Origin of the sequence: Nocardioides sp. Leaf307, assembly GCF_001423135.1 — a bacterium.
Classification (GTDB): domain Bacteria; phylum Actinomycetota; class Actinomycetes; order Propionibacteriales; family Nocardioidaceae; genus Nocardioides; species Nocardioides kribbensis.
The window spans coordinates 1,323,302-1,550,952 of record NZ_LMNY01000001.1 but is presented as its reverse complement, the minus strand read 5'-3'; the positions used below and the strand labels follow the sequence as shown (position 1 = coordinate 1,550,952).

The 227,651-nt window shown below is 74.2% G+C and carries 204 protein-coding genes and 2 tRNA genes (2 of these 206 running past the window's edge); 72 read left to right on the top strand and 134 right to left on the bottom strand.

Translation table 11 applies throughout. The annotated features are described in order from the left end of the window. Both ASF50_RS07055 and ASF50_RS07050 read left to right on the top strand, forming a co-directional pair. Positions 1–765 carry the 3' portion of a DUF3097 domain-containing protein gene (locus ASF50_RS07055; RefSeq protein WP_056903885.1) on the top strand. The gene continues 81 nt to the left of window position 1, outside the view, so 765 of the gene's 846 nt are visible here — the last part of the coding sequence; its start codon lies off the left edge, out of view; it ends in the stop codon at positions 763–765. A 24-nt stretch (positions 766–789) separates the two neighbouring features. After that, a complete protein-coding gene (locus ASF50_RS07050) occupies positions 790–1,242 on the top strand; it encodes a DUF4870 domain-containing protein (RefSeq protein WP_082502844.1) in 453 nt (150 codons plus the stop codon). Here the strand turns inward: ASF50_RS07050 and hemW are convergent. The 4 genes from hemW to ASF50_RS07030 all read right to left on the bottom strand — a co-directional run bounded on the left by hemW (position 1,235) and on the right by ASF50_RS07030 (position 6,120). Then, positions 1,235–2,473, bottom strand: coding sequence for a radical SAM family heme chaperone HemW (gene hemW / locus ASF50_RS07045; protein ID WP_056903884.1), 1,239 nt, complete (start codon positions 2,471–2,473; stop codon positions 1,235–1,237). The genes ASF50_RS07050 and hemW overlap by 8 nt on opposite strands. Before the next feature lie 58 nt (positions 2,474–2,531). Then, the gene (locus ASF50_RS07040; RefSeq protein ID WP_056903883.1) at positions 2,532–3,446 is read right to left on the bottom strand and encodes an intradiol ring-cleavage dioxygenase; all 915 of its coding nucleotides are present in this window, start codon (positions 3,444–3,446) and stop codon (positions 2,532–2,534) included. A gap of 94 nt (positions 3,447–3,540) precedes the next feature. Continuing rightward, positions 3,541–5,361 (bottom strand): AMP-dependent synthetase/ligase, encoded by a 1,821-nt coding sequence (locus ASF50_RS07035; protein ID WP_056864197.1) that lies wholly within the window; start codon positions 5,359–5,361, stop codon positions 3,541–3,543. Between the two features lie 102 nt (positions 5,362–5,463). After that, positions 5,464–6,120, bottom strand: coding sequence for an MOSC domain-containing protein (locus ASF50_RS07030; protein WP_156718131.1), 657 nt, complete (start codon positions 6,118–6,120; stop codon positions 5,464–5,466). 128 nt (positions 6,121–6,248) lie between these two features. Here ASF50_RS07030 and ASF50_RS07025 point away from each other — a divergent pair, with 128 nt between their 5' ends. Beyond that, a complete protein-coding gene (locus ASF50_RS07025) occupies positions 6,249–7,790 on the top strand; it encodes a sugar transferase (protein WP_082502842.1) in 1,542 nt (513 codons plus the stop codon). Between the two features lie 30 nt (positions 7,791–7,820). Here ASF50_RS07025 and ASF50_RS07020 read toward each other — a convergent pair whose 3' ends face one another. The 6 genes from ASF50_RS07020 to ASF50_RS06995 form a co-directional block, all read right to left on the bottom strand. Further along, positions 7,821–8,927: a glycosyltransferase gene (locus ASF50_RS07020; protein ID WP_200919048.1), complete on the bottom strand. Its 1,107-nt coding sequence runs from the start codon at positions 8,925–8,927 to the stop codon at positions 7,821–7,823. 44 nt (positions 8,928–8,971) lie between these two features. Next, complete coding sequence (locus ASF50_RS07015) at positions 8,972–10,243, bottom strand: hypothetical protein (RefSeq protein WP_056903881.1); 1,272 nt, start codon at positions 10,241–10,243, stop codon at positions 8,972–8,974. Between the two features lie 128 nt (positions 10,244–10,371). Beyond that, on the bottom strand, positions 10,372–11,499 hold the full coding sequence (locus ASF50_RS07010; RefSeq protein ID WP_156718130.1) for a glycosyltransferase: 1,128 nt from the start codon (positions 11,497–11,499) through the stop codon (positions 10,372–10,374). Continuing rightward, positions 11,496–12,647 (bottom strand): glycosyltransferase family 4 protein, encoded by a 1,152-nt coding sequence (locus ASF50_RS07005; protein WP_056903879.1) that lies wholly within the window; start codon positions 12,645–12,647, stop codon positions 11,496–11,498. Before ASF50_RS07005 ends, ASF50_RS07010 begins: the two co-directional genes overlap by 4 nt. A 35-nt stretch (positions 12,648–12,682) precedes the next feature. Continuing rightward, the gene (locus ASF50_RS07000; protein ID WP_056903878.1) at positions 12,683–14,071 is read right to left on the bottom strand and encodes an O-antigen ligase family protein; all 1,389 of its coding nucleotides are present in this window, start codon (positions 14,069–14,071) and stop codon (positions 12,683–12,685) included. Then, entirely contained in the window at positions 14,068–15,399 is a 1,332-nt protein-coding gene (locus ASF50_RS06995; protein ID WP_082502838.1) for an oligosaccharide flippase family protein, read from the bottom strand. The genes ASF50_RS07000 and ASF50_RS06995 overlap by 4 nt, the downstream gene beginning before the upstream one ends. A 98-nt stretch (positions 15,400–15,497) precedes the next feature. Between ASF50_RS06995 and ASF50_RS06990 the strand changes: the two genes are divergently transcribed. Next, positions 15,498–16,247 carry a hypothetical protein gene (locus tag ASF50_RS06990; protein WP_056903876.1) on the top strand — a complete coding sequence of 250 codons (750 nt, stop codon included), beginning with the start codon at positions 15,498–15,500 and terminating at the stop codon, positions 16,245–16,247. A 77-nt stretch (positions 16,248–16,324) separates the two neighbouring features. Here the strand turns inward: ASF50_RS06990 and ASF50_RS06985 are convergent, their stop codons facing one another. From ASF50_RS06985 to ASF50_RS06970, 4 genes are read right to left on the bottom strand one after another with little or no spacing between them, the layout of a single operon-like run. Further along, positions 16,325–17,320 (bottom strand): hypothetical protein, encoded by a 996-nt coding sequence (locus ASF50_RS06985; RefSeq protein ID WP_056903875.1) that lies wholly within the window; start codon positions 17,318–17,320, stop codon positions 16,325–16,327. Between the two features lie 46 nt (positions 17,321–17,366). After that, positions 17,367–18,275 carry an aminoglycoside phosphotransferase family protein gene (locus ASF50_RS06980; RefSeq protein WP_056903874.1) on the bottom strand — a complete coding sequence of 303 codons (909 nt, stop codon included), beginning with the start codon at positions 18,273–18,275 and terminating at the stop codon, positions 17,367–17,369. Between the two features lie 11 nt (positions 18,276–18,286). Continuing rightward, positions 18,287–20,167 carry a translation elongation factor 4 gene (gene lepA / locus ASF50_RS06975; RefSeq protein WP_056903873.1) on the bottom strand — a complete coding sequence of 627 codons (1,881 nt, stop codon included), beginning with the start codon at positions 20,165–20,167 and terminating at the stop codon, positions 18,287–18,289. A 53-nt stretch (positions 20,168–20,220) separates the two neighbouring features. After that, a complete protein-coding gene (locus tag ASF50_RS06970) occupies positions 20,221–21,945 on the bottom strand; it encodes a thiamine pyrophosphate-dependent enzyme (RefSeq protein ID WP_056903872.1) in 1,725 nt (574 codons plus the stop codon). An 87-nt stretch (positions 21,946–22,032) separates the two neighbouring features. On the opposite strand from ASF50_RS06970, the gene ASF50_RS06965 reads away from it, so the two are divergent. The 3 genes from ASF50_RS06965 to rpsT all read left to right on the top strand — a co-directional run bounded on the left by ASF50_RS06965 (position 22,033) and on the right by rpsT (position 23,629). Beyond that, the gene (locus ASF50_RS06965; protein ID WP_056903871.1) at positions 22,033–22,986 is read left to right on the top strand and encodes a phosphotransferase; all 954 of its coding nucleotides are present in this window, start codon (positions 22,033–22,035) and stop codon (positions 22,984–22,986) included. A gap of 89 nt (positions 22,987–23,075) precedes the next feature. Next, positions 23,076–23,222 (top strand): hypothetical protein, encoded by a 147-nt coding sequence (locus tag ASF50_RS18885; RefSeq protein WP_156718129.1) that lies wholly within the window; start codon positions 23,076–23,078, stop codon positions 23,220–23,222. A 146-nt stretch (positions 23,223–23,368) separates the two neighbouring features. Beyond that, entirely contained in the window at positions 23,369–23,629 is a 261-nt protein-coding gene (rpsT, locus tag ASF50_RS06960; protein WP_056864184.1) for a 30S ribosomal protein S20, read from the top strand. Positions 23,630–23,718: 89 nt separating this feature from the next. On the opposite strand, the gene holA is transcribed toward rpsT, so the two are convergent. From holA to ASF50_RS06930, 6 genes are all read right to left on the bottom strand, one after another. After that, positions 23,719–24,747: a DNA polymerase III subunit delta gene (holA, locus tag ASF50_RS06955; RefSeq protein ID WP_056903870.1), complete on the bottom strand. Its 1,029-nt coding sequence runs from the start codon at positions 24,745–24,747 to the stop codon at positions 23,719–23,721. 71 nt (positions 24,748–24,818) lie between these two features. Next, on the bottom strand, positions 24,819–27,170 hold the full coding sequence (locus ASF50_RS06950) for a ComEC/Rec2 family competence protein (protein WP_235557576.1): 2,352 nt from the start codon (positions 27,168–27,170) through the stop codon (positions 24,819–24,821). A 1-nt stretch (position 27,171) separates the two neighbouring features. Beyond that, the gene (locus ASF50_RS19610; RefSeq protein WP_082502836.1) at positions 27,172–28,218 is read right to left on the bottom strand and encodes a ComEA family DNA-binding protein; all 1,047 of its coding nucleotides are present in this window, start codon (positions 28,216–28,218) and stop codon (positions 27,172–27,174) included. A gap of 130 nt (positions 28,219–28,348) precedes the next feature. Next, positions 28,349–29,221 (bottom strand): DegV family protein, encoded by an 873-nt coding sequence (locus ASF50_RS06940; protein ID WP_056903869.1) that lies wholly within the window; start codon positions 29,219–29,221, stop codon positions 28,349–28,351. Between the two features lie 4 nt (positions 29,222–29,225). Beyond that, on the bottom strand, positions 29,226–31,712 hold the full coding sequence (gene leuS / locus ASF50_RS06935) for a leucine--tRNA ligase (RefSeq protein ID WP_056903868.1): 2,487 nt from the start codon (positions 31,710–31,712) through the stop codon (positions 29,226–29,228). 181 nt (positions 31,713–31,893) lie between these two features. Beyond that, the gene (locus ASF50_RS06930; RefSeq protein WP_056903867.1) at positions 31,894–32,799 is read right to left on the bottom strand and encodes an alpha/beta hydrolase; all 906 of its coding nucleotides are present in this window, start codon (positions 32,797–32,799) and stop codon (positions 31,894–31,896) included. Positions 32,800–32,848: 49 nt separating this feature from the next. Between ASF50_RS06930 and ASF50_RS06925 the strand changes: the two genes are divergently transcribed. Further along, a complete protein-coding gene (locus ASF50_RS06925) occupies positions 32,849–33,640 on the top strand; it encodes an SDR family NAD(P)-dependent oxidoreductase (RefSeq protein WP_056864178.1) in 792 nt (263 codons plus the stop codon). A 49-nt stretch (positions 33,641–33,689) separates the two neighbouring features. Here ASF50_RS06925 and ASF50_RS06920 read toward each other — a convergent pair whose 3' ends face one another. Next, the gene (locus tag ASF50_RS06920) at positions 33,690–35,885 is read right to left on the bottom strand and encodes a PhoX family protein (protein WP_082502834.1); all 2,196 of its coding nucleotides are present in this window, start codon (positions 35,883–35,885) and stop codon (positions 33,690–33,692) included. Positions 35,886–35,959: 74 nt separating this feature from the next. After that, positions 35,960–36,991, bottom strand: a complete 1,032-nt coding sequence (locus tag ASF50_RS06915) for an AraC family transcriptional regulator (protein ID WP_056903866.1) — start codon at positions 36,989–36,991, stop codon at positions 35,960–35,962. 57 nt (positions 36,992–37,048) lie between these two features. Between ASF50_RS06915 and ASF50_RS06910 the strand changes: the two genes are divergently transcribed. Together ASF50_RS06910 and ASF50_RS06905 are read left to right on the top strand one after the other, a co-directional pair. Next, positions 37,049–38,545, top strand: a complete 1,497-nt coding sequence (locus ASF50_RS06910; protein WP_056903865.1) for a flavin-containing monooxygenase — start codon at positions 37,049–37,051, stop codon at positions 38,543–38,545. Further along, a complete protein-coding gene (locus tag ASF50_RS06905) occupies positions 38,542–39,189 on the top strand; it encodes an acetoacetate decarboxylase family protein (protein ID WP_056864175.1) in 648 nt (215 codons plus the stop codon). Before ASF50_RS06910 ends, ASF50_RS06905 begins: the two co-directional genes overlap by 4 nt. 16 nt (positions 39,190–39,205) lie before the next feature. Here the strand turns inward: ASF50_RS06905 and ASF50_RS06900 are convergent, their stop codons facing one another. The 13 genes from ASF50_RS06900 to ASF50_RS06845 all read right to left on the bottom strand — a co-directional run bounded on the left by ASF50_RS06900 (position 39,206) and on the right by ASF50_RS06845 (position 47,853). Beyond that, positions 39,206–39,733 carry a Dps family protein gene (locus ASF50_RS06900; RefSeq protein WP_056864174.1) on the bottom strand — a complete coding sequence of 176 codons (528 nt, stop codon included), beginning with the start codon at positions 39,731–39,733 and terminating at the stop codon, positions 39,206–39,208. Between the two features lie 74 nt (positions 39,734–39,807). Then, positions 39,808–40,665, bottom strand: a complete 858-nt coding sequence (locus tag ASF50_RS06895; RefSeq protein WP_056864173.1) for an FHA domain-containing protein — start codon at positions 40,663–40,665, stop codon at positions 39,808–39,810. Between the two features lie 3 nt (positions 40,666–40,668). After that, on the bottom strand, positions 40,669–40,944 hold the full coding sequence (locus tag ASF50_RS06890) for a hypothetical protein (RefSeq protein ID WP_056864172.1): 276 nt from the start codon (positions 40,942–40,944) through the stop codon (positions 40,669–40,671). Between the two features lie 162 nt (positions 40,945–41,106). Next, positions 41,107–41,179, bottom strand: a tRNA-Ala gene (locus ASF50_RS06885). A gap of 116 nt (positions 41,180–41,295) precedes the next feature. Continuing rightward, entirely contained in the window at positions 41,296–41,928 is a 633-nt protein-coding gene (locus ASF50_RS06880) for a histidine phosphatase family protein (RefSeq protein WP_082500238.1), read from the bottom strand. Next, positions 41,925–42,302 carry a ribosome silencing factor gene (gene rsfS / locus ASF50_RS06875; RefSeq protein WP_056864171.1) on the bottom strand — a complete coding sequence of 126 codons (378 nt, stop codon included), beginning with the start codon at positions 42,300–42,302 and terminating at the stop codon, positions 41,925–41,927. The genes ASF50_RS06880 and rsfS overlap by 4 nt, the downstream gene beginning before the upstream one ends. Further along, positions 42,299–42,979, bottom strand: coding sequence for a nicotinate-nucleotide adenylyltransferase (gene nadD, locus ASF50_RS06870; protein ID WP_056864170.1), 681 nt, complete (start codon positions 42,977–42,979; stop codon positions 42,299–42,301). Before nadD ends, rsfS begins: the two co-directional genes overlap by 4 nt. Positions 42,980–42,998: 19 nt before the next feature. Beyond that, a complete protein-coding gene (locus ASF50_RS18880) occupies positions 42,999–43,163 on the bottom strand; it encodes a hypothetical protein (RefSeq protein WP_156697867.1) in 165 nt (54 codons plus the stop codon). Between the two features lie 30 nt (positions 43,164–43,193). Then, positions 43,194–44,513, bottom strand: coding sequence for a glutamate-5-semialdehyde dehydrogenase (locus tag ASF50_RS06865; protein WP_082500237.1), 1,320 nt, complete (start codon positions 44,511–44,513; stop codon positions 43,194–43,196). 138 nt (positions 44,514–44,651) lie between these two features. Next, positions 44,652–45,605, bottom strand: a complete 954-nt coding sequence (locus ASF50_RS06860) for an electron transfer flavoprotein subunit alpha/FixB family protein (protein WP_056864168.1) — start codon at positions 45,603–45,605, stop codon at positions 44,652–44,654. Positions 45,606–45,624: 19 nt separating this feature from the next. Then, on the bottom strand, positions 45,625–46,422 hold the full coding sequence (locus ASF50_RS06855) for an electron transfer flavoprotein subunit beta/FixA family protein (RefSeq protein ID WP_056864167.1): 798 nt from the start codon (positions 46,420–46,422) through the stop codon (positions 45,625–45,627). A 150-nt stretch (positions 46,423–46,572) separates the two neighbouring features. Next, positions 46,573–46,995, bottom strand: a complete 423-nt coding sequence (locus ASF50_RS06850; protein ID WP_228942606.1) for a hypothetical protein — start codon at positions 46,993–46,995, stop codon at positions 46,573–46,575. A 78-nt stretch (positions 46,996–47,073) separates the two neighbouring features. Beyond that, a complete protein-coding gene (locus tag ASF50_RS06845; protein WP_056903864.1) occupies positions 47,074–47,853 on the bottom strand; it encodes an enoyl-CoA hydratase/isomerase family protein in 780 nt (259 codons plus the stop codon). A 136-nt stretch (positions 47,854–47,989) separates the two neighbouring features. Here ASF50_RS06845 and glgX point away from each other — a divergent pair, with 136 nt between their 5' ends. Further along, positions 47,990–50,185, top strand: a complete 2,196-nt coding sequence (glgX, locus tag ASF50_RS06840; RefSeq protein ID WP_056864165.1) for a glycogen debranching protein GlgX — start codon at positions 47,990–47,992, stop codon at positions 50,183–50,185. A gap of 28 nt (positions 50,186–50,213) precedes the next feature. On the opposite strand, the gene glgP is transcribed toward glgX, so the two are convergent. Then, positions 50,214–52,802: an alpha-glucan family phosphorylase gene (gene glgP / locus ASF50_RS06835; protein WP_056903863.1), complete on the bottom strand. Its 2,589-nt coding sequence runs from the start codon at positions 52,800–52,802 to the stop codon at positions 50,214–50,216. A gap of 138 nt (positions 52,803–52,940) precedes the next feature. Here glgP and ASF50_RS06830 point away from each other — a divergent pair, with 138 nt between their 5' ends. The 7 genes from ASF50_RS06830 to ASF50_RS06800 all read left to right on the top strand — a co-directional run bounded on the left by ASF50_RS06830 (position 52,941) and on the right by ASF50_RS06800 (position 66,216). After that, the gene (locus tag ASF50_RS06830) at positions 52,941–56,366 is read left to right on the top strand and encodes a M36 family metallopeptidase (RefSeq protein WP_056904268.1); all 3,426 of its coding nucleotides are present in this window, start codon (positions 52,941–52,943) and stop codon (positions 56,364–56,366) included. A gap of 112 nt (positions 56,367–56,478) precedes the next feature. After that, positions 56,479–58,479, top strand: a complete 2,001-nt coding sequence (locus ASF50_RS06825) for an alpha-1,4-glucan--maltose-1-phosphate maltosyltransferase (RefSeq protein ID WP_056903862.1) — start codon at positions 56,479–56,481, stop codon at positions 58,477–58,479. Continuing rightward, positions 58,476–60,329, top strand: a complete 1,854-nt coding sequence (gene treS, locus ASF50_RS06820) for a maltose alpha-D-glucosyltransferase (protein ID WP_082502832.1) — start codon at positions 58,476–58,478, stop codon at positions 60,327–60,329. Before ASF50_RS06825 ends, treS begins: the two co-directional genes overlap by 4 nt. Next, positions 60,326–61,816 carry a maltokinase N-terminal cap-like domain-containing protein gene (locus ASF50_RS06815; RefSeq protein ID WP_056903861.1) on the top strand — a complete coding sequence of 497 codons (1,491 nt, stop codon included), beginning with the start codon at positions 60,326–60,328 and terminating at the stop codon, positions 61,814–61,816. The genes treS and ASF50_RS06815 overlap by 4 nt, the downstream gene beginning before the upstream one ends. Continuing rightward, the gene (gene glgB / locus ASF50_RS06810) at positions 61,813–64,011 is read left to right on the top strand and encodes a 1,4-alpha-glucan branching protein GlgB (protein WP_056903860.1); all 2,199 of its coding nucleotides are present in this window, start codon (positions 61,813–61,815) and stop codon (positions 64,009–64,011) included. Before ASF50_RS06815 ends, glgB begins: the two co-directional genes overlap by 4 nt. A gap of 284 nt (positions 64,012–64,295) precedes the next feature. Then, positions 64,296–65,372, top strand: coding sequence for an acetamidase/formamidase family protein (locus tag ASF50_RS06805; protein ID WP_235557574.1), 1,077 nt, complete (start codon positions 64,296–64,298; stop codon positions 65,370–65,372). Between the two features lie 70 nt (positions 65,373–65,442). After that, a complete protein-coding gene (locus ASF50_RS06800) occupies positions 65,443–66,216 on the top strand; it encodes an NUDIX hydrolase (protein ID WP_056864159.1) in 774 nt (257 codons plus the stop codon). A gap of 12 nt (positions 66,217–66,228) precedes the next feature. Here the strand turns inward: ASF50_RS06800 and ASF50_RS06795 are convergent, their stop codons facing one another. The 6 genes from ASF50_RS06795 to ASF50_RS06775 form a co-directional block, all read right to left on the bottom strand. Next, on the bottom strand, positions 66,229–66,984 hold the full coding sequence (locus ASF50_RS06795) for an EI24 domain-containing protein (RefSeq protein ID WP_200920041.1): 756 nt from the start codon (positions 66,982–66,984) through the stop codon (positions 66,229–66,231). A 14-nt stretch (positions 66,985–66,998) separates the two neighbouring features. Then, positions 66,999–67,970, bottom strand: coding sequence for a co-chaperone YbbN (locus ASF50_RS06790; RefSeq protein WP_056903857.1), 972 nt, complete (start codon positions 67,968–67,970; stop codon positions 66,999–67,001). Positions 67,971–67,996: 26 nt separating this feature from the next. Then, entirely contained in the window at positions 67,997–68,518 is a 522-nt protein-coding gene (locus ASF50_RS06785) for a PH domain-containing protein (protein ID WP_056864156.1), read from the bottom strand. A 3-nt stretch (positions 68,519–68,521) separates the two neighbouring features. Then, positions 68,522–68,686, bottom strand: a complete 165-nt coding sequence (locus tag ASF50_RS18875; RefSeq protein WP_156697866.1) for a hypothetical protein — start codon at positions 68,684–68,686, stop codon at positions 68,522–68,524. Between the two features lie 101 nt (positions 68,687–68,787). Beyond that, entirely contained in the window at positions 68,788–69,777 is a 990-nt protein-coding gene (gene meaB, locus ASF50_RS06780; RefSeq protein WP_056904266.1) for a methylmalonyl Co-A mutase-associated GTPase MeaB, read from the bottom strand. After that, the gene (locus ASF50_RS06775) at positions 69,774–70,988 is read right to left on the bottom strand and encodes an acetyl-CoA C-acetyltransferase (protein ID WP_056864155.1); all 1,215 of its coding nucleotides are present in this window, start codon (positions 70,986–70,988) and stop codon (positions 69,774–69,776) included. The genes meaB and ASF50_RS06775 overlap by 4 nt, the downstream gene beginning before the upstream one ends. Positions 70,989–71,149: 161 nt before the next feature. On the opposite strand from ASF50_RS06775, the gene mce reads away from it, so the two are divergent. The 4 genes from mce (at position 71,150) to ASF50_RS06755 (ending at position 75,743) form a co-directional block, all read left to right on the top strand. Continuing rightward, positions 71,150–71,623, top strand: a complete 474-nt coding sequence (gene mce, locus ASF50_RS06770) for a methylmalonyl-CoA epimerase (RefSeq protein ID WP_056903856.1) — start codon at positions 71,150–71,152, stop codon at positions 71,621–71,623. A 189-nt stretch (positions 71,624–71,812) separates the two neighbouring features. After that, complete coding sequence (gene ccrA, locus ASF50_RS06765; protein ID WP_056903855.1) at positions 71,813–73,150, top strand: crotonyl-CoA carboxylase/reductase; 1,338 nt, start codon at positions 71,813–71,815, stop codon at positions 73,148–73,150. A gap of 137 nt (positions 73,151–73,287) precedes the next feature. Then, the gene (locus tag ASF50_RS06760; protein WP_056903854.1) at positions 73,288–74,538 is read left to right on the top strand and encodes a hypothetical protein; all 1,251 of its coding nucleotides are present in this window, start codon (positions 73,288–73,290) and stop codon (positions 74,536–74,538) included. Further along, a complete protein-coding gene (locus ASF50_RS06755) occupies positions 74,535–75,743 on the top strand; it encodes an AI-2E family transporter (RefSeq protein ID WP_235557573.1) in 1,209 nt (402 codons plus the stop codon). The genes ASF50_RS06760 and ASF50_RS06755 overlap by 4 nt, the downstream gene beginning before the upstream one ends. 28 nt (positions 75,744–75,771) lie before the next feature. Here the strand turns inward: ASF50_RS06755 and ASF50_RS06750 are convergent, their stop codons facing one another. The 3 genes from ASF50_RS06750 to ASF50_RS06740 form a co-directional block, all read right to left on the bottom strand. After that, a complete protein-coding gene (locus ASF50_RS06750) occupies positions 75,772–77,601 on the bottom strand; it encodes an HNH endonuclease signature motif containing protein (RefSeq protein ID WP_056903853.1) in 1,830 nt (609 codons plus the stop codon). A gap of 166 nt (positions 77,602–77,767) precedes the next feature. Then, positions 77,768–78,019, bottom strand: a complete 252-nt coding sequence (locus ASF50_RS06745; protein WP_056903852.1) for an ATP-binding protein — start codon at positions 78,017–78,019, stop codon at positions 77,768–77,770. A gap of 1 nt (position 78,020) precedes the next feature. After that, complete coding sequence (locus ASF50_RS06740; RefSeq protein ID WP_056864148.1) at positions 78,021–79,001, bottom strand: EamA family transporter; 981 nt, start codon at positions 78,999–79,001, stop codon at positions 78,021–78,023. 38 nt (positions 79,002–79,039) lie between these two features. Between ASF50_RS06740 and ASF50_RS06735 the strand changes: the two genes are divergently transcribed. Further along, positions 79,040–79,576 carry a CGNR zinc finger domain-containing protein gene (locus tag ASF50_RS06735; protein ID WP_056864147.1) on the top strand — a complete coding sequence of 179 codons (537 nt, stop codon included), beginning with the start codon at positions 79,040–79,042 and terminating at the stop codon, positions 79,574–79,576. A 61-nt stretch (positions 79,577–79,637) separates the two neighbouring features. On the opposite strand, the gene ASF50_RS06730 is transcribed toward ASF50_RS06735, so the two are convergent. Beyond that, entirely contained in the window at positions 79,638–80,510 is an 873-nt protein-coding gene (locus tag ASF50_RS06730) for an endo alpha-1,4 polygalactosaminidase (protein ID WP_082500233.1), read from the bottom strand. A 149-nt stretch (positions 80,511–80,659) separates the two neighbouring features. On the opposite strand from ASF50_RS06730, the gene ASF50_RS06725 reads away from it, so the two are divergent. Then, a complete protein-coding gene (locus tag ASF50_RS06725) occupies positions 80,660–81,025 on the top strand; it encodes a response regulator transcription factor (protein ID WP_162242273.1) in 366 nt (121 codons plus the stop codon). Then, a complete protein-coding gene (locus tag ASF50_RS06720) occupies positions 81,022–82,227 on the top strand; it encodes a sensor histidine kinase (RefSeq protein WP_056903851.1) in 1,206 nt (401 codons plus the stop codon). The genes ASF50_RS06725 and ASF50_RS06720 overlap by 4 nt, the downstream gene beginning before the upstream one ends. 5 nt (positions 82,228–82,232) lie before the next feature. Here ASF50_RS06720 and ASF50_RS06715 read toward each other — a convergent pair whose 3' ends face one another. From ASF50_RS06715 to ASF50_RS06705, 3 genes are all read right to left on the bottom strand, one after another. Next, positions 82,233–82,988: a hypothetical protein gene (locus ASF50_RS06715; RefSeq protein ID WP_056864144.1), complete on the bottom strand. Its 756-nt coding sequence runs from the start codon at positions 82,986–82,988 to the stop codon at positions 82,233–82,235. 82 nt (positions 82,989–83,070) lie between these two features. Continuing rightward, on the bottom strand, positions 83,071–84,891 hold the full coding sequence (locus tag ASF50_RS06710) for a 3-hydroxyacyl-CoA dehydrogenase family protein (RefSeq protein WP_235557572.1): 1,821 nt from the start codon (positions 84,889–84,891) through the stop codon (positions 83,071–83,073). 79 nt (positions 84,892–84,970) lie between these two features. Further along, the gene (locus tag ASF50_RS06705; protein WP_056903850.1) at positions 84,971–85,552 is read right to left on the bottom strand and encodes a GNAT family N-acetyltransferase; all 582 of its coding nucleotides are present in this window, start codon (positions 85,550–85,552) and stop codon (positions 84,971–84,973) included. Between the two features lie 25 nt (positions 85,553–85,577). Here ASF50_RS06705 and nucS point away from each other — a divergent pair, with 25 nt between their 5' ends. Both nucS and ASF50_RS06695 read left to right on the top strand, forming a co-directional pair. Next, a complete protein-coding gene (gene nucS / locus ASF50_RS06700; protein ID WP_056864142.1) occupies positions 85,578–86,267 on the top strand; it encodes an endonuclease NucS in 690 nt (229 codons plus the stop codon). Between the two features lie 2 nt (positions 86,268–86,269). Further along, on the top strand, positions 86,270–86,641 hold the full coding sequence (locus ASF50_RS06695; protein ID WP_235557571.1) for a DUF952 domain-containing protein: 372 nt from the start codon (positions 86,270–86,272) through the stop codon (positions 86,639–86,641). A 31-nt stretch (positions 86,642–86,672) separates the two neighbouring features. Here ASF50_RS06695 and ASF50_RS06690 read toward each other — a convergent pair whose 3' ends face one another. After that, positions 86,673–87,788 carry a PAS domain-containing sensor histidine kinase gene (locus ASF50_RS06690; protein ID WP_156718128.1) on the bottom strand — a complete coding sequence of 372 codons (1,116 nt, stop codon included), beginning with the start codon at positions 87,786–87,788 and terminating at the stop codon, positions 86,673–86,675. Positions 87,789–87,855: 67 nt separating this feature from the next. Next, a complete protein-coding gene (locus ASF50_RS06685; RefSeq protein WP_056903848.1) occupies positions 87,856–88,782 on the bottom strand; it encodes an FAD-dependent oxidoreductase in 927 nt (308 codons plus the stop codon). A gap of 115 nt (positions 88,783–88,897) precedes the next feature. Here ASF50_RS06685 and ASF50_RS06680 point away from each other — a divergent pair, with 115 nt between their 5' ends. Next, the gene (locus ASF50_RS06680) at positions 88,898–90,010 is read left to right on the top strand and encodes an alpha/beta hydrolase (RefSeq protein ID WP_056903847.1); all 1,113 of its coding nucleotides are present in this window, start codon (positions 88,898–88,900) and stop codon (positions 90,008–90,010) included. Between the two features lie 92 nt (positions 90,011–90,102). After that, positions 90,103–91,437: a metallophosphoesterase family protein gene (locus ASF50_RS06675; protein ID WP_056903846.1), complete on the top strand. Its 1,335-nt coding sequence runs from the start codon at positions 90,103–90,105 to the stop codon at positions 91,435–91,437. Between the two features lie 14 nt (positions 91,438–91,451). Here ASF50_RS06675 and ASF50_RS06670 read toward each other — a convergent pair whose 3' ends face one another. The 5 genes from ASF50_RS06670 to ASF50_RS06650 form a co-directional block, all read right to left on the bottom strand. Continuing rightward, positions 91,452–91,976, bottom strand: coding sequence for a ferritin (locus ASF50_RS06670; protein WP_056864136.1), 525 nt, complete (start codon positions 91,974–91,976; stop codon positions 91,452–91,454). Positions 91,977–92,034: 58 nt separating this feature from the next. Further along, positions 92,035–92,241, bottom strand: coding sequence for a hypothetical protein (locus ASF50_RS06665; protein WP_082503050.1), 207 nt, complete (start codon positions 92,239–92,241; stop codon positions 92,035–92,037). A gap of 53 nt (positions 92,242–92,294) precedes the next feature. Continuing rightward, positions 92,295–94,307 (bottom strand): protein meaA, encoded by a 2,013-nt coding sequence (locus ASF50_RS06660; RefSeq protein ID WP_056864134.1) that lies wholly within the window; start codon positions 94,305–94,307, stop codon positions 92,295–92,297. 78 nt (positions 94,308–94,385) lie between these two features. Further along, complete coding sequence (locus ASF50_RS06655; protein WP_056864133.1) at positions 94,386–94,685, bottom strand: STAS domain-containing protein; 300 nt, start codon at positions 94,683–94,685, stop codon at positions 94,386–94,388. A 124-nt stretch (positions 94,686–94,809) separates the two neighbouring features. Next, positions 94,810–95,406, bottom strand: a complete 597-nt coding sequence (locus ASF50_RS06650; protein ID WP_156718127.1) for a hypothetical protein — start codon at positions 95,404–95,406, stop codon at positions 94,810–94,812. 93 nt (positions 95,407–95,499) lie between these two features. Here ASF50_RS06650 and ASF50_RS06645 point away from each other — a divergent pair, with 93 nt between their 5' ends. Then, positions 95,500–96,075, top strand: a complete 576-nt coding sequence (locus tag ASF50_RS06645; protein WP_056864131.1) for a cob(I)yrinic acid a,c-diamide adenosyltransferase — start codon at positions 95,500–95,502, stop codon at positions 96,073–96,075. Continuing rightward, entirely contained in the window at positions 96,068–96,868 is an 801-nt protein-coding gene (locus tag ASF50_RS06640) for a hypothetical protein (RefSeq protein ID WP_056903843.1), read from the top strand. The genes ASF50_RS06645 and ASF50_RS06640 overlap by 8 nt, the downstream gene beginning before the upstream one ends. Here the strand turns inward: ASF50_RS06640 and ASF50_RS18870 are convergent. From ASF50_RS18870 to argS, 26 genes are all read right to left on the bottom strand, one after another. Then, a complete protein-coding gene (locus ASF50_RS18870) occupies positions 96,865–97,008 on the bottom strand; it encodes a hypothetical protein (protein WP_156718126.1) in 144 nt (47 codons plus the stop codon). The two genes, ASF50_RS06640 and ASF50_RS18870, sit on opposite strands and share 4 nt — an antisense overlap. 111 nt (positions 97,009–97,119) lie before the next feature. Then, the gene (locus ASF50_RS06635; RefSeq protein WP_056903842.1) at positions 97,120–98,298 is read right to left on the bottom strand and encodes an MFS transporter; all 1,179 of its coding nucleotides are present in this window, start codon (positions 98,296–98,298) and stop codon (positions 97,120–97,122) included. Continuing rightward, a complete protein-coding gene (locus tag ASF50_RS06630; protein WP_056903841.1) occupies positions 98,295–98,732 on the bottom strand; it encodes a DUF2550 domain-containing protein in 438 nt (145 codons plus the stop codon). The genes ASF50_RS06635 and ASF50_RS06630 overlap by 4 nt, the downstream gene beginning before the upstream one ends. A gap of 116 nt (positions 98,733–98,848) precedes the next feature. Further along, complete coding sequence (locus ASF50_RS06625) at positions 98,849–99,244, bottom strand: F0F1 ATP synthase subunit epsilon (RefSeq protein WP_056864127.1); 396 nt, start codon at positions 99,242–99,244, stop codon at positions 98,849–98,851. Next, positions 99,244–100,698 (bottom strand): F0F1 ATP synthase subunit beta, encoded by a 1,455-nt coding sequence (atpD, locus tag ASF50_RS06620; protein ID WP_056864126.1) that lies wholly within the window; start codon positions 100,696–100,698, stop codon positions 99,244–99,246. The genes ASF50_RS06625 and atpD overlap by 1 nt, the downstream gene beginning before the upstream one ends. Positions 100,699–100,717: 19 nt before the next feature. Then, on the bottom strand, positions 100,718–101,638 hold the full coding sequence (locus ASF50_RS06615) for a F0F1 ATP synthase subunit gamma (RefSeq protein ID WP_056864125.1): 921 nt from the start codon (positions 101,636–101,638) through the stop codon (positions 100,718–100,720). A gap of 3 nt (positions 101,639–101,641) precedes the next feature. After that, the gene (gene atpA, locus ASF50_RS06610; protein ID WP_056864124.1) at positions 101,642–103,285 is read right to left on the bottom strand and encodes a F0F1 ATP synthase subunit alpha; all 1,644 of its coding nucleotides are present in this window, start codon (positions 103,283–103,285) and stop codon (positions 101,642–101,644) included. Positions 103,286–103,393: 108 nt separating this feature from the next. After that, positions 103,394–104,209: a F0F1 ATP synthase subunit delta gene (locus ASF50_RS06605; RefSeq protein ID WP_056864123.1), complete on the bottom strand. Its 816-nt coding sequence runs from the start codon at positions 104,207–104,209 to the stop codon at positions 103,394–103,396. Next, positions 104,209–104,784, bottom strand: a complete 576-nt coding sequence (locus tag ASF50_RS06600) for a F0F1 ATP synthase subunit B (protein WP_056864122.1) — start codon at positions 104,782–104,784, stop codon at positions 104,209–104,211. The genes ASF50_RS06605 and ASF50_RS06600 overlap by 1 nt, the downstream gene beginning before the upstream one ends. Positions 104,785–104,821: 37 nt before the next feature. Continuing rightward, the gene (gene atpE, locus ASF50_RS06595; RefSeq protein WP_251534340.1) at positions 104,822–105,013 is read right to left on the bottom strand and encodes an ATP synthase F0 subunit C; all 192 of its coding nucleotides are present in this window, start codon (positions 105,011–105,013) and stop codon (positions 104,822–104,824) included. An 89-nt stretch (positions 105,014–105,102) separates the two neighbouring features. Next, a complete protein-coding gene (gene atpB / locus ASF50_RS06590; protein WP_082500231.1) occupies positions 105,103–105,921 on the bottom strand; it encodes a F0F1 ATP synthase subunit A in 819 nt (272 codons plus the stop codon). A gap of 31 nt (positions 105,922–105,952) precedes the next feature. Beyond that, a complete protein-coding gene (locus tag ASF50_RS18865; RefSeq protein ID WP_156697861.1) occupies positions 105,953–106,282 on the bottom strand; it encodes an AtpZ/AtpI family protein in 330 nt (109 codons plus the stop codon). Positions 106,283–106,312: 30 nt separating this feature from the next. Continuing rightward, positions 106,313–106,813 carry a hypothetical protein gene (locus tag ASF50_RS06580; RefSeq protein WP_056864119.1) on the bottom strand — a complete coding sequence of 167 codons (501 nt, stop codon included), beginning with the start codon at positions 106,811–106,813 and terminating at the stop codon, positions 106,313–106,315. A gap of 112 nt (positions 106,814–106,925) precedes the next feature. Next, positions 106,926–108,062 carry a glycosyltransferase family 4 protein gene (locus ASF50_RS06575; RefSeq protein WP_056864118.1) on the bottom strand — a complete coding sequence of 379 codons (1,137 nt, stop codon included), beginning with the start codon at positions 108,060–108,062 and terminating at the stop codon, positions 106,926–106,928. A gap of 8 nt (positions 108,063–108,070) precedes the next feature. Then, the gene (locus tag ASF50_RS06570) at positions 108,071–108,736 is read right to left on the bottom strand and encodes an L-threonylcarbamoyladenylate synthase (RefSeq protein ID WP_056864117.1); all 666 of its coding nucleotides are present in this window, start codon (positions 108,734–108,736) and stop codon (positions 108,071–108,073) included. A gap of 6 nt (positions 108,737–108,742) precedes the next feature. Continuing rightward, entirely contained in the window at positions 108,743–109,621 is an 879-nt protein-coding gene (gene prmC, locus ASF50_RS06565; RefSeq protein ID WP_200920040.1) for a peptide chain release factor N(5)-glutamine methyltransferase, read from the bottom strand. A 1-nt stretch (position 109,622) separates the two neighbouring features. After that, a complete protein-coding gene (gene prfA, locus ASF50_RS06560) occupies positions 109,623–110,696 on the bottom strand; it encodes a peptide chain release factor 1 (protein ID WP_056864115.1) in 1,074 nt (357 codons plus the stop codon). A gap of 114 nt (positions 110,697–110,810) precedes the next feature. Further along, on the bottom strand, positions 110,811–111,026 hold the full coding sequence (gene rpmE / locus ASF50_RS06555; RefSeq protein ID WP_056864114.1) for a 50S ribosomal protein L31: 216 nt from the start codon (positions 111,024–111,026) through the stop codon (positions 110,811–110,813). A gap of 84 nt (positions 111,027–111,110) precedes the next feature. Next, entirely contained in the window at positions 111,111–112,661 is a 1,551-nt protein-coding gene (locus ASF50_RS06550; RefSeq protein ID WP_056903840.1) for a sensor histidine kinase, read from the bottom strand. Next, the gene (locus ASF50_RS06545) at positions 112,658–113,029 is read right to left on the bottom strand and encodes a response regulator transcription factor (RefSeq protein WP_082500230.1); all 372 of its coding nucleotides are present in this window, start codon (positions 113,027–113,029) and stop codon (positions 112,658–112,660) included. Before ASF50_RS06545 ends, ASF50_RS06550 begins: the two co-directional genes overlap by 4 nt. 156 nt (positions 113,030–113,185) lie before the next feature. Then, positions 113,186–115,390, bottom strand: a complete 2,205-nt coding sequence (rho, locus tag ASF50_RS06540) for a transcription termination factor Rho (protein ID WP_082502830.1) — start codon at positions 115,388–115,390, stop codon at positions 113,186–113,188. A 257-nt stretch (positions 115,391–115,647) separates the two neighbouring features. Next, entirely contained in the window at positions 115,648–116,556 is a 909-nt protein-coding gene (thrB, locus tag ASF50_RS06535) for a homoserine kinase (RefSeq protein WP_056864111.1), read from the bottom strand. Between the two features lie 7 nt (positions 116,557–116,563). Then, on the bottom strand, positions 116,564–117,658 hold the full coding sequence (gene thrC / locus ASF50_RS06530; protein WP_056864110.1) for a threonine synthase: 1,095 nt from the start codon (positions 117,656–117,658) through the stop codon (positions 116,564–116,566). Beyond that, the gene (locus tag ASF50_RS06525) at positions 117,655–118,971 is read right to left on the bottom strand and encodes a homoserine dehydrogenase (protein ID WP_056864109.1); all 1,317 of its coding nucleotides are present in this window, start codon (positions 118,969–118,971) and stop codon (positions 117,655–117,657) included. Before ASF50_RS06525 ends, thrC begins: the two co-directional genes overlap by 4 nt. Continuing rightward, a complete protein-coding gene (lysA, locus tag ASF50_RS06520) occupies positions 118,968–120,368 on the bottom strand; it encodes a diaminopimelate decarboxylase (RefSeq protein WP_056903838.1) in 1,401 nt (466 codons plus the stop codon). Before lysA ends, ASF50_RS06525 begins: the two co-directional genes overlap by 4 nt. After that, entirely contained in the window at positions 120,365–122,020 is a 1,656-nt protein-coding gene (argS, locus tag ASF50_RS06515; protein WP_056864107.1) for an arginine--tRNA ligase, read from the bottom strand. The genes lysA and argS overlap by 4 nt, the downstream gene beginning before the upstream one ends. A gap of 125 nt (positions 122,021–122,145) precedes the next feature. Here argS and ASF50_RS06510 point away from each other — a divergent pair. From ASF50_RS06510 to ASF50_RS06495, 4 genes are all read left to right on the top strand, one after another. After that, a tRNA-Arg gene (locus ASF50_RS06510) sits at positions 122,146–122,218 on the top strand. Between the two features lie 212 nt (positions 122,219–122,430). Next, entirely contained in the window at positions 122,431–123,882 is a 1,452-nt protein-coding gene (locus ASF50_RS06505; protein WP_056903837.1) for a hypothetical protein, read from the top strand. Between the two features lie 166 nt (positions 123,883–124,048). Then, positions 124,049–124,399: an STAS domain-containing protein gene (locus ASF50_RS06500; RefSeq protein WP_056864105.1), complete on the top strand. Its 351-nt coding sequence runs from the start codon at positions 124,049–124,051 to the stop codon at positions 124,397–124,399. Between the two features lie 4 nt (positions 124,400–124,403). After that, positions 124,404–124,799 (top strand): ATP-binding protein, encoded by a 396-nt coding sequence (locus tag ASF50_RS06495; RefSeq protein ID WP_056864104.1) that lies wholly within the window; start codon positions 124,404–124,406, stop codon positions 124,797–124,799. Between the two features lie 15 nt (positions 124,800–124,814). Here the strand turns inward: ASF50_RS06495 and ASF50_RS06490 are convergent, their stop codons facing one another. Continuing rightward, positions 124,815–125,759 (bottom strand): LCP family protein, encoded by a 945-nt coding sequence (locus tag ASF50_RS06490; RefSeq protein WP_082502828.1) that lies wholly within the window; start codon positions 125,757–125,759, stop codon positions 124,815–124,817. Continuing rightward, positions 125,756–126,463 (bottom strand): hypothetical protein, encoded by a 708-nt coding sequence (locus tag ASF50_RS06485; protein WP_056903836.1) that lies wholly within the window; start codon positions 126,461–126,463, stop codon positions 125,756–125,758. Before ASF50_RS06485 ends, ASF50_RS06490 begins: the two co-directional genes overlap by 4 nt. Positions 126,464–126,654: 191 nt before the next feature. On the opposite strand from ASF50_RS06485, the gene ASF50_RS06480 reads away from it, so the two are divergent. Further along, entirely contained in the window at positions 126,655–130,443 is a 3,789-nt protein-coding gene (locus ASF50_RS06480; protein WP_056903835.1) for a multifunctional oxoglutarate decarboxylase/oxoglutarate dehydrogenase thiamine pyrophosphate-binding subunit/dihydrolipoyllysine-residue succinyltransferase subunit, read from the top strand. Between the two features lies 1 nt (position 130,444). Then, positions 130,445–130,621 carry a DUF6104 family protein gene (locus ASF50_RS19430; protein WP_165699040.1) on the top strand — a complete coding sequence of 59 codons (177 nt, stop codon included), beginning with the start codon at positions 130,445–130,447 and terminating at the stop codon, positions 130,619–130,621. Positions 130,622–130,688: 67 nt separating this feature from the next. Here ASF50_RS19430 and ASF50_RS06475 read toward each other — a convergent pair whose 3' ends face one another. The 3 genes from ASF50_RS06475 to ASF50_RS06465 are packed head-to-tail and all read right to left on the bottom strand — an operon-like array spanning position 130,689 to position 133,253. Next, positions 130,689–130,928, bottom strand: a complete 240-nt coding sequence (locus ASF50_RS06475) for a hypothetical protein (protein WP_235557570.1) — start codon at positions 130,926–130,928, stop codon at positions 130,689–130,691. Between the two features lie 25 nt (positions 130,929–130,953). Further along, a complete protein-coding gene (locus ASF50_RS06470) occupies positions 130,954–132,147 on the bottom strand; it encodes a fatty acid desaturase family protein (RefSeq protein WP_082502826.1) in 1,194 nt (397 codons plus the stop codon). Between the two features lie 14 nt (positions 132,148–132,161). Then, positions 132,162–133,253, bottom strand: coding sequence for a flavin reductase family protein (locus ASF50_RS06465; protein WP_056903833.1), 1,092 nt, complete (start codon positions 133,251–133,253; stop codon positions 132,162–132,164). Positions 133,254–133,471: 218 nt separating this feature from the next. Here ASF50_RS06465 and ASF50_RS06460 point away from each other — a divergent pair, with 218 nt between their 5' ends. After that, positions 133,472–134,104, top strand: coding sequence for a TetR family transcriptional regulator (locus ASF50_RS06460; protein ID WP_056864099.1), 633 nt, complete (start codon positions 133,472–133,474; stop codon positions 134,102–134,104). A gap of 46 nt (positions 134,105–134,150) precedes the next feature. Here ASF50_RS06460 and ASF50_RS06455 read toward each other — a convergent pair whose 3' ends face one another. The 4 genes from ASF50_RS06455 to ASF50_RS18860 form a co-directional block, all read right to left on the bottom strand. Then, on the bottom strand, positions 134,151–134,837 hold the full coding sequence (locus ASF50_RS06455) for an SDR family oxidoreductase (protein WP_056903832.1): 687 nt from the start codon (positions 134,835–134,837) through the stop codon (positions 134,151–134,153). After that, positions 134,837–135,805 carry a zinc-binding dehydrogenase gene (locus tag ASF50_RS06450; protein ID WP_056864097.1) on the bottom strand — a complete coding sequence of 323 codons (969 nt, stop codon included), beginning with the start codon at positions 135,803–135,805 and terminating at the stop codon, positions 134,837–134,839. The genes ASF50_RS06455 and ASF50_RS06450 overlap by 1 nt, the downstream gene beginning before the upstream one ends. Positions 135,806–135,851: 46 nt before the next feature. After that, entirely contained in the window at positions 135,852–137,087 is a 1,236-nt protein-coding gene (locus ASF50_RS06445) for an NADP-dependent malic enzyme (protein ID WP_056864096.1), read from the bottom strand. A 156-nt stretch (positions 137,088–137,243) separates the two neighbouring features. Next, positions 137,244–137,609: a S24/S26 family peptidase gene (locus ASF50_RS18860; RefSeq protein WP_268778353.1), complete on the bottom strand. Its 366-nt coding sequence runs from the start codon at positions 137,607–137,609 to the stop codon at positions 137,244–137,246. 130 nt (positions 137,610–137,739) lie between these two features. Here ASF50_RS18860 and sodN point away from each other — a divergent pair, with 130 nt between their 5' ends. The 3 genes from sodN to ASF50_RS06425 all read left to right on the top strand — a co-directional run bounded on the left by sodN (position 137,740) and on the right by ASF50_RS06425 (position 139,620). Beyond that, a complete protein-coding gene (gene sodN / locus ASF50_RS06435; protein WP_056864095.1) occupies positions 137,740–138,141 on the top strand; it encodes a superoxide dismutase, Ni in 402 nt (133 codons plus the stop codon). 221 nt (positions 138,142–138,362) lie between these two features. Next, entirely contained in the window at positions 138,363–138,782 is a 420-nt protein-coding gene (locus ASF50_RS06430) for an anti-sigma factor (RefSeq protein ID WP_056903831.1), read from the top strand. A 1-nt stretch (position 138,783) separates the two neighbouring features. Next, entirely contained in the window at positions 138,784–139,620 is an 837-nt protein-coding gene (locus ASF50_RS06425) for an RNA polymerase sigma factor SigF (protein WP_056903830.1), read from the top strand. 39 nt (positions 139,621–139,659) lie between these two features. Here the strand turns inward: ASF50_RS06425 and ASF50_RS06420 are convergent, their stop codons facing one another. Beyond that, the gene (locus ASF50_RS06420; RefSeq protein WP_056864092.1) at positions 139,660–140,043 is read right to left on the bottom strand and encodes a hypothetical protein; all 384 of its coding nucleotides are present in this window, start codon (positions 140,041–140,043) and stop codon (positions 139,660–139,662) included. Positions 140,044–140,254: 211 nt separating this feature from the next. Between ASF50_RS06420 and ASF50_RS06415 the strand changes: the two genes are divergently transcribed. Next, positions 140,255–140,506 carry a WhiB family transcriptional regulator gene (locus ASF50_RS06415; protein ID WP_027863177.1) on the top strand — a complete coding sequence of 84 codons (252 nt, stop codon included), beginning with the start codon at positions 140,255–140,257 and terminating at the stop codon, positions 140,504–140,506. Positions 140,507–140,541: 35 nt separating this feature from the next. On the opposite strand, the gene ASF50_RS06410 is transcribed toward ASF50_RS06415, so the two are convergent. Further along, positions 140,542–142,068, bottom strand: a complete 1,527-nt coding sequence (locus tag ASF50_RS06410) for a PAS domain-containing sensor histidine kinase (protein WP_056864091.1) — start codon at positions 142,066–142,068, stop codon at positions 140,542–140,544. A gap of 210 nt (positions 142,069–142,278) precedes the next feature. Here ASF50_RS06410 and ASF50_RS06405 point away from each other — a divergent pair, with 210 nt between their 5' ends. The 6 genes from ASF50_RS06405 (at position 142,279) to ASF50_RS06385 (ending at position 147,420) form a co-directional block, all read left to right on the top strand. Continuing rightward, entirely contained in the window at positions 142,279–143,121 is an 843-nt protein-coding gene (locus ASF50_RS06405; protein ID WP_056864090.1) for a DUF2785 domain-containing protein, read from the top strand. Between the two features lie 32 nt (positions 143,122–143,153). Then, complete coding sequence (locus tag ASF50_RS06400; protein WP_056903829.1) at positions 143,154–144,857, top strand: acetolactate synthase; 1,704 nt, start codon at positions 143,154–143,156, stop codon at positions 144,855–144,857. After that, on the top strand, positions 144,858–145,373 hold the full coding sequence (locus tag ASF50_RS06395) for a GNAT family N-acetyltransferase (RefSeq protein ID WP_082502822.1): 516 nt from the start codon (positions 144,858–144,860) through the stop codon (positions 145,371–145,373). It abuts the gene before it with no gap. Further along, the gene (locus ASF50_RS06390) at positions 145,373–145,759 is read left to right on the top strand and encodes a thioesterase family protein (protein ID WP_056903828.1); all 387 of its coding nucleotides are present in this window, start codon (positions 145,373–145,375) and stop codon (positions 145,757–145,759) included. The genes ASF50_RS06395 and ASF50_RS06390 overlap by 1 nt, the downstream gene beginning before the upstream one ends. Before the next feature lie 90 nt (positions 145,760–145,849). After that, positions 145,850–145,924: a 50S ribosomal protein bL37 gene (locus ASF50_RS20045; protein WP_369759046.1), complete on the top strand. Its 75-nt coding sequence runs from the start codon at positions 145,850–145,852 to the stop codon at positions 145,922–145,924. 77 nt (positions 145,925–146,001) lie between these two features. After that, the gene (locus tag ASF50_RS06385) at positions 146,002–147,420 is read left to right on the top strand and encodes an amidase family protein (protein WP_056903827.1); all 1,419 of its coding nucleotides are present in this window, start codon (positions 146,002–146,004) and stop codon (positions 147,418–147,420) included. A 37-nt stretch (positions 147,421–147,457) separates the two neighbouring features. Here ASF50_RS06385 and rsrA read toward each other — a convergent pair whose 3' ends face one another. From rsrA to ASF50_RS06365, 4 genes are all read right to left on the bottom strand, one after another. Next, on the bottom strand, positions 147,458–147,754 hold the full coding sequence (gene rsrA, locus ASF50_RS06380; RefSeq protein ID WP_056903826.1) for a mycothiol system anti-sigma-R factor: 297 nt from the start codon (positions 147,752–147,754) through the stop codon (positions 147,458–147,460). Continuing rightward, positions 147,751–148,392 (bottom strand): sigma-70 family RNA polymerase sigma factor, encoded by a 642-nt coding sequence (locus ASF50_RS06375; protein ID WP_056903825.1) that lies wholly within the window; start codon positions 148,390–148,392, stop codon positions 147,751–147,753. Before ASF50_RS06375 ends, rsrA begins: the two co-directional genes overlap by 4 nt. A 172-nt stretch (positions 148,393–148,564) precedes the next feature. Beyond that, on the bottom strand, positions 148,565–149,200 hold the full coding sequence (locus tag ASF50_RS06370; RefSeq protein ID WP_056903824.1) for an alpha/beta family hydrolase: 636 nt from the start codon (positions 149,198–149,200) through the stop codon (positions 148,565–148,567). Between the two features lie 7 nt (positions 149,201–149,207). Then, the gene (locus tag ASF50_RS06365) at positions 149,208–149,981 is read right to left on the bottom strand and encodes an SOS response-associated peptidase (protein WP_056903823.1); all 774 of its coding nucleotides are present in this window, start codon (positions 149,979–149,981) and stop codon (positions 149,208–149,210) included. An 85-nt stretch (positions 149,982–150,066) separates the two neighbouring features. Between ASF50_RS06365 and ASF50_RS06360 the strand changes: the two genes are divergently transcribed. The 5 genes from ASF50_RS06360 to ASF50_RS06340 all read left to right on the top strand — a co-directional run bounded on the left by ASF50_RS06360 (position 150,067) and on the right by ASF50_RS06340 (position 154,498). Continuing rightward, positions 150,067–150,609 (top strand): DoxX family membrane protein, encoded by a 543-nt coding sequence (locus ASF50_RS06360; protein WP_082500223.1) that lies wholly within the window; start codon positions 150,067–150,069, stop codon positions 150,607–150,609. A gap of 38 nt (positions 150,610–150,647) precedes the next feature. Beyond that, positions 150,648–151,961, top strand: coding sequence for a 3-phosphoshikimate 1-carboxyvinyltransferase (aroA, locus tag ASF50_RS06355; protein ID WP_082502820.1), 1,314 nt, complete (start codon positions 150,648–150,650; stop codon positions 151,959–151,961). A gap of 16 nt (positions 151,962–151,977) precedes the next feature. Next, complete coding sequence (gene rsgA, locus ASF50_RS06350) at positions 151,978–152,988, top strand: ribosome small subunit-dependent GTPase A (RefSeq protein ID WP_056903822.1); 1,011 nt, start codon at positions 151,978–151,980, stop codon at positions 152,986–152,988. 78 nt (positions 152,989–153,066) lie between these two features. Next, entirely contained in the window at positions 153,067–153,993 is a 927-nt protein-coding gene (hisN, locus tag ASF50_RS06345; RefSeq protein WP_056864081.1) for a histidinol-phosphatase, read from the top strand. Between the two features lie 73 nt (positions 153,994–154,066). Beyond that, positions 154,067–154,498, top strand: a complete 432-nt coding sequence (locus ASF50_RS06340) for a CBS domain-containing protein (protein WP_056903821.1) — start codon at positions 154,067–154,069, stop codon at positions 154,496–154,498. A gap of 32 nt (positions 154,499–154,530) precedes the next feature. Here ASF50_RS06340 and lepB read toward each other — a convergent pair whose 3' ends face one another. Further along, complete coding sequence (gene lepB / locus ASF50_RS06335; RefSeq protein ID WP_056903820.1) at positions 154,531–155,322, bottom strand: signal peptidase I; 792 nt, start codon at positions 155,320–155,322, stop codon at positions 154,531–154,533. 205 nt (positions 155,323–155,527) lie between these two features. Here lepB and ASF50_RS06330 point away from each other — a divergent pair, with 205 nt between their 5' ends. Together ASF50_RS06330 and ASF50_RS06325 are read left to right on the top strand one after the other, a co-directional pair. Further along, positions 155,528–155,896 carry an FKBP-type peptidyl-prolyl cis-trans isomerase gene (locus ASF50_RS06330; protein ID WP_056864078.1) on the top strand — a complete coding sequence of 123 codons (369 nt, stop codon included), beginning with the start codon at positions 155,528–155,530 and terminating at the stop codon, positions 155,894–155,896. A 22-nt stretch (positions 155,897–155,918) separates the two neighbouring features. Further along, entirely contained in the window at positions 155,919–157,082 is a 1,164-nt protein-coding gene (locus ASF50_RS06325; protein ID WP_200919044.1) for a lactate 2-monooxygenase, read from the top strand. A gap of 56 nt (positions 157,083–157,138) precedes the next feature. On the opposite strand, the gene ASF50_RS06320 is transcribed toward ASF50_RS06325, so the two are convergent. Further along, the gene (locus ASF50_RS06320; protein ID WP_056903819.1) at positions 157,139–157,387 is read right to left on the bottom strand and encodes an RNA-binding S4 domain-containing protein; all 249 of its coding nucleotides are present in this window, start codon (positions 157,385–157,387) and stop codon (positions 157,139–157,141) included. A gap of 49 nt (positions 157,388–157,436) precedes the next feature. Then, positions 157,437–158,747, bottom strand: a complete 1,311-nt coding sequence (locus tag ASF50_RS06315; protein ID WP_082503047.1) for a DUF445 domain-containing protein — start codon at positions 158,745–158,747, stop codon at positions 157,437–157,439. A 48-nt stretch (positions 158,748–158,795) separates the two neighbouring features. Here ASF50_RS06315 and ASF50_RS06310 point away from each other — a divergent pair, with 48 nt between their 5' ends. After that, entirely contained in the window at positions 158,796–159,245 is a 450-nt protein-coding gene (locus ASF50_RS06310) for an adenylyltransferase/cytidyltransferase family protein (RefSeq protein WP_056903818.1), read from the top strand. Between the two features lie 84 nt (positions 159,246–159,329). Further along, positions 159,330–160,916: an MXAN_6640 family putative metalloprotease gene (locus ASF50_RS06305; RefSeq protein WP_056903817.1), complete on the top strand. Its 1,587-nt coding sequence runs from the start codon at positions 159,330–159,332 to the stop codon at positions 160,914–160,916. Between the two features lie 71 nt (positions 160,917–160,987). Here ASF50_RS06305 and ASF50_RS06300 read toward each other — a convergent pair whose 3' ends face one another. From ASF50_RS06300 to zwf, 4 genes are all read right to left on the bottom strand, one after another. Beyond that, the gene (locus ASF50_RS06300; RefSeq protein ID WP_056903816.1) at positions 160,988–161,977 is read right to left on the bottom strand and encodes a hypothetical protein; all 990 of its coding nucleotides are present in this window, start codon (positions 161,975–161,977) and stop codon (positions 160,988–160,990) included. Positions 161,978–162,131: 154 nt separating this feature from the next. Further along, positions 162,132–162,716, bottom strand: coding sequence for a TMEM165/GDT1 family protein (locus ASF50_RS06295; RefSeq protein ID WP_056903815.1), 585 nt, complete (start codon positions 162,714–162,716; stop codon positions 162,132–162,134). A gap of 240 nt (positions 162,717–162,956) precedes the next feature. Further along, positions 162,957–164,801, bottom strand: coding sequence for a glycoside hydrolase family 15 protein (locus ASF50_RS06290; RefSeq protein ID WP_082502818.1), 1,845 nt, complete (start codon positions 164,799–164,801; stop codon positions 162,957–162,959). Beyond that, a complete protein-coding gene (gene zwf, locus ASF50_RS06285; RefSeq protein WP_235557568.1) occupies positions 164,794–166,221 on the bottom strand; it encodes a glucose-6-phosphate dehydrogenase in 1,428 nt (475 codons plus the stop codon). The genes ASF50_RS06290 and zwf overlap by 8 nt, the downstream gene beginning before the upstream one ends. 127 nt (positions 166,222–166,348) lie before the next feature. Between zwf and ASF50_RS06280 the strand changes: the two genes are divergently transcribed. Beyond that, positions 166,349–167,992: an ABC-F family ATP-binding cassette domain-containing protein gene (locus tag ASF50_RS06280; protein WP_056903813.1), complete on the top strand. Its 1,644-nt coding sequence runs from the start codon at positions 166,349–166,351 to the stop codon at positions 167,990–167,992. A 40-nt stretch (positions 167,993–168,032) separates the two neighbouring features. On the opposite strand, the gene ASF50_RS06275 is transcribed toward ASF50_RS06280, so the two are convergent. Beyond that, positions 168,033–168,686 carry a response regulator gene (locus ASF50_RS06275; protein ID WP_056903812.1) on the bottom strand — a complete coding sequence of 218 codons (654 nt, stop codon included), beginning with the start codon at positions 168,684–168,686 and terminating at the stop codon, positions 168,033–168,035. Positions 168,687–168,835: 149 nt separating this feature from the next. Here ASF50_RS06275 and ASF50_RS06270 point away from each other — a divergent pair, with 149 nt between their 5' ends. After that, the gene (locus ASF50_RS06270) at positions 168,836–170,587 is read left to right on the top strand and encodes a GAF domain-containing sensor histidine kinase (RefSeq protein ID WP_056903811.1); all 1,752 of its coding nucleotides are present in this window, start codon (positions 168,836–168,838) and stop codon (positions 170,585–170,587) included. An 18-nt stretch (positions 170,588–170,605) separates the two neighbouring features. Here the strand turns inward: ASF50_RS06270 and ASF50_RS06265 are convergent, their stop codons facing one another. Continuing rightward, on the bottom strand, positions 170,606–171,277 hold the full coding sequence (locus ASF50_RS06265; protein WP_162242272.1) for a response regulator transcription factor: 672 nt from the start codon (positions 171,275–171,277) through the stop codon (positions 170,606–170,608). Positions 171,278–171,630: 353 nt separating this feature from the next. On the opposite strand from ASF50_RS06265, the gene ASF50_RS06260 reads away from it, so the two are divergent. Together ASF50_RS06260 and ASF50_RS06255 are read left to right on the top strand one after the other, a co-directional pair. After that, positions 171,631–172,287, top strand: a complete 657-nt coding sequence (locus ASF50_RS06260; RefSeq protein WP_228942452.1) for a response regulator transcription factor — start codon at positions 171,631–171,633, stop codon at positions 172,285–172,287. A gap of 115 nt (positions 172,288–172,402) precedes the next feature. After that, a complete protein-coding gene (locus ASF50_RS06255; protein WP_056903810.1) occupies positions 172,403–173,263 on the top strand; it encodes a sugar transferase in 861 nt (286 codons plus the stop codon). Positions 173,264–174,474: 1,211 nt separating this feature from the next. Here the strand turns inward: ASF50_RS06255 and ASF50_RS06250 are convergent. The 3 genes from ASF50_RS06250 to ASF50_RS06240 are packed head-to-tail and all read right to left on the bottom strand — an operon-like array spanning position 174,475 to position 179,833. After that, the gene (locus ASF50_RS06250) at positions 174,475–177,972 is read right to left on the bottom strand and encodes an Ig-like domain-containing protein (RefSeq protein WP_056903809.1); all 3,498 of its coding nucleotides are present in this window, start codon (positions 177,970–177,972) and stop codon (positions 174,475–174,477) included. 39 nt (positions 177,973–178,011) lie between these two features. Further along, complete coding sequence (locus tag ASF50_RS06245; RefSeq protein ID WP_082502814.1) at positions 178,012–178,887, bottom strand: sulfotransferase family protein; 876 nt, start codon at positions 178,885–178,887, stop codon at positions 178,012–178,014. A gap of 10 nt (positions 178,888–178,897) precedes the next feature. Further along, positions 178,898–179,833, bottom strand: coding sequence for a sulfotransferase family protein (locus tag ASF50_RS06240; RefSeq protein WP_056903807.1), 936 nt, complete (start codon positions 179,831–179,833; stop codon positions 178,898–178,900). A 145-nt stretch (positions 179,834–179,978) separates the two neighbouring features. On the opposite strand from ASF50_RS06240, the gene ASF50_RS06235 reads away from it, so the two are divergent. From ASF50_RS06235 to ASF50_RS06225, 3 genes are all read left to right on the top strand, one after another. Continuing rightward, entirely contained in the window at positions 179,979–181,157 is a 1,179-nt protein-coding gene (locus tag ASF50_RS06235) for a hypothetical protein (protein WP_056903806.1), read from the top strand. After that, complete coding sequence (locus tag ASF50_RS06230) at positions 181,154–182,203, top strand: sulfotransferase (RefSeq protein WP_056903805.1); 1,050 nt, start codon at positions 181,154–181,156, stop codon at positions 182,201–182,203. Before ASF50_RS06235 ends, ASF50_RS06230 begins: the two co-directional genes overlap by 4 nt. A 77-nt stretch (positions 182,204–182,280) precedes the next feature. Then, the gene (locus ASF50_RS06225; RefSeq protein ID WP_056903804.1) at positions 182,281–183,795 is read left to right on the top strand and encodes a hypothetical protein; all 1,515 of its coding nucleotides are present in this window, start codon (positions 182,281–182,283) and stop codon (positions 183,793–183,795) included. On the opposite strand, the gene ASF50_RS06220 is transcribed toward ASF50_RS06225, so the two are convergent. The 9 genes from ASF50_RS06220 to ASF50_RS06180 form a co-directional block, all read right to left on the bottom strand. Further along, positions 183,785–185,092 (bottom strand): glycosyltransferase family 4 protein, encoded by a 1,308-nt coding sequence (locus ASF50_RS06220; protein WP_056903803.1) that lies wholly within the window; start codon positions 185,090–185,092, stop codon positions 183,785–183,787. The two genes, ASF50_RS06225 and ASF50_RS06220, sit on opposite strands and share 11 nt — an antisense overlap. Further along, complete coding sequence (locus ASF50_RS06215) at positions 185,089–186,348, bottom strand: glycosyltransferase (RefSeq protein WP_056903802.1); 1,260 nt, start codon at positions 186,346–186,348, stop codon at positions 185,089–185,091. The genes ASF50_RS06220 and ASF50_RS06215 overlap by 4 nt, the downstream gene beginning before the upstream one ends. A gap of 1 nt (position 186,349) precedes the next feature. Next, on the bottom strand, positions 186,350–187,786 hold the full coding sequence (locus ASF50_RS06210) for an O-antigen ligase family protein (protein WP_156718123.1): 1,437 nt from the start codon (positions 187,784–187,786) through the stop codon (positions 186,350–186,352). Continuing rightward, positions 187,783–189,315 carry a lipid II flippase MurJ gene (locus tag ASF50_RS06205; protein WP_162242366.1) on the bottom strand — a complete coding sequence of 511 codons (1,533 nt, stop codon included), beginning with the start codon at positions 189,313–189,315 and terminating at the stop codon, positions 187,783–187,785. The genes ASF50_RS06210 and ASF50_RS06205 overlap by 4 nt, the downstream gene beginning before the upstream one ends. A gap of 68 nt (positions 189,316–189,383) precedes the next feature. Next, positions 189,384–190,418, bottom strand: coding sequence for a hypothetical protein (locus tag ASF50_RS19240; RefSeq protein ID WP_056903799.1), 1,035 nt, complete (start codon positions 190,416–190,418; stop codon positions 189,384–189,386). Next, positions 190,408–192,264, bottom strand: a complete 1,857-nt coding sequence (locus ASF50_RS06195) for a 6-bladed beta-propeller (protein ID WP_056903798.1) — start codon at positions 192,262–192,264, stop codon at positions 190,408–190,410. The genes ASF50_RS19240 and ASF50_RS06195 overlap by 11 nt, the downstream gene beginning before the upstream one ends. 13 nt (positions 192,265–192,277) lie before the next feature. Next, a complete protein-coding gene (locus ASF50_RS06190) occupies positions 192,278–195,181 on the bottom strand; it encodes an Ig-like domain-containing protein (RefSeq protein ID WP_056903797.1) in 2,904 nt (967 codons plus the stop codon). After that, positions 195,178–197,754, bottom strand: a complete 2,577-nt coding sequence (locus ASF50_RS06185) for an Ig-like domain-containing protein (RefSeq protein WP_156718121.1) — start codon at positions 197,752–197,754, stop codon at positions 195,178–195,180. Before ASF50_RS06185 ends, ASF50_RS06190 begins: the two co-directional genes overlap by 4 nt. Before the next feature lie 56 nt (positions 197,755–197,810). After that, a complete protein-coding gene (locus tag ASF50_RS06180; RefSeq protein WP_162242365.1) occupies positions 197,811–202,502 on the bottom strand; it encodes an SMP-30/gluconolactonase/LRE family protein in 4,692 nt (1,563 codons plus the stop codon). Positions 202,503–202,659: 157 nt separating this feature from the next. Between ASF50_RS06180 and ASF50_RS06175 the strand changes: the two genes are divergently transcribed. Continuing rightward, on the top strand, positions 202,660–203,760 hold the full coding sequence (locus ASF50_RS06175; protein WP_082500213.1) for an LCP family protein: 1,101 nt from the start codon (positions 202,660–202,662) through the stop codon (positions 203,758–203,760). Between the two features lie 297 nt (positions 203,761–204,057). Next, positions 204,058–205,617: a hypothetical protein gene (locus ASF50_RS18855; RefSeq protein ID WP_056903794.1), complete on the top strand. Its 1,560-nt coding sequence runs from the start codon at positions 204,058–204,060 to the stop codon at positions 205,615–205,617. 10 nt (positions 205,618–205,627) lie between these two features. On the opposite strand, the gene ASF50_RS06160 is transcribed toward ASF50_RS18855, so the two are convergent. After that, positions 205,628–205,918: a hypothetical protein gene (locus tag ASF50_RS06160; RefSeq protein ID WP_056903793.1), complete on the bottom strand. Its 291-nt coding sequence runs from the start codon at positions 205,916–205,918 to the stop codon at positions 205,628–205,630. 328 nt (positions 205,919–206,246) lie between these two features. Between ASF50_RS06160 and ASF50_RS06155 the strand changes: the two genes are divergently transcribed. Further along, positions 206,247–206,765, top strand: coding sequence for a pyridoxamine 5'-phosphate oxidase family protein (locus ASF50_RS06155; RefSeq protein WP_056903792.1), 519 nt, complete (start codon positions 206,247–206,249; stop codon positions 206,763–206,765). A 43-nt stretch (positions 206,766–206,808) separates the two neighbouring features. Then, positions 206,809–207,939, top strand: a complete 1,131-nt coding sequence (locus ASF50_RS06150) for an SDR family oxidoreductase (RefSeq protein WP_056903791.1) — start codon at positions 206,809–206,811, stop codon at positions 207,937–207,939. 30 nt (positions 207,940–207,969) lie between these two features. Here ASF50_RS06150 and ASF50_RS06145 read toward each other — a convergent pair whose 3' ends face one another. The 6 genes from ASF50_RS06145 to ASF50_RS06120 form a co-directional block, all read right to left on the bottom strand. After that, positions 207,970–209,754, bottom strand: coding sequence for an L-lactate permease (locus ASF50_RS06145; protein WP_056864045.1), 1,785 nt, complete (start codon positions 209,752–209,754; stop codon positions 207,970–207,972). A 91-nt stretch (positions 209,755–209,845) separates the two neighbouring features. Beyond that, entirely contained in the window at positions 209,846–211,267 is a 1,422-nt protein-coding gene (gene glcF, locus ASF50_RS06140) for a glycolate oxidase subunit GlcF (protein WP_235557567.1), read from the bottom strand. Continuing rightward, positions 211,267–212,544, bottom strand: coding sequence for an FAD-binding oxidoreductase (locus ASF50_RS06135; protein WP_056903790.1), 1,278 nt, complete (start codon positions 212,542–212,544; stop codon positions 211,267–211,269). The genes glcF and ASF50_RS06135 overlap by 1 nt, the downstream gene beginning before the upstream one ends. Next, positions 212,544–214,043: an FAD-linked oxidase C-terminal domain-containing protein gene (locus tag ASF50_RS06130; RefSeq protein ID WP_056903789.1), complete on the bottom strand. Its 1,500-nt coding sequence runs from the start codon at positions 214,041–214,043 to the stop codon at positions 212,544–212,546. Before ASF50_RS06130 ends, ASF50_RS06135 begins: the two co-directional genes overlap by 1 nt. Before the next feature lie 113 nt (positions 214,044–214,156). Then, the gene (locus ASF50_RS06125) at positions 214,157–214,585 is read right to left on the bottom strand and encodes a GlcG/HbpS family heme-binding protein (RefSeq protein ID WP_056864042.1); all 429 of its coding nucleotides are present in this window, start codon (positions 214,583–214,585) and stop codon (positions 214,157–214,159) included. Beyond that, positions 214,582–216,816 (bottom strand): malate synthase G, encoded by a 2,235-nt coding sequence (locus tag ASF50_RS06120; RefSeq protein WP_056903788.1) that lies wholly within the window; start codon positions 216,814–216,816, stop codon positions 214,582–214,584. The genes ASF50_RS06125 and ASF50_RS06120 overlap by 4 nt, the downstream gene beginning before the upstream one ends. Positions 216,817–216,957: 141 nt before the next feature. On the opposite strand from ASF50_RS06120, the gene ASF50_RS06115 reads away from it, so the two are divergent. Further along, positions 216,958–217,743 carry an IclR family transcriptional regulator gene (locus tag ASF50_RS06115; RefSeq protein ID WP_228942538.1) on the top strand — a complete coding sequence of 262 codons (786 nt, stop codon included), beginning with the start codon at positions 216,958–216,960 and terminating at the stop codon, positions 217,741–217,743. Positions 217,744–217,769: 26 nt separating this feature from the next. Beyond that, positions 217,770–218,450 carry a haloacid dehalogenase type II gene (locus ASF50_RS06110; protein WP_056903787.1) on the top strand — a complete coding sequence of 227 codons (681 nt, stop codon included), beginning with the start codon at positions 217,770–217,772 and terminating at the stop codon, positions 218,448–218,450. Between the two features lie 4 nt (positions 218,451–218,454). Here ASF50_RS06110 and ASF50_RS06105 read toward each other — a convergent pair whose 3' ends face one another. From ASF50_RS06105 to ASF50_RS06090, 4 genes are all read right to left on the bottom strand, one after another. Beyond that, the gene (locus tag ASF50_RS06105; RefSeq protein ID WP_056903786.1) at positions 218,455–219,528 is read right to left on the bottom strand and encodes a hypothetical protein; all 1,074 of its coding nucleotides are present in this window, start codon (positions 219,526–219,528) and stop codon (positions 218,455–218,457) included. Then, positions 219,525–220,073 (bottom strand): RNA polymerase sigma factor, encoded by a 549-nt coding sequence (locus ASF50_RS06100; protein ID WP_056903785.1) that lies wholly within the window; start codon positions 220,071–220,073, stop codon positions 219,525–219,527. The genes ASF50_RS06105 and ASF50_RS06100 overlap by 4 nt, the downstream gene beginning before the upstream one ends. 81 nt (positions 220,074–220,154) lie before the next feature. Further along, the gene (locus tag ASF50_RS06095; protein WP_056903784.1) at positions 220,155–220,691 is read right to left on the bottom strand and encodes a hypothetical protein; all 537 of its coding nucleotides are present in this window, start codon (positions 220,689–220,691) and stop codon (positions 220,155–220,157) included. A gap of 107 nt (positions 220,692–220,798) precedes the next feature. After that, entirely contained in the window at positions 220,799–221,818 is a 1,020-nt protein-coding gene (locus ASF50_RS06090) for an LLM class flavin-dependent oxidoreductase (RefSeq protein ID WP_056903783.1), read from the bottom strand. Between the two features lie 114 nt (positions 221,819–221,932). Here ASF50_RS06090 and ASF50_RS06085 point away from each other — a divergent pair, with 114 nt between their 5' ends. Then, entirely contained in the window at positions 221,933–222,991 is a 1,059-nt protein-coding gene (locus ASF50_RS06085) for an amidohydrolase family protein (protein ID WP_200920039.1), read from the top strand. Continuing rightward, positions 222,988–223,551, top strand: coding sequence for a cysteine dioxygenase (locus tag ASF50_RS06080; protein WP_056903782.1), 564 nt, complete (start codon positions 222,988–222,990; stop codon positions 223,549–223,551). Before ASF50_RS06085 ends, ASF50_RS06080 begins: the two co-directional genes overlap by 4 nt. An 18-nt stretch (positions 223,552–223,569) precedes the next feature. Here the strand turns inward: ASF50_RS06080 and ctlX are convergent, their stop codons facing one another. The 5 genes from ctlX to ASF50_RS06055 form a co-directional block, all read right to left on the bottom strand. Continuing rightward, positions 223,570–224,598, bottom strand: coding sequence for a citrulline utilization hydrolase CtlX (ctlX, locus tag ASF50_RS06075; RefSeq protein WP_056903781.1), 1,029 nt, complete (start codon positions 224,596–224,598; stop codon positions 223,570–223,572). A 175-nt stretch (positions 224,599–224,773) separates the two neighbouring features. Continuing rightward, on the bottom strand, positions 224,774–225,685 hold the full coding sequence (locus ASF50_RS06070; RefSeq protein WP_056903780.1) for an NAD-dependent epimerase/dehydratase family protein: 912 nt from the start codon (positions 225,683–225,685) through the stop codon (positions 224,774–224,776). 64 nt (positions 225,686–225,749) lie between these two features. After that, complete coding sequence (locus ASF50_RS06065; protein WP_156718120.1) at positions 225,750–226,802, bottom strand: hypothetical protein; 1,053 nt, start codon at positions 226,800–226,802, stop codon at positions 225,750–225,752. 242 nt (positions 226,803–227,044) lie between these two features. Beyond that, positions 227,045–227,629, bottom strand: a complete 585-nt coding sequence (locus ASF50_RS06060; RefSeq protein WP_056903778.1) for a DapH/DapD/GlmU-related protein — start codon at positions 227,627–227,629, stop codon at positions 227,045–227,047. Between the two features lies 1 nt (position 227,630). Continuing rightward, a protein-coding gene (locus ASF50_RS06055) for a cyclophilin-like fold protein (RefSeq protein WP_200920038.1) crosses the window boundary here: on the bottom strand, positions 227,631–227,651 show its final stretch. 339 nt of this gene lie beyond the right edge of the window; only the last 21 of its 360 coding nucleotides appear in the window; the start codon falls outside the window, past its right edge — the gene reads right to left on this strand; its stop codon occupies positions 227,631–227,633.

Here is a 227,651-nt window from a genome sequence, read left to right as displayed (position 1 = left end):
GAGCTCGGAGCAGTGGTCGAGGAGGTCACCACCGACTGGGTCGGCGAGATCGTCGCGGTCGACCGGGACCTGCACACGCTGACGCTGGAGGACCGCCGCAGCAGGCGGCGCACCTTCCCCCTGGGCCCCGGCTTCCTGCTGGAGGGGCGCCCCGTCATCCTCGTGGCCCCGGCCCGCCAGGGTGCCCCCGTCGCCCCGACGCGCACCGCGTCGGGCTCGGTGGCCGTGCCGGGGGCGAAGGCCCGCGTCGCGCGGCAGAGCAGGATCTTCGTCGAGGGCCGCCACGACGCGGAGCTGGTGGAGAAGGTCTGGGGCGACGACCTGCGCATCGAGGGGGTCGTCGTGGAGTTCCTCGGCGGCGTCGACGACCTCGCCGACCACCTGGTCGACTTCAGGCCCGGGCCGCAGCGGCGCGTGGGCGTGCTGGTCGACCACCTGGTGCCGGGGTCGAAGGAGAGCCGCATCGCCCAGGGCATCGCGCGCTCGGCGGTGGGCAAGCACGTCCTGATCGTCGGCCACCCCTTCATCGACGTCTGGCAGGCCGTGAAGCCCGACCGCCTGGGGCTGGCGGCCTGGCCGACGATCCCGCGCTCGGTGGAGTGGAAGAAGGGCGTGTGCCAGCACCTCGGCTGGCCGCACCGCGACCAGGCCGACATCGCGCGCGCCTGGAAGCACATCCTGGGCAAGGTGGCCTCCTACGACGACCTGGAGCCGGCCCTGCTCGGTAGGGTCGAGGAGCTGATCGACTTCGTCACGGTCGACTGACCGCGACCGGCACCAGGAGGCCCCATGTCCCAGCCGCCCTTCGGCCAACCGCCCTACGGCCAGCAGCCCTACGGCCAGACCCCCTACGGCCAGACCCCCTACGGCCAGACCCCCTACGGCCAGACCCCGGGGCCCGACGGCCTGACCCCCGACGAGCGCACCTGGGGCGGCGCGGCGCACTGGTCGGCCCTCGTCGCGGCCTTCGTGGCCCTGTCGTTCCTCGGCCCGCTGCTCGTGCTGCTCCTCAAGGGCGGCACCTCACCCTACGTGCGGCAGCAGTCGGTCGAGAGCCTCAATTTCCAGCTCTCCATCCTCATCTACGGCGTCGTGTCGCTCGTGCTCGCCCTGGCGCTGGTGGGCTTCCTGCTGCTGCCGGTGGTGGGGCTGGTCTGGCTGGTGTTCACCGTCATCGGCTCGGTGCGCTCGGCGCGCGGCGAGCTCTACCGCTACCCGCTGACCATCCGCATGGTCAGCTGAGCAGGTCGCGCACCACGCCGTCGGCGACGAGACGCGCCGCGTCCTCGAGCACGACCCGGTCACCCTCGACCCGCACAAGGCCCCGCGAGCGCAGCCCCGGCACGGCGGCGGCGCCGGCGTCGTCGAGGACGTCGAGCGGGAGGCCCTCGCGCAGCCGCAGCTCCAGCAGCACCCGCTCGACGCGACGGTCCTCCGGTGCCAGCACCTCGCGCGCGTGCGCCGGGCTCAGCCCGGCGCCGATCCGCTCGGCGTAGGCGACGGGGTGCTTGACGTTCCACCACCGCACGCCCCCCACGTGGGAGTGGGCGCCGGGACCGACGCCCCACCAGTCGGCCCCGGTCCAGTAGAGCTCGTTGTGGCGGCAGCGGTGGGCTCCGCTGGCCGGCATGCCCCGGGCCCAGTTCGACACCTCGTACCACCCCAGCCCGGCCGCGACCAGCCGCTCGTCGACGAGGGCGTACTTGTCGGCCAGGTCGTCCTCGTCGGGCATGGGCAGCTCGCCGCGCCGCACCCGGCGGGCCAGCGCGGTGCCGTCCTCGACGATGAGCGAGTACGCCGAGACGTGGTCGGGCTCGCAGGCCAGGGCCGCGTCGACCGAGGTGGCCCAGTCCTCCAGGCTCTCCCCGGGCGTGCCGTAGATGAGGTCGAGGCTCACCTGCTCGAAGCCGGCCTCGCGGGCCCACGCGACCGCCGCCGGCACGCGGCGGGGGTCGTGGGTGCGGTCGAGCACCCGCAGCACGTGGCCCACCTGCGACTGCATGCCGAAGGAGACGCGGTTGAGGCCCAGCTCGCGCAGCCGTGCCAGGTCGGCGGCGTCGACGCTGTCGGGGTTGGACTCGGTGGTGATCTCGGCGTCGGGCGCGAGCCCGAACTCCTCGGCGACCGCCTCCACGACGGCCCCGAGGTCGTCGGGGTCGAGCAGGGTGGGGGTGCCGCCGCCGAAGAAGACCGTCGACACGGGCAGGTCGACCTCGCCGAGGACCCGTCGCGCCTGCCGGACCTCGGCCACCGCCGCGGCGGCGTACGTCGAGCGCGAGGCCCCCGGGGCGCCCCCGGCGGGGCCGAGCTCCTCGGCGGTGTAGGTGTTGAAGTCGCAGTAGCCGCAGCGCACGGCGCAGAAGGGCACGTGGACGTAGAGGCCGAACGGGCGCCGGCCCAGACCGGCCAGCGCGGCCTCGGGCAGGGACCCGTCGGCGGGGACGGGATCGCCGTCGGGCAGGGCGGAGGGCATCTGGCCATCCTCCCACCCGGGGCCCGGGCGGCTCGGCGGCGGCTCGGACCCGGACGGCTCAGACGGGGACGTTGAGGGTCAGGGTGTAGCCCTCGGCCACCGACCCGGTCGCCTTCGCCAGCTGCAGCGAGTAGCCGTCGGAGAAGACGTTGTCGCTGTCGAGGCTGGTCTGGGCCATGTTCGTGACGCTCTGCTCGTAGCCCTCGGCCTCGGCGTAGACGGCGTCGGCGACGTCCTGGGGGATGGCCAGCTGGCTGGTGCGCAGCTTGTTGGAGGCGCTCGTGGCGTCCGCGAGGCTGGGGTAGACCTCGAAGTGCACGTGGGGCCAGCGACCCGAGTAGGCGGCGGGGAAGATGGTGGTGAACTCCACCCAGCCCTTCTCGTCGGTCTCCTGGACCCCGCGCAGGTAGTTCTCCTCCGCGATGGACTCCGAGTACATCGAGTACTCCCCGTCGCGGTCGCAGTGCCACACGTAGACCGCCGCCCCCGACAGCACCTCGGCCTCGTCGCCGGTGAGGTCGTAGACCTTGAGGCGCAGCGTCGTGGGCACCCCCTCGGCCACGCCCGAGGCGGAGCCGAAGCTGCGGGTGATGTCGGAGCGCACGACCCCCGACTCCGTCAGCACGTTGACGCCGTTGGACCCGTCGCCGGGGTAGGGACCGGCGGTCTCCTCGGGGATCTCGCCCTCGGCGACCTCCACCTCGGACCCGGCGGGCGCCGCGCCGCCGGGCCCGCCCTCCGGCGGGGTGCCGCCCGCGGTGCTGCTCCCGGTGCTGCTCGTCGAGTCGGCGTCGGCGGAGCACGCCGCGAGCGCCGTGGCCGCGCCCACGCCACCCACCGCGGCGAGGAATCGGCGCCGCCCGAGACGGTTGCGCTCCACGATCCGGGGCAGGTCGTGGCTCAGGCCCAGGTCGTGGTCCTCGAGGTCGCCCTGGTGGTCATGGTGGTGGTCGTGGCGCTGGTGCGGGGTCATGGCTCTCCTCGGAAGACGGAACGGGTGCCGGCGGTCTCCCGCCGGCACCCATTCGAGTCGTCCTGCCTGTGCGCCCCCTGTGGGGAGCCTGCGCTCAGGAGTAGAAGGAGGCGATCCTCTCGGAGTTGTTGCTCTCCACCACGTTGCGCTTGACCTTCATCGAGGGGGTCAGCTCGCCGGACTCGATGGTCAGGTCGTGGTCGAGCAGGTCCCACTTCTTGATGGTCTCCCAGCGGTTGAGCCGCTCGTTGAGCTGGTCGACGTAGCCCCCGACCATGGCGCGCACCTTCTCCGAGCGCACGATGTCGGTGTAGGAGGCGCCCGACATCCCGTTCTCCTCGGCCCACGTCGCCATCGCGTCGGGGTCGAGGGTGATGAGGGCGACCACGAAGTTGCGCTCGTTGCCGAAGACGAGGAACTGGCTGGCGTAGGGGCACAGGGCCTTGAACTTGGCCTCGATCGCCGAGGGGGCGATGTACTTGCCGCCCGAGGTCTTGAAGAGGTCCTTGATCCGCCCGGTGATGGTCAGGAAGCCCTCGGCGTCGAGGCTGCCCTTGTCGCCCGTGCGCAGCCAGCCGTCCTCGGTGAACGCCTTGGCGGTCTCCTCGGGCAGGTTGTGGTAGCCGGCCATGATGTGGGGGCCGCGGATCTGGATCTCGTCGCCCTCCCCGATGCGGATCTCGCTGCCGGGCATGGCCTTGCCGACGCTGCCGATGCGGTAGTCGTCGGGGTGGTTGACCGCCGCGCCCGCCGAGTTCTCCGTCAGGCCGTAGCCCTCGAGGATGAGGATGCCGGCGGCGTGGAAGAAGTCGGCGATCTCGGAGTTGAGGGCGGCGGAGCCGGAGATGAAGAACTTCACGCGGCCGCCGAAGCGCTCCCGGACCTTGCTGTAGACCAGCTTGTCGAAGAGGCCGTGCTGCACCCGCAGCGCCAGCGGGACCGACTTTCCCTCGCGCTTGAGGCGGTCGACGGTCGTGCCGACCTCGAAGGCCTTGGTGAAGATCTTCTCCTTCGCGCCACCCTCCGCGGCCTGCATGGTGACGATGCGGGCGTGGGCCTTCTCGAAGATGCGGGGGGCCGCACCCATGAAGGTCGGCTTGACGACGCCGAGGTTGTCGACGATGCGGTCGACGCGACCGTCGATGGCGGTGGCGAACCCGCAGGCGAGCTGGGCCGAGAGCAGCACCTTGCCGAAGGAGTGGGCCATCGGCAGCCACAGGAACTGCAGGTCGGTCTCGTCGAGGATCCCCTGCTCCTTGATGAGCGCACCCTGGTAGACCCAGCCGCGGTGCAGCAGGCGCACGCCCTTGGGGCGCCCGGTCGTGCCCGAGGTGTAGATCAGCGTGGCCAGCTGGTCGGCCGGGATCGCCTCGGCGGTGCGCCGGATGACGTCGGGGTGCTCGGCGAGGTAGGCGTCGCCGCGCGCGGCGAGCTGGTCCATGCTGAGCACGCCCTCGCCGTCGGCGGCACCGTCGAAGGTCACGACCGTGCCGAGGGCCGGGAGCTCGCCGCGGTGCTCGGCGATCTTGGCCAGCTGCTCGTCGTCCTCGGCGAAGACCACGCGGCACTCGGCGTCGCTGAGGATGTACGCCGTGTCCTCGCTGTTGGTCGTGGGGTAGACCGTCGTGGTCGCACCGGCCGCGAGCATGATCGCGAGGTCGGCCAGGACCCACTCGTAGCGCGTGCTCGAGGCGATGCCGACGCGCTGCTCGGGCTCGATGCCCAGCGAGAGCAGGCCGGCGGCGAGCCGGGAGACCAGCTCGCCGGTCTGGCGCCAGGTCACCGACTCCCAGGCCTCGCCGACCGGGAAGCGGTAGGCCTCGCTGTCGGGCGAGGTGGCCACCCGGTCGAGGAACAGCAGGGCGACGTTGGGTGTGAGGTGATCGACGAAGCCGGGGTCGATGGTGGCGGGCATTGACGCTCTCCTGCGGTGGACGACGACAGTGCCCGTAACCTACGTCACGTCGTGACCCGTGAGTAACCGGATCCCCCCAGGCGGTCCGTGTCGGGCCAGGCTTTACCCGGGACGCGCGCCCCCGGCGACCCAGCGCTCAGCGGCGAGCCGCGCCTCCGGCACCAGGTCGGGCACCTCGAGCAGGCGGGGCAGCAGCGACCGGTCGAGGTGGACGGCCCGGAACATCAGCGCGACGGTCACACCGTGCCCGGGCCGGTGGCGCACCCGCACCTCGTCGCCGGCGGCCAGCGCCCCCTCCCCCAGCACCCTGAGGTACGCGCCGGGGCGGGCCCGCTCGGTGAAGCGCCGCAGCCAGGCCTCGGCGGGCAGTCCGCAGTGGTCCATCCAGCCGCTCAGGGTGCGGCACGGGGTGCGGGGCGAGCGCACCTCCAGCACGACCTCCCCCACCTCCCAGCGCTCGCCGATCTCGCAGTCGTCGACGTCGAGCCCGCTCACGGTGAGGTTCTCCCCCAGCTGTCCGTCGGGCAGGTCGTGGCCCAGCTCCGCGGCCCAGTCGTCCAGCGCCTCGCGGGCGTAGGCGTAGACGGCCTTGTCGGGCCCTCCGTGGTGGCGACGGTTCGACACCTCGTCGCCCACCAGGCCCGCCGCCGTCGCCCGCACCGGCCCCCGGACCGGGGACTTGTCGATGGAGGTGCGCCCCGTGGTCGCCCACGACGCCGCACGGGGACGACCCACGTTGACCGACCGCACCACCGCCACGTCGCCATCGTGCCAGCCCGCGGTCCGGCACCCGGCGCCACACCGTGTGACACGTCACGCACCCCGGTGGTTTGGACCGGGCCCACCGGGATAGGTTGAGTGGTGTCATACCGGGGGGTATCAGTTACATGCGTCTTCACATGGACGACGTCGTGCCAGGACTGGCCAGCGTCACACCATTGCTCATCGCCGCCGACCTGCTGGCCGTCACGGGTGCCAGCCTCGTCGTCGCCGACTCCGTCACGCTCGTCACCGTGCTGTGCGCCGCCGTCGGCGGCGCCGTGGTCAGCCGGGGTCTCAGCCTCCAGCGCTCCCGACTCGTGCTGTCGGTCCTGGAGGACCTGCCGGCCCTGAGCCTGACCGCGATCGCCTCCACGCTGCTGCTGCTGGCCACCAGCGGCCTCGACGTGGGCGACGGCGGAGCGGTGCTCGGCCCGGTCGCGGCCTTCGCGGCCACGACGCTCGGCCTGCTGGCGACCCTGCGCGGGGTGGCGTATACGCTCGTGCGGGCCGGGCGCCGGCGCGGTGTGCTCTCGCACCCCGTCGTCATCGTCGGCACCGACGGCGTGGCCCGGCGCCTCGCGGCGGCCCTGCTCGCCGACCGCAGCCTCGGGCTGCACCCCGTGGGGTTCGTCGACGACGACGTCGAGACCGCCCTCGACCTGCCCGTGCCCCTGCTCGGCGCGCTCGGCGACCTGCCCCACGCGATGCGGGCCCTCGACGTCAACGACGTCATCTTCGCCTTCGGCAACGCGCCCGACGAGCGGGCCCTGGCCCTGGTGCGCTACTGCCAGAGCCAGGACCACCAGGTCTTCGTGGTGCCGCGCTTCTACGAGATGATGGGCCTCGACCGCCCCAGCCGCATCGAGGTCGTGCGCGACGTCGCCGTCGTGCGGCTGCGCCGCTGGCGGGTGCGGCCCCACGCCCTGCTCGTCAAGCGGTGCTTCGACGCCACCCTGTCGGCGGCCGCCCTGGCCGCCCTCGCCCCCCTGATGCTCGGCATCGCGCTCGCGGTCCGGCTCGAGACCGGGCCGGGCGTCATCTTCCGCCAGGTGCGCGTGGGCCGCGGCGGTCGCACCTTCGAGCTGATGAAGTTCCGCTCGATGAAGCCCGCCGACCCCTCCGAGAGCGCCACGGCGTGGAACATCGACAACGACCACCGCATCGGCCCGGTCGGCCGGTTCCTGCGCCGCACCGGTCTCGACGAGCTGCCGCAGCTGGTCAACATCCTGCGCGGTGACATGAGCCTGGTCGGCCCGCGCCCCGAGCGGCCCTACTTCGTCGAGCAGTTCTCCCGCGAGACCCGGGGCTACGGCCACCGGCACCGGGTGCCGATGGGCCTGACCGGGTGGGCGCAGGTCAACGACCTGCGGGGCGACACCTCCATCGACGACCGGGTGCGGGCCGACAACTACTACATCGAGAACTGGTCGCTGTGGGGCGACGTCAAGATCGTGGTGCGCACCGCGCGCACCCTCGTGCGACCCCAGCCCGCTGCCACGCCGGCCTCGGCCGGCCCCACGACCGCCGACCGCGTGACGGGCGGCGACCGGGCCGCCGAGGTCACCGTCGACCCGGCCGTCGTACGTCGCATCGACGGCGCGCAGCGTCCGCCCGCCGGGCACCGGGGCTCCGAGGGGACGCCCGAGTCGGTGCGCCGCGGCGCCTGACCCGTCCCCCGGCGGGTCGTCCGGCTCCGCTCAGGCGCGGTTGCGTGACGCCATCAGGCCCAGCGACAGCCGGGCCACGCGCCGGGCGGCCTCGGCGGCGTCGCGCTCGGCGCTGACGTGGTCGTAGCCCGCCCACCCCTCGTCGTCGGCCCGCGCGGGGTCGAGGAGCCGCTCGGCCAGCGCCGCGGCGAGGGCGTCCGGGTCGCCGGGCGGCACGAGGGCCCCCACGCCGTCGACCACGCCCTCGGCGATCCCCGGGACGTCGGTGGCCACGACGCTGCGTCCGCTCGCCATCGCCTCGAGCGGCGCGAGGGCCATGCCCTCGTAGCGCGAGGGCACGGTCACGACGTCGGCCGCCGAGAGCCAGTCGGGCACGTCGACGCGGGCGCCGGCGAAGACGACCCCGCGGAGGCCGCTGGCACGCCGGCGCAGGTCGGCCTCGTCGGGCCCGGCGCCGACGAGCACCAGCTGGGCACCCGGCACGGCCTCGAGGACCGACGTCCAGGCGTCGAGCAGCCCGTCCTGGCCCTTCTGGTGGCTCAGCCGCCCCACGCACACGACCGTCGGGGCCTCGCGCAGGCCCAGGCGCGCCCGCGCCTCGACCCGGTCCTCGGGGCTGGTGGGGCCGAAGCGGCGCAGGTCGACCCCGTTGGGCACCACGGTCACCTCGGCGCGCACGCCCGCCGCCTCGCCCACGAGCCGCTCCCCCTCGCCGACGCACACGACCTGGTCGGTCCACCGCACGGCGAAGCGCTCCCACAGCAGCGCCAGCCGGCTCGACGTGCCGGACCCGGCCTGGAAGGACCAGGCGTGGGGCTGGAAGACGGTGGGCACGCGCCGTCGCACCGCGAGCCGACCGGCCAGGCCGGCCTTCGAGCTGTGCAGGTGCACCAGGTCGGGACCGAGCCTGGTGACCAGCGCGGACAGACGGGCGGTCTCCTCCAGGGTCCCGACGCCGGGCTCGCGGCCGGCGCGCCACCACGCCACCTCGGCGCCGGCCTCGCGGGCCGCGTAGCCCAGCCAGCCCTCCGAGGGGCAGGCCACGCTCACCCGCCAGCCCCGGGCCAGCTGCTCGCGCACGTAGCCCAGCAGCACCTCGGCCGTGCCCTCGCTCGTCGGCACGCTGACGTGCAGCACGTGCGGACGGCCCGGCGTGGCCCCGACGGGGGCGGTCGCGGCGCTCAGGGCGCCACCGCCTCGGCGCGGTGCCCGACGAGCACGGTGCCGGCCAGGCGCACGCCGGCGACGACGAACCGGTCGGCGTAGGCGGCCAGGGCCTCGGGACTGATGACGCCCTCCACGACCCCGAGCAGCAGCGAGCCGCCCGCGGACATGACGAGCGCGTCGTCGCGCTCCTCCAGCGAGGGGGCGATGACCACCACGACGTCGAAGGTGCGGGTCAGGGCCTCGGCCAGCGCCCCGAACCTCCGCTCGAGCAGGTCGCCCGGCTCGGCGCCCGCGTCGGAGGCGGGCGCGCGACCGGGAGGCAGCACGCTGAGTCCGTCGACGGGGCCGGGGCTGACCGCGTGCTCCCAGGGCGTGCCGCGCAGCACGTCGTGGAGACCGGGGGTGTCGGGCTCCTCGGGCAGGGGCTCGTCGGCGGGGGTCGCGAGCCGCCCGTCGAGGAGCAGCACCCGGCGCCCGGCCGAGGCCAGGGAGATGGCCAGGTTGGCGCCGAGCCAGGCGTTGACGTCGCCCGTCGTCACCCCCGTGACGACGACCAGGTGCGGCGGGTGCGCCCGGTGCGAGGCCTCCAGCGACAGGCGCAGGCGGCGGAAGACGTCGGCGGCCGGCGTGCCGGTGAACATGGCCTGCAGGGTCGGCGACCGGGGTGGGGCCACGTGGGCGAGCACGGGGGCCCGCAGCGCCGCCTCGACGCCGTGGGCGTCCTTGACCGTGTAGGTCCGGCGGTCGCGGGCCAGGGCCGAGACCACCGCGAGCACCAGGCTCAGCAGGACGCCGACGCCGATGGCGAGCGGGAGGTCGGGGCTGGAGTAGGTCGCCGGCTCGACCGCGGGGTCGACATCGGTGAACTCGAAGGCCCCGGTGGGGTCGCTCTGCTGCAGCGTGAAGGACGCGGCGTTGGCCAGGCCCGCCGCGTCGCGGGCCGACGGGTCGGCGACGGTGATCTCGATCAGCTGGGTGCCCTCGACCCAGCGCGCGTCGACCTCGTCGAGCAGCTGCCCCACCGACCGGTCGACCCCGGCGCGCGTGGCGGCCTGACGCAGCACCTCGGGCGTCGTGGCGGTCTCGGCCAAGGTCGCGCGCAGGTCGTCGAGCTCGGCCGGGGCGGGCGCTCCGGGCGCCGGGGCGGCCGACACCGTCGCGGTCGCGGTGTAGGTCTTGGTCGAGGACCACACCCCCACCGCGACGCCGATCGCCGTGACCACCACCACCACGGCCACCAGCAGACGCTGGCGCCACAGAGCGGCCCCCATGTCTCGCAGCTCCATGCCCACGCTCTCCGCGGTCGGTCCTGCCCGACCGTCCTCACCCGTGGCCAGGAGATCTTCCCGGCCCCGCACGCCCCCGAGCGGAGTGCTGCACGGTGGCACCCTGGTGCGGCCACCGCTTGAAATGTCTACCACCCGAGCGCACCACCCAAACCCGTCAGCAGCCTGCGGTAGAGGTCACGGTAGGCCGCGTGCATGGTCGCCGTGGCGAAACGCGCGTCGACGAGCCCGCGGGCCCGCGCCGTGCGCTCCGTGACCGCGCGGCCGCCGGCGAGCACCTCGTGCAGACCGGCCGCCAGCCGGGGCGCGGAGCCCGGCGCCACCCGCGTCACGGCATCGCCCAGGCTGGCCAGGCCGCCCACGTCGCTGGCGACCACGGGCACGCCGACCGCCATGGCCTCGAGCACGGCCATCGGCAGGCCCTCACGGTCGCTGGGGAGCACCAGGACGTCGGCCGCGGCCAGAAGTCGCGCCACGTCGGCGCGCTCGCCGAGCAGGCGCACGCTCGCGGTGAGCCCGGCGTCGGCGACCTGCTGCTCGAGGGCCCGGCGCTGCGGCCCCTCGCCGACCAGCAGCAGGGTACCGAGCGCCTCCCCGTGCCCGTCCCCGTGCTGGGCCCTGCGCTCGGCCCAGGCCTCGACCAGCAGGTCCTGGCGCTTGGGCCCGGCCAGCCGGGCCAGGCAGAGCACCACCGGTCCCCCGTCGGGGAGCCCCAGGTCGCGCCGCGCTGCGACCCGGTCGCCGGCGCGGGCCGCCGGAGCCACCCGCACGGCGTTCTCGATGACCGAGAGCCGCTGCGGGTCGAGCCCGGCCGTCACGAGGTCGTCGGCGACGGAGTCGGAGACGGCCACGACGTGGTCGGCGCAGCGGGTCAGCACCCCGACGGCGCGGGGGTAGCTCTGCGGCGGGAGGCCGTGCACGGTGCTCAGCACCGGAGGTCCACCCGCGGGATAGGTCGCCATCCGGGCGACGAGGGTGGCCCGGACGTTGTGGGCGTGGACCAGGTCGGGGCGCAGGCGCTGGGCGTGCGCCGCGAGGCGTACGACGGAGCGCGTGCGGTCGAGGGCCGTGTCGCGTCGCAGCGGCACGCGCAGCGTCTCGACACCGCCGATCCCGGCGACCTCCCGCTCCCGGAAGCCGCCGCTGCTGGCCAGGCTGACCTGGTGGCCCTCGGCGGCCAGGTGGGCGGCCATCTCCGCGACCAGCGTCTCCGCGCCGCCCGGTCCCATCTCGGCGATCGTGACCAGCACCCTCACGCCGTCACCCGGTCGTAGGTCCGCAGCAGTCCCGCGACGCAGTGCGACCGGGTCCACCCGGCCGCCACCCTCTCGCGCGCGGCCGTGCCGAGCCGCCGTCGCAGCCGCGGGTCGTCGCGCAGCCGGCGGAGCGCACCCCCCAGGGCGTCGGGGTCGTCGACCGGCACCAGGAGGCCCTCGACGCCGTCGCGCACGACCTCCGGCACCCCGCCGACCGCGGTCGCCACCACCGGCAGGCCGTGGGCCATGGCCTGGAGCATCGCGAGCGGCTGGTTCTCGGCGGCGGAGGTCGACACGTAGACGTCGGCCGCAGCCAGCGCGGGGGCGAGGTCAGGCAGCTGCCCGACCACCTCGACGCCGCCCGGGCCGCGCCAGCCGGTCGCCGCCACGCGGCGCAGCAGGAGGTCGCGCTCCGGCCCCTCCCCCGCGATCACCACCGGTCCCAGCCCCGACACCCGCTCGACCGCGTCGAGCAGAGCGCCGGGCCGCTTGGCCGGCACCAGCCGGCCGGCCCACACCAGGGCCGGCGCCCGGGCGGGTCCGGCGGGTCCGACGGGGCCGACGGGCGGTACCTCGACGCCGTTGGGCACGACGTCGAGCAGGTCGGGGTCCACGCCGACGCGGTGCACCAGGAAGTCCGCGACGGCCCGGCTGGGCGTGACCACCCGCGTGTGCGTCCACCGGGCCGACCACCGGGTCGCCCACCGCTCGCCGGCGACGTAGTAGAGGTCGTCGCGCCGCCGGCGCGGGCCGACGAGGGCGTTGCCCGCCACCTGGTCGCTCAGGCCGTCGGCGACCCCGTGCACGGTGTGGACCACGCCCGCCTGCAGGGCGGGGGCGGCGAGGCGGCCCACCCAGGCCGCCCGCCGGTCGTGGAGGTGGACGACGTCGGGGCGCAGGCCGCGCACGACGCGCGCCAGCGCCAGGGCCCCGGCGGCGTCCCGCGTGGAGGTCACCGCCACCGTGTGCCAGGCGGCCCCCGCCGCCCGCACCGTCTCCGTGCGCGGCGACGCCGGACCCACCACGTGCACGTCGATCCCCTGTCGGGCCATGGCGGCCGCCACCGCGGACACGTGGTCGGCCGGTCCGCCCCCCGGCTGGGTCAGCACGTGCACCACCCGGCCGCGCCACCGGTGCTCGGCGGGCACGTCCGACCTCGTCGGGCGGACCTCGTCGGGGGGCCTCATCGGGCGCGGCGCACGCGCGGTGGTCGCCGCGCGGGTGCGCGGTCGCCGACGGACACCGCGACGGCGAGGGCCGCCAGCAGCCACAGCGGGAGGTAGAACTGCTCGCTGAGGAAGGACGCGGCCACCCCGGTGCCCACCAGGGCGGTGCACACCCCCGCGGCCAGCGGCGAGCGGTCGCGCCGCCAGCGGGCCCAGGCGCCGGCGAAGGCGGTCCCGAGCACCGAGAGCAGGGCCAGCAGGCCGAGGAGACCGAGCTCGGCCGCCACCTCGAGATAGGTGTTGTGGGCGGTGTCGAGGTCGGCCACGGAGGCCCCGGCGTCGCCGGCGTAGTCCTGGTGCTCCTCGGCGAAGGACCCGGGGCCGTGACCGAGCAGCGGCGCGTCGAGGGTCATCCGCGCGGCCTGCTGCCACAGCTCGAGGCGCTGGGAGACGTTCTCCTGGGCCACCGCCTGCTTCTGCTCGAAGCTGACCCTCACCAGGTCGGCGTTGACCGACGCCGTGAAGGCGACCGCGGTGACCACGACCACGAGCAGGGCGCCGACGGCGCGCCACGGCAGCAGCCGCACCACGACGGCGACGCCCAGCGCGACCAGCAGCCCGAGCACGGCGCCGCGGGAGTAGGTGCCGGCCAGGGCGACCGCGCACAGGACCGTGGCGAGGTCCCACGCGCGGGGTCGGCGGCTCTCCGCGCGCACGGCCAGGCCGAGCGGCACCGCGGCGAGGAGGTAGAAGGCGAAGTCGTTGGGGTCGGCCACCGGCCCGCCGACCCGGCGGTCGCCGTCGGCGGAGGGGAAGACCACGAGGGCGCAGAGGGCCGCCAGGGCGCAGGACGCGACGTAGACCTCGGCGAGCACGGTGGGCGCCAGGCGCCCGCGCAGGCAGTCGGCGAGCACGACCAGCACGGCCAGGAAGCCGGCCCACCGACCCAGGGTGGCCACCGCGGCGCCGTCGGAGCCGGTGACCAGGGTCGACAGCAGCAGCACGACGACGAGCACGCCGGCCGACACCAGCACGGGGCTGCGCGGTGCGTGGTGGAAGGGCCGCGCGGCCCGGCGCACGGCCCAGGCGACCACCACCACCACGGCCAGCGTCTTGGTGGCGGCGGGCGAGACGAAGACCAGGTAGTCCTCGAAGACCGACGCCGCCACGACCACCAGGGCGGCGATCTCGATCTGGCCCAGCAGCAGCGTCAGCACGACGACGGCGAGCACGACCAGCCCGGTGAGGCCCGGGGCGAGACCCACCGACACGCCGCCCAGGAGGGCGAGCAGGACCGGTAGGACGGTGTGCAGCCACGCCGGCCGGGTCCGCCGCGACGGGTCGTGCCGACGGGGGCGCCCCACCGACAGCAGGGCGCTGGGCGCCTCCCGGAGCATGAGGGTCATCGGGTCCGGCCCTCCCCCAGGAGCGAGCCGACGCGCGCGAGGGCCGCCAGGAGCACGGCTGCCGCCACGACGACCTGCGCCGCGGCGACGGCCACGACCCCGGCGGGAGCGAGCAGGAGCAGCGTCGGCAGCAGGAGCAGCAGGTGGGCCAGCCGCGCGAGCACCGCCTCGCCGGGACGGCCCATGGCGTGCAGCACGGTCAGCGTCACGTGGAGCAGCCCCGCCGCGAGGGCGTAGGCCGCGAGCACCCGGAGCACCGGCACGGCCGGGGCCCACGCGGGTCCCAGCAGCACCAGGCGGTCGGCCAGCAGGGCCAGCAGCCCGCAGACGGGCAGGAGCAGCGCCAGCGAGAGCCGCGCGAGGTCCGACACCGTGGCCCGCAGCTCCGCGCCGTGCCGGCGGCACAGCACGGGGAAGGCGGCGCTGGAGAGGACCACGGCCACCAGGAGGTAGGGCACCGCCGCCACCCGGAAGGCCAACGAGTAGTGGCCCAGCGCCACGGCGCCGAGCAGGTGGGCGACCACGACGTAGTCGAGGTTGACCTGGACGAGCTCGAGCAGGTGGGCCCCCGACCACGGGAGCCCGAAGCGCAGGAGGCCGCGCACGTCGTCGGCGTGCCACCCCGGGCGCACGGGCGGGTGCACGCACCAGGCCAGCAGCAGCACCGCGACGCCCTGCACCACCTGGCCGGCCACCAGCGCTCCGACGCCCCAGCCCCGCCCGACCAGCCACACCGCCAGCGCGGCCCCCAGCAGGGAGGCCGCGACGTCGGGCAGCACCCGGCGGCCGAAGGCCAGGCGCCGGCGCATCAGCTCGAGGGTGACCATGGCCGCCGCGACCAGCGGGGCCGTCAGCACGAGGCCGCGCACCGGGCCGACGGCGGCGGGTCCCGCCCCCAGCGCGGACACCAGCGCCGGCGCCGAGACCCACACCGCGAGCGTCGCCGCGGCGCCCGAGGCCAGCGCGAGGGAGACCGCGGAGCGGGCGGCCCGGTCGACGTCGCCCTCCCAGCGCACCAGGGCGGCGGAGGCCCCGAGACCGCTGACGAGCGCCACGGCGCTCGACACCAGGGTGGCCAGGGCGACGACCCCGAGGTCGGCCGGCACCAGGGCCGCGGCCAGGGCCAGCAGCACGACGGTCTGCCCGGCCTTCAGGCTCACGGCGTGCGTGGCGAACCACAGCGCCCCCGTGCCCACAGGACGCTCGCGGGGCGGGAGGGCGCGACGCTCGCGGGGCGGGAGGGCGCGCGTCGGTGCGGCCACCACGGCACGCGCGACGTCGAACATCATCCCCCCGGACTGCGACCGGGACGTCCTCCCGATCGCCATGATCGTGCTCCGACGCTACCCCGGATGGTGTGTCGCTACACCCGCGAGGGCATCATGGGGGCCGGTCCACGCGTGTCGACGGTGATTCGGGGGAACACATGCGCACCCAGCCGGCCCGCCTCCTGGTGGCGCTCCTGCTGCCCGCTCTGCTGCTGGCCCTCGCCGGCTGCGCCGACCTGCGGGCCCAGGTGGCCGGCGCGGCCGACGTCCCCGCCTCGGGCGCGGCCGAGGCGCCCGACGTGCTGACCACCAGCGAGTGGGCCGTCACCGACGGCCTCCTCTCGGTGCTGGTGCGCAACGAGGAGGACCGCACGCTGCGCACCGCCGAGGTCACCCTCGAGGCCTTCGACCGCGACGACGTGTCCCTCGGCACCTGGAGCGCCAGCGCCATGGTCGGGCAGGACGCCTGCTGCACCGTCACCGACATGGCCCCCGGCGAGATCTACGGGCTCTACTTCCCCGTCGGCGTCGACGTCGGGGAGGTCGCCGCGGTCGACCTCGACTACCGCGACGTCGCCTGGCAGCCCGCCGCGACCGACCAGGACAGCTCCACCGCCTCGGCCACCGGCCTGGCCAGCGACCTCAACGCCAGCCGCACCGTCGTCAACGCCGACCTCACCGTGGGCAGCGCCGACATCCCGCAGGCCCTCGTGCAGGCCATCCTGCGCGGCGTCGACGGTCAGCTGGTGGCGGTCGTCACCGGGGTGTGGACCTGCCTGACGGCCTTCGAGGTGCGCCCGATCGAGATGCAGCTCTTCCAGGGCGTGCCCGAGGGCACCGTGGTCGACTCGATCACGGTGCGACCGCTCGACCCCTCGACCAGCCCCGTCGCACCGACCTGCGGCTAGCCACGCCCGGGAGCCCCGGGTGCCCCGGGCGCTGGAGGCGCCGAGGGCACCGCGTGCGCCGCGGCCGCCCGAGCGGATCAGTGGCCGCGGAAGAGCCAGCCGAGCGGGCGGGCACCCGTGAGGGCCTGGTCGAGATCGTCCTGCTCGCCGCCCGTGGTACGGGCGCCCGACGCCGTCCGCTGCGACGGGCCCGTCGCCGGCTCGGGCGCCACGGCCTCGTCCTCCCCCACGGGCACCGGGCCGGGGGCGGTCTCCGCGCCCGAGGTGGACCCGGGCTCCCCGTCACCGTCGTCGGCCAGGTCGTCGGCCAGGTCGTCGGCAGCGAGGTCGTCGGCAGCGAGGTCGTCGGCGGCGTGGTCGTCGGGACCCACGACCACGACCGGCAGCGCGGTGACCTCGGCCCCTGGGCCGGAGGCGCCGTCGGCGCCCTGGGGTGCGTCCGCCGTGTCGGTCGTGTCCGCCGTGTCGGTCGTGTCGGTCGTGTCGGTCGGGTCGGATCCGACGGCGGCGTCGAGCTCGGCGGCCGCGGTGGTCACCGCGAGCGCCACCGTGCTGGCGCTCGCCAGGGTGGTGGCGAGACCGCGCAGGTCGGAGTCGATCCCGGCGATGAGCCGCTCGGCCTGCTGGCGCACCTGGGCCATCTCGGCGAGGGCCTCGGCCCGGGCCTCGCGGCGGGCCTCGGCGCGCGCGGCCTCGGCCTCGTCGCGCACCCGGACGGCCTCCGCCTCGGCCTCCTCCTTCACCCGGGTGGCCGTCGCCTCCGCCTCCGCCACCGTGCTGCGGGCCCGCTCCGCCGCGGCGTCGCGCTCGCGCTCGGCGTCGGCGCGGGCCTCGGCCACCAGCGTGGTGGCCAGCTCCTGGGCCTCGCGCACGAGGTCGTCGGCCTCGGCCACGGCCGCGTCGCGCACGCGCGTGGCCTCGGCGAGCAGCCCGCTGGCCTCGCGCCGCGTCGCCAGCTCCGCGCGCAGCGCCGCGGCCCGCGCCCCGACGTCACCCGCCGGGCCCGCTCCCGCGTCGCCCGCGTCGCCCGCTGCGTCCTGCGACTGGTCCTGCGACTGGTCCTGATCGGTCACCGTCGTCCCCCTTTGCGCTGGTGTCCTGCCCCGAGGGTAACCCGGCTCAGCCCTGCACGGCCTTGGCGATCGTGATGCAGCGGGTCAGCCACTCGGCGTCGGGCGCTCCCGACTCCACCGACCACAGGGCGTGGTGCAGCATGCGCACGACGACCCAGTCGCGGGCACGGTCCTCGTCGAGGCCGGCGGTGTCGATGGTGGTGTGGAAGCGGCGGCGCACCGCGTCGCGCACGTCGCCGGAGGCCAGGACCTCCTCCCAGCGGTTCCACAGCAGCGGCGCCACCTCGTAGTGCGGGTCGCCGCTGACCGGCTTCGGGTCGATCGCCAGCCACTCCGGCCCGTCGGAGCGCGAGGTGGCCAGCACGTTGGCGTAGTGGAGGTCGGTGTGGATCGTCGTGCCGGCGGCCGCGTCGTCGCCCAGCAGGTCGCGGCCCAGCGCCACCGCCTGCTCCACCAGGCGGTGCGGCACCCCGGCGTCGCGCGGCAGCCCGGCCAGCCGCTCGCTCCAGGGCTCGACGTACGACGCGAGGGTGCGCAGCTGCGGCGGGGCCGGCGTGTGAAGCGCGGCGTAGAGCCCGCCGACGACCTCGCAGGCCTCGACGTCCCAGGCGTCGGTGAGGTCGCGGCCCTCCAGGCGCTCCAGCAGCAGCGCGCGGCGGTGGGGGTCGGCGCGCAGCAGCCGCACGCTCGCGCGCCCGCCCCAGCGCTGGAGCACCAGTGCCTCGTGCTCGGACTCCTCCTCGGGGAAGGCGAGCTTGAGCACCGCCGGCGCGCCGCGGTCGGTGCGCACCGGCAGCACCCACGAGCAGTGCCCGGCGCGGGGCTCGCCGTCGGCGGCGAGCTCCCACGCACCGGCCAGCTCCTCGACCAGCCGCGGCAGCCGCTCGACGAAGGCCGCCCAGTCGGGCCCACGCGCGGCGAAGGCCGTGACCTCGGCCGGCAGCCGTGGCCTCACCGGGCCCGCACCTACTTCTTGCCGGACTTCTCGCCGGCGACGGTCGGGCCGTTGGACAGCGCGGCGATGAACGCCTCCTGGGGGACCTCGACGCGGCCGACCATCTTCATCCGCTTCTTGCCCTCCTTCTGCTTCTCCAGCAGCTTGCGCTTGCGGGTGATGTCGCCGCCGTAGCACTTGGCCAGGACGTCCTTGCGGATGGCGCGGATGTTCTCCCGCGCGATCACCCGGGCGCCGATGGCGGCCTGGATCGGCACCTCGAACTGCTGGCGCGGGATGAGGTCCTTGAGCTTGCCGGCCAGCATGACGCCGTAGGAGTAGGCCGCCTCGCGGTGGACGATGGCGGAGAAGGCGTCGACCGGCTCCCCCTGGAGCAGGATGTCGACCTTCACCAGGTCGGCGGCCTGCTCGCCCGAGCGCTCGTAGTTGAGCGAGGCGTAGCCCTTGGTCTTGGACTTGAGGTGGTCGAAGAAGTCGAAGGCGATCTCGCCCATCGGCAGCGTGTAGCGCATCTCGACACGGTCCTCGGAGAGGTAGTCCATGCCCTTGAGCGTGCCGCGCTTGGTCTGGCACAGCTCCATGATCGTGCCGATGTAGTCCGAGGGGCTGAGGATCGTGGCGTTGACCACCGGCTCGCGGACCTCGGCGATCTTGCCCTCGGGGTACTCGCTGGGGTTGGTCACCGTCAGCTCGGTGCCGTCCTCCATGACGACCTCGTAGACCACGTTCGGGGCGGTGGAGATGAGGTCGAGGTTGAACTCGCGCTCGAGGCGGTCGCGGGTGATCTCCATGTGCAGCAGGCCCAGGAAGCCCAGGCGGAAGCCGAAGCCGAGCGCGCCGGAGGTCTCCGGCTCGTAGGTCAGGGCCGCGTCGTTGAGCTGGAGCTTCTCGAGCGCCTCGCGCAGGTCGCCGAACTGGTCGCCGTCGATGGGGTAGAGACCGGCGTAGACCATCGGGTTGGGGTGCTTGTAGCCGCCCAGGGCCTGGGTCGCGCCGTGGTGCTGGGTGGTGACGGTGTCACCGACGCGCGACTGGCGCACGTCCTTCACCCCGGTGATGAGGTAGCCCACCTCGCCGACGCCGATCTTGTCGGCCTTGACCTGCTCGGGGCTGATCACGCCGAGCTCGAGCAGCTCGTGGGTGGCGCCGGTCGACATCATCTTGATCCGGTCGCGGTGGCTGAGCTCGCCGTCGATGACGCGGACGTAGGTGACCACGCCGCGGTAGGTGTCGTAGACGGAGTCGAAGATGAGCGCCCGTGCGGGCTTGTCGGCCTCGCCCACGGGCGGCGGGGTCTGCTTGACGATCTCGTTGAGCAGGTCGGCCACGCCGACGCCGGTCTTGGCGCTGACCCGCAGCACGTCGGAGGGGTCGCAGCCGACCAGCCCGGCGAGCTCCGCGGCGTACTTCTCGGGGTTGGCGCTGGGCAGGTCGATCTTGTTGAGCACCGGGATGATGTGCAGGTCGGCGCCCATGGCGAGGTAGAGGTTGGCCAGCGTCTGCGCCTCGATGCCCTGGGCCGCGTCGACCAGCAGGACCGCGGCCTCGCAGGCCTCCAGGGAGCGCGAGACCTCGTAGGTGAAGTCGACGTGGCCCGGCGTGTCGATCATGTTGAGCACGTAGTCGCCGGCCTCGGCGCCCTGCTCGTTGGCCGCCGGCACCGTCCACGGCATGCGCACGGCCTGGCTCTTGATGGTGATGCCGCGCTCGCGCTCGATGTCCATGCGGTCGAGGTACTGCGCCCGGGCGGCGCGCTCGTCGACCACGCCGGTCAGCTGCAGCATCCGGTCGGCCAGCGTCGACTTGCCGTGGTCGATGTGCGCGATGATGCAGAAGTTGCGGATGATCGCGGGCGCGGTCTGGCCGGGCTGCGGCAGAGGGGTGGGTGCCATGGTGCGCCCATTGTCCCCAACGCCGCCACAGGCGCGAAACCCGTGCCGCGAGGTCACTCCGGAGCGGCGACGAACTCCTTGGTCTTGGCCAGCGCGAAGCCCCAGCCCTGCGCGACGGTGGGCGTCGGCGGCACGGCCACCTCGTCGGGGTTGGTGACCACGTCGAGGAGCACGGGCCCGGGGTGGGCCAGCGCCTCGCGCACGGCCTCGTCGACGTCGTGGGGGTCGGTGACCCGCACCCCGTGCAGGCCCACGGCCCGCGCCACCGCGGCGAAGTCGGGGTTGTGCAGCACCGTGCCGAACTCGGGCAGCCCCGCCTGCTCCATCTCCAGCTTGACCATGCCCAGGCGGCCGTTGTCGAAGACCACCAGCTTGACCGGCAGGTCGTGGGAGACGGCCGTGATGAGGTCGCCCATCAGCATCGACAGACCGCCGTCACCGCAGAAGGCCACCACCTGGCGGGCCCGGTCGAGGCCCTGGGCGCCCAGGGCCTGCGGCATGGCGTTGGCCATCGAGCCGAGGTTGTAGCTGCCGAGCAGCCGGCGCGTGCCCGACATGCGCACGAAGCGCGCGAGCCAGGTGGTGGCCATGCCGGTGTCGGTGGTGAAGACGGCGTCGCTCGCGGCGTGGCGGTCCACGGCCGCGGCCAGCAGCTCGGGGCGGATCAGCGCGTCGGGGTTGTCGACGCGGCGGCGCAGCAGGCCGCGCGGTCGTCGGTCGTGGTCGGGGTCGGTCAGGCGCTGCTGCCGCTCGCGCCAGGCGTCGTACGACGAGCGCGCCGACTCCAGGTGCGACCGGTCGGGCTTGGCCGACAGCCGGGCGAGCAGGCCATCGACGGCGAGACGGGCGTCGCCGACCACGGCGTGCTGCACCGGGATCCGCCGGCCGATCCGGGCGCCGTCGAGGTCGACCTGCACGACCGTCTTCCCCTCGGGCAGGAAACCGGTGTAGGGGAAGTCGGTGCCGAGGAGCACCAGCACGTCGCAGCCGGAGAAGGCCACCTCGGAGGCGTGGTTGCCCAGCAGGCCCGACTGGCCGACCTCGTAGGGGTTGTCCTCCTCCAGCCCCTCCTTGGCCTTGAGCGAGAGCACCATCGGCGCGCAGAGCCGCTCGGCCAGCCGCAGCACCTCCGCGCGGGCGTGCCGCGCACCGGCGCCCACCAGCAGGGTCACCGCGGAGGCCGACTCGAGGGCGGTGGCGGCCTCGGCGAGGGCGTCGGGGTCCGGCGTGGCGACCGCCGGGCGGGCCACCAGGCGCGGCACCGGCGTGCCGGAGGGCAGGTCGAGCTCGCCGACGTCGCCGGGCAGGGTGAGCACGGCCACGCCGCGGTGCTGGAGGGCGGCGTTGCCGGCCCGCTCGATCAGCCCGGGCAGCTGCTCGGTGCTGGTGACGGTCTCGCAGAAGACCGAGACGTCGGCGAAGAGGGTGTCGTTGTCGACCTCCTGGAAGAAGTCGCTGCCCATGTCGCCGCGCGGCACCTGCCCGCAGATGGCCAGCACGGGGGCGCCGGACTTCTTGGCGTCGTAGAGCCCGTTGAGCAGGTGGATCGCCCCCGGGCCCACCGTGCCCATGCAGACCCCGAGCCGCCCGGTGAGCTGGGCCTGGGCCCCGGCGGCGAAGGCCGCGACCTCCTCGTGGCGCACCCCCATCCACTCCAGGCGCTCCTCGCGCCGGATCGCTTCGGTGACGGGGTTGAGCGCGTCGCCGACCACGCCCCAGACCTGGGTGACGCCGTGGTCGGCGAGGGACTCCGCGAGCAGCTCTGCGACGGTGGTCATGGCCCCACCCTCCGCTCGCGGCACGACGCCCGGCTCCCCTCGCGGGGTGGGTCGCCGCCGACGGGCCCGGTGGCCGAGGATGGCCGCGTGCACCCCACGACGATCCCCCACGGCCGCACGGCGCGGCGCGTCGAGTGGTCCTTCCTGCCCCCGGCGCTGCGCGCCCAGGTCGAGCGGCGCCTCGGCTCCCCCGTGGTCGAGGCCCGCTCCCAGCGCGCCGGCTTCACCCCCGGCATGGCCTCGGTGCTGGTGTGCGCCGACGGCAGCCGCCACTTCGTCAAGGCGGCCTCGGTCAAGGCCCAGCGGCCCTTCGCCGAGGCCTACCGCGCGGAGGCCCGCACGCTGGCCGCCCTGCCTGCGGCCACCCCCGCGCCGCGGCTGCGGTGGGTCCACGACGACGACGACTGGGTGGTGCTGGCCATCGAGCACGTGGAGGCGCGCGCGCCCCGCCGGCCGTGGACCCCCGCCGACCTCGACGCCGCGCTGGCGGCCCTGGCCCGCGCCGCCCAGACGCTGACCGCGGCCCCGGACGGCCCGGCCGTCGTCGCGGGCGCCGCCGACTTCGCCACCGAGTTCGCCGGCTTCCCGACGTACTGGGACAGCCTGCGGCGCAGCCTGCCCGACCTGCGCCACCGCGAGGAGGCCGCGCTCCTGGCCGGGCGCTTCCGCGAGGTGACCGCCGGCAGCACCCTGGTGCACACCGACGTGCGCGACGACAACCTGCTGGTGCGCCCCGACGGCAGCGTCCTGGTCTGCGACTGGAACTGGCCGGCGCTGGGGGCGCCGTGGATCGACTCCCTGCTGCTGCTCATCGGCCCCCGCGGCGACGGACTCGACGTGGAGGCCGTGCTCGCCACCCACCCGACCTTCGCCGGCGTCGCCCCCGAGGCCGTCGACATCGTGCTCGCCCTGGTCACCGGCTACTTCCTCAAGTCCGCCGGCGACCCCGTGCCCGCGACCTCCCCCCACCTGCGCGAGGCGCAGTGGTGGCAGGGCGACGTGTGCTGGCACTGGCTCAGCGAGCGGCGCGGGTGGGAGTGAGCCCCGTGACCGGACCCGTGACCAGTCCCGCGGTGGGGCCGAGGTGAGCCCGAGGTGAGCCCGCCCTGGTCCGCGCCGGTGACGACGTCGTGACGGGGGTGCTGGCCGGCCTCGGCACCCACCTGGCGCTGCGGGCCCACACCGCCCGTGACGTCGGTCTGCCGGGGCTGGCGGACTTCCGGCGCCGGGAGTCGGCCCGCTTCCTCGGCGGCGCGGCGCGGCGCCTGGGGGTGTGACCCGAGGTGCGGGTGGTGCGATTTGGGGGCCCAGGAGCGCCGCTGTTAATCTTGCTCGTCGCGTGTCTGGCCGCAGCCTGCGCCGACCGCACCGCAGACCTGCAGCACCAGACCACCACACGTCGACTCGAAGCGAAGGCACATCCGTGGCGAACATCAAGTCCCAGATCAAGCGCAACAAGCAGAACGAGAAGGCGCACGAGCGCAACAAGGCGGTCAAGACCGGCCTGAAGACCGCCGTCCGCAAGTTCCGCTCCGCCGCCGACGCCGGCGACAAGGACACCGCCGTCACCGCCGGCCGCGACGCTGCGCGCATGCTCGACAAGGCCGCCTCCAAGGGCGTCATCCACAAGAACCAGGCGGCGAACCGCAAGTCGGCCATCGCCAAGAAGACCGCCTCTCTCTGAGTCGGTCCACCACGAAGGCGCCACCCCGGTCGGGGTGGCGCCTTCGTCGTTCTCCGGCCCAGCTGCGCGGCCCGACCGCGCGGTCCCGCTCAGCGCTGCGTGCGCAGGCCGGTGATCGTCAGCACCAGCCGCTCCAGCGTGTACGACGGGTCGCTGGCGGCGCCCTTGATGTCGGCGTCGGCGCGCGCGACCGCCCGGATCGCGCGGGCCAGACCGTCGTCGTCCCACCCGCGCAGCTGGTCCCGCAGGGTGCGCAGCTTCCACGGGGGCACGCCGACCTCGCGCGCGAGGTCGGCCTCGCCGCGACCTCGTGCCGAGCGCAGCCGGGCCAGGCCGCGCGCGCTGCCGGCGAAGGCGGAGGTCACCAGCACCGAGGCCACGCCGTTGTCGAGGGCCCAGCGCAGCTCCTCGAGCGCGGCACGGGTGTGGCCGGAGAAGGCGGCGTCGGCGACGGCGAAGGACTTGGCCTCGGCGCGGCCACCGAAGTACTGCTTGACCTTCTCGACGGTCAGGTTCTCGCCCAGGAAGTCGTTGGTGAGCTGGTGGGCCGCGGCGGCCAGCGAGCGGAGGTCCTGCCCGACGGCCTGCACCAGCACCGAGGCCGCCTCCTGGTCGATGCGCGCCCCGTGGGAGCGCACCTCGGCGGCCACGAACGAGGGGTACTCCGAGGCGCGCATCTCGGCCGACTTGACCTCGGTCACCGCGGGCAGCTTGCGCAGCTTGGCCAGCACGCCCGACCCCTTCGCGCCGCCACCGTGCACGAGCACGAGCGCGACGTCCTCGACCGGGTCGGCGGCGTAGGCCAACAGGCCGGCCACCGACTCCTCCGGGAGGTGCTCCAGCGCCCGCACCACGACGCAGCGCGTGCTGGAGAACAACGAGGCGGCCGACATCTCCCCCAGGGTGGCGAGGGTGAGGTCGGCGGCGGGCGAGTCGGCCAGCTCGGCCTCGGGGTCGTGGGCCCTGACCGCGGCGCGCACGGCGACGACGGTGCGCTCGCCGAGGAACTCCTCCTTGCCGGTGACCAGGGTGACCCGGCCCAGGACGTCGGCGGCGCTCGGCCCCCGACCCCCGGCGGGTCGGGCGGCGGAGCGGGTCGAGGACGATGCGGCGGCCATGGTGGGACGAGCCTGCCACAGCCCGGGGACACCGCGTGCGGGCGCATGGGCCGACCGCGTGCGCGCGGGGCTCAGCGGTCGCCGGCGCCGCCCGGCTCCGCGGTCGAGGCCGGGCCCAGCGGCTCGTGGGTGAGGGTGCCGAGAGCGCCGTCGGGGTCGACGACGACGGCCAGGTCGCCGCTGAGGTCGGTGCGCAGCACCCGCGCACCGGTGCGCTCCAGGTCGGAGACGACCTGCGGCGAGGGGTGGCCGTAGGTGTTGTCCTGCCCCACCGAGACCAGGACCAGGCGGGCCGCCAGCGACTCCAGGAAGGCCTCGTCCTGGTGGGCGCTGCCGTGGTGGGGCAGCTTGAGCACGTCGGCGCGCAGGCCCGGCAGGGCCGCGGCGAGCACCGCCTGGCCGGTGGGCTCGAGGTCGCCGGTGAGCAGCATCCTCACCCCGCGCACCTCGACGAGCAGCACGACGCTCGCGTCGTTGGCGGCGCTGGCCCCGGAGGGCACCGGCGGGGCCGGCACCGGTGGCCACAGCACCTGCAGCGTGGCCTCGCCCACCCGCGACGTCGCGCCGTGGGCCACGGTCGACACCGCGACGCCGTGCTCCGCGGCGACCTCGTGCACGTGCTGCACCCCGCCGGGCGGGTCCGGCACGGAGGTCACCTCGACGCGGTCGACGCGCCGGCCCTCGAGCACGCCGGCGAGACCGTCGACGTGGTCGGCGTGGTCGGCGTGGAAGTGCGTGAGCACGACCAGCGGCACCTGCTCGACCCCCAGGTCGGTCAGGCAGCGGTCGACCGCCGCGGCGTCGGGGCCGGCGTCGACCACCACCGCGGCCCCCGGGCCGGTGCGCAGCACCAGCGCGTCGCCCTGGCCCACGTCGCAGGCCACCAGCACCCAGCCCGGCGGGGGCCACCCGGGCGTCGGGAGCCGCACCAGCGCGACGAGGACCACCACGCCGACCGCGACCGGGCCCAGCGCCCGGCTGCGCAGCACGCGGGGCGCCAGCAGCGCCAGGGCGGCGCAGACGAGGACGAGCACCACCAGCGCCAGCGGGCCGGTGCCCCAGGCGACGGCCGCCGTGGGGAGGTCGGCGCCGCGACGGGCGACCAGCACGATCCAGGCCACGCACCACGCGGCCAGGGTGCCGATCACCGTGGCCAGCCCCGGCCAGACCAGCCCGACCAGCCCGGCCACGAGGCCGAGCACCGTCGCCGGGCCGACGACAGGGGCCACCAGCAGGTTGGCCACCACCGCGACCAGGCTGACCTGGCCGGAGACGGCGGCCACCAGCGGCGTGCAGGCCAGCTGGGCCGCGGCCGGCACCGCCACCGCCTCGGCCGCCCACCGGGGCAGCCAGCGCCGCAGCGCGTCGCGCCAGGGCGGGGCCAGCACCAGGATGCCGGCCGTCGCGAGCACCGACAGCGCGAACCCCACCGTGGTCGCGAGCCCGGGCGAGACGAGCAGCAGCGCGGTGACCGCCACGCCCAGGGCCCGGAACCCGCGCTGGCGGCCGTTGCGGCCCAGGCCCAGCAGCCCCACCGCCCCCATCGCGGCCGCGCGCACGACGCTGGGCTCGGTGCGCGCGAGCAGGACGAAGCCGACGATGCCGAGGGCGCCGACGACCACCAGCCAGCGCCCGCGCACCCCGACCCAGCGCGCCAGGAGGAGCACGAACCCCACGACGAGCGTGAGGTTGGTGCCGGACACCGCGGTCAGGTGGGTCAGCCCGGTGGTGCGGAAGTCCTCGGCGACCCCGGGGTCGAGGCCGGCGTCGTCGCCCACGACCAGCGCGGGCACGAGCACCCGCTGGGCCGCGGGACGGTGCTCGACCGCCGCCCGCAGCGAGGCCCGTACGCCGGCAGCGCCGCGCCACCACACGTCGGGGCCCTCGAGGGTGGCCACCGCGTCGGCGCCGACCAGCAGCGCCGCGACCTCGTCGCCGCCGCGGGAGTCGGAGGGCGCCAGCCGCCCGCTGGTGCTCACCCGCGCACCGAGCGGCACCGCGGCCCAGTCGGCGCCGCCGAGCACCACCACGGGCGCGGAGAGCCGCCACGCCCGACCACGCCCGACCACGCGGTCGACGTCGAGGCGCACGACCACCTGCTCCTCGAAGGCGCCCTGCACCGGGCGCGGGTCGCTGACCACCGTGCCCTCCAGGTCGACCACCGCACGCTCGGCGGCGAGGTCGGCCACCGGCCCGTCGCGCACGACCGCGGCCCGCAGCACCGCGACGACCCCGACGGCGACCAGCACGCTGAGCAGCGCCGCCACGAGCGCACGGGTGCCGGGGCGGCGACGGGCCAGCGCGGCTCCGCCGACGAGGGCCGCGGCGAGCACGAGCGCCGCCCAGCCGACCGTGAGGAGCGTGCCGGCGAGGGCACCGGCCCACGCCGCGAGCCCCACCAGGGCCATCCGGGGGTCGCGCACCTCAGAGGGTCACGTGGGGGGCGATCTGGGCCAGCGTGGCGTCGCCGATGCCGTCGACCTCGAGCAGCTCCTGCACCGAGGTGAAGCCGCCGTGCTCCTGGCGCCAGGCGAGGATGGCCTGCGCCGTCACCGGCCCGACCTCGGGCAGGGCCTCCAGCTCGGCCTGGGTGGCGGTGTTGAGGCTCACCGTGGCCACGGGCGCACCCGCCTCGGGCCCGGGGACCGCGCCGGGGGCCACCGCCGGCGCGGGTGCGGCCGCGGGCGCGACCCCCACGACCACCTGCTCCCCGTCGACGAGCACACGGGCCAGGTTGAGCCCCGCCAGGTCGACCCCGGGGCGGGCCCCGCCCGCGGCCTCGAGGGCGTCGACCACCCGCGAGCCCGCCTCGAGCACCGCGATGCCGGGTCGGCGCACCTTGCCGGTGACGTCCACGGTGACCGTGGCGGCCTCCCCCGACGCCTCCCCCCCGACCGCCCCGACCGCCCCGACCGCGCCGCTCGGGGCGGCGCCGAACGCCTCGGGCGCGGTCGGGACCAGCGGAGTGGGCGCCACCCCGGGCCCGGCCGCGGCGGCGGGCGCCGCCTCCGCGACCGGGTCGGACCGCACCACCCACCAGCACGTGAGCGCCAGCGCCGCCGCCACCATCAGCGCGAGGGCGGCCACGTGGCCCGGCTGCAGCGGGACCGCGGGCAGCCGCGCGGCCCAGGACCGCCCCACCCAGACCCCCGAGCGCCTCGCAGCGTGTCGTCCCGGCACCGGCACGACCACCGCACCGTCCACCGCAGCGTCCACATCAGCGGCCGCAGGAGGGGCCGCAGCACCGTCCGCAGGAGGGGCCGCCCCGGGCCACCGCCCCGGGCCGGGCTCCCGGCCCTGCGTCGGAGCCGGCACCAGCCGCAGCGGCGGCTGCTCCCCGGCGACCCGGGTGTGACCGTCCCACCACGGCTGCTCCCCGCCGGCGGCACGCGCGGCGTCGAGCTCGGCGGTCAGCAGGGCCAGCCGACGGGCGACGGCCTCCTGGTGCTCGGGGCGGGGTCGGGTGCGCATGCCGGCACGCTACGAAGCCACCGCGGCCCGCCGCGGCGACCGGAGGCCGACTGTGGACCGGCGTGCTCCCCCGGCGCCCTGTGCACGACAGGTGGGCGCCCCCGCGACCGGCCGCGGGCGCGTGCGGACCTCAGCGGGGCGCGACGCAGACCGCGATCATGCCGGGCCCGACGTGGGCCCCGAGCACGGCGCCGAGCTCGCCGCAGGAGATCTCCTCGCCGGCCAGCTCGACGTCGAGCCGTCCGGCGAGCCGCTCCACCAGCTGGGCGGCGCGCTCGGGGTTGGCCAGGTGGGCCACGGAGACCTCCACGGGTCCGCCGGCCGCCGTGGCCGCCTGCACCGCGAGCTCCTCGAGGCGACCCAGCGCGCGGCCGGAGGTGCGCACGCGCTCGAGCGGCGCCACCCGGCCCTCGGCGATCTGCAGCAGCGGCTTGACCGCGAGCGCGCCGCCGAAGAGTGCGGCGGCGGTGCCGATGCGCCCGCCGCGGCGCAGGTACTCCAGCGTGTCGACGTAGAACAGCGAGGTGGTGGCGCGGCCGCGCTCGCGGGCGGCCGCGGCGGCCGTCGCGGCGTCGGCCCCGCCGGCCACGGCACGGGCGGCGGCCAGGGCGGCGTAGCCGGTGCCGATGCCGACCTGCTCGGTGTCGACCACCTCCACCGGCACCGACGCCCGGCGCGCGGCCAGTTGGGCCGACTCCACCGTGCCGCTCATCTGACCCGACAGGTGCACCGACACGATCGCCTCCGCCCCGCCGCGCGCGGCCCGCTCGTAGGTCTCGAGCAGCAGCTCGGGCGAGGGGCGCGAGGTCGACACCGGCGTCCACTCCCGCAGCGCCGCCGCGACCAGGGCCGGGGTCGCCTCGCCCTCGGCCTCGCCCTCGTCGTAGGCGCTGGCGCCGATCACCACCTGCAGCGGCACCACGACGATCCCGAGCCCGGCCGCCAGCTCCCCGGGGAGGCTGGCGGTCGAGTCGGTGACGACGACGACGCGACCGGCGGGCACGCGCTCAGACCACGATGTTGACGAGCTTCGGGGCCCGCACCACGACCTTGCGCACCTCGCGCCCGTCGAGGGCACGCTGCACGTCGGCGTCGGCCAGGGCCAGCGCCTCCAGGGCCTCGCCGTCGATGCCGGGGTCGACCTCCAGGCGGGCCTTGACCTTGCCCTGCACCTGCACGACCGCGGTGACCGACTGCTCCACCAGCAGCGCGGGGTCGACCGCGGGCCAGGCGACCTGGGCGACGGTGGGCTCGTGGCCCAGCCGCTCCCACATCTCCTCCGCGACGTACGGCGTGACCAGCGACAGCAGCTGCGCGACCGTCTCGACGGCCTCGCGCACCGCCGGGTCGGCCGGGCCGCAGCCGGTGTCGACGGCCTTGCGCGTGGCGTTGACCAGCTCCATCACGCGGGCCACCATCACGTTGAAGCGGTGGCCCTCGACCAGCTCGGCGGCGTCGCGGATCGTGCGGTGGGTCTGCGAGCGCAGCGTCGCGTCGCCGCCCGCGGGGTCGGTGCCCGGCGCGGAGGTGACGTCGCCGCTGAGGCGCCAGGCCCGCTGGAGGAACTTCTGCGAGCCCGACGGGGACACGTCGGCCCAGTCGATGTTGTCCTCGGGCGGGCTGGCGAAGACCAGCGTCAGGCGCACCGCGTCGACGCCGAAGGCGTCGAGCTGCTCGCCGAGGTTGACGCCGTTGCCCAGCGACTTGCTCATCTTGCGGCCCTGGTTGACCACGACGCCCTGGCCCAGCAGCGCCTCGAAGGGCTCGACGAAGTCGAGCATGCCCATGTCGTGCAGGACCTTGGTGAAGAAGCGGGCGTAGAGCAGGTGCAGCACGGCGTGCTCCAGGCCGCCGACGTACTGGTCGACCGCCCCCCACTCGCGCAGCTTCTCGGGGTCGAAGGGCCCCTCGGTGTAGCCCGGCGAGGTGAAGCGCAGGAAGTACCAGGAGGAGTCGACGAAGGTGTCCATCGTGTCGCTGTCGCGCTTCGCCGCGCCGCCGCAGGTCGGGCAGGCGACGTCGACCCACTCGCTGGCCGCGGCCAGCGGGGAGACGCCCCGGGGCTTGAGGTCGGCGCCCTTGAGCTCGGGCAGCTCGACGGGCAGCTGGTCCTCCGGCACGGGCACCTCGCCGCAGGAGGGGCAGTGGATGATCGGGATCGGGCAGCCCCAGAAGCGCTGCCGGCTCAGCAGCCAGTCGCGCAGGCGGTAGTTGACCGTGCCGGTGCCGGTGCCGCGCTCCTCCAGCAGCTCGATGGCGCGGCCGATGCCGGCGGCCTTGTCGGTGAGGCCGTCGAGCTCGCCGGAGGAGACGTAGACCCCGTCGCCGCTGGTGGCGACGCCGCTCTCGGCGGGGTCGGGCTCGCCGGTGTCGACCACGCGGCGCACCGGCAGGTCGAAGGCGCGGGCGAAGTCGAGGTCGCGCTGGTCGTGGGCGGGCACGGCCATGATGGCGCCGGTGCCGTAGTCGGCCAGCACGTAGTCCGACGCCCACACCGGCACCCGCTCGCCGGTTAGCGGGTTGGTCGCGGTGACACCGAGGTCCACGCCGGTCTTGGTGCGGTCGGTGGCCAGCCGCTCGATGTCGGAGGCCTTGCGGATCTCCTCCAGGTAGGCCTCGTAGGCCGGGCGCTGGGCGTCACTGACCAGCTCGGCGGCCAGGTCGGCGTCGGCGGCGACCACCATGAAGGTCGCGCCGAAGAGGGTGTCGGGGCGGGTGGTGTAGACGGTGACCGGCTGCTCGCGGCCCTCCACGGCGAAGTCGACGTGGGCGCCCTCGGAGCGGCCGATCCAGTTGCGCTGGGCGGTGACCACGCGGTTCGGCCAGCGGTCGGCCACCTGGTCGAGGTCGGTCAGCAGCCGCTCGGCGTACTCGGTGGTCTTGAAGTACCACTGCGTCAGGTCGCGCTTGGTGACCACCGCGCCGCAGCGCTCGCAGGCGCCGTCGACGACCTGCTCGTTGGCCAGCACCGTCTGGTCGTTGGGGCACCAGTTGACCGGGCTCTTGCGGCGGTAGGCCAGGCCCCGCTCGCGGAACTTCAGGAACAGCCACTGCGTCCAGCGGTAGTACTCCGGGTCGGAGGTGTGCAGGCGGCGCGACCAGTCGAAGGCCAGGCCGTAGCGGCGCATCGAGGCGGCCTGGGTCTCGATGTTGGCGTAGGTGTAGGTCGCCGGGTGCTCGTCGTTGCGGATCGCGGCGTTCTCGGCCGGCAGGCCGAAGGAGTCCCAGCCCATCGGGTCGAGCACCTCGAAGCCGCGCATGCGCCAGTAGCGCGCGATGACGTCGTGCAGCGCGAACACCTCGGCGTGACCCATGTGCAGGTCTCCGCTGGGGTAGGGGAACATCGTGAGCGCGTAGCGCTTCTCGCGCGGGGAGTCGTCGTCGGCCCGGAAGGGGTCGAGCTCCTCCCAGACCCGCTGCCACTTCTCCTCGGTCGCCACGACGTCGTACGTCGCCGCCTCGGTCTCGGCGTGCGTGGTGCGGTCCTGCGTCATCGTGGTCTCCTGGTGCTGGCCCTGACGGCCGGGCCGGTGCTGGTGCTGAGGCTGGTCCTGGTGCTGGAGCTGGTGGTGTCGCCACATGAAAAAACCCCTCGCAGGGAGGGGTGGCCGCGCGATCGGTGGAGGATCAGCGCGGCTGGCCGAGAAGCAGGGCCGACGTGGTCATGGCCTCATCCTAGCGCCCCACGACGGAGCCGAGGAACTCCACCTGGGCCGCCACGGAGCGCTCGAAGGGCTCGCCGAGGTAGATGTCGAAGTGCCCCACGTCGAGGCGCTCCACGACCACCCGGCCCCGGGCCCGCTCGGCCACGCGCTCGACCGCCGCCGGGGGCGCGATGGTGTCGTCGGCGGCCACGAGCAGGAAGAGCGGCATCCGCAGCCGGCGGGCGCGCGCGACGGGCCGGTTGGTCGCGATCGGGAGGATCGCGCGGGCCGGCGTGTCGTTGCGGAAGCCGGGTCCGGCGATCGCGGCGTAGCCGTCGACCCCGTCGTGGGAGGTGATCGCGGCCAGCGACCCGGGCTCGCCCACGACCGCGATGCGGTGGTCGGGACGGCCCAGCGCGTGGCCGGCCGCGTCGCGCAGGGCGTGCCCGGTCAGGCGCAGCAGCTGGCGCGGGCCGGCGTAGCGCAGGATCTCGCGCACCGCCGCCAGCCCGTCCATGGCGGCGCCCTGGGAGACGACCGCCGCGATCCGGGGGTCGTCGGCGGCCACGGCGACGACGTGCCCTCCGGAGTAGGAGCTGCCCCACAGCACCACCCGCTCGGGGTCGAGGCCGGGCAGGCCGCGCACGTGCGCCACGACCGCGGCGTAGTCCTCGCGGTGGCGACGGTGGTCCACGAGCGTGCGCGGCTCCCCCGCCGAGGCACCGAAGCCGCGGTAGTCGAAGACCACCACGTCGGCGCCGGCCGCGGCGAAGCGCTCGGCGAAGGGCATCAGGCCCGAGTCGCGGGTGCAGCCGAAGCCGTGGGCCATGACGACGACCGGTCGCCCGGCCGGCCCGGCCCAGGCCTCGGTGGTGGCCGGGACGTGCCAGGCCGCGAGGGACGTGCCGTGGCTGGGGATCGTGAGGTCGTGGCGCACGTCTCGGACCCTAGGCCACCGACGGCCCCGGTGTGCCTACGATCACGCCATGACCGACCCCACCACGACCGACCGCCCGCGCACCGTCTCCGACATGTTCCGCCTCGACGGCAGGGTCGCCGTCGTGACCGGCGCCTCGAGCGGCCTCGGGGTCGCCTTCGCCGAGGCCCTGGCCCAGGCCGGCGCCGACGTCGTGCTCGGCGCCCGGCGGGTGGACCGCCTCGAGGAGACCGCCGCCCTGGTGCGCGCCGCGGGCCGCACGGCGCTGCCGGTGGCCACCGACGTGGCCGACCCCGCGTCGTGCGACCGGCTCGTGGCGCTGGCCATGGAGGAGTTCGGCCACGTCGACGTCCTGGTCAACAACGCCGGGATCGGCACCGCCGTGCCCGCCACCCGCGAGACGCCCGAGCAGTTCCGGGGCGTCATCGACGTCAACCTCAACGGCTGCTACTGGATGGCCCAGGCCTGCGGACGGGTGATGGGCCACGGCTCGTCGATCATCAACATCTCCTCGGTGCTCGGCCTCACCACCGCGGGTCTCCCCCAGGCCGCCTACGCCGCGTCCAAGGCCGGCCTCATCGGCCTCACGCGCGACCTCGCCCAGCAGTGGACCGGACGCAAGGGCATCCGGGTCAACGCCATCGCCCCGGGCTTCTTCGCCTCCGAGATGACCGAGCAGTACCCCGAGGGCTACCTCGAGTCGATGCAGCAGCGCATCCCGGCCGGACGCAAGGGCGACCCCGCCGAGCTGGCCGCCACGGTGGTCTGGCTGGCCTCGCCGGCCGGCGGCTACGTCACCGGCCAGACCCTCGCGGTCGACGGCGGCCTCACCATCACGTGAGCACCCCGCGCCCGCCCGGTGCCGCTCCGGACGGGCGCGAGGAGCGCCGTCAGGCCCGGCGGAAGGCGACGACCACCGACGGGCGCGGGAAGTCGTCGGTGTGGGGCCAGGTGCTCTGCGGGGCCTCGAAGGTGGCCGTGTCGGCCTCGCCGGGGTGCTGCACGGCGAAGAACAGCGACCGGTTGCGGTCGGTCACCAGCGGCCCGCAGGCCTCCGCGCCGCGCGGCACGGTGACGAACTGCTCGACCTTGCCACGGTCGGGTCCCGAGGTCGGCACGCGGAAGACGCCGTCGTTGGAGCCGAGCACGTTGCCGTCGGTGGAGATCCACAGCGAGCCGTCGTCGGAGAAGGTGACGTTGTCGGGGCAGCTGATCGGGCTGACCTGCGACTTGTCGAAGCCGGCGAAGTAGGTCTCCTGCGCCGCGGGGTCGCCGCAGACCAGCATGAGGTCCCAGGTGAAGGTCGTGCCCGCGTGGCCGCCCCTGCCCGGCGTCATCTCCAGCACGTAGCCGTTGCGGTTGCCCGAGGCCTGCGTCAGCGGGGCGCCCAGCGAGGCACGGACCATCGAGGAGCCGACCGGGTTGGGCTCGTCGGTGGGCAGCGCGGCGGTGCCGCGGTTGGAGTTGTTGGTCAGCGCGGCGTAGACCTTGCCGTTGACCAGGTTGGGCTCGACGTCCTCGGGGCGGTCCATCCGGGTCGGGGCGACCTTGTCGGCGGCCAAGCGGGTGAAGAGCAGCACGTCGGCCACCGACATGCCCTCGACGAAGGACTCGGTGTCGCTGCACAGCGGGATCCACTCGCCCGTGCCGTCGGAGACGCCGTCCTCGGCGCCGTCGCCGGTGAGGCGCGCGACGTAGAGGGTGCCGGCGCTGAGCAGGCGCAGGTTGCGGCGCTTGGCCCGCTCGGAGCCCGCGTCGTCGAAGGTGCCGGCGGAGACGAACTTGTAGAGGTAGTCACCGCGCTCGTCGTCGCCCATGTACGCCACAGCGCGACCGTTCTCGGCGATGACGACGTTGGCGCCCTCGTGCTTGAAGCGGCCCAGCATCGTGTGCTTGCGCGGGGCGCTGTCGGGGTCGAAGGGGTCGACCTCGACGATCCAGCCGAAGCGGTGCGGCTCGTGCGGCTCGGCGCTGAGGTCGAAGCGCGGGTCCACCGTGTTCCAGCCCTTGCCCTTGCCGCTGATGCCGTAGCGGGCGTACTGCTCGGTGTAGCGCTCGTCGAGGCCGTCGGGGGCGTCGAAGTACTGGTTGAAGTTCTCCTCCCCCGAGAGCACCGTGCCCCACGGCGTCGTGCCGCCGGCACAGTTGTTGAGGGTGCCGAGCACCTTCGTGCCGGTCGGGTCGGCGCTGGTGCGCAGCCGCTCGTCGCCGGCGGCGGGCCCGTCGACGACGAAGGTGGTGTCGATGTGGAGGCGGCGGTTGTAGCGCGCCCGCCGCAGGTCGCTGACCGGCAGCCAGTCGCCGTCGACCTTGGCGCGCTTGATCTGCACCACCGACATGCCGTGGCTGGCCATGGCGATGGCCTTGACCTGGTCGGCGGTGTAGACGCCGGTCGGGAACATGAGGTTCTCGTCGGTGTACTCGTGGTTGACGACCAGGAGCGCCTGGTCGAAGTCGCGGGCCAGGTAGCCGTACTGCGTGCCGCCCTTGCCGCCCTTGCCCTTGCCCTTGGCGGGCAGCGGGAGCACGCCGACGTAGTCACAGTTGTAGCCGAACTGGGTCTTGGCGGCCTCGGGGGTCTGGGCGTAGGCGTCGAAGCGCGGCGCGCCGGCCACGACCCGGTCGCCCCAGCTGATCACCACGGAGTGGTCGAAGCCGCGGGGCACGGTCACGGCGTCGCGCTTGTTGGGCCCGACCGGCGAGAACGCCGCGCGGGCCAGGTCGCCGCTCATCGGCTTGGCCGACGGCGCGGCGGGCGCGGCGGGGGCGGCCGCCGCCGCGCCGCCGAGGGCGCCGGCGGTGAGGCCGCCGAGCACGAGCGCGCCGGAGGTGGTCGCTGCGCCCTTGAGCACGGAGCGGCGGGCGACGGCCTTGACGATCTCGTCCTGCACGTGGCCGTGGCCGGTCTGGTTGGGCTCGGGGTGGTCGCAGGCCAGGCCGCAGCGGAAGAAGCACGTGGCGTAGCTGCGCGAGCCGTGGCGGGTGCCGGAGGGCACGGGCACGAGCGGCAGGCTGCGGCGCGCGGTCGGCGCGTCCGCGGCGGTGGGGCTGATCGGGCTGATCGGGGTGGTGGGGGTGGTCGTCATCGGGATGGGCTCTCCATGATCGATCGTCGTGGTGGCCCGCGGTGTCCGCGGGCAACGGCCGCACCCTAGGAAGGTCAGGTGGTGCGGGAGGGGGCCTGCAGGTGGGGTCGCGGTGACCGCTGGGTGAACGCAGGGTGCTCCCGGCGCGCGCTCGACGGGGGTCCGCCGGTCCAGCGGCGGTGCGCGTGGGTGAGGGCCGCGGTCTCGGCGTAGCCCAGCCGCCGCGCCACCTCGGCCACCGGCAGCCCGGCGCCCAGCAGCTCGGCGGCCAGCGGTGCCCGCACCTCCTCCAGCAGCTCGCGGTACGTCGTGCCCGCGGCTCCCAGCCGGCGCCGCAGCGTGCGCTCGCTGAGCCCGAGGGCCGAGGCGACCTCGGGCATCGGCGCTGCGGCCGCGAGGCGCTGGGCGATGAGCACCCGCACCTCCTGGGCCACGCCGGTGCGCTCGCGCCGGCGGGCGACGGCCTGCAGGCACAGCTGCTCGGCGAGCCGGTCGACCTGCGCGGCGGCGCGACCGGTGGGCCGCGGCAGCGGACGGGCGAGCTCGGCCGCGTCGACCTCGAGGCGGGCCCGGTCGGCGCCGAGGCTCAGCCGGGCGCCCACGCCCCCGGGCACCAGCGAGGCCAGGACGGTGTCGACGGCGGTGGCGTCGCGGGCGAGGAGGAACGCGCGCACGTCGGCCGGGAGCCCCGACCCGTCGAGGTCGACCACCAGCCGGCCGTCGACGAGGCCGGCGCGAGGGATCGCGAAGGCGTGGCTGAGGTCGATGTAGCGCAGCGCCACCTCGACCGCGTCACGCACGGTGCGGCTGGCGAGCAGGGCCAGCCCGAGCACCCCGAAGGTGCTCGCGTCGTAGGACGCCCCCACCTCGGCCCCCGACCCCGGGCGGCGCCGCTGGAGCGTGCGCACGACCCGCAGCTCCTGCGCGGCGGTCACCACGGCCCCCGGCGCCTCGAGGTCGCCGACCGCCAGGCCGGTGCCGGCCAGCGCGGCCTCGGGGGCCAGCCCGGCGCGGCAGGCATGCCGCACGAGCAGCGCGACCCCGAGGGCCGAGCGCGGGAAGTCCCAGTCGGCGGCCGCGGGGGCGGGCAGGTTGTCCGGAATCATCAAGCCGATCCTGCCCGACCGCTCCCCCGGCGGCAACCAGCGTCCTAGCGTCGGGGCATGGTCACCCCCACGCCCGCGCAGGGCCCCCGTGCCCCCCGTGTCCCCCGTGTCCTCGTGGTCGGAGCCGGCTTCGGAGGCCTCGGCGTCGTGCGCGCCCTGCGCGAGCGGGGCCTCACCGACGTCATGGTGCTCGAGCGGGCCGAGGCGGCCGGCGGCGTCTGGCGCGACAACACCTACCCCGGGGCCGCCTGCGACGTGCCCTCGCCGCTCTACTCCTGGTCCTGGGCGGTGAAGACCGACTGGCGGCACCGCTACGGCACCCAGCCGGAGATCCTCGCCTACCTGCGCGAGACCGCGGCCCGGGAGGGGCTGCTCGACCACGTGGAGACCGGACGCACCGTGACCTCGCTCCGCTGGTCGGAGGACACGCGGAGCTGGGCCGTGGCGACGGCCGAGGGCGCGACGTACGAGGCCGACGTGGTGGTGACCGCCACCGGTCAGCTCTCCGAGCCGGTCGTGCCCGACCTGCCGGGCGCCGACTCCTTCGCGGGCCCGTCCTTCCACTCCGCGCGGTGGCGCCACGACGTCGACCTCACCGGCAAGCGCGTGGCCGTGGTCGGCACCGGCGCCAGCGCGATCCAGTTCGTGCCGGGCATCGTGGACCGGGTCGGCGCGCTGACGGTCTTCCAGCGCTCCGCGCCCTACGTCGTGCCCAAGCCCGACCAGGAGTGGGGCGAGCGGCACCACCGCGTCTTCGACCGCGTGCCGGCGCTGATGGGCCTCGAGCGGCGCTCGTGGTTCTGGCTCACCGAGCGGCTCAACGCCGCCCTCGTCGGGGAGTCGCCGCTGACGCCGGCCATCAACCGCGGCCTGCGGGCGGTCTGGCGGCTGCACCTGCGCCGCCAGGTGCGCGACGCCGCACTGCGGGCCCGGCTCGTGCCGGACTACCCGATCGGGTGCAAGCGGCTGCTCTTCAGCAACGACTGGTACCCCGCGCTCGACCGCGACCACGTCGAGGTGGTCGATACCGCCGTGGCCGGCGTCGAGCCGACCGGCGTGCGCACCGCCGACGGCGTGCTCCACGAGGTCGACGTGGTGATCTGGGGCACCGGCTTCGCCGCGACCCGCTTCCTCGACGGCGTCGAGGTCGTGGGCCCGGGCGGCCGGACCCTCGCCGAGCAGTGGCGCGGTGGCGCGCGCGCCCACCTCGGCGTGGGCGTGGCGGGCTTCCCCAACCTGTTCTGCGTCTACGGGCCCAACACCAACCTGGGGGGCAGCTCGATCATCACCATGATGGAGGCGCAGGCCGGGTGGATCGCCCAGGTCACCCGCGGCATCGCCGACGGCCGCGCCCGCGGGGTCGCCCCGCGCGCGGAGGTCTACGACGCCTACGACGAGGAGATGCAGACCCGGCTGGCGCGCAGCGCCTGGGCCGGCTGCTCGAGCTGGTACGTCGAGGGCGGCCGGATCAGCACCAACTGGCCCGGACGGGTGCAGGAGTACCAGGAGCGCACCGCCCGCGTCGACTGGTCGCAGTTGGAGGACGTGTCGTGAGCGCGGCCGAGTCGGCCGGCGCCTACCCGCCCGAGCCGTGGGACCTCACCGGCACGGGCCGGCTCACCGCCTGGGCGGTGCCCGTCGGCGACCTGCCCGCACTGCCGGCGGGCGTGCGGCCGGTGGTGCTGCGCGGCCGCGCACTCGCGGCGACCGCCTTCGTGCGCTACGACGAGCGGGGCCTGATGGCCTACGACGAGCTGCTCGCCGCCGTGGTGGTGCGCCACGGCCGGGGGCTGGCGCTGTCGATCATCGACATCTGGGTCGACAGCGAGGTCTCGCGGGCCGGCGGCCGCGGCCTGTGGGGCATCCCCAAGGAGCTGGCCAGCTTCTCCTCCCCCGCGCCCGACCGGATCGGCGCACGCACCGACGACGGGCCGCTGGCCTCGGTCGAGACCGCGCCCCGGCGGCTGCCGGGCCTGCGACTGCCGCTGCCCCTGCGCTCCCACGTGGTGCAGACCCGCGACGGTGCCACCGTGGCCAGCCCGATCCGGGCCACCGGGCGGGTGCGCCCCGCCCGGGCCCGGTGGACCGTCGAGCCCGAGGGTGCGCTGGCCTGGCTGCGCGGCGCCTCGCCGGTCACCAGCGCGGTGGCCGAGGACTTCGCGATGCGCTTCGGCGCCGCTCCGGTCCCCCGGCGCTAGCCGCTCCCGAGCCCGCTCAGCCGTGCAGCGGGCGCGGCAGGCTGCGACCGGCGACGCGGTTCTCGGCGTCGATCATCCAGGCCAGCTGCTCGAGACGCTCGATGACGGTGTGGAGGATGTCGGCGGTGGTGGGGTCCTCCGCGTCGACCTCGTCGTGGATGCGGCGCGCGGTGCCGGTGGTGGCGTAGATCGCGCCGGTGATGAGGTCGACGGTGTCGGCGGTGTTGACCTCGCCCGCGGGGAACTGCGGCAGGCTCGTCTGGGCGGCGACCGTCGCCGAGCGCCCGTCGGGGGTGATGTAGATGGCGCGCATGCGCTCGGCGACGGTGTCGGAGAACTCGCGGGCGGCGTCGACGACCTCGTCGAGGGCCAGGTGCAGGTCGCGGAAGTTCAGGCCGACGACGTTCCAGTGGGCCTGCTTGCCCTGCACGTGCAGGTCGATGAGGTCGACGCTCATCTGCTGCAGGTGGGCCGCCAGCCGCTCGGAGGCGGTGAAGGGGGGGCGGGCGACGTGGGTGGTCTCGCTGTGCAGGACGTCGGTCATGGGTGGTTCCTCTCCTCGGTGGTGTCCCCACTCAAGCAGGTTCTCTGGAATGGTTCCAGAAAGGTGAGCCTGACCTAAACGGCCGGCCGGTCGTCGGGGGGCTGCGGTCGCTGGCGCCCCAGCTCCCCGCCGATGCGCCCGTAGTAGGGCCGTCCGTGGTCGGCGTGCTCCTCGCGGTAGTAGGCCAGGTGGTGCGGCCCGAGGTCGACACGGGCGCCGCTGCGCAGCACCGACCCGAGCACGCGCGCGCCGTGGACCCGCACGTCGCCCTCGACCGCGCGCACGACGTACTCGTCCTCCTCGTCGTGCTCGACCCGGGCGTGCAGCGGCGCCAGGCCGCGCAGCACGACGTCGCAGCCGGGGTCGGAGCCGATGGTGACGCCGTCGCCGAGCCAGAAGATCGGCTGGCGCTCGCCACCCCAGACGTCCTCGCGCACCAGGACCAGGCGTGCCGAGCCGCCGCGGGCCGGGTCGTGGGTGCCCGTGACCCGCCGGCGCGAGCGCCGGGCGAAGGTCGGGGCGATCGGCCACATCGTGGCCGGCGGCAGCAGGGAGGCGCTCGGCAGCACCCCGGGGGCCCGTCGGGCACGGGCGCGGGCCGAGGTCACCGCGCCCCGCAGCCCGCCCAGGCGGATGCGGGCCGAGCCGGTGGCCCGGCGCTGCCACCACGGGGCCCTGACGGCGCCGAGGCACACCAGGAGCTGCCCGTCGTGGACCACGCGGACGACGACGCCGCGCGAGGCGAGGGCCTCCGCGAAGGCGCGCACGGCCGGGGCGTCGGCGGAGCCCGCGAACACGGCAGGGTCGCTGACCTCCATCGTCAGCCGGCTGTCGTGGCCCCGCAGGTGCAGCACGACGTCGTCCTCGCCGCCGGGGTCACCGTCACCGCGCTGCAGCCTGACCTCGAGGTCGGCCGCGACCCGCACGGCCACGGCTCAGCGCTCCCCGGCGGCGGAGGGGACGGCGGAGTCGGTCGTGGTGATGGTCAGGGTGCCGTGGACCTTCCAGGTCGCGCGGGGGGCGTTGGAGCCGGTGTCGCGCGGCACCTCCACGGCCATGTCCTCGAAGCGGTAGTGGATGGCCGCCTGCCGGCCGGTGAGGAAGTCCCACATGCTGCGCCCGAGGTCGGTCCAGTCGACGACCTCGCCGCGCTCGCCGTCGAGCGACTGGCTGCTGACGGGTCGGGGTCCGTCGGGGTGGATGGTGGTCATGACGCCTCCTGAGGGATGAATCTCAACACGATGTCGAGGTATATCTCCACAGAGTGATCCACTTCACCCGGGTCGCCAAGGCGTCACCCCGCGCAGTCACCCACGAGGGGGAGAAATGACGAACGAGGCGGACCCCGGTGGGATCCGCCTCGTTCGTGTCAGTGGAGCTGAGGGGACTCGAACCCCTGACCCTCTGCATGCCATGCAGATGCGCTACCAGCTGCGCCACAGCCCCGCCGTCTCGAGCCGGGTTCCCCCGCCTCGGCGACGTCCGGAATACTAGCCACACGTCTTCCCGGATGTGAAATCCGGGTGTCGCCCGCGCGTCGCGCGGGCGCGGTGGTCGACGCGTCAGACGCCCTGACCTGCGGCGACACGGTTGTAGGCGTCGAGCGAGAGGCCACCGGCCGGGTGCTCCACGACCTCGACCCAGCCGCAGTTGCCCAGACCCCGCAGCGTGCGGAACTGCCCCGCGGGCCAGCCGAGCACCGCGCCGACAGCGACGCGTGCGGCCGCCCCGTGGGTCACGGCCACCCCGCACTCCCCCGGCGCCAGGGCGGCCAGCAGGTCCCCGAGCGCGGCGCGCATGCGCTCACCCACCTCGTGGGTCGGCTCGGCGCCCGGGGCGGCGTCGTAGTGACCGAGCCGGAACAGCGCGAACTCCTCCGCGTCGGCCGCGGCGTACTCGTCGTGGGTCAGTCCCTGGCGCTCGCCGAGGTGGAACTCGCGCAGCCGCTCGTCGTAGGACGGCTCGAGACCGGTCGCGGCGGCGACGTAGGACGCCGTCTGGCGCGCCCGGAGCAGGTCGGAGCTCCACAGCAGGCTCGGACGCAGCCGGGCGACCTCGGGAGCGGCCGCGCGGGCCTCCTGGTGGCCCACCTCGTCGAGCTCGACGTCGACGTGGCCCTGCACCCGGCGGGCTTGGTTCCACGCGGTGCGCCCGTGGCGCAGCAGCACCAGCCGCCGCGGGGCGGCGGGGCTCAACGCTGGGGGGAGGTGACGTCGGCCGGCAGCGCGATCGCGGGGCAGTCGCGCCAGAGCCGCTCGAGGGCGTAGAAGTCGCGCTCCTCCTCGTGCTGCACGTGCACGACGACCTCGCCGTAGTCGATGAGGACCCAGCGGCCGTCGCGCTCGCCCTCGCGGCGGATCGGCTTGGCGCCGATCTCGCGCAGGGCGTCCTCGACCGCGTCGACGATGGCCTTGACCTGCCGGTCGTTGGTGGCCGAGGCGATGACGAAGGCGTCGGTGATGGCCAGCTGCTCGCTGACGTCGAAGGCGACGATCTTCTGGGCGAGCTTGTCGGAGGCGGCGCGCGCGGCGGCGTGCACGAGCTCGAGGGCGTGGTCGGTGGCGGTCATGGGGCTCCGGACAGGTCGTGGGTGAGGTCGGGCTCGGGGTGGTCGGCGGTGCGACGCGGGGTCTGCTGGGGGTAGAGGTCGTGCTTGGCGACGTACTGCACGACCCCGTCGGGCACGAGGTACCAGACCGGCTCGCCCCGGCGCTTGCGGTCGCGGCAGTCGCTGGAGGAGATCGCCAGGGCGGGGATCTCCACCATCGTCACGCGGTCGGCCGGGATCGCGGCCAGCGTCTGGGCGTCCATCTCGTAGCCCGGCCGCGTGCACCCGACGAACTGCGCCAGGGAGAAGAGCTCCTCGGCGTCGCGCCAGGTGAAGATGTCGGCCAGCGCGTCGGCGCCGGTGATGAAGTAGAGGTCGGCGTCGGGGTGGCTGGCCCGCAGGTCGCGCAGCGTGTCGATCGTGTACGTCGGCCCGTCGCGGTCGATGTCGACGCGGCTGACGTTGAAGCGCGGGTTGGCCGCCGTGGCGATGACCGTCATCAGGTAGCGGTCCTCGGCCGGCGAGACGTCGCGGTCGGACTTCTGCCACGGGTCGCCGGTGGGCACGAAGAGGACCTCGTCGAGGTCGAACCAGGCCTGGACCTCCGAGGCCGCCACGAGGTGCCCGTGGTGGATCGGGTCGAACGTGCCGCCCATGACGCCGACGCGGCGCCGCCGCCCTCCGGGACGGGCGGTCATCGGGACAGCCTCATGCTGCTCAGCTGTGCTCGCGCCCGGCGCCGAAGGCGGCCAGCGCGAAGGCGAGACCCAGCAGGATGCCGAGGGTCAGCACGCCGATGCCCCAGGAGAGCAGGTGGTTGATCTCGTGCTCCTCCTCGGAGGCGACGAGGACGAGGTTCTGCACGAGCTGAGCGGCGGTCATGCCCCACAGCCTACCGGTCGGGCTCCGGGCTCAACGCACGTGGCCGTCACCGGTGACGACGTACTTGGTCGAGGTCATCTCCGGCAGCCCCATGGGCCCGCGTGCGTGGAGCTTCTGCGTGCTGATGCCGATCTCGGCGCCGAAGCCGAGCTCCCCGCCGTCGGTGAAGCGGGTGGAGGCGTTGACGAGCACGGCCGCGGAGTCGACGGCGGCCACGAAGCGGCGCGCCGCGCCCTGGTCCTCGGTGACGATGGCCTCGCTGTGGCCGCTGGACCACCGACGCACGTGGTCGACAGCCTCCTCCACCGAGCCGACCACGGCCGCGGAGATGTCGAGGGAGAGGTACTCCGCGGCGTGGTCCTCGTCGGTGGCGGGCACGACGCCGTCGAGGCGCGCCACCACCGGGTCGCCGTGCACGGTGACCCCGGCGTCCTGCAGGGCGCGCACGACCCGCGGCAGGAAGGTGTCGACCAGCGAGGCGTGCACCAGCAGCGACTCGGCGGCGTTGCAGACGCTGGGCCGGTGGGTCTTGGCGTTGAGCACGATCGCGAGGGCCTTGTCGAGGTCGGCCGCGGCGTCGACGTAGACGTGGCAGTTGCCGACGCCGGTCTCGATGACCGGCACAGTCGAGCCCTCCACCACGGCGGCGATGAGACCGGCCCCGCCGCGCGGGATCAGCACGTCGACGTGGCCGCGGGCCCGCATCAGGGCCGTGACCGACCCGCGGGTCTCCCCCGGCACCTGCTGGACGACGTCGGGGTCGATCTCGCCGCCTCCGGCGCGAGCGACCGCGTCGCGCAGCACCTCGACGAGCGCGGTGTTGCTGGCCCGGGCGCTCGAGCTGCCGCGCAGCAGCACGGCGTTCCCCGACTTCAGGCAGATGCCCGCGGCGTCGGCGGTGACGTTGGGGCGCGCCTCGTAGATCATGCCGACGACCCCGAACGGCACCCGGAGCTGGCGCAGCTCGAGCCCGTTGGCCAGCGTGCCGCCCCGCACGACCTCCCCCACCGGGTCGGGGAGCGCGGCCACGTCGCGCAGGCCCTGGGCCATGCCCGCGACCCGCTCCGGGGTGAGCCGCAGCCGGTCGACGATGCCCGGCGGCGTGCCGGCGGCCTCGGCGCGCGCCACGTCGGTGGCGTTGGCCGCCAGCACCTCCGCGGCGCGCGCGAGCAGGTCGTCGGCCATCGCGTGCAGCACGGCGTCCTTGCGGGCCCGGCCGGCCAGGGCGAGCGCGTGGCTCGCGGCGCGCGCCCGCCGCGCCACCTCGTGGACCTGCTCCACCGTCCGCTCGTCCGCCCCGCCGACTCCGCCGACTCCGCCGTCCCCGCCGACCTCGTGACCCGTGCTCATGGCGCGAGGCTAGTGCGCGGAGCGTGCCGGCGCCCGTCGCGACCGGTCGCTCTCGCGGGCCGGACGCACGCCAGGGGCGGCCCCCGGGTGGGGGCCGCCCCTGGCGGTGTCGTGCGGGCCCGCTGACGCGGGTCGGGCTCAGCCCTTGCGCTGGTTGATCTCCTCGGTCGCGGCGGGGAGCACCGCGTGCAGGTCGCCCACGACGCCGAAGTCGACGAGCTCGAAGATCGGCGCCTCCTCGTCCTTGTTGACCGCCACGATGGTCTTGGAGGTCTGCATCCCCGCGCGGTGCTGGATCGCACCGGAGATGCCGTTGGCGACGTAGAGCTGCGGCGAGACCGTCTTGCCGGTCTGGCCCACCTGGAAGCTGTGGGGCATCCAGCCGGAGTCGACCGCGGCGCGCGAGGCGCCGACGGCCGCGCCGAGGGCGTCGGCCAGGCCCTCGATGGGGGCGAAGTCGCCGCCGGTGCCACGACCGCCGGAGACCACGATCGCGGCCTCGGTCAGCTCGGGGCGACCGGTGGCCTGGCGCGGCTGGGCGGCCACGATCTGGGCCTTCTTGGCCGCGTCGGAGACGGTGGCGGCGAACTGCTCGACCTCACCGGCGCCCGCGGTCTCCTCGGGGGTGGCGGAGTTGGGCTTGACCGTGATGATCGGGGTGCCCTTGGTGACCTTCGCCTTGACGGTGTAGTTGCCGGCGAAGACGCTCTGCGTGGTCACGCCGCCGTCCTCGACGTCGACGGCGTCGGTGATCAGCCCGGAGCCGGTCTTGATGGCCAGGCGACCGGCCACCTCCTTGCCCTCGTAGCCCGAGACCAGCAGCACGGCGGCGGGCGAGGTCTTCTCGACCAGCTGCTGCAGCGCCTCGGCCTTGGGAGCCACCAGGTAGCCCTTGATCTCGGCGTCGTCGACGACGTAGATCTTGTCGGCACCGAAGGCCTTGAGCTTCTCGGCGGCCGCGGCGGAGGCGTCGGCGCCGCCGAAGAACACCGCGGAGGGCGAGCCGAGGCGCTTCGCCAGCGCGATCAGCTCGAAGGTCGGCTTGCGGATAGCGCCGTCGACGTGGTCGACGACGACCAGGACCTCAGTCATGGGTGTGTGCTCCTCGTCCTCAGATGAACTTCTTGGAGGCGAGGAAGCCCGTGAGCGCCGTGGCGCCCGAGCCCTCCTCGTCGGTCACGATCTCGCCGGCGGTGCGCGGCGGGCGGGCCGTGGTGTCCTCGACCTCGCTCCAGGCGACCGACAGGCCGACCTCGCCGGCGTCGACGCCGATGTCGGACAGCGACCAGGTCTCCATCGGCTTCTTCTTCGCCGCCATGATCCCCTTGAAGGAGGGGTAGCGGGCCTCGCCGGTCTGGTCGGTGACCGACAGCACGAGGGGGAAGGTGGCCCCGATGACCTCGGTGGCGGTGTCGGAGTCGCGCTTGACGCGGATCTGGTCGCCCTGGGTCTCGATGACCGAGGCGAAGGTCACCTGGGGCAGGTCGAGACGCTCGGCGAGCATCGCCGGGATCACGCTGCCCGAAGCGTCGGTCGAGGCCATGCCGCACATGACCAGGTCGACGGCCTGCTCCGAGCCGGCCTTCTCGATGGCCTTGGCCAGCACCAGCGAGGTGGCGATGTAGTCGGAGCCGGCGATGGCCTCGTCGGTGACGTGGATGCCCTTGTCGGCACCCATCTGCAGCGCCTTGCGCACGGCGTCGACGGCCTTGTCGGGGCCGACGCAGAGGGCGGTGACGGTGGTGTCGTCGCCGGCCTTCTCCTTGAGCTGGAGCGCCTGCTCGACGGCGTACTCGTCGAGCTCGCTGAGCAGCCCGTCGACGCCCACGCGGTCCACGGTGTTGTCCGACTCGAACTGCCGGTCGGCAGTGGCGTCGGGCACGTACTTCACACAGACAATGATGTTCATGGCAGATGGCCTGGACGGCCCCTCCTGTGCACTCGATGTGACCTCGAGGTTACCGCCGAGTCACTTCCGGCGGTACACGCCTCACTGGTTGGCTATCTCACATGCCTGACAGCGTCGCTGTCAGGGTCCTGCATCGCTCTGCTGCCCTGCTCAGGGGCGGATGACGCGCTCGAGGACGCGGCCCACCACGAGGTAGGCGACCGCCCCGAGGCCCCAGTTGACCAGGGCGTTCTTGGTGCCGGCGTTCTGTCCGTCGAACTTCATGATGCCGTCCTCGCGGGAGAAGACCCCCAGGTCGACGGCGTCGGCGGTCTCCTTCACGAAGGACACCAGCCCGTTGTCGGGGTTGGCGTCGACCGCGATGAGGAGCGCACCCACCGCCAGCGCGAGGGCGCAGAGCACGAAGACCGCCCACACCACCTGGGCCAGGCGCAGCCGGACGGCGGCGACCGCGGCGCCGCGGTCGCGTCGCGGTGCACGCGCCGGGCTCTCGGCCGCGGCCGTCCCCTCCTGCGCCGCGGTCTCGCCCCGCTTGCCCCGTCGGTTGCCCAGTCGGTCGGCCAGTCGTGCCACGGGTGACTCCTTCGTCGGTCGGATCCTCGGGGAAGGATGGCACACCGCCCCCGACGGGGCCCGAGGGTCTCAGCGGGCTCAGCGGCCCTCGAAGACCGCCTTGCCCGGGCCCTGCTCCACGAAGGAGGTCATGCCGATCTCGCGGTCGCGGGTGGCGAAGAGCGCCGCGAACTGCTGGCGCTCGATCTCCAGGCCGGTCTCGAGGTCGGTCTCCAGGCCGCGGTCCACGCACTCCTTGGCCGCGCGCACGGCGTACGCCGCGGCCGTGCTGAACTGGCGCGCCCAGGCCACGGCCTCCTCGTAGACCGACGCGGCGGGGTAGAGCCGGTCGACCAGGCCGATGGCCAGCGCCTCCTCGGCCGCCACGAAGCGGCCGGTGAAGATGATGTCCTTGGCGCGGCTCGGGCCGACCAGGCGGCTGAGCCGCTGGGTGCCGCCGGCGCCGGGGATGATGCCCAGCAGCACCTCGGGCTGGCCGAGCACGGCGTCGTCGGCGGCGAAGCGGACGTCGGCGGCCAGGGCCAGCTCGCAGCCCCCGCCGAGGGCGTAGCCGGTCACGGCGGCGACGACGGGCTTGGGGATGCGGGCCACCGCGGTGACCGCCGACTGCAGGGGGCCCGACCGCTTGACCATGTCGACGTGCGACATGTCGGCCATCTCCTTGACGTCGTTGCCGGCGGCGAAGACCCGCTCGCCGCCGTAGACGACGACGGCGCGCACGTCGTCGCGGTCGGTGGCCTCGGCGGCCGCGGCGCGGATCTCCTCCTGCACCTGCACGCTGATGGCGTTCATCTTCGGCCGGTCGAGCCGGATGGTGCCGACGCCGTCGGCGACCTCCAGCCGCACGAGCTCACCCATCGTCGTCCTCTTTCCCTGTCGTCGTCCTGCGGTCGGTGCTGCGGTCGGTGCTGCGGTCGGTGCTGCGGTCGGTGCTGGGCCCGGGTTTGGGCGGTAGTCCTCCGGCATGCTGCCACCATCGGCGATGATGCATGCCGTGACACCGACCAAGTGGACCCACCTCGGCCAGACCTCGCCGGTCTGGCCCGGCCGCAACTGGCCCCTCGGCGCGACCTGGAGCCAGGAGTCGACCAACTTCGCGGTCTACGCCCCGGCGGCGACCGAGGCGTGGGTCTGCATCTTCGAGGACGGCCCCGAGGGCCCCGACGGACCCGGGCCCGACGTGGAGACCCGCTACCCGCTCACCGAGCGGTCGCTGGGCATCTTCCACGGCGCCCTGCCCGCCCTGCCGCGCGGCACCCGCTACGGCTACCGCGTCGACGGCCCGTGGGACCCCGAGCGCGGCATGCGGTTCAACCCCGCCAAGCTCCTGCTCGACCCCTACGGCCTGGCGGTCTCGGGCGACTACACCCCCGACGCCGCGACCTTCGGCTACGTCCGCGGCGCACCGTCGGAGCAGGACCACGAGGACTCCGCGCCCCACGTGCCGCGCAGCGTCGTCGTCGACACCTCCTTCGACTGGGAGGGCGACACGCCCATGCGGCGCCGCTGGCGCGACACGGTGATCTACGAGGCCCACGTCAAGGGCATGACGCAGCTGCACCCCCGGGTCCCCGAGTGGCTGCGCGGCACCTACGCCGGCCTGGCCAACCCCGCGGTCATCGACTACCTCAAGGACCTCGGGGTCACGGCCGTCGAGCTGCTGCCCATCCACGAGTTCGTCTCCGAGCCCGGCCTGACCGAGCGCGGCGCGTCGAACTACTGGGGCTACAACTCCATCGGCTACTTCGCCCCCCACCACGCCTACGCCGCCACGGGTGACCGCGGCGAGCAGGTGGTGGAGTTCAAGAAGATGGTCAAGGCCTTCCACCAGGCCGGCCTGGAGGTCATCCTCGACGTCGTCTACAACCACACCGCCGAGGCGGGGCCGCTCGGACCCACGCTGTCCTTCCGCGGCCTCGACGACCGCGGCTTCTACAAGCGGGTCAAGCCCACCGTGGACGACAAGACCGGGGCGTCGACCTTCGTCGACACCTACTGGGACGTCACCGGCTGCGGCAACACGGTCAACACCGACGACCCGCAGGCGCTGCGGCTCATCCTCGACTCGCTGCGCTACTGGGTCACCGAGATGCACGTCGACGGCTTCCGCTTCGACCTGATGTCGGCACTGACCCGCACCGGCTACGACATCGACATGCGCTGCGCGCTGCTCACCGCCATCGGCCAGGACCCGGTCCTGCGCCACGTGAAGCTCATCGCCGAGGCGTGGGACGCCTCGATGGACGGCTACCTCGTGGGCCGGATGCCCCCGCCGTGGGTGGAGTGGAACGACCAGTACCGCGACACCATCCGCGACTTCTGGCGGGGGCAGTCCTCGGGCATCCACCGGGTCGCGACCCGGCTCGCCGGCTCCTCCGACCTCTACGCCGACGACGGCCGCTCGGCCTACAACTCGGTCAACTTCGTCACCGCCCACGACGGCTTCACGATGCGCGACGTCGTGTCCTACGACCACAAGCACAACGAGGCCAACGGCGAGGACAACCGCGACGGCACCGACAACAACCGCTCCTGGAACCACGGCGTCGAGGGCGACACCGACGACGCCGAGGTGCTCGAGCTGCGCCGGCGTCAGGCCGCCAACATGATGGCCACGCTCTGCCTGTCCAACGGCGTCCCGATGATCACCGCCGGCGACGAGCGCGGGCGCACCCAGCGCGGCAACAACAACGCCTACTGCCAGGACAACGAGCTGTCGTGGATCGACTGGTCCGACGACGACGCCTGGCTCGACGTCCTGCGCGTCACGAAGGCCGCGCTCCGGCTGCGTCGCGACCACGCCGCGCTGCGCCAGCGGCACTGGTTCGAGGGGCGGCCCACCATCCGCGGCGGTCCGAAGGACCTCGCGTGGATCCACCCGACGGGCCGGGAGATGACCGACGCCGACTGGCACGACCACGGTCTGAAGACGGTCGCCCTCTTCCTCTCGGGCGCGCCGCTGCGCTCCCCCGGCCCGCGCGGGCAGCAGCAGTTCGACAGCTCGTTCATGATCTGGCTCAACTCCAGCTCGCGACCGAGTCGCATCGAGCTGCCGGTCAACGACTGGGTGCGCGCCGGGGAGGTCGTGGTGAGCACCGACGTCGAGCTGCCGGTCGGCACCGCGGTCAAGGCCGGCGACGGGTTGGTGCTGGGCAGCCGCTCGGTGCTGGTGCTCCAGCAGACCGAGTAGCCGCCGCGGCCCCGGACGCACCCGGGGGTCAGGGCAGGGCCACCACGCCCAGCTCGGCGACCGAGGCCAGCCGCGGGTGCCGCGGCACGACCCGGGCGGTGTAGCCGAAGGGCCCGGAGTGGTCGAGCACGACCTCGCCGTCGAAGCGGTGGCGGCCCCCCTCGTAGGTCTCGCCGACGGCGAGGTCGACGGTGACGGTGTCGACCAGCTCGTCCTCGCCGGTGGCGCGGCCGTGCACCAGCTGCACGGTGACGTCGTCGGGCGCCAGGTCGCCGAGGGCCACGAAGGCCCGCACGCTCAGCACCGCGCCCACCTCGGGGGCGTCGCCGACCCCGCTGGACTCCACGTGCTCGACGCGCACGCCCGGCCACGCCGCGCGGACCCGTGCCTTCCAGGTCGCGAGCTCCCGGGCCCCCGACTCGTCGGCGCCCAGCGCCCGGGAGGTGGCCGCGGCCGGGGCGTAGAGGGTGCGCACGTAGTCGCGCACCATGCGCGTCGCGAGCACCTTCGGCCCCAGCGACTTCAGCGTGTGGCGCAGCATCTCGACCCACCGGGTCGGCACGCCGGCGGCGTCGACGTCGTAGAAGCGGGGCGCGACCTCGTTCTCCAGCAGCGTGTAGAGCGCGTCGGCCTCGAGGTCGTCGCGGCGCTCGGTGTCCTCCACGCCGTCGGCCGACGGGATGGCCCAGCCGTTCTCCCCGTCGTACCACTCGTCCCACCACCCGTCGAGGACGGAGAGGTTGAGCCCGCCGTTGAGCGCGGCCTTCATCCCCGAGGTGCCGCAGGCCTCGTAGGGCCGCAGGGGGTTGTTGAGCCACACGTCGCAGCCGGGGTAGAGCGGCTGGGCCATGGCGATGTCGTAGTCGGGCAGGAACACGATGCGGTGCCGCACCTCCGGGTCGTCGGCGAAGCGCACCAGCTCCTGGATCAGCCGCTTGCCGCCGTCGTCGGCGGGGTGCGACTTGCCCGCGATCACCAGCTGCACCGGGCGGTCGGGGTCGAGCAGGAGCCGCCTGAGGCGGGCCGGGTCGCGCAGCATCAGCGTGAGTCGCTTGTACGACGGCACCCTGCGGGCGAAGCCCACCGTCAGCACGTCGGGGTGCAGCGCCGAGTCCACCCAGCCGAGCTCGGCGCGCGAGGCGCCCCGGTGCTCCCAGGAGGCGGCCAGTCGCCGGCGCGCCTCGTGCACCAGCCGCTCGCGCAGCTGCCGCTTGACCGCCCACATCCGCTCCGCCGGCACGGTGTCGACCGCCGCCCAGAAGGCGTCGGTGTCGTCGCCGTCGGGGTCGGCGCCCTCGCCGGCCGCGAGCTCGAGGATCTCCCGGGCCACCCAGGTCGGGGCGTGCACGCCGTTGGTGATCGACCCGATCGGCACCTCCGCCTCGTCGAAGGCGGGCCACAGACCGTGGAACATGCCGCGGCTGACCTCGCCGTGCAGCAGCGAGACGCCGTTGGCGCGCTGGGCCAGGCGGAAGCCCATGACGGCCATGTTGAAGACGCCGGCGTCGCCGCCGGGGTAGTCCTCGGCGCCCAGGGCGAGCACGCGCTCCACCGGCACCCCGGGGGTCGGGCCGGCGTCGGAGAAGTACTGCTCGACCAGGGTGCGCGAGAAGCGGTCGATGCCGGCCGGCACCGGCGTGTGGGTGGTGAAGACCGTCGAGGCGCGGCCGATCTCGAGCGCGGTGTCGAAGTCCAGCCCCGGTCCGGCGGGGTCGGCGGTGAGCTCGCGGATGCGCTCCAGGCCCAGGAAGCCGGCGTGGCCCTCGTTGGTGTGGAAGACCTCGGGAGCGGGGTGGCCGGTGATGCGGGCGAAGGCGCGCAGGGCGCGCACGCCGCCGACGCCCAGCAGCATCTCCTGGCGCAGGCGGTGCTCGCTGGTGCCGCCGTAGAGGCGGTCGGTGACGTCGACGTAGTGCTCGGGGTTGCCCTCGACGTCGGTGTCGAGCATGAGGAGCGGCACCCGTCCGACGGAGGCCACCCAGATCCGGGCGAGCAGCTCGGGTCCGTCGGGCATGGCCAGGCTGATGAGCGCGCGCTCCCCCGAGGGCTCGCGCAGCAGGGAGATCGGCAGCTCGTCGGGATCGAGCACCGGGTAGGTCTCCTGCTGCCACCCCTCGCGCGACAGCGCCTGGGTGAAGTACCCGTGGCGGTAGAGCAGGCCGACGCCCACCACCGGCACACCGAGGTCGCTGGCGGCCTTGAGGTGGTCGCCGGCCAGGATGCCGAGGCCCCCGGAGTACTGCGGCAGCACCGAGGTGATGCCGAACTCCGGGGAGAAGTAGGCGACCGCGCGCGGACCCTCCAGCGAGCCGCTCGCGGTGGCCCGCTGGTACCACCGCTGCGAGCCGAGGTAGGCCGCGAGGTCGGCACGGGCCTCCTCCAGTCGGGCCAGGAAGGCCTCGTCGTGGGCCAGCGCGTCGAGGCGGGCCCGCGAGACCGCACCGAGCAGGCGGACCGGGTCGCGACCGCTCGACTCCCACAGGGCGGGGTCGACAGCGGCAAACACGTCCTGCGTCGGCGGGTGCCAGCACCAGCGCAGGTTGCCCGCGAGCTCGCCGAGCGCAGCGAGGGACTCGGGCAGCACGGGACGGACGGTGAACCGGCGGATGGCGCGCATCCCGGCAAGGTAGCGGCTGGACTTGATCGTTCCAAGAGGCACCGCGTAGGTGGGGCCGCCCGGCGGCGCCGTGTCACGTTCGTGTTTCGTGGCGCGCCCGCGCATAACGTCGGGCCCGCACCCGCCGTTGTGCTGGCCATGACACCTCCCGCCAGGCGCCGTCGCACCACGGCCGCCCTCGCCCTGCTGACCGCGGCCGTGCTGCCCGGTCTCACGCAACTGCCGGCCGTCGCCGGCACCTCCCCGGTCGCGGCCACGGCCGACCCCGCCCTCCACCCCGACGACGTGGTCACCCTCGGCGACCCGGTCGCCGGACTGGCCGACCTCGACGTGCGCGACGCGGTCGCGCCCCTGGCCTCCCAGCGCGCCGCCGTCGCCGCGCTCGGCGACGTGGACCTGCGGTGGAACGCCTCCGGCACGCCCTCCTCCATCCTGCCCGCCGACGGCGTGCTCGGCCCCGACGCCGGCACCCCCGTGCAGACCGCCCGCGCCTGGCTGGCCGACCACGCGGGCCTCTTCGGGCTGCGCGCCGCCGACCTGGCCGGCCTGGTGCTGGTCAACGACCAGGCGATGCCCGACACCGCGGCCCGCGCCGTGCTCCTGCGCCAGGACTTCGGCGGGCTGGCCCCCGCCCGGGGCGGCCTGGTCACCGTCGGCATCGCCGCCGACGGCACCGTCGCCTACGTCTCCTCCTCCCTCGCGCGCACCACCGCCGCGCCCCCGGCCGCCTCCCTCAGCCCGCTCCAGGGCTGGGTGGCCGCGACCCGCGACGTGCGACCGACCTTCGACACCGGTCTGGTCGGCGACATCGTCGACTCCGTCTCCGGTGGCTGGACGCGGCTGCGGGTGCCCGGCTTCGCCCAGGAGCAGCAGGTGCGCCTGCGTGCGCTCCCGATGCCCGACGGCACCGTGCGCGCGGTCCTCGAGGCCAACGTCGTCGACACCGAGGCGGGCGAGGCCTTCGCCTACACCTCGCTGGTCGACGCCGTCACCGGCGACGTCCTCGTGCGGCAGAACCAGGTCGAGAACGCGATGTACAACGACGTGTTCACCGGCTCCGTCACCGCCGCCGCGTGCGGGCCGACGCACACCTTCGAGCTCGGCGACGACCTCACCCGCTCCATCAACGCCGTCGGCGTGGCCGCGCCCACCGACGACCTCACCGTCAAGCTCTTCGGCCCCGACGGCGACCTGCTGCTCGCCCAGGACCTGCTGACCAGCCCCGAGGTGCTCACCTACACCGCCGACGAGATCCCCGCGGGCGTCTACTCGGTGCAGGTGTGCCCCTTCGACGCGGCCTCCGTCGTCGTCGGCCAGTACGCCCTCACCGTCTCCACCAGCGACCAGGCCGCGCCCGCGACCGGCGGCGGCCTCCCCGACCCGCGCTGGCGCTACTTCACGGCCAACCCCGCCATGACCAGCCTCGGCGAGGCCACGCCGACCAACTCCGTCATCGGCTGCTGGGTCCAGGGCGCCGGCTGCACCACGCCGACCGGCCCCTTCCGCAACCCCGCCTCGGTCGGGCCGTGGGACACCGTCGGCGGCACCGTGCCCACGCTGACCACGGTCGGCAACAACGCCAACACCCACGAGGCCTGGGCCAGCCCGCTGACACCGGGCGGCTTCTTCCAGGCCCCGGTCTCCCCCACCCGTGACTACACCACGGAGTTCACCGACGCCTGGAACAACTCCCGGTGCGACCCCGCCCAGCTGGTGCCGGGCGGCAACGACATCGACGCCTCGGTGGGCAACCTGTTCGTCTCGCACAACCGCATGCACGACTACTCCTACTACCTCGGCTTCACCGAGGAGAACTACAACCTCCAGCTCGACAACCACGGCCGCGGCGGCGTCGGCGGCGACCAGGAGATCGGCAACGCCCAGGCCGGCGCCATCACCGGCGCGACGTACCTCACCGGCCTCGGGCGCGACAACGCCAACCAGATCGCCCTGCAGGACGGCATCCCCGGCATCACCAACCAGTACCTCTTCCAGCCCATCGCCGGGGCCTTCTACGCCCCCTGCACCGACGGCGGGCTCGACATGGGCATCGTCGGCCACGAGTACACCCACGCCATCAGCAACCGGATGGTCGCCGGGCCCGACGAGGGCCTGACCTCCGAACAGGGCGGCGCGATGGGCGAGTCGTGGAGCGACCTGGTGGCCGCGGAGTACCAGTTCAGCCACGGCTACGACAACGGCGGCAACATCTGGGCCGTCGGCGTCTACGCCACCGGCAACACGTCGGTGGCCATCCGCGACTACTCCATCGACAAGAACCCGCTGAACTACTCCGACTACGGCTTCGACACCACCGGCGCCGAGGTCCACGCCGACGGCGAGATCTGGAACGGCACCCAGTGGTCGGTGCGCCAGGCGCTCGTGCGCAAGTGGAACGACCGCTTCCCCTACGCCGACCAGCGGCTCCAGCTGCGCTGCGCCCAGGGCGACCAGACCGTGTCGCCGCTGCCGGCCAACCTGTGCCCGGGCAACCGCCGCTGGGTCCAGCTGATGTTCGACTCCTTCCTGCTCCAGCAGGGCGCCACCTCGATGCTCGACGCCCGCGACGCCATGCTCGCCGCCGACCGGATGCGCTTCGAGGGCAAGAACCAGACGGTCATGTGGAAGGCCTTCGCCCAGCGCGGCATGGGCCGGGGCGCCTCGGTGCCCGACGCCGACTCCGAGGCCACCGTGCCCGGCTTCGCCTCGCCGCGGCAGAAGAACGGCACGGTGCGCTTCACCGGCGCCGCTCCTGACACCGAGGTCTACGTCGGCCACTACGAGGCCCGCGCCACCCCGGTGGCCGACCTGTCCCGGTCGACCCGGAGGCTGCGGGAGACGGCCGCCTTCGTCCCGGGCCGCTACGAAATGCTCGCGGTCTCGGAGAAGCAGGGCTTCCGCCGCTTCACGATGACGGTGCGTCCCGGTGCCCGGACCGTGCGGATCGGCGGGGCCACCAACCTCGCCGCGAAGGCGTCCGGGGCCTCGGTCCTCGCCGCCACCGAGGGCTCGCGCAACGCCGCCTTCCTCATCGACGGCACCGAGGCCACCAACTGGGGCGGCGTGACCACGGAGAACGTCGACGTCTCCCGCCCCTCGGTGTCGGTGGACCTCGCCGGGGGCAGGCACACCGTCCGCCGGGTCCAGGTCAGCGCCCTGCTGACCCCCGCCCCGGCCGACCCGGACGCGCTGCCGCTGGCCGTCGACGAGGACCCCGACTCCGGCTCCCGCTTCACCGCGCTGCGGAAGTTCGCGATCGAGGTGTGCACCTCGGGCTGCTCGGGCCCGCGGGCCACCTGGAAGCGGGTCTTCGTGTCGCGGGCCGACGCCTTCCCGGGCAGGCGCCCCCGCCCGGTCGCGCCCGACCAGACCATGCGCAGCTTCCGCATCGGGGCGGTCCAGGCCTCGGCCGTGCGCCTGGTGACCCTGGAGAACCAGTGCACCGGCTTCGCCGGCTACGCCGGTGAGTCCGACGCCGACCCGCTCAACGACACCGACTGCGCCACGGCCTCCGACCGCGGCACGATCGTGCACGCCGCGGAGCTGCAGGTCTTCACCCGCTGAGTCGCGCGGGCCCGGGCCCGCCGCCGTACGTCGACACCCCTGCGGTCACCCGCAGGGGTGTCGACGCGTCTCCTGCCTTGCAACGCCGCGGGCAGGCCGGTTGGGTGGACGCATGGTCGGACGCATCCCAGTCATGAACGTCATGCCCCTCGTCGACCTCGGTCGGCTCCCCGCGAAGGCCACCGTGGGCGAGCCGATGCCGGTGTCGGCCACGGTCTTCCGCGAGGGCCACGACAAGCTCGGCGCCGAGGTGGTGCTGGTCAGCCCCGACGGGGAGCGCCGCGCCCCCGTGCGCATGGCCAAGCACCCCACGACGCCCGACCACTACGAGGCGTGGGTGACCCCCGACGCCGGTGGCGCCTGGTCCTTCGAGGTGCACGCCTGGTCCGACCCGATCGCCACCTGGCAGCACGCCGCGGGCCTCAAGGTGCCCGCCGGCGTCGACGTCGACCTGATGTTCACCGAGGGCCGCCTGCTGCTCGAGCAGGTGCGCGAGCAGCTGGCCGCCGACGACCGTCGGGGCGCCGAGCTGGTGGCGGCCGGGCTCGCCGCCGCGGTGGACGAGCAGCGTCCCGTCGAGGCGCGCCTGGCCGCCCTCCAGGACCCCGCCCTCGAGGCGGTCCTGCTGGCCCACCCCGTGCGCGAGCTGGTCACCGTCGAGGGCCCCTTCCCGCTCTACGCCGACCGCCCCCGGGCGCTCTTCGGCAGCTGGTACGAGTTCTTCCCGCGCTCGGAGGGCGCGACCCGCGACGAGACCACGGGCGCGGTCACCAGCGGCACGTTCCGCACGGCGGCGAAGCGGCTCGACGCGGTCGCGGCCATGGGCTTCGACGTGCTCTACCTGCCCCCGATTCACCCCATCGGCGAGGTCAACCGCAAGGGACCCAACAACACCCTGACCCCCGGCCCCGACGACCCGGGCTCGCCGTGGGCGATCGGGTCCAAGGACGGCGGCCACGACGCGGTCCACCCCGACCTCGGCACGCTCGAGGACTTCGACGCCTTCGTGGCCCGCGCGCGCGAGCTCGACATCGAGGTCGCCCTCGACCTCGCGCTCCAGGCGGCGCCCGACCACCCGTGGGTGACCACCAACCCCGAGTTCTTCACCACCCGCGCCGACGGCACCATCGCCTACGCCGAGAACCCGCCGAAGAAGTACCAGGACATCTACCCGGTCAACTTCGACAACGACCCCCGCGGCATCTGCCGCGAGGTGCTGCGGGTGGTGCGGCACTGGATGGCCCACGGCGTGCGGATCTTCCGGGTCGACAACCCCCACACCAAGCCGGTGGCCTTCTGGGAGTGGCTGCTCAAGGAGGTGCGCCGCACCGATCCCGACGTGCTCTTCCTGGCCGAGGCCTTCACCCGCCCGGCGATGATGCGCGGGCTGGGCGCCGTCGGCTTCCACCAGTCCTACACCTACTTCACCTGGCGCACCGCCAAGTGGGAGATCGAGGACTACCTGCGCGAGCTGTCCTCGGAGACCGACCACATGATGCGGCCGAACTTCTTCGTCAACACCCCCGACATCCTCCACGGCTTCCTGCAGTACGGCGGCCCCGCCGCGTTCAAGATCCGCGCCGCGCTGGCGGCCACCAGCTCCCCCACGTGGGGGGTCTACGCCGGCTACGAGCTCTACGAGCACGTCGCGGTGCGCCCCGGCAGCGAGGAGTACCTCGACTCGGAGAAGTACCAGATCCGCATCCGCGACTGGGAGGGCGCCGAGGCCGAGGGCCGCACGCTCGCGCCGTACCTCACGCGGCTCAACGAGATCCGGCGCGCCCACCCCGCGCTCCAGCAGCTGCGCAACGTGGTGATCCACGCCAGCGACGACGAGAACGTGCTCGTCTACAGCAAGCAGCTGCCCCCGGGCAGTGCCGCGGAGGCCGGTCGCGACGACACGGTGCTCGTCGTGCTCAACCTCGACCCCCACGCCACCCGCGAGACCACCGTCCACCTCGACCTGCCCGCGATGGGCATGGAGTGGGGCGACTCCTTCCTCGTCACCGACGAGATCTCCGGCGAGGCCTGGACCTGGAGCCAGCACAACTACGTGCGCCTCGACCCCCACCACGAGCCCGCCCACGTCTTCTCCGTCAGGAGGACCGCATGAGCACCAGCCCCGACACCCGCCCTGAGACCCGCACCGAGACCCGCACCGACCCGGTCGAGGACCAGCACGACGGCCCCGGCCCGGCGCCCGACGGCCCGCCCCTGGGCGCCGACCCCGTCGAGGACGGCCACACCAGCTCCGGCGTCGACGCCGGGGAGGCGGCGTACTCCACGCCCGACTGGTTCAAGACCGCCGTCTTCTACGAGGTGCTGGTCCGCTCCTTCCGCGACTCCAACGGCGACGGCACCGGCGACTTCCGCGGCCTGGTCGAGAAGCTCGACTACCTCGAGTGGCTGGGCGTCGACTGCCTGTGGATCCCGCCGTTCTTCCCCAGCCCGCTGCGCGACGGCGGCTACGACGTCGCCGACTACACCGGCGTGCTGCCCCAGATCGGCTCGATCGAGGACTTCCGCTACTTCCTCGAGCAGGCCCACGAGCGCGGCATCCGCGTGATCATCGACTTCGTCATGAACCACACCAGCGACCAGCACCCGTGGTTCCAGGCCAGCCGCTCCGACCCCGACGGCCCCTACGGCGACTTCTACGTCTGGTCCGACACCGACGAGCTCTACTCCGACGCCCGCATCATCTTCGTCGACACCGAGCCCTCGAACTGGACCTGGGACCCCGTGCGCCAGCAGTACTTCTGGCACCGCTTCTTCTCCCACCAGCCCGACCTCAACTTCGACAACCCCAAGGTCCACGAGGCGATGATCGAGGCCATGTCGTTCTGGCTCGACATGGGCCTCGACGGCTTCCGGCTCGACGCCGTGCCCTACCTCTATGAGCGCCCCGGTACCGACGGCGAGAACCTCCTCGAAACCCACGACTTCCTGCGCACCGTCAGGTCCTACGTCGACGAGCACTACCCCGGTCGCGTGCTGCTGTGCGAGGCCAACCAGTGGCCCAACGACGTGGTGGAGTACTTCGGCGACTTCGAGTCCGGGGGCGACGAGTGCCACATGGCCTTCCACTTCCCGGTGATGCCGCGCATCTTCATGGCCGTGCGCCGCGAGTCGCGCTTCCCGATCTCGGAGATCCTCGAGCAGACCCCGGCGATCCCCCACAACTGCCAGTGGGGCATCTTCCTGCGCAACCACGACGAGCTGACCCTGGAGATGGTCACCGACGAGGACCGCGACTACATGTGGTCGGAGTACGCCAAGGACCCCCGCATGAAGGCCAACATCGGCATCCGCCGACGGCTGGCGCCGCTGCTGGAGAACGACACCAACCAGATCGAGCTCTTCAACGCGCTCCTGCTCTCGCTGCCCGGCAGCCCGGTGCTCTACTACGGCGACGAGATCGGCATGGGCGACAACATCTGGCTCGGCGACCGCGACGGCGTGCGCACCCCGATGCAGTGGACCTCCGACCGCAACGCCGGCTTCTCCTCGGCGAACCCCGGTCGCCTGGACCTGCCGGTGGTGCAGGACGCGATCTACGGCTACGAGTCGGTCAACGTCGAGGCGCAGCTGGAGAACTCCTCCTCGCTGCTGCACTGGACGCGCCGCATGATCCACGCGCGTCGCAACCACCCGGCCTTCGGTCTCGGCGACTTCCACGACCTCGGCGGCTCCAACTCCACGGTGCTCTCCTACGTGCGCACCCACGTCGCCGACGACGGCACCGAGGACACCATCCTCTGCGTCAACAACCTCTCCCGCTTCCCGCAGCCGGTCGAGCTCGACCTGCGCCGCTACGAGGGCTGCCGGCCCGTGGAGCTGCTGGGTGGGGTCTCCTTCCCCGAGATCGGCGAGCTGCCCTACCTGCTGACCCTGGCCGGCTACGGGTTCTACTGGTTCCGCCTGACACCGAGCGACAAGCCTCACGAGGGACAGCTGCTGTGAGCGACCCGACGACACCCCCGGCCACACCCCCGGCCACGCCCCCGACCCACCTCGACCCCCAGGTCTTCGTCGACTACCTGGGCCGCACCCGCTGGTTCGCCGGCAAGGGGCGCCCCTTCACGGTCAGCGCGATCCGCCGCATCGGGATCCTGCCCGGCCAGGTGGAGGGCCCGCCCACCGTGGCGGTGCACCTGGTCGAGCTGACCTACTCCGACGTCGCCGCCGACGCGCCCGACGCCGTGGAGCTCTACCAGGTGCCGCTGGCCTTCTACACCGACCCCGAGCCCCGCCTCGACCACGCCTTCATCGGCTGGTGGGAGGAGCCGGGCCTGGGCTGGGTGCACGCCTACGACGCGCTCCACGACCGTCGCGCCATGGCGGGCTGGCTGCGCTCCTTCCACCAGGCCGCCTCGCGCCCCGGCGGCAACATGACCGACGAGCGCAGCACCATGGCCTTCCACCGGCTGCCGGGCCACGAGCTCGACACCGACGTGCACTCCACGCTCTTCTCCGGTGAGCAGTCGAACTCCTCGGTGGCCTACGGCGAGGACTCGCTGATGAAGGTCTTCCGTAAGGTGACCGTGGGCGTCAACCCCGACATCCAGGTGCACGAGGTCCTCACCCGCTCCGACAGCGACAAGGTCGCCGCCCTCTACGGCTGGCTGGACTGGATGGACGAGACCGCCGACGGCGGCACGGGCGCGGTGGTGCAGCTGGCGATGCTGCAGCAGTTCCTCCGCACCGCCAGCGACGGCTGGGACCTCGCCCTCTCCAGCGTGCGCAACCTCTTCGCCGACCCCGAGCTGCACGCCCACGAGGTCGGCGGCGACTTCGCCGGCGAGGCCACCCGCCTCGGCGAGGCCCTGCGCGAGATCCACGCCCTGCTGGCCGAGCAGTTCCCGACCCGGGTGCTCGGCGCCGAGGAGACCGCCGGGATCGGCGCGGCCATGACCGCGCGGCTCGAGGCGGCCACCGCGGTGCAGCCGAGCCTCGCGGCCCACGCCGCGGGCCTGCGCGCCGCCTACGACCGCGTCGCCTCCCTCGGCGAGGTCGAGGTGCAGCGCGTGCACGGCGACCTGCACCTGGGCCAGACCCTGCGCACCGCGAAGGGCTGGAAGATCGTGGACTTCGAGGGCGAGCCCGCCAAGCCCCTGCACGAGCGGCTGCTGCCCGACTCCCCCTGGCGCGACGTCGCCGGGATGCTGCGCTCCTTCGACTACGCCCCGCGCGTGGTCGAGCGCCAGCTGCTGGAGGAGGACCCCTCGGGCGCCGAGCAGCGCAGCGTGCGCGCCGCCGAGTGGGCGCACCGCAGCCGCAACCACTTCCTCACCGCCTACAGCGGTGGTGACATGAGCGAGGCCGAGCACGTGCTGCTCGCCGCCTACCTCGCCGACAAGGCGGTCTACGAGACCGTCTACGAGACCCGCAACCGTCCGGCCTGGGTGGACATCCCACTCGCGGCCGTGGCTGAGATCGGAGCGGCATGACCCCGCAGTCCCCGCAGTCCTCCCCCGTGGCCGTCCCGACCGACGAGCTCGACCTGCTCGTCTCGGGGCAGCACGGCGACCCGCACGCGGTGCTCGGCGCCCACCCCGGCCCCGGCGGCGTGACCGTGCGCGCCCTGAAGCCGCTCGCCTCCGGCGTCACCGTGCGCGGCGCCTGGGGCGAGACCGCGCTGACCCACGAGCACGAGGGCGTCTGGGTCGGTGTGCTCCCCGTCGAGGAGGTGCCCGACTACCGGCTGCTCGTCGCCTACGACGGCGAGCCGCACGAGGTCGACGACCCCTACCGCTTCCTGCCCACCGTGCGCGAGATGGACCTCCACCTCATCAACGAGGGCCGGCACGAGCTGCTGTGGACCGTGCTCGGCGCCCACGTGCACCACTACGAGGGCGGGGTGTCCGGCACGTCGTTCGCGGTCTGGGCGCCCGCGGCGCGCGGCGTGCGGCTGATCTCGGAGGTCAACGGCTGGGACGGCCGCCAGCACCCGATGCGCCAGCTCGGCACGTCGGGGGTCTGGGAGCTCTTCGTCCCGGGCGTCGGCAGCGGCACGGCGTACAAGTTCGCGATCCTCACCGCCGAGGGCCGCTGGCTGGAGAAGGCCGACCCGATGGCCGCCTGGGCCGAGGTGCCCGCCGCGACCGCGTCCAAGGTCTACGAGTCGACCCACACCTGGGCCGACCAGGAGTGGATGGAGGCGCGGGCGGCCAAGCAGCCGGTGGCCGAGGCGATGAGCGTCTACGAGATGCACCTGGCGTCGTGGAAGAAGCACCACGACGGCTCGATGTGGGACTACGACGCACTGGCCGACGACCTGGTGGGCTACCTCGCCGACCTCGCCTTCACCCACGTCGAGCTGATGCCGGTGATGCAGCACCCCTTCGGCGGGTCGTGGGGCTACCACGTCACCTCCTACTTCGCCCCCGACTCCCGCTTCGGCGACCCCGACGGCTTCCGCCGCCTCGTCGACCGGCTGCACCGGGCCGGCATCGGCGTCATCCTCGACTGGGTGCCCGGCCACTTCGCCACCGACGAGTGGGCGCTGGCCCGCTTCGACGGCACCCCGCTCTACGAGGACCCCAACCCCCAGCGCGGCTGGCACAAGGAGTGGGGCTCCCACATCTTCAACTTCGGGCGTCCGGAGGTGCGCAACTTCCTCTACGCCAACGCGATCTACTGGCTCGAGGAGTTCCACGCCGACGGGCTGCGCGTCGACGGCGTCGCCTCGATGCTCTACCTCGACTACTCCCGCGAGGAGGGCGAGTGGACCCCCAACGTCCACGGCGGGCGGGAGAACCTCGAGGCCGTGCAGTTCCTGCAGGAGATGAACGCCACCGCCTACAAGCGGGTGCCCGGGATCGTGACCATCGCCGAGGAGTCGACCTCCTGGCCCGGCGTGACCCGCCCGACCTCGGCCGACGGCCTGGGCTTCGGCTTCAAGTGGAACATGGGCTGGATGCACGACTCGCTGGACTACGTCGCCCACGAGCCGGTGCACCGCGCCCACCACCACGGCGAGATGACCTTCTCCCTGGTCTACGCCTGGTCGGAGAACTACGTGCTCCCGATCAGCCACGACGAGGTCGTGCACGGCAAGGGGTCGCTGCTGCGCAAGATGCCCGGTGACCGCTGGCAGCAGCTGGCCAACCTGCGCGCCTACCTCGGCTTCATGTGGGCCCACCCCGGCAAGCAGCTGCTGTTCATGGGCGCTGAGATGGGCCAGGAGTCGGAGTGGGCCGAGTCGCGCGAGCTCGACTGGTGGCTGCTGGACCACCCCGAGCACCGCGGCGTGCACTCCCTGGTGCGCGACCTCAACCGCACCTACGTCGACACCCCGGCGCTGTGGGCGCTCGACCACGACCCGACCGGCTTCCGCTGGATCGACGCCAACGACGCCGGCCGCAACACGTTCTCCTTCGTGCGCCACGGCGGCGAGGGCGCGGCCGACCTGGTCTGCGTGACGAACTTCTCCGCGATCCCCCACCACGACTACCGGCTCGGCCTGCCCGCGGCCGGTGAGTGGGAGGAGGTGCTCAACACCGACTCCAGCGGCTACACCGGCTCCGGCGTCGGCAACCTCGGCTCGGTCGTCGCCGTGCCGGGCGAGCACGTCGGTCAGCCGGCCCACGCCGACGTCGTGGTGCCGCCGCTCGCGACCGTCTGGCTGCGCCGCCGGACCTGAGCCCGAGCCGAGGTGTTACCCGCCCGTGACGCCCCGACACGGGCGGGTAACACGCACCTGGTGGGTTGTGGGTCATGACCACCTCGGGAACCCCTGACCACCTGTCCTCCCTCGCCCGACGGGCCCTCCTGCGCGGCGCGGCCGCGGGCGCTGTCGGCGCCGGGGCCCTCGGCGCGACAAGCGCCCCGGCGGGTGCCTCACCCGGACGTCGGGCGCCGGCGGGAGGACCCCGCGGGCCGGTCCGCGTACTGCAGCCCGGCACCGGTCCCACGCGCGGTCGCTACGTGCGGGCCCGCGCCGAGGAGGTGCTGTGGGGCCGGCTGCCCAACCGGCTCAGCGAGCCCGTCGCGGTGGTCTCCTCCGGTGACGTGGTCACCCTCGACACGATCTCCCACGAGGGCCTGCTCGAGGACCAGGGCCAGGACCCCCGCGAGTACTTCGGCTCCTTCGGCCTGCCCGAGCGCCATGTGCTGCGCGACGCCGTCGAGGTGGCCGCCCGCACCCCGCACGACGGCCCCGGACCCCACGTCGTCACCGGGCCCGTCGCGGTGCGCGGCGCCGAGCCGGGCGACGTCCTGCGCGTCGACGTGCTCGACCTGCCCCTGCGGGTGCCCTACGGCGTGGTCTCCAACCGCCACGGCAAGGGCGCGCTGCCCGGTGAGTACCCCGAGCGGTTCGTGGGCGACCCGGCGCACGCGGCGTACGTCAACGAGGGCGGGAACATCAGCGTGTTCACCGAGGTCGTGAGGTCTCGCGGCGGGCTGCGCGGTCGCCTGCCCGGCGACGTGCCCGTGGGCTTCGACCTGCACCCGTTCCTGGGGATGATGGGCGTCGCCCGCGACACGACCGCCCTGGTCGACTCGGTGCCGCCGACCTACGCCGGCGGCAACATCGACATCAACGACCTCACCGTCGGCTCCACGCTCTACCTGCCCGTGCAGGTCGCCGGGGCGATGTTCTTCGCCGGCGACCCGCACATGGCCCAGGGGGACGGCGAGGTCGCCCTGACCGCGATGGAGGGCTCGCTGCGTCCCACCCTGCGCCTGAGCGTGGTCAAGCGCGGCAGCCGCGGCGCGCCCGCCCAGGCCTTCGAGCAGCCCTTCGCCGAGAACCCCGACTTCTGGATCCCCATCGGCCTCAGCGACCCCGACGGTCCCGAGGGCGGCGGCAACGCCACCAGCCTCGACCTGGCCATGAAGGACGCCGTGCGGCAGGCGCTGGCCTTCCTCGTCGAGGAGCGCGGCATGGCCGGTCCGGTGGCCTACGCCTACCTCTCGGCGGCCGCCGACTTCCAGTGCTCGCAGGTCGTGGACCGCACCACCGGCATCCACGCGCTCATCCGCAAGGCCGACTTCGCCTGACCGCGACCGACCGGCGGCGACACCCGCGGCTGGGCGGTCGCTCCTCCCGGGGCCTGACTAGGCTGGCCCGGTGAGCCAGGAACCGACCGTCCAGCCGAGCGTCGCGACCGTCGCCGAGGGCGTGGCCCGGATCAGCTGGGAGCCCGGGGAGAACGTCGACGTCGTGCGCCGCGAGGTCGCCGCCGCCCTGGTCGACCACCCGCGGGTGGAGGCCCTGGTGGACCCCGACGACGAGGGCGGCCAGCGTCTGGCCACCTGGTCGGGCATGCGCCGCGAGGGCGTGATGCGCGGGGTGACCGTCGACGGCGGGCCCGTCGACCGCGTCGTCTACGCCCGCCTGGCCACCGACACCCCGGTGCACGAGCCGGCGGGCTTCCGCGAGCTGCTCAACTCCTTCCTGCCGCGCAAGCGCGCCATCAGCCAGATGCTGGTGCGCGACGAGGAGGGGCGCGTGCTGCTGTGCCGCCTCACCTACAAGCAGGACTGGGACCTGCCCGGCGGGGTCGTCGAGGTCGGCGAGGCCCCCCGCGAGGCCGTCACCCGCGAGGTCGAGGAGGAGCTCGCGCTGCAGATCCCCGCCGGCGACCTGCTGCTGACCGACTGGCTTCCCCCGTGGAGCGGGTGGGACGACGCGCTCTGCTTGGTCTACGACGGCGGCGTCCACCCCGCCTCGATCACCGCCTCGATCGTCGAGCAGGCCCGCGAGATCCGCTCCGCGCAGTTCTGCACCCCCGCGGAGGTCCGCGAGCACTGCGCCGACTTCACCGCGCGCCGCGTCGAGGCCGCCCTGGCCCGCGTCGCCGACCCCACCGGTGCCCCGGCGTACACCGAGAGCGGCCGCTGAGCCGCAGGGTCCTCAGCCGCCCACCGGGCGGGCGGCTGCGGCGTCGAGGGCGTCACGGGCCAGGCAGGTGGAGGCGACCACCGCGGCCGGCATGACGACCACGGCCCCCAGGGGCACCAGGAAGCACAGCTGGGTGGCGGTGCCGAGGCCGAGCAGCGCGGCGCGGTGCTCGCGCAGCAGTGCCCGCCGCCCGTGCCGGTCGATGCCGCGGGCCTCCAGGGGCCGCGAGACCAGCTCGGCGGCCAGCAGCCGCCCGGAGACCACGACCCCGAGCACGGCGCCGACCACGGCGCCCACCACGGGCAGCAGGCCGATCAGCAGCACCAGCAGGCCGGTCACCAGGCCCAGCCCCACGAGCACGCCCGCATCGCGCGCGGAGCGCCAGAAGCCCAGCCCGTCTCCGGGAGCCTCGCCCCCGAGCATGGTCTCGGTCTCCCGCCAGATCCGCTCGTAGAAGGGGTCACCGACCGCCAGCGTGAGGCCGGTGAAGGTCAGCGAGGCGACCAGCAGGAAGCCCAGCACCACCAGCACCCCGAGCCCGACGCGCAGCGCGACCCGGGCGGCGTCGGCCCAGCCGTCGGCGAAGGGCGTGGCCCACCCCACGAGGTCGTCGACGGTGAGCAGCAGCCCCACCAGCGCGGCGACCACCACGACGAGCACGATCAGCGCCGGCACCATGCCGAGGGCCATCAGCCCGGGCCGGCGCCGCCACATGGCGAAGCCGCGGCCGAGGTAGGCCACGCCCTGCCCGAAGCCCAGCGGGGTCACCGGCTCCTCGCCCCTCAGAAGAGGGCGTTGGCGAGGCCCTGGCGCCCGCGCAGCACGCGCGGGTCGTCGTTGCCCACGGCCGCGAAGAGCCCGAGGAGGTGCTCGCGCGCGGCGGTGCGCTCGTCGCCCGTCGTACGCCGCACCAGCTCGACCAGCCGCGCGAAGGCCTCGTCGACCTGTCCCAGCACCAGGTCGAGGTCGGCGACGAGGGTCTGGGCGTCGACGTCGTCGGGGCGCGCGTCGGCGTCGGCGCGCACGGCGGCCTCGTCGACGCCCTGGGTGCGCTGGAGGACCGTGGCCATGGCCAGGCCGGCCGCGGCCTCGGCGTCGGCGGGGTTGGCCGAGACCAGCTTCTGGTACTCCGCGACCGCCCGGTCGACGTCGCCGGCGGCCAGCGCGTCCTGGGCGGGGGCGTAGCGGGGGTCGACGGCGGGCTCCTCCTCGCCCTCCGCGCCGGGCTCGGCCTGGGCACCGCGGGGCTGGTGGCGACCGGTCATGCCCTGGGCGGTGAGCTGCTGCACGACCTGGGTGAGCGCGGTGCGCAGCTCCTCGAGCGGCAGCACGTCCTGGAAGAGCGGCGCGGGGCGGCCGTCGAGCACGGCCACGACCAGCGGGATCGAGGGGATCTGCATGGCCTGGGCGATGCCGGGGGCGGCGTCGATGTCGACGAGGCCGGCGAGGAAGCGGCCCTCGAACTCCGCCGAGAGCGTCGCGAGGTCGTCGGCCAGCTGGCCGCTCTCGGGCATGCGGGTGCGGGAGTAGAAGACGAGCAGCACCGGCGCGGTCATCGACTGCTCGACGACGGCCTGGAAGCTCTCCTCGGTCACCTCCACGGCGTAGGACGAGCCGCCCGCGCCCCCCGCGGCCGGGCCCCCGGCACCGCCCGGGGCCCCGGGGGCGGCCGGCGCGGCGGGCGCCGCGGGCGCGGGCCGCTTGAGGGCCGAGAGGTCGATGGCACCGGGGCGGGAGAACGGCTGCTGCGTCATGGGGCCAATCCTAGGGAAGGCCGGTCTCAGTTGACGCGCGGGCCGCGCAGGCCGGAGCGCTGCACGACGCGCTGGATCGCGAGGTCGCGCTCGTCGGGGCGACCGACGTACCTCACGTCGCGCAGGCCCTGCTCCTGGGCCGCCGACTCGAAGACGAAGTGGCCGAAGCCGAGCAGCCGCCCGTGCAGCGGCTTGACCACGGTGATGTCGAGGATGCGGCTCAGCGGCATGGTGGCGAGGTTGCTCGAGAGCACCCCGTGGACGCGGAAGACGCGCATGTTGGTGATGACGAAGCGGTCGCGGTGCTCGCGCAGCACTCCCCACCCGGCCCGCAGCAGCAGCACGAAGGCCCCCACGAGCAGCACCCAGGCGGCACCCATCGGCACGAAGGCCGCCCCGACGAGCACCACGAGACCGAGCACCCCCTCGAGCACCGGGCGCACGTAGGCCGTCCAGTGGTGCAGCACCTCGTCGACGATGACCTCGCCCTCGTCGCGCAGGAGGTGCTTGTGGATCTGGGGGTCGCCCCAGCTGCGGAGCAGACCCACGGCTCAGCCCAGCTCGCCGACGAACCTGATGAGCGCGGAGAAGAAGTCGCCGGTCCACGCCGCGATCTGCCCCCCGGCGCCGCCGGCGGCGTCGGCCAGCCCGCGCGGGTCGGTGAACATCCAGAAGCCCAGGAACACCACGACCAGGGCGATGACCACCTTCTTCATCGTCGACCAACCTGTCTGTTCTCGAGCGGTGAGCGGCGGACGTCAGCGGCTCGGCGCCGCGCGTCCACAGGACGGCACATGCCTACCAGCAGCCACACCCGTCACGGGGCAGGCGCGCCGAGCAGCCGGTCGGCCGCGGCGTAGGGGTCGCTCTCCCCCGCGGCGACGGCCTCGGCGAGGGCGTCGAGCTCCGAGCGTCCGTCGACGTCGCCCCAGCTGCGGCGCAGCGCGGTGACGGCGATCGCGACGACCTCCTCGCGCGCCCGACGCGTACGTCGACGCCGCAGCTCGCCGGTCTCGTGCAGCCAGGCGTGGTGGCGGTCGAGCTCGGCGACGACCTCGTCGACGCCGTCGCCGCTGGACGCGACGGTGGCGACCACCGGGGGCCGCCAGGCGCCGGCGGGGCGGTCGGCCATCGACAGCATGCCCCGCAGGTCGCGGCGCACCTGGTCGGCGCCGTCGCGGTCGGCCTTGTTCACGACGTAGACGTCACCGATCTCGAGGATCCCGGCCTTGGCGGCCTGGATGCCGTCGCCCATGCCGGGGGCCAGCAGCACCAGCGTGGTGTCGGCGCGCGCCGCGACCTCGACCTCGCTCTGGCCGACGCCCACGGTCTCGACGAGCACCACGTCGCACCCGGCGGCGTCGAGCACCCGGATCGCCTGCGGAGTGCTCCAGGCCAGGCCGCCGAGGTGGCCGCGGGCGGCCATGGAGCGGATGTAGACGCCCGGGTCGGAGGCGTGGTCCGACATCCGGATCCGGTCTCCGAGCAGCGCACCGCCGGAGAACGGCGAGCTGGGGTCGACCGCGAGCACGCCGACCCGCTTGCCCGCGGCGCGCAGCCGCGTGACCAGCGCGTTGGTGGAGGTCGACTTGCCGACCCCGGGCGAGCCGGTCAGCCCCACGACCTGGGCGCGGCCGGTGTGCGGGGCCAGTGCCGCCATCACCTCGCGCAGCGCGGGCGACTCGTCCTCGACCATCGAGATCAGCCGGGCCACCGCCCGGGGCTGACCCTCGCGGGCGGCCGCGACCAGGTCGGGGACCGACGCCGCGCGGCGCCGGCCCCCGGGTCGCGGGGCGACGGGGCTCAGCTGCTCGGGACGCGCACGATCAGGGCGTCGCCCTGGCCGCCGCCGCCGCAGAGCGCGGCCGCGCCGGTGCCGCCGCCGCGCCGCTTGAGCTCGAGGGCGAGGTGCAGCACCACGCGTGCCCCCGACATGCCCACCGGGTGGCCGAGCGCGATCGCGCCGCCGTTGACGTTGACCTTCTCGTCGGGCAGGCCCAGGGCGCGCGCCGAGGAGATGCCGACCGCGGCGAAGGCCTCGTTGAACTCCACGAGGTCGAGGTCGGTGGGCTCGATGCCCTCCTTGCGACAGGCCAGGGCGGTGGCGTTGGCCGGCTGGAGCTGCAGGGTGGAGTCGGGGCCCGCGACCATGCCGTGAGCGCCGATCTCGCAGAGGTAGTCCAGCCCGAGCTCCTCGGCCTTGGCCTTGCTCATCACCACGACCGCGCAGGCGCCGTCGGAGATCTGCGAGGCCGAGCCCGCCGTGACGGTGCCCGTCTTGGAGAAGGCGGGACGCAGGCGCCCGAGGGACTCGGCGGTGGTCTCGCCGCGCACGCCCTCGTCGGCGGAGACGACCACGGGGTCGCCCTTGCGCTGCGGGATCGAGACGGGCACGACCTCCTCGTCGAAGACGCCGTTCTTCCAGGCCGCGGCGGCCTTCTGGTGCGACAGCGCGGAGAACTCGTCCTGCTCCTCGCGGGTCAGGTTCTCGTCGGCGGCGTTGCGCTCCTCGGTGAGCAGACCCATCGCCTGGGAGGTGAACTGGTCGAAGAGGGCGTCGTAGGCCATCGAGTCGACGAGCTTGACGTCGCCGAACTTGATGCCCTCGCGCGACTTGGGCAGGAAGTGGGGCGCGTTGGTCATCGACTCCATGCCGCCGGCCACCACCACGTCGGCCTCGCCGGCGCGGACCATCTGGTCGGCCATCGCGATGGCGTTGAGACCGGAGAGGCAGACCTTGTTGATGGTGATCGAGGGCAGGCTCATGGGCAGCCCCGCGGCCACACCGGCGGTGCGGGCGGGGTTCTGGCCCGCGCCGGCCTGGATGACCTGGCCCATGATGAGGTAGTCGACCTGGTCTCCGGAGACGCCGGCCTTCTCGAGGGCGCCCTTGATCGCGACCCCGCCGAGGTCGGCGGCGCTCAGGTCCTTCAGCCCTCCCAGGAGACGGCCGATCGGGGTGCGGGCTCCCGCGACGATGACGGTCGGCGAGCTCGACGGGGCGGCGTGGTCGGACATGGGTTCCTCCAGCGGGTCGGTGCTCGGACCGGCGGAGACGGGCCCGATGCGAGCAAGATACCGACGAGTCACATCGGGGGCGAGGGTGTCCGAGTCCCCACCTCGTGAGGCGCGCGTCACAAGCGGTCGCGGCGCGCGGCGCGGCGTACGACCATGACGCCATGAGCCAGACCCAGGACAGCGGCGCCAGCCCGCTCGGCATCCCCGACCACCTCTTCACCGCCATCGACCACGTCGGCATGGCCGTGCCCGACCTCGACGAGGCCATCGCGTTCTACCGCGACACCTTCGGCATGCGCCTGGCCCACGAGGAGACCAACGCCGAGCAGGGCGTGCGCGAGGCCATGATGGCCGTGGGCGACTCCGGGTCGTGCGTGCAGCTGCTCGCGCCGCTCGACGAGACCTCCACCATCGCCAAGTACCTCGACCGCTCCGGCCCGGGCTGCCAGCAGGTCGCCTACCGCGTCACCGACGTCGAGGCCGTCAGCGCGGTCCTGCGCGAGCGGGGCCTGCGGATGCTCTACGACGAGCCGCGCCGCGGCACCTCCGACTCCCGGATCAACTTCGTGCACCCCAAGGACGCCGGCGGCGTGCTCGTCGAGCTGGTGGAGCCGGCCGCGCGCCCGGCGCACTGACCGCACCGCGCTGCTCGGCGGGCGCCACCAACCGCCCGCCCACCTCGGCCCGCCACCCTGAGCGGGCCTGAGACCTCCAACACATCGGTCGCCTGACCGGTTACCGGACAGTAATGTTCGCCAGACGTCGACCCGCCCCCGGGTCCGACGCCGTCACCCGCACCTCCCCGACCCCGCACAGGAGCCGACGTGCAGAACATCCTCGACGCCGTCCTCGCCGGCGACACCGCCAGTGAAGACTTCGCCCACCTGCCCCTGCCCGAGTCCTACCGCGCCGTGACGGTGCACAAGGACGAGCAGGACATGTTCGAGGGCGTCGCGAGCCGCGACAAGGACCCGCGCAAGTCCCTGCACGTCGACGACGTGCCCTTCCCCGAGCTCGGCCCCGGCGAGGCGCTGGTGGCCGTGATGGCCTCGGCGATCAACTACAACACTGTGTGGACCTCGATCTTCGAGCCGGTCTCGACCTTCGGCTTCCTCGAGCGCTACGGCAAGATCTCGCCGCTGACCAAGCGCCACGACCTCCCCTACCACATCGTGGGCTCCGACCTGGCCGGCGTCGTGCTCGCCACCGGTCCCGGCGTGAACTCCTGGAAGCCCGGCGCCGAGGTGGTCGCGCACTGCCTGTCGGTGGAGCTGGAGAGCCCCGACGGCCACAACGACACGATGCTCGACCCCGAGCAGCGGATCTGGGGCTTCGAGACCAACTTCGGCGGCCTGGCCGAGGTCGCGCTGGTGAAGTCCAACCAGCTCATGCCCAAGCCGGCCCACCTGACCTGGGAGGAGGCCGCCTCCCCCGGCCTGGTCAACTCCACCGCCTACCGCCAGCTGGTCTCGCGCAACGGCGCGGGCATGAAGCAGGGCGACAACGTCCTCATCTGGGGCGCCTCGGGCGGCCTGGGCGGCTTCGCGACGCAGTACGCCCTCAACGGCGGCGCCACGCCGATCTGCGTGGTCTCCAACGAGGAGAAGGCCGACATCTGCCGCGCCATGGGCGCCGAGCACATCATCAACCGCTCCGAGGAGAACTGGAAGTTCTGGAAGGACGAGCACACCCAGGACCAGAAGGAGTGGCGTCGCCTCGGGGCGAAGATCCGTGAGCTCACCGGCGGCGAGGACGTCGACATCGTCTTCGAGCACCCCGGCCGCGAGACCTTCGGCGCCAGCGTCTACGCCGCGCGCAAGGGCGGCACGATCGTCACCTGCGCCTCCACCAGCGGCTACATGCACCAGTACGACAACCGCTACCTGTGGATGAACCTCAAGAGCATCGTCGGCTCGCACTTCGCCAACTACCGCGAGTCGTGGGAGGCCAACCGCCTCATCGCCAAGGGCATGATCCACCCGACGCTGTCGCGGACCTACGGCCTCGAGGAGGTCGGCCAGGCCGCTCTCGACGTGCACAAGAACGCCCACCAGGGCAAGGTCGGCGTGCTCGCGCTGGCCCCCGAGGAGGGCCTGGGCGTGCGCGACACCGAGATGCGGGCACGGCACATCGAGGCGATCAACCGCTTCCGCGGCGTCTGAGGAGGCCCGTCGACCCGGCCCACCCCGACACGCGCTGAGTAAACGCTGAGCCACGCCGCGTCGGGGTGGGTTCGGGGCCTCGCATGCGGGAGGATGGAGAGGCACCAGCCCCCACCACCCGGAAGAGGTTTCCACCCATGAGCGACCAGGGCCTGTCCATCTTCGACGACGACTCGGAGCGCCGTTCCCAGGACGCCGACAAGACCCAGGTGATCCCGGTGGCCACGGATGCTCCCGGGTCGGCCCCTGGTCGCGCGACCGGCCAGGCGCCGCGCCAGGCCCCCCCGGCCGGGCAGCGCCCGGGCGCCGCCCCGGCGGCCCCTCAGACGCAGCAGGCCCCGCCCGCACCGCCCGCCCGCCCGCAGGCGGCTCCGGCCCGCGCCGGCGCCAGCATCACCTTCCCCGTCGTGCGCCGTGGGGGCTACGACACCGCGGCCGTCGACACCAAGGTCAAGCAGCTGGCCGCGGAGAAGGCCGGACTCGCCGGCAGCCTCGGCGAGTCCGAGCGGCGCGTCGTCGAGCTCGAGGCCCGCCTGGCCAGCCTGGAGCAGCAGGTCAATGAGAACGAGACCCCCTCCTACGCCGGTCTCGGGGGCCGCGCCAGCGCCATGCTCCGCCTCGCCGAGGAGGAGGCCGACGAGATCCGCGGCACCGCGATGCGCGAGGCCGACGAGATCCGCGCCCAGGCGACCCGCGACGCCAAGCAGATCCGCACCGAGGGCCAGCGCGAGGCCGAGGACATGCGCATGGTGCAGCTCAAGGAGCTCGACGAGCACCGCGCCCGCACCCTCGCCGACGCCGAGCAGGAGCGCGAGCTGGCCCGCAGCGAGGCCGCCGACCTGATGGCCTCGGCCAAGCGGGAGTCCGACCAGCTGCGCCTGGCCGCCAAGCAGGAGACGACCGAGATGCGCACGGGCGCCCAGCGCGAGGTGGAGCAGGCTCGTGCCGCCGCCGACCGCGAGGTCACCGAGGCACGCCGCACCCTCGCGGTGGAGAAGGAGCGGCTCGCCCGCGAGGCCACCGACCACCACAGCAGCGCGATGGCCGAGACCCGCAAGCTGGTCGAGGAGGCCGAGCAGCGCGCCGCCGCGGCCGAGGCCCGGGCGCAGGAGGCCGCCACCCAGGCCGCCACCCAGCGCCAGCAGGCGAAGTCGGAGGCCGACGCCGTGGTCACCCGCGCGCGCCGCGAGGCGGAGCAGGTCGTGGCCTCGGCCCAGACCCAGGCCGACTCCATCACCTCCTCGGCCACCGCCGAGGTCGAGCGCGAGCTGGCCATGCTGCGCACCGAGGTCGCCCGGCTGGCCAAGCGCCGCGACGGCATCACCGCCCAGCTGGCGAGCCTGCGCGACGTCGTCGCCGGCTTCGGTCAGGACGACGAGGACGAGTGAACGACCAGCCCGACCCGCCGGCGCCCGGCGCGGACCCGACGACGGCCGGGCCGGTCGTCGACCCGGCCGCCGCGGCGCCGGCCCCCGAGGTGCTGCCGGTCACCGGCGTGCCGCAGAAGGGCAAGCGGCAGGGGCTCGTCGGCGGGCCCGAGCACCTCGGCACCCCCGGGGCGCCGCTGGACCGCACGGCGCCGTACCTGATCGGGTTCCTGGGCGGGTTGGGCTTCGTCACGGCCTACTGGCTCGGCACGACGCTGCTGGCCATCGGCTCCACGCTGCTGCTGGTGGTGGTCGCGCTGTTCATCGCCGCCGGCCTCAACCCGGCGGTGGAGTTCTTCGAGCACCGCGGGCTGCGCCGCTCGTGGGCGGTGCTGGTGGTGACCCTGGTCTTCCTCGGCGCCATCGCCCTCTTCGTGGTGGCGATCGTGCCGGTCATCACCGACCAGGTCGCCTCGCTGACCGCCAACGCCCCGGTGTGGTTCGACCAGCTGCTGCAGAACCCCAAGATCCAGAAGCTCGACGAGGAGTACCAGATCGTCGAGAAGGCCCAGGACTACGTCGCCGGCGGTGACTTCGTCACGGGCCTGTTCGGCGGTGTGCTCGGCTTCGGGATCGCCCTGCTGGGCGCCCTCTTCAACCTCTTCATCGTGCTGGTGCTGACGCTCTACTTCCTCTCCGCGCTGGAGACCACCAAGGGCGCGCTCTACAAGCTGGCCCCCGCCTCGCGTCGCGACCGGGTCACCCGCCTCGGGGACCGGATCGTGGCCAGCATCGGGGGCTACGTGTCGGGCGCCTTCCTCGTCGCCCTCTGCGCGGGCCTCACGTCGTTGGTCTTCCTCTTCGCCGTCGGCCTCGGCGAGTACGCCGTGGCGCTGGCCTTCGTCGTGGCCCTGCTCGACGTCATCCCCATGATCGGCGCGACCATCGGCGCCACGATCGTCACCGCCATCGCCTTCGCCACCGATGTGCGCACCGGCCTGATCTGCGTGGTCTTCTACGTCGTCTACCAGCAGCTCGAGAACTACGTGATCTACCCCCGGGTCATGGCCTCCTCCGTCGACGTCCCGGGTGCCGTCACCGTGATCGCCGCCCTGGTGGGCGCCGCCCTGCTCGGCGTGGTGGGCGCGCTCCTGGCCATCCCCACCGCGGCCGCGGTGCTGATGCTGACCCGCGAGGTCTTCGTACGACGCCAGGACGCCCGCTAGACCCACCTGTCCCCGGGCCGCACCCCGCTCAGCCGGCGCGGACCAGCGTGGTCCAGCCGTGGGGGTTGGTCCAGGCGTAGGTGCCGTCGGGATGCCGGTGGAAAGTCCACGGAGGACTCCCGTCGGAGCCGGTGGTCTTGAGCCGGTGGTGGTGTCGGCACAGCGGCGCGAGGTTCGACGGGTGGGTCTGGCCGGGCTTCCCGCCATGGTCGGGGTCTCGGTAGGGCTGGATGTGGTCGAGGTCGCAGCGTCGTGACGGCACGCTGCAGCCGGGGAACACGCAGCGTGGGTCGCGCAGGGTGACGTGTTCGCGCATCCACGGTGGTGGGTCGTGCCGGTCCACGGCGCCGGCGGTGGTGGGGTCGAGGTCGATGACGGGTCTCACGTAGACCTTGGTGCCGTGGAGCCAGCGGCGCAGGGTGGTGGTGGAGACGACCCCGAGACCTTCGACGACCGCGGTGCCCGGTGGTGGGCCGGTGCGGTCGATCTGGGACAGGTGGCTGGTCTCGTGGTGGCGATGGACCGCTGTGGGGCGCAGGTCGGGGCCGGTGGTGCGGTACGGGTCGCCCGCAGGGTGCTCGTCGGCGGGCTGCTCGTTCGCGGGCTGTTCGTCGGTGGCCGGGGCTTGGCTTCGAGACGCTCGCTGCGCTCGCTCCTCAGCCACCGGGGCCGTGGCCTGTCCGGCGGTGGTCTCGGGGTCGTTGCCCGCGGCGGGGCTTCGAGACGCTCGCTGCGCTCGCTCCTCAGCCACCGGGGCCGTGGCCTGTCCGGCGGTGGTCTCGGGGTCGTTGCCCGCGGCGGGGCTTCGAGACGCTCGCTGCGCCCGCTCCTCAGCCACCGGGGTCATGGTCTGTCCCGCGGGGACGGTCTCGTGTTCGGTGGGGGTGGGGAGGTCCCGGGGGTCGGGTGGGGGTTCCTCGGCCGGGGCCTCGGCGGGGGGCGGGGGCTCCTCCGGCGCTGGTTCTTCTCCGTTCATGCGGGTTGTGTCGAGGGCGGCGAGGGTCTCGGCGCGCTCGAGGTCCTCGGGGCGCAGGTGGACGTAGACCACCCGCTCCTTCGCAGTCGTGGGCTCCACCGAGTCCAGTGCCGTCAGTCCTTGGGCGCGGTCGGTGATGACCCCGATCGCACGGGCCTTGCGGACCTCCAACGACTCGACCACGGCTCCGGTCGAGGTCTGGTGGCGGCCGAGCTCGGCGGCGGTGGCGCAGATCAGGTCGTGGAACCGGGTGAGGTCCTGGGTGTCACCGAGCACCTCAAGCCACGAGGTGCCCGACGCGGAGCCGCGGTCGACGTCGTGGGTCACCCGCACGTTCCACCCACCGCGTGCCTTCTCCTCCAGCGCGGCCTGGGCGTGGGGGTCGTGCCTGGCGGCGGCCTCGGCGACGAACAGCTCGATGCGCCGCGCGCCCAGGCTCTGTGCGCGGGAGCCGAGGGCGGCGACCTTGCGGTCGACGTACGCAGCCCCGGTGTCGTTCAACACCTGGGTCTGGGAGGCGATCCGCCGCGCGCGCCAGCCGGGGAGGGTGAGGTCCTCCACCATCGCCCAGATGCGCGGGAGACGGTGGACCAGCTCCATGACCTCGGCGAGGTTGCAGCCGGCGTTGACCGGGGAGATGTCCAGGGCCAGGGCGAGGGGTTCGGCGGCGAACTCGTCGAGGCCGTGGCGGATCATCCCGGGCACCGACCAGGCGTAGGCCTGGTCGGGGTTCAGTGCTCCCCAGCGGGCCATGACGCGCAGGGTGCGACGCTCGGCGGCGCGTACGGAGCGGGCGGTGTCGTCGGCGTACTCCAGGACGTCGTCGGCGTCGAGGGACTCGATGTCGACCACGGTGCCGGTGGTGTCGAGGTCGAGGAGCATGCACCCAGTCTATTCGAACACGTATTCGATGACTAGGTCTGCCGGTGGATCTGTGGAGAGGGTTGCGCTGTCGCGTGAGGGTGGTTTCGAGACGGTCGCTGGCGCTCCCTCCTCGACCACCGCGGTCCTGGCGGCCGGCCCTCGACCACCGCGGGCGAGCGGCGGGTCAGACCCTCCCGGCGGGCAGGACGGCGTCAGGCCGCTCGAACCACACGGTCGCACCTCCTCCGGGAGTGCCCCAGAGACCGGTCGCGTCGCCGTGCGCTTCCACGACGCGCCGGTCGGTGGCCAGACCCACCCCGGTGCCGGCCACCGCGGTGTGCACGCGCTCGAGCGGCTTGAAGACGCGGTCGCGGTCGGCCTCGGCGACGCCCAGGCAGTGGTCGACCACCACGAGCCGCACCGAGCCGGGGGTCACCTCAGGCCGGCGTCGGCTCGACCCGGACGACGCCCCGCTCGCCGAGCTTCACCGCCACCACGCCGGCCAGGATGAGCAGGCCGCCGGCCAGCTGCACCGGGCGCGGCAGCTCGTCGAGGAGCAGCCACGCGAAGCCGACGCCGGCGAGCACCTCGAGGAGGGCGACGAAGGAGGCCAGCCGCGAGCCCAGGCGACGCCCGGCCGCGATGCCCGTGGTGTAGGCCAGGGCCGCCGTCACCAGGCCGAGCAGCACCAGCGGCACCCACCAGTCGACGGTGGTGGCGCCGTAGGTGACCGGACGCGTGGACCCGGCCATGGGCAGCACGCCGACCAGGCCGAGCAGGCCCAGGACCGCCGCCCCGACGACCAGGCCGCCGGCGGCCAGCGTCAGCGGAGGCAGCCCGTTGCCTTCGTCGGCGGAGATCACGAAGTACGACGCGGCCCCCACCATCGCCCCCAGCGACCACAGCACGCCCACCACGCTGAGGTCGGCGCCGGAGAGCAGGTCGAGCACCAGCACGAGACCGGCGGCGGCCAGCGCCGCGCCCAGCAGGGTGACGGGTCCGGGTCGCTGGCCGTGGCGCAGCCAGAGCCACACCACCACGGCCGCGGGCGCGGTGTACTCGATGAGCAGCGCCGGCCCGACCTGCATGTGCTGCACCGCGGAGAAGTAGCAGAACTGCGCACCGGCCACGGCGAGCACGCCGTAGGTCACCACGAGGGCGGCGTTGCGGCGCAGCAGCGACCACCGCCCGCGCAGCGAGGCCAGCCCGAAGGGCAGCACGACGAGGGCGGCCAGCCCCACCCTGACCAGCACGCTCGAGCCCGGCGTCCACCCGGCGTCGAGCAACCCACGGGCCAGGGCGCCCGACGCACCGAAGGCGGTCGCCGAGACGACGGCGAGCACGAGCCCCGACACCAGGCGGGAGCCATCGGCGGGACCGCCGGCCGACCGGGTGGCGTCATGAGTCATCGTCGTCATGATCCATGACGCTACGGGCCGTCGGGTAACCTGTCAACGTGGTTTTCGCCCATGACACCGAGATGTCGCTCCAGTCCGCCGTGGTGCTCGCCAACTCCGCCGAGCCCCCCGACACGCTGGAGAGCGTCGCCGACCTCGACCGGTTCCTCGCCGACTTCGAGTACTCCGGGCGCCACGACCGCACGCGCGCCGAGCTCGACGCCGTGCGCGCGCTGCGGCCGGTGCTGCGCGAGCTGCTGACCGCCGAGCGCGACCACGCCGTCGAGCTGGTCAACGCGATGCTGAGCGAGGCCCGGGCGCTGCCCCAGCTGGTGCGCCACGAGCCCTACGACTGGCACGTGCACGCCGTGCTGCCCGACGCGCCGCTCGTCACCCGGATCACCGTCGAGACCGCGATGGCCATGATCGACGTGATCCGCACCGACGAGATGTCACGGCTGGGCGTCTGCGCCGACGAGGACTGCGACGGTGTCGTGCTCGACCTCTCCCGCAACCGCTCGCGCCGCTTCTGCTCGACCACCTGCGGCAACCGCAACGCCGTCGCGGCCTACCGCGCCCGCCAGAGCGACGGCTGAGCCACCGGCTGGGCGACCGGCTGGGCGACCGGCTGGGCAGGGGGACTCGGCGGGAGGCCGGTCAGCACCACCGCGGGTCGTAGGCCGGCCGCAGCGGGCGGTCGCGGCGCACCACCGGCAGCGCGTCCCCGAAGCCGGCGCAGGTCGCCTCGAAGTCCCGGTCGCGGTACTCCACGACCACGACCTGGTCGCCGAAGACCTCGGTGTAGGCGTCGCACTCGTCGTAGCGTCCGCACTCCTCGGCCACCGCGAGGTCGAAGCCGATGCGGGTGCCGTCGTAGCCGGCGAGGTTCTTCTGGGCCACGGCCAGGCCGGACTCGTGGCCGCGCTCGACGAACAGCGACGCGAGCGCGAGGTTCTGTGCCCGCCTCAGCAGACCGTCGCTGCGCAGGAAGGAGTCGAGGTTGTCGAGCTCGACGGCCTCGAAGCCGTCGCGGGCGCAGCCGTCGATCCAGCGCCCCACGATGCGGGCCACGCGCTCGCGCTTGGAGGCGGTGCGCAGGTCGAGCAGCCACTCCCCCCAGGCCGAGTCCACGACCGGTCGGCCCCGGTCGTCCTTGAGCACCAGCGACCAGCGCTCGCGCCAGAAGCGCCGCGCGTCGGGCTGGGTCTGGAAGCCGTTGACGTAGCAGACGTCGTAGACCCCTGCCGGCTCCTCGGTGCGGTCGCGCACGACGATCCCCACGTGGTCGGGCACCTCGTCGACCCCGCCGAGCTGGTAGTCGACGTCGGTCGCCGCCGGGAGCGCCGGAGGCGCCGACGGCTCCTCGACGGCGCGCTCCCCCGCCGTCGGTGCGCCGGTGCTCGCACCCGAGGCGCCGCCCGGGGCGGCAGCGAGCAGAGGCCCGACGGTGAGACCGAGGAGCAGCACGAGGAGCAGCACGAGGAGCGGGGACGTCGTGCGCGGGCTCCGGGCGGTGGGTCGGTGCGACATGGGCGGCAACCTAGCAGCGGGCGGCGCTGCCTCCCGCCGTCCGTCGGCGTGCCTCAGGTCCCCGCCCCGACGGCCGATGGGGAGGACGAGGCGGGCGCGAGGCCCGCCCGTCCGAGGGGGGACGGACCCGAACGATGCGCATTCTGGTGGTGGACGACGATCCGGACCTGTCGACGCTGATGGAGATCTTCCTCGGCCGCGCCGGGCACGACGTGGAGCTGGCGCCCGACGGTCGCTGCGGCCTGCGGCGGCTGCTCGCGGGCGGCTTCGACGCGGTGGTGCTGGACTGGATGATGCCGACCCTCGACGGCCTGGGGCTGACACGGGCGGTGCGCAGCGACCCGGCGCTGCGGGGCCTGCCGCTGCTCATGGTCACCGCGCGCCGCGACCACGCCGCGGCCTACGCCGCCGGCGTCGACGAGGTGCTCGACAAGCCCTTCAGCGGGGCCGGCCTGGTGTCGGCGGTCGAGACGCTGGGGCGGCGTACGCCGGCCCGGGCGGGCTCGGCCTCGTGAGGAGCCCGGTCGTCGGCCCCGAGGTCCTGGCCCCGGCGGCGACCTCCGGCGGCGACGCCGCGGCCGACCACGCCGCCCGCGCCGCCCACACCGCGGTGCGCGCCCTCGCCCGGGCCGAGGAGCGGTGGCGGATGACGATGGACAGCTCCCCGCTCGGCATGGCCCTGCTCTCGGTGGAGGGCCGCTTCCTGCGCGTCAACCGCGCCCTGTGCGCCCTGCTCGGTCGCGACGCGGAGTCGCTGCGCGCGCTGGCCTCGAGCGACGTGGTCCACCCCGACGACGCAGCGGTGGCGGCCGTCGAGTCGGCGCGCTGCCTCACCGGCGAGCAGGAGTCCTCCCGACTGCTGCAGCGCTGGCGACACGCCGCGGGTCACCACGTCTGGGTGGAGGTCACCGCCGCGGTCGTGCGCGAGGACGACGGCACCCCCATCCACGTCGTCGCCCACGTCGAGGACGTGAGCGCCCAGATGCAGGACCGGGCCCGCCTCGAGCACCTGCTCGGCGAGCTGGCCACCCGCACCACCGAGCTCGAGCGCTCCAACCAGGACCTGGAGCAGGTGGCCGCGGTGGCCTCGCACGACCTGCGCGGGCCGCTGACCGTGCTCACCGGCTGGCTGGAGATCCTCGACCACGAGTACGCCGGATCCCTCGGCCCCCGCGGGCGGGAGCTGCTGCGACGCGCCGACCAGGCGTCGGGACGCATGATGGACCTGCTCGACGCCCTGCTGCGCCACGCCCGCGTCGGCGGCCACGTGGTCGAGCGGCAGCACGTGGCGCTCGACGACGTGCTCGACCAGGTCGTCGTCGACCTGGGCGACACGGCCGCGCGCGGCCTCGTGCGGCGCGACCTTGCGGCCCCGACGGTGCGGGCCGATCCCGCGCTGCTGCGCCAGCTGCTGCAGAACCTGCTCGGCAACGCGGTGAAGTTCCGCTCCCCCGACCGCGCACCGCGGGTGGTCGTGACCTCGGCGGTGACCCCGCAGGGCCACGAGCTGGCGGTGGTCGACAACGGCCGGGGCATCGCGGCCTCCCAGCGGGCGCGCGTGCTCGACATGTTCGGCCGCGACGACAGCGATCCCGACCACGGTCACGGCATCGGGCTGGCCACCTGCGCGCGGATCGCGTCGCTGCACGGCGGACGTCTCCTCGTCGAGGACACCCCGGGCGGGGGCACCACCGTGCGGATGACCCTGCCGTCCTGACCGGGCTAGAAGTCGAAGCCGTCGAACATGTCGCCGAGGCCCTCGCCGACGCCGCCGACGGCCTCGCCCAGGCCCTCGCCGATCTCACCGATGGCGTCGAAGCCTCCGAAGGCACCGAACATCAGCCCCATGAACATGAAGTCCATGGTGGTGAACGACCCGAAGTAGCCGCGGGCGTAGGGCTGGTAGGCCGGGCCGCCCTGCCAGTAGGGCACCCGCTGCGAGCCGACCATCACCTTGCGGATGTCGGGGTCGGCACCGGCGCGCACCCGCTCGGCGTCGAGGGCGCAGGCCGGCACGTCGCGCTGGGCTCCCCCGGTCGGCGTCCAGGGCACGTCGGTCACCGAGAGCCCGTGGCGGGGGTCGAAGAAGCAGGGCGGGCGGCGCGTGGGCAGCGCCTCACCGGCCACGCGGGCCTGGACGCAGGCGATCGCGTAGCGACCGTCCTCGAGGATCTCGGTGACGTGGCGCACGTCGTCGGGCCGCTCCATCGCGTCGGCGGCGGCCTTGGCCGACTCGTAGGCGTCGAGCGCGCGCTGGTAGTCGGCGTTGGCGCCGGCGTCGAGCGGCTGGCCGGCCAGCTCGAGGTCGAGCTCCTGGAGCTCGACCCCGAGCGCGGTCACGTCCTCGGCCGCCAGCTTGCGCACCGGCGCCAGCTCGGCCTCCTTGGCCGCGAGCACCTTGCGCTGGTGGCCCCGGCCGGCCAGCGCGGCGACGGCGATGGCACCGAGGACCAGGGCGAGGACGAGGAGGTACTCCATGTCCCCACTGTACGGAGCCCCCGAGGGACCGCCAGCCCCTCGCCCGCTGCCCTGCGGCTGTGCCTGTGCCTGTGCCTGTGCCTCAGCGGGCGGAGTAGTCGCGGAACCCCCGCTTGGTCTTGCGGCCGAGGTAGCCGGCGGTGACCAGGTGCTCGAGCAGCGGGGCCGGGGCGAAGCCGGGCTCGCGGAACTCGAGGTAGAGCTCGCGCTGGATGGCCAGCGACACGTCGTTGCCCACGACGTCGAGCAGCTCGAAGGGACCCATCGGGAGGGCGCAGCCCTGCTTCATGGCCACGTCGATGTCGTCGGCGGTGGCGTAGTGGGCCTCGAGCATCTTGACCGCGTCGTTGAGGTAGGGGAAGAGCAGGGCGTTGACGATGAAGCCGGCCCGGTCACCGCACGAGACCGCGACCTTGCCCACGGCCGCGCACAGCGCCCGCGTGGTCTCGGTGACCTCGTCGGAGGTGGCCACCGTGGAGACGACCTCGACCAGCTTCATCACCGTGGCGGGGTTGAAGAAGTGCATGCCGACGACGTCCTGCGGCCGGCTGGTCACCGTGGCCATGGCGATGATGGGCAGGCTCGAGGTGGTGGTGGCCAGGATCGCCCCCGGCTTGCAGATCTCGTCGAGGTTCTCGAAGAGGGTGGTCTTGACGGCGAGGTCCTCGGCGATGGCCTCGACCACCAGGTCCACGCTGGCCAGGTCCTCCAGGCTCGTGGTGCCGCTGATGCGGGCCAGCACCTCGGCCTTGGCCTCCTCGGTGGCCCGCCCGCGCTGGATCTGCTTGTCGAAGCTGCGGGTGACGGTGGCGCTGACGCCGTCGACCTTGTCGGCCGAGCGGCCCACGACGAGCACGTCGTAGCCGGCCTTGGCGAAGACCTCCACGATGCCGCTGGCCATGGTGCCGGTGCCGACGACGCCGACCTGGCGGATGTCGTGGCGCAGCTGCGGCAGCTCGTCGGCCGACGGGGTCGCGGCGTCGGCGACCACGACCGGGCTGTCGGGGGCCTCGTAGGTGTAGAAGCCGCGCCCGGTCTTGCGGCCCAGCAGACCGGCGGTGACCATCTGCTTGAGGATCGGGGTGGGCGCGTGGAGGCGGTCGCGGCCCTGGCGGTACATCGTCTCGAGGATCTCGTAGGCGGTGTCGAGGCCGATCAGGTCGAGCAGCGCCAGCGGGCCCATCGGGTAGCCGCAGCCGAAGCGCATCGCGGCGTCGATGTCCTCGCGCGAGGCGTAGCGGCCCTCGAACATGGAGGCGGCGTGGTTGAGGTAGCCGAAGAGCAGCGTGTTGGCGATGAAGCCGGCCTTGTCGCCACAGACCACGGGGCTCTTGCCCAGGCGGCCGAGCAGCGCCTGCACGTCGTCGAGCACGGCGGGCTCGGTGACGACCGTGCGCACCACCTCGACCAGCTTCTGCACCGGTGCGGGGTTGAAGAAGTGCACGCCCACCACGCGGCCCGGGCGCGAGGTGGCGCTGGAGAGCTCGGTGACCGAGAGCGAGGAGGTGTTGGTGGCCAGCACCGTGTCGGGACCGACGATCGCGTCGAGCTCGCGGAAGATCGCCTGCTTGGTCGCCATCGACTCCACCGCGGCCTCGACGACCAGGTCGACGTCGGCCAGGTCCTTCAGCGACGTGGTCAGGGTGACCCGGCCGAGCAGCTCGGCCTGCTCCTCCTCGGTGAGCTTGCCGCGGCGCACCGCACGCCCCGTGGAGTGCTCGAGGTACTGCCGACCGCGCGCCACGCTCTCCTCGCTCAGCTCGACGCCGACGACCGCGAAGCCGTGCCGGGCGAAGACCTCGGCGATGCCGGCGCCCATCGTCCCGAGCCCCACCACGCCGATGGCGGTGAAGTCGCGGCCGGCGTCGGCGGAGGTGTCGGGAGTGGTCTCGAGGCTCGTCATGGGCGGCATCATGGCACGCGTCACCGACCCGGGCCGTGAACTAGTTCACCCACCGGTAACTTGAACGATCCAGACCCGCTCAGGCCCCGCGACGTCCCAGCCGGCGAGACATCGCGACCCTCGGACCCGCGGCGACGGCGCCCCCGCGCTCGAGACCCGCGGCCCGCTCGGCGGCCAGTGCGCGCGCCACGTACGCCGGCGGCCGCGCCTGCTCGGCGTACCCCAGGCGGGCGTAGAGGGGTCCGTTCCACGGCACGTCGCGGTAGGTGGTCAGGGTCATCAGCCCGGCGCCCGACCAGCGCGCCTCCTCCTCGGCCGCGCGCACCAGCGCCGTGCCGATCCCGCGACGACCGTGCGAGGGCAGCACCGAGAGCTGCTCGAGGTGGACCGCCCCCGGCTCCTCGTGGCCGTGGTCCACGACGTGGGCGAAACCCACCACCTCCTGGTCCGTGCCGTGCACGGCCACGAGCACGGAGCCGGGCAGGGCCGCGCGGTCGAGCCCGGAGGGCGCCGGGGCGAGCAGCGCGGCCGGCAGGTCCTCCCCCAGGTGCGCGCGGAAGAGGGCTCCCCCGCTGTCCTCGACGGCGGCCAGCCGCCGCAGCTCGGAGGGGCGGGCGTGGCGCACGCGCCAGGCCGGGGGGAGCGGCGGGTGGTCGGACACGGGCGCCACTGTAGATTCCTGGCCCGTGAGACTCGTCGTTGCGCGCTGCCAGGTCGACTACGCCGGACGGCTGACGGCGCACCTGCCGATGGCCACGCGGGTGCTGATGATCAAGGCCGACGGGTCGGTGCTGGTGCACTCCGACGGCGGGTCCTACAAGCCGCTGAACTGGATGTCACCGCCCTGCACGCTGCGCGAGGCCACCACCGAGGAGGGCCAGGTGGAGTGGACGGTGCGCAGCCGCGCGAGCGCCAAGGGGCCCGAGGACACCCTGCGGATCCTCATCGAGGAGGTCCTCCACGACTCCTCCCACGACCTCGGGGTCGACCCCGGCCTGCAGAAGGACGGGGTGGAGAAGCACCTGCAGGTGCTGCTGGCCGAGCAGCCGGCGACCCTCTCGCCCGGGCTCACGCTGGTGCGCCGCGAGTTCCCGACCGCGATCGGCCCGGTCGACCTGATGTGCCGCGACACCGAGGGCCGCAGCGTCGCCGTCGAGATCAAGCGGCGCGGGGAGATCGACGGTGTCGAGCAGCTCACCCGCTACCTCGAGCTGCTCAACCGCGACCCGCTGCTCGCGCCCGTGCGCGGCATCTTCGCCGCCCAGGAGATCAAGCCCCAGGCCCGGGTGCTGGCCACCGACCGCGGGATCGCCTGCGCCCTCGTCGACTACGACGCCCTGCGCGGCGTCGACGACCCCACCCACCGGCTGTTCTGAGCGTGACGACCTCCGCTGCCGGTGCGTCCCGGCTGTTCCACGTGGCGCTCGCGACCGACTGGGAGGCGGCCCGGGAGTCGGGCACCTACACGACCTCCACCCGCGGCGTGAGCCTGGAGCAGGAGGGCTTCATCCACGCCAGCCGCGCCGACCAGTGGCGCGGGGTCCACGCGCGCTTCTACGCCGACTGCCCCGACGCCCTGGTGCTCCTCGAGATCGACCCCGCGCTGCTGGGCTGCGACGTGGTCGACGAGCCGGTGGAGCCCGGTCGGGCCGACGCCGAGACCTTCCCCCACGTCTACGGCCCCGTGCCCGCGGCCGCCGTCGTGCGGGTGCTGCCCCTCGACGAGGCGCTGCGCGAGGGTCCGGGCTGACCCCCGGGCTGACCCTGGGCGCCCACGCCGCTCAGTCCACCGGCTCCACGCGCGCCGGGAGCAGCACCGAGACCGTCGTGCCGACCCCGGGCTCGCTGTCGACCTCGATCCGGCCCCCGTGGGCCCGCACGATGCTGTCCACGATGGACAGACCGAGGCCCGCTCCCGGCACCTGGTCGCGCACCGCCCGCGGCGAGCGGTAGAGCCGGTCGAAGATCTGCGGCACCTCGACGGCCTCCATGCCCGTGCCGGTGTCGCTCACGCTCAGGGCCAGGTCGCCCTCGCGCGGCGCGCAGTCGACGAGCACCCGCCCGCCGGGAGCGGTGAACTTCACGGCGTTCGACAGCAGGTTGTCGAGCACCTGCCCGAGCCGCTGCTCGTCGCCGGTCACGAGCAGGGCACGCGCCCCCTCGGGGGCCACGCCCGCCGCGAGCGTCGAGGAGAGCTCCAGACCCCGGCCCCGGGCACCGACCCGCGCCCCGTCGACGGCGGCGCGCACCACCTCGACGAGGTCGACCGGCTCGGCGTCCATGTGCTCGCGGTCGTCGAGGAAGGCCAGGTCGAGCAGGTCGTTGACCAGCCGCAGCTCGCGGTTGGCGTTGCGCTCCACGATGGCCAGCATCCGGCGCGCCGCCGGGCCGACCTGGCTCTCGCCGAGGTCGAGCAGGAGCTCGGTGTAGCCGATGATCGACGTCAGCGGGGTGCGCAGCTCGTGGGAGACCGTGGCCAGGAGCTCCTCGCGCACCCGGTCGGACTCCTGCTGCAGCGCGAGGCGCGCGGTCACGTCGCGCACCGTGGCGCAGGTCAGCGGCTCCCCGTCGTGGGAGACCGCCGCCAGCGAGATCTCGGCCGGGAACTCGGTGCCGTCGGCGCGCACCGCCGCGAGCTGCAGCAGCCCCATGGCCCGGGCGCCGCCACCGCCGGTGAAGGCCCCGCGTCGCGCAGGGTGGGCCTCGCGCAGCCGCGGCGGCACGAGGACCTCGACGGGCTCCCCCAGCAGGCCGTCAGGGTCGTGCCCGAAGACCGCCGAGCACTGGGCGTTGGCGCGCACGATCCGACCGTCGGCGTCGATGACCACGATGGCGTCGGGCGACGCCTCGAAGACCCCGCGCATGAGAGCGCTCTCGTCGGGTGGTCGATCCTCCACGCAGCGACCATAGGCCGCGGGGGAAGCGTGACGCGTCCCGCCTGATCCGTGGGTCGTGCCGATTCGGTCACACCAGGGCGGCGACCTCGTCGGCGCACCCCCAGGAGAGCGTGACGCCGGCGCCTCCGTGGCCGTAGCAGTGGACCACGTCGCCCACCCGCTCCAGGCGCACGTGCGGTCGGGCCGGCCGCAGCCCCACGGCGTGCCCGAGCACCGGAGCCGCCGAGATCCCCGGCACCAGGGCCTCCGCCCGCTCCAGCAGGCGGGCCGCCGTCGCGGGCGACGGGGTGCGGTCCCACACGCCCTCCTCCGCGGTGCCGCCCACCACCACGTCGTCGGACCGGGGCACGACGTACGTCGGTCCGGTGCCGTCGAGCCACCACCGGTCGACCCCGGTCCGGGCGACCCGCACGACCTGGCCCCGCACCGGGGTCACCGCGAGGTCGCCGGCCAGCAGCCGGGCGCCGAGCCCTGCGCAGTCGACCACCAGCGCTGTGTGCGGGCCGCTCGCCGGCAGGGAGCCCAGCGCCAGCCGCGTCAGCGAGCCGCCCGCGGCCAGCACCTCGCGCCGCAGCCACCTGAGGTAGCGCGGCATCTCGACCACCGGTGCCGCGAACCGGTAGCCGTCGACGAAGCCCGCCGGCAGGTCCGTCGCCGTGGGTCGCGACAGGTCGGGCACCGCGCCGGCCCACCACGGATCGGGCGTCGCCGCACGGAGGACCTCGGTGCCCACGACGACACGCACCCCGGTCCGCTCCCCGTCGGGGTCGGCCGCGGCGAGGGCGACCAGCTCCTCGCGGGTGGTCGCCGCCCACCCGCTCACCCGCTCCTGCGGTCCGGCGCGGTAGGGGTACCAGAGCGCCGCCGCCACCGCCGAGGTCGTCTCGAGCGGCAGGTCGCGCGCGACCACGTCGACGCGGTGCCCGGCCCGGAGCAGGCGCAGGGCACAGGTGAGCCCGACGACCCCCGCCCCGACCACGACCACGCGCTGCACGCCCCCAGTGTGGACCACCGCGACCCCGTGCGGTGCCGGTCGAGGCGGGCGGACGTCGGCGACGTCACATACCGCCAGTACGCCACGACCGCCCTTGTTGAATTATGTTCAACACATGTCGCTCCCCCGCACGTCGCGCCCGCTGGGCCGCCGCCCGCTGCCGGCGATCGCCCTCGTCCTCGCCGTCGTCGCGGCGGTGCTGCTGCCGGTCGCGGCCGGCACCGCCGCGGTCGGTGACGGCTCCGGCGTCGCGCGCACCGGGGCCGACCGCGTCGTGTCCCACCCGGTGCGCTTCGACCTGCGCAACCTCAACGAGACCTCGGTGCCCTGCGTCGCCGACGGCGAGGCCTACCCCGTGCGCGCACGCCTCGTCGGACCCCGGCGCGACGTGCTCGGCCAGACCGGCAGCACGCGGGTCAACGTGCTGGTGCACGACGCCGGCACCGGGTCGTGGTTCTGGCGCATGCCCGGGCGACCCGCCCTCGACTACGCCGCGGCACTGGCCCGGCGCGGCGAGACCTCGCTGGTGCTCGACCGCCTCGGCTACGACGCCAGCCCGCTGCCCGACGGCGACGCCACCTGCCTCGGCGCCCAGGCGACCATGCTCCACCAGGTCGTGCAGCACCTGCGCAGCGGGCGCTTCGTCTTCACCTCGGGCCCGGTGGGGAGCACTCCCCTGCACGCCGCGAAGGTCGTCGTGCACGGACACGGCACCGGCGCCGCGATCGCACAGCTCGAGGCCGCGGAGTTCACCGACGTCGACGGCCTGGTGCTGATGTCGTGGTCCGACACGGGCGCGACCCGTCGCGCCCTCGACGAGGCGGTGCGCCAGTCGTCGGCCTGCCTGGCGAGCGCCGGCGGCTACACGGCCTACGGCGCGAGCGCCCGCGACTTCCGCGACCTGCTGTTCTCCTCCGCGCCCGCCGCGGTCCAGCGCGACGCCGCCGAGCGGCGCAACGCCGTGCCGTGCGGCGACGTCGCCAGCCTGGCCTCGGCGCTGGGCGCCTCCCTGGCCACGACCGACCGGATCGCAGAGCCCGTGCTCCTCCTCCACGGCAGCGAGGACCGGCGCTTCGACGCCGACTCCGCCGCGGCCCAGGCCGACCGGTTCTCCTCCAGCCCCGCGGTGGCGGTGCGCACCGTCCGCGGCGCCGGCAGCGCCCTGCCCCTCGAGGCCCAGTCGGCGCAGGTGCAGCGCGCGGTCCTGCGCTGGCTCGCACGCCGCTGACCTCGCGGCGCGGGCCGGTCGCGCCGTTCCACCCCGCCACGCGGTCCCGGCGGCCTACGGTGAGGGCCCGCTCCCGGCCCCGAGGTGGATCCGTGCCGCTCCGCTCCCTCCGCACCGGCGCCGCCGCCGGGCTCGTCGCCCTGGCCACGGCCGCCGGCCTCACCAGCCCCGCCACGGGCCCGGCCCTCGCCGCGACCCCGACGGCCACGACGGCCACGACGGCCGACGGCGTGGAGCGCCGTCCGGGCGACGGCGGGTTCGGCGACACCGCCGTGCCCCTGCCCGACCGGGGCGACGACCCGGTGCTCACCGTCGTGTCGAGCCCCGACTTCATGAACGCCGACGTGGGCGACGTGTCGGGGCTGCCCCGCTGGGACGGCGTGCACAACTCGATCAACGACCGCTACGTCACGGCCACCGGCGTCGTGCTCGAGCAGCTGCGGGCCGAGGAGCCCGACGCTGTCCTGGTCGCCGGCGACCTGGTCGAGGGGCACTGGGGCGTCGACGTCGACCGCACGGGCATCTTCGGACCCGTGGACACCCCGGCGCGGGCGCGGGCGGCCGTCGGACGCGCCGGCGCGTTCTACTTCGGCGCCTGGGCCCGCCTTTTCGCCCGGCACGGCCTGCCGCTGCCCCACGTGGCCGTGGGCGACCACGAGATCGGCGACGACCCCTGGCCCGGCGGCTCCTTCGACCTCGCCGCGGTGCCGACCTACAAGCGGACCTTCGCCGAGGCCCTCGTCGGCGCCCGCTACGCGCGCTCGCACCGCCCCGTGGGCACGCCGTACGCCGCGACGTCGTACTGGACCGCGCTGTCACCCGAGGTCATGCTCGTCTCGGTCGACGTCTTCGACCCACGACCCGCGGCACGCGCCGGACGCGACGGCATGCGCCTCGACCTGACCGGCGCGCACCTGCGCTGGTTCCGGCGGACCCTGGCGGAGGGACGCGAGCGCTTCCGGTGGGTGGTCGTGCAGGGTCACGTGCCGGCGCTCGGCCCGGTGCGCACGTCCGGCTCCTCCGGGCTCCGGCTCGACGACGGCCCGCGGTCGAGGATGTGGCGGGCCATGACGAGCGCCGACGTCGACCTCTACCTGGCCGGCGAGGTGCACGACGTCACGGCCATCGCCCGCCGGGGTCAGCCGGTGCAGGTCACCCACGGCGGCCTGTTCGCCTTCGGCGGCACCACCTACCTGCGCCTCGACGTCTTCGAGGACCGTCTGGAGCTGAGCACCTACGGCTTCGACACCCGGGTCGACCGCGACAGCGGGACGTTGTGGCAGACCAGCGAGAAGCGCGCCGTGCCCCGCGACCTGCGCTACGAGCCCGGGCGCCGCCTGCGCGGCTCGGCCGTGCTCACGCCCACGGGCCGACTCGTGACGCGCAGCGGCGACCTGGCGCCGGCCACGGAGCTCGACGGCCGCTGACAGGGCGGGTCGGCTCAGGCGCCGGCGGCCCGGGGGGCCGTGGGGTCGGCGCCCTCGGCGCTCTGCTCACGCGCGACGTAGTCCTCGATGTCGTCGATGTCGTCGGCGTTGCGACGCACCACGGCGAGCAGGTCCGACATCGTCGCGACCTCCTCGACCTGCTCCTTGATGAACCACTGCATGAACTGCTCGGAGGCGAAGTCGAACTCCTCGCGCGCGGTGCGCAGCAGCGCGTTGATCTGCTCGGTCACGCGACGCTCCTGCTCCAGGGCGAGCGCGACCGGCGCCACGACGTCGTCGAAGGTCGGCACGGGCGCGTCCACACCGGGGATCGTCACCGGCGAGTCGGTGTCGAGGAGGTACTGCACCATCATCATGGCGTGCTCGCGCTCCTCGAGCGCCTGGCCGTAGAAGAACGCCGCCATCTGCGGCATCGTCTCGGCGTCGTAGTAGACCGCGCAGGCGAGGTACTGGTTGTGCGCGGCGAGCTCGTTGCCGATCTGGGCGTTGAGCTGCTCGACGAAACGGGCGGCGGGCACGGTGCCTCCTGGCGGGCGCGGGACGGACGGACGACGTGGCCGCGGGGCGTGAGGAGGGTCAGGCCGCCTTCGCGAGCTTCTTCTTGCTGACCTTCTTGCCGTCGACCCTGACCAGCTCGCGACGCTTGACCGTATACCCCTCGGGCAGGGTGCCCTCCTTGAGCATCCGCAGCGGGCAGCGCCCGCACTTGGACTTGGAGACGCAGCACTTGGTCTTGGGCAGCTTGGCGACCTTCGCGTCCTTGCCCTTCGCCTTCTTGCTCACGACCACCACGCTAGCACGAGGTGAGGGTAGCCTCACCTCATCTCGCCGGACGGTCAGCCGAGCCCGTGGGCCTCGCGGATCACGTCGACGATGCCGCCCATGATCTCGGTGAGACCGAAGTCCTTCGGCGTGTAGACCGCGGCCACGCCCAGCTCGCGCAGGCGGCGGCCGTCGGAGTCGGGGATGATCCCGCCGACGATGACGGGCACGTCGTCGACACCGGCCTCGCGCAGCCCGTCGAGCACGGCCGGCACCAGCTCCATGTGCGAGCCGGAGAGGATCGAGAGGCCCACGCAGTGGACGTCCTCGGCCACGGCCGCCGACACGATCTGCTCGGGGGTCAGCCGGATGCCCTGGTAGACGACCTCGAAGCCTGCGTCCCGGGCGCGCACGGCGACCTGCTCCGCGCCGTTGGAGTGGCCGTCGAGCCCCGGCTTGCCGACGAGCAGACGCAGCCGCCCGCCCAGCTCCTCGCCCGTGGCACGCACCCGGTCACGCACGGTCGAGAGCTCCGTGCCGGCCTCGGCCGCACCGACCGCGCCGCTCACGCCGGTGGGGGCCCGGAACTCGCCGAAGACCTCGCGCAGCGTGCCGGCCCACTCCCCCGTGGTCGCCCCGGCGCGGGCGGCGGCCAGGGTGGCGGGCATGAGGTTCTCGTCGGTCTTGGCGGTGGCGGCCAGGGCGGCCAGCGCCTCGGCCACCGCCGTCTCGTCGCGCTCGGCCTTCCAGGCCTCGACCGAGGCCCGCGCCGACTGCTCGGCCTGGGGGTCGGCGGCCATGATGGCGCCGTCGAGGTCGGCGGTGAGGGGCGAGGGCTCGGTGGTCTCGTAGACGTTGACGCCGACGATCTTCTCCTCGCCGTTCTCGATGCGCCCGCGGCGGGCCGCGTGGGCCGAGACCAGCTCCTGCTTCATGTAGCCCGACTCGACCGCGGCGATCGCCCCGCCCATGGCCTGCACGCGGTCGATCTCGGCACGGGCGCTGGCGACGAGCTCGGCCACCTTGGCCTCGATGACGTGGGAGCCGTCGAAGATGTCGTCGTACTCCAGCAGGTCGGACTCGAAGGCCAGCACCTGCTGCAGCCGCAGCGACCACTGCTGGTCCCACGGGCGCGGGAGGCCGAGGGCCTCGTTCCAGGCCGGGAGCTGCAGGGCGCGGGCGCGGGCGTTCTTCGACAGCGTCACCCCGAGCATCTCCAGCACGATGCGCTGCACGTTGTTCTCGGGCTGGGCCTCGGTCAGGCCGAGGGAGTTGACCTGCACGCCGTAGCGGAAGCGGCGCATCTTGGGGTCCTCGACGCCGTAGCGCTCCCGGGTGATCTCGTCCCAGAGCTCGACGAAGGCCCGCATCTTGCAGGTCTCCTCGATGAAGCGCACCCCGGCGTTGACGAAGAAGGAGATCCGGCCGACGACCTTGCCGAAGTCGGCCTCCGAGACCTGGCCCGACTCCTTGACCTGGTCGAGCACCGCGATCGCGGTGCACAGCGCGTAGGCCAGCTCCTGGGTCGGCGTCGCCCCGGCCTCCTGGAGGTGGTAGCTGCAGATGTTGATCGGGTTCCACTTGGGGATCTGGTGGACCGTGTAGGCGATCATGTCGCTGATCAGGCGCAGCGAGTGCTCGGGCGGGAACACGTAGGTGCCCCGCGAGAGGTACTCCTTGATGATGTCGTTCTGCGTCGTGCCGGCCAGCTGCGCCGCGACGTCCTCGGGGGTGACCTCGCCACCGGGCGCCGCACCGGCCTGCTCCTCGGCCACGACCTGGTACATCGCCAGCAGCCACATCGCGGTGGCGTTGATGGTCATCGAGGTGTTCATCGAGGTCAGCGGGATGTCCTGGAAGAGCTTGCGCATCTCGCCGAGGTGCGGCACCGGCACGCCGACCTTGCCGACCTCGCCGCGGGCCATGACCGAGTCGGGGTCGTAGCCGGTCTGGGTCGGCAGGTCGAAGGCGACCGAGAGCCCGGTCTGCCCCTTGGCCAGGTTGGTGCGGTAGAGCGCGTTGGAGGCCGTGGCGGTCGAGTGCCCGGCGTAGGTGCGCATCACCCAGGGCTTGTCCTTCTCGGTCATGGACTGAGAGTAGGGCGAGATCTACCGCTTGGTAACCGGCGTCCGGTGTGGCACATGTGACACCCGCCACCGGCCGGCTCAGGCCGTGACGCGGTCGAGGTCGACGACGCGGATGAGGTGGGAGAGGTGCAGCAGCCGTCGTACGGCGGGCCCCGCGCCGCGCAGCACGAGGTGGTGGCCCTCGATCGAGGCCTGCCGGGTGGCGAAGGCGAGCACCTTGAGCGCCGTCACGTCGACGGTGTCGACGTCGGTGAGGTCGACGACCACCTGGCCGTGGGCGTCGAGGTGGTCGTAGAGCGCGGTGCGCACCCGGAAGGTGCTGCGCACGTCGAAGTCGCCGTGCAGCGCCAGCGTGGGTCCGTCGGTGGTGATGTCCATCGTCGCCCTGCCTCCCGAGCCACGGCGCCGCCGTCGGCACCGCTGTCACCTACCTTGACGCCCCCGGCACGCGTCCGGTTGCACCGACCGGGCGACTTTCTGCGACGTGTCGGTAGGTGAAGCCTCAACCGGAGGCGACCGCGGACCCCGACGCGCGGTCCTGGACCACCGCGAGGGCACCGGTGGCGAGGCCGATCAGGGCCATGCCCGCGACGCCCTCCGGGGCGAAGATGTGGCCGATGTGCACGAGGTAGGCCCCCGGCAGGAGCACGAGGCCCACCAGCGCCGGCACCCGCAGCCGCGCCAGCTGGTCGGCCGCGAGCACCGCCACGCACGCGAGCAGGGCCCACGACCCGATCTCGCCCAGCGGCGTGCCGATGCGGAACATCAGGCTCACCGCGGGCGGGCGGGGCACGCCGGGCCCGAGCTCGTGGGTCACCCAGCCGGCCCCGATGCCGCTGATCACGTCGAGCGCGGAGTAGAAGGTGGCGTAGACGTAGGCCGTCAGCCGCACCACCCACGACACGGGGTCGCGCCGGCCCCGCACGAGGGCGGCGAGCGCGGCGCCGACGAGGGGGAAGACCAGCAGGCCGGGCACGTGCAGCGCGAACCAGCGCCACGAGGTGTCGTAGCTCAGTCCGTGGGGGTGGAAGAGCCCGGCCACCGCCAGCACGAGCCCGGGCAGGGCGAGCAGCAGGGGCCAGGTCACGCGACGACTCATGCCTGCGAACCTAGCCGGGCCCAGGTCGGACCGGCGCGGCCGAGGAGACGCCGGGCGGGCCGACGGGGCCGACGGGGCCGATAGGCTCGGGCCATGGTCAACCTCACCCGGATCTACACCCGCACCGGCGACGCCGGCGAGACCCGCCTGGGGGACATGAGCCTCACCTCCAAGAACGACCCCCGGCTCCACGCCTACGCCGACGTCGACGAGGCCAACGCCACCATCGGCGTCGCCGTGGCCCGCGGCGGTCTCGAGGACGACGTGGTCGCCCTGCTGACCCGGATCCAGAACGACCTCTTCGACGTCGGGGCCGACTTCTGCACCCCGGTCGTGGCCGACCCCGAGTTCCCGCCGCTGCGCATCGAGCAGGACTACGTCGACCGTCTCGAGCAGTGGTGCGACGCCTACAACGCCGACCTGCCCGCCCTGCGGTCCTTCATCCTCAACGGGGGCACCGAGGGAGCAGCCCAGCTCCACGTCGCCCGCACCGTCGTCCGTCGCGCCGAGCGCTCCGCCTGGGCCGCCTGGTCCGAGCACGCCGAGACCATGAACAAGGTCGCCATCACCTACCTCAACCGGCTCTCCGACCTGCTGTTCATCCTGGCCCGCCACGCCAACCGCCACCAGGGCGACGTGCTCTGGGTGCCCGGGGGCGAGCGTGGCTGAGCTGTCGCCCGACCGCTTCTGGTCCCTGGTCGACCTGCTCGGCGGTCGCGTCGACGCCGCGGGCGTGGCCCGCCTCGAGGAGGCGCTGCTCGCCGCCGACGTCGAGGAGACGCTGGGCTTCGCCGACGAGCTCGACGCGCTGGTCAGCGAGCTGGTGGTGAGGTGCACCGTCGTGCTCGACCCCGACGCGCAGCGCGTCGAGGTGCCCGACGAGGTCGCCGAGCCGGCCGAGCTCGTCGCCACCGCGGTGGTCGCGGCGGGCCGCGAGACCCACGACCGGGTGCTCGGCGCGGGGCAGCCCCTGTCCTCGCGCGAGTGGGCGTGGCGCGAGGCCGCCCTCCTGCTCGAGGCGGGCATGGGCGACGAGCGCCTCGACGACCTCGAGGGCCCCGACGTGCTGCTGCAGTGGCGCACCACGCAGGTGCCCGACCGCGTCGACACCGACTGGGACGCCGACGCGCTCGGCGGGCTCGACCTCGGCGTCGACCCGACGCTCGGCGTGGTGCTGGCGCGCGACCCCGACCTCGAGGAGGCCCTGCTCCGGCTGCAGGCCGACCCGGAGTACCAGCGCCGCCGGGCCCTGATCGACGGCATCGACCTCCACCTGGTGGTCTCCGAGGTGGCCGAGCCCGAGCTCACCGCCTGGCCCACGCCCGAGGCGGTCGAGCACGCCGTGCTGGAGGTGCCCGTCGGCACCTTCGACCTCGACGGCTCACCGCGCACCGACACCTACCTCGACCTCGTGGTCACCCTCGTCGTCTCGGTGCAGGAGCAGCTGGGCGACCCGGCCTAGCCGCGCGTCACGCCGGCGCCGGGCTCCCCCGTGCACCGGCACTCCTCGCGCTGGAGCCACCAGCCGTTGCGCACCACCGCGGTGTGGGTGCAGGTCATGCCGTGCCAGTCGTGGCGGCAGCTGTCGCAGACGAGACTCATGGTGACTCCCGGGGTTGGGTCGAGGTGGGGAGGCCGGGCCGAGATCCTGCCCTCCACCCTGCCCAACCGGACAGGTGGCCCCTGGTCACGCGGCGGTGGCAGCGACCTCGCTCACACCGGCCGGTCGCGGGTCGCGAGGACGGCCGCCGCCGCGGGCACCATCAGCACCGCGACGACGAGCAGGGAGTGCAGCGTCCCGACCACGTCGGCCAGCTGGCCGAGCAGCGGCGGTCCGGCGAGGAACGCGCCGTAGCCGATCGTCGAGACCACGCTCACCCGCGCCGCCGCCCGGGCGGGGTCGTCGGCGGCCGCGCTCATCCCGACGGGGAACCCGAGGGAGGCGCCCAGCCCCCAGACCACGATGCCGAGGGCGACCAGCGGCAGCGGCTCGGCCAGCACCGTCAGCACGGTGCCCGCACCCGCGGCCGCCGCGCTCGCCCACAGCACCGGGCTGCGTCCGAAGCGGTCGAGCAGCGACGTGCCCAGCAGCCGCCCCGCGGTCATGGCGGTGACGAACGCCGCGAAGCCGGCGACACCCACCCACCGCGGCACGTCGTGGCCGTCGATGAGGGCCAGGGCGAGCCAGTCGTTGGCGGTGCCCTCGACCATGGCGAAGGCCAGGACCATGACCCCCAGCGCCAGGGTCCGGGGCTCCGACCACGCGGTGCGCGGCCGCCGCTCGCTGCGCGCCGACGGGGCCGCGGGGGGCAGGAACGAGGACGCTCCGCGCACCGCCAGCACGACGGCCACGACCACGACCGCCCCGAGGTGCACGGGCATCGCGACGCCGAGGCCGCTCATCGGGATGCCGAGCACGGCGCCGCCGATGGTGCCGAGGCTGAAGCCGGCGTGGAAGCGCGGCATGACCGTGCGCGCCAGACGACGCTCGACCTCGGCGGCCTCGACGTTCATCGAGACGTCCCAGACGCCGATGCCGACACCGTGCACGAAGAGGCCCACCGCGGCGACGGGCACCGACTCGAGCCAGAACGCACCGCACGCGGCGAGCAGCAGCCCCGTGCCGTCGACCAGGGCCCCGCCGCGCAGCACGGCGCCGGGGCTCCAGCGCTCGATGAGCCGCCCGGTGCTGGGCAGGGCGAGCACGGACCCCGCCGCGATCGCCAGCAGGAGCAGGCCGAGGTCGCCGTTGCCGAGGTCGAGGCGCGAGCGCAGGTCGGGGATGCGGGAGACGAGCGAGGCGAAGAGGAAGCCGTTGAGGGCGAAGCTGAGACCGACGGCGTTGCGGGCACGACGCACGGTGGGGTCGGCCGGGATCGTCGTGGTCGTCACGGCATCTGCGCGCCCGGGGGCTTCGCCTCGAGCCAGGACTGGAAGCCGGTCAGCGAGGCCGGGGCGAGGGCGAGCTCGACCTGCCCCGCCGGGGAGTCGCAGCACACGACGACGTGGTCGGGGTAGAGCGAGACCTGCTCGGTGCCGTCGGGCTCGCGTCGACCGACCAGCTCGAGGTCCTCGCGCTGCCACACGCGCTTGGGACGCGGCGAGAGGGAGAAGATGCGGAACCACTCGAGGGTCTCCCCCGAGTAGCGACCGATGCCGAGCAGCCAGCCGCGACCCGGGCGCTCGGTGCGCACCCGGTGGCTCAGCTCGAAGGTCCCACCGTCGCGGGAGATCAGCCGGCGGCGCACCACCAGGGCGACGGCGTAGAGCAGCGCGAGGAGGAGCAGCAGCCCGAGTGCGTCGAGAAGCCACTGCCACAGCGGCATCCGCCCACCCCCACCCTGCGCTTGAAAGAGCAACGACCCGAGGCCCTCACCCTACTGGGGTGGGTGCCTCGGGTCGTGGCGGGGTCGTGCTGTGACGTGCAGGGAGGTGCTGGACCTCAGCGGGCCTTCTCGACCGCACGGATGCGGGCCTCGGCCCGCCGGATCCGCTGCTCGGCCTCGTCGCTGGTCGGCAGGCCACGAGCCTCGTCCAGCTCGGTCCGGGCGTTGTCGACGTCGATCTCCTCCGAGAGCACGGCGTGCTCGGAGAGGACGGAGACCCGGTCACCGGCCACCGACAGGAAGCCCCCGTCGACCGCGGCGACCACGACGCCCTCGGGCGCCGAGATCTCCACGACGGCGTCGGTGAGCAGCGAGAGCAGCGGCGCGTGACCGCGCAGCACACCCACGTCGCCCTCGACCGTGCGGGCGATGACCATCGAGGCCTCGCCGGACCACACGGTCCGGTCGGCCGCGACGAGCTCGACCTGCAGGCCGGTATCGGACGACGCCATCAGAGGCTCTTCTGGATCTCGGCCCACTTCGCCTCGACGTCGTCCAGACCGCCGCACATGAAGAAGGCCTGCTCGGCCACGTGGTCGTACTCGCCGTCGGCGATCTTGTTGAACGCCTCGATGGTGTCCTTGACGGGCACCGTCGAGCCCTCGATGCCGGTGAACTGCTTGGCGACGTAGGTGTTCTGCGACAGGAAGCGCTGGATGCGACGGGCGCGGGACACGATGATCTTGTCCTCCTCCGACAGCTCGTCGACACCGAGGATCGCGATGATGTCCTGGAGCTCCTTGTTGCGCTGCAGGATCGCCTTGATCCGGATGGCGCAGTCGTAGTGCTCCTGCCCGATGTACTGGGCGTCGAGGATCCGCGAGGTCGAGGTCAGCGGGTCCACCGCGGGGTAGATGCCCAGCGACGCGATCTCGCGCGAGAGCTCCGTGGTGGCGTCGAGGTGCGCGAACGTCGTGGCCGGCGCCGGGTCGGTGTAGTCGTCGGCGGGCACGTAGATCGCCTGCAGCGAGGTGATCGAGTGACCGCGCGTCGAGGTGATCCGCTCTTGGAGCTGACCCATCTCGTCGGCCAGGTTGGGCTGGTAGCCCACGGCCGAGGGCATGCGGCCCAGCAGGGTCGACACCTCCGAGCCGGCCTGGGTGAAGCGGAAGATGTTGTCGATGAAGAGCAGCACGTCCTGGTTCTGCACGTCGCGGAAGTACTCCGCCATCGTCAGGGCCGAGAGGGCCACGCGCAGGCGGGTGCCCGGCGGCTCGTCCATCTGGCCGAAGACCAGGGCGGTCTGCCCCAGCACGCCGGCCTCCTCCATCTCCGCGATGAGGTCGTTGCCCTCGCGGGTGCGCTCGCCGACACCGGCGAACACCGACACACCGCCGTGGTCCTTGGCGACGCGGGCGATCATCTCCTGGATGAGCACGGTCTTGCCCACGCCGGCGCCGCCGAACAGGCCGATCTTGCCGCCGTTGACGTAGGGCGTCAGCAGGTCGATGACCTTGATGCCGGTCTCGAACATCGTGGTCTTCGACTCGAGCTGGTCGAAGGCGGGGGCCTTGCGGTGGATGCCCCAGCGCTCGGTGACCTCGTACTCCTCGCCCTCGGTGAGGTTGAGGACGTCACCGGTCGCGTTGAACACGTGACCCTTGGTGATGTCGCCGACGGGCACGGTGATGGGCTCGCCGCTGTCGGTGACCGTGGCGCCGCGCACCAGGCCGTCGGTCGACTGCATCGAGATGGCGCGGACCATGCCGTCGCCGATGTGCAGTGCGACCTCGAGGATCAGCGTCTTGGTCTCGCCACCCAGGGTCAGGTCGACCGTGAGCTTGTTGTAGATGTCGGGCATCGCGTCGACGGGGAACTCCACGTCGACGACGGGGCCGGTCACCCGAGCGATGCGACCGGTGCTCCCCGACGCCGTGGTCTGGGTCTCTTCAACGATTGCAGTCATGTCTCTCACTCAGCTCTGTTCACTCGTGGGAAGCGTTGGCGTCGGCCAGGGCGTTGACGCCACCGACGATCTCGCTGATTTCCTGTGTGATGCCAGCCTGGCGGGCCTGGTTGGCGATCCGGGTGTACTTCTTGATCAGCTCGTCGGCGTTGTCCGTGGCGGACTTCATCGCCTTCTGGCGGGCGGCGAGCTCGGAGGCCGCCGCCTGCAGCAGGCAGAAGAAGATCCGGCTCTGGACGTACTGCGGGAGCAGCCCGTCCAGCACGGCCTCGGGCGAGGGCTCGAACTCGTAGAGCGGCAGCAGGTCGGCGTCGGACGGGGTGTCGTCGTCAGCGGCCTCCACCACCTCGAGCGGGAGCAGCCGCGTCGCGGTCGGCTCCTGGGTCAGCATCGACACGAAGCGCGTGTAGACCACGTGCACCTCGTCGACGTCGCCCTCCTCGCCCTGCTCCTTGAGGAAGGACTCGATGAGCGCCTCCCCCACCTCGGCCGCGACGTCGTAGGACGGCTGGTCCGAGAAGCCCGTCCACGACCGCACCACCGGGCGCTGGCGGAACTTGTAGAACGCCTCGCCCTTGCGACCGCAGAGGTAGAAGTCGATCTCCTTGCCCTCCTCGCGCAGCCGCTCGGAGAGGCGCTCGGCCTCCTTGAGCACGCTGGCGGAGTAGGCCCCGGCCAGGCCCCGGTCGCTGGTGACGATCAGGACCGCGGCGCGCTGGGGGTTCTCCTCCTCGCGGGTCAGCGGGTGGTCGACGTTGGAGAACGTCGCCACCGCCGAGACCGCGCGGGTGAGCTCGCGGGCGTACGGCGCGGCCGCCTGCGCCCGCTGCTGCGCCTTGATGATGCGGGACGCAGCGATGAGCTCCATGGCACGCGTGATCTTCTTCATCGACTCCGTCGACTTGATCCGCGCGCGGTACTCACGCAGCGACAGGGCCATCGGTCAGCCCCGCTTCTGCTTGACGATCTGCTCCTGGCCGAGCTCGTCGTCCTCGAGGGCCTCGGCGGGGGCCTCGTGGCCCACCTTGATCGAGGAGCCGTCGGAGGTCTCGAACTGGTCGAGGAACGACTCGTAGGCACCGATCAGCGACTGCTCGGTGTCGTCCTCGAACTTCAGCGTCTCGCGGATGGTGGCGAGGATGCCGTCGTGCGAGCGACGCAGGTAGTCGAGGAACTCGTTCTCGAAGCGCAGGACGTCGTCGGTGGGGACCTTGTCCAGACGGCCGCTGGTGCCGAGCCACAGCGAGGCGGTCATCTCCTCGACGGGGTACGGCGAGTAGGCCGGCTGCTTGAGCAGCGCCATGAGGCGCTGGCCGCGGTCGAGCTGCTGGCGCGAGGCCGCGTCGAGGTCGGAGGCGAACATCGCGAAGGCCTCCATTGCGCGGAACTGCGCGAGGTCGACCTTGAGCGAGCCGGTGACGCCCTTCATGGCCTTGGTCATCGCCGAGCCGCCGACGCGCGACACCGAGACACCGACGTCGATGGCCGGGCGCTGGTTGGCCGCGAACAGGTCCGACTGCAGGAAGATCTGGCCGTCGGTGATCGAGATGACGTTGGTCGGGATGAACGCCGACACGTCGTTGGCCTTGGTCTCGATGATCGGCAGACCGGTCATCGAGCCCTTGCCCATCTCGTCCGACAGCTTCGCGCAGCGCTCCAGCAGGCGGGAGTGCAGGTAGAAGACGTCACCGGGGTAGGCCTCGCGGCCCGGCGGGCGACGCAGCAGCAGCGACACGGCGCGGTAGGCCTCGGCCTGCTTGGTCAGGTCGTCGAAGACGATGAGGACGTGCTTGCCCTCGTACATCCAGTGCTGGCCGATGGCCGAGCCGGTGTAGGGGGCGAGGTACTTGAAGCCCGCCGAGTCCGACGCGGGGGCCGCGACGATGGTGGTGTACTCCAGCGCGCCGGCCTCCTCGAGGGCGCCGCGCACCGAGGCGATGGTCGAGCCCTTCTGGCCGATCGCGACGTAGATGCAGCGCACCTGCTTGTCGGGGTCGCCGGTCTCCCAGTACTGCTTCTGGTTGATGATCGTGTCGATCGCGACCGTGGTCTTGCCGGTCGCGCGGTCGCCGATGATCAGCTGGCGCTGGCCACGGCCGATCGGCGTCATGGCGTCGATCGCCTTGATGCCGGTCGCCAGGGGCTCGTGCACCGACTTGCGCTGCACCACCGAGGGCGCCTGCAGCTCGAGCGCGCGACGACCGCTGGTCTCCAGCTCGCCCAGACCGTCGATCGGGGTGCCGAGCGGGTCCACGACGCGGCCGAGGTAGCCGTCGCCGACGGGCACCGAGAGCACCTCGCCGGTCCGGCGGACCGTCTGGCCCTCCTCGATCTTGTCGAAGTCACCGAGGACGACGACACCGATCTCGCGGGTGTCGAGGTTCAGGGCCAGGCCGAGCGTGCCGTCCTCGAACTCGAGGAGCTCGTTGGCCATCGCGGAGGGCAGGCCGCTGACGCGGGCGATGCCGTCACCCGCCTGGGCCACGGTGCCGACCTCTTCCTTGCTGGCGGCGTCGGGCTGGTAGTCGGCGACGTACTTCTGCAGCGCGTCGCGGATCTCCTCCGGACGGATGGAGAGCTCCGTCATCTTGGTGCCTTCTCTCTAGTCTCTTGCTTCAGGCGGTCTGGGGCGACTGGTCGCGGGTGGAGCGGTGGTGCGGGGTGCCGGTCTCCCCCAAGGGTGACCGGCGGGTGGTCATCCGGCGATGCGGCGGCGGGCGTCGTCGAGGCGAGCGGAGACGGTGCCGTCGATGACGTCGTCGCCGATCTCGACCTTCACACCGCCGATGACCGAGGGGTCCACCACCAGGTTGAGGTGGACCGGACGGCCGTACTGGCGGGAGAGGACCTCGGTGAGGCGCTCGCGGTCGGCAGCGGAGAGCTCCCGGGCCACGCGCACCGTCGCCACGCCCTGGCCGTGGACCTCGGCGGCGACCTTCTGGTACTCGGCGAGGGCGACCCCGACGGTCCGGTAGGTGCCGGCGAGCGACTGCTTGGCCAGCGCGGCGGTGGCGCCGAGCGCCTTGCCGCGCAGCAGGTCGTCGACCAGCGCACGCTTGTCGTCGACCGAGCGGGCGGGGTCGGACAGCGCGTCGCGCAGCGACGGGTTGTCCTTGACGGCCTGCGCCAGGGCGAAGAGCTCGTCGGCCAGGCGACCCGCGTCGTTGCCGGCGGAGGTCACCACGGCGACGACGCCGAGGTGCTCGAGCGCGTCGGGCAGGTCGCCCGAGGCGGTCCAGCGGCGCGAGGCCGCCGAGCGGAGCAGACCCAGGGTCTCCTCCCCGGCGCGGGATCCGAAGACCTCGCCGACGATGCCCGTGCGGGCCTCGGCCGGGATCGAGCCGTCGGTGACGAAGCGCCGCAGGGCGCCCTCGCCGCGCAGGGTCGCCGCGACCGAGAAGAGCTCGTCACCGACGGTGGCGGCACGCTCGGACGAGCCGGACACGGAGGTGCCCAGCTCGTCGGTGAGCGTGGCGACCGCGTCGACCGAGGCTCCACGGAAGTGCGACATCAGTTGACCCCGCTCCCGCCGGCCGGGGCGGAGCCCGACTCGAGGTCGGCCAGGAAGCGCTCGACGACACGGCTCTGGCGAGCGTCGTCCTCGAGACTCTCGCCGACGATGCGACCGGCCAGGCCGGTCGCCAGGGCGCCGACCTCGGCCCGCAGCGAGGTGACCGCCTGCTGGCGCTCCGCCTCGATCTGGGCCTTGCCGTTGTCGACGATGCGGGTCGCCTCGGTCTGGGCCTGCTCGCGCATCTCCGAGATGATCGAGGCCCCCTGCTCGCGGGCCTCCTCGCGGATGCGCGCGGCTTCGTGCCGGGCCTCGCTGAGCTGCTGCTCGAGCTCGGCCAGCTTGGCGTCGGCCTCGGCCTGCTTGGTCTCGGCAGCGGCCAGCCCACCCTCGATCGCCTGGGTGCGGTCGGCGTAGGTCTTCTCGAACGACGGCACCACGAACTTCTTGACGAGCAAGAAGAGGATGCCGAAGACGATCAGCGACAGGACGATCTCGACGGCGTGCGGAACGAGCGGGTTGAGCTCGCCGTCCTCCGACGCCCTCACCACGAGGGGTGCGAACGGTGCTTGCATGGGCTAGTCCTTCCGGTCCTGCGTGAGCCCGACTCGGTCAGAGAACGAACGCGAGGGCGATGCCGATGATCGCGAGCGCCTCGGCGAGCGCGAAGCCCAGGATGGCGATCGACTGCAGGCGGCCCTGGGCCTCCGGCTGACGGGCCACACCGGAGATGTAGGCGGCGAAGATGAGACCGATGCCGACGCCGGGGCCGATGGCGGCCAGGCCGTAGCCGATCATGTTCATGGAGCCAGTGAGTTCCACGACTTTCCTTTCGGTTTGTACTACTTCGGGGTTCTGGGCGGGTCGTGCGGGTGGAGCAGTGGGGCCGACGGTCAGTGCTCGTCGGCGAGAGCGCCCTGGATGTACATCGCGTTCAGCAGGACGAAGACGTAGGCCTGGAGGAACTGCACCAGCAGCTCCAGGAAGGCGACGGCGATGAAGAGCACCCAGGCGAGGACGCCGACCGGCGCGTAGGCCAGCGACATCTCCGCGATGATGTACTCGCCGCCGAGGGCGAAGAGGATCAGCAGCAGGTGGCCCGCGAACATGTTCGCGAAGAGACGCAGCGCCAGCGTGACCGGGCGGACCAGGATGTTGGAGAGGAACTCCAGCGGCACCAGCAGCAGCAGGATCGGCCCGGAGATGCCGGCCGGCACCGACTGGAGCTTGAAGTAGCCCACGAAGCCGTGCTTCTTGATGCCCACCGCGTTGTAGATGATCCAGCTCAGCGCGGCCAGCCCGTAGACCATGCCCGCGCGGGAGAAGGTCGGGAACTGGATGAAGGGGATCGTCGCGAAGAGGTTGTTGAGCAGGATGAAGAAGAACAGCGCGAACAGGTACGGCACGAACCGCATGAAGTCGTGGCTGCCGATGATGTCGCGCGCCATCGAGTTGCGGACGAACCCGTAGGCCTCCTCGCCCACGAACTGCAGCTTGCCCGGCACCATGGCCCGCTTGCGCGAGGCCAGGTAGAAGAAGCCGAACACGAGCACCGCTGCCAGCACGAGCTGGAGCATGGGCTTGGTGACGGCCAGCAGCTGGGTCTGGCCGAGGAACTCGTAGGACCCGAAGTCGCCGCCGATTCCGGGCAGGTCGAAGTCCGCGGGACCCGGCGGGGTGAAACCCTCGCTGGCGGGGATGAGGCTGCTCAACGTGTCTCCTGTGTCTGCGTCAACGGGTGCGTCACTGCTGCGCCTGCTGGTCGTGCGGCTGCTGCTCGTGGTGCGGGGCGTGGTCCCGGGTGTCGGGCTGGGCGCCGGGCTTGACGTAGGGCTGCGGTCGGAACCGCGCCCAGGTCTGGTAGAGGCCCAGGGTGATGCCGGTCAGGATGCCGACGACGACGAGGAACTGGGTCCCCCACCACCGGTCGAGCCCCCATCCGATCCCGCCGTAGACGAGCACCCCCGAGACCAGGTAGCCGAAGGCCAGCCACGGGTCGCCCTGCACGTCTCCCGTGGGGGACGTGGTGGGGTCGGGGTCGCTCTGCCCGGAAGGAGAGTCTTCAGGAGCCATCGCGCGTCGGACAATAGCAGCCGCCATGGGTCAGCGATCACCCGCCCGGGCCGCACCGGACGCGGGCGTCCGGTGGTCGTCGGTGCCGGGCGGCGCCTCTGCGGTGAGGGCGTAGGCGGGGATCCGCAGCCGGGTGGTGAGGGCGATCTGGAGGACCACCCACGACAGGGTCCCGACGACGGCACCCGCTGCGACCCAGCCGGCGGCCAGGGTCTCCCCCAACGCGCCGCTGCGGTCGAGGGCGAGGAAGCCGACACCGGTCAGGACGACCTGCAGCAGGTACGTCGTGAGCGCCACCACGAGGGCGAGACCGGGCGCGACGGTGGCCACCGCGTCGACGGCCAACGAGCCGAGCGCGAAGACCACGACGACGAGCCCGGCACCCACGGCGGCGCCGTAGGCCGCCGGGGCCCCGGAGACGACGGCACCCAGGCCGGCCAGGACCAGCCCGGCTCCCACCGAGACCGCCGCGCCTCCGAGGAGCACGGGGGCCACGCTGGTGCGCGGGTCCTGCTGCGACTCGGTCGTCATCGTCGGCGGCCGTTCTCTGGGGGCGGGAGCGGGGGTCGAGAGGCGTTCTGCACGATCGTGACCGCGCTCGTGAAAACTATCACAAGGCCTCCCCGCGGACCCAAACCGCAGGTCAGACGGGGTCCGTGACGCCGGCCGGACGGTGCACACGGGGCAGGAGGAAGGTCAGACCCGCGGTGGCGGCGGTGGCGACGAGGAGCACGACCAGCACCCAGGCGCCGGTGTAGAGGCTGGCCAGCACGGTGCCGAAGGCGACCAGCGCGGCCCAGAGCCACATGATGAAGACCGCGCGCCGCTGCGAGTGCCCGATCTCCAGCAGCCGGTGGTGCAGGTGCTGCTTGTCGGGGGCGAAGGGAGAGCGGCCGGCCCGGGTGCGGCGCACCACCGCCAGCACCAGGTCGAGCAGCGGGATGACGAGGATGGAGATCGGCAGCAGCAGCGGCAGCAGGGTCGGCAACAGGCTGGCCTGACCGCCCGAGGCGCCCTGGGAGATGTCGGCGCCGGCGAACTGGCCGGTGAGGGTGACCGCGGAGGCCGACAGGACCAGCCCGATGAGCATCGACCCGCTGTCGCCCATGAAGAGGCGGGCAGGGTTGAAGTTGTGGGGCAGGAAGCCGGCGCACGCGCCCGCCAGGGCCACGGCCAGCAGGGCCGCCGTCGTGGCGCGAGGCGCGTTGTTGGCCACCGTGAGCTGGTAGCAGAAGGCGAAGAAGGCCAGCGCCCCGATGCCCACCACGCCGGCGGCCAGCCCGTCGAGGCCGTCGACGAAGTTGACCGCGTTGACGGTCGCCACCACCACGAAGCCGGTGAGCAGCGCCCCCTGGGCGGGGTCGAGGGAGAACACGGTGCCGTCGGTGGTCGGGAAGAAGTAGAACTGCACGCCGAAGGCGATGAGGAAGCCGGCGGCGAGCACCTGGCCGCCGAGCTTGGTGAGCGCGTCGAGCTCGAAGAGGTCGTCGAGGACGCCGACGGCGCAGATCAGTGCGCCGGCGATGAGCACGATGCCGGCGTCGCGGAAGACGAAGGCGCCGCTCGCGGAGAGGAACGGCAGCTCGCGCGCCACCAGGTAGGCCGCGACGAGGCCCCCGAGCATGGCCAGCCCCCCGAGGTAGGGGATCGGCTCGTCGTGGACGTCGCGGTCGCGCACCCGGGCGACGGCGCCCGTGCGCAGGGCGATCTCGCGGGCGATGACGGTGAGCAGGTAGGTGACCGCAGCGGCGACCAGGAAGACCAGGACGTACTCGCGCACGGCTCTCGTCAGTCCCCGTGGGTCAGGGTCGCACCGAGCGGCTCGAGCACCTCGTTGAGCTGCTCAAGCGACAGGGCGCCGAGCCGGAGCACCCGACCCTGGGCGCCGGTGACGTCGACGATCGTGGAGCTCTCCCCCACCGGGGACTCCCCCGCGTCGACGATGACGGCGACGTCCTCACCGAGCATCTCCTCGGCCTGGTCGGCGTCGGTGGCCGCGGGCATCCCCGTCTTGTTGGCCGAGCTGACGGCCAGCGGGCCGGTGCGCTCGAGCACCTCCCGCGTCAGCTCGTGGTCGGGCATGCGCAGCGCGACGGTGGCCCGGGTGTCACCGAGGTCCCACTGCAGGGAGCCCTGCTGGTGGCACACCAGGGTGAGCGGTCCGGGCCAGAAGGCCTCGACCAGGGCGCGGGCGTAGCCGGGGATCTTGGTGGCCAGCGCGTCGATCGTCGTCGCCGAGCTGACCAGCACCGGCGGGGGCATCTCACGACCCCGCCCCTTGGCGGCCAGCAGCTCGCGGACCGCGGCCGGGTCGAAGGCGTCGGCGGCGATGCCGTAGACGGTGTCGGTGGGCAGCACGACCAGCAGGCCGCGCTGGACGGCGAGGGTCGCGGCCTCGACGGCCTCCTCGCGCTCCTCGTCGGTGGTGGTGGCGTAGCGCAGCTTGTCAGTCATCGCCGCTCATCGTGCCAGTCTCGCGGTCGTGAAGCGCGCACGCCCTGCCAGGTCGGTGTGGTCGCGCACGTCGGCCCACCGCCCGGCGGCCACGAAGACGGCCGGCGCGGACTCCCCCTGCACGTCGGCGTGCTCGGCGCCCACGACGCCACCGGGGCGCAGCAGCCGGGCCGCCCGCACCGCGAGCACGCGCATCGCGTCGAGCCCGTCGTCGCCGGAGAAGAGCGCCAGGTGGGGGTCGTGGTCGCGGGCCTCGGGGGCCACCGACTCCCACGCCTCCAGCGGCACGTAGGGCGGGTTGCAGCTGATCACGTCGACGGTGCCCCGCAGGTCCTCGAAGGCCGTGGCCATGTCGCCGCGGCGCAGCTCCACCCCGGTGCCCGACAGGTTGCGCTCGGCCCAGGCGTGGGCGCCCTCGTCGAGCTCCACGGCGTGCACCCGCGCGCCGGGCACCTCGTCGGCCAGCGCGCGGGCGATGGCGCCGGAGCCCGTGCAGAGGTCGACCACCACGGGCTCACGGCCCTGCGCCAGCACCGCGCGGGCGGCGTCGACCGCCCACCCGGCCAGCAGCTCGGTCTCCGGGCGGGGCACGAAGACCCCGGGGCCGACGGCCAGCTCGACGTGGCGGAACGCCGCCGAGCCGGTGAGGTGCTGCAGCGGCTCGCGCGAGGCGCGGCGCGCCACCAGGGCGTCGTACGCCGCGAGGGCCGGGCCACCGACCCGGTCGACGAGCACCAGCCGGCCGCGCGTGGTGCCCAGCACGTGCGCCAGCAGAGCGTCGGCGTCGTGCTCGGGCGAGGCGACCCCCGCCTCGCGCAGGCGCGTGCTGGCCGCGGCGAGCACCTCGCGGCGCGCCCGGTCGGGCCCGGGGCCGGCGCTGGTCACCTCAGTCCTCGAGCGCGGCGAGCCGCGCGGCCAGGTCGGCCTCGACGCTGGAGGCGATGACGGGCTCGAGGGCGCCGTCGAGCACCTGGTCGAGGTTGTAGGACTTGTAGCCGGTGCGGTGGTCGGAGATGCGGTTCTCGGGGTAGTTGTAGGTGCGGATCCGCTCGGAGCGGTCGACGGTGCGGACCTGGCTGCGACGGGCGTCGCTGGCCTCGGCGTCGGCGGCCTCCTGGGCCACGGCCAGCAGCCGGGCCCGCAGGATGCGCAGTGCCTGCTCCTTGTTCTGCAGCTGCGACTTCTCGTTCTGGCAGCTGGCCACGATGCCGCTCGGCACGTGGGTGATGCGCACCGCGGAGTCGGTGGTGTTGACGCTCTGGCCGCCCGGGCCGCTGCTGCGGAAGACGTCGATGCGCAGGTCGTTGTCGTCGAGCTGCACGTCGACCTGCTCGGCCTCGGGGAGCACGAGCACCCCGGCGGCGCTGGTGTGGACCCGCCCCTGCGACTCGGTCACCGGCACCCGCTGGACGCGGTGCACCCCGCCCTCGAACTTCAGCAGGGCGTAGGGCGCCTCCCCCGGCTCCGGGGTGCCCTTGGCCTTCACCGCGACGGTGACCGACTTGTAGCCGCCCAGGTCGGACTCGGTGGCGTCGAGGACCTCCAGGGCCCAGCCACGGGTCTCGGCGTAGCGGGTGTACATCCGCAGCAGGTCGCCGGCGAACAGCGCCGACTCCTCGCCGCCCTCGCCGGACTTCACCTCCAGCAGGGCGTCCTTGTCGTCGGCGGCGTCGCGGGGCACCAGCAGCCGGCGCAGCCGCTCCTCGGCCACGACGCGGCGGGCCAGGAGCTCCTCGGCCTCCGCCGCGAAGGCGGGGTCCTCGGCGCCGAGCTCGCGGGCCGCCTCGGCGTCCTCGCCCAGACCGGTCCACTCTCGCCAGGCGGCGATGACCGAGGACAGGGCGGCGTAGCGCTGGTTGAGGCGCTTGGCCAGCCGGGCGTCGGCGTGGGTCTCGGGCGCGGCGAGCCGGCGCTCGAGCTCGGCGTGCTCGCCGAGCATGCCCTCGACTGCCTCGAACACGGAGCCTCCCGGGTGCTGTGAGCGGTGCTGGTGCGGCGTGGGTCGGAGAACCTGGTGGTACGACACGAGCGCCGGCCCCCGTCACGGTGGACGGGGACCGGCGCTCGAGGAGGACTACTTCTTGGCAGCCTTGGCGTAGCGGGCCTCGAAGCGGGCGACGCGGCCGCCGGTGTCGAGGATCTTCTGCTTGCCGGTGTAGAAGGGGTGGCACTGCGAGCACACGTCGGCGCGGATCTCGCCGGACTCCTTGGTGCTGCGGGTCGTGAACTGGGCGCCGCAGGTGCAGGTGACCTGGGTGTCCACGTAGGTCGGGTGGATGTCGCTCTTCATGCTGTCCTCATCTCCTGTTCCCGTCTCCGGGAGGGCGCCGGGTCGTCGGCGCGGGATGCGCGGACGTGAACCGGTGCCAGGTGGTCATTGTGCCAACGTCGGGCCCGGCGTCCCAATTCCCTGCCGCGCCGAGCGCTCGGGCAGGCGCACCACCACCGTGGTGCCGCGCCCCTCCTCCGAGGTGATCCGCACGTCGCCGCCGTGCTTGTCGACGATGGTCTGCACGATGCGCAGCCCGAGGCCGGTGCCGGCGATCTCGTTGTCGACGGCGTTGGAGGCGCGGAAGAAGCGGCCTCCCAGCTGGTCGACCTCGTCGGCGGGGATGCCGATGCCGCTGTCGCTCACCGTCACCCGCACCATGGCCTCGTGCGCGCCGGCCGCCACCGTCACCACCGAGCCCGGCCGGCTGAACTTCACGGCGTTGCCGATCACGTTGAGGAAGGCCCGCGCCAGCATCGCGCGGTCCATCAGCACCCACAGCGGGTCCTCGGGCTCCTCGACCTCCACCCTCAGGTCGCGACCGGCCGCCGTGATGGCCACGTCGGTGAGCACGTCGCGCAGCAGCAGGCGCACGTCGCCCTGCTCGAGGCTCGTGCTGCGGGCCTCGGCCCGCGACAGCGTGAGCAGGTCGTCGATCAGCAGCCGCAGGCGGGCGACGTTGCGCGTGGTCGCCTCCAGCATGCGCTGGTGACGGGGGCCCATCGCGTCCTCGAACTCCTCGGCCACCATCTCCAGGTAGCCGCTGATCGTCGTCAGCGGCGTGCGCAGCTCGTGGGAGACGTTGGAGACGAAGTCGTCGCGCGCCGTGTCGAGCTCGCGCAGCTCGTCGTGGATGTGGGCCTCCACGGCCCGCGCCCGGGCCTGGGCGTCGGCGAGCTCGTTGAGCGCCGCCGCGACGGCGCGGACCTCGCGGGTGCCGCCGTCGCCGGCCCGCACCTCGAGGCGACCCGCGGCCATGTCCTGCACGACCGTCTCGAGGTCCTGCAGCGGCCGGGAGAGGTCGCGGCGCAGGTCACGGCGCGCGCGCGTCACCACCAGTCCGGCCAGGGCGGTGAGGAGCAGGGTCGCCGCGATGGTCGCGCCCACCAGCCACCAGGCCCGGGTGCGGGCCTGCGCGGTGAGGTCGTCGAAGGCCCGCGCGGTGACGGCGTGCTCCGCGCGGTAGCGGGAGAAGAGGTCCTGGCCCAGGGCGAAGCGCGCGGGGTCGAAGGTCTCGGGTCCGCCGGGGGCGGCGGCACGCGGGTCGGCGTACTGGTCCCGCCAGCGCTGCCCGGCCTCGAGCTCCGAGGCCAGGAGCGGCTGGAGGTCGGGCTCGGAGGCCGCGAAGTCGGCGACGTCCCGCTCGTGGCCGGGCAGGCGTGCGGCGGCCTCGCGGTAGTCCGCCAGCGCCGCCGCGTCGCCGCTGCGCGCCCACGCACCGACCGCGGACTCCAGGTCGGTGAGGTCCTGGAGCACCTCCTGGTGGGACTCCGCCGCGGGAGTCACCTCCGAGGTCACGCGCGAGACCGCCTGGGCGGCCAGCAGCATCCCGCCCACCGCGACGACGGCCAGGGCCACCACGACGACCAGCAGCCGGCGCACCACCAGGCCGACGAGGTCCTCGACGCTCGCGGCGTGCGCCCCGCTCCGCCTCATCGGGTGCGGGTGAGCAGGGCCTCCACACGCGACGCCAGCTCGCGCGGGCTGAACGGCTTGGTGATGTAGTCGTCGGCACCGGAGTCGAAGCCCGACTCGACGTCGGACTCCTGCGCCCGAGCGGTCAGCAGGATGACGGGCAGGTCGGCCAGCGACGGGTCGGCCCGGATGGACTTGATCGCGTCGAGGCCCGAGACCCCCGGCATCATGACGTCGAGCACGGCCAGGTCGGGGCGCGAGGCCTGGCAGGCGGCCACCGCGGCCGCGCCGTCACCGACGGCGGTGATCTCGTGACCGAGCATGCTCAGCTTGAACTCGACGAGCTCTCGGATGTCGACGTCGTCGTCGGCCACCAGGATGCGGGCCACGTGGTCAGCCTTTCGGGAGTTGCACGGCAGGACGGGTCGAGGGGAGCCGCCAGCGTAGCCGTCCTCGGCCCGGCGCGCGCCGGAACGTCCCTCCCCCGGGCGCACGGGGGCCGCCGGTCCGGACCGGTGACGGCCCGGACCAGCGGCCGCGGGCGCTCAGGCCCGGCCGCGACCGGTGGGAGCCGCAGCGGCGGTGCGCTGGACCTGCATGAGCAGCTCGATGTTGGTCGAGGTGCCCCGCAGCCGCTCCAGCAGCAGCTCCTGGGCGGCCTGCGGCTCGAGGGCGGCCAGCTCGTGACGCAGGGCCCACACGATGTCGACCTCCTCGGCGCCCATGAGCAGCTCCTCGCGCCGCGTGCCCGACCGCGCCGCGTCGACCGCCGGGAGCAGCCGCTTGTCGGCCAGGTCGGTGCGCAGCCGGATCTCGGCGTTGGCCGTGCCGGCCAGCTCCTCGAAGATCAGCTCGTCGATCGGGGAGCCGCTCTCCACGACCGCCGTGGCGAGGATCGTGAGGGACCCGCCGTCCTCGACGTTGCGGGCGGCGCCGAAGAACCGTGTCGTGGGGTGCAACGCGGCGGCGTCGACGCCACCGGGCAGCACCCGCCCGCTCGAGGGCAGCGAGAGGTTGTAGGCGCGGCCCAGCCTGGTCAGTCCGTCGAGCAGGACCACGACGTCGTGGCCGAGCTCGACGAGCCGCTTGGCCCGCTCGATCGCGAGCTCGGCGACCATCGTGTGGTCGCTCGGCGGGCGGTCGAAGGTCGAGGCGATGACCTCGCCCTTCACCGACCGCTCGAAGTCGGTGACCTCCTCGGGACGCTCGTCGACGAGCACGACCATCAGGTGGCACTCGGGGTTGTTGGTGCTCACCGAGCGCGCCACCGACTGCAGCACCGTCGTGCGGCCGGCGCGGCCCGGGGCCGCGAGCAGCGCCCGCTGCCCCTTGCCCAGCGGGGCGGTGAGGTCGAGGGCACGGCCCACGACGTCGGCACGGCCGGTCTCGAGCCGGAGCCGCTCCTCGGGGTGCACCGGCGTCAGCGCCGCGAACTCCACGCGGTGGCGGGCCGTGTCGGGCTCGGCGCCGTTGACGGAGTCGATGCGCACCATCGGGTTGAACTTCTCCTTGCGCTCGCCCTCGCGGGGCTGGCGCACCTGCCCGACGAGCGCGTCACCGCGTCGCAGCCCGAACTTGCGGACCATCGACAGCGACACGTAGACGTCGTCGGTGCCCGGCAGGTAACCGCTCGTGCGGACGAAGGCGTAGTTGTCGAGCACGTCGAGGATGCCGGCCGCCGGCACGAGCACGTCGTCGTCGAGCACCTGGGTGTCGGGCTCGTTGCGCCCGCCGCCCGCCGCGCGCGGACCCCGCTCGCGGTCACGTCCCCGGCGGCGGCGGTTGCGCCCCGTGCCGCCCTCGTCGTCCTGCTGCTCGGCGCCCTGGCCGTCGCGGTTCTGGCCGTCGCGGTTCTGGCCGCCCTGGTCCTTGCCGCCCTGGTCCTTGCCGCCCTGGTCCTTGCCGCCCTGGTCGTTGCCACCCTGGCCACCCTGGCCACCCTGGCCACCCTGGTCGTTGCCGCCCTGGCCGCGCTGGTCCTTGCCCTGCTGCCGGTCCTGCTGCCGGTCCTGCTGCCGGTCCTGCTGCCGGTCCTGCTGCCGGTCCTTGCTGCCCTGGTCGTTGCCGCGCTGGTCCTTGCCCTGCTGGCGGTCGTTGCCGCCCTGGCCCCGGTGGTCCTTGCCCTGCTGGTCCTGCTGTCCCTTGCCGGACTGCTTGCCCTGCTGGTCCTGGTCCTGCTGGCCACGGCCCGCCTGCTTGTCCTGACCGCGCTGCTGAGGGTCCTGCTGCCGGTCCTCCTGGCGGTCCTGCTGTCGGTCCTGCTCCCGCGCGGCCGGGGCGTCCGGGGCCGGCTGGTCGGCCGCCCCGGTCGCGGCGCGCTCGGCACGCCGCTCGCGCACCCGGGCCGAGCGGCTCTCCTGGCGCACCTGGGTCGTGCCGCCCGGGCCGGCCTCGGCGGCCGCGACCGGCGCCGGGTCGGCGGCCGCGCCGTCGGTCGACCCGCCGGCGGTCGGTGCGCCGTCCGACGGGGCGGCCGTCTCGCCGGCGCCCGCCGTACGCCGCGAGCGCGTGGCGCGCGGCGGGGTCTGGGCGAGAGCGTCCGCCGCCGGGCCGGCCGCACCGGCCGACTGGGCCGAGCGGATCGCGTCGACGAGCTGCGCCTTGCGCATCCCGCCCGCGCCAGCGACGCCCATGCCGGCCGCCAGCGCCTTGAGGTCGGCGAGCAGCATGGAGTTGAGCCCACCTCCGCGCTTGCGGGGGGCGTCGCCACCTGCGGGCGCGGGCGAGGTGGGGTCCGGGGTGTCCGTCACGTGAAGGTCCTTGCCACGTATCGATGCGGGGTCCTCGGCCGGGCGCGGAGAGGCCGGCGACCGAGGGTCTGGCTCCCCCGTGGGGCGTCCGACGGCCGGGATCCGGTCGTGCGGACGATCCGCCGGTGAGGACGGGGATCGGGGGAGGTTCCGCGCCCGAGAGGCCGAGCAGGCTGGGGGCGATGCCCCCGGTGCCGGCCGAGAGAGCTGCGGCGTGCGGTCAATGTAGCACCGCGTCGGCCCCGCGGGGCCGGGGATCAGGAGACGCGGACCCCGTCACGGTCCACCGCGACGTAGGACGCCTCCCACCCGCGCGGCGCGCGGTCGAGCACGGCACGCACCGCGGCCGGGCGACCCGCCTCCGCGAAGGCGAGCACGGTCGGCCCGGCGCCGGAGACCACCGCGGGCACGCCGTCGGCGCGCAGGGCGTCGACGAGCGCCACCGAGTCGGGCATGGCGGGCCGGCGGTAGTCCTGGTGCAGGTAGTCGCGCGTGGCCCGCAGCAGCTGCTCGGGCTGGCTGGCCAGCGCGGCGACCAGGAGCGCCGTGCGCCCTGCGTCGGCGGCGGCGTCGGCGTGGGGCACCTCGGCGGGCAGCAGGCCCCGGGCGACCTCGGTCGACAGCGGGGTCGGCGGCACGAGCACCACCGCGCCGACCCGCGGGTCGACCGGCGAGGTGACGGCGTAGAACCCCTCGTCGTCGTGACCGGAGATCACGAAGCCGCCGTAGAAAGCCGGGGCGACGTTGTCGGGGTGGCCCTCGATCTCGGCGGCGAGACGGAAGAGCGCGTCGTCGTCGAGCAGCAGGGAGCCGCCGGCCACCAGCGCGCGGGCCAGGCTGACGCCCGCCACGATGGCGGCCGAGGAGGAGCCGAGACCGCGGGCGTGGGGCACGACGTTGCGGCAGGTCAGGCGAAGCCCCGGCGGCTCGGCGCCCATGAGGCCGAGCGCGGCCCGCATCGAGCGCACCACCAGGTGGGTCTCGTCGCGCGGCACGTCGGCCGCGCCCATGCCCTCGACGACCACCTCCAGACCCGAGGCCACGACCTCGGCGCTGAGCTCGTCGCGCAGGTCGAGCGCGAGGCCGAGGGAGTCGAAGCCGGGGCCGAGGTTGGCCGAGGTGGCCGGCACCGAGACGTGCACGGGCCCGTCGACGAAGCGGGTCACGCCGCCCTCAGGCCAGGCCGGCGGCCTGCGCCGCCGAGGAGACGTCGGCGTCGACCACGGTGTCGACCAGCGGACCCACACCCTCGAGGGCCGTCGCGGTGTCCTTGAGCCCGTGGCCGGTCACGGTGACCACCACCGTCGCACCCGCGTAGGACTCCCCCGCCTCGAGCTCCTGCAGCAGACCGGCCACGCCGGCCGCCGAGGCCGGCTCGACGAAGACGCCGTCGTGGGTGGCCAGCAGCCGCTGGGCGGCCAGGATCTGCTCGTCGCTCACCGCGGCGAATCGACCGCCCGACTCCTCGGCCGCGGCGACCGCGAGGTGCCAGGACGCGGGGTTGCCGATGCGGATCGCGGTCGCCTTCGTCTCGGGGGCCGGGAACGGCGACCCGGTCACCAGGGGGCTCGCGCCCTCGGCCTGGAAGCCGCGCATGACCGGGCGGCGGGTGGCGACGCCCTGCTCGGCGTACTGGCGGTAGCCGAGCCAGTAGGCGGAGATGTTGCCGGCGTTGCCGACCGGCAGCAGGTGGTAGTCGGGGGCGTCGCCGAGGAAGTCGACGATCTCGAAGGCCGCGGTCTTCTGGCCCTCGAGGCGCACCGGGTTGACGGAGTTGACCAGGGCGACGGGGTAGTCCTTCGCCAGCCCCTGGGCGATGGCCAGGCAGTCGTCGAAGTTGCCGCGCACCATGATGACCTGGGCGCCGTGGAGGATGGCCTGGGCCATCTTGCCGGCGGCGATCTTGCCCTCGGGCACGAGCACGAGCGGCTTGAGGCCGGCCTTGGCGGCGTAGGCGGCCATCGAGGCCGAGGTGTTGCCGGTCGAGGCGCAGACCACGGCCTCGGCGCCCTGGTGCTTGGCCACCGAGATCGCGGCGGTCATGCCACGGTCCTTGAAGGACCCCGTGGGGTTGTCGCCCTCGACCTTGAGGTGGACCTCGGCGCCGGTGAGGCCGGAGAGCCAGCCGGAGTGGACCAGGGGCGTGCCGCCCTCGCGCAGGGTCACCGCCGGGGTGCCCTCGGGGAGGTCGAGCAGGTCGCGGTACTCCTCGATCACCCCGCGCCACTGGTGGGTGCGGACCGGGGTCCTGGGGGCCGTGGTCGTCATTCCGCAACTCCTTCGACACGCATGACGGAGGTGACGTCACGCACGATGTCCATGGTCCTGAGGTGCGCCACGGTGGCGCTGAGCTGGGCGTCGGTGGCCTCGTGGGACACCACGACCAGCTGGGCGTCGTCGCCGCGACCCTCCTGGCGCACGGTCTGGATCGACACGTCGTGCTCGGCGAAGGCCAGCGCGACCGTGGCGAGCACGCCGGCGCGGTCGTCGACGTCGATCGCCACGTGGTAGCGGGTGCGGCTCTCGCCCATCGACAGCACGGCGCGCGCGGCGTAGGCCGACTCCCCGGCGCCGCGGGTGCCGGCGAGGCGGTTGCGGGCGACGGTCACGAGGTCGCCGAGCACCGCCGACGCCGTCGGCGACCCGCCGGCGCCAGGGCCGTAGAACATCAGCTGGCCCGCGGCCTCGGACTCCACGAAGACCGCGTTGTAGGCCTCGCGCACCGAGGCCAGCGGGTGGGAGCGCGGGATCATGGCCGGGTGCACGCGCACGGCCACGGCGTCCTCGCCGCCGTCGGCACCCGGGCGCAGCTCGCAGATCGCCAGCAGCTTGACCACGCTGTCCATGTCGCGCGCCGAGGCGACGTCGGCCGCGGTCACCTCGGAGATGCCCTCGCGGTGCACGTCGGAGGCGGTGACACGGGAGTGGAAGGCCAGGGAGGCCAGGATCGCGGCCTTGGCCGCGGCGTCGAAGCCCTCGACGTCGGCGGTGGGGTCGGCCTCGGCGTAGCCGAGGTCCTGGGCCTCCTGGAGGGCGTCGCCGAAGCCGGCGCCCGAGGTGTCCATCTTGTCGAGGATGAAGTTGGTCGTGCCGTTGACGATGCCGAGCACCCGGGTGACCGTGTCACCGGCCAGCGACTCCCGCAGCGGGCGCAGGATCGGGATCGCCCCGGCCACCGCGGCCTCGTAGTAGATGTCGCGGCCGGCCTTCTCGGCGGCCTCGAAGAGGGTCGGTCCGTCCTCGGCCAGCAGGGCCTTGTTGGCGGTGACCACGCTCGCGCCGTGCTCCAGGGCGCTGAGGATCAGGCCCCGGGCCGGCTCGATGCCGCCGATGACCTCGACCACGAGGTCGACGTCGTCACGGGCCACCAGCGCCGCGGCGTCGGTGGTCAGGAGCCCCTCGGGCACCTCGACCTCGCGCGCCGCGTCGAGGCGCCGTACGGCGACCCCCACCAGCTCCACCGGGGCGCCCACGCGCGCCGCGAGGTCGCCCGCCTGCTCCTGGAGCAGCCGCACCACCTGCGACCCGACCGAGCCGCAGCCCAGCACCGCCACACCGAGCGACTTGTCGCTCTCCTTCACTCGAGACCACCCACGTCGGTTGCCAACAGATCGTCCTCAGTCTCGCGTCGTACCACGACGCGCGCGACCCCGTCCCGCACCGCGATCACGGGCGGGCGGAGCGCGTGGTTGTAGTTGGAGGCCATCGACCGGCAGTAGGCGCCGGTGCCGGGCACGGCCAGCAGGTCTCCGGGGGCGACGTCGCCGGGCAGGAACTCGTCCTTGACCACGATGTCGCCGGCCTCGCAGTGCTTGCCGACGACACGGGCGAGCACGGGCGGGGCGTCGGAGACGCGCGAGGCGAGCGTGCAGGAGTAGTCGGCGTCGTAGAGCGCCGTGCGGATGTTGTCGCTCATGCCGCCGTCGACCGAGACGTAGGTGCGCACCGCTCCCCCGTCGAGCCGCACCGCCTTGACCGTGCCGACCTCGTAGACGGTGCACATCGCGGGGCCCGCGATGGCCCGGCCGGGCTCGATCGACAGGTGGGGCTCGGCGATCCCCAGCGCGCGGCACTCGTGGGCCACGATCGCCGACATCTCCGCGGCCAGGCGTGCGGGCTCGGCCGGGTCGTCCTGCGTGGTGTAGGCGATGCCGAAGCCCCCGCCGAGGTCCATCTGCGGCATCGTCGCGCCGAGCTCGGTCGCGACCCGGGCGTGCAGGGCCAGCACTCGCTTGGCCGCGACCTCGAAGCCGGCGGAGTCGAAGATCTGCGAGCCGATGTGGGAGTGCAGGCCGAGGAGCTCGAGCCCGGGGGCGTCGAGCACGCGGCGCACCGCCTCCAGCGCGTCACCGGAGGTGATGGAGAAGCCGAACTTCTGGTCCTCGTGGGCCGTGGCGATGTACTCGTGGGTGTGGGCCTCCACGCCCGCCGTCACCCGGACCATCACGCGCGCCGGCAGTCCCTCGCGGGCCACGACCGCCGCCAGCCGCTCGATCTCGTCGAAGGAGTCGACGACGACCCGGCCGATGCCCAGGCGCACGGCGCGCTCCAGCTCGCCGACGGTCTTGTTGTTGCCGTGCAGCTCGACGCGCGCCATCGGGAAGCCGGCGCGCTCGGCGACGCTCAGCTCGCCGCCCGAGCAGACGTCGAGGCCGAGGCCCTCCTCGGCGATCCAGCGCGCGGCGGCGATGCTGAGGAAGGCCTTGCCGGCGTAGAAGACGTCGTAGTCGGCGAAGGCGTCGCGGAAGGCCCGGGCCCGGCCACGGAAGTCGGCCTCGTCCAGCACGTACGCCGGGGACCCGTGCTCGGCCACGAGGTCGCTCATCGCGACGCCACCGACCTCCAGCACGCCGTCGCTCTTGCGCGCGGTGGTCGACCAGAGGTGGGTGACCAGGTCGTTGGGGTCGCTGGGCTCGCGCAGCCACGAGGGACCGCGGGGCCCCTCGGCGTGGGCCCAGCCGGCCTCGTGCGCCCTCACATCCGCTCCGGGGCGCTCACGCCGAGCAGGCCGAGGCCGTTGGCGAAGACCACCCGGGTGGCCGCCACCAGGGCCAGCCGGGCGCGGTGCAGGTCGTTGGGCTCCTCGTCGCCGAGCGGCAGCACCCGGCAGCTGTCGTAGAAGCGGTGGTAGACCCCCGCCGTGTCCTCCAGGTAGCGCGCGACCCGGTGGGGCTCGCGCAGCTCGGCCGCGCTGGCCACCACGCGCGGGAGCTCGGCGAGCGCGCGCAGCAGCTCGCCCTCCCGCTCGTGGGTGAGCAGGTGCATCGCGTCGCCGGGCTCGAGGCCGAGGGCCGCGGCGTTGCGCAGGATCCCCGAGACGCGCGCGTGGACGTACTGCACGTAGTAGACGGGGTTGTCGTTGCCCGACTTGGCCCACAGGTCGAGGTCGAGGTCGATGTTGGAGTCGGAGCTGTAGCGGGCCAGGGCATAGCGCGCGGCGTCCTTGCCGATGGCGCCGACCAGGTCCTCCAGCGTGATGACCGTGCCGGCCCGCTTCGACATGCGCACGGGCTCGCCCTCCTTGAGGAGGTTGACCATCTGGCCGATGAGGATCTCCAGGTTCTCCCCCGGCCGGTCGCCGAAGGCGGCGCACATCGCCATCATCCGACCGACGTAGCCGTGGTGGTCGGCGCCCAGCATGATCAGGCAGCGGTCGAAGCCGCGCTCCCGCTTGTCGAGGTAGTAGGCGAGGTCACCGGAGATGTAGGCGCCCTGACCGTCGGACTTGATGATCACCCGGTCCTTGTCGTCGCCGAACTGCTCGGTGCGCAGCCAGACGGCGCCGTCGGCCTCGTAGGTGTTGCCCATCTCGGTGAGCCGCGCGATGGCCCGCTCCACGGCCCCGCTGCGGTGCAGGTCGTCCTCGTGGAAGTAGACGTCGAAGTCGACGCCGAAGTCGTGGAGGCTGGCCTTGATCTCGGCGAACATCATGTCGACACCGACGGCGCGGAACACCTCCTGCGCCTTCTCGTCGTCGAGGTCGCGCACCTCGGGCCGCTGCTCCGCCACGGCCGCCGCGATGTCGTGGATGTACTGGCCGCCATAGCCGTCCTCGGGCGCGGGCCGTCCCTGCGCGCTCGCCAGCAACGAGCGGCTGAACCGGTCGATCTGCGCTCCGTGGTCGTTGAAGTAGTACTCCCGGGTGACCTCGGCACCGGTCATCGTGAAGATCCGACCCAGGGCGTCACCGACAGCAGCCCAGCGCACCCCGCCGATGTGGATGGGGCCGGTGGGGTTCGCGGAGACGAACTCGAGGTTGATCCTCTCGCCGGCGAAGGCCTGGCTCGCGCCGTAGCGGTCGCCGGCCGCGAGCACGTCGAGGGCGACGCGGCCCTGAGCACCGGCCTCCACGGTGATGTTGAGGAAGCCCGGCCCGGCGATCTCGACCTCGCCGACGCCGTCGACCGCACCGAGGCGCGCGGCGACCAGCTCGGCCAGGGCCCGCGGGTTGGTGCCGGCCCTCTTGGCCAGCTGGAGCGCGACGTTGGTGGCGTAGTCACCGTGCCCCTTCTGCCGGGGTCGCTCCACCGTGACGCTGGTCGGGACGCCCTCGGGGAGGGTCAGCGAGCCCTCGTCGACGAGGGCCGACAGGACGTCGACGATGGTGGCGGAGAGCTGCTCGGGAGTCACCGGTCAAGGGTAACGAGGTCGGGCGGTCGACCCGACCACGGTCTCGCGGGCCCGTGGCGGCCCGGCTTCGACGCCGGGCCGGCCTGGTTGTAGGGTTCGGAACCGCGCCGCTGGTCGGCGTGAGCGCCTCCGTAGCTCAGGGGATAGAGCACTGGTTTCCGGTACCAGGTGCCGCAGGTTCGAATCCTGCCGGGGGCACACCTTCTCCTTTCTCGCGTCGCGTCCGGTTCTCAGGGGCGCGGCACCGTCGTGGTCTGGACCGCCGGACGTGTGACCTAACTTCCACGTCAGCCCGGCGTTCACTCAGCAACGAGGGGTCTCGGGGTCCCTCGGCCCGGGAGGCGCACCCGGCCGCACGGCCTCACGCGCCCCTCCCGGCCGGCCCCCACTCGCTGACGAAAGCAGGAACAGTGAAGACGACCCTTCGACGGGCGGTCGCGGTCTCCGCGGTCTGCGCCGCCGGCCTCGCCGGCACCCTGACCACCCCCACGACGGCCACGGCCGAGGACGCCCCCTCCGCCCGGGCCGAGCGCCGGCTGACCGACTTCGGCATGAAGGCCAACGTCTACGGCACCAAGGTGCTGCTGGGCGGCGTGGAGCTGAAGAGCCTCAAGGACGCGCGCGCCAACCAGCCCTGCACCCGCACCGCCGGACTCTCCGACGTCGTGGGCTCGCTGCTCAGCACCGACACGCTCCCCGTCCCCGACGACCTGGTCCACCTCTCCCCCAGCACCAGCAGCTACGAGACCTACGAGACCGCGGGTCGCACGGGAGTGCGCGGCATCAACACCATCGCCGACATCGCCATCGGCGGCGAGGTCGTCGACGATCTCGCCATCCCGACCCTCAGGATCGAGGGGCTGCGCTCGGTCGCCGACTCCTTCTACGACCGCTCCGCCGTCGACGCCCGCGGCGCCCGCGGCGCCTACGGCACCGACCACTCCTTCGGCTTCGAGGGCATCTCGTTGGACTACGACGACACGGTGGTCGAGGGCACCCCGCTCGCCGACCTGCTCGACATCGTCAACGACGCCACGGCCCCCGTCTCCCAGGTCGTCGACCAGCTCGTCGAGCTGCTGTCGTCGGTCGCGGGCAACACAGTCGAGATCCCCGGCCTCGGCTCGATCGGGCTCGGTCGCTCCGGCGGCACGGTCGGGAAGACCTTCGCCACCTCGGAGACCTACGCGCTGAAGATCGACGTCGACCCCAGCGAGGCGGCCAACGACTCGGTGACGACGCTCCAGCTGGGCCGCGCCAAGACCCGCATCTCCAGCCCCGTGCGCTCGGGCGTCTTCCGCTCCACCGTCATGGGCCTCGACCTCTTCGCCGGCAACGACCTGCTGCACATGGGGGGCATCGGCACCCAGACCATCCCCTGCGAGGGCACCGGCGGCGACGTCCGCACCAAGACCGTCGAGCAGGCCCAGGTGCTGCTCGGGGGCCTGGTCACCCTGACCGGGCTGGAGTACAAGTACTCCGGCGAGCAGCTGCCCCGCGGACGCGCGCGCTCCATGGTGGCCAGCAACCTCGGCCGGCTCGAGATCCCCTCGGCCGGCCTGGTCATCACCGGCATCGGCTCGCGCATCGACCTGCTGAGCAAGGGCGCCGGCACGAAGGTCGCCCGCACGGTCGAGGTCAAGGTCGCCGACATCCTGCTCGACGGCGAGTCGATCAAGCCCGACGACCTCTCCCTCGGCGACCAGGTGCTCTTCGGCGACAACGGCGTCATCACCTTCGGCCGCATCCCCGCCGGCGGCAGCAACTTCTACGGCACCGAGGTCAGCGCCATCTCCGTGCGGATCCCCGGCGTCATCGACCTGATCGACGTCGGCTGGGCCGGCTCACGCATCTATCCGCGCTGACCCTCCCCGGCCTCCCAGCAGCACCCCGACAGCACACCGGCAGCACCCCAGCAGCACCCCGACGCCGGGGCGGCACCGCCGCCCCGGCGTCGCCGTGTCCGGCACCGTCCCCGCACACCCGCCCGGGGGAGCCCCGCGCCGGCTCCGGTGCGGGTATCGTTCGACCATGCAGGAGCGCCCCTTCACCAGCACCCTCGACTCCGGTGTCCTCACCGTGAGCGGGAGCATCGACGAGTACGCCGTCATGACGCTGCGCAACCAGATCGCCGCACACTCCGCCGACTACACCGGCCGGGTCGTGATCGAGCTCAGCGACGTCGACTACCTCCCCAGCGTCGCGATCGGCGTGCTGGCTAAGGCCATGTCGCAGGCCCGACGCGCCGGCGGGTCAGTCGAGCTGGTCGCCCGGCGCGACACCCTGGCCCAGAGGATGCTCACCGTCGTCGCCCTCCCCTACCGGGAGTCGCCCGACGACGAGGAGCCCGACCCGTCAGGCGCCCCGGGTGCCGTCGCCTGAGCCAGTGCGGCCACCGGTCAGGGCGCAGCTCGCCCTGCCCTTCACCGTCGACTCCGTCACCGAGGCCCGGCACCGGCTCGGTGACCAGCTCGAGGCCGCCGGGGTCAACCGTGTGACCGTGCAGACCGCGTGCGTCATCGTGAGCGAGCTGGTCGCCAACGGCGTCCGGCACGGACGCGGCGGGGCCAGGCCGGCCCTCGAGGTCGCGTGGGAGACCCGCGGCGAGGACCTCGTCATCTCGGTGGCCGACGGCGGGGGTGCCTCACTGCCCGTCGTGCGACCGCCCGACCTCGACTCCGACTCCGGGCGCGGGCTGATGATGGTCGCCGGTCTGAGCCGACGGTGGTCCTACGACACCTCGCGCGGCACCACGGTGCGCGCCGAGATCGAGCTGGGCTGAGCGCGGCCCACCGGCTCAGCAGCCGCGGGGCAGGGTCGCGTCCTGACGGGCGGCGTCACCGAGCCGGCGGGCGACCGGTACGTCGGGCAGCACGACGCTGGCCGCTCCGACCTGACCCAGGGCGCCCGGCACGACGCACGTCGTGATCCTGCTCCGGTCGACCTGCGCCACCGCCTGCGCCAGGCGGAACAGCTCGACCGGAGAGGCGTCGGTGGCGGTGTGACGGAGCACCGTCGCGACACCGCGCTCGAGGAAGCCCGGCCGGTCGGCGCGCTCCGCGATCGCGGCGTGGATGCCGCGGAGCACCCGCTGCTGGTTGGCGGAGCGGTCGAAGTCGCCGCCCGCGAGACCCTTGCGGATCCGGGCGAAGGCCATCGCGCCGTAGCCGTCGAGGCGGATGCGGCCCGCCTCGAAGCCGAGGGGCTTGAGGTCGGGGTCGGAGAAGGCGCGCGGGTTGCCCACCTCGATACCGCCGATGTCGTCGACCATGTCCTCGAAGAAGGGGAAGCGGGTGACCATCACGTAGTCGGGCTCGATCCCGACGAGGTCGCCCACCGTGCGGGCGAGCAGCTGCGGGCCGCCGTAGGTCAGCGCGGCGTTGACCCGGTCGGAGCCGAAGCCGGGGATCGGCACGTAGGAGTCGCGCGGCACGCCGATCGACGCGGCGGCGCCGGTGCGGGTGTCGAGACCCACGAGCTGGAGAGCGTCGCCGCGCACCCGGGTCATGTCCTCACCGGGCCGCGCGTCGGAGCCCACGGCGAGGATCCACACGACATCGGGGGTGAGGTCGACCGCCTGGGCGCGCCGCACCTCCACGAGCACCGCCTGCGGGCTGCTCACCGCCGAGCCGGGCACCGTGAGTGCGGCCAGCACCAGCACCGCGGCCAGCACCACCCGGCGCCAGCCGCGTCGCGCGGCCCCGCCGGCCGACCTCCCGACCTGCTCCTGCGAGCCCGTCATCGTGCGCCCTCCCCCTCACGCGCCGGCTCGCGCGCCGGCTCACGTGCCAGGCGCCCCTGGGTCAGGTCGTAGGCGAAGACCCGCCAGGCGTCACCGTCCCAGGTCAGGGAGAGCCGCCCCTGCACGCGACGCGCGACCTGCTCGTCGGCGCCGCTCAGCGGCACGTAGTCGAGCAGGACCCGTGCGGTCGCGCCGCGCACGCGCCCGCCGTGGGCCAGCAGGTCCACCACGACCCGCTGCCGCGCGGCACGGACCGCGTCGACCCCCTCGCCCAGCGAGGCCGCGCTGGTGCGGGCCCGCTCTGCCCGCGCGGCCTCGCGCGCCCCCGCGGTGAAGCCGGGGAAGGCGTCACGGACGTCGGAGCGGGGCCAGGGACCGTCGAGGAAGGCCGCGGCGTACCAGTCGGCCACGACCTGGCCGACCCGCTGCACGACACCCTCGCGGCGGGCCGCCGGCAGTCGTCCGACGACCTCCCCGGTCCGCACGACCACGGGCGCCGACGCGGGGCCGGTGGCTCGCGGGGCCGACGACGCACCGGCGGCCGACGACGCACCGCCGTCGGGGGCCTCGTCGGTGCAGGCCCCCGTCGTCAGCAGCAGGGCGAGGGCGAGCGCCCCGGCGGCCCGACGTGCGGACCGCGCTCGGCGCGCGCGCCCGGGCGGCCTCGGCGACACGCCGGGGGCCGTGGGCGGGAGGGGCATCATCGGGTCGTCGTCCTCTCGTGGGCGCCGTGGTGGCGGGGCGCGCGTCGTCCAGTGACCCCGGGCCGGGTGTGGTGCGGCTAACACCCTGCCCGAAAGGTGACCTCAACCTCGGCATTTGCCGGGTCGGGGGACTAGCCTGGACCACGGAAAACCACCCACCCCGCGCGCTCCCGGAAGAGGCGAAGCAAGTCGTGCCGCAGTCCCCTGGCAACAAGTCTCCACACCCCACCACCACCACGGAGCCGCCTGCGGACTTCGGCGCCAACGAGTGGCTGGTCGAGGAGATGTACGACCAGTACCAGGCCGACCCGTCGAGCGTCGACGCGACGTGGGTGACGTTCTTCAAGAACGGCGGCGCCGAGGCCGTGCTCGGCAACGGCAACGGCTCGAGCAACGGAGCAGCAGCCGCGAAGGCGCCCGCCGAGAAGCCCGCCGCGAAGGCTCCCGAGAAGGCCGCCGCGCCCGCCCCGGCGAAGGCCCCGGCCGCCGCGCCGGCCCAGCCCGCTGCGAAGGGCTCCGACTCCCCCGCCCCGGTCGCCAAGCCGCGGCCGGCCGGCAAGGCCGCCGAGCCCGCGAAGGGCACCAGCAGCCCGGTGCCGAAGGAGTCGCGCCCGGCGGAGCCGTCGCCGGCCAAGGACGAGCCCACCTACACCGTCCTGCGCGGCGCCCCCGCGCGCACGGCGCAGAACATGGACGTGTCGCTGACCGTCCCCACCGCCACCTCCGTGCGCTCCGTGCCGGTCAAGCTGCTGTGGGACAACCGCACCGTCATCAACAACCACCTCGCCCGCGCCCGCGGCGGCAAGGTGTCGTTCACCCACCTGATCGGCTACGCCCTGGTGCAGGCGGTGAAGTCGATGCCGGAGATGAACGTCGGCTTCGACACCGTCGACGGCAAGCCCAACCTGATCACCCCCGCCCACATCAACCTGGGCCTGGCCATCGACGTGCCCAAGCCCGACGGCAGCCGTCAGCTGCTCGTGCCGGCCATCAAGGCCGCCGAGACCATGGACTTCGCCGGCTTCTGGACCGCCTACGAGGACATCGTCGCCAAGGCGCGCGACGCCAAGCTCACCGTCGCCGACTTCCAGGGCACGTCCATCTCGCTGACCAACCCCGGCGGCATCGGCACCAGCCACTCCGTGCCGCGCCTGATGAAGGGCCAGGGCGCCATCATCGGCGTCGGGGCCATGGAGCTCCCCCCGGAGTGGCAGGGCGCCTCCGACGAGGCCATCAGCCGCAACGGGATCAGCAAGGTCATGACGCTGACCTCGACCTACGACCACCGCGTCATCCAGGGCGCGCAGTCGGGCGAGTTCCTCAAGCGCGTGCACGCCCTCCTGCTGGGCGGCAACGACTTCTACGACGAGATCTTCCGGTCGCTGCGCATCCCCTACGAGCCGATCCGCTGGAGCAAGGACATCTCCACGTCGCACGACGACGAGATCTCCAAGCAGGCGCGCATCCTCGAGCTGATCCACGCCTACCGGGTGCGCGGCCACATGATGGCCGACACCGACCCGCTGGAGTACCGCCAGCGCAGCCACCCCGACCTCGAGGTCGAGTCGCACGGGCTGACCCTGTGGGACCTCGACCGCGAGTTCGCGACCGGCTCCTTCGGTGGCTCGGGCCGTCGCTTCATGAAGCTGCGCCAGATCCTGGGGATCCTGCGTGACTCCTACTGCCGCACCACCGGCATCGAGTACATGCACATCATGGACCCCGAGCAGCGCCGCTGGATCCAGGAGCGCGTCGAGGTGCCCCACACCAAGCCGCCGCGCGAGGAGCAGCTGCGCATCCTGCTCAAGCTCAACCAGGCCGAGGCCTTCGAGACCTTCCTGCAGACCAAGTTCGTCGGGCAGAAGCGCTTCAGCCTCGAGGGCGGCGAGACCACGGTGCCCGTGCTCGACGAGATCTGCGAGGCCGCGGCCGAGTCGGGCCTCGACGAGGTCGCCATCGGCATGGCCCACCGCGGCCGGCTCAACGTGCTGGCCAACATCGTGGGCAAGAACTACTCCCAGATCTTCCGCGAGTTCGAGGGCAACATCGACCCGCGCACGGTCCAGGGCTCCGGCGACGTGAAGTACCACCTCGGCGCCGAGGGCGAGTTCGAGTCCGGCACCGGGGAGAAGATCAAGGTCTCCGTCGCCGCCAACCCCTCCCACCTCGAGGCGGTCGACCCGGTGCTCGAGGGCATCGCGCGCGCCAAGCAGGACGTGCTCGACCAGGGCGCGGCCTACCCCGTGCTGCCCCTGCTGGTGCACGGCGACGCGGCGTTCGCGGGTCAGGGCGTGGTGGCGGAGACGCTCAACCTGTCCCAGCTGCGCGGCTACCGCACCGGCGGCACGATCCACCTGGTCGTCAACAACCAGGTCGGCTTCACCACCTCGCCGGGCTCCTCGCGCTCCTCGCTCTACTGCACCGACGTGGCCCGGATGGTCCAGGCGCCGATCTTCCACGTCAACGGCGACGACCCCGAGGCGTGCATCCGCGTCGCCCGACTGGCCTTCGAGTACCGCCAGGCCTTCAACAAGGACGTCGTCATCGACCTGGTGTGCTACCGCCGCCGCGGCCACAACGAGGGCGACGACCCGTCCTACACCCAGCCGCTGATGTACGACCTGATCGAGCAGAAGCGCTCGGTGCGCAAGCTCTACACCGAGTCGCTCATCGGTCGTGGCGACATCACGATCGAGGAGGCCGAGCAGGTCCTGCGCGACTACCAGCAGCAGCTGGAGCGCGTGTTCACCGAGGTGCGCGAGGCCACCGGCCAGCCCTCGGAGTGGACCACCGTGCCGGACTACCCGGACAAGCCCGCCGGCGAGACCCAGACCGCGGTCACCCTCGAGGTGCTCAAGCGGATCTCCGACGCCTACGTCACCCCGCCCGACGGCTTCACGGTCCACCCGAAGGTCATGCCCCAGCTCCAGCGCCGGGCCAAGGCCATCACCGAGGGCCCCATCGACTGGGGCACCGGCGAGATCCTCGCCTTCGGCTCGCTCCTCATGGAGGGCCGTCCGGTCCGCCTGGCCGGCCAGGACTCGCGCCGCGGCACGTTCGTGTCGCGCTTCGGCACGATCATCGACCGGGTCAACGCCAACGAGTGGACGCCCCTGGCCAACCTCACCGAGGACCAGGCCCGCTTCTACCTCTACGACTCGCTGCTCAGCGAGTACGCCGCGCTCGGCTTCGAGTACGGCTACTCCGTGGCCCGCCCCGAGGCGCTGGTGCTGTGGGAGGCGCAGTTCGGCGACTTCGTCAACGGGGCGCAGACCGTCATCGACGAGTTCATCAGCTCGGGCAAGACCAAGTGGCGCCAGGAGTCGGGCGTCGTGCTCCTGCTCCCCCACGGCTACGAGGGACAGGGACCCGACCACTCCTCGGCGCGCATCGAGCGCTTCCTCACCATGGCCGCCGACGAGGCCTTCGTCGTCGCCCAGCCCTCGACGCCCGCGTCGTACTTCCACCTGCTGCGGCAGCACTCGCTGGGCTCGACCCACCGCCCGCTCATCGTCTTCACGCCGAAGTCGATGCTCAAGCGCAAGGAGGCCGCCTCGCGGCCCGAGGAGTTCACCGAGGGGTCCTTCCGGCCCTTCATCCCCGACGCCGAGGCCGACGCCGAGAAGGTCGACACGCTGCTGCTGTGCTCGGGCCGTGTCACGTGGGACCTCATGGTCGACCGGGCCAAGCGCGAGGGCGCCGAGCGCTTCGCGATCGCCCGCGTGGAGCAGCTCTACCCGCGCCCCGAGGAGGAGATCCGGGCCGAGATCGCCCGGTTCCCCCGCCTCAAGCAGGTCCGGTGGGTGCAGGACGAGCCGCTCAACAACGGCCCGTGGCCCCACTACGCCCTCAACGTGTGGCCGGGCGTCGACGCCCAGGTGGAGGCCGTCACGCGGGCGGAGTCGTCCTCGCCGTCGGTCGGCACCGTCAAGCGCCACATGGCCGAGCAGAAGGACCTGCTCGACCGCGCGTTCGCCTGACATGTACTTCACCGACCGCGGGATCGAGGAGCTCGAGCGACGCCGGGGGGACGAGGAGGTCACCCTGGCGTGGCTGGCCGAGCGGCTCCAGGAGTTCACCGACACCCACCCGGAGTTCGAGACCGCCGTCGAGCGGTTCTCCACCTGGCTGGCCCGTCTCGACGACCCCGACGACTGAGCGGCACGACGAAGGGGCCCGATCCGGTGACGGATCGGGCCCCTTCGTCGTGAGGACGGGTGCCGGACTACCGCTCGTCGACCTCGGGGAGGGGCTCGACGTGCTCCGCCGAGGCACGGCGAGCGGCGTCGCGCAGCTCGAAGACCTCGGTGGCGAGCCCGCCCAGGGCACCGGCGACGTCCTTGACGGCGCCGGTGAGGATGGTCGCCACCTCACCGACGGTCGTCGCGGTCGCCTCCACGGCGCCCTGGAGGGCGTCCTTGCGGATCTCGCTCTTGCTCAGCTGGTCCTTCATGGGCCCGGTCATGCTCCCTAGTCTGACCCGAGGAGCCTCAGGCGGCCAGGCGGCGGCGCAGGAAGCCGGGCACCAGGGCCTTGAGGTCGGACGGGGAGTCGGGCAGGGCGTAGCGGCAGATCTTCTTGGCCACGCTGCCCAGCTGGCGCCCGAGCGGCCCGGTGTTGTAGTCGATCCCGTAGCGCTCGCAGATCTCGCGCACGTCCTCGGCGATCTCGGGGTAGCGGCGGGCGGGGATGTCGGGGAAGAGGTGGTGCTCGATCTGGTGCGACAGGTTGCCGGTCATCACGTGGAAGAGCCTGCCGCCGGTGATGTTGGCCGAGCCCAGCAGCTGGCGGTAGTACCAGTGACCACGCGACTCGTCCTCGCACTCCTCCTCGGAGAAGGTCGCCACCCCGGCCGGGAAGTGCCCGCAGAAGATGATGTTGAAGGCCCACACGTTGCGCACCAGGTTGGCCACGGCGTTGCCGGCCAGCGTCATCGGGAAGAGGGGGCCGGTGAGGGCCGGGAAGAGCAGGTAGTCCTTCAGCGCCTGGTTGCGGACCTTGCGCATCAGGCCGGGGTAGATCTTCTTGTTCTCCTCCAGCGTGCGCTTGCCGGCCACGAGGTTCTCGACCTCGAGGTCGTGCATGGCCACGCCCCACTCGAAGAAGACCATGAGCAGCGCCGCGTAGACCGGGTTGCCCAGGTAGTAGGGGTGCCACTTCTGGTCGTCGTCCATGCGCAGGATGCCGTAGCCGATGTCACGGTCCTTGCCCAGGATGTTGGTGTAGGTGTGGTGGATGTAGTTGTGCGAGTACTTCCACTGGTCGCTGGGGCACACGTTGTCCCACTCGTACATGCGCGAGCTCAGGCCGGGCTCGTTCATCCAGTCGTACTGCCCGTGCATGACGTTGTGGCCGATCTCCATGTTGTCGAGGATCTTCGACACGCTGAGCGCGGCCACGGCCAGCGGCCACGCCGGCGGCACGTAGAACAGCGCGCGCCCGGCGACCTCGAAGCCCCGCTGCACCTTCACGACGCGGTGGATGTAGTCACGGTCCTCGTCGCCCAGCGAGGCCAGCACGCGCTGGCGGATGGCGTCCATCTCGTCGCCGAAGTCCTTGAGCTGGGCCGCGGTGAGGCGGTGGAACGCGGCGTCGCCGGGCACGACGGGGCGCTCGGCGCGGGCGGCGCTCGCTCCGCTCGTGGTCGCGGTGGTCACGGTGGTCTCGTTCAGGGTGGCGGTCATGGTGCGGTCCTTCCTCAGAGGTCGACGACGCAGTCGCCGACGGGGGCGGAGACACAGATCTGGATGTCCTCGTCGGGCAGCGAGGACTCGGCACCGGTGACGACGTTGCGCACGGTGCCCTCGGTCTTGCGGGAGGTGCAGGAGAAGCAGATGCCCATGCGGCAGCCGAACTCGGGCCGCAGGCCGAGCGCCTCGGCCTGCTCCAGCAGCGAGGCACCGGTGTTGGCGGCCTGCTGGCCCGACCGGGCGAAGGAGACCTCGCCCTCGGCCGTGCCCGAGGCGGTCATGGGGGGCTTGAAGTACTCCACGCGCAGCCGGGGGCTCCCGGCGTACGCCGCCTGGACCAGCTCGATCATGCCGGCCGGGCCGCAGGCCCACGTGTCGGTGTCCTGGAAGGCCGGCACCAGCTCACGCAGGGCGGCCTCGGAGAAGCGGCCGCCGTCGGTCTCGTGCACCAGGTGCACGTCCACGTGGTTGTCTCCCGCAGCGATCTCGGCGAGCTCCGCGGCGAAGATCTGGTCCTCGGCGCTGCGGGCGTAGTGCAGGAAGGTCACCTTGCGGTGGGCGCGGCCGTCGTAGCCGTCGCGCAGCAGGGTGCGGACCATCGACATGGCCGGGGTGATGCCCGACCCGCCGGTGATGAAGAGCAGGTGGTTGTTGGTCGGCGTCGCCGGGCTCTCGTGCATGACGAAGTCGCCCTCGGCCTGGCCCAGGTGGACCGTGAGGCCCGGGCGGGCCTGCTCGACCAGGAACCTCGAGACCACGCCCTCCGCGTGCGAGCGCACCGTGAGCGAGATCCGCTCCCCCGGCGCCGACGCGGGCGAGGACACCGAGAAGCAGCGGGTCGTGCGCCGACCTCCGGGCAGGTCGACGCCCACCTGGACGTACTGGCCCGCACGGTGTCCGCGCCACGTGCTCGTCGGCTGGAGCACGATCGTGGCGACCGGGTGCTCGCCGTCGGTCTCGCGACGGACCTCGACGACGCGGGCGCGCACCTCGTGGGCCGCCCACATCGGGTTGACCTGCTCCAGGAAGCGGTCGACGCCGTGGGGCGAGGTGAGGGCGGCGACGGCGCGGGACCGGAGGATGGAGCCCGTGATGCTCATCGGAGTTGCTCCCGTCAGATTGGGTGAACGAATGTTCACTCAAAGTCTCCGGGGTCGGCGCCGCGAGGTCAACCGGAACGGCGGGTGACGCCGCCCACCCCGTCCTGGCGGTCGTGCGCCACTCGCGTGACGGTGCACACATGTGCTCCCGGACGGGCCCCAGGGGTCCGGGGCGCGCGAGGTCGGAGCACGCTGCGAGGGTGGCCTAGGATCGAGGGATGACCGAGACCCGCGGCGAGCGCAAGGAGCGCACGCGACGCGCCATCCTCGACGCCGCACTGGCGCTGCTCGAGGAGAGCAGCCTGGTCGCGCTCTCGCTGCGCCAGGTGTCGAAGCAGGTCGGCATCGTGCCGACCGGCTTCTACCGCCACTTCGACTCCATCGAGGACCTCGGCATGGCCCTCGTGGACGAGTCCTTCGAGTCGCTGCGCGCCATGCTGCGCGACGTGCGGCAGGGACGCGAGGGCGGGGCACCGGGCTGGATGGACATCGTCGACGACTCCATCGGGATCCTCGACGAGCACGTGCACCGCCAGCGCTCCCACTTCGCCTTCATCGCCCGAGAGCGGACCGCAGGGCCGCCGCTGGTGCGCGAGGCGATCCGCCACGAGATCGAGCTGTGCGAGCGCGAGCTGGCCACCGACCTCGCCCGGCTGCCCGGCACCGACCGCTGGTCGACCGAGGACCTGCGCGTGCTGTCGGGTCTCATCGTCACGGCCATGGTCGCCTTCGCCGAGAACACCCTCCACGCCGTGGGTCGCCCGGGCGCCGAGAAGCTCGTCGTCGAGAACGCCCGCACGCAGCTGCGGATGGTGCTGGTGGGCGCGCTCAACTGGACGTCCCGGCCCTGAGGGGTCCCGCGACCGCAGCGGCCGGCCCGGGGCTCGGGGCCGGGGCTCAGGCTCGGGGCTTGAGCACCAGCTCGGTCAGCGTGGCGTCCTGCGGGAGGTCGAGCACGCCCACCACGGCCTCGGCCACCGTGACGGGGTCGATCCAGCGCGAGGCGTCGTAGTCCTTGCCCTCCTGGGCGTGCACCTTCTCCTGCATCGCGGTGGCGGTGCGTCCCGGGAACAGCGAGGTGACCCGCACACCGTGCTGCGCCTCCTCGGCGCGCAGCGCGTCGGCGAGGGCCTTCAGGCCGTGCTTGGAGGCGGCGTAGGCCGACCACTGCGGGTGGGCGAACAGCCCGGCACCGGAGTTGACCAGCACGATCGTGCCGCGCGCCTCGCGCAGCGCCGGCAGCGCGAGGCGGGTCAGGACCGCCGGGGCCACCAGGTTGACCGCCAGCTGCTCGGTCCACGCCGAGGCCGTCAGGTCGGCGACGGCACCGAGCTCCACCACGCCGGCCGCGTGCACGACGGAGTCGAGCCGGGCGGGCAGGCGGCCCTGCAGCCGCTCGAGGGCGGCGGCGTCGGCGAGGTCGGCCACCAGCACCGACGCGCCCGGGTGCTCGACACCGAGCTCCTCGGCCCTCGCCTCGGAGCGTGCCACGAGCACCAGGTCGTCGCCACGCGCGCGCAGGCGCCGGGCCAGCTCGGCGCCGATGCCCGCCCCGGCGCCCGTGAGCAGGTGGGTGCGAGCCATCAGCGGGTGAAGACGATCTTGCCGAAGACGTCGCCGCCGGCCATCGCGGCGAAGCCGTCGGCGGCCTGCTCCATGGGCAGCACCCGGTCGATCAGCGGGCGCGTGCCGGTGGCGTCGAGCAGCGAGACCAGGGACGCGAGCTCGTCGCGGGTGCCCATCGTCGAGCCGACCACGCTGAGCTGGAGGAAGAAGATCCGCGTGAGCTCGGCGTCGTCGAGGTCGGCCCCCGACGTCGTGCCCGAGACCACGATGCGCCCGCCCGGCTTGAGGGCCCGCACCGAGTGGGCCCAGGTGGCCTTGCCGACGGTCTCCATCACGGCGTCGACCTTGACCGGGAGGCGCGCCCCGGACTCGAAGACCTCGTGGGCGCCGATCTCCAGCGCACGGGCCCGCTTGCCCTCGTCGCGGCTGGTGGCCAGCACCTTGAGGCCCGCAGCCCGGGCGAGGGTGATGACCGCGGTGGCGACGCCGCCGCCCGCGCCCTGCACCAGCACGGTGTCACCGGCCACGAGGCCGCCGCGGGTGAAGAGCATGCGGTAGGCGGTGAGCCACGCGGTGGGCAGGCAGGCGGCCTCCTCGAAGGACATCGAGGCGGGCTTGGCCACGACGTTGGCACGGGGCACGACGACCTTGTCGGCGAAGGTGCCCTGGTGCCGCTCGGAGAGCAGCGAGCGGCGCGGGTCGAGGGTCTCGTCGCCGCGCCACGCGGGGTCGCTGACGACGGCGTGCACCACGACCTCGTTGCCGTCCTCGTCGAGTCCGGCCGCGTCGCAGCCCAGGATCATCGGCAGGGCCTCCTCACGCAGGCCCACCCCGCGCAGGGACCAGACGTCGTGGTGGTTGAGCGAGGCGGCCTTGACCGTCACCGTCGTCCACCCGTCGGGGGCCTCGGGGTCGGGCCGCTCCCCCACCGTCAGGGCGGAGAGCGGGTCGTCGGAGGAGAAGCGGTCGGCGTAGACGGCGAACATGGGGACAACCTAACGGGGAGTGGCTGGACGGGCGGGGCACGCCGTCTCAGCGGCGAGCGACGCCGTCCTGCCGGGCGGCGGCCGCGACCGCGGCGGAGACGGCCGGGCCGACGCGCGGGTCGAACGGCGAGGGGATGACGTACTCCTCGGTCAGCGCCTCGCCCACCAGGTCGGCGAGCGCGCGGGCCGCGGCCAGCTTCATGCCCTCGGTGATGGCCGTGGCGTGGGCGTCGAAGGCGCCGCGGAAGATGCCGGGGAAGGCCAGCACGTTGTTGATCTGGTTGGGGAAGTCGGAGCGTCCGGTGGCCACGACGCGCGCGTGGCGCCGGGCCACCTCGGGGTGCACCTCGGGCGTGGGGTTGGCCAGACCGAAGACGATGGCGTCGGGCGCCATCGTGGCGACGTGCTCCTCGGGCACCGTGCCGCCGGAGACGCCGATGTAGACGTCGGCGCCGTCGAGCACGTCGGCCAGCGAGCCGGTGCGGCCCGTGACGTCTGCGGTGAGCTCGGCCAGCGAGCGCTTGACCGCGGTGAGGTCGCCGCGCGAGGAGTGGATGACGCCCTTGCGGTCGGTCACGGCGAGGTCGGTGATGCCGGCCTCGAGCAGGATCTTGGCCACCGCCACACCCGCCGCCCCCGCGCCGGAGATGACCACCCGGGTGCTGCCCGGGTCGCGGCCGGTGAGCGTGAGGGCGTTGGTCAGGGCGGCGAGCGCCACCACGGCGGTGCCGTGCTGGTCGTCGTGGAAGACCGGGATGTCGAGCATCTCCTTGAGCCGGTCCTCGATCTCGAAGCAGCGGGGCGCCGAGATGTCCTCGAGGTTGACCCCGCCGAAGCTCGGCGCCAGCCGGGCCACGGTCTCGATGATCTCCTCGGTGTCGGTGGTGTCGAGGCAGATCGGCACCGCGTCGACGCCGCCGAACTGCTTGAACAGCACCGCCTTGCCCTCCATCACCGGCATGGCGGCGGCCGGCCCGATGTCGCCCAGGCCGAGCACGGCGGTGCCGTCGGTGACGACCGCGACCGTGTTGGGCACCCAGGTGTAGTGCTGCGTGAGCGACGGGTCGGCCGCGATCGCCTCGCAGACCAGGGCCACGCCGGGGGTGTAGGCCAGCGACAGCTCCTCCGCGCCGGCCAGGGCCACGGAGGACTGGATGGACATCTTGCCGCCGAGGTGCAGGTCGAAGACGGGGTCTCCGGCCCGCGGGTGCGACGGCGAGGCCGACGGGCCGTGGCCCGCAGGGCCGGCGGTGGTGGCAGGAGACGTGGGAGAAGCAGTCATCACAGGACTTTCCAGGACGAGTCGGATGGGCCGGATCGTGCCCGGGACCACTGCTCGACGCGAGGGGTTGCCGCGGAGCCGTGACGCCCGGAGGGCTGTCCCGCCAGTCTGGCACAGCGCACGGATACAGGACGCCGGCGTCCGCAATGCTCTACGTCACAGCGCCCGCGAGGCAGCCGTGCCCGGCCCTGCGCCCGCCCTGAGCAGGCAGGGACGCGGCCAGACGCGGCACAGCGCCACGGCCAGCACCTGGTCCTCGGCGACGGGCCCGCGGTGCCGGGAGTCGACGCCCACCGACGGGTCGTCGCTGAGCAGCCACCAGCCGGGCGAGCCGCCGGCCGTCGTACGCCGCTCCACGGCGCGCTTGACCGCCAGCGTGCCGTCGGGCAGCCGGGCGACCACCACCCGCCCCGGCACGACCCGCGCGCCGTGCAGCACCAGCAGCCGGTCGCCCCCGCGCAGCGTGGGCGCCATCGACGCCCCGCGCACCAGGGCCCACCCGGGGCGGCCCGGGCCGTGCAACCCGCCGCGGGCACGAGCCAGCCACCCGATGGGGTGGCTCGAGGGGGAGACACCTCGTGCGGGACGCGACACGCGGAGTAGTGTCGCAGCCGAGCTCAGCAGACCCCTGAAGGACCACGAGAGGAACCGCATGTTCGCGCGACTGTTCGCACCCACCGTCGAGGTCTCCGCCCACTGCGACCTGCCCTGCGGCGTCTACGACCCCGCGCAGGCCCGCATCGAGGCCGAGTCGATCAAGGGCATCATCGCCAAGGTCGCCGACAACGACGACCCCGACTTCCGCACCCGCGCCATCCTGATCAAGGAGCAGCGCGCCGAGCTGGTCAAGCACCACCTGTGGGTGCTGTGGACCGACTACTTCAAGCCCCCGCACTTCGAGAAGTACCCGCAGCTGCACGTGCTGGTCAACGAGGCCACCAAGCTCGCCGGTGCCTCCGGCGCCAAGGGCGCCCTCGACGCCGACGTGGCCGACCAGCTGCTGGCCAAGATCGACGAGATCGCCGAGATCTTCTGGGAGACCAAGAAGGCCTGAGCGACGCAGCCGGCGCGCCGCCGCCGCGGCGGGCGCCGCCGACCGTTTGTCGAGGCCGGTCCCGGGGTAGACCCCCGGGACCGGCCTCGCTGGCGTTCCAGGCGGCACACATGGGGCGCAGCCGAGCACCAGCCGAGCACCGGACGGCCTCCCACCCGGGGAGCCACCGCGTCACCTAGAGTTCGACCACTTCCTCCGCACCTGCCACGAAGGACGGCCCCATGTCCCAGCACGGTCCGACGATCGACCCGATCCGCGACCGCTCCGACGTCGAGCTGCGGCTGCCCGCGGACGGCGCCTACGTGTCGGTGCTCCGCACGACGACGGCGTCGCTGGCCGCGCGCCTCGACTTCACCATCGACGACATCGAGGACCTGCGCATCGCGGTGGGCGAGGCGTGCGCGCTGGTGCTGCCCGAGGCCGACGCCGGGGCCGACCTGGTCGGACGCTTCTACCTGCGCCCCGCCGAGCTGACGGTGTCGGTGTCCGTGGGCGCCGCCGACGCCGGCGAGCCCGACCGTGACAGCTTCGCCTGGCAGGTGCTCGACACGCTGGCCTCCGAGGTCGGGGTGCGGATCGCCGAGGGCGAGCTCGCCGTCGCGCTCACGCTGCGCTCCACGCACCTGGGAGCCGGCCTCTGAGATGGACCACCCCCTCCCGGACGACGACCCCGCCCCCAGCGCGGCGAGCGAGGCGACCGACGCCCGGCGCGCGGGCGTCGAGCTCACCCGCCGGCGCAGCGCCGAGCTGTTCCTGGCCTTCCACGACCAGCAGGGCAGCGAGGCCGGTCGCGAGAGCGCGCGCGACGCCCTGGTGCACCTGCACCTGCCGCTCGTCGAGCACTGCGCACGGCGCTTCCGCAACCGCGGCGAGCCGTTCGAGGACCTGGTGCAGGTGGGCACGATCGGGCTCATCAAGTCCATCGACCGCTTCGACTCCGACCGGGGCGTGGAGTTCTCGACCTACGCCACGCCGACGATCATCGGCGAGATCAAGCGCTACTTCCGCGACAAGGGCTGGGCGATCCGGGTGCCGCGGCGGCTCCAGGAGCTGCGCATGCAGATCGGCTCCGCGACCGCCGAGCTGACCCAGACCCTCGGCCGCTCCCCCACGGCCCGCGAGCTCGCCGAGTGCATCGGGTGCACGGTGGAGGAGATCGTGGAGGGCATCGAGTCCAGCAACGCCTACTCCACCCTCTCCCTCGACGCCAGCGACGACTCCGACGACGGGGCCGCCACGATGCTCGACGCCATCGGCATCGAGGACGCGGGCCTCGAGCACGTCGAGATCCGCGAGTCGATCAAGCCGCTGCTCGACCAGCTCGACGCGCGCGAGAAGAAGATCCTGCTGCTGCGCTTCTTCCGCAACATGACCCAGTCGCAGATCGCCGAGGAGATCGGCGTCTCGCAGATGCACGTCTCCCGGCTGCTCAACCGCACCCTGGAGCACCTGCGGCGCTCGCTGCAGGAGCAGGACTGAGCCCTCTCCGCGCCCCCACAGCGCCTCCCCCGGGGCCGCTCAGTCCTCGCGCATCGGGTCGTCGGCGAGGGCCTCGAGGCTCGCGGGGTGCAGCATGCCGGCCAGCACGACGGCGGCCACGACGACCAGGCCCAGCGCGATCAGCTGGGTGCCCCGGAAGCTCCAGGCCAGCCCGAGGGCGATCAGCTGGGTCAGCAGGATCGGACCCCGGGTCCAGGCCTGCCCCCGCGTCACCGCCCAGGCGCAGGCGATGACGGCCACGCCGAAGAGCGCGAAGAACGCCGCCACGGTCCATCCCATCGTGGTGCGCCCCTCGGAGAGGTCGGCGAGCTGGGCGCCGGCGAGGAGCAGCAGGACCAGCCCCTCGACCGCGGCGAGGGAGGCCGCGACGACCAGCGGCGGCGGGTTCTCGGATCGGGTCACGACGCCGAGGTTAGTGTGCCCCCTCCACACGGGACGCCTGTGACGCAGGAGACCAGCGATTTGGCTTGTTTAACGGTCCAAAAGTTGTCAGTGTGTGCGGAGCGCTCGTGGCCGAGTCCACTTCGTGGTGCCATCGCACCGGGCGCCGCCGCAGGCTTGCGTTGCCCCTGGCCTGCACATTTCGCTTGAGGAAAAGAGGGATCGCCCAGCCATGGACTGGCGTCACCGTTCAGCATGTCTCGACGAGGATCCGGAGCTGTTCTTCCCGATCGGCAACACCGGCCCTGCCATCCTGCAGATCGAGGAGGCCAAGCAGGTCTGCCGGCGCTGCGACGTGCGCGAGCAGTGCCTCGCCTGGGCCCTCGAGGCCGGCCAGGACCACGGCGTGTGGGGCGGTCTGAGCGAGGACGAGCGTCGTGCGCTGAAGCGCCGCAACGCCCGGGCCCGCGTCCGCACCGCCTGACCCACCGCCTGACCACGGCACCGCCGCAGGGCCGGTCAGGTCAGCGGGTCGAGGGGGACGTCGACCACGGCACGGGTGCCGTGGTGCGAGGGCACCGGCCCCATCTCGAGCCGACCACCGAGCTCCGACTCCACGAGCGTGCGCACGATGGAGAGACCCAGGTTGGTCGATCCCTCGAGGTCGAAGCCGTCGGGCAGGCCGCGGCCGTCGTCGTCCACGACCAGGTGCAGCCGGCCCGCGGCACGGTGCACCCCCACGCTGACCTCGCCCAGCAGCCCGCCGGCGAGGATCTCCTCGGTCGAGCGGAGCCCGGCGGGGTGCTCGTCGGGCACCTCGTAGCCGTGCTCCACCGCGTTCTGCAACAGCTCGGTCAGCACCATGGCCAGCGCGGTCGCCGACTCCGAGGTCAGCTCGCCGAAGCTGCCCGTGCGCCGCACCCTCACCCTGCTGCCGACCGCGCTCACGTCGGTCACCATGGCGCAGAGCCGGTCGGCGATCTCGTCGAAGAGCACCGTCTCCTCCACGGCCTGGCTGAGCGTCTCGTGGACGATCGCGATGGTCCCGACCCGCCGCACGGCCTCCTCCAGAGCGGCCTTGGCGTCCTGGGAGCCGATCCGGCGGGCCTGGAGGCGCAGCAGGGCGGCGACGGTCTGCAGGTTGTTCTTCACGCGGTGGTGGATCTCGCGGATGGTGGCGTCCTTGGTCACCAGCTCACGGTCGCGGCGGCGCAGGTCGCTGACGTCGCGCACCAGCACGAGGGCACCGATCCGGGTGCCCTGGGGCCGCAGCGGGATGGCGCGTGCGATCAGCGTGACCTCGTCGGTGCCGAACTCGGTGTCGCGGTGCGTGCGGCCGCCCATCACCGCGCTGAGGGTCTCCTCGTCGGGGCGGCGCCGCGACGGCACCAGCTCGCGCACCAGGTCGGGCAGCGCGAGCCCGGCCAGGTCGCCGGAGAGACCGAGACGGCGGAAGACCGACAGCGCGTTGGGGCTGGCGTAGACGACGTGGCCCTGGGCGTCGACGCGCAGGAAGCCGTCGCCCACGCGCGGTGAGTCGGCGTGATCGCTGCGCTGGCCCTGCGCGGGGAACCAGCCGCCCGCGATCATCTGGGTCAGGTCGGCCGCGGTCTGCAGGTAGGACAGCTCCAGGCGGCTGGGGGTGCGCACGCCGAGCAGGTTGGTGTTGCGCGTGACCACCGCGATCACGCGGCCCTCGCGGCGCACCGGGATGCTCTCCACGCGCACCGGCACGTCGTCGCGCCACTCCGGGTCGCCCTCGCGCACCAGGCGCTGCTCGGCGTACGCCGCGTCGAGGAGGGGGCGTCGCCCGCGGGGCACGAAGGTGCCCACGACGTCGTCGACGTAGGACGTCGGGCCGGTGGTGGGCCGCATCTGCCCCACCGCCCAGAACCCGCTGCCCTCGCGGTCGGGCAGCCACAGCACGAGGTCGGCGAAGGACAGGTCGGCGATGATCTGCCAGTCGGCCTGGAGCAGCTGGAGCCACGCGACGTCGTCGGGTCCCAGGTCGGTGTGGCTTCGGACCAGCTCGCTCATCGACGGCACCCGCCGAGCCTACGGCGAGCGGCAGGGGTGGGCGCACCGTCGGCCCCGACGTCCGACGGGCGGGCACGCGGTCGCGCCGTGAGCCCGTGCACACCTGGCCCGCACCGGGAACCCACCGGGCCCGCCCCTCCCCGCGGGCCCGCCGGACCGACCGGTCGGGCCCTCCCCCGACCGTGCGCGGACCCCGGGGAGTTTGGCAGGATGACGGCCATGTCGGGCGCGTATTGGAGACAGGTGCACGCCGACGGCCTCGCGGTGCCGTCGGACCGCCCCCTCGACGACCTGACCGCGGAGCTCACCCGCATGCTCGGCGACACCGACCCCGAGACCCGCGACGGCACGGCCTACCCGACGCTGGCGACCTGGGTCGAGCGGGGCGTCTACGACGACCTCCTGGCCGGTCTCGGCGACGGCATGGCCGCCGGGCTGACCACCGGGCTGGGCGAGGTCGGCACCGACTCGGTCTTCCGCCGCAGCTTCTCGGTGCTGGTGCTCGCCGAGTGCATCGCCCGCGACAACGAGCGACCACTGGTCTCCGGCGGCAAGGTGCTCGACTGGGGCGACCGGATCGCGACCTGGCTGCTGCGCGAGCGCGACCTGCGCGGATTCGTGCCGGGCAAGGGATGGGCCCACGCGGTGGCCCACGGCGCCGACGCCCTCGGAGCGCTCGCCGCCTCCCCCCACATCGGCAAGGCCGAGCTGACCGTCGTGCTCGACGTCGTGGCCGACCGGGTGCTCATGCCCGTCGACGCGCTCTTCGCGCACGGCGAGGAGGACCGCCTGGCCCACACCACCCTGTGCGTGCTGCGCCGCGACGTCGTGCCGCTGAGCATCCTCGAGCCCTGGATCAACCGCCTCGCGTCGGCCGCCGGGGAGCGCGCCGTGCACGGCGAGCAGGACCCCTTCCTGCGCGGCGGCAACGCCGAGGCCTTCCTCCGCGCCCTCTACCTCCAGCTCGCGCTGGGCCCGCGCCCGCCGGCGGTCCGCTCCGACCTGCTGCTGGTGGTCGTCGAGGCGCTGCGGGCCAGCAACCCGCACTTCCTGCGCGACTGACGGCCCGGGTGACCCGTGGGTAACCTGCGGGCATGACGCAGACCACACCCGACCCGCAGCAGCCCGCGAGCCCCGACGCGCACCCGGAGGGCCACCTCGAGGGCCACGCCGGCCAGCTCGCCGTGGCGGTGGCCCGAGCCCACGGCGTCGAGACGATGTTCACGCTCTCGGGCGCGCACGTCTTCCCCATGTACGACGGGGCCGTGAAGGCCGACCCGCCGATGCGCCTGCTCGACGTGCGCCACGAGCAGACCGCGGCCTTCGCGGCCGAGGCCACGGGCAAGCTCACCCGGGTGCCCGGCCTGGCGGTGCTGACGGCCGGGCCCGGCGTCACCAACGGCGTGAGCGCCATCGCCCAGGCGCAGTTCGCCGGCTCCCCCATGGTGGTCGTCGGTGGCCGGGCCCCGCAGAACCGGTGGGGCAGCGGCAGCCTCCAGGAGCTGGACCAGCCGCCGATCGTCGCGTCGGTCTCGAAGCTGGCGCGCACCTTGCCCACCGCGGGCGACGTGCTCGGCGGCATGCACGAGGCCTTCAGCGCGGCGGGGTCCAGCCACCGCGGCCCGGTCTTCGTCGACGTGCCGATGGACGAGTTCTTCGCCTCCGCGTCGGGCTCCCTGCCCACGGTCGGTGCGGGCCGGGGCGAGGCTCCCGACACCGACGCGATCGACCGGATCGCGGCCCTGCTGGCCGCCAGCGAGCGCCCCGTGCTCGTGCTCGGCACCGACGTGTGGGCCGACCGTGCCGAGGTGGCGGCCCTGCGGCTGGTCGAGGAGGCGGGCCTGCCCGCCATCACCAACGGCATGGGCCGCGGGCTCGTGCCCGGGGGGCACCCGCTGCTGGTGACCAAGGCCCGCGGCGCCGCGCTCGGCGGCGCCGACCTCGTGGTCGTCGTGGGCACCCCGCTGGACTTCCGTCTCGGCTACGGCGTCTTCGGCGGCAAGGACGGCGCCAGCCCGGCCCGGGTCGTGCACGTCGCCGACTCCGCCGGGCAGGTCTCCACCCACGCCGACCTCGCCGCGTCGGTCTCGGGCGACCTGACCTCGGTGCTCGACGGGCTGCTCGCGGCGCTCGAGCGCCACGACCGCCCCGACCGCAGCGCCTGGGTGGGCGGGCTGCAGGACACCGTGCGCGGCGCCACGGAGCGCGACCGGGCCCTCCTCGGCGCCGAGGCCGACCCCATCCACCCCGCCCGCGTCTACGGCGAGCTCGTGCCGCGTCTGGCCGACGACGCCGTCGTGATCGGCGACGGCGGCGACTTCGTGAGCTTCGCCGGCAAGTTCGTCGAGCCGCAGCGCCCCGGTGGGTGGCTCGACCCCGGGCCCTACGGCTGCCTGGGCGCCGGGCTGGGCGCCGCGATCGCGGCACGGATCGCCCGGCCCTCGGCCCAGGTCGTGCTGCTGCTCGGCGACGGCGCGGCCGGCTTCTCGCTGATGGACGTCGACACGCTGGTGCGCCACGGGCTGCCGGTCGTGATGGTCATGGGCAACAACTCCGCGTGGGGGCTGGAGAAGGGCCCGATGCAGATGCTCTACGGCTACGACGTGGCCGCCGACCTCGCCCCGCAGACCAGGTACGACGAGGTCGTGCGCGCCCTCGGCGGCGCCGGTGAGCGGGTCACCGACCCGCGTCAGATCGGGCCGGCGCTCGACCGGGCCTTCGCCTCCGGCGTGCCCTACCTGGTCAACGTGATCACCGACGTCGACGCGGCCTACCCGCGCGCGACCTTCGGCATCTGAGTGGCCGGCCACGCGGCGGGGCCCGGGCCGCACTGGGCGCTGCGGCGGGCCCGCGACGAGGACCTGCCGGCCGTCGGCGAGGTGACGCTCGCGGCGTACGCCCCCTTCACGCGGGGGCCGGACGACCCCTACGTCGCGCGGCTGGGCGACGCCGGCCCGCGGCACCGTGAGGCCGAGCTCTGGGTGGCCGTCGGGCCGGCCGGGCGCGTGCTGGGGTCGGTCACCGTGTGCCCGCCCGGCTCACCGTGGCGCGAGGTGGCCCGCGACGGCGAGGGGGAGTTCCGGATGCTGGCCGTGGACCCGGCCGCCCGCGGCAGCGGGGTCGGGCGGGCGCTGGTGCGTCACGCCGTCGACCGGGCCCGCGAGCTCGGCGCAGGGGCCGTGGTCATCTCCAGCCTCACCGCGATGACGACCGCGCACCGGCTCTACGAGACCCTGGGCTTCGTGCGCGACCCCGGGCGCGATTGGCGCCCGCTGCCCGAGGTCGACCTCATCGCCTACCGACTGGAGCCCTGATGACCACCCTGCACGCCGAGCTCGACTTCACCGTCGGTGAGGACGACACCGCCGCCTCGCTGGGGTCGGGCTCGCTGCCCGTGCTCGCCACGCCCCGCCTGCTGGCGTGGTGCGAGGCCGCCACGTGCGCGGCTCTCGAGCCGGTGCTCGCGCCCGGGTCGACCAGCGTCGGGACCCGGGTGTCGCTGGAGCACCTGGCCGCCTCGGCGGTGGGTCGCCGGGTGCGGGTCAGCGCGACCTCGGCCTACGCCGACGGGCGACTGCACCGCCTCGCCGTCTCGGCGCGTCACCTGGGTCCCGACGGCGTGCCCGTCGGTAAGGTCCTCGCCTCGGGCGAGGTGACGCGGGTCGTGGTCGACCCGGAGCGCTTCCTGTCCAGGCTGTGACCCGGACCCGATTTCCCCGGCGCCGCACGATTTGAGAGACTGCCTCCTGGCCCTTCGACGGGTCGCCACCGATTCGACGAGGAGAACACCATGGGCAAGACCGGCCGCAAGCGCCGCGCTCGCAAGAAGAAGGGCGCGAACCACGGCAAGCGCCCCAACGCCTGAGCGCAGGCACCGTGCACTGGACCCCCGAGCCTCCGGCCGGGGGTTCGTTGCTTCTCGGGGTCCGGCAGGATCGCGGCATGGACCACTCCTCCCAGGCCGGCGTCGAGCGCCTGCTCGCGCAGGCCGCCGAGGTCGACCACCTCGTCCGCGCCGTCTGCACCCCCCACCCCGAGGCCCTCGCGCAGGCGGCCCGCCTCGACGCCGAGGCCGCCGAGGGCCGCTCGCGCGGGCCCCTGCACGGGCAGGCGGTGCTGGTGAAGGACAACGTCGACACCCACGACCTGCCCACCACGGCCGGCTCGCTGGCGCTCGCCGACGCGCCACCGCCGCGCCGCGACGCCGACCTGGTCGAGCGGCTGCGCGCGGCCGGCATGGTCGTGCTCGGCAAGACCAACCTCTCGGAGTGGGCCAACTTCCGCGACGAGTCGTCCACCTCCGGCTGGAGCGCGTACGGCGGCCTGACGCGCAACCCCCACGCCCTCAACCGGTCGGCCGGCGGGTCGAGCTCCGGCAGCGGAGCGGCCGTGGCGGCCGGCCTGGCCGACTTCGCCGTCGGCACCGAGACCGACGGGTCGATCACCTGCCCGGCGGCCTTCAACGGCTGCGTCGGCCTCAAGCCCACCGTCGGTGCGGTGCCCACGCGCGGGGTGGTGCCGATCGCCGCCTCCCAGGACTCCCCCGGCCCCCTGACCCGCACGGTGGCCCAGGCCGCGGCCCTGCTCGACGTGCTCAGCGCGACCACGCGCGACCCGCACGCCGCCCACGCGGTGCCGGGCCGGCTCGCCGGCAAGCGGATCGGCGTGCCGCGCGCGACCTACTGGGGCTACTCCCCCCACGCCGACGCCGCCGCGGAGCGCGCGGTGGCGCTGCTGGCCGCGGAGGGCGCGGAGATCGTCGACGGCACCGACCTGAGCGGGCTCGACGCCCGCAGCGAGCAGGTGGGCGCCGACGAGCTGCTCGTGCTGCTCGCGGAGTTCCGGCAAGGCGTCGAGGCCTACCTCGCCACCCGCGAGGGCGACGTGCCCCGCAGCCTGGCCGAGCTCGTGGCGTTCAACACCGCCCACGCCGGCACGGAGCTGGCGCACTTCGGCCAGTCGCTGCTCGAGCGGGCGCTCGAGGCGCCGCAGGTCGGTGGCGCGGAGCACCGCGCCGCCCGCGGGCGCAACCTGCTGGCGACCCGCACCGAGGGCATCGACCACGTGCTGGGCGAGCACCGCCTCGATGCGCTGGTGACGCCGTCCTACGCCCCGGCCGGCCCGATCGACCTGGTCAACCCCGAGGTCTTCCCCGGCTCGTGCAGCGGGCCGACGGCGATCGCGGGCTACCCGCTGCTCACCGTGCCGACCGAGCTGGCGGCCGGCCTGCCCGTCGCGGTGTCCTTCTGGGGCACCGCCGGCAGCGAGCGGACGCTGCTGGAGGTGGGCGCGGGCTACGAGGCCGCGCGCGACCGCGCGAGCGGTCCGCTGCCGGAGCCGGCGTACGCGCCCTGGGTGTGAGCCGGTCGACGGCCCTCGGGCCGGTGGGGCAGGTGGCTCAGGACCCGCTGAGTCGCAGCTGGACCTCGCGCACGCGCAGCATCACGCGCTGACGCAGCTCGTCGGGCGCCGACTCCGAGCAGGAGCGGGCCACGATCTGCTTCACGGTGCGCTGGAGGTCGTACTTCTCCAGGCACGGGTTGCACGTGTCGAGGTGCACCTGCACGGCGGCGCAGTCGGCGGCGTCGAGCTCGTTGTCGATGAAGTAGACGATCTGCTCGAGGTAGTCGGCGCAGTCGCTGGCCGACACCTCCTCGGGGCCGGCGTGGTCGTGCCCGGCGTGCTCCTGCGTCATGCCTTCTCCCCCTCGAGGCGAGCCGCTGCGGTGAGGTCGCGCGAGCGGGCGTAGTCGGTGAGCATGTCGCGCAGCTGGCGACGGCCGCGGTGCAGTCGCGACATCACGGTGCCGATCGGCGTCTCCATGATCTCGGCGATCTCCTTGTAGGCGAAGCCCTCCACGTCGGCGAGGTAGACCGCGAGGCGGAACTCCTCGGGCAGGCGCTGCAGGGCGTCCTTGACCTGCGAGTCGGGCAGGTGCTCCAGCGCCTCGGTCTCGGCCGACTTCAGCCCGGTGGAGCTGTGCGACTCCGCACGGGCCAGCTGCCAGTCCTCGACGTCCTCCGACATCGACTGCTGCGGCTGGCGCTGCTTCTTGCGGTAGGTGTTGATGAAGGTGTTGGTGAGGATGCGGTAGAGCCAGGCCTTGAGGTTGGTGCCGGGCTTGAACTGGTGGAAGGAGGAGTAGGCCTTGGCGAAGGTCTCCTGCACCAGGTCCTCGGCGTCGGCGGGGTTGCGCGTCATGCGCATCGCGGCCGAGTAGAGCTGGTCGAGGAAGGGCAGGGCGTCGCGCTCGAAGCGCGCGGAACGCTCGGTCTCGGTCTCGGTGGCGAGGTCGACCGGCGCATCGGCCGGGCTCTCGAAGGTGTCGGTCATCGCGTCCCAGACTAGGCCCTCGGCGGTAGGCCGCGGGTCGCGGGACGGCCGCGTGGCGGGAGGTTCCAGAAGTGCGATCACGTCGGGTGGAACGCCCCGCCCCTGCCGCCCATTCCCCCTGCCGACGCTCGGTTCCACCCGCGGGGCCGCCTCGCGGCGGCCGCGGGGAGGCTCAGCCCCGCACGACCCTGCCCAGCCAGGCCACGACCTCGTCGACGACCAGCTCACCCGCCTCCTCCTGGTCCAGCGCCGCGCGGGCCGGCACCTTCAGTCCGTGGTCACCACCGGGCACCACGACGGTCTCGACGTCGGGGGGCAGCTCCTCGGGGCGGCCCATCGGGTCGCGCTCGCCCTGCACGACCAGCAACGGCAGCCGGGCCCCGCGCAGCTCCGGCAGGCGCGAGCGCTCGGGGCGACCGGGCGGGTGCAGCGGGAACGACAGCGCCAGCACCCCCACCGCGCCCAGGCCCCGGGCGCAGCGTGCCGCCGAGCGCGCCCCGGCCGAGCGGCCGCCAACGAGCAGGGGCACGCGTCCGCGCAGGGCGTCGGCCCCCGCGACCAGCCCCTCGTCGAGCGTCGGGGGCGGCGTGGCGATCCGGCGGCCCGCGACCTTCCAGGGCTGCTCGAGCCGCACGACGGTGAAGCCTCGTCGCGGCAGCCGGTCGGCCAGCAGCTCGAGGTCCCAGGTGTCGATGCCCGCGCCCGCGCCGTGGCTGAGCAGCAGGCTCGCGCGGGGCTTGCGGGCGCGGTCGGTGACCAGCCTGGCCTCGCCGTGCGGGGTCGCGATCCGCCGCTCGGTCCTCGTCACCGACGCGTCACCGGCCGTCCTGCTCGCGCAGGTCGTCGGGCACGTCCTCGAGGGGCAGCGGTCGCACCAGCTCGGGGCCGTTGTTGCGCACGTCGGACACCAGCGTCGAGACGGCGACCGCCTCGAGCTCGCCCGGGGCGGCCGGCACGAGCAGGTCGCGCGGGTCACCCGCACCGCCACCGGAGGGGTCGAGCCAGGCGTCGCGCCGCTCCCGCGGCACCATCAGGGGCATCCGGTCGTGGATGTGGCCCAGGGCGTCCTCGGCCGCGGTGGTCAGCACGGTGCAGGTCCAGCGGAAGCGCTCGGGGTCGTCGTCGGCCCGGTCGGGGTCGCGCCAGATCTCGTAGAGACCCGCCATGGCGAGCACCGAGCCGTCACGGGGGCGGATGAAGAAGGGCTGCTTGCGCGCCTTCCCCGCGGGCGACGTCGCACGGGTGGCGTACCACTCGTAGTAGCCGTCGGCGGGCAGCAGGCAGCGACGCGCGGCGAAGGCGCGGCGGTAGGCGGGCTTCTCGGCCACGGTCTCCATGCGTGCGTTGATCATGCGGTTGCCGATGGCGGGGTCCTTGGCCCACGACGGCACCAGCCCCCAGCGCAGCGCGCGCAGCTGGCGCACCTGCGGGCGGTCCTCCTTCGCCGGGCGCTCGAGCACGGCGTAGACCTCCTTGGTGGGCGCGACGTTCCAGTCGGGGTCGAGGGGCGCGGCCAGCAGGGCGTCGGCGACCTCGAACTCGTCGACCAGGTCCTCGGGGCGTCGACTCGACGCGTACCTGCCGCACATGGGGCTCACTGTAGGCACTCCCCCGGCTCCGGCCGCCACCCTCGGGGTGAGGACGTGGGCGGCGACGGTGCGGTAGGAAGGGCCCATGAGCCTGAGCCGACTGATCGCCCGTCCCCTCCTCGCCGCCGGTGTCGTCTACGGCGCCCAGACCGCGCTGCGCAACTCCTCCGCCCTGGCCCCCAAGGCGGCCCGCGTGACCGACCGGGTCGTGCCCGCCGTGCGCAAGGCCGTGCCCGGCGCTCCCATCCCCACCGACACCGCGACCCTGGTCAAGCTCAACGCCGGCGTGCAGATCGGCGCCGCGCTCGCCCTCGCCACCGGTCGCGCCCCCCGCCTGGGCGCCGGCGTCCTCGCGGCCTCCCTGGTGCCGACCACCATCGCCGGTCACGCCTTCTGGACCGAGACCGACCCGGCCGCCAAGCAGACCCACACGCTGCAGTTCTTCAAGAACCTCTCGCTCATCGGCGGCCTGATCATCGCCGCCGGCGACACCGACGGCCAGCCCGGCGTGGCCTACCGCGCGCGCCGCGTGGCCAAGGACACCCGCCGCGAGGCCAAGCACCAGGCCAAGCTGATCGCGACCGCGGCGCGCCAGGAGGCCCGCGTGGCCAAGGCGAAGGTCTCCTGACCGAGGCCGCGACACCGGGTCTCGGTAGTCTCACGCGGGTGAGGACCACCCCCGACGAGGCCGACGACCGCACCGCACCCGACCGCCCCACCGACCTGTGGCCCGCTCCGCGCGCGACCGGCCCGGTGGAGGCGGTCGTGTCGCTCCCCGGCAGCAAGTCGATCACCAACCGCGCCCTGCTGCTCGCCGCGATCGCCGACGGCCCGTCGGTCGTGCGCCGCGCCCTGCGCTCGCGCGACACGACGCTCATGGCGGCGGCGCTGACCGGCCTCGGCGCCGCGGTCGACACCACCGGCGAGGACTGGACCGTGACGCCCGGCGACCTGCGCGGCCCGGCCCACGTCGACTGCGGCCTGGCCGGCACGGTCATGCGCTTCGTGCCCCCGGTGGCGGCTCTCGCCGACGGCACGGTCACGTTCGACGGCGACCCCCACATGCGCACCCGCCCGGTCGGCGGGGTGCTCGACTCGCTGCGCACCCTCGGCGCCGACATCGACGACGGCGGGCGCGGGGCGCTGCCCTTCGCCGTGCACGGCACCGGCGCCGTGAGCGGCGGCACGGTGCTCCTCGACGCCTCCTCGTCCTCGCAGTTCGTCAGCGCCCTGCTGCTCGCCGGGGCGCGCTACGAGCGCGGTGTCGACGTGCGCCACGACGGGGAGCCGGTGCCGTCGCTGCCCCACATCGAGATGACCGTCGCGATGGTGCGCGAGCACGGCGTGGAGGTCGACGACAGCGAGCCCGACCGCTGGCGCGTCGCGCCCGGACCGGTGGCCCCGGTCGACCGGACGGTCGAGCCCGACCTGTCCAACGCCGCGCCCTTCCTGGCCCTGGCCGCCGTCACCGGCGGCACGGTGACGGTGCGTGACTGGCCCCGCCGCACCACCCAGGCCGGCGACGCGCTGCGCGAGATCCTGGCCCTGATGGGCTGCGAGGTCGAGCTGGGCGGTGCGGGCCTGCGCGTGACCGGTCCCACGGCGCTGCTGGGCATCGACCACGACCTGCACGACGTCGGCGAGCTCGCCCCGGCGGTCGCCGCCCTCTGCGCGCTGGCCACGACCCCCTCCCACCTGCGCGGGATCGCCCACATCCGCCACCACGAGACCGACCGGATCGCGGCCCTGGCGACCGAGCTGACGGCGCTGGGCGCCGACGTGAGCGAGCACGCCGACGGGCTGTCGCTCCGCCCGGCGCCGCTGCACGGCGGCACCTTCCACACCTACGCCGACCACCGCATGGCCCACGCCGCGGTGATCGTGGGTGCGGCCGTGCCCGGTGTGCTGGTGGAGGACGTCGCCACCACCGGCAAGACCTTCCCCGACTTCGCCGGCTTCTGGTCGGACCTCTTCCGGTGACCCGGGGGGCCGCGGCGTGAGCGGGCGCTACTCCGAGCACGACCACGAGCACTACGAGCGCCCACGGCGCCGCACCCGCCCCCGCACCAAGGAGCGGCCCTCCTACGACGACGCCGTCGACGGACGGGTCGTCACCGTCGACCGGGGTCGCTTCACCCTCCTCGTCGACGAGCACCGGGTGATGGCCATGAAGGCCCGCCCGCTCGGGCGCAAGGGGGTGGTCGTCGGGGACCGCGTGCGGGTCGTGGGCGACACCTCGGGCGACGACGGCAGCCTGGCCCGCATCGTGGAGGTGACCGAGCGGCTCACCACCCTGCGCCGCACCGCCGACGACGACGACCCGGTGGAGCGGGTGATCGTCAGCAACGCCGAGCAGCTCGTGGTCGTGGTGGCCCTGGCCGACCCCGAGCCGCGCACCGGCCTGGTCGACCGCGCCCTCGTCGCGGCCTACGACGCCGGCATGGCGCCCCTGCTGTGCCTGACCAAGGCCGACCTGGCCGACCCCGAGGCCTTCCTGTCCACCTACCGCGCCCTCGGCGTGCCGTGGGTCGTCACGCAGCGGGGTGGCGACGTCGGCGTGCTGCGCGAGCGTCTCGCCGGGCGCACCAGCGTGCTGGTCGGCCACAGCGGCGTGGGCAAGTCGACCCTGGTCAACGCGCTCGTGCCCGACGCCGGGCGCGCGGTCAGCCACGTCAACGCCGTCACCGGCCGCGGGCGGCACACCTCGACCTCGGCGTACATGCTCGCGCTCCCGCCGTCGGACCCCGGCGACCCCGACGACCGCGGCTGGATCATCGACACCCCCGGCATCCGCTCCTTCGGCCTGGCCCACGTCGAGCCCGAGCACCTCATCGAGGCCTTCCCCGACCTCGACGAGATGACCGAGGACTGTCCCCGGGGCTGCACCCACGGCACCGAGGAGCCGGAGTGCGGGCTCGACGAGGCGGTGGCCGCCGGGCAGGCCGACGTCGAGCGCGTGGAGTCGTTCCGCCGGCTGCTGGCGGCCCGCAGCCACCACGACTGGTGAGCGCCTCGCACCCCTCGCCAGGGCCCGGTGGCGTGGTCGCGGCACCCCCGCGCGACGCCGGACCGTAGCCTGTCCCCCGTGGCCACCTCCTCTGACACCGCGCACCGCGACTACACCGACGACCTGCGCCTGGCCCACGTGCTCGCCGACGACGCCGACTCGCTGACCACCGACCGCTTCAAGGCGCTCGACCTGCACGTGATGAGCAAGCCCGACCTCACCCCGGTCACCGACGCCGACCAGGCCGTCGAGGAGAGCATCAGGCGCACCCTGTCGAAGGTGCGCTCCCGCGACGCCATCACCGGCGAGGAGCAGGGCTCCACCGGTCACAGCCAGCGCCGGTGGGTCATCGACCCCATCGACGGCACCAAGAACTTCGTGCGCGGCGTGCCGGTGTGGGCCACCCTGATCTCGCTGGTCGTCGACGACGAGGTGGTGCTCGGGGTGGTCTCGGCGCCGATGCTGCAGCGACGCTGGTGGGCCTCCAGCGGCAACGGCGCGTGGACCGGTCGGAGCCTGCTCAAGGCCACCCGCTGCCAGGTCTCCGACGTGCGCCGGCTCGAGGACGCCTCGCTGTCCTACTCCTCGCTCTCGGGCTGGGAGGAGCGCGGTCGCCTCGACGACATGCTCGCGCTGACCCGCCGCTGCTGGCGCACCCGGGCCTACGGCGACTTCTGGTCCTACATGCTGCTCGCCGAGGGCGCCGTGGACCTGGCCGCCGAGCCCGAGCTCGAGGTCTACGACATGGCCGCCCTCGACGTGATCGTGCGCGAGGCCGGCGGCCGCTTCACCGCCCTCGACGGCACCGACGGCCCCTTCGGGGGCAACGCCCTGGCCTCCAACGGACACCTCCACGAGCCAGCGCTGTCGTTCCTGGCCTCGCTGCGCGACGACCCCGAGGGCACCGAGGACCCCGACTGGCCCCGCTCGGGGCCGGGGTCGGTCTCCGACCTGCGGGTGCGCCGCGCCCGCGTGGCCGACGACGGCCCGGTCTACGACCAGTAGGCCCGACCGTCGGCCCTGGCCAGGTGACCTGCGTCACTCGTAGAGTCGGCTCACGCCGACCCGAGGAGAGCGCATGCACGTCGCCGAGATCCTGGCCGCCAAGGCCCCCGCCCCCGTGGTCACCGTCGCACCCGACGCAGGGGTGCGCACCCTGCTCGCCCTGCTCGCCGAGCACAACATCGGAGCCGTCGTGGTCAGCTCCGACGGCACCGCGCTCGAGGGCATCGTCAGCGAGCGCGACGTCGTGCGCCACCTCCACTCCGACGGCACGGTCGTGGACAACACCGTCGGCGCGATCATGACCGCCGTGGTGGAGACCTGCACCCCCGAGGACGACCTCGACGCGCTCATGGCGACCATGACCGAGCGCCGGATCCGGCACGTCCCCGTCGTCGAGGAGGGCCGCCTCGTGGGCGTCGTCAGCATCGGCGACGCCGTGAAGCACAAGATCGGTCAGCTGGAGTTCGAGCGCGACCAGCTCGACAGCTACGTCCACCAGGCCTGACCCGGACCTGCTCCGGCCCGGTGACGCCGGGCTCAGTCCTGGAGGGCCCGGTCGAGGTCGTCGAAGGCCTCGGGGCGGTGCAGCACCGAGAACCGGTCGGCGGGCCAGACCCGTGCGAGCACCTTCCCGACGACCAGGTCGGTGGGGACGTACTCGTCGCCCTCCTCGCAGCCGGTGTCGGGGTTGCGGCAGATGTGGAAGCTGGAGTCGGCGGAGTCGTCACGGTGGTCGCCCATCACGAAGACGCTGCCCTCCGGGACCGGCCCCACCTCCCAGTCGGAGCGGCACTGGTTGACCATGGGCCCGTCGCAGTCGGCGCGGTTGCGCGTGAAGTCGGAGGAGTCGAGCGGCACGCCGTTGATCGTGAGGCGGCCGTCGTCGTCGCAGCACACGATGACGTCGCCGGCCACGCCGATGACGCGCTTCACCAGGTGGCCGCCGGTGGGGTAGAGACCGATGCGGCTCATGACGGAGGTCAGGGTGTTGCCGGGGCCGACGTCCTCCTGCGGGCCGAGCCAGTCGCCCGGGTCCTCGAAGACGACCACGTCGCCGCGCTCGGGGTCCCCGCCACCCCAGTAGGACACCTTCTGCACGAGGATGCGGTCGTTGAGCACGAGTCCGGGCTCCATGGAGCCCGAGGGGATGTAGAAGGCCTGCACGAAGAAGGTCTTGACGACCAGCGCCAGGGCGAGGGCCATGACGAGCAGGAGGATGGACTCCTGCCACACGGGCAGGCGCCGGGGACGGCGGGCCGGCCCGGAGGCGTCGGCGCCGTCGGGGGCGTCGGCGCCGTCGCTCGCGCCGTGCTCGTCGTGCTGGGCCACGGCCCACCCCTCTCGGTCCCGCCTCGCGGGGTCCTTCCGGTGCCGCGCGGCTGCTGCCTGCGCGCCGCGACCCTACCCCGGTGTCCCTACGGTCCCCCGCACCTGTGGCGCGGTCGGTGCACGCGGTCGGGACACGCGGTGGCTAGGCTCCCACGGTCGGTCCGACCGGGCCGGCCACCAGGTCACCGAGAGGACACCGAGCACCATGGACAAGCCCGAGATCGACTTCCCCGACTTCGAGCCGCCGAAGGACCTCGAGATCACCGACCTCACGGTGGGCGACGGCGAGGAGGCCGCCGCCGGCCAGACCGTCTCCGTGCACTACGTCGGCGTGGCCCACTCCACCGGCGAGGAGTTCGACGCCTCCTACAACCGCGGTGAGCCGCTGCGCTTCCGCCTCGGCATCGGCCAGGTCATCTCCGGCTGGGACACCGGCGTGCAGGGCATGAAGGTGGGCGGTCGGCGCAAGCTCGTCATCCCGCCGCACCTCGGGTACGGCGACCGGGGCGCCGGCGGGGTCATCAAGCCGGGCGAGACGCTGATCTTCGTCGTCGACCTGCTCGCGGTCTCCTGACGACCCCGCGCCACCGGCGACCGTGACGCACTTCGGCGACCACCAGACCGCGATCTACGCCCAGGGCATGTTCCTGGGCCAGACCCCCGCGATCACCACCGACCTCGCGGGGCTGGAGGCGCGGGCCGCCGAGGTGCTGGAGCCGGCCGCGCTGGGCTACGTCGTGCCCAGCGCGGGCGGCGGCTCCACCGCCCGCGCCAACGTGGCCGCCTTCGAGCGGTGGCGGATCGTGCCGCGCATGCTGCGCGACCACGCCCGGCGCGACCTCGCCACCACCGTGCTGGGCACGTCGATGGCCGCACCGGTGCTGCTCGGCCCGGTGGGGGTGCAGACCCTCGCCCACCCCGACGGCGAGCTGGCGAGCGCGCGGGCGGCGACCGCCCTGGGGCTCACCTACGTGCACTCCACGCAGGCCAGCCACTCCCTGGAGGAGGCCGCCGGGGCCTCCGGCGACGGGAGCCGGTGGTACCAGCTCTACTGGCCCTCCGACCCCGAGCTGTGCGAGAGCTTCCTCGACCGGGCGCACCGCGGCGGGTACACCCACCTGGTCGTCACCGTCGACACCACCCTGCTGGGGTGGCGGCCCGCCGACCTCGACCGCGGCTACCTCCCGTTCCTGGCCGGCGAGGGCATCGCCAACTACACCAGCGACCCGGTCTTCACCCGCCGCCTCGAGCGGCCGGCGTCCGAGGACCCCGGCGCCGCGGGCCTGGCCTTCGCCTCGGTCTTCCCCCACCCCGGTCTGTCGTGGGACCGGCTGGCCTGGCTGCGCGAGCGGTGGGCCGGCCCGATCGTGCTCAAGGGCGTCCAGCACGTCGACGACGCGCGGCTGGCCCGCGACCACGGCATGGACGGCATCGTGGTGTCCAACCACGGCGGGCGCCAGGTCGACGGGGCGGTGGCCTCCCTCGACGTGCTGCCCGCCATCGCCGAGGCCGTGGGGTCGGACCTGTGCGTGCTCTTCGACTCCGGGGTGCGCTCGGGGCCCGACGTGCTCAAGGCCCTCGCGCTGGGCGCGGAGGCCGTGCTGCTGGGGCGGCCCTACCTCTACGGCCTCGCTCTCGGCGGGCAGGCCGGGGTGGAGCACGTGCTGCGCTCCCTGCTGGCCGAGCTCGACCTCACCCTGGCCGGAGCGGGGTGGTCGTCACTGGCCGACCTCGGACCGCACTGCGTCGTGCGGGCCTGACCCGGGGCGCGGCGGAGGCCGCGTTCCTCCCGTCCCACCAGGGTCCTCCCCGGGTCCTACCAGGGCAGGCCGTCGTCGAAGGCGCCCTCGTCGGCGACGCGCGCGGCCCGGCCGCGCAGCTCCACCACGTCACCGGCCACGAGCTGGCGCCCGCGACGCGTGTCGACCTCGCCGTTGACGAGCACGTCGCCGGCCGCGACGACCTCCTTGGCCTCGGCCCCGCTGTCGATCAGGTCGGCCAGCTTGAGGAACTGTCCGAGCCGGATCACCTGGTCACGGATGGGGACGTCGACGGGCTCGGGCACGACGTCAGTCAACCACCCGCCGCCGCCCGGACCGCCCGGGCCCCGCTGGTCAGCCGATCAGCACGCTCACGGCGTGGATCAGCACGCCGACGAGCCCGCCGACGACCGTGCCGTTGATCCGGATGAACTGCAGGTCGCGCCCCACGTGCAGCTCGATGCGGTCGGCGGCCTCCTTGCCGTCCCAGCGCGCGATGGTGCTGGAGATGATGGTGGTCACCTCGTCGCCGTAGCGGTCGACGGCGAACACGACGGCATCGGCGATCGTCGAGTCGAGCGAGGCGCGCAGGTCGGGCTCCTCGCCCAGGCGCCGGGCGAAGCGGGCCACCTCGGCCAGCAGTCGCTCCCGCACCGCCCCCTGGGGGTCCTGGAGCGACGCGGTGAGCACGCGACGCAGGGCGTCCCACAGCGACACGGCCGTCGCGACGACCTGCGGCTGGTCGAGCAGGCGGTCCTTGAGCCGCTCGGTGCGCTCCTGGGTCTCGGGGTCGTCGAGGAGGTCGTGGGCCAGCTGGACCAGCATCGAGTCGAGGGCCCGACGGGCCCGGTGCTCGGAGTCGTCGCGGATGTCCGCGACCCAGCGCACCAGCTCGAGGTGGATGCGCCCGGTGATCTTCTCGTTGATGCTCGGGGGGGCCCACCAGGGCGCTCGCTCCTCCAGCACCTGCGAGACGGTCTCGGGGTTCTCCAGCAGCCAGCCGTGGAGCTCGTCGAGGACCAGGTCGACGACGCCGTGGTGGAGGTCGTCGCGCATGACCTCCTCCAGCAGCTTGCCCAGCAACGGCGAGATCGGCTCCTCGTGGAAGCGGGGCACGAGCGCGTCCTGGACCACGGCGCGCACGTGCTCGTCCTTGACCTTCGCCAGACCGGTCGCCACGACCTCGGAGACCTCGTCGACCACGGACCGGGCGTGGTCGGGGTCGGAGAGCCACCGCCCCACGCGCGCCGAGACCTCGGCGGCGCCGATCCGCTCGCGCACGATGGACTCCTGCAGGAAGTTCTCCCCCACGAACTCCTCGAGGCCCTTGCCGAGCTCGTCCTTGCGTCGCGGCACGAGGGCCGTGTGCGGGATCGGCAGGCCGAGGGGGTGACGGAAGAGCGCGGTCACCGCGAACCAGTCGGCGATGGCGCCGACCATCGAGGCCTCGGCGCCGGCGTTGACGAAGCCCCAGAAGCCGTCCTGGCCCAGCGTGAGGACGTAGACCACGGCCGCGAAGGCCAGCAGGGAGCCGGCCACCACCCGCATCCGGCGCAGGCCCTGGCGGCGCAGGGCGTCGGCGCCGGGGTCGACGGCGGGCAGGGGCAGGCCGGAGGGGCCGGAGCCGGTGGCCTCGGACGTGGCGGTGCTCGTCGGTGTCGTCATCTCGTGCACGATTCTCACCTACCCCCGCCGGGTGCGAGACTGCCGCCCATGCCCGCGCACCACGAGACCGCCACCAGCACCGTGGCCCCGCACGACGAGCGCCCGCGCACGGTGATCACCTTCGGCACCTTCGACGTCTTCCACGTCGGCCACCTGCGGGTCATCGAGCGGGCGGCGGGTCTCGGGGACCGGCTCGTGGTCGGCGTCTCCGCCGACGCGCTGAACCTGCGCAAGAAGGGTCGCGAGCCGGTCTTCAGCGAGGGCGAGCGGCTGGCCATCGTGGCCGCCCTCAAGCCGGTCGACGAGGTCTTCCTCGAGGAGAGCCTCGAGCTCAAGCGCGACTACATCGTGCGCTACGGCGCCGACGTGCTCGTGATGGGCGACGACTGGGCCGGACGCTTCGACGAGTTCCGCGACGTCTGCAAGGTCGTCTACCTCCCCCGCACCCCGGCGATCTCCACGACCGCGCTGATCGAGAAGATCTCCGGCACCTCCTGAGGCGACCAGCGCGTCGGGTTTGCCCAGCGCTCGTCACGGGGCAGGCTGACCGGGCCCGTTCCCCGACCTGATGAGGACTCCCCCATGCGCCGTACCCTCGCCGCCGCCGTGGTGGCGCTGAGCACGGCCCTCACCGCCGCGCCCGCCGTCTCGGCCACCACCCCCACCGTGACGGCGCCCCGCGCCGCCACGGCGGGCGTGGCCTCCGCCGACCGCGACGCGACCGCTGTGAAGGCCCGAGCCGCGCTCGCCACCGCCAGCGACCTGGTCACCGGCGACGCCGCCCCCTCCGACGGCGTCCGACGCGTCGACGCGACCCTCGCGCTGACCGACCTCTTCGCCCGCCTCGACCACCTCCGGGGCCCTGAGCGCACCGCCGCCGAGGCCCTGCTCGCCCGCCCCACCGACGGCGCGGGCGACGTCTACGGAGACGGCTACACCGTGCGGTCGAAGAAGAAGTGCGCCGGCAACTTCTGCCTGCACTGGGTGCCGACCACCGCCGACGCCCCGCCCGGCATGACATGGGTCAACCGCAACCTGGCCCTGCTCAACAAGGTGTGGCGCTTCGAGGTCGGCAAGCTCGGCTACCGCAAGCCCGTCAGCGACGGCTTCGTGAAGGGCCGCAACAACGGCGGCAACGGCAAGTTCGACGTCTACCTCGCCGACGTCGGCAGCCAGGGCCTCTACGGCTACTGCGCCCCGGAGTACGTCCGCAAGAGCAAGCCGCGCCTGGCCACCGGCTTCTGCGTGCTCGACAACGACTTCTCGCGCGACCAGTTCTCCGCGCCCCCGCGCGACAGCCTGCGGGTCACGGCCGCCCACGAGTTCTTCCACGCCATCCAGTTCGGCTACGACTACCTCGACGACCGCTGGTTCAAGGAGTCGACCGCGACGTGGATCGAGGAGCGCTTCGCCGACGACGTCAACGACAACCGCAGCTACCTCGTCGCCAGCCAGGTGCAGCGCCCCGGCTACTCGATGGACGTCTCGGGCGTCTCCAACTTCCAGCAGTACGGCAACTGGACCTGGTGGGAGTACCTCACCGTCCGCTACGGCGCCGGCATCGTGCGCAAGGTGTGGAACGGCGCCGGCCAGTTCAAGGGCGCGGGCCGCACCTACTCCACCAAGGCGCTGACCCGGGTCCTGGGCAGCCGGGGCGGCTTCCGCGCCGTCTACAACCGCTACGTCGGCGCCAACGTCGCCCCCGGGCGCTTCTACCCCGAGGGCGGGAGCTGGCCCTCGGCGAAGATCGGCAAGACCTGGAAGCTCACCGAGGACCAGCGCACCGCCTCCGGCGTGGCGACCCTCAACCACCTCGCGGCGCGCAACTTCGCGGCGGTGCCGGGCGGCTCGCTGGAGTCGGGCCGGTGGCGCGCGAAGATCACCGTCGACGGCCCTGCGGGCAGGACCTCACCGGCCGCCTACCTGACGGTCAAGAACACCCGTGGCGCCTGGGTGGAGAAGGCGATCCGGCTCAACCGCGACGGTCGCGGCAGCGTGGTCTTCCCGTTCTCCGCGACGAAGGTGCGCGAGGCCGTGGTCTCCACCGTCAACGCCTCCACCCGCTTCGCCGACTGCGGCGGCGGCAGCATCTACTCCTGCGGCGGCACCCCGCGCGACGAGGGCAAGAAGTTCCGCGTGAGCGTGAAGGTCTACAAGAAGTCCCGCTGACCGACCTCGCGACGCACGAAGGCCCCCTCCCTCGGGAGGGGGCCTTCGTGCGTGCGGGCCGGGGTGCCGGGTCAGGAGCGCCCGAGCACCGCGGCGTCGGGCTGGAGCGCGTCGTCGGATCCCGGCGCGGGTGCGTCCTCGGACTCGGTCTCGGGCTCGGGGGCCGGCTCCGTCTCGGGGGCCGGCTCCGGGTCGGCCTCGACAGGAGCCGGGTCGGGCTCGAGGGCGTCCACCACGTCGGTGACCTCGTCGACGACGTCGGGCAGCCCGTCGAGCACGGGGTCGGTGACCGGGTCGAGAACCCCGCCGTCGACCTCGTCGACCTCGTCGACGATGACCTCGACCACCGGGTCGACGATGACCGACACGACGCCGTGGCCCTTGCCGGGGCTGCTCCCCCCGTTGCCGTTGCCGTTGCCGTTGCCATTGCCCGGGGAGGCGGACGGCCCGTTGCCGGAGCCGTTCCCGGCACCGGAGCCGTTTCCGTTGCCGTTGTCGCCGGGCACGGTCGCCCCACCGTCGGGCTGCGCCGGCTCGACGCCGGTGCCGGTGCCGGTGCCGGTGCCGACACCGATGCCCTGCTGCGGGGAGCGGACCGGGTCGGGTCCGGCGCCGGAGGGCTGGCCCGCGGGCGCGCCCGACCCGTCGCCGACGGGGGTCTGTGACGGGGTCTCGACGGGTGCGCCGTCCGGGGCACCGGCCTCTCCGCCGCCGAGGTCGGAGCCGAGGACCGAGGCGGGGCGCCCGGTCGCAGCGGGGACCGACGGGTCCCCGGAGCGCTCGGGCGGTGCAGGTGCGGGGTCGCGCGGGGAGGCGCCGGAGCCCCCCGTCGGGCCCGAGGGGGCCACGGGTGCGTCGAGGGGCCGCAGCACCTCGGCGCCGATGACCTCCTGCTCGGGCCCCGCGGCGGTCGGGGCGACCAGGGTGGGCGCGACCTGCGTGATGACCAGCGAGGTCACCAGCACGCACACGAAGGCCAGGGCTCCCAGCGCGAGCGCGCCGTAGCCCAGGTGCAGGTCGAGCCTGCGACGCGCGATCGCGGCGCGTAGACGTGGTGACACCGGGCTCTCCTCATCGACGGTGATGACGCGTTGCCCCACCCCCCGAGGGACAGGACGACGCTAGTGGACGCGGGGCCGCGTCCGTGGCGTTTTCGTACAGGTGGTGCCGGGTGGTCCGGACCGCTCCGCGGCACGGACCGGGGACCGGTCGCGCTCAGGCGCCGACGAGACCCGCCCCCTCGGCGATCAGCAGGAACCCGAAGACGGCGAAGGCCGCGGCGGCGCCGTAGGTGATCGCCTTCTCCGGCAGCTTCTTGCCGAGCATGGCGCCGACCACGATGGCCAGCGCGTCGGCGGCGACCATGCCCAGCGTGCTGCCGATCCACGTGCCGAACCAGCCCTCGCGCGTGGCCAGGGTGATGGTGGCCAGCATGGTCTTGTCGCCGAGCTCGGCGAGGAAGAAGGCCACGCCCACCGCGAGGATCGCCGCGCCCTGGCTCGTGCGCGCCTTGTCGGCCTCCTCCGCGGTGAGCTCGTCGCCACGCAGGGTCCACAGCGCGAAGCCGAGGAAGGCCACACCGGCGACGATGGCGATGGTGTCCTGGTACTCGGCGAAGGCGTCGCCGATGAAGTAGCCGATGCCCACCGACGCCAGGTGGACGATGGCCGTGGCGACGGTGATGCCGATGAGCACGTCGCGGGCGCGGTAGCGCGCCGCGAAGGTCATCGCCATCAGCTGGGACTTGTCGCCGAGCTCGGCGACGAAGATGACGGCGGTGCTGATCAGGAAGGCTTCCATGGGTTCCTCTCCGCGCCGGGCCGAGGAAGCGCCAGGGAGCCGGACGCGCCTTCGACCAGGCGCGACCGGTTGACGGGTCGTGGCACTGGTCGAAAGTCTCGTCCGCCCGCCGGCTCTCGCCGGCTGGCCCGCTGCACCGGTCCCGCCGCGAGGCGGGGCAGTGTGTCGACGCAGCTGTTGGGGACTACTCCCTTTCGGTGACCGAGCCTAGTCGCTGCGGCCCCGCGGGCACGAATCGGCTCACCCCAGGCTGCGGTCGAGGTTGAGCGCGGCACTGATGAGCGAGAGGTGGGTGAAGGCCTGCGGGAAGTTGCCCTGCTGGTTGCCGGCCAGCCCGACCTGCTCGGCGTACAGACCGAGATGGTTGGCGTAGGTGAACATCTTCTCCAGCGCCAGCCGCGCCTCGTCGATGCGACCGAGCCGCGTGAGCGCCTCGACGTACCAGAACGAGCAGAGCGAGAAGGTGCCCTCGTCGCCGTCGACGCCGTCGCTGGTGGCGTCGAGGTCGTAGCGGAAGACCAGGCTGTCGGAGACCAGGCGGCGCTCGACCTCGGCCAGGGTGGACACGAACCGGGGGTCGTCCGGGGCCACGAACTTCACCATCGGCATGAGCAGCACCCCCGCGTCGAGGGTGTCGGAGCCCTCCGACTGCATGAAGGCCCCGACCTCGGGATCCCAGCTGTGCTCCATGATCCGGGTGAAGATGCGGTCACGGACCTCGCCCCAGCCGGCGAGGTCGCCGGGCAGCCCGCGCTGGCGGGCGATGCGCATCATCCGCTCGATGGCGACCCACGACATCAGCCGTGAGGTGGTGTGGGCCTGGGGGTCGTCGCGGATCTCCCACATGCCGGCGTCGTCGCGCTCCCAGTTGTCCATCAGCCAGGTCAGGGCACGCGTCAGGTCGGTCCAGGCGTCGTAGCTGATGCCCGTGCCGTACTTGTTGTAGAGGTAGACCGAGTCGATGAGCTCGCCGTAGATGTCGAGCTGGAGCTGACCCACGGCGGCGTTGCCCACCCGCACCGGCCGGGAGTCGAGGTGCCCGCGCAGGTGGTCGAGCTCGTGCTCCTCCACCGGCACCTCGCCGTCGATGTCGTAGAGCACGCGCAGCGGGCCGAGCTCGTCGTCGCCGGCACCGTCGCTGCGCAGCCGGTCGGAGAGCCACCCCATGAACGCGCCGGCCTCGTCGGTGAAGCCGAGGCGGAGCAGGGCGTAGAGGCTGAAGGCAGCGTCGCGGATCCAGACGTAGCGGTAGTCCCAGTTGCGCTCGCCGCCGATCTTCTCCGGCAGGCTGGTCGTCGGGGCGGCGATGATCGCCCCGGTGGGCTCGTGGGTCAGCAGCTTGAGGGTCAGCGCCGAGCGGTCGACCATCTCGCGCCAGCGGCCGGTGTAGGTGGACTGGGAGAGCCACTCACGCCAGAAGCGGGCGGTGGCGTCGAAGAGCGCCGCGGTGTCGTCGCAGTCGCCGGTCGGGAGGTCCTGGTCGTCGTCGAGCACGTGGAGCACGAAGAGCGCCTCCTCGCCTCCCTCGAGCGTGAGGTCGGCCCGCACGCACCCCTCGTCGGTGGTGAGCGGGGCGGTGGAGGTGACGCCGAGGCGCAGGTCGGCGCCGGTCAGCAGGACTCCCCCGTCGGTCTCCTCGACCTCCGGCACGACCCGGCCGTAGTCGAAGCGGGGCGCCATCTCCATCCGGATGCGCGTGGCTCCCCGCACGCACGCCACCCGGCGCACCACGCGCTGGCGGTGGTCGGGGTCGTGCGGCCGGACGACCGGCATGAAGTCGTGCACCTCGGTGACGCCCTGCTCGGTGAGGAAGCGGGTGACGAGGATCGTGGAGTCGGGGAGGTAGAACTGGTGGGTCGTCGTCGCCCCGTCGACGGGCTCCATGCGCCACGCGCCGCCCTTGCCGGGGTCGAGCAGGGCCCCGAAGACGCTGGCCGAGTCGAAGCGGCGCGGACAGAACCAGTCGATCGTGGCGTCGGTGCCGACCAGCGCGCAGGAGCGCAGGTCGCCGATCAGCCCGTGGTCGGAGATGGCGACGAACCCCTCGGCGTCGGCCGGGCCGCCGCCGTGGGGCACCTCAGCCACCGAGCCGCCACCCGCCCTGCGGCAGGTCGAGCGCGGCCTGCGGGCCCCACGAGCCCTTCTCGTAGGACTGCACCGACGGCGGGTTGTCGAGCACCGGCTGCACGACCTGCCACAGCCGGTCGACCTCGTCGGAGCGGGTGAAGAGGGTCTGGTCGCCGCGCAGCACGTCGAGCAGCAGCCGCTCGTAGGCCTCGAGGGGGTCGCCGTCGGGGACGTCGTCGACCAGGTCGAGACGCAGCCGGGCCTCGACGAGCTCCATGTCGGGTCCGGGCCTCTTGGCCTGGAGCTCCACGGTGATCTTGGGGTCGTCGGTGAGCTCCAGCACCAGGTCGTTGCAGCCGGCCTGGTTGGAGAAGATCTTGGTGGCGGGAGTGCGCAGCCGCAGCGTGATGGTGCGCCTGCCCTCGGCCAGCGCCTTGCCGGTGCGCAGGTAGAACGGCACGCCGCGCCACCGGTCGTTGTCGACGAAGGCCTCGATGGCCACGAACGTCTCCACCTCGGAGTCGTCGGCGACGTCGTCCTCGTCGCGGTAGCCCTCGAACTGCCCGTAGACCACGCGCGCGGGGTCGAGGGGGCGCATGGCGGCGAAGACCGCCGACTTGGCGTCGCGCAGGGTGCCGGCGTCGAAGTCGACGGGGTCCTCCAGCGCCACGAAGCCGAGCAGCTGGCTGAGGTGGGTCGAGACCATGTCGCGCAGCGCCCCGGTGGACTCGTAGAAGCTGCCCCGACCCTCGAGGCCGAGCGCCTCGGGCACGTCGATCTGCACCGAGGAGACGGTCTCGTGGTTCCACGCCGGCTCGAAGAGCCCGTTGGCGAAGCGCAGGGCGAGGATGTTCTGCACGGCCTCCTTGCCCAGGAAGTGGTCGATGCGGAAGACCTGGTCCTCGTTCACGACCTCCTTGAGGCTGGCGTCGAGCTCCCGGGCCGTCTCGAGGTCGAGCCCGAAGGGCTTCTCGATGACCAGGCGGGCCCGCTCGGTGAGCCGCTCGCGACCCAGCATGGCGATCATGCCCTGCATGGCGCCGGGGGGCACCGAGAGGTAGATGAGGCGGCGCACGTCCTCGACGTCGGCGTCGAGCTCCTCCTCGGCACGGCGCACCGCAGCGGCGAGGTCGGAGCCGTCGTCGGCGTGGGACGTCTGGAAGCTCACCCGCGAGACCAGGTCGTCGAGGATCTCGGCGTCGGGGTGCTCGACGACGTCCTCGAGCCCCTGGCGCACGCGGTCGCGGAACTCCTCGTCGCTTCCCGGGGAGTGCCGCCCGCTGCCGATGAGGCGGAAGTCGGCCGGGAGGCGGCCGTCCTCGGCGAGGCGGTAGAAGCCGGGGAAGAGCTTGCGGGCCGCCAGGTCTCCGGTGGCCCCGAAGAGCACCATCACGTGCGGCGGCAGGTGCTCGCCGGCGGAGTCGGGTCGAGACGTCACGGTGGACCTTTCGTGGACGGGTTCGTGGGCGCGGTCGTGCGCGCCACGGGGTCAGGACTACCAGGCCACCTGTAGGGGTGACCAGGCCCGCGCCACCGACCGGTCGGCCGCTGGCTAGGCTCCCCGGGTGAGTGCAACCCTCGTCGCCAAGGACCTGGCCGGGGGCCACGCCCACCGCACGCTCTTCGAGGGCCTCGACCTCACCGTGGCGCCGGGCGACGTGGTGGGGGTCGTCGGCGCCAACGGCGCCGGCAAGTCGACGCTGCTGCGCCTGCTGGCCGGGCACGACGCCCCCCTCGCCGGCTCGGTCTCGACCGCGCCGTCGGACGCGTTCGTGGGCTGGCTGCCCCAGGAGCACGAGCGCGTGCCCGGCGAGAGCGTCGGCGCCTACCTTGCGCGACGCACGGGCGCGGCGGCGGCGACCGAGCGGATGGAGGCCACCGCGGCCGACCTGGGCTCGCAGGCGCCCGGGGCCGACGACGCCTACGCCGCCGCCTTCGACCACTGGATGGCCAGCGGCGCGGCCGACCTCGAGGACCGCACCGGGGCGGTGCTGGCCGACCTCGGACTCGACCTCGGCGCCGACACCCCGATGACCGCCCTGTCGGGCGGACAGGCCGCACGGGTCGCGCTCGCCGCCCTGCTGCTGAGCCGCTTCGACGTGGTGCTCCTCGACGAGCCCACGAACGACCTCGACCTGAAGGGCCTCGAACGGCTCGAGGGCTTCGTGCGCGGGCTGCGGGCCGGGGTCGTGCTGGTCTCCCACGACCGGGAGTTCCTGGCGCGCTGCGTGACCCGCGTCGTGGAGCTCGACCTGGCCCAGCACCAGGTGGCGGTCTACGACGGCGGCTACGACGCCTTCCTCGAGGAGCGGGCCGTCGCCCGGCGCCACGCCCGCGAGGCCTACGAGGAGTTCGCCTCGACCAAGGCCGACCTCGTGGCCCGCGCCCGCACCCAGCGAGAGTGGAGCAGCCAGGGGGTGCGCAACGCCCTGCGCAAGAGCCCCGACAACGACAAGATCCGTCGCCGCGCCCAGTCGGAGTCCTCGGAGAAGCAGGCGCAGAAGGTGCGGCAGATGGAGTCGCGCATCGCCCGCCTCGACGAGGTGGAGGAGCCGCGCAAGGAGTGGGTGCTCCAGCTCGAGATCGCCGCCGCGCCCCGGTCCAGCGCCGTCGTCGCCAGCCTCGACGCCGCGACCCGCACCCTCGGCGACTTCCGCCTCGGACCGGTCACGCTCCAGGTCGACGCCGGCGACCGCATCGGCATCACCGGGCCCAACGGCGCGGGCAAGACCACGCTGCTGCGCCTGCTGCTCGGCCACGACCAGCCCGACTCCGGCCGCTCCTCGCTGGGCGCGAGCGTGGCGGTCGGCGAGATCGACCAGGCACGCTCCGGCCTGGCCGAGGACCAGCCGCTCGGAGCGGCGTTCGAGGCGCTGGTGCCGCAGTGGAGCCAGGCCGAGGTGCGCACGCTGCTGGCCAAGTTCGGCCTCAAGGCCGACCAGGTCAGCAGCCGGGTGGGGCGCCTCTCCCCCGGCGAGCGCACCCGGGCCGCCCTCGCGCTGCTCCAGGCGCGCGGGGTCAACCTGCTGGTGCTCGACGAGCCCACCAACCACCTCGACCTGCCGGCCATCGAGCAGCTGGAGCAGGCGCTGGAGTCCTACACCGGGGCGCTGCTGCTGGTCACCCACGACCGACGCCTGCTCGACGCCGTGCGGCTGGACCGACGCTGGGAGATCGAGGCAGGCGTCGTCACCTCGGTGCTGGGCTGAGCCGGGACGGGATCAGGGCTGAGGCAGGGCCGGAGAGGGCTCAGCCCACGCGTTGGGGGCGGTCGTCCAGCAGCCGGTTGGCCAGGAGGGCCGCCTGCGCCCGTCGCTGCAGGCCCAGCTTGGCCAGCACGTTGGAGACGTAGTTCTTCACCGTCTTCTCGGCCAGGAACATGCGGTCGCCGATCTGGCGGTTGGTGAGGCCCTCGGCGATCAGGTCGAGGATCCGACGCTCCTGCGCCGTCAGCGTCCGCAGCTCGGCCGGCACCTCGCGCCGCGGCGCCGGTGTGCGCTCCGCGGCCCGGCGCACCAGGGCGGGGTCGATGAGCGTGCCGCCCGCGGCCAGCACGGCCACCGCGTCGAGCAGCTCGGTGCCGGTGACCTGCTTGAGGACGTAGCCCGCAGCCCCGGCGTGCACGGCGGAGTAGAGCGCCTCGGCGTCGTCGTAGGAGGTCAGCATCAGGCAGGCGATGCTCGGGTCGACCGCGCGCACGTGACGGCAGACCTCGATGCCGGTGCCGTCGGGCAGCCGCGCGTCGAGGATGGCCACGTCGGGTCTCAGCGCCGGGATGCGCGCCATCGCGGTGGCGGCGCTGCCGGCCTCCCCCACGACGGAGTAGCCCTCGACGCTCTCCAGCAGGTCGTGCAGGCCCCGTCGTACGAGCTCGTGGTCGTCGAGCAGAAACAGTGTGGTCACGGCGATCCCCCCTCAGGTCGGCCGAGAACGGGCATGTGGTGCTCCCGCCACACAGTGTGACCGCGACGTCAGCGATCGACCAGGGACCAAAGTCCCGACACAGGTCCTCTCCCGCGGTGCATGATGACGGTCCACGGCCGGGGGGACGGATGGATCGCGACGACAACGACGAGGTGCCGGCACTCGGCTTCGACTCGCTGCTGCTGCAGCTGGTCGACCGCGCCGGGGAGCTGATCGGCGCGCGGGACCGGCTCAAGTCGCTCGTGCGCGCCAACCACGACCTCGTCACGGCGCTCGACCTGCCCACCGTGCGACGCCGGGTGTGCTCGGTCGCCGCCGAGCTGGTCGACGCCCGCTACGCCTGGCTCGTGGTGTGGGACGACGACGGCGAGCTCGAGGACTTCGTGCACCACGCGGTCGACGAGGGAGTGACCGGCTCCCTGGGCGGGGCGGTGGACCGCCAGCGGCTGCTCTCCGACGTGATGGCCACCGGTAACCCCCACGGCCTGGTCGCGGCCTGCGCCCCGCACTGCTCGTGCGGCACGCCCGAGCTGCACGAGCCGGAGGGCGGGCTGCTCGTGGTGCCGATCCGTCCTCGCCAGCAGCTGCTCGGCACGCTCTACCTCACCGCCAAGCGCACCGGCACCTTCACCGCTGACGACGAGGAGCTCGTGCACGCCCTCGCCGTCACCGCGGGCATCGCCATGACCAACGCCCGGCTCTTCGACGACCTGGCCTACCGCGAGCAGTGGTCCTCCGTGCTGGCCCAGGCCTCCCGTGACCTGTCGGTGCAGGAGGGCGAGGAGGTCACCGCCCTGCTCACCGGCGCCCGCGACCTGGCCGGGGCCGCGGTGGCCGCGGTGACCGCGCCCGGTGACGACCCGGCCACCCTCGTGACGACCCACGCGGTGGGGCTGGCGGCCGAGGCGTCGATCGGCCTGGTGCTGCCCACGTGCGGCACCCTCGCCGGCAAGGCGGTGACCTCCGGGGTCGCCGCGGCCGCCGACGGCGTCGACCAGCTGCAGCCGCACGGCTACCGCGGCATGGGCGAGCTCGGCCACGCCCTCGCGGTGCCCTTCGTCATCGAGGACCGCGGGGTCGCGGCGCTCGTGCTGGCCCGGGAGCGGGGCGAGGGCGGCTTCCTGGGCCGCGACATCGAGATGGCCGAGGCCTTCGCCGCCCAGCTCGGGGTCGTGCTGGCCCAGGCCGAGGTCCGCGCCACCCGCGAGCGCCTCGGTCTGGTGGAGGACCGGCAGCGCATCGCCCGCGACCTCCACGACCACGTGATCCAGCGCCTCTTCGCCGCGGGGCTCGGGCTCGACGCCGTCGTGCTCCAGATCGGCCCGGGGCCGGTGGCCGACCGCATCGCCCTCATGAACGAGGAGGTCAACGCGGCCATCAGCCAGATCCGGCAGAGCATCTTCTCGCTGGGGGCCACCTCCCGCCCCACCTCGCTGCGCGGGCGGGTGGCCGAGGTCGTCGGCACGACGGTCGGCTTCGCCGTGCCCCCGGCGACGACCTTCGCCGGCCCGGTCGAGCACGTGACCCAGGAGTCGCTGGCCCAGGACGTGGCCGCGGTGGTGCGCGAGAGCCTCGCCAACGCCGTGCGGCACGGGCGCGCCGGCACCGCTCACGTGCACGTCGCGGTGCGGGAGGGGTGGCTCGTCGTCGAGGTCGCCGACGACGGCAGCGGGGCCGTCGACCTCACGCCCCGCGCCGAGCGGAGCGGCCTGTCCAACATGGCCGAGCGCGCACGGAGGCGAGGCGGGTCGATGACCGCGGAGGTGGTGCCCCGCGACGACGACGGCGCGGGCGGCGCGGCCCCGGTCGAGGGCGGGGCGCCCGGCGACCCGCAGGCCGCGGCCGGTGGTGTCGTGGTGCGGTGGTCGGTGCCCCTCTGAGGCACTCCCGACGCCGTCTCACGAGTCCTCCAGGACCGCGGCGTAGAGCGCCACCGCGGCCAGCTGCGAGCGCACGTGGAGCTTGCGCAGCACCGCGCGCACCTGGGTGCGCACGGTCGCCTCCGACACCCCGGCGGCGACGGCGATCTCGGCCACGCTGGTGCCGGCGAAGAGGGAGTCGAGCACCTCCAGCTCGCGCGGCGAGAGCTGAGCGATGCGCCGCTCGACCGACGTCCGCTCCCGCCTGACCCGCGACCAGGCGGCCACCAGCTCGGCCACCGTCTGCGGCTCCACCGACCGGTGCCCGGCCGCTGCCAGCCGCAGGGCGAGGTCGACCTCGCGCAGCGACGACGTGCACTCCACGACCTCGCTGGCGCCCGCCTCGAGAGCCGCGCCCCACCACGGGCCGCGCTCGGTCGTCGTCACCAGGACCCAGGGCGTGCCGACGCCGGCGACGGCGGTGCGCAGGGCGCCGAGGCGCCGCGGACTGCCCACGTCGGCCACCACGAGCACGACGTCGGGCCGGCCGTGCTCGGCGGCGGACCCGAGCACGACGTGCTCGGTGAGGAAGCCGCGCCGACGCAGCGCCGAGGCCACCGTCTCCGCCACGAGACCCTCGTCGGCGACGACCAGCACCCCCGGCCGCGACGGGGCGGGGCGCGACGTCGCCTCCGCGACGAAGGGCGTCACCACTGCCCGCCTCCCCGGCAGCGGGGCGGGGCGGCGGAGCCGGCCGGGCCGGCGGGTCTCGTGGGGCAGACGACGGCGTCTGTGCAGGTCACGGGCCCACAGTGGGGTGTGGACGGGTCGCCGGTGAGACGTCGCACCCCCGCATCCTGACTATTGGGCACGCGCAGGCGCAGCCGCCCGGCGGACCGACCGGTCGACTCGTCAAGCTTGGGTAGGGACCTAAGTCCCTGTGAGGACCCTGAGGGCCGTTCCTAGGCTCCGACCAGTCGCACGCACCGGGAGAGCCCGCGTGGTGCCGGCTGCTGGAGGGGGGCCCAGTGAGTCAGTCTGTCGTGCCGCGGAGTGGGTTCCGCGTGCTGATCATCGAGAACCACGTCCTGTTCGCCGAGTCGCTCGAGCTCGCGCTCGGGGTGGAGGGCTACGACGCGCGCCGGGTGCGCCTGGACGACGTCGCCGGCGCGCCCGGGCAGCTGTCGAGCACCCTGGCGCGGCTGCGTCCGCGGATGGTGCTCATCGGGCTCGACCCGGGGCCGCTGGGCCAGGCGGCCCGCGTCGTGCGCACCATCGCCGCGACCGGCACGCCGGTCGTCGTCGTCACGTCCTCGCCCGACCGCGCCACCTGGGGGGAGTGCGTCCGGCTCGGTGCGCGGCAGGTCGTGAGCAAGACCCGTCCGCTCAACGACCTGCTCGCCGTCGTGCGGCGACTGCACCACGGGCTGCCCGTGCTGCAGGTCAGCGAGCGCGAGGAGCTGCTGCGCCTGTGGCAGGAGCAGCGTCACGACCACGAGGACCTCCGCCGGCGTCTCGAGCTGCTGACGACGCGCGAGCAGGAGGTGCTGCAGGGGCTGATGCGCGGCTCGCTGGTGCGCGACATCGCCCGCGAGTCGGTGGTCTCCGAGGCCACGGTGCGCACCCAGGTGAAGTCGATCCTGGCCAAGCTCGGGGTCTCCTCCCAGCTCTCCGCGGTCGGCATCGCCCACCGTGTCGGGTGGTACTCCGCCGTGGGCTGAGCCGGCGTCGGGGCGGCCCGCATTTGTGCCGTATTTGCGGGATGCCCGCCCCCAGAGCCCTCCCTAGCGTGGAGCGCGATGAGCGGCCCGTGAGGGCGACTCGAGGGGGTAGCAGATGTCGAGCATCGAGCTGGAGCACGCCGGGCCCGAGCCCGGGTCACCGAGGGCGGAGCTCGCCCGGGTCGACGTGACGGGGGACGGTGGTCTGGTCGACGTGGGACTGGTCGACGTGGGACTGGTCGACGTGGGACTGGTCGACGTGGGACTGGTCGACCTGGTGCCCGAGGGTCTGCCCGAGCTGGTGGCCGACCTCGGTGCCGACCTGGCCGCCGACCTGGCCGCCGGGGAGCGGTGGCTCGGCTCACAGGCCACCCGGGCCTGCCGGGCGGCCTGCGACCTCGCAGGTCGCGCGGCCGCGCTGCTGCTGCTGCTGGGCGTGCTGCCGCTGCTGCTGGGGCTCGTGGTCGCCGTGCGGCTGGACTCGGCCGGCCCCGCACTCTTCCGCCAGGTGCGGGTGGGGCGCGGGGAGCGTCCCTTCATCATGCTGAAGCTGCGCTCGATGGAGGTTGCGGCCGAGCTGCGCCTGGAGGCCGTCGCCCACCTCGACGAGGGCAACGGGGTGCTCTTCAAGATGCGCCGCGACCCCCGCGTCACCCGGGTCGGTGCCGTGCTGCGGCGCTGGTCACTCGACGAGCTGCCCCAGCTGTGGAACGTCGTGCGCGGGGACATGGCCCTCGTCGGACCACGGCCCGCGCTGCCCTCGGAGGTGGAGGCCTACGACGAGCGGACGCGACGACGTCTGCGGGTGAAGCCCGGGCTGACCGGCCTGTGGCAGGTCTCGGGCCGCTCCGACCTGTCGTGGGACGACAGCGTCCGACTCGACCTGACCTACGTCGACCAGTGGTCGCTGCGCCTGGAGGCCTCGATCCTCCTGCGTACCCTCGGCGCCGTCGTCGGCCGCCGCGGCGCCTACTGACGCGCGCGAGCCACGGCCGCCACCCGCTCGGGGGCGGAGCGGTCGGCCGTCGGCGGTCGGCGGTCGGCGGTCGGCGGTCGGTCCGACCCCGCAGCACCTCGCCCCGCTCCGGGACCCAGCAGCCGGACCGGCCCGCGGATCCGCTGGCCAGCCGGCCCGGGGCGGGCCCCGGGCGACCGGAGGCTCATCCACACCGGCAGTGCCCGACCCGCTCCGGGCGCCGGACACCAGCAGCCCGGGCGACGCCCCCACCGACACCCCTCCCCCGCCTGCCCCGCCCCACCCCATGCCCCACCCCATGCCCGGCAACGGTTCTGGGTTGATCGAACGTTCGTTCAACCCAGAAAGGCCTCGGCCCGCCCAGGACATGCAGCCCCACGAACAGCCACGACACCACCGACCCACCGACACCACGGTGCCGCCAGCCGCTGCCCGCTGGCGGTCCTGGGTTGATCGAACGTTCGTTCAACCCAGAAGGACCTCGGCCCGCCCAGGACATGCAGCCCCACGAACAGCCACGACACCACCGACCCACCGACACCACGGTGCCGCCAACAGCTGCCCGCTGACGGTTCTGGTTTGATCGAACGTTCGTTCAACCCAGAAGCGCCTTGGCCCGCCGAGGACACGCGAGCCCACGACGGCGCCGACGCCACCGGCACCTTGGTGCCGCCGGCCGCCGGCCGCCGGCCGGTCGCCGATCGCTGGTCCGCCCGGTCGCTGGTCGCTGGTCCGCCTGGTCGCTGGTCGCTGGTCCGCCCGGTCGCTGGTCGCTGGTCGCTGGTCGCTAGCGGTCCTCCGTCGATCCGACGTCCGATCACCCAGGAGGACCTACGAGGCCACGAGCGTGGACCGACCGATGTGGCGCCGTCAGCGCGGGCACCGTCGCGCGGTGCGACGCCGGCCGCACCCGCGGGCACCGCGCCGAGCCGGGCGGCTGGCACCGCTGGATCGATCCTCCGACGGCGCCGAGGGGCCCGGGAACGACGACGCCCCACCCCGCTGCGTGAGCGGGGTGGGGCGTCGTCGTCGGGTGACCCCCCTCCCCCCAGAGGGGTGGGCCCGGGTCGGGGGCGGGCGGTCAGGCCGGTGAGCGGGCCCGGCAGGTGGCCCGGGTCACCGGCGGACCGCCGGCGGCCACGGGAGCGCCGGCGGAGCGCCGGCGGCGGCCACGGGAGCGTCGTCGGAGCGCCCTCGAGGGTCACCGGGGGTCATTGGAGGGTCACCGTGCGCCAGGTCGTGCGGGCGGAGACGTTGCCGGCCCCGTCGGCCGCGGTCACCTGGTAGCCGTAGCGGCCCGCCGCGGGCGGGGCGAAGGTGTAGGCCCAGGTGGCCGTCGGCACGCCGGGCGAGACCCCGGCGGCGACGGTCGTGTAGGGACCCCAGCCGCTGCCGTTCCACCACAGCTTGCTGACCGTGTCCTGCACCGCGACGCGCACCGAGGTGACCCCGACGGCGTCGGTGGCGTCGCCCGAGAGCACCACCGACGGCATCGACGCGGTGGCGTTGGTGGCGGCGGGTGCGAGCACCCGTGCCACCGGTGCGGTCGTGTCGGGTGCCCCGCTCAGCGTGAAGGAACGGGTGGCCGGGTCGGCGTCGGGCGTGCCCGACGCGTCGGTCGCGGTCGCGGTGACGGCGTAGGAGCCGGCCGGTGCTCCCGGCAGCGTGTAGCCCCAGGTGGCCGACGGGGTGCCCGAGCCCGTCAGGGTCGCGGCCACGGTGGCCGGCGCGGTGGTGAAGGCGGTGCCGTTCCACGAGCGGCCGGAGCCGTCGGTGATGGCGAGGCGCACGCCCGCCACCGCACGGTCGTCGGTGGCGGTGCCGCTCAGCGCGACGTTGCCGCTGGGCAGGCTCGCCCCCGCCTCCGGCGAGGTGATCGTGGTGTCGGGGGCGACGGTGTCGGGCGCCTCCGTGGTCACGGTGAAGGGCACCGAGGGCCGGGAGCCGTCGATGAGCCCGGCGGCGTCGCGCGCCTCCACGGTGATCGTGTAGGAGCCGGCCGCCCGTGGCGTCCACTCCCACGACCAGCCGGTGCTCGTCGCACCGGGCGCGTCCAGCGTCGCGGGCCACGACGTGTACCCCGTGGAGAAGCCGGTCGACCCGCTCCCGCTCCACCAGCGCCCGGTCGCGTTGTCCTTGAGGGCCAGGCGCACGCCGGCGACGCCGACGTTGTCGGTCGCGGCGCCGGCGAAGCGCACCGTGCCCAGCGGCAGCGCCGCGGCGGGGGCCGGCGGTGGGGCGGGGAAGGTCAGCGTGCCGTCGGGGCGCGTGGTGTCGTTGGTGGTGGGCGGCGGCAGCGGCGGCGGGGTGGCGCCGGTCATGGCGAAGGAGCGCACGACCGCGGACCCGGCGTTGACGTTGCCGTTGTGGTCCAGGGTCCGCACGGTGGCCAGGTAGCGGCCACGGGCGCCGACCCCGGGGAAGACGAAGCGCCACGACGCCGAGGTCGCGGGCGCGGCGCTCGAGGTCCACGAGGCGATCGACCACGTCGGGGCGGCGTCCCAGCTGGCGTCGGATGAGTTCCAGTAGAGCCCGGTGTCGGCGTCCTGCACCGACAGCTCGACGTTGCCGACCGACTGGTTGTCGGCGGCGGTGCCGGTGAGGGTGACCGAGGCCAGCGGCAGCACGCTGCTCTGGGCCGGGGCGCTCACCACCGGGGCCGACGGCGCGGTCGACTCGTAGGTGCGCGCGGCACCGGTGTCGTAGACCTGGATCCGGTCGTTGCCGGAGTCGGCGACGTAGACCCGGCCCTGGCCGTCGCAGTCGACGCCGGCCGGGCCCCGGAAGGAGTAGGGGTCCTGGCCGTAGGTGGAGCCCCACCGGGTCACGAAGGTGCCGTCGGGGTTCATGACGGTGACCTTGGCGGCCTGCTCGTCGACGATGTGGACCTGGCCGCCGCAGAAGGTGAGGTCGGCGATGTCGCGGAACTGGCCGAGCGCCGTGCCCGAGGCGCCGAAGGTGGCCAGTGCGTTGCCGGCCTGGTCGTAGGTGCGCACCCGCGTCCCCGAGCCGATGTAGATCGTGCCGGTGGAGGGGTCGACCGCTGTGCCGCTCGCGGTGACCGGGATGAAGTTGGCGTCGGGGTCGTCGAGGGTCGGGCTCGCGTCGAGCTCGGCGAAGGTCACGGCGTCGAGGATCTTGACGCTGGCGGCCATCCGGTCGGTGATGATCGCCACCTGCCGGCCGTCGGGTCGGGTGTAGAACTCCACGTCTCCGGGCCACCGGAAGTGGCCGTTGTCGGTGTCGTCGGAGCCGATCTGGCCGACCTGGCGCACGTAGGTCGGGCTGCCGCCGGCGGTGGTCGGGGCGTTGTAGACCTGGAGGTGGTGGCCACGCTCGTTGACTACCCACAGCCGCTTCGGCGTGGTGGCCGTCGGCGGCTGCACCGCGATGTGGCGCGGGTAGTTCATGTCGAAGGCACCGCCCGGTCCACGACGGCCCCAGGCGCCGAGGGAGGCGCCGGTGGAGCTGAACCGCTGGAAGCGCTGGGCCCAGGCGTCGGCCACCCACACGTCGCCGGTGGCGTCGTCGACCGACACGTCGCGCGGCTGCGCGAGCATGCCCACGGGAGGTCGCCGCGACGGGCTCGGGGCCCGCAGCAGCGGGGTGCCGCCGGAGGTGTACTTCTCGACCTCGAAGCCCCCGAAGTCACCGACCCAGACGTTGCCCTCGTCGTCGACGTCGACCTGGCGCCCGCCGCCGGAGAACTGGCCCGGTCCCTCCCCCTCCCCGCCGAAGCTCTCGACGTAGGACCCGTCGCGGCGGAAGACGTCGATGTCGGAGTTCTCCGCGTCGACGAGGTAGACCCGCCCCGAGGCGTCGTCGACGGTGATGCTGCGGTTGTCGCCGCCGGTCTGGGTGGTGGCGAAGGTCGACAGGTAGGTGCCGTCGCGTCCGTAGACGTAGGCCCGGCGGTTGAAGGCGTCGGTCATGTAGACCTGGTCGTCGTCGGTGATGTCGATGCCGTAGACGCGCGCCTGGTTGGTCTCCGACGTGCCGGGCGGCGTGATGGCCCACGAGCCGAGCTCGTCGACGGTCTGGGTGGCGTCGTTGAAGTGCAGGTGCAGCAGGCGCGGCGGGTTGGCCTCGTCGAGGGTGTTCGCGGTCACCGACAGGTTCTGGTAGTGGCTGTCGAGCACCCACACGTCCCCGGTGTCCTCCTCCACCGTCATCCAGACGGGGTAGAAGGCACGGAAGCGGTTGCCGGTCGAGGAGCTCAGGCTGGCGTCGGCGGTGTAGAGGAAGTTGCCCGCCTTGTCGTACTTGGCGATCGCGGCGGTGAGCGGGTTGTCCTTGAGCTCCGCGACGTAGACCGCCCCGTCGGTGGGGTCGGTGGCGATGCTGTAGGGCTGGCCCAGCGGGTTCGGCCGGTAGAAGTCGCCCAGCGGGTTGCCCTGCTTGTCGTAGCGGCGCACCGAGAAGTTGAGGTAGTCGCCGACCAGCACCTCCTCGGTCACGGGGTTGTACTGCACGCCCCAGGCGAAGACGCCCGGGCGGCCCTGGCCGCCGATGGAGCGCAGGAAGCGGGGCTGCTGGCCCGAGGCCACCGCGGCGTCGGCGGTCGAGCCGGTCGTCGTCACGACCAGCAGGGCCGGGGCGAGCGCCACGGTGAGGGCGAGCAGGAGGCGGGCGGCGGCGACGCGCAGGCGGCTGCGCCGCCCCGGCGTACGGCGCGCAGCGCGCGGTCGGGTCTCGGACGGGTCGGTCATGGTTGCTCCTGGTGCGAGGGACGCCGCGGCGCCGGGGTGTCAGCGGTAGCCGAGGGCGAGGAGCTGGGCGTCCAGCACCTTGTCCAGGGCCGCGACGTCCCCGGTGGCGAGGTCGTCGCGGAAGGCCTCCGAGCGGGCCGGGTCGAAGTGGTGGCGGGCCAGTCCCCGCTCGAAGGACCGGCTCGGCGCCAGTCCCACGTGGTCGAGCACCGCGCCGAGCGTGCCGCGCGGGTCGGCGACGACGTCCTCGTGCCGCACCCGGATCCAGGACCCGGCCGGTGCGAGGGCGCGCGCGTCGTCGTAGGCCTCCATCAGCGAGCGCCAGGCCAGGCCCGCGAGCACCGGGAAGCTCTCACCGTGCTCGCGCCACAGCTCGTGCAGGTCGGGGCGCAGCGGGCCGAAGAGAAGCCGGCCGGCGCCGCGGTGGCCGTCCCACCACGGCATCTGCAGCCACGAGCTGGCCACCGCCCGACCGTCGCGCACGACCTCGACGACCAGGGCGTCGGGGAAGCACTCCAGCAGCAGGCCGGCGCGCGGCCAGCCGGTGAGCTTGTGCAGGAAGACCGGGGCGCCCAGCGCCTCGGCCCGGTCCTCCACCAGGTCGACCAGCCGCCGCCGCAGCCACGGGGTGGCGTCGGCGGCGGTGAGGTCGCGCGCGGGGTCGACGAGCAGCGGGGACACCTCGCGGGCCAGCAGCCGGTAGGCCTCGCTCGGCGCGAAGCGCGCCCCGCCCTTGCGGGTCACCCCGGCGGGCAGGCGCCGCCAGGCGACGTTGTGGGCGTGGCGGCTGCGCAGCACGCCGAGGTCGTCGAGGTTGGTCACGAAGCCGGTGTCCTCGTGGCGCGCCAGCACCTCGTGCACCAGCGTCGACCCGCAGCGCCCCGTGCCGAGCACGAAGACCGGTCTCGCCCTCACCGTCGGCCCCTCACCGGTAGCCGTGACGGGCCAGCGACGGCGCGAGGATGCGGGCCACGCCCACCGGCACCTCGCGTGTCGAGCGGTTGCGGTCGGGGTAGCTCAGCCGGCGCAGCTCCTCGGCCCACGCACCGTCCTCGCCCAGCCCGGCGAAGCGGGCGGTCGCGCCGAGGACCGCGACGGGGTCGCGGACCAGCTCCTCGTAGCCCACGTGGCGCACGCGGCCCGGGTCGAGCCCGGCCAGCCCCGCGTCGAGGGCCTCGGTCTCGTGGAGCCAGTGGCGCGCGGCCAGCTCGGCGGGGTCGGCGCCCTGCGCCACCCGGTCGAGCACCCGCGCCCCGCCGTCCCACCACAGCTCCAGGTCGGGCCACCAGTCCACGCCGGTCAGCGAGCGCGTGACGGCACGGCCGTCGCGCGTCACGACCACGAAGCGCGCCCGCGGGAAAGCCTCGGCCAGCAGCGGCACCCGGCGGTTGTGGTCGATGCGCTTGGAGACCACCACCGCGGCGCCGGCGCTGCGGCGCAGCCGCTCCAGGTCGCGCACGAGGCCCGCGACGTCGACGGCGGGGTCGCCGGGGGCGGCGCCGGGCACGGCGCCGCGGCGCACGAACACCGGCTCGCCCTCCACCGGCTGCGGGAAGAACCGCTCGGCGAGGCTGCGGCGCGAGGCGTAGCGGTAGGCGTCGTCGCCCCTGGGGCCGAACCACACCGCGCGGCGCCGCTCGGGCGCGAGGCGGGCCACGCGGCCCAGGGCCCCCAGCTCCGGCAGGGCCGGGAGCCGGCGGTGGTAGTTGCTGACCCAGCCCGCGCGCGGGTGCAAAGCCAGCGCGCGGTAGACCAGGCTCGTGCCCGAGCGCGGCGCGCCCAGCACGAACAGCGGCCCCGCGTCACCGCGGTCGTCGGGCCGGGCCGGACGGGTCGGCCGGGCTGCGGCGTACGACGTCATGGGGCTCCTCGGGTGGACGTTCTGACCCTCGGAGTCAAGCGAGCCGCGACCCCGTGCAGCGGGGCCCGGCGGGCACGTCCCCAAGAGTGGTGACGGCCCGTCGGGGCGGGGTCGGGGACGCTGATCGCTGCCTAGGTTCGGCGCCATGCAGCTGACCGAGCTCCTCACCGCCGCCGGCCGCGCCCGGTGGCTCCTCGTCGTCCTCCCCGTGCTCTGCGCCGCGCTGTGGGTGGGGGTGCACGCCGACGACTCCCCGCGCGTGACCTCGCTGGCCACCGTGGCCGTGGTCGTGCCCGAGACCGACACCAGCGCCTCGGCCGTGGCCCAGGCCGTCGAGGCCTTCCGCTCGGCGCTGGTCTCGGAGACCGCGGTGCAGGACGCCGGCGACGCCGTCGGCGTCGAGCTGGTCGTCGACCGCGACGTCACCGCCGAGCGCGTCGGCACCTCGAACCTCCTCGACGTCGAGGTGCGCACCCCGCCGGGCACCGACGTCGCGGCCGTCGTCGAGGCCCTCGTGCGCAGCACGGCCCAGGAGCTCTACGTCGCGCCCGTGGGCATCGCCCAGGCCCGGCTCGACCGCGCCGACGCCCGCTACGCCGACGCGCTCGAGCGCCGCGAGGGGCTCACCGAGCGCTCGGGGCTGCTGCTGCCGATCGAGGCCTACCGCGCCAAGGAGAGCGAGGCGACCCAGCTGCGGGTCGCGCTGACCACCGGCCTGGCCAACGGCACGGTGGGCGGCGCAGGGGCCGCCGCGCTGCAGGAGGCCCTGGACCGCGCCGAGGCCGACCTGGCCCGGATCGGCACCGCCGTCGACCGCTACGAGCCGGTGCAGGACGAGGTCGAGCGCTCCCGCGCCCTGCGCGCCGACGCCCGTGCCGAGCTCGACGCCGTGCTGGTGCGCCAGGACGCCGCCGTGCAGCCCGAGACCCTCGACGTCGGCGACCCCGTCACCGAGAGCCGCCGCACCCTGCTCGTGCGCGCCGGGGTGACGGGCACCGTCGGCGGCCTGGCCCTGGCCGCGGCCGTCGTGCTGGCCGCGGGACTGCTGCGCGACCGCCCGCGCACCCACCGCGCCGGGCGCGGCGAGGCGCTGGACGACGGAGCGGACGGCGCGGACGGCGCGGACGGCGCAGACGGCCAGGACGGGGCCGACGGGCCCGGGTCGGTCCGCGACGAGGCCACGTCGTCCACCACCCGGCGCGAGACCCGGCGGGCCCGCCGTCGGCGTCCCGTCTCCGCCCCGCCCGCACCCGGTGCGGCCGACCCCGGCCGCGACCCCGAGCACGACGGCCCCCGCACCCCGACCCCGGCCGGTCGGCGATGAGCGTCGAGCCCGCCGCGGGCCCGCGGCCGGCCACCGGCCACACCACCGGACCCACCACCGGACCCACCACCGGACCGACCACCGGACCGACCCGCGTGCTCTACGTCGCCGGCACCGGGCGCAGCGGCAGCACGGTGCTGGCCAACCTGCTCGGCGGTGTCGACGGCTGGGTCAGCGTCGGCGAGATGCGCTTCGTGTGGGAGCGCGGCCTGCTCCAGGACCGCCTCTGCGGGTGCGGCGCCTCCTTCTCGGCCTGTCCGTGGTGGGGCGAGGTGCTCGACCTCGCCCTCGGCCCCGGCCCCGGCGCGGAGCGACGGGCCCTGGCCGCCCGGATGCACGTCGAGCTCACCGGGCGCACCCGCCTGCGCACGCTGCCGACCCACGTCGTGCACCAGCGGGCGCGGGTCTCCCTGCGCCCCGACGGCGAGCTCGAGCGCCTCACCGGGCGTCTCTACGCCGCGGCCGCCGCCGTGGCCGGGGCCTCGGTGGTCGTGGACTCCTCCAAGCTGCCCACCTACGCCGCCGTGCTCGACGCCCTCGAGGACGTCGAGCCCCTCGTGGTGCACCTGGTGCGCGACCCGCGCGCCGCGGCGTACTCCTGGACCCGTGTGCGGGCCCAGCCCGACCTCGGCGCCGGCGCCCTGATGGAGCGGCGGGGCGCGTGGAAGAGCGCGGCGCTGTGGCTGTTGTGGAACCGCGGCATGGAGACCCTCGTGCCGGCCGGGTCCGCGCGCTACGTGCGGCTGACCTACGAGGACCTGCTCGCCCAGCCGCGCGAGCAGCTCGACCGGGTGCTGCGCACCCTCGGGCTCGACGGCGGCGACCTCGGCGCGCTGCTGCCCGAGCCGGGCGTGGCGCGGGTCAAGGTGCACCACACCGTCGCCGGCAACCCCGCGCGCATGCGCAGCGGCCTCGTGCCGCTCACGCTCGACGACGAGTGGCGGCGCTCGATGCCGCAGGGACAGCAGCGCGCCGTCACCGCCCTCACCCGGGGCACCCTGCGGCGCTACGGCTACCGGCTGCGCCCCGGCGCCCCGGGGCGGTGAGCCGGCGCCGGGCCCTCGGGGGCGTCTGCGCGGCACCGGGTCGGCCCGCGGCACCGGGTCGGCCTGCGTCACCGGGCGTGCTGCTCGTCGTCGCCCTCGCGCTGGGCGGCTGCGGCGGGACCGACCCCGCCGCCCGGGAGCCGGCCGCGCCGACCGCGCTGCCCGGCGCGACAGGGACGCCGGGTCCTCCGGGGGGCCGGCCCACCACCACCGGCTCCGCGACGCCCGCCCCGGTGCTCCCGGTCGACCCCGACGCCCGGGTCAGGGCGGGCGCGGCCGGGTGGCTGGGCCTGAAGTGGAGCCGGGCCCAGCCCGGCACCTTCGGCTACGTCGCCGACTTCCCCGCGGGCCTCACCTTCGCCGAGGTCGAGTGGTGCGACCTCGAGCCCCGCCCCGGGGTCCTCGACTGGACCCGTCTCGACGCGCTGGTCTCCGACGCGGTCACCCTCGGCCACGCCCCGATGCTCAAGCTGCGCACCGGCCAGTGCTGGGGCACCACCCCGCCGCGGGTGCCGCTGCCCCCCGGCCGGGTCGGCGACGAGGCGGCGGGCAAGCAGACCTCGACCCCGCCGCGCGACCTCGACGCCTACCTCGCGCTCGTGCGGCGGGTGGTGCAGCGCTACGCCGCGCGGGGCGTGCACGTGTGGGCGGTCGAGAACGAGACCGACGTGACCGGCTTCTGGGCCGCCTCCCCCGCCGCCTACGACCGGCTCGTGCGCCGGGTCGCGCCCGTCGTGCGCGCCGCCGACCCCCGCGCGCGGGTGCTCGACTCCGGTCTGTCGAGCACCGGGTACGGCGTCGTGCTGGCCGCCCGGCTGCTGGCACGCGACCGCGACCGGGCCGCCCTGGCGGCGTACCGGCTCCACTACGGGCGCCGCATCGAGGGCGGCGCCAGCCGGTGGCCCGCGGTCGAGCGGGTCGGGGGGCGCGACGGCCTCGCGGCGGTCCTGCGCAGCGAGCCCGCCCGGCGGGCCCGGCAGACCTGGCGCCACGCGCTCGCGCTGGTGCGCGACGGGGTCGTCGACGCCTACCAGCTGCACTTCTACGAGGCGCCGGAGGCGCTGGCCCAGGCGCTGCGGGCCGTGCGCGGCGCTCTCCCGTCCGGCGCCCGCGTCGAGGCGTGGGAGGTCGGCACCGCCTGGCCCGGCCCGCGGTGGGACGCCCGCCGGCAGGCCGGCGACCTGTGGCGCTCGACCGCGCTGCTGCTGGGCTCCGGGGTGCGCGTGGTGGTGCAGCTGCCCGTGGCCTGGACCCCCGATGCGGACGCCCAGGTCTTCCGTGGGCTGACCCGCCCCGACGGCCGCGTGCTGCCGGCCGGACGCGGCTGGGCGGTGCTCGCGCGGGCGCTCGCCGGCGCCCGGCCCGGCACCGTGGCCCCGGTGCGGGAGCGGCGCGGGCTGCGCGGGGTGCGGTGGCTCGCCGGGCCGGCCGGGTCGCCGCGGCCGTGGCGGGCGGTGGTGTGGTCGGAGACCGGCCCGAGCCCCGCGCCGCGTGCGTGGCGGCTGCGCGCAGCCACCGGTCGCCGGCTCCCCGTGGGGTCCGACGTCGGGGCCGCGCCGGTCCTGGTGCGCTCCCCCGGCCCTATCCGCTGAGCGCCGGGGCCCGGACCGCGGCCTCAGGACCCACCGGGCCCACCGGGCCCACCGGGCCCACCGGGCCGCGGCGGCGGGCGCGGGCGCGGCGGTAGACGGCCTCCAGCAGGTCGGCGGCGACGTCCCAGTCGTAGCGGCGCACGGCGTCGGCGCGCAGCTGGTCGGCGCCGGCCTGACGGGTGGCGGCCGGCCGGTCGAGCTCGCTCTGCAGCGCCCGGCGCAGGTCGTCGCCGTCGCCGGCCCGGAAGACTGCCCGCCCCGGGGCGGAGCCGCCGAGGATCTCCAGGTGCGGGGCGATGTCGCTGGCCACGACGGGCCGGGCGTGCGCGGCGGCCTCGAGCAGGGCGATCGGCAGGCCCTCGAGGAGCGAGGGCTGGGCGACGAGCGTGGCCCCGGCCTGCAGGGCGGTGAGGTGGGCGCCGTACTGGTAGCCGACGAGGTGCACGCGGGGGTCGAGGGCGGCGGCCGCGCGCAGCTGCTCGACGTAGGCGTCGGTGTGGCTGCTGTCGCCGACCAGCACCAGCCGCTGGTCGGTCGCGACGTCGCGGAAGGCGCGCACCAGGCCGAGCGGGTCCTTCTCCGGCACCAGGCGCCCGACGAACGCGACGTAGCCGCCCGGGCGCAGGCCGAGGCCGGCGAGGAGGTCGAGGTCGGCGGTCGGCACGACGGGCACGCCGTTGCCGATGTAGGTGGTGTAGCGGCCCAGCTCGTCGCGGTAGTGCTCGGCGAGCGCGCGGGAGACCACCACCACCTCGTCGGGCACGTGGGCCGACAGGGTCCGGCCGGCACGCAGCACGCGCTGCGCCCCACCGCCCCACTTGTCGCGCTGGTCATCGAGACCGTGCACGGTCTGCACGACCGCGGCGCGGCTCAGCGAGCGGGTCAGCGGGGAGAACAGGCCGGGACCCAGGGCGTGGTAGTGCACCACGTCGAGGTGGGCGCCGGCCGCGACGAGCGCGCTGAGCGCGCTGTGCACGAAGGCCTCTCCCCCGGCGTGGCGCACGGTGGGCAGCGAGGCCAGGTGCACCCCGTGGTAGCTGCGGGTCGTGCGCTCGGCGTAGCCCGGTCGGCAGTAGACGGTGACGTGGTGGCCCCGGGCGGCCAGCCGCGTGGCGATCTCCTCGACGTGGCGCTCGACGCCACCGGCGCGCGCGGGCAGCCCGCGCTGCCCGATCATGGCGATGCGCAGCGGGCCGCGCGGGTCGCGACGGGGCCCCGCCGGCGCTCCGGCGGCTCCCGGTGCGCTCGGGGCGGGGAGGGTGAGGGGCGTGCCGGGGCGGCTGGAGACGACGGTCATGACGCACCTGCTTCCTGGTAGTGCCGGACGACGGAGCGGAGGTGGGTGCGGGGGTCGTGGTCGCGGGCGACCCGGGCCCTCCCGGCCAGGCCGCGGCGCCTGGCGCGGGCGGGGTCGGCGAGCACCGCGCCGAGCACCTCGGTGAGCCGGGCGGGGTCGTCGGGCGGCACGAGCCAGCCCGTGGTCTCGTCGACCAGCTCCGGCAGCCCGCCGAGCGTGGTCGTCACGACCGGCACCCCGAGGGCCTGCGACTCCAGCACCGACAGCGGCTGGTTCTCGTGCCAGCGCGAGGGCACGACCGACGCGGTGGCGCCGGCCATCAGCGCGTGGAGCTCCTCGCGCGCGAGACGACCGTGGAAGCGCACGCGCCCCGGGGCGACGGCCGCGGCGAGCCGCTCGAGCTCGGCACGGGCGGGCCCGTCGCCGGCGACGTCGAGCACCGGCCCCGTGGGCTGCCCGGCGGCCCCGGCGACACCGGAGGTGGCCAGGTCGAGGGCGCCCACCGCGCGCACCAGGGTGTCCACGCCCTTCTCGCTGGACAGGCGCGCGGCCACCACGAGCCTCGGGTCGGCGGGCGGGCCCTCCGGAGGCGCACCGAGCACCGCGAAGTTGGGCTGCACGCGCACGCGGCCCGCCTGCACGCCGGCGGCGGCCACCTGGTCGCCGAGGAACCGGCTGGGGGCCAGGAAGCGGTCGACGGCGTCGTAGGCCCCGAAGCGGCGGTGCAGGTCGACCTCGAGCGCCGCGGCGGCGCTGGCCGCGCGCGAGCCGCCCTGGCAGGAGCGCCGGGCGGCCTCCCACGGGCCGCGCGTCACGCACGCGGTGCAGGGCGCGTCGTGGTCGAGGAAGCGGTAGGTCGGACAGACCAGCTTGTAGTCGTGCAGGGTCAGCACGACCGGCACCCCGCGCGAGGAGGCCGCGTGGAGCACCGAGGGCGAGAGCTGGTGGTAGACGTTGTGGGCGTGCACGACGTCGGGGCGGAACTCCTCGATGGCCGCCGCCATGCCGCGGGCCGCGGGCACCGACCAGACCATGCGCCCGAGCAGCCCGAGGCGGGCGACCGTGCCGGAGGGCGCCGGGTCGAACTCCACGTGGCGCGGTGGGCGGCCGACCGAGGCGACGTCGTTGTCGGGGTGCTGCATCCCGTAGAAGGCGACCTCGTGGCCGTCGACCCGTTGCAGCTCGGCCAGGTCGAGCATGTAGCCCTCGGCACCGCCGCGGCGGTGCAGGAACTTGTTGACGTGCAGGACGCGCATCTCACTCTCCCCCGGTGACGGCCTCCCCGGCCGCGCTGGCGCGACGGCCGGTGCCGGGCTCCACCGTGCCGCCGGCGGGGTCCTCCTCGGCGCGAGGCGGCCGGCCGTGCTCGTTATTGGGGACGGGTCCGGTGTGGAGGGCGGGGTGGAGCGCCGGGTCGAGAGCCGGGTCGAGGGCCGGACCGAAGGCCGGGTCGAGGGCCGGGTCGGTGCCGCGCTGCACCAGCGCCGAGACGCAGCCGGCCAGCGCGGCGAGGTAGACCCCGACCACGACCTGCGACATCAGGTTGGCCACGGCGCTCATCAGCACGTAGCCCGCGGCGACCCCCGCGAAGGCCGCGGCCAGGGCACGGTCGGCGACCGGGCCGCCCCGGGCGCGGGCCCAGCCGCGCACGGCGGTGCGCACGAGCTGCGCCACGAAGAGCGTGAAGGCGAGCAGCCCGAGCAGGCCCATCTCGACGTAGGCGCGCAGGAAGTCGTTGTGGGGCTGCTTGCCCTCGAGGCTCTCCCCCGCGACCTGCTTGAGACCGATGCCGGTGACGGGGCTCTCCGAGGCCAGGTCGAGCGCCTCCGACCAGTACTCGAAGCGCCAGGTCAACGAGTTGCCCGGCTCGCCGCGCAGGCTCTCCTCGTCGCCGAGGTCGCCGAAGCGCTGGGCGATGCCGGGCACGAGCAGCAGCACGACGACCAGCGCCCCGGCCACGCCGAGGAGCAGCCGGCGCTGCCGCAGCGCCACCACGACCGCGACGCCCAGCAGGGCGGCCAGCCAGGCGCCGCGGGTGTAGGTGGCCAGGAGGCCGAGCGAGGCGAGCACGGCCACGGCGGCGCAGACCAGGCGCAGCCGGGTCTCGCTGCGGTGCACGACCTGGGCCAGCGCCACGACGACCACGATCGAGAGGTAGGCCGCGAAGGGGTTGGGGTGGGTGAAGGTGCCGACCGCCCGGTCGAAGCCGCCCGCCTCGAAGAGGCCTTCGCCGCGCACGACCTGCACCGCGGCCGTCGAGAGCGGCACCACCGCGGCCAGCAGCAGCACGAGCACGAGACGGCGCCGGAAGGTCGCCGAGGCGGCCAGGCGCTCCACCACCAGCAGGGTCACCGCGATGCTGGCCAGCCTCGTCCACTCCACCAGCGCCACGGCGTACGCCGGGGCCACCGCGACGCCGACGAGGCCGGCCCCGGCGAAGGCCAGGGAGGCCAGGGCGAGCGGGGAGAGCCGCGGCCAGCCCTCGCGGCGCCAGGTCGCGAGCAGCCAGGTCGAGGCGGTGCCCAGCAGCAGGATGCCCAGGAGCGCGGCGGGGTCGAGGCCGGCCGGCCCCGGCACCCGCACGGCGTCGAGGGAGGTGCGCACGAGCAGGACGACGAGCACGAAGAGGTCGATGCGCCGCAGCGCGAGGCCCACGAGGAGCACCACGCCGAGGCCGACCACCAGGCCGGTCACGACCCGGCCCCCCCGGTGCGCCGGTGGCGGCCGCCGCTCGAGGCACGGCGCTGCACGACGACGGTGAGCACGAGGACCACCACGCCGGCCGAGCCCGCGACCACGAGGCGCAGGGCCGAGCCCGGCAGCAGCGGGGCGAGACCGCCGCCGAGCGCCCAGGCCGCGCCGGCGGCCGCGGCGACCGCGAGCGCCCCCAGCACCGACCCGCGCAGCGCCGCGGCGTCGAGCCGCGGTCGGGGCAGCTCGGAGCGCACCAGGCAGTGGTGGGCGTGGACCACGTTGGCGACGTTGCCCGCCACGAAGGCGGCGGCGACGCCGAGCACCTCGTAGCCCGTGCCGAGCAGGGGCAGCACCGCCACCGGCAGCAGCGCCAGGTCGACGGCGACGCCGACGACCGCGTTGCGCAGCGGCACGCGCGTGTCGCGCGCGGCGTAGTAGGGCGCCAGCAGCGCCCGCTGCACCGCCGAGGCCGGGAAGGACAGCGCGAGCACGACCACGCACAGCCCCAGCAGCCGGGCGTCGGACTCCCCGAAGCGGCCGAGGCCGAAGAGCAGCTCCACGCCCGGCACGGCGAGCACGACGGTGAGCGCGGTCAGCGGCAGCGAGACCGCCACCATCAGCCGCAGGCCGAGGGTGGCCAGGGCGGCGGCCTCGTCGCGGCGGCCCGCGACCTGGGCCCGGGTCAGCCGCGGCAGCACCGCGACCATCACCGAGCGGAAGAGCACCGTGCCGCCGACGGCGGAGACCAGCCGGTTGCCGTAGTGCAGCACCGTCGCCGACCCGGGGGCCAGGAAGGACGCGATGGCGGTCTCGGCGACGCGGGCGAGCGGGTTGAGCCCGGCCGCGGTCGAGGGCCGGGCCAGCAGACGCGGCAGCGCCACCAGCTCGGGGTCGCGCCAGCGCGGGCGGGCCACCCGGAAGCCCCGCACCACCGCCCAGGCGAGCACCAGCAGCAGCTGGCAGGCCGAGCCGACGACGTAGGCCAGCGGCAGCACCCGGACGTCACCGGGCCAGGTGAGCACCAGGCCGGCGGCCACCAGGTTCATCACCACCGTCATGGCGGCGGGCACCACGACCTGGGCGCGGGCGTTGAACCACGAGCGCAGCACCTCGCAGCCGGCCGCCAGCGGCAGCGTCCAGACCATCACCCACAGCAGCGAGGCGGTGAGCGCGGTCTGCTCGGCGTCGAAGCCCGGCGCCAGCACCCGGGCCAGCAGCGGCCCGAGCGCGCCGAGGGCCAGGGCCAGCGCGGCGCCGATGCCCACGGCCCCCAGCAGGGTGCCCGTCACCAGGCGTCGCATCCGCCGTGCCTCGAGGGTCACCGCCCAGGTGGCGAAGGTCGGCACCAGCACCTGGTTGCCGAGCAGGAGGAGCACGGCGGTGCCGGCCAGCGGCAGCCGCGCGGCGGCGACGAAGGCGTCGGTGTCGCGACCGGCCCCGAAGGCGGCGGCCGCCGCGACGTCGAGCAGCAGCCCGGCGCCGAGGGCGAGGGTGGCGACCGAGCCGCTGAGCGTGCTCTGGCGGGCCACGCCGCGCGTGCCGGTCGGGGGCGCCCCCGCGACCGCGGTCGCAGGCGCGACCGACCCAGGACCCACCCTCACCGCCGGGGGTCCCGCGGGGCCTGCCGCCGCAGCGACACGTCGGCCGCGGCGGCCAGGTCGGTCTCCAGCGCCGTGCACGCCGCTCGGACGCGCGGGTCGAGGTCGAGGCGGCGCGGACGCACGCTGCGCGCGTCGACGTGGGACCACAGCCCCGGGGCCGGCTCGAGGCCGAGGAAGCGCGCCATGGCACCCACCGACGGCTCGGGGTCGGCGACGGTCCGCTCGTAGGAGACCACGTGCACGTCGCGGCGCCGGTGCAGGCCGCCCTCGAGCAGCAGGCGGTTGCGCACCACCCAGAAGAGCGCCGCGGCCGACCAGGGGTCGAGGCGGGCCGGGTCGAGGGAGCGCACCAGGTCGAGGGAGGCCGGCGAGAGGCCGCGCTCCTGCCAGCGGCCCGTCCGGCGCCCCTCGGCCGCCGCGGCGGCGATCTCGGCCAGCACGCGGCGGTTGACGTCGCCGAACTTCGCGACCGCCGAGGCGGCGCGACCGTCGACGTCGCGGTAGACCCACACGGCGCGGCTCTCGGGCCCGAGCCGGTCGAGCAGCTGCGCGGTGCGGTCGCTGTCGCACAGCGCCTTGAGCAGCACCACGGCGTGGCGGCTGTCGCCCACCACGCCGCGCACCACCGCGTCGTCGCGCAGCTGGAAGCGGGCGAAGGCGCGGCGGTCGTTCTCGTTGTGCACCTCGACCGAGGGGTCGCGCTCGATGCCGCGCACGACCATGTTGGTGCCCGAGCGCTGCACCCCCACCACGAGCACCGCGCGCGCCGAGCCGGCCGGGCGCGGGTGCGCCCGCCGCCACCGGTACGCCGACACCGCCCCGGCCAGCCGCTCGCGCGGGTCGAGCCCGTCCTCCTCCACGAGGCGGCCGAGACCGTCGCGGCGGGCCCAGGCCACGTGGCGGCCCGCGCGGGCGCGCAGCCGCGCGGCCGGCGAGGCATCCTCGGGCAGCGGCGCGGCGGCGAGGGCGTGGACGGGCCCTGACGCGGTCTCGAGGGGGGCGTGGGAGTGGGACAGCGGGTCAGGACACACGGAAGACCTCCACCCGGTCGTTGCCGGTGTCGGTGACGTAGAGCCGGCCCTGGGGATCCAGGGCGAGCGCGGTGGGCCGTCGGAAGCGGCCGTGGGCGCGGCCGGGTCCGCCGAAGGAGCCCACGAAGGCCCCGTCGAGGCTCAGCACGCTGATCCGGTTGTTGTCGGTCTCGGAGACGAAGAGCCGGTCGCCGCGCACGGCCACGCCGTAGGCGCCGTCGAGCTGCCCGGGCCCCGTGCCGTGGCTGCCGAGCTTCGCGAGCAGCACACCGGTGGAGGAGAACTTGTAGACCACGTCCTCGGTGGGTGCGGCGGCGTAGACGTTGCCGGCGGCGTCGCGGTCGACCGAGGTGCAGCCGAAGAGGACGTAGTTGCCGGTGAGGGCGCCCTGGCCGCACGGCGCCGACCAGACCAGGTCGCCGGAGCGGGTCAGCACCTGCAGGCGACGGTTGCCGGAGTCGGGCACGTAGAGGAGACCGTCGGTGCCGACGTGGATCCCGCGGGAGTAGTAGAGCTGGTCGGGAGCGGCTCCCTGGCTGCCGAAGGAGCCGAGGGGGCCACCGTCGGCGGTGTAGTGCTTGACGTCGGCCGAGCGGGTGTTGTTGAGCCACACCGTGCCGTCGGCGGGATCGACGCCGACGCCGCGGGGGTAGTCCATGGCCGTGCCCGTGCCGCGGCCGCGGTAGCCCCAGGAGGTCTGGTAGCCCCCCGCGCGCCCGAAGCGCTGCACGCGGTGGTTGAAGGTGTCGGCGACGAAGACCTGACCGGTGCCCTGGTCGACCGCGACGCCCTCGGGCTGGTTGAAGCCGCCGGGCGGCGCGGGCTCGGGCACCGCCGGCACCTCGCGCACCAGCGCACCAGACGGGCTGAAGACCAGGACCCGCTGACCGGTGTAGTCCATGACGTGGAGCGCGTGGTCGAGCCCCACGGTGAGCTCCCGGGGCCCGCCGGTGGTGCCCGGGTCGGGGCCGGGCACGGTGAGGGTGGCCACCGGTGTGCCGTCGAGGGTGAGCTTCTCCACCGTGCCGTCGGAGGCGTCGCTGACGTAGACCCAGCCGTTGTCGAGGTCGAGGGCGAGCCCGCGCAGGTCGCCGCCCAGGAGGCCGGGTCCGGCACCCGGCGTGCCGAAGGTGCGCAGGTAGGCGCCGTCGCGGTCGAAGACGAGCACCCTGCGGTTGCCCGCGTCGAGCACGAAGACCTGCTCCTCGGGGCCGATCGCGATCCCGCGCAGGCCGAGGGTCTCCCCCGGCCCGGTGCCCGTGCGGCCGAAGCGGAAGAGGAAGGCCCCGGTGCGGTCGTAGACGTTGACGGTGTGCGGGCTGGTCCGGCTGATGCTCTGCGAGTTGACGGCGTAGACCCAGCCGTCGTGGTTCACCGCGAGCCGGGTCGTGTAGTAGCCCCCGGTGGGGTCGATGTCCCACGTCGCCCGCGGGGTGCCGTCGGGGTCGTAGACCTCGATCTCGCGCGGGACGGTGTCGGCGACGTAGAGCACGCCGGACGTGGGGTCGACGGCCAGGCCGTAGGGCTGGTTGGTCTGCCCCGGCCCACTCCCCTTGCCCCCGATCACCTGGAGCAGCTCGCCGTCGGGTGAGTAGCGCTTGACGTCGTAGTTGTTGTAGTCGCCCACCAGGATCGACCCGTCACGGGCCGTGGCCGCGCCCCAGGCGTAGAGCCCGGCGTGGCCCGGACCGCCGATCTGGCGCACCCAGGTGGCGGTGACCGCGGCCTGCGCCGGTGGCAGGGGCAGGCTGAGCGTGCCGGCAGCGACCGCCGCCAGGGCGGCGACCACCGCCACGAGGGCCGCGGCGCCTCGGCGCCGCCGGCGCGACGGGGTGGGACGGGACACGGTGACGACCTCCTCAGGGAGCGACGGTGAAGGAGCGGAAGGCTTGCGTGGTGGGGTTGCCGGCGGCGTCGGAGGCCCGCAGCTGGTAGCCGTAGGACCCCGGGGCCGCGGCCCAGGGGCGCGACCACGTGGTGCTCGCCGCTCCGGGCGGGGCCAGCGCCGCCGGGAGCCAGCTGAAGGCGCCCCAGGAGCCGTCGGGGCGCAGCCACCGGCCCGTGGTCTTGTCCTTGAGCGCGACGTCGACCGAGGCCACCGCGCGGTCGTCGGTGGCGGAGCCGCCGAGGGTGGCGGCGTCGGCGGTCACGGTGGAGCCGGCGGCCGGCCGGGAGTCCGAGAGGACCAGTGGCGTGGTGTCGGGCGGCAGCACGCCGGTGAGCGTGAAGGAGCCGACCACGGCGACGGCACCGGCCCCCAGCACGTCGGTGGCGCGGGTGGCGACCTCGTAGCCGTCGGGCGACGGGTCGGCCCACGACCAGCTCCACGCGGTCGAGCCGGTGGAGGGGTCGGAGAGCGCGGCCGGGAGCCAGGCGGCGGTCGTCGAGAACGAGCCGTCGGGCTGGAGGAACTGCCCGGTGCCGCTGCGGCGGATCCTGACCTCCACCGACTCCACGCCGGTGTCGTCGGCCGCGTCGCCCGACACCACCAGCGGCGGCTCGATGGCCACGCTGTCGTCGGGCGAGGGGTTGGTGAGCACCGTCTCCGGGGCCACGGTGTCGGTGGTGGTCTCGGGCACCACCGTGAAGTCGACGGAGGTCGCGGGCGAGGCGTTGCCGGCGACGTCGACGCCGCGCACCTCGGCGTGGAAGCTGCCCGAGTACTCCACGCCGATGAAGCTCCACGCCCAGGTCATGCTCCGGGCGGTGTCGCCGACCAGCGGGCTCAGCGCCCAGGTCTGGGTGGTCGACCAGGTCGAGTTGCCCGCGTCGAACCACAGCCCGGTGCCGGTGTCCTGCACGGCCACCTGCACCGAGGCCACCCCGGTCTCGTCGGTCACGGTGCCGCTGAGACGCACCGGACGGGCCGGCACGGTGGCGCCCTGACCCGGGTAGGCCAGGGCCGTGGTCGGCGGCGGCCAGGCGCTGCCGCCACGTGCCCTGGCGGGGTCGAAGACCATCACGCGGTCGTTGCCCGCGTCGGCGACGTAGAGCAGGCCCTCGTCGTCGGTGGCGATGCCCGAGGGGTTCTTGAATTGGTAGGCGCCCTGGCCGTAGCCGCCCCACTTGCCCAGGAAGGTGCCCGAGGTCGTGAAGGCCTGCACCCGCGAGGCCAGGTCGTCGGTGACGTAGAGCACGCCGTTGCTGACGACCATGTCCCAGATGTGGCGGAACTGCCCGTCGCCGGTGCCGGACGTGCCGAAGCTGGTCAGCAGGGTGGTGCCGGTGGGGTTGTAGACGTAGACCTTGGTGCCGTCGGCGAGGAACACGTTGCCGGTGGCCGGGTCGATCGCCCCGCCGTGGTTGCCGGCCCGCGTGATCTGGCCGATCTCCGTGCCGGAGGCGGCGTCGAGGATCTTGACCTTGCTGGAGTTACGGTCGGTCACGATGGCCCGCCCGGCCTGGAACTCGATGTCGAGCGGCCACCGGAAGGAGCCCGGGTCGGCCGAGTCGCTCTCGGCGCTGCCGAGCTGGTCGACGAAGGTGCCGTCGTACTCGTAGCGCTTGATGTGGTGCCCGCGCTGGTTGGCGATCCAGACCCGCCTGCTGACGGGGTCGACGCCGATCCCGCGGGGGTAGTTCATGCCGTAGGTCGGCGAGGCCGAGCGGGTGCCCCAGGTGCCGATGAAGGCACCGGTCGGGGCGAAGCGCTGGAAGCGCTGGTTCCACGAGTCGGCCACCCACACGTCGCCGGTCTGGTCGTCGACGTCGACGTCGCGCGGCTCGCCGAGCTGGCCGGCGACGGCCGGCTGCGCGGGGCGCGGGAAGAAGCCGGCGTCCTCGCCGGTGGCGGTGAAGCGGTGGACGCGGGCGTTGCCGTACTCCGCGACGTAGACCGTGCCGTCGGGCGCCACCGCGGGCTGGCGCGGGCTGCCCAGGTTCAGCGGGCCGGTGCCGGCCCCGGCGCCGAGGGTGTCGACGTGGTTGCCCTGCAGGTCGAAGACCTCCACCACGCCGGTGGTGGGCACCGAGACGTAGAGCCGGTTGCGCGCGTCGTCGACGGCCATGCCGCGCGCGTCGCCGCCGAGCACGTCGGCGCCGTAGGTGGCCAGGTAGGAGCCGGTGGGTGAGTACTTGAGGATCCGGTTGTTGAAGGTGTCGGTGAGCCAGAAGTTCCCGGCCGCGTCGGTGTCGATGCCGTAGATGCGCGGGATGGTGCTGCTCGTGGTGCCGGGCGGGAGCACGTTGAAGGTGCGGGTGTTGCGCCCGTCGGAGAGCCGCCAGACCCGCACGGCGGGCGGGTTGGTCAGCGAGTTGGCGTAGTGGCTGTCGGCCTGCACCAGGTTGCCGGCGGCGTCGATGCTGATCCAGGCCTGGTAGTCGATGCCGTTGAGGGTGAGCTGGCGCAGGAACGCACCGTCCTTGCTGTACTGCGCGACCTTGTTGCCCGGCTGGCCGTCGGCGATCTCCGGCACGTAGATGTCGCCCTGGCGGGGGTCGACACCGATCGAGTACGGCTGGCCCGTCGCGTTGGCGCGGTAGAACGAGCCGAGGACCCGCCCGGCCGGCGTGTAGCGGCGCACCTGGTTGTTGAGGTAGTCGCCCACCACGACCTCGCCGTTGACGGGGTTGACCTGGACCCCCCACGGGAAGACACCGGGGCGGCCGTTGCCGCTGATCGAGCGCACCAGCGCCGGGGCGCTCCACGCCGCCTGCGCCGGCGGGCTGCTCAGGCCCACGAAGACCAGACCTGCGGCGACGACGGCCAGCGCCAGCACCACCGGGGGCACCCGACGCCGCGCCGTGCTCACCGGGGCGCTCACGGGGTCACCGTGAAGGACCGCCAGCCGGGCTTGCCCGTGCCGGTCGCGAGCCGGCCCGCGGTGTCGGTGGCGTCGGTGGAGAAGCCGTAGCCGCCCGGGGCGACCCCGGCCAGCTCGTAGGACCAGGTCGTCGAGGCGCCGCCGGGCGCGGCGAGCACGGCGCTGACCTTGGTGGCCGCGGCCTGCCAGGTGGTGCCGTTCCACCACAGGCCGGTCGAGGACTGCTTGATGCCGAGCTTCACGGACGCGACCCCCCGGTCGTCGCTGGCCGAGCCGGTGATGCTCACCGGCGCGGGCACGGAGGCGCCCGCGGCGGGCGCCGTGATGGTCACGACCGGCGTGGCGGTGTCGCTGCCGCCGCTGGTCGCGGTGAAGGACGTCGCCGGTCGCGGCGTCGGGTTCTGGTTGCCGCTGGCGTCGTCGACGCGCACCTGCACGGCGTAGCCGGTCGCGCTGGGCAGCGTGAGGCCCAGCGACCAGCCGGTCGAGGTCGAGCCCGGGGCGACCAGGGTGGTGGGCACCCAGGTGAAGGCGCCCCAGCTGCCGTCGGGGCGCAGCCAGGTGGAGGTGTCACCACGGCGCACGGCGACGTACGCCGCCGCGACGGAGCGGTCGTCGCTCGCGGTGCCGGTCAGGGTCACCGGCCCCACGGGCACCTGCTGGCCCGCGCTGGGCGAGGTCAGCGAGCCGCTCGGCGCGGTCGTGTCGGGCGGCGGCGAGGCGCCCATCGTGTAGGTGCGCACGACGTCGGCGTAGGTGTCGGCGAGGTAGATGGTGCCGGTGGGCCCGACCTCGACCGCCGAGGGGTGGTGCAGGCCGCCGACGGTGGCCTCGACGCTGCGGTCGGGGGCCAGCACGACCATCTCGTCGTCGCCGCTGTCGGCCACCACGACACGGCCCGTGGGGTCCACGCCGACGCCCTCGGGGGCGTCGAGCGTGCCGCCCGCGGTCCAGCTCCGCACGGGCGCGAAGCCCGCGGCCGGCGAGTAGGTCAGCTCCTGCACCCGGTTGTTGCCGCGGTCGGCGACGTAGACGTGGCCGTCGGGGCCGACGGCCACCGCGCTGGGGAAGCGGAAGTTGGTGGCCCCGGCGCCGCGGGAGCCGAAGACGTGCACGGGCATCGGGCCCTTGTTGTCGGTGCCGAAGACCGCGCCGGCGACGTCGTAGGCCTTGATGCGGTGGTTCTGGGTGTCGACGACGAAGGCGTAGCGGTCGGAGGCGCGGATGGCGATGTCGTAGGGCCAGTTGAAGGAGCGGGTGTCGGTGCCGGCCGGGGCGTTCTTGACGAAGCCGATGCCGGTGCAGCCCTCGTCGAGCACCTGCAGCTGGTGCTGCTTGGTGTCGGCCACCCACAGGTCGCCGGTGGCGGGGTCGACCGCGAGGCCGCGGGGCCAGTTGAACTGCCCCAGCTGGGTGCCCTCGGCGGCGCGCTGGCCGCAGTGGCCGACCAGGGACCCCGAGGCGTCGAAGCGGCGGAACTGGTGGTGCACGGTGTCGGAGACCCACAGGTCGCCGTCGGGTGCGAGCGCCATGCCGCGCGGCTCGTGGAAGACCGCGGTGGAGGTGGCCTCGGGCATCACCGCGCCGATGGTGCGGTCGTAGGCGAAGCCGGTGTCGGTGCGCTCCCAGCGCTCGACCCGGTCGCCCCACAGGTCGGCGGCCCACACGTCGCCGCTGCCGTCCTGGGCCACCGCGACGCGGCGCATCGTGGTGAACGTGCCCACGGTGGTGGGCTCGCCGTAGGTGCCGAAGGCGGTGACGAACGTGCCGGTGGTGGTGAAGACCTGCACCCGGTTGTTGAGCCCGTCGGCGACGTAGACCAGCTCCTGGCCCGTCACCGGGTCGAGGGCGGTGGCGATGCCGTAGGGGGTGCGGAACTTGCCCTCCGCGGTGCCGGTGCCGCCCCACGTCGCCAGGCAGGTGCCGTCGGGGGCGAACTTCACGACCTGGTTGGTCTTGTAGCCGGCGACGTAGATGTTGCCGGCGCTGTCGGCCTGCGCGTCGCGGTTGTCGTTGATGTTCGTGCAGGCACCGTTGGCCACGACGGTCTGCAGGACCGCCAGGTCGTCGTCGAGCACGACGACGCGGGCGCGGCCGGTGTCGCCGACGTAGACCTTGTCGCCCTTAGCGGAGACCCCGAGGGGGAAGGAGAAGGCGGTGGCGGGTCCGGTGGTGGAGCCCAGCCAGGCACCGCTCGGGGAGAGCTTGACGATGCGGCTGTTGCGGGTGTCGGCGACGTAGACGTTGTTCTGGGCGTCGACGCCCACGTCGCGGGGGTTGTCGAACTGTCCGGTGCCCGCGCCGTAGGTGCCCACCGACCACACGAGCGTGCCGTCGGCGGTGTAGCGCGCGACCCGGTTGTTGCCGGTGTCGGCGACCACGACCGTGCCGTCGGGCGCCGTCTCGACCCCCGAGGGGTACATCTCGGCGTGCAGCGGCCCGCCGAGCACCGGCCCCGGTTCGGCGGGGCCGGCCGAGGCGGGGCCCGCGACGACGAGGACGGCGCCGAGCACCAGCCCGGCCAGGGCGGCCAGGACGGCCAGCGGTGCGGGGGTGCGGCGGGTGGTGGGCATCGGGTCCTCGTGGTGGTGTCGGGTGCAGGTGCCGCCGGGGCGGGCGGGCGGAGCCGTCACGGGGTGACGGTGAAGGTGCTGCGGGGCTTGGTGGGGTCCTGGTTGCCGGCGGCGTCGCGGGCGATGGCGGTGACGGCGTAGGTCCGGGCCAGCGGCGGCTGGAAGGTGAAGGCCCAGGTGGTGCTCGTCGCACCGGGGGCGGCGAGGACGGCGGTCACGGTGCGGTAGGACGCCCCGAAGCTGCCGTCGGGGCGCAGCCACTCCTTCGACACGGTGTCCTGCACGGCCAGCAGCACCGTGGCGACCCCGGTGTCGTCGGTGGCGCCGCCGCGCAGCGGGACGGCCCCGAGCGGCACCTGCGCCCCCTGGGCCGGGCTGGTGACGGTGGCGTCGGGGGCCACGCTGTCGCTCGCGCGCACCGTGACCTGCCGCGAGGCGGGGGTGGCGTCCTGGTTGCCGGCACCGTCGCGGGCGCGCGCCGTCAGCAGGTACCTCCCGGTCGCCAGCGGCACGTCGAGGGACCAGCCGGTGCTCGCGGCGCCGGGCGCTGCGAGGTCGGCCAGGCGCTGGGCGCCCGCCGTGGTGCTCCCCCAGCTGCCGTCGGCCTTGAGCCACAGCCCGGTGTCGCGGTCCTTGACCAGCACCGTGACCGAGGCGACGCCCGACCCGCCTGCGGGGTCGCTGGCGGTGCCGGTCAGCGACAGCGTCGGCGGCGCCACGACGGCGTCCTGCGCCGGGGAGGTCACGACCGTGTCGGGCGCCCCGGTGTCGGCGCCCGCGACCGTGAAGGACCGGGTCGCGGTGGCCGGGTTGGCCGCCTGGTCACGGGCGGTGACAATCACGGTGTGGCCGCCGGCGGTGCCGGCGACGAAGGACAGCGAGAAGCCGGTCGAGGTGGACCCGGGGGCGGCGAGGGTCGCGTCGAGCTCCTGGCGGGTGCTCCCCCACGCCCCGGAGGCCTGGAGCCAGCTGCCGTCGGCGCGCTGCACCGCCACGGTGACCCCGGCGACCGAGGTGTCGTCGGTGGCCGTGCCGGTGACCGCGACGCTGCCCGCCGGGAGCGAGGCACCCGCGGCCGGTGCCGTGACCGTCACGCCCGGGGCCGTGGTGTCGGGCGGCGGCGGGGTGCCCTGGGGGTCCCACAGCGAGACCCGGTCGTTGCCGTAGTCGGCCACCGCGAGGTCGCCGTCGGTGGGGTCGACGGCGACCCCGCGGGGCTGCTCGAGCTGACCGCTGCCCGACCCCGTGGAGCCGAAGGCGGTCTCGACCGCGCCGGTGGCGTCGAGCACGACCACGCGGTCGTTGCCGGCGTCGGCGATGTGGAGGCGCCGGTCGGCGCCGGTGCCGGTGACCAGGAGGCCGCCGGGCTTGCGCACCTGGCCGCTGCCGGTGCCGGAGGCGGCCACGGTGGCGAGGAGGGCGCCGGCGGTGGAGTAGCGCTCGACGCGGTTGTTCTGGGTGTTGGAGACCAGCAGCGTGCCGTCGGAGTCGACCGCGACGCCCTCGGGCCTGCTGGCCGCCGCGGCGCCCGCGACCGGGAACGTGCCCAGCACGGCACCGTCGGAGGCGAGGTGCACGACGCGGTTGTTGTTGGTGTCGGCGATCCAGTAGCCGCCGCTGCCGTCGAGCGCGGTCTGGTGCGGGCGGCTCAGGGTCGTGCCGGCCGGGGGCTTGACCTGGCGCACGAAGGCGCCGGCGGCGGTGAAGACGTCGATGCGGTTGTTCTCGCTGTCGGTGACGACGACGTCGCCCGCGGCGGTGACGAGCAGTCCGCGCGGGAAGATCAGCGAGCCGTTCTGCGGCCCGTAGCCGCCCCACTGCGAGACGTAGGAGCCGTCGGGCGCGAAGCGCTGGATGCGGTGGTTGAACCAGTCGGCGGCGTAGAGCGAGCCGTCGGGGCCGTAGGCCACCGCGAAGGCGCCGTTGAAGCCGCCGGCGGTCGGCTTCGTGCCCCCCACCGTCCGGTCGTACGCCGGGGACGCGCCGGCGCCGTCGTAGACCGCGAGCCGGAAGTTGAACGTGTCGCACACCGCGACCTCGGTGGTGCCCGGCAGCCGGGTGACGCAGTGCGGCGAGCGGAACTGCTGGGCCCCGTCGCCGTAGGCCGCGACGGGGGTCGCGCCGAGCGAGCCGCCCGTGGCGGTGAGGTGCTGCACGCGGTAGTTGAGCGCGTCGGCCACCCACATGCCGCCCGCGCCGTCGGAGGTGACGCTGCGCGGCGACTTGAACTGCACCGCCCCGGTGCCACGGGTGCCGAAGGTGCGCACGCAGGCGCCGGTGGCCGCCTCGAGCACCACGATCCGGTCGTTGTCGGTGTCGGCGACCAGGACCCGGCCGTCGTCGGCCAGACCGACGTCGCGGGGGCGGGAGAAGGCGGTGCCGCCGCAGGTGGTCTGGGTCCAGGCCGTCGCCCCGGCACGGGTGAGGGCCCGCACGCTGTTGGCGTAGGTGTTGGCCACGTAGACCCGGGTGGCGTCGTTGGCCAGGCCGTAGGGCTGGGTCAGCCCGCCGATGGTGCCGAGCTGCTGGCCGGTGCGCGAGAGGCGCACGACACGGTTGCCGCCGGTGTCGGTCACCCACAGCGCGGTGGGGTCGGCCGCGTCGAGCTCGAGGTCGCGGGGGTCGGTGAGACCGGTCGTGGTCAGCGGCGTGACGGTGCCGGTGGCGGGGTCGAGGGTCACGACCCGGCTGCCCCCGGAGTCGGCGACGTACCAGGTGCCGTCGACCACGGCGAGGCCGGCGGGGTAGACCGGGGCGCGACCGCCGGGGTCGGAGAGCTGGTCGCGGTAGACCGGGCTCAGCGGCTCCTGCGGCGGGTCGACCGGGCCGGGGGCGGCGAAGACCTGGACGCGGTCGTTGTAGGTGTCGGCGACGTACATCCGGTCGTTGCCGAAGGCGAGGTCGTGGGGGTCGAAGAACTGGGTGTCGCCGTTGCCGCGCGAGCCGAAGCCGTCGCCGAGGTCGACGAGGTCGGCCGAGAGGTGCACCAGGCGGCTGTTGCCGGTGTCGGCCACCCAGACCGAGCCGTCGGGGGCGACCTCCAGGCCCTGGGGGCCGAGCAGGCCGGTGGCGAAGGAGGCCAGCGGCGTGCCGTCGAGGGCGAGCTTCTGCACCCGGTCGTTGCCGGTGTCGGCGACGTAGACCGCGCCCGGCGTCACCGCCACGCCCATGGGGTCCTGCAGCTGTCCGGGGGCCGCGCCCTGGGAGCCGACGGTGGCGAAGGTGCCGCTCGCGGGGTCGAAGGTCTGCAGGCGGTGGTTGCGGGTGTCGGCCACCCAGACCACGCCGTCGGCGCCGACGTCGGCGTTGGAGGGGTAGTTGAAGCGGCCCGTCTCGCTGCCCGTGGAGCCGTAGGACGGCACGCCGGTGGGCGAGAGGTCGGCGGCGAAGCGCTCGATGCGGTCACCGCGCGTGTCGACGGCCCACACCGAGCCGTCGGGCCCGGTCGTCACGCCCTCGGGCCAGGAGAACGTCGCCGGCTGGGTGCCGCGGGCACCGACCCGGTCGACGTACGTGCCGTCGGGGCGGAAGCGCTGGATGCGGTGGTTGAGGCGGTCCATGACGTAGACCTGGCCGCTGGGGGCCACGTCGACGGCGTAGGCCTCGGCGAAGCCGGGGGCCGGTGCCTCGGCGCCCTCGATGGAGCGCACGGAGGCGCCCGCGGGGCTGAAGACCTCCAGGCCGCCGCCCCAGAAGTCGGCGCCGTAGACCGCGCCGTCGGCGTCGACGGCCACACGTCGCAGGTGGTTGAACAGACCCGCGTCGACCGGCGGGTCCTCGCAGGGCTGCGGGTGGTTGCTGCAGCGCCCGCCGAAGGGCGGCAGCCACTGCGGCGTGGGGCCGGAGAGGTCCCAGCGAGCGATGCGCCCGTTGCCGGTGTCGGAGACGTAGACCGTGTCGCCGTCGGCGGACCAGACCGTGTTGTAGGGGAAGTTGAGCTGACCCTCGCCGCTGCCCGAGGCGACGCCGTCGCCGAGCACCACCGCGGGCGTGGTGCTCGCCCACACCCCGGCCGCCGACACGTCGTAGGCCTTGACCTGGTGCTGCTTGTAGGCCGTCAGCCAGATCCGGCCGTCGGGGCCGCGGGCGACGTCGCGGATGCCGTTGGCGCCCAGCGCGGTGCCGGTGGGCGACTTCCAGCGGAAGACCCCGTCGGCGTCCCAGGCCTTGACCAGCGACTGACCGGTCGAGGCGACGAGCAGCACGTCGTTGGCGGCGTCCCAGGTGACGCCGATGGGGGTGTTGAGGGTCTCGTTGCCGGTGCCGAGGCCGCCGCGCTGCCACAGGAAGGTGCCGGTGGCGGTGAACTTCTGGATCCGGTTGTTCTCGGCGTCGGCGACGTAGACGTCGCCGGCCTCGTCGACCGCCACGTCGCGCGGGCTGGCCATCTGCCCGGGCTCGGTGCCGTAGGTGCCGAAGCCGCCGAGCTTGGTGCCGGTGCGGCTGTAGAACAGCACGCGGTCGCGGCCGGTGTCGGCCACGACGAGCCGGTCGTGGACCGCGTCGACCTCGAGGCCGGAGGGGTACATCGCCGCCTGGGAGGGCCCGGCCAGGGTGCCGAGGAAGTCCGGCGGTGCCGCCGCGGCCAGCCGGGCCGGTGCGGCGCTCGCCGCGGGCTCGGCGCCGCGTGCGCTCGCCGCCAGGGCCAGGCACGTGGTCAGCACCAGCGCGAGGGTGAGCAGGGCCGCGGCGATGAGCACGGCCTGCTCGCCGTGGGTGCGCTGTCGTTCGATCCGGTGTCGGGCCACGAGGGCGATACGACCAGCGACCGCCCGGCCCCCCGGGCCCCGCAGGGCCTTTTGCCTCATTGTGGGGACCCCCGGCGGCGTCGCGCCCGCTCCCCACATTTGAGGACCCCCGCACAGGCCGTGGCGAGGGGGGCCCGGAGCGACGGAGGCTCGCCCCATGACGACCGCTCACGACGCTCCCCCGAGCCCTGGAGCACCGGCCGACCCAGCCGGCCCCCCAGCCGGCCCCCCGGCCAGCCGCCGCGCCCGCGCCGCCATCATGGTGGGCTGCACGGTGCTCACCACGGTGCTCGCCGCGGTGGGCACGCTGCTGGTGGTGCAGTCGCACCTGGCCGGGCAGGTCGACCGCGTCGACGGCGTCTTCACCGGCCTCGAGGACCGACCCCCGCGCCCGAGCAGCGGCCCGGCGGCCGACTCGATGAACATCCTGGTCATGGGCACCGACCGGCGCGCCGACGGCCTCACCACCGGCACCGAGGCCGACCTCGAGGGCTGGATCCCGGGCGCGGGTCGCTCCGACGTCATGATGCTGGTCCACGTCGACGGCGACCGCGCCGGCGCCTCGGTGGTCGCCTTCCCCCGCGACTCCTGGGTCGACGTGCCGGGCTGGGGCTCGCACAAGATCAACGCCGCCTACTCCTACGGCGGCCCGCGCCTGGCCGTCCACACCGTCGAGGAGCTCACCGGCCTGCGCGTCGACCACGTCGCCATCACCGACTGGACCGGCTACGGCTCGATCATCGACGCCGTCGGCGGGGTCACCGTCACCGTGCCCCGCACCGTCACCGACACCCGGCACGACGTGGTCTGGGCCCAGGGGCGGCAGACCCTCGACGGGCGCCAGGCGCTGCTCTACGTGCGCCAGCGCTACGGCCTGCCCGGCGGCGACCTCGACCGCATCCGCCGTGAGCTGGCGGTGGCGCGCAACCTCGCCCGCGGGGCGCTGCGCGAGCTCGGCGGGCCCGCTCCCTGGGACGTCTACGACCTGCTCGACACCGTCACCCGCAACGTCACCGTCGACAGCGGCTGGGAGGTCTCCGACATGCGGGCCCTCCTCACCGAGCTGCGCGGCATGACCAGCGACGACATCACCTACCTCTCGGCCCCGGTGTCGGGGCTGGGCCGCGAGGGCGCGGAGAGCGTCGTCTACCTCGACCGCGCCCGGGCCGACACCCTGTGGGAGGCCCTGCGCACCGACACCGTCGAGGCCTGGGCGGCCCGGCACCCCGAGCTCACCACGGTCGGGCCCGTTCTCTGAGGCACCGTGCGAGGCACCGGCCGATCCTCCAGATCGGTGATCCAGAGCAAAATCCGGAGACCTGTCCCACGCGTTTGTCCAGGGTCATGGGTCCCACGCGGCCCTGATTACCCCACTTTGCTGATGGATCGGCCGCGGGGGCTGCCGATGCTCTAGGGGCACGGACCGACCCGGTGGTCCGCGCCCGGCACCCCCGCCGGCGTCCCACGGCCCCCCGCACTCCCCCCGGAGGCACCCTCCTCCCCCTCGCAGGTCCCGCGGTGGTCGTGGTCCCCACCCACGCCCAGGAGCTCCCCCATGCCCCCCAGCACCCCCCCGGCACGACCGCGCGCCCGCACGCGCCGCGCCCTCGTCGGCGTCCTCACCCTCCTGACCGCCGTCGTGGCCTCGCTGCTCGTCGGCGCCTCGTCCTCCCCCGGCTGGTCGGCCGACCTGTCGGGTCGGCTCACCAGCCAGAACCCGTCGCGCTCCTACGACGTCGACACACCGGCCGGCACGCTCGCGGCCCGCGTGGACTTCGAGCTGCGCCGCGACTCCGGCCGCCTGGCCCGGCGAGCGGCCCGCGTCACCCCGCCGACGCTGACGGTCTCGCTGCGCCGACCCGACGGCTCGGTGGTGATGAGCGACTCCGGCACGAGCCCGGTGCGGATCTCCGGCCGGGTCGCCGCGGGCTCCTACCGCCTGGTCGTGCGCACGTCGTACCCCCTCAAGGACCGCTACCTGGCCTACACCGCCGACCTGACGGTGCCCACGGCCTCCGCGACGCCCACCCCGACGCCGACCGCCACCGCGACGCCCACCCCGACACCCACCCCGACACCCACCCCGACCGCCACGGCCACCCCCACGCCGACCCCGACCCCGACGCCGGTCACCACCGACCTCGCGCAGGAGTCCTGCGGCACCTGGGTGCTCTACCAGGTCTCCTCGGTCACCGACCTCGAGCGGCTGCGCCCGCGCATCGAGGCCGCCCTGGCCCTGCCCGGCGTCGTCGGCTTCTCGGTGCGCTTCCCGTGGGACGCCGTCGACCTGACCGGCACCCAGACCACCCACCCCGTGCTCGACCTCGCCGACGAGATCGCGCGCAGCGCCGGCAAGGCCCTCTCGATCCGCTTCATGGCCGGCGCCCACACCCCGGCGCGGGTCTTCGACGCCGGTGCCGCGAGCTACCTGGTCGACGGTGCCCGCGTGCCGCTGCCCTGGGACTCCACGACCGGCACCAACGACGTCTTCCTGCGTGAGTACGCCGCCTACGCCCGCAAGCTCGCCGCCTGGTCGCGCGCCCACGACGTCCACCTGCTGCACCTGTCCTGGTACGGCCTGGACTGGGCCGAGCTCAACCACGGCGCCGAGGTCCGCGCCGCCGCCGGCTACACGCAGACCGCCTGGCTCCAGGGCCACCGCGAGCTGATCGACGTGGCCGCCTCCCTCGCCTCGGCCGACCTGGCCGTGGAGCTCCCGCTCTCGGGCTACGGACCCCTCTCGGGCGGGCAGTCGGCCGCGCTCGCCGACCACGTCGTCAGCCTGGTCGGCGCCGACAGCGACCGGTTCTTCGTGCAGGCCAACGGCTGGGACGAGACCCGCGAGTGGGGCTCGCCCGACATGACCGTGGAGGGCCAGTTCGACAGGATCTGGTCCAAGCCGGTCGAGCGCGGCCTGCAGATGATCCAGCCCGACGGCTACGACTGGGCGCCGGTCTTCGACCGGCTGCGCACCACCGGCGCCACCTACGGCGAGGTCTACCTGCCCAGCTTCTGGCAGGTGCCCGGGCCGACCCCGGCCTACGACAACAACACCGAGGCCCGGATCGCGCAGCTGGAGAAGGAGATCGCCGCCTTCGGCGCCACCTGCTCCTGACCGGGCCGGCTCAGGTCGGCGCCGCCCGGCTCCCCACCGGGGAGAGGGGCCGGCGGCGCTGCACCTCGGCGGCGACCAGCTGGTGCACGGCCCTCAGGCTGGCGGCGTAGCCCGGTGTCGCGTGCTCGGGCACCGGGTGGGCCAGCAGGCGGGCCAGGTCACGGCCCGGCAGCTCACGCAGCGCGGCGGCCACCTCCAGCGGCGAGGTGGCCGGGTGCAGCGCCCAGGCCAGGGAGCCGCGGGCCCGCAGCGACGCCGCACGCCGACGACGTCGGCGGTGCACCAGCTCGGTGAGGGTCATCGCTGCTCCTGGGGGCGTGGTCGGGGGGCCGACGGGGGCCCCTCGGGCCGGACCGGGGAGATCTCGAGGCTCGTTGGCGTCGCAGCGGCTGACGCCGACCCCCGTCGACGAGGTCCATCCCAGCCCAGCCGTCACACCCCCGACAGGGTCCAAGGTCCCTGCTTCCCGCGCCCGGCCGCTCGCCGGCCGCGACGGCGCGGGACCGGGGACGGGGGTCTCCGGTCCCGCGCGCGGCGGACCTTCGCCCCTGGGCACGACCCTCGCCGCGACGGTGGACTGGCGCACGTCCCCGCACGTCCCCGCACGCCGCCGCAGGCCAGGAGCCCCCATGGACCACCCCAGCGACCCCGCCGCCCACCTCGCCCCCGAGCCCACCCTGCGCGACCTGACCACCCGTGAGTGCTGGGAGCACCTGGCCCGCCAGCCCGTCGGTCGCCTCGCCTGCGTGCTCGGCGGCAGGGCCGTGCTGCTGCCCCTCAACCACCGGGTGCACGACCACGCGGTGTGGTTCCGCACGGCCTCCTGGAGCCGGCTCGGCGTGCACCTGCCCGGCCTCGAGGTCGTCTTCGAGGTCGACGACGCCGACCCGCGCACCCGCAGCGGCTGGAGCGTGGTCGCCCGCGGCACCACCGAGCACGTGCTCACCGGCGTGCCCGGCTCCCCCGGGGCCGAGGACCACGGCGATCCCGCGCCGTGGCCCGGCGGCCCGCGCACCATGCTCTTCCGGCTCGTGCCCACCGAGCTGACCGGGCGGCTGCTGCGACCCGCGGCCGTCGTGGCGCCGGTCGGCGTACGTCCCGGGTCGGTGCAGCGCGACCCCGGTCACGTCGCCGTCGCACCGCGCTGAGCCGGGCCCGGCCCGGTTGGTCGGGGCGCCTACCGTCGGTGGGATGGACACCACCACCGACCTCCCCACCGCCGACCCCGCCGACGGGCCCGCCGGACACGACGCGGGCACCGCGCTCGTCGTCGGCGCCACCGGCATCGCCGGCTCCGCGCTCAGCCGGCTACTGGTCGACCAGGGCTGGCGGGTCCTCGGGCTCTCCCGGCGCTCGGCCAGCGACGTGCCCGGCGTCGAGCCCGTGCAGGCCGACCTGACCGACGCCGCGGCCCTGGCCGCCGCGCTCGAGGGGCACCGCCCCACCCACGTCTTCCTCACCGCCTGGGCGCGCCAGGACACCGAGGCCGAGAACATCCGCGTCAACGCCGCCATGGTGCGCGACGTGCTCGCCGCCGTGCGGCCCGCCGGCTCCGTGCGCCACGTCGCGCTGCTGACCGGCCTCAAGCACTACCTCGGCCCCTTCGAGGCCTACGGCCAGGGCGAGGTGCCCGACACGCCCTTCCACGAGGACGAGGAGCGCCTGCCCTACCCCAACTTCTACTACGCCCAGGAGGACGAGCTCTTCGCCGCCGCCGGGCGTGACGGCTTCACCTGGAGCGTGCACCGCGCCCACACCGTCATCGGCTACGCACTGGGCAACGCCATGAACATGGGCCAGACCCTCGCCGCCCAGGCCGCGGTGTGCCGCGAGCTGGGGCGGCCCTTCGTCTTCCCGGGCTCGCAGGCCCAGTGGGACGGCCTGACCGACATGACCGACGCCGGCCTGCTGGCCGAGCAGATGCACTGGGCCGCCACCACCCCGGCCGCCGCCGACACCGCCTTCAACACCGCCAACGGCGACGTCTTCCGCTGGCGCTGGCTGTGGCCCCGCCTCGCCGCCCGCCTGGGCGTCGAGCCCGAGGGGTACGCCGACCGGCCCCGGCCGCTCGAGCAGCAGATGGCCGACGCGGGTCCGGTGTGGACGGCGCTGGCCGAGCGCGAGGGCCTCGCCGAGCCCGACCTCGACCGGGTGGCGTCGTGGTGGCACACCGACGGCGACCTGGGCCGCGACATGGAGTGCCTCACCGACCTGGCCCGCAGCCGCGCCGCGGGCTTCACCGGCTACCGCTCCACGCTCCAGGCCTTCCTCGACCTCTTCGACCGGCTCGAGGCCGACCGGGTCGTGCCGCGGGTCGGGTGACCCGCGGCACGCCCGGCCGCGGCGCGCGGGTCAGCTGGTGGGCACCATCCAGCCCAGCACCGGGGTGGACTGCAGCCCGACGATGACGCAGACCAGCAGGAGCAGCCCGAGGCTCCAGCCGATCACCTTGCGGAAGATGTCGCCCTCGCGCCCGGCCATGCCCACCGCGGCGGCGGCGATGGCGAGGTTCTGCGGGCTGACCATCTTGCCGAGCACGCCGCCGGAGGTGTTGGCGGCGGCCATGAGCAGCGGGTCGAGACCGGCCTCGCGGGCGGTCTGCACCTGCAGCGCGCCGAAGAGCGCGTTGGCGGAGGTGTCGGAGCCGGTGACGGCCACGCCGATCCAGCCGAGGATCGGCGAGAGCAGCACGAAGGCCCCACCGGCGCCGGCCAGCCAGGCGCCCAGCGAGGTGGTCTGGCCCGAGAGGTTCATGACGTAGGCCAGGCCCAGCACGGCCATGACGGTGACGATGGCCGAGCGCAGCTCGACGTAGGTCTTGACGTAGGTGCGGGCGGCCTCGCCCGGCGAGACCTTGAGGATCGCGGCGGTGATGACACCGGCGAGGATCATCAGCGTGCCCGCGGCCGGGAGCCAGTTGAGCTTGAACAGCGTGGCCACCGGGTCGCCGGCGGGGTTGGTGATGTCGAGGCCGGGCCAGGCGAAGGAGTAGGTGAAGGGCTCCTCAGCGAGCGCGTCGACGACGGCGGGGATGCTGACGATCGAGAAGATCGCGATGATCACGAGGTAGGGCGCGTAGGCCTTGGCCACGTCGGCGCCGCTGTCGCGGGGCGCCTCCCCGGCGCGCGATCCCGGCGAGGTGCCGCCGGGGCCGCTGGTCGCGCCCCCTCCGGCGGGGGCGCCGCGGCCGGTGGAGGCGGTGACGGTGGTCGAGAGGCCGTTCGGTCCCCGGCGGGTCGAGGTCGCACGGGCGTCCTCGACCTCGTCGTCCTCGGCGGCGGCCTGCTCGGCGGTCAGCACGTCGGCGGGCGTCCAGACCCGCAGCAGCAGCACGACGGCGGCGGCGCCGACGAGGGCGGCGACGATGTCGGCCAGCGGCACCGAGATGTAGTTGGCGGCCACGAACTGCGCGACGGCGAAGGCGCCGCCGCAGACCAGCGCGGGCAGCCAGGTGGCCTTGAGCCCGCGGCGGCCGTCGACGACCAGCACCAGGATGAGCGGCACGATGACGGCGAGGATCGGGGTCTGGCGGCCCACCATGCCGCCGAGGCCGTCGACGGTCAGGCGGGGGTCGTCGCTGACCGCGGAGGTGACCGAGGCGAGCGTGACGATGGGGGTGGCCAGGGCGCCGAAGGCGACCGGGGCGGTGTTGGCGATGAGCGCGACGGCGGCGGCCTTGATCGGGCGGAAGCCGAGCGCCATCAGCATCACCACGGTGATCGCCACGGGGGTGCCGAAGCCGGCGAGGGCCTCGAGCAGCGCGCCGAAGCAGAAGGCGATGATGATGGCCTGGATGCGCTGGTCGGGGCTGACCTTCTCGAAGGAGCGCCGCAGCACGTCGAAGTGGCCCGAGGCGACGGTGAGGTTGTAGACCCAGATCGCGTTGATGACGATCCACAGGATCGGGAAGAACCCGAACGCCGCCCCGTCGAAGGCCGCGAGCGCGGCCTGGCCGACGGGCATGCCGAAGAGGGCGACGCCGATGACCAGGGCGACGCCGAGGGAGATCAGGCCGGCCAGCCACGCCTGGAGGCGCAGCCCGCCCAGGAGCACGAAGAGCGTGAGCAGCGGCAGCGCCGCGCACAGGGCGCTGAGGGCGAGCGAGTCGCCGACGGGTTGGAGGTCTTGCTGGAACATGCGGGCTCCCGAGGGTGCGGCAGTGGGGGACGGATCCGGGGACGGAGCCCAGGACGGGGTGGTGCGGAGGGTCAGCGGTGGGACGGAGGGGTCAGCGGGCGGCCGGGGTCGGGGCGAAGACGCCGGCGCCGGCGCCCTGGATCGAGGCGTCGAGCACCTCGATGGTGTGGGCCATGCCCATCGGGTGCCCGGAGCGCTCGATGGCCGAGGTGACCTGCATGAGGCAGCCGGGGTTGGCGGTCACCAGCACCTGGGCGCCGGTGGCGACGATGTTGGCGGCCTTGCGGTCGCCGAGCTCGCGGGCCGGCTCGGGGTTGATGATGTTGTAGATGCCCGCCGAGCCGCAGCACAGCTCGGCCTCCGCGATCTCCTTCAGCTCCAGGCCGGGGATGGCCTCGAGCAGGCGCCGCGGCTGCGCGCGCACGCCCTGGGCGTGGGAGAGGTGGCAGGCGTCGTGGTAGGCCACGCTCATCTCCAGCGGGTGGCGGGGGGCGACCGGCCCGAGCTCGTCGAGGATCTCGGAGACGTCGCGCACCTTGTCGGCGAAGGAGCGGGCGCGCTCGGCGTAGGCCGGGTCGTCGGCCAGCAGCGCGGCGTACTCCTTCATCGTCGAGCCGCAGCCGGCGGCGTTGACCACGACGTAGTCGACCCGGGCGACGTCGAAGGCGTCGACGAGGCGGCGGGCGTAGTCCTGCGCCTCCTCCTCGCGTCCGTTGTGGGCCGACAGGGCGCCGCAGCACCCCTGGGCCTGGGGCACCACGACGTCCATGCCCTCGGCGCGCAGCACGCGGGCCGTGGCGGAGTTGACGCCGGGGAAGAAGGCGCCCTGCACGCAGCCCGTCAGCAGGCCGACCACGGCGCGGCGCTGGCCGATCGCGTCGATGTAGGGCGGCAGCGGCTCGGGACGGCCCAGCCGCGGGGCGAGGCTCTCCATGGCGGCCAGCTGGGGCGACATCCGCTCCAGCAGGCCGGTGCGGCGCAGGGCGCGGTCGAGGCCGGTGGCCTGCATCGCGCGCAGCGGCCCGCGCATCAGCCGCAGCCGCTTGGGGTGCGGGAAGAGGGCGAAGATCAGCCCGCGCAGGGCCTTCTCCCCCGCGCTGCGCTCGTGGTGGCGCTCGACCTGGTTGCGGGTCTGCTCGATGAGGGTGTCGTACTGCACGCCCGAGGGACACGCGGTCACGCAGGCCATGCAGCCCAGGCAGGCGTCCCAGTGCTCGACCATGGAGTCGGTCATCGGCTCGCCCTCGAGGCCCTGCTTCATGAGGTAGATCCGCCCGCGGGGGCTGTCCATCTCCTCGCCCCACAGCGCGTAGGTGGGGCACGTCGGCAGGCAGAAGCCGCAGTGCACGCAGTCGCCGATGAGGGCGGAGTCGGGCGGGTTGTGGTCGTCGAAGGCGCCGCCGGGGACGGGCATGCCGAGGTCGACGATGCCGCCCATCTCCCCCAGGGTCTCGCCCTGCCGCGGGCGGGGGTCGCCCCCGGCGCGGGTGTCGTTGCTGGACGTGTCGGTCATCAGATGCCTCCCACGAAGCGGCCCGGCGCGAGCCGGTGGTCAGGGTCGAGCTGGTCCTTCACGCGGCGCATGAGGTCGAGCGCCGGCACCGGTCCCCACACGTCGAGACCGGCCTTGAGGTGGGCCGGGGCGTCGACGACGACGGTGCTGCCGCCGCGGGCGGTGGTGGCACGGCGCAGGCCCTCGACGGCGGCGCGCGCCTCGTCGGGGGCGGTGGCGGGCGGCAGCGCGGCGTAGACCACGCCCGCGCCGGCCGAGCCGCGCACGTGGGCCCCGGCGCGCTCGGCCGCGCCGAGCACGTCGGCGAGGCCGGAGAGCGCGAAGGTGCACTTGAGGGCCACGGAGCGCTCGTCGCCGCGCGCCGCGGTGTCCCAGGGGTACGCCGCGCCCGCGGCCGGGGCGTCGGTCGACTCCGAGGCCGCGGCGCCGAGCAGGCCGCGCACGGTGGCCGCCCGGGCGGCGACGCCGTCCTCGCGGCCCTCGAGCAGCACGCTCACGACGCCTCCGCTGCCCTGCGCGTCGCGGGGCCACTCGACCTCGATCGCGCCGGGCACGGCCTGGGCGTGGAGCACGGCCTGCGTCAGGCGCTGCGCCTCGGCGGGAGTGGCGGCGGGGACGCTGACCCACCGGTGGGCGGCGGGGCGGGGGTGGAGCCGGAAGGTCGCGTCGACGACGACCGCGAGGGTGCCCAGGGAGCCGATGAGGAGCTTGCCGAGGTCGTAGCCCGCGACGTTCTTCACCACGCGCCCGCCGGCCTTGGCCACGACGCCGTCGGCGCGCACCACGGTGACGCCGATGAGCAGGTCGCGGGCGCTGCCGACGGCGACGCGTCCGGGGCCGCTGGTGTTGGTGGCCAGCAGCCCGCCGATGCTGGTGCCGGGCACGGTCTCGTCGAGGGCCAGGCGCTGGTCGGCGGAGCCGGCCACCTCCTGCACGGCGCTGAGCCGGGCCCCGGCCTGGGCGGCGACGATGAGGTCGCCGGCCTGGTGGTCGAGCACGGCGTCGAGGCCCGCGAGGTCGAGCAGCACGTCGGCGCGGGTGGGTGGTGCCCCCCAGGTGAGCTTGGTGCCGCGGCCCCGCGGCACGACGACGAGGTCGTGGGCGGTGGCCGCGCGCATCACCTCGGCGACCTGCGCGACGTCGGTGGGTCGGGCCACGAGGCCGGGGCGCACGCCGTCGACGTCGTCGTGCCCGTCGTGCCCGTCCGGGTCGGCCACCTCGGCGCAGGCCGAGGCCAGGGCCTCGCGGGCCGGGGTGTCGAGGGTGGGGGCGCTCATCAGAACACCTCCGCGAGGCCGGCGTCCTGCAGCGGGTGGGCGCCCTTGTGGCGTCCGGGCACCTCGCCGCACAGCCGCGGGGTCGGGAAGACCTTGCCGGGGTTGGAGATGTTCTGCGGGTCGAAGGCGCAGCGCACCATCTGCATGGTGTCGAGGTCCTCGTCGGTGTACATCCGCGGCATGTACTTGGCCTTGTCCATGCCCACGCCGTGCTCGCCGGTGATCGAGCCACCGTGCTGGATGCAGAGGTCGAGGATCGCGCCGCTGACCTCCTCGGCGGCCTCGCCGGCGCCCTCGACGGCGTCGTCGAAGAGCACGAGGGGGTGGAGGTTGCCGTCGCCGGCGTGGAAGACGTTGGCCACGCGCACGCCCGAGGAGGCCGAGAGCTCGGCGATCGCGCTGAGCACCTCCGGCAGGGCGGTGCGCGGGATGACGCCGTCCTGGACGATGTAGTCGGGGCTGATGCGGCCCACGGCCGCGAAGGCGGACTTGCGGCCCTTCCAGATCAGGGCGCGGTCGGTGGGGTCGGTGGCCAGGCGCTGCTCGAAGGCGCCGTTCTCGGCGCAGAAGCGCTCGACCTCGGCGTACTCCGCCTCGACCTCGCCCGAGGCGCCGTCGAGCTCGATGACGAGCACGGCGCCGGCGCCCTCGGGGTAGCCGCAGTGGGTGGCGGCCTCGGCGGCCTCGATGGCCAGCGCGTCCATCATCTCGATCGCGGCGGGCACGATGCCCGCGGAGATGATGGCCGAGGTGGCGGCGCCCGCCTGGTCGGTGGTCGCGAAGCCGACCAGGATCGTGCGCACCTCCTCGGGCAGCCGGGTCAGCCGCACCGTGGTGGAGGTGACCACACCGAGGGTGCCCTCGGAGCCGACGACGGCGCCGAGCAGGTCGTAGCCGGGCGTGTCGGGAGCGTCGCCGCCCAGCGCCACGACGTCGCCGTCGGAGGTGACGAAGTCGGCGCCGACGACGTGGTTGGTGGTGAAGCCGTACTTCAGGCAGTGCGCGCCGCCGGAGTTCTCCGCGACGTTGCCGCCGATGGAGCAGATCTGCTGGCTGGAGGGGTCGGGGGCGTAGTAGTACCCGTGGGGGGTGGCGGCGCGGGTGACGTCGAGGTTGATGACGCCGGGGTCGACCACGGCGCGCTGGTCCTCGGGGCGCATCTGGGTGATGGAGCGCATCCGGGAGGTCACGACGAGGACGCCCTCGGCGTGCGGCAGCGCGCCGCCGGACAGGCCGGTGCCGGAGCCGCGGGCCACGTAGGGCACCCGGTGCTCGGCGCAGGCACGGACGACGGCGGCCAGCTGGGCGGTGTCCTCGGGCATGACCACGAGCGCCGGGGTGACGCGGTAGTGCGCCAGTCCGTCGCACTCGTAGGTGCGCAGCCGGGCGTGGTCGCTGATCACCCCGTCGGCGGGCAGCAGCCGGCGCGCCACCTCGGCGACGGCCTCGATCCCCGCCGCCGTGGCCGCGGTGGGCCCGGGCTCCTTGGTCGTGGTCATCGTTCGTCCTCCGTGCTCGTGTGCCTGCTGGGGGGTGGCTGCTGGGGGTGCCTGCCGGGGGGTGCCTGCTGGGAGGTGGCGGGGCGCGCCGGGGTGCCGGTGCGCCCGGGACCTCAGTCGGGCTGGGCGGTGAGGCCCGCACCCTCGATGCCGGCGACCGCGGCGGCCTCGTCGTTGTCGGAGGTGTCGCCGGTGACCCCGACGGCGCCGAGGAGCGCGCCGTCGGCGTCGCGCACCAGCACCCCGCCGGGCACGGGCACCAGCGCCCCGCCGACCGCGGAGGTGACCGCGGCGACGAAGTAGGCCTGCTGCTCGGCGCGCGCCATGATCGAGCGCGAGCCCATGCCCAGGGCCAGGGCGCCGTGGGCCTTGCCGAAACCGATCTCGAAGCGGCCCATCGAGGAGCCGTCCTCGCGCTCGACGGCGACCACGTGGCCGCCGGCGTCGAGCACGACGACGGTCATCGGCTTGAAGCCGGCCTCGGCGGCGTGCGCGCGGGTGCCGGCGACGATGCGGCGGGCGGTGTCCAGGTCCAGGCTCATCGGGTGCTCTCCTGCGTCGTGGGGGTGGCGGCCTGCGCCTTCCGGGCGGCGCGGCGGCGGTGGAGGATCGGCTCGGTGTAGCCGCTGGGCTGGGCCAGGCCCTCGGTGACCAGCTCGCGGGCGGCGAGGAACGCCTCGCCGTCGAAGTCGGGCGCCATGGGCGTGTAGGTCGGGTCGGAGGCGTTCTGTTCGTCGACCACGGCGGCCATGCGGCGCAGGGTCTCGTCGACCTGCTCGGCGCCGACCACCCCGTGGTGCAGCCAGTTGGCGACGTGCTGGGCGGAGATCCGGCAGGTGGCACGGTCCTCCATCAGGGCCTCGCCGGTGATGTCGGGCACCTTGGAGCAGCCGACGCCGGCGTCGACCCAGCGCACGACGTAGCCCAGCAGGCTCTGGATGTTGTTGTCGATCTCGGCCTGGCGGTCCTCCGCGCTCCAGCCGGCGGGGTCGCCGAGGGGCACGGTGAGCAGGTCCGCGCGGCTGGAGCGGCGGCCGCCGGCGCGCAGCTCCTCCTGGCGGGCGCGCACGTCGACCTGGTGGTAGTGCAGGGCGTGGAGCGTGGCGGCGGTCGGCGAGGGCACCCAGGCGCAGCTCGCGCCGGCCTGCGGGTGAGAGACCTTGGCCTCGAGCATCGCCGCCAGGCTGTCGGGGGCGGCCCACATGCCCTTGCCGATCTGGCCGTGGCCGAGCAGGCCGCACTCCAGCCCGACGTCGACGTTGTTGTCCTCGTAGGCCGTGATCCAGGTCTCGCCCTTCATGTCGTTCTTGCGCACGACGGGCCCGGCGAGCATCGAGGTGTGGATCTCGTCGCCGGTGCGGTCCAGGAAGCCGGTGTTGATGAAGACCACGCGCTCGCGGGCGACCTCGATGCAGGCCTTGAGGTTGAGGGTGGTGCGCCGCTCCTCGTCCATGATGCCGACCTTGATGGTCAGCGGCTCGAGGCCGAGCACGCGCTCGACGCGCTCGAAGAGGTCGACGGTCAGGCGCACCTCGTCGGGGCCGTGCATCTTCGGCTTCACGACGTACATCGAGCCGGTGCGGGAGTTGGCCAGCTGAGACCGCCCACGCAGGTCGCGCATGCTGCCGACCGCGCAGACCAGGGCGTCGAGGATGCCCTCGGGCACCTCGCGGCCCTCGCGGTCGAGCACGGCGTCGGAGGTCATCAGGTGTCCGACCTGGCGGATGAAGAGCAGCGAGCGGCCCGGAAGCACGACCTCGCCGCCGTCGGGTCCGGTGTAGGTGCGGTCGGGGTTCATGGCGCGGGTGAAGGTGCGCCCGCCCTTGGTGACCTCCTCGGCCAGGGTGCCGTCCATCAGCCGCATCCAGTTGCGGTAGCCGACGACCTTGTCCTCGGCGTCGACCGCGGCCACGGAGTCCTCGAGGTCCATGATCGTGGAGACCGCCGACTCCAGCAGCAGGTCCTTGACCCCGGCCCGGTCGGTCGCGCCGACGGCGTCCTCGGCGTCGACCTGGACCTCGACGTGGAGCCCGTGGTGCACCAGCAGCACGGCCTCGGGTGCCGAGGCCTCGCCGCGGTGGCCGACCAGCTGGGCCGGCTCGGCCAGGCGGAGCACCTCGCCGCCGCCGCCGACGGTGACGGCCAGCCCGTCGCCGTCCACCGCGTAGGAGGTGGCGTCGACGTGCGACCCGCCGCTGAGGGGGAAGTGCGCGTCGAGCAGGGCGCGACCGCGGGCGATGACCTCGTCGCCGCGCACGGTGTTGTACTCCCCGCCCGGCGCGAGGTCGCCCTCGCGGGGGACGGCGTCGCTGCCGTAGAGGGCGTCGTAGAGGGAGCCCCAGCGGGCGTTGACGGCGTTGGTGGCGAAGCGGGCGTTGAGCAGCGGCACGACCAGCTGGGGGCCGGCGGTGAGCGCGACCTCGTCGTCGACGCCGGAGGTGGTCACCTCGACCGTCTCGGGCTCGGGCAGCAGGTAGCCGATCTCGGTGAGGAAGGCGGTGTAGGCCTCGGCGTCGGGGGTGCCGGGGTGGTCGCGGTGCCACTGGTCGACCTGCGCCTGCAGCTCTTCGCGGCGCGCGAGGAGCTCGCGGGTGCGGGGGGCCAGCTCGTGGACGACCTCGCCGGCGCCCTTCCAGAACGCGTCGGGGTCGACCCCGGCCGCCGGCAGCGCCTCCTCGGTGAGGAACCGGTGGAGGCTCTCGGCGACGCTGAGGCCGCCGACCTCGACCCGTCCGCCCCGGTGACCTGTCTGCCCGCTGGTCTCGTCCGCCATGCCGCTCCCTCGTCGTCCGTCTCGCCGGAGTGCCCGATAAGAGCACTCTTGTCAGTTTTTCCGCATTGTGGAACGCTTGGTTCTCATCACGAAACTAGGCAGTGCGCCTGTGTGATGTCAACCACCCGGAGGGAGACCGTCGTGGCGACACCGGAGGACCGCGAGCGGCAGGACCAGCAGACCGGCAAGCAGGGCGGGGTGCAGTCGGTGCACCGGGCCCTGGATCTCCTCGAGGTCGTGGCGGGCCGCGGCGGGCACCTGACCATCGGTGAGATCGCCGCCGCGACCGACCTGCCCGTGCCCACGACGCACCGCCTGCTGCGCACCCTGGTCGACCGCGGCTACATGCGCCAGATGCCCAACCGTCGCTACGCGCTCGGCTTCCGGCTCGTGCCGCTCGGCGCCACCGCCGGCTCCACCGTCGGCGTCGACACCGAGGGCGTGCTCTCCGGGCTCGTCGACGCCCTCGGCGAGACCGCCAACCTCGCCGTGCTCTCCGGCTCCCGCGCGCAGTACGTCGCGCAGGTGCCCTCGCGCCACACCATGCGGATGTTCACCGAGGTCGGTCGCCAGGTCGACCTGCACTCCACCGGGGTCGGCAAGGCCCTGCTGGCCCAGCTCGACGACGACCGGGCGCTGGAGCACGTGCGACGCGTGGGCCTGGCCCCGCAGACCGAGCACACCCTGGCCACCGAGGCCGACCTGCTCGCCGACCTCGCCCTGGTGCGCGAGCGCGGCTACGCCCTCGACGAGCAGGAGCAGGAGGCCGGGGTGCGCTGCGTCGCCGTCGCGGTCGGCCCCGGACCCACCTCGTGGATGGCGGTGTCGGTGTCGGGGCCGGTCACCCGCATGACCGACGACCTCGTCGCCCGCGCCGTGCCGCTGCTCCACGCCGCCGGGCGCCGCCTGCACTCCCCCGCCACCTGACCCACCACCTGATCCAGGAGACCCCCGTGTCCCTCCCCCCGCTCCCCGCCCTCGTGGTCCTCGACGTCAACGAGACGCTGTCCGACCTCTCCCCGCTCGGCGCGGCGTTCGCCGCCGCCGGGCTGCAGGAGCACGAGGCCGAGCCGTGGTTCGCGGGTCTGCTGCGCGACGCCTTCGCCCTCACCGCCGTCGGGGCGCACCCGTCGTTCGGCGAGCTGGCCCGCGAGTCGCTGCTGGTGCGCGCCCACGGCCGGGTCGCCGACCCCGACGCGACGGCCGAGCAGGTGCTGGAGGCGGTGCGCGGACTCCCGCCGCACCCCGACGTGGCCGACGGGATCCGCGCCCTCACCGATCTCGGCACCCGGGTCGTCACCCTGAGCAACGGCCCCGCCGCCACCGCCGAGGCCCTGCTCGGGCGCGCCGGTGTGGCCCACCTGGTCGAGCGCACGCTGTCGGTCGACGACGCCCCCGCCTGGAAGCCCGACCGCCGCGCCTACGGGCACGCCCCCGACGCCTGCGGTGTCGGCGACGCCGGCGAGGCCCTGCTCGCGGCGGTCCACCCGTGGGACGTCGACGGCGCCCGGCGCGCGGGCCTGCGCACGGCGTGGGTCGACCGGCGCGGCTCACGCTACCCGGCGTACGCCGCTCCCGCCGACCTCACCGTCACCTCGCTGGTGGACCTGGCCGACCACCTGCGGGCGCGCTGAGGCCTCACGGCTCGACGCTCCCCGCGGGGTGCACGACGTCGCCGTCGGGTGAGGACACGGTGACGGCGGCGAGGTCGTCGGTCGGGGCGAGGAACACGTAGAGGACTCCCGGCCACGTCGCCGCCCGCACCGGGTCGACCGTCGTGGTCGCGCCCGCGCGGTCTCGCCACGTCACGCCGGTCACCGCACCCTGGCCGTCGTAGACCACGACCAGGCGCTGCGCCGAGGCCCGCCCGACCACGTCGTCGGGGTCGCTGAGCTGCGAGGTGCGGTCGAGCGGGGTGGGGTCGTCGGGGCGCAGCCGTGAGCGGGTGATCGTGTCGCCCCTGCTGCCCGCGACCAGGCAGACGCTCCGGCCGCAGGGCACGGCCCACACCGTGTGCCGCTTCACCAGCCCCACGGTGTCGTAGCTGGCACGGTCGACCACCCTCACCGCCCCCTCCCCCACGTCGGCCGCGCTGAGCAGGCCGGGCGGGTCGGGCAGACCGGGGGTGAGCAGCTGCGAGCCGTCGCCCACGTCGACGCACCGCTCCACGGAGACCGGCCGGAAGCCTGAGCCCGAGGCACGGAAGGTCACCACGCTGGCCAGGGCGCCGCCGGCGTCGCCGAGGCGGAGCAGGGTGATGCCGTCCGGACCCTCGGCCACCTCCCACCGGGGCGCCGCGGTCGCCTCGCCGGCGGGACGGAGGTCGTCGGTGAGCTCGGGCAGGAAGGAGTCGTCGGCGCTGCCGGGTCCCAGGTCGACGCTCTCCTGCGCGGGGCAGGCGAAGCCCTCGGCCACACCCCCGCGCCCGGCGGGGCGCTCGCCGGGGTCGACACCCCGGTCGGCGTCGCCGGGCAGCACGGGCAGGCCGGCCAGCAGCGCCGCACCCAGCGCCCCGGCCAGCCCGACGCCCGACAGTCCGGCCACCCAGGTCACCCAGGTCACCCGGGTCCGCGCAGCCCGGCGCGGCGTGCGCCGGGCACGCTCGCGTCGGGTCAGCTCGTCCCTGACGGCTGCGTGGAGGGCGGCGACGTCGACGTCGCGGGCCTCGGCGGCGCGCTCGAGCGCGCCGCGCACCCGGTCCTCGGTGCTCATCGGCGGCCTCCGTCGTGGTCCGCGTGGGTGGCTGCGCCGTCGTGCGGGTCGGCCCGCAGGTGGGCCTCGACCGCCGCGAGGGCGCGGGAGACGTGCGACTTCGCCGTCCCGAGCCGCGTGCCCATGGTCTCGGCGACCTCGACCAGCGGCAGGTCGAGCCAGAAGCGCAGCACCAGGGCCTCGCGCTGGCGGTGCGGGAGGGCGGCGATCGCGCGGACGACCTCGTCGCGCTCGGCGACGCCGAGGGGGTCGGCGGCGACCTCACGCGTGGCGACGAGGTGCCGGTCGCGACGGACGACCTGGCGGTGCCGGTGGCGGTCGCGCACCTCGTTGACGACGGCACGCTTGAGGTAGGCGCGCAGCCCGTCGTCGTCGTGGAGCCGGGCGCGGGAGGCGTAGACGCGGCAGAAGGCCTCCTGCACGACGTCCTCCGGGTCCTCGGCGCCCAGCAGGGCCGCGAGACGCACCAGGCGGCGGGCCTCGGCGTGGAAGAGCAGGGCGAAGCCGGCCCCGTCCACGGGCTCCACGGCATCCACGGGGTCCACGGGCCTCCCCGCCTCGTCGGTCGCTGTCCTCACGACCTTCCTACGCCCCGACCCCCGGAAAGGTTGAGAGGCGCGGCGGTCCTACTCCCCCGGCGCCGGCGCGCCGGCGCCGAGGGTCACCAGCACCGTGCTGCTGCCGGCGTCCTCGACGGTGGTCACGACGGCATCGACCACGGCGGCGGCCGCGACGCCCTCGGGCAGCTCGAGCGGGCTCGGGTTCGGTCCGAGGTCGGCGGTGCACAGCTGCCCCTTCGGCACCGTGGCGTCGACGTCGACCTCCAGGGTGTCGGAGTCGAGCGCGCGCACGGCGGTGACCTCGGCCGGGCAGCCGCTGCTGCCGTAGGTCGTGAGCACCAGGGCGTCGCCGTCGAGGGTCAGCTCAGGGTCGAGCTCACCGGCCGGGGGCGCGTCGACCTCGACCTGCTCGGGGACCTGCTCGGGGACCTGCTCGGGCACCTCGCCCGGCCCCGGCGACGCGCCGGAGGTCGCCGACGGGGCCGGCGCCGGGTCGGTGGCCTGCTCGCTCCCGCCGTCGCCGCACCCGGCCAGCAGGCCGGCGGCGGCGAGGGCGGCCAGGGCCGCGATCGGACGGGGGACGGTGGCGCGCGTGCGGGTCATCGCTCTCCTCGAGTAGGGCGGCGTGGTCGCCAGCCTCTCCGACGCGGCCGCTCCCGGGTCGGTTCCCACGCCGCCCCGGCCCCGCCGGGGCCCGTCTCCCCGTCGTCTCAGCGCCAGCCGAGCGCGGGGGCGACCTCGGTGAGCAGCGTGTCGAGCACGTGGGCGCAGTAGTCCACGCCGAGCTGGTTGGGGATCGTGAGCAGCAGTGTGTCGGCGGTCGCGACCGCCTCGTCGCGGGCCAGCTCCTCGACCAGCCGGTCGGGCTCCCCGGCGTAGGTCTTGCCGAAGCGCGCCTTGCCGCCGTCGAGGAAGCCGACCTGGTCGCCGCCGGAGCCCTGGCCGCCGAAGTAGGCGCGATCGAGGTCGGAGACGATCGGGAAGATGCTGCGGCTCACCGAGACGCGCGGGGTGCGGTCGTGGCCCGCGTCGGCCCACGCCTTGCGGAAGCGCTCGATCTGCTCGGCCTGGAGCTCGTGGAAGGGCACGCCGGTGTCCTCGCTGAGCAGGGTCGAGCTCATCAGGTTCATGCCCTGCTGGGCGGTCCACTCGGCGGTCTGGCGCGTGCCCGCGCCCCACCAGATGCGCTCGCGCAGCCCCTCGGAGTGGGGCTCGAGGCGCAGCAGCCCGGGCGGGTTGGGGAACATCGGTCGCGGGTTGGGCTCGGCGAAGCCCTCCCCCTCGAGCACCTGGAGCAGCACGGCGGTGTGCTCACGCGCGAGGTCGGCGTGGTCCTGGCCCTCGCGGGGCTGGTAGCCGAAGTAGCGGTAGCCGTCGACGACCTGCTCCGGTGAGCCGCGGCTCACCCCGAGCTGGAGCCTGCCGCCGGAGATGAGGTCGGCGGAGCCGGCGTCCTCGGCCATGTAGAGCGGATTCTCGTAGCGCATGTCGATGACGCCGGTGCCGATCTCGATGCGGCTGGTGCGCGCACCCACGGCCGCCAGCAGCGGGAAGGGCGAGGCCAGCTGGCGCGCGAAGTGGTGCACCCGGAAGTAGGCGCCGTCGGCGCCGAGCTCCTCGGCGGCCACGGCGAGGTCGATGGACTGCAGCAGCACGTCGGAGGCCGACCGCGTCTGCGACTGCGGCGAGGGCGTCCAGTGACCGAAGGACAGGAACCCGATCTTCTTCATGCAACTTTCAACGACACGGAGGGTTGCGCTGTTCCCGACCGACACGCGGACCACCTCCCCTTAAGTCGAGTCATCTGGTCTACTTTGGGTCGCCCACCCGCCCGAGGAGTCGTCGTGCCCCCAGTCCAGCGCCCGGCCGAGCCGACCAGCGCCGTGCCGACCAGCGCCGTGCCGAGCAGCGCCGTGCCGCCGGCCGTCGACGTGCACCAGCACCTGTGGCCCGAGCCCCTCCTCGACCGGCTCCGTGCCCGCTCCCGCCCGCCCTACCTGCGCGGCTGGACCCTCCACACCGCCGCCGAGGCGCCGTACGACGTGCGCGCCGCGGACCACGACGTGGCGAGCCGCGTCGCGGCCGACCGGGCCGCGGGCACCGGCCTGGCCTGCGTGTCGCTCTCCGCGCCGCTGGGCGTCGAGTCGCTGCCCCGGCCCGAGGCCGACGAGCTGCTCGCCGCGTGGCACGACGGGGCGGCCGCCCTGCCGGGCCACTTCGCCGCGTGGGCCTCGGTCGCCGACGTCGACCCCGACCTCGAGGACCTCGCCGCCCGACTGGCTCCCCGTGCGGGTGGGTCCGGTGGCGGGTTCGTCGGGGTGCAGCTGCCGGCGACCTCGCTGGGCACCCCGCAGGGCTGGGACCGTCTCGACGGCGTGCTCGCGGTGGCCGCGGCCGCCGACCGGCCGCTGTTCGTGCACCCCGGCCCGGTCGCGGCCTCCCCCGCCGACGCGCCGGGCTGGTGGGCCCCGGTGGTCGACTACACCGCCCAGCTGCACGCCGCGTGGTGGGCCTGGCACGCCGCCGCCGTGCGTGCCCGGCACCCCGGCCTGCGCGTGGTGCTCGTGGCCGCCGCGGGCCTCGCGCCGCTGCACCACGAGCGACACGCCGCCCGCGGCGGCGACCCCGCCCCGGTCGACCCCGACCTCTTCGTCGACACCTCCTCCTACGGCCCGCGTGCGCTCGACGCCGTGGTGCGCGCGCTGGGCGTCGACACGCTGGTGCTCGGCTCCGACCGGCCCTACGCCGAGCCGCTGGCCCACCTGCTCGGCGACGCGGCCACCCACGCCGTACGCGTCGTCAACCCGCGGCGCATGCTCGGCCCGCGAGGTCCCGCCCCGGCCGCCGGTGCCGCCCCCGATCCCGACCCCCGCCACCACCGACCCCAGGAGGGCCCGTCATGACCGCACTGCCGACCGACCGGCCGCTGCCCGCCCAGGACGCCGCCGCGATCCCCGACGTCGTGCGCGACCCGCTCGCGCTGACCGACCTCCCCGGGCGTGACCTGACGCCCGACGAGCTGGCCCGCCTGGCCGCGGGGATCGCCGCCGACCCCGCCTCGTGGGCCCACCTGGTGGGCTTCGACGACGACGAGCGGGTCTTCGCCTCCCTGCACCGCGACGCCCACGTCGACGTGTGGCTGCTGTGCTGGACCCCCGACAACGACACCGGCTGGCACGACCACGACACCTCCTCCGGCGCGGTCGCGGTGGTCAGCGGCGAGCTGGTCGAGAACAACCTCACCCTCGCCGCCGGCGCCCTGGGGACCCGCGTCGGCGCCGGGCGGGTCTTCTCCTTCGGCCCCGACCACATCCACCGGCTCAACGGCGCCGAGCGCGGCTCGGTCTCGGTGCACGCCTACAGCCCGCCGCTGTGGCGCATGGGGCAGTACGCCGTGAGCGACGCCGGCGTCCTGCGCCGGGTCTCGCTGTCCTACGCCGAGGAGCTGCGCCCCCTGGAGTGAGACCGGAGTCGGATCCGCTCAGGCGTCGCCGGCCACGTCGCGGCCGTCGGCGGTGTGGGGGTCCTCGTCGATCGCCTCGACCGCGGCGGTCGGCTCGGTCTCCACCCCGGGCGGACGGCGGTCGAGGTGGACCCCGGCGATCATGCAGCGCACCGACCCGCCGGCCAGCTCGATGGTGGGGATGTCGACCGCGACGATCTCGCAGGACTCCTCGATGGCCGCGACCTGCTCGGGCCGCAGGCTGCGCCGCGCCCGCGCCGACATCGCCATCACGTAGCGCCGCCGGCCCTCGGGGGTGCGACCGCACAGCTCGACGGCGTTGCCGGCGAACTCCCTGACCTGCTCCTCGGTCAGCTCCACCACGCGCCGGCCGTTGACCGTCAGCCGCTCGCGCACCTGCTCGCGGCGCGCGACGTCGGGGATCATCTCCAGCGCGATGAGGGCCACGTCGGTGCCGATGCAGGCGATGACGTTGGTGTGGTAGACCGGCACGCCCGTCGAGTCCACGGCGTCGAAGGCCATCGGCTCGTAGCCGAAGTCGGTGCAGAAGCGCTCGAGCACGTGGGTGTCGGCGCGGTGGCTGACCGCGGTGTAGGCCACCCGCGAGACGTGGTCGAGCACCATCGCGCCGGTGCCCTCGAGGAAGATGCCGTCGGGCTCGAGGCCGGAGTAGTCGATGATCGTCTGCACCCGGTAGCTCGACTTCAGCATCTCCAGCACGTCGGAGCGACGCTCGTGACGACGGTTGGAGGCGTACATCGGGTAGACCCCCACCACGCCGCCGGCGTGGGTGGAGAGCCAGTTGTTGGGGAAGACGCTGTCGGGGCGGGTGTGGTCGTCGTCCTCGAAGACGTGGACCCGCACCCCGGCCCCGCGCAGCGCGTCGGCCACCGCGTCCATCTCGGCCACCGCCCGGGCCGAGATCACCTCGTCGGGCTCGCCCTCGGGGGCCTCGGACTGGAAGGCGTTGTCGGCCGCCGTGGCCGGGTTGGGCAGGAACTTCGCTGCGCGGACCAGGATGACTGCGGACGGGGCTTGAGCACTCACAGGGCCGCAATCTAGGTCACCCGCCGGGCCCCTGCGGCATCCAGGGGTGCCGGGCGGCCGCGGGTTTCGCCGGCCGGCTGGCGAAACCCGCGCCTGTCGGCCCACGCACGGGCCGACAGGTGCGGGTCCGGGCCGACAGGTGGCGCCGTCGCCCCTGCGGACCCGGCCGCCCGCCTCAGGCGCGCGGGTCGTCGAGCACGTCGCGCCAGGAGTGCTCGGGCTCGTAGCCGAGCATCCGTCGGGCCTTGTCGATGGAGTAGAAGGTCTCGTCGCGGCCCATCTCCTTGCGCACCTCGACGCCGGCGTAGAAGCGCTCGATCACCTCGTCGGTGGTCGCGGCGACCGACATGTCGGCGTTGGCGACGTTGAAGACCTCGAAGCCGAGCCCGTCGGTCTCCAGGCAGCGCTGGGTCATCTGACCCAGGTCGCGGGTGTCGATGTAGGCGAAGACGTTGCGCCGGCGCAGCGCGGGGTCCTCGAGGAAGGCCGGGAACATCTCGGCGTACTCGTGGGGCTCGATGACGTTGTTGATCCGCAGGCCGTAGATGTCGGCGCCGCTGCGGGCGTGGAAGGAGCGCGCGGTGACCTCGCCGGACACCTTCGACATGGCGTAGGAGTCCTCGGGCACGACCGGGTGCTCCTCGTCGACGGGCACGTAGAGCGGCTTGCGCTCGCCCTGGGCGAAGCAGATCCCGTAGGTCGTCTCCGAGGAGGCGAAGACGACCTTGCGGATGCCGAGCCGGGTCGCGGCCTCGAGCACGTGGTAGGTGCTGAGCACGTTGATCTCGTACGTCGCCGCGTCGGCGCGGATCATCGGCGCCGGGATCGCCGCGTAGTGCACGACCGCGTCGTAGGCCGAGCCGCGGGTCAGGTCGAGGTCGGGGTCGTCGAAGTCGGCCTGCGTCGGCACGCCGGCCATCGCGGAGTAGGTCTCCCCCGCGTCGGTGAGGTCGACCCGCAGGTCGGTGACGTCGGGGTGCCCGAGCGGGGTGAGGTCGGCGTTGGTGACCTGGTGGCCCTGGGCCGCGAGGTAGGGGGCCACGTGGTGTCCGGCCTTGCCGCTGCCGCCGGTGAAGAAGATGCGCATGCCTCCACCCAACCACCCGGGGCCGCGCCGTCCGCCCACCCCAAGGGGCCAGTGCCGGCCCCGGTCACATCCCCCCGACGCTGTCGCCCTCGGTGAGGAAGGTCGGCCAGCGGCCCGGCTCGGCGTCGCCGGTGCGCACGACCGGGCTCACCGGCGTGCACCGCAGGGTCGACACCTCGCAGGAGACCACCTGCTGGGCGCGCAGCGGGTCCACGGCGTGGCGCTGGCGGATCTGCTGCGCGACACCGAAGAAGGTGTCCTCGTCGCTGAAGGCCACCAGCAAGAAGTGCCGCCAGGGGACGTCGACGTCGCGGCGCTCCCCGGTGTCGGCGTCGTAGGCGACCGCGGGCGTGGGCCACACGCCGACGTCGAGGAGCGTGCTGCGGTCCGGTGAGAGCCGTCCGGTGCCGAACTCCGTGGCCCGCCCCGGCACCCGGGTGCGGCCCGCGCTCCGCACGCCCACGTGGTAGCCGTCGGCGAAGACGGTCTCGTCGAGACCCTCGAAGGCGGGGACCCCCAGCGGGGCCTCGCCGGCCTCCGTGCTGGAGCCGTCGGCCAGGTCGATGGTCGCGTCGTCGTAGAAGAGCCGCTCGTCGCTGACCCCGCGCAGCAGCGGCATGATCTCGCCGTAGAGGTCGGCCAGGTCGTCGCCGCTGTCGGGCTCCTCGTCGGGCGTGCGGTAGAGCTGCTCGCCGGTGCGGGTGTCGAAGGCGGCGACCTGCAGCACGTGGGTGCCGTAATCGTCGGTGGGCCCGCGCGACTGGTCGACCGTGGCGAGGACCGAGCGGTCCGCCGACACCGCGAGGTTGCCCCAGCCGACGTCCTCGACGCGCTCGGTCGCGCCCTCCGCGCTGGTGAACATCAGCGTCGACCCGCGCATCCAGTAGGCCCCCGTCGCGCCCAGCACGTACTGGTCGACCCGCCGCCCCAGCCGCACGCTGCTCTCCCCCACGTGCAGCGTGCCATCGTGGAGCCACGAGGGCGCCGTGGCGTCCCAGGTGCTCGACCCCACCGGCAGCTCGAAGGGCGGCGCGTACGTCGCACCCGTCGACGTGCCGCACCCCGCGAGCAGCAGGGCCGACCCGACGATCCCGAGCGCTGTACGGCGGATCTCCACCACGTCATGGTCGCACGCCCCGGGACGGGACGTCCGCAGACAGCAAGAGGCCCTCACAGCGAGCTGTGAGGGCCACTTGGCGTTGTAGCGGGGGGACTGCGCACGCCTGCGCTCGTCCCGGTGACCGTCGCCACTCCCCCGCTGCGCAAGGCACCTGCCAGGGCATCTGCCACCCGGTACTCATCGCTGGATCGAAGCACGTGGCGCGGACATGCCTACGCCCGTACGGTCGAGACCCTGGCTCAGCCTGGGGCGGCGTCGTCACCAGTCCCTCTGATGAGCTTCGCCGGGACGCCGCCGACGATCGTGTGGGCCGCTACGTCCGTGGTGACCACTGCGCCGGCAGCCACGATCGCACCGTCTCCGATCGTGACACCAGGGACGACTGTCACGGAGGCACCGAGCCAGACCTGGCGACCGATCACGATCGGCGCTGGGATCATGTCTGCGCGCCGCGCAGGATCGACGCTGTGGTTCAGGGTGGTCAGCGTGCTGCCGTGGCCGATGAGTGTGCCGTCGCCGATGGTGATGCCGCCGGTGTCCTGGAAACGGCAGCCGATGTTGATGAAGACATCCCTGCCGAGGGTCAGGTTCTTGCCGAACTCGCTGTAGAACGGCGGGAAGAGGGCGACCGACTCGTCGATGTCCTTGCCGGTGAGCTCTGCCAGCAGGTGTCGCACCTCCGCGGGTGTGCGGTAGCCGGTGTTGAGGTCGGCGGTGATCCGCAGGGCGTCTTGGGCTGCGCCGTGCATGAAGAGGTGTTCTGCTGAGCCCCCTTCGATCAGCGCCTCGCGGTTCACGTGGTCGAGGAAGTCCTGAAGGTCCATCTCAGTCACCCTGTACCTCGAC

What these genes read in the sequence shown, in the direction of transcription:
- ASF50_RS06060 (WP_056903778.1), bottom strand. Translation starts at nt 227,629, where the DNA reads ATGGACCTTCAGGACTTCCTCGACCACGTGAACCGCGAGGCGCTGATC.
- ASF50_RS06970 (WP_056903872.1), bottom strand. Translation starts at nt 21,945, where the DNA reads ATGACCACCGTCGCAGAGCTGCTCGCGGAGTCCCTCGCCGACCACGGC.
- ASF50_RS06920 (WP_082502834.1), bottom strand. Translation starts at nt 35,885, where the DNA reads ATGACGACCACCCCCACCACCCCGATCAGCCCGATCAGCCCCACCGCC.
- ASF50_RS06155 (WP_056903792.1), top strand. Translation starts at nt 206,247, where the DNA reads ATGGACCACCCCAGCGACCCCGCCGCCCACCTCGCCCCCGAGCCCACC.
- rsrA (WP_056903826.1), bottom strand. Translation starts at nt 147,754, where the DNA reads ATGACGCAGGAGCACGCCGGGCACGACCACGCCGGCCCCGAGGAGGTG.
- glcF (WP_235557567.1), bottom strand. Translation starts at nt 211,267, where the DNA reads ATGACCGACACGTCCAGCAACGACACCCGCGCCGGGGGCGACCCCCGC.
- ASF50_RS06230 (WP_056903805.1), top strand. Translation starts at nt 181,154, where the DNA reads ATGAGCGTCGAGCCCGCCGCGGGCCCGCGGCCGGCCACCGGCCACACC.
- ASF50_RS06730 (WP_082500233.1), bottom strand. Translation starts at nt 80,510, where the DNA reads ATGTCGCACCGACCCACCGCCCGGAGCCCGCGCACGACGTCCCCGCTC.
- ASF50_RS06995 (WP_082502838.1), bottom strand. Translation starts at nt 15,399, where the DNA reads ATGGCGATCGGGAGGACGTCCCGGTCGCAGTCCGGGGGGATGATGTTC.
- ASF50_RS06070 (WP_056903780.1), bottom strand. Translation starts at nt 225,685, where the DNA reads ATGCGCATCTTCTTCACCGGCGGCAGCGGCAAGGCCGGACACCACGTG.
- ASF50_RS06400 (WP_056903829.1), top strand. Translation starts at nt 143,154, where the DNA reads ATGACGCAGACCACACCCGACCCGCAGCAGCCCGCGAGCCCCGACGCG.
- ASF50_RS06340 (WP_056903821.1), top strand. Translation starts at nt 154,067, where the DNA reads ATGCACGTCGCCGAGATCCTGGCCGCCAAGGCCCCCGCCCCCGTGGTC.
- ASF50_RS06775 (WP_056864155.1), bottom strand. Translation starts at nt 70,988, where the DNA reads ATGTCCGACCACGCCGCCCCGTCGAGCTCGCCGACCGTCATCGTCGCG.
- ASF50_RS06455 (WP_056903832.1), bottom strand. Translation starts at nt 134,837, where the DNA reads ATGGCTCGCACCCACCTGCTCACGGGCGCCGGGGCGGGCATCGGCGCC.
- ASF50_RS06120 (WP_056903788.1), bottom strand. Translation starts at nt 216,816, where the DNA reads ATGGCGGACGAGACCAGCGGGCAGACAGGTCACCGGGGCGGACGGGTC.
- ASF50_RS06790 (WP_056903857.1), bottom strand. Translation starts at nt 67,970, where the DNA reads ATGACGCAGCAGCCGTTCTCCCGCCCCGGTGCCATCGACCTCTCGGCC.
- ASF50_RS07050 (WP_082502844.1), top strand. Translation starts at nt 790, where the DNA reads ATGTCCCAGCCGCCCTTCGGCCAACCGCCCTACGGCCAGCAGCCCTAC.
- ASF50_RS06185 (WP_156718121.1), bottom strand. Translation starts at nt 197,754, where the DNA reads ATGCCCACCACCCGCCGCACCCCCGCACCGCTGGCCGTCCTGGCCGCC.
- ASF50_RS18880 (WP_156697867.1), bottom strand. Translation starts at nt 43,163, where the DNA reads ATGACCGCCGCTCAGCTCGTGCAGAACCTCGTCCTCGTCGCCTCCGAG.
- mce (WP_056903856.1), top strand. Translation starts at nt 71,150, where the DNA reads ATGAGCCAGACCCAGGACAGCGGCGCCAGCCCGCTCGGCATCCCCGAC.
- glgP (WP_056903863.1), bottom strand. Translation starts at nt 52,802, where the DNA reads ATGCGCGCCATCCGCCGGTTCACCGTCCGTCCCGTGCTGCCCGAGTCC.
- ASF50_RS06500 (WP_056864105.1), top strand. Translation starts at nt 124,049, where the DNA reads ATGCAGGAGCGCCCCTTCACCAGCACCCTCGACTCCGGTGTCCTCACC.
- ASF50_RS06865 (WP_082500237.1), bottom strand. Translation starts at nt 44,513, where the DNA reads ATGAGCACGGGTCACGAGGTCGGCGGGGACGGCGGAGTCGGCGGAGTC.
- sodN (WP_056864095.1), top strand. Translation starts at nt 137,740, where the DNA reads ATGTTCGCGCGACTGTTCGCACCCACCGTCGAGGTCTCCGCCCACTGC.
- ASF50_RS06095 (WP_056903784.1), bottom strand. Translation starts at nt 220,691, where the DNA reads ATGACCCGCACGCGCGCCACCGTCCCCCGTCCGATCGCGGCCCTGGCC.
- ASF50_RS06220 (WP_056903803.1), bottom strand. Translation starts at nt 185,092, where the DNA reads ATGACCGTCGTCTCCAGCCGCCCCGGCACGCCCCTCACCCTCCCCGCC.
- ASF50_RS06475 (WP_235557570.1), bottom strand. Translation starts at nt 130,928, where the DNA reads ATGACCGGGCCCATGAAGGACCAGCTGAGCAAGAGCGAGATCCGCAAG.
- atpE (WP_251534340.1), bottom strand. Translation starts at nt 105,013, where the DNA reads ATGAACATGATCGGCTACGGCCTGGCCGCCATCGGCCCCGGCGTCGGC.
- rpmE (WP_056864114.1), bottom strand. Translation starts at nt 111,026, where the DNA reads ATGAAGAGCGACATCCACCCGACCTACGTGGACACCCAGGTCACCTGC.
- ASF50_RS06255 (WP_056903810.1), top strand. Translation starts at nt 172,403, where the DNA reads ATGTCGAGCATCGAGCTGGAGCACGCCGGGCCCGAGCCCGGGTCACCG.
- thrC (WP_056864110.1), bottom strand. Translation starts at nt 117,658, where the DNA reads ATGACGACCACGGCCCCCAGGACCCCGGTCCGCACCCACCAGTGGCGC.
- hemW (WP_056903884.1), bottom strand. Translation starts at nt 2,473, where the DNA reads ATGCCCTCCGCCCTGCCCGACGGCGATCCCGTCCCCGCCGACGGGTCC.
- ASF50_RS06315 (WP_082503047.1), bottom strand. Translation starts at nt 158,747, where the DNA reads ATGACGACACCGACGAGCACCGCCACGTCCGAGGCCACCGGCTCCGGC.
- ASF50_RS06910 (WP_056903865.1), top strand. Translation starts at nt 37,049, where the DNA reads ATGGTCACCCCCACGCCCGCGCAGGGCCCCCGTGCCCCCCGTGTCCCC.
- ASF50_RS06550 (WP_056903840.1), bottom strand. Translation starts at nt 112,661, where the DNA reads ATGAGGCGGAGCGGGGCGCACGCCGCGAGCGTCGAGGACCTCGTCGGC.
- ASF50_RS06680 (WP_056903847.1), top strand. Translation starts at nt 88,898, where the DNA reads ATGTCGCTCCCCCGCACGTCGCGCCCGCTGGGCCGCCGCCCGCTGCCG.
- ASF50_RS06360 (WP_082500223.1), top strand. Translation starts at nt 150,067, where the DNA reads ATGAGCCTGAGCCGACTGATCGCCCGTCCCCTCCTCGCCGCCGGTGTC.
- ASF50_RS18870 (WP_156718126.1), bottom strand. Translation starts at nt 97,008, where the DNA reads ATGAGTCTCGTCTGCGACAGCTGCCGCCACGACTGGCACGGCATGACC.
- ASF50_RS06825 (WP_056903862.1), top strand. Translation starts at nt 56,479, where the DNA reads ATGGTCGGACGCATCCCAGTCATGAACGTCATGCCCCTCGTCGACCTC.
- ASF50_RS06660 (WP_056864134.1), bottom strand. Translation starts at nt 94,307, where the DNA reads ATGACCGAGAAGGACAAGCCCTGGGTGATGCGCACCTACGCCGGGCAC.
- ASF50_RS07035 (WP_056864197.1), bottom strand. Translation starts at nt 5,361, where the DNA reads ATGCCCGCCACCATCGACCCCGGCTTCGTCGATCACCTCACACCCAAC.
- ASF50_RS06150 (WP_056903791.1), top strand. Translation starts at nt 206,809, where the DNA reads ATGGACACCACCACCGACCTCCCCACCGCCGACCCCGCCGACGGGCCC.
- ASF50_RS06860 (WP_056864168.1), bottom strand. Translation starts at nt 45,605, where the DNA reads ATGACTGAGGTCCTGGTCGTCGTCGACCACGTCGACGGCGCTATCCGC.
- ASF50_RS07040 (WP_056903883.1), bottom strand. Translation starts at nt 3,446, where the DNA reads ATGACCCCGCACCAGCGCCACGACCACCACCATGACCACCAGGGCGAC.
- ASF50_RS06295 (WP_056903815.1), bottom strand. Translation starts at nt 162,716, where the DNA reads ATGGAAGCCTTCCTGATCAGCACCGCCGTCATCTTCGTCGCCGAGCTC.
- ASF50_RS06175 (WP_082500213.1), top strand. Translation starts at nt 202,660, where the DNA reads ATGACGACCGCTCACGACGCTCCCCCGAGCCCTGGAGCACCGGCCGAC.
- atpA (WP_056864124.1), bottom strand. Translation starts at nt 103,285, where the DNA reads ATGACGGAGCTCTCCATCCGTCCGGAGGAGATCCGCGACGCGCTGCAG.
- atpD (WP_056864126.1), bottom strand. Translation starts at nt 100,698, where the DNA reads ATGACTGCAATCGTTGAAGAGACCCAGACCACGGCGTCGGGGAGCACC.
- ASF50_RS18875 (WP_156697866.1), bottom strand. Translation starts at nt 68,686, where the DNA reads ATGAAGAAGGTGGTCATCGCCCTGGTCGTGGTGTTCCTGGGCTTCTGG.
- ASF50_RS06450 (WP_056864097.1), bottom strand. Translation starts at nt 135,805, where the DNA reads ATGTTCGCCGTCTACGCCGACCGCTTCTCCTCCGACGACCCGCTCTCC.
- ASF50_RS06425 (WP_056903830.1), top strand. Translation starts at nt 138,784, where the DNA reads ATGGACCACCCCCTCCCGGACGACGACCCCGCCCCCAGCGCGGCGAGC.
- ASF50_RS18855 (WP_056903794.1), top strand. Translation starts at nt 204,058, where the DNA reads ATGCCCCCCAGCACCCCCCCGGCACGACCGCGCGCCCGCACGCGCCGC.
- ASF50_RS06830 (WP_056904268.1), top strand. Translation starts at nt 52,941, where the DNA reads ATGACACCTCCCGCCAGGCGCCGTCGCACCACGGCCGCCCTCGCCCTG.
- ASF50_RS06405 (WP_056864090.1), top strand. Translation starts at nt 142,279, where the DNA reads ATGTCGGGCGCGTATTGGAGACAGGTGCACGCCGACGGCCTCGCGGTG.
- ASF50_RS06470 (WP_082502826.1), bottom strand. Translation starts at nt 132,147, where the DNA reads ATGACCGCCACCCTGAACGAGACCACCGTGACCACCGCGACCACGAGC.
- leuS (WP_056903868.1), bottom strand. Translation starts at nt 31,712, where the DNA reads ATGACGCAGGACCGCACCACGCACGCCGAGACCGAGGCGGCGACGTAC.
- ASF50_RS06740 (WP_056864148.1), bottom strand. Translation starts at nt 79,001, where the DNA reads ATGACGACGATGACTCATGACGCCACCCGGTCGGCCGGCGGTCCCGCC.
- ASF50_RS06330 (WP_056864078.1), top strand. Translation starts at nt 155,528, where the DNA reads ATGGACAAGCCCGAGATCGACTTCCCCGACTTCGAGCCGCCGAAGGAC.
- ASF50_RS06600 (WP_056864122.1), bottom strand. Translation starts at nt 104,784, where the DNA reads ATGCAAGCACCGTTCGCACCCCTCGTGGTGAGGGCGTCGGAGGACGGC.
- ASF50_RS06310 (WP_056903818.1), top strand. Translation starts at nt 158,796, where the DNA reads ATGCCCGCGCACCACGAGACCGCCACCAGCACCGTGGCCCCGCACGAC.
- ASF50_RS06080 (WP_056903782.1), top strand. Translation starts at nt 222,988, where the DNA reads ATGACCGCACTGCCGACCGACCGGCCGCTGCCCGCCCAGGACGCCGCC.
- ASF50_RS06445 (WP_056864096.1), bottom strand. Translation starts at nt 137,087, where the DNA reads ATGACTGCTTCTCCCACGTCTCCTGCCACCACCGCCGGCCCTGCGGGC.
- ASF50_RS07015 (WP_056903881.1), bottom strand. Translation starts at nt 10,243, where the DNA reads ATGGAGCTGCGAGACATGGGGGCCGCTCTGTGGCGCCAGCGTCTGCTG.
- holA (WP_056903870.1), bottom strand. Translation starts at nt 24,747, where the DNA reads ATGGCCGCCGCATCGTCCTCGACCCGCTCCGCCGCCCGACCCGCCGGG.
- ASF50_RS06990 (WP_056903876.1), top strand. Translation starts at nt 15,498, where the DNA reads ATGCGCACCCAGCCGGCCCGCCTCCTGGTGGCGCTCCTGCTGCCCGCT.
- ASF50_RS18865 (WP_156697861.1), bottom strand. Translation starts at nt 106,282, where the DNA reads ATGGCTCCTGAAGACTCTCCTTCCGGGCAGAGCGACCCCGACCCCACC.
- ASF50_RS06570 (WP_056864117.1), bottom strand. Translation starts at nt 108,736, where the DNA reads ATGACTGACAAGCTGCGCTACGCCACCACCACCGACGAGGAGCGCGAG.
- nadD (WP_056864170.1), bottom strand. Translation starts at nt 42,979, where the DNA reads ATGACCGCCCGTCCCGGAGGGCGGCGGCGCCGCGTCGGCGTCATGGGC.
- glgB (WP_056903860.1), top strand. Translation starts at nt 61,813, where the DNA reads ATGACCCCGCAGTCCCCGCAGTCCTCCCCCGTGGCCGTCCCGACCGAC.
- ASF50_RS06915 (WP_056903866.1), bottom strand. Translation starts at nt 36,991, where the DNA reads ATGATTCCGGACAACCTGCCCGCCCCCGCGGCCGCCGACTGGGACTTC.
- ASF50_RS06890 (WP_056864172.1), bottom strand. Translation starts at nt 40,944, where the DNA reads ATGACCACCATCCACCCCGACGGACCCCGACCCGTCAGCAGCCAGTCG.
- ASF50_RS06460 (WP_056864099.1), top strand. Translation starts at nt 133,472, where the DNA reads ATGACCGAGACCCGCGGCGAGCGCAAGGAGCGCACGCGACGCGCCATC.
- ASF50_RS19430 (WP_165699040.1), top strand. Translation starts at nt 130,445, where the DNA reads ATGTACTTCACCGACCGCGGGATCGAGGAGCTCGAGCGACGCCGGGGG.
- ASF50_RS06145 (WP_056864045.1), bottom strand. Translation starts at nt 209,754, where the DNA reads ATGTTCCAGCAAGACCTCCAACCCGTCGGCGACTCGCTCGCCCTCAGC.
- ASF50_RS06490 (WP_082502828.1), bottom strand. Translation starts at nt 125,759, where the DNA reads ATGACGGGCTCGCAGGAGCAGGTCGGGAGGTCGGCCGGCGGGGCCGCG.
- ASF50_RS06485 (WP_056903836.1), bottom strand. Translation starts at nt 126,463, where the DNA reads ATGATGCCCCTCCCGCCCACGGCCCCCGGCGTGTCGCCGAGGCCGCCC.
- ASF50_RS06305 (WP_056903817.1), top strand. Translation starts at nt 159,330, where the DNA reads ATGCGCCGTACCCTCGCCGCCGCCGTGGTGGCGCTGAGCACGGCCCTC.
- ASF50_RS06630 (WP_056903841.1), bottom strand. Translation starts at nt 98,732, where the DNA reads ATGCCGCTGTGGCAGTGGCTTCTCGACGCACTCGGGCTGCTGCTCCTC.
- ASF50_RS06365 (WP_056903823.1), bottom strand. Translation starts at nt 149,981, where the DNA reads ATGTGCGGCAGGTACGCGTCGAGTCGACGCCCCGAGGACCTGGTCGAC.
- rsfS (WP_056864171.1), bottom strand. Translation starts at nt 42,302, where the DNA reads ATGACCGCCACCGACCACGCCCTCGAGCTCGTGCACGCCGCCGCGCGC.
- ASF50_RS06750 (WP_056903853.1), bottom strand. Translation starts at nt 77,601, where the DNA reads ATGCTCCTCGACCTCGACACCACCGGCACCGTGGTCGACATCGAGTCC.
- ASF50_RS06105 (WP_056903786.1), bottom strand. Translation starts at nt 219,528, where the DNA reads ATGAGCACCGAGGACCGGGTGCGCGGCGCGCTCGAGCGCGCCGCCGAG.
- ASF50_RS06415 (WP_027863177.1), top strand. Translation starts at nt 140,255, where the DNA reads ATGGACTGGCGTCACCGTTCAGCATGTCTCGACGAGGATCCGGAGCTG.
- ASF50_RS07025 (WP_082502842.1), top strand. Translation starts at nt 6,249, where the DNA reads ATGCGTCTTCACATGGACGACGTCGTGCCAGGACTGGCCAGCGTCACA.
- ASF50_RS06645 (WP_056864131.1), top strand. Translation starts at nt 95,500, where the DNA reads ATGGTCAACCTCACCCGGATCTACACCCGCACCGGCGACGCCGGCGAG.
- ASF50_RS06465 (WP_056903833.1), bottom strand. Translation starts at nt 133,253, where the DNA reads ATGAGCATCACGGGCTCCATCCTCCGGTCCCGCGCCGTCGCCGCCCTC.
- ASF50_RS06125 (WP_056864042.1), bottom strand. Translation starts at nt 214,585, where the DNA reads ATGAGCCTGGACCTGGACACCGCCCGCCGCATCGTCGCCGGCACCCGC.
- ASF50_RS06580 (WP_056864119.1), bottom strand. Translation starts at nt 106,813, where the DNA reads ATGACGACCGAGTCGCAGCAGGACCCGCGCACCAGCGTGGCCCCCGTG.
- ASF50_RS06240 (WP_056903807.1), bottom strand. Translation starts at nt 179,833, where the DNA reads ATGACGTCGTACGCCGCAGCCCGGCCGACCCGTCCGGCCCGGCCCGAC.
- ASF50_RS06760 (WP_056903854.1), top strand. Translation starts at nt 73,288, where the DNA reads ATGAGCGACCAGGGCCTGTCCATCTTCGACGACGACTCGGAGCGCCGT.
- ASF50_RS06900 (WP_056864174.1), bottom strand. Translation starts at nt 39,733, where the DNA reads ATGACCGACGTCCTGCACAGCGAGACCACCCACGTCGCCCGCCCCCCC.
- ASF50_RS06605 (WP_056864123.1), bottom strand. Translation starts at nt 104,209, where the DNA reads ATGTCGCACTTCCGTGGAGCCTCGGTCGACGCGGTCGCCACGCTCACC.
- ASF50_RS06710 (WP_235557572.1), bottom strand. Translation starts at nt 84,891, where the DNA reads ATGACGAGCCTCGAGACCACTCCCGACACCTCCGCCGACGCCGGCCGC.
- ASF50_RS06135 (WP_056903790.1), bottom strand. Translation starts at nt 212,544, where the DNA reads ATGAGCGCCCCCACCCTCGACACCCCGGCCCGCGAGGCCCTGGCCTCG.
- ASF50_RS06385 (WP_056903827.1), top strand. Translation starts at nt 146,002, where the DNA reads ATGGACCACTCCTCCCAGGCCGGCGTCGAGCGCCTGCTCGCGCAGGCC.
- ASF50_RS06925 (WP_056864178.1), top strand. Translation starts at nt 32,849, where the DNA reads ATGACCGACCCCACCACGACCGACCGCCCGCGCACCGTCTCCGACATG.
- ASF50_RS06090 (WP_056903783.1), bottom strand. Translation starts at nt 221,818, where the DNA reads ATGAAGAAGATCGGGTTCCTGTCCTTCGGTCACTGGACGCCCTCGCCG.
- ASF50_RS19610 (WP_082502836.1), bottom strand. Translation starts at nt 28,218, where the DNA reads ATGCGCACCCGACCCCGCCCCGAGCACCAGGAGGCCGTCGCCCGTCGG.
- ASF50_RS06390 (WP_056903828.1), top strand. Translation starts at nt 145,373, where the DNA reads ATGACCACCCTGCACGCCGAGCTCGACTTCACCGTCGGTGAGGACGAC.
- ASF50_RS06845 (WP_056903864.1), bottom strand. Translation starts at nt 47,853, where the DNA reads ATGGGTGAGCTCGTGCGGCTGGAGGTCGCCGACGGCGTCGGCACCATC.
- ASF50_RS06715 (WP_056864144.1), bottom strand. Translation starts at nt 82,988, where the DNA reads ATGGAGTACCTCCTCGTCCTCGCCCTGGTCCTCGGTGCCATCGCCGTC.
- ASF50_RS06375 (WP_056903825.1), bottom strand. Translation starts at nt 148,392, where the DNA reads ATGACCGACACCTTCGAGAGCCCGGCCGATGCGCCGGTCGACCTCGCC.
- ASF50_RS06615 (WP_056864125.1), bottom strand. Translation starts at nt 101,638, where the DNA reads ATGGCCCTGTCGCTGCGTGAGTACCGCGCGCGGATCAAGTCGACGGAG.
- lepA (WP_056903873.1), bottom strand. Translation starts at nt 20,167, where the DNA reads ATGGCACCCACCCCTCTGCCGCAGCCCGGCCAGACCGCGCCCGCGATC.
- ASF50_RS06250 (WP_056903809.1), bottom strand. Translation starts at nt 177,972, where the DNA reads ATGACCGACCCGTCCGAGACCCGACCGCGCGCTGCGCGCCGTACGCCG.
- ASF50_RS07000 (WP_056903878.1), bottom strand. Translation starts at nt 14,071, where the DNA reads ATGACCCTCATGCTCCGGGAGGCGCCCAGCGCCCTGCTGTCGGTGGGG.
- ASF50_RS06625 (WP_056864127.1), bottom strand. Translation starts at nt 99,244, where the DNA reads ATGGCGTCGTCCGATACCGGCCTGCAGGTCGAGCTCGTCGCGGCCGAC.
- ASF50_RS06160 (WP_056903793.1), bottom strand. Translation starts at nt 205,918, where the DNA reads ATGACCCTCACCGAGCTGGTGCACCGCCGACGTCGTCGGCGTGCGGCG.
- ASF50_RS06130 (WP_056903789.1), bottom strand. Translation starts at nt 214,043, where the DNA reads ATGACCACGACCAAGGAGCCCGGGCCCACCGCGGCCACGGCGGCGGGG.
- ASF50_RS06855 (WP_056864167.1), bottom strand. Translation starts at nt 46,422, where the DNA reads ATGAACATCATTGTCTGTGTGAAGTACGTGCCCGACGCCACTGCCGAC.
- ASF50_RS06430 (WP_056903831.1), top strand. Translation starts at nt 138,363, where the DNA reads ATGTCCCAGCACGGTCCGACGATCGACCCGATCCGCGACCGCTCCGAC.
- ASF50_RS06655 (WP_056864133.1), bottom strand. Translation starts at nt 94,685, where the DNA reads ATGGACATCACCACCGACGGACCCACGCTGGCGCTGCACGGCGACTTC.
- ASF50_RS06270 (WP_056903811.1), top strand. Translation starts at nt 168,836, where the DNA reads ATGGATCGCGACGACAACGACGAGGTGCCGGCACTCGGCTTCGACTCG.
- ASF50_RS06235 (WP_056903806.1), top strand. Translation starts at nt 179,979, where the DNA reads ATGCAGCTGACCGAGCTCCTCACCGCCGCCGGCCGCGCCCGGTGGCTC.
- ASF50_RS06650 (WP_156718127.1), bottom strand. Translation starts at nt 95,406, where the DNA reads ATGAGTCGTCGCGTGACCTGGCCCCTGCTGCTCGCCCTGCCCGGGCTC.
- treS (WP_082502832.1), top strand. Translation starts at nt 58,476, where the DNA reads ATGAGCACCAGCCCCGACACCCGCCCTGAGACCCGCACCGAGACCCGC.
- ASF50_RS06215 (WP_056903802.1), bottom strand. Translation starts at nt 186,348, where the DNA reads ATGCGCGTCCTGCACGTCAACAAGTTCCTGCACCGCCGCGGCGGTGCC.